Below are 230686 nucleotides of genomic sequence, written 5' to 3' on the forward strand. Positions count from 1 at the left end.
ACACGCCCGGGCACCCACAGCTCCCCGTACCCGCCCCGCGCGCCGTACGCTTGCGGTATGTCGACCCATGCCAAGCGTGAACGTCTGCTGCTCGCCGATCTCTTGGAGGCCAACGGCCCGGACGCGCCCACCCTGTGCGAGGGATGGCGTACCCGGGACCTGGCCGCGCACGTCGTCGTGCGCGAACGCCGCGGAGACGCGGCCGGCGGTCTGCTGATCAAGCAGCTCGCGCCCCGACTGGAGCGGGTGCAGGCCGAGTTCGCCGCCAAGCCGTACGACGAGCTGATCCATCTCATCCGCACCGGCCCGCCCCGGATGTCGCCCTTCGCGCTCAAGCAGGTGGACGAGGCGGCCAACACGGTCGAGTTCTTCATCCACGGCGAGGACGTTCGCCGTGCCCAGCCCGACTGGGCGCGGCGCGAACTGGATCCCGTCTTCGAGGACACGCTGTGGCGCCGGCTGGAGACGGCTGCCCGGATGTATGGGCGCAAGGCGCCGGTCGGCCTGGTGCTGCGCCGCCCCGACGGCCAGACGGCGGTCGCCCGGCGCGGCACCCCGGTCGTGACCGCCGTCGGCGCCCCCTCGGAGCTGCTGCTGTTCGTCTCCGGCCGCACCGAGCAGGCGGACGTGGAACTGGACGGCGACAAGGAGGCGCTCGCCCGCCTCGCCGAGGCCGGCCTCGGCATGTAGTCCGGTGCCGGCGCCGGGAGTGCCCGGCGCCGGGAATGCTCCGGCCCGGCCCGCCGCGGCGCCGTCCGTGCCGTCCGTACGGGGCGCCGTCCACGTGCGACGCCGTCCGTATGGGGCGCCGTCCCGGAGCCGGAACCGGGCAGTACACCGATGTGCGCCCCCCGGTCCGCGCCGGGCGCCGCCCCCAAGGCGGGGCAGGGGCGGGTACGGGGACGGCTCAGGGTGTTCCCGGATGGAGCGCGGGGACGGCGCCGGGAGGGTGGAGTCATGACTCTCCCGCCGCTCTCCCGCAGCCGCACCCACCCCGCCGTCCGTCCCACCCGCCGCCCGGCCGGGCGCCCGTCCCGCCGGAACCTGCTCGCCGGGGTGGCCTCCGGTACGGCGCTGGCCACCGTCGGTGCCCCGGTACCGGTGGCCGCCGCGGACACCCCGCAGGCCGGCCCCCGGGACGCGGGCGGGGGCCGGAGGCTCCCGCCGCCCGACGCCCGCGCGCTGCGGGCTGCTCTGGACGACCTGGCGCACCCGCGCGCCTCCGGGGCGCAGTTGCGGGTCAGCGGCTCGGCCGGGCGGTGGTACGGCACCTCGGGCGTCTCGGACCCGTCGACCGGGCGACCGGTCGGCCTCGACGACAAGGTGCGCGCGGGCAGCGTCACCAAGGCGTTCGTGGCCACCGCGGCGCTGCAGCTCGCCGACGAGGGGCGGCTGCGCCTGGCGGCACCCGTCCGGCACTACCTGCCCGACCTGCTGCCGGAGCGGTTCGGCGCCGTCACCGTGGCGCAACTCCTCGACCACACCAGCGGGCTGCCCGACCACGTAGGACTGCCCGACATGAGCACGGCGGAGGCCGTGCTGCGGCACCGCTTCGACCGGTGGACCCCGCAGCGGATCGTGGCGAGCGCCACCGGCGGCGAGCTGAAGTTCCGGCCGGGCACCAGGCAGGAGTACCGCGGCGTCAACTACGTGCTCGCGGCACTGGTCATGGAGCAGGTGACGGGGCGTCCGTACGGGATCGAGCTGCGCGACCGGCTGCTGCGGCCGCTGCGGCTGGGGCACACCTCCGTCCCGTCGGCGGAGGGCTACCCGCGGCGGATCCGCGGCCCGCACATGCACGGCTGCCTGGAGACGGAGGACGGCACACTCGCGGACGTCACCGAGTTCGACATGTCCGCCTCGTACGCGGACGGCGAGATCGTGACCAGCACCGGCGATCTGCACCGCTTCCTGTCCGCGCTGTTCTCCGGGGCACTGCTGCCGCAGCGGCAGTTGCGCAGGATGTTCACCCTGCCGCCGAAGCAGGTGCGGATGCTCGACGGGAGTCCGGCGCGCTACAGCACCGGGCTGCAGACGGTCACCGTCGAGGGGGTGGAGCTGTGGGGCAAGACGGGCGAGCACGACGGCTATGCGACCGGCATGTTCGCCACCCGCGACCAGCAGCGGCGGCTGGTGTGGACGTTCACCCCGGTCGAGCCGGGCGCGGACCCCTCGCCGATGAGCCGGCGGATCGCCGAGGCGGCCACGGCCCGGCGCTAGGGCCGGCTGTCGGGGCCGGGACCGCCGTCTTCGAGGGCGACCCGTTCGGTCAGGATCCGCTGGAGTTCCCGGGCCGCGCGGGTCGGGGAGACGTCGCCGCGGTGCGCGACCGCGACGGTGCGGTGCAGCCCGGGTGGTGCGAAGCGGGTGACCCGCAGACCGGAGCGGGCCGCGACCATCCGGGGGACGACGGCCAGTCCGAGGCCCGCGCGGACGAAGCCGAGCACGGCGTCCATCTCGCCGCCCTCCACGCCGAAGACGGGTTCGAAGCCCGCGTCCCGGCAGGCGGCCACGGTCAGCTCCCGCAGATCGTAGCCGCGCCGGAACATCGCCAGCGGACGGCCGCGCAGGTCCTCGACGCGGATGCGGTCGCGGCGCGGGAGCGGGGGCGCATCCGGGGCCGCGACGACGACCAGTTCCTCGCTCAGCAGCTCGGCAGCGGCCAGCACCGGCCCCTGGCCGGGCAGCGGGGTGATGATCAGCGCCAGGTCCAGCTCCCCCGCCGCCAGCGCCCGCACCAGGTCCTGGGAGCCGTCCTCGTGCACCATCAGCTCCACGCCGGGGTAGCGGTCGTGGAAGGCGCGCAGCACGTCCGGCACGAGTCCGGCGCACAGGCTCGGCGGCGCCCCGAGCCGGACCCGCCCGCGCCGGAGCTGCGCGACCTCCTGCACCTCGCGGCGGGCCGTCTCGGTGTCGGCCAGGATCCGCCGGGCCAGCGGCAGCAGGGCCTCGCCCGCGTCGGTGAGCGAGATGTGCCCCCGCGCCCGGTGGAAGAGCTCGGCGCCCAGCTCCCGCTCCAGGGAGCGGATCTGCTGGGAGAGGGAGGGCTGGGCGACGTGTTCGCGCTGCGCCGCCCGGGTGAAGTGGCGGGTGTCGGCGACGGCGACGACGTAGCGGAGCTGCTGGAGCTGCATACGGCAAGCATACGGCGCCACGATAGGCATGCCCTATCGTTCGCAGCTCTTCTATGTCTTGGACTGATGCCGAGAGCCGTCCCTACCGTGCATGGCCATGACGACGGATATCCGCACCCCCGCTCCGCAGCGGCCCCGGACCGGCTCGGCGGCCCCGCCGGGGCCGGGACCCCGGCGGGGCCGACTGCGCACCCTGTGGGGCTCGACGATCGGCAAGAAGGCCGTCATGGCGGTCACCGGGCTGCTGATGCTGGCCTATCTGCTCGTCCACATGCTCGGGAACCTGAAGGTCTTCTTCGGGCCGGAGGACATGAACGGCTACGCGCACTGGCTGCGCACCCTGGGTGAGCCGCTGCTGCGGTACGGCTGGTTCCTGTGGATCGCGCGGGCCGTCCTGCTCGCGGCCGTCGTCCTGCACGGTGTGAGCGCCTACCAGCTCAGCAGGCGCGACCTCGCCGCCCGGCCGGTCGGGTACCGGCACCGCAGGCGCGGCAGCAGCTACGCGACCCGGACCATGCGCTGGGGCGGGATCATCCTGGCCCTGTTCCTCGTCTGGCACGTGCTCGACCTGACGACCGGCACCGTCAATCCGCGCGGCCAGGAAGGCCACCCGTACGAGAACATCGTGGCCGGGTTCCGCACCTGGTACGCGAACGTCATCTACCTCGTCGCCATGCTCGCCGTCGGGCTGCACATCCGGCACGGCTTCTGGAGCGCGGCGCAGACCCTCGGGGTGACCCGGCCCGGCACCGCGCGCCTGCTCAAGGCCGGAGCGACCGTGCTCGCGGCGGCCATCACCGCCGGATTCGTCTCCGTACCCGTCGGCGTCATGACCGGAGTGGTGAACTGACATGAACACCCCCAGCACCCCCAGCACCCCCAGCACGCCCTACCAGGACTACCGGACCGGGGAACCGGCCGTCGACACCAAGGCGCCGGACGGGCCGGTGGCCGAGCGGTGGAACCGGCGCCGCTTCGAGGCGAAGCTCGTCAACCCGGCCAACCGCCGCAAGCACACCGTCATCGTCGTCGGCACCGGCCTGGCGGGCGGCTCCGCCGGTGCGACGCTGGCCGAGGCGGGCTACCGCGTCGTGCAGTTCTGCTACCAGGACTCCCCGCGCCGCGCCCACTCCGTCGCCGCGCAGGGCGGCATCAACGCGGCGAAGAACTACCGCAACGACGGCGACTCGGTGCAGCGGCTCTTCTACGACACCGTCAAGGGCGGCGACTTCCGCTCCCGCGAGTCCAACGTGTACCGGCTGGCGGAGATCTCCACCGGGATCATCGACCAGTGCGTCGCCCAGGGCGTGCCGTTCGCACGCGAGTACGGCGGACTGCTGGACACCCGCTCCTTCGGCGGCGTCCAGGTCTCCCGCACCTTCTACGCCCGCGGCCAGACCGGGCAGCAACTGCTGCTCGGCGCCTATCAGGCGCTCTCCCGGCAGATCGCCACCGGCGCCGTGGAGATGCACCCGCGCACCGAGATGCTGGACCTGATCGTCATCGACGGACGGGCCCGCGGCATCGTCGCCCGTGACCTGCTGACCGGGCGGATCGAGAGCCACTTCGCCGACGCGGTGGTGCTGGCCACCGGCGGCTACGGCAACGTCTTCCACCTGTCCACCAACGCCAAGAACTCCAACGCGACCGCCGTCTGGCGCGCGCACCGCAGGGGCGCCCACTTCGCCAACCCCTGCTTCACCCAGATCCACCCCACCTGCATCCCGCGTTCCGGCGACCACCAGTCCAAACTCACCCTGATGAGCGAGTCGCTGCGCAACGACGGCCGCGTCTGGGTGCCCGCGGAACCCGGCGACGACCGCGCCCCGCAGGACATCCCCGAGGACGAGCGGGACTACTACCTGGAGCGGCTCTACCCCTCCTTCGGCAACCTCGTCCCCCGCGACATCGCCTCCCGCGCCGCGAAGAACGTCTGCGACGAGGGCCGCGGTGTGGGCCCCGGCGGCCACGGACACAGGGGCGGAGCCGAAGGCTCCTCGGTCGAGGGCGGTGGCGGGCGACGGGAGGGCGTCTACCTCGACTTCGCCGACGCCCTCGCCAGGATGGGCCGGAAGGCCGTCGAGGAGCGGTACGGCAACCTCTTCGAGATGTACGCGCGGATCACCGCCGAGGACCCCTACACCCGCCCGATGCGCATCTACCCGGCCATCCACTACACGATGGGCGGGCTGTGGGTGGACTACGACCTGATGACCACCGTGCCGGGCCTCTTCGCCATCGGGGAGGCCAACTTCTCCGACCACGGCGCCAACCGGCTCGGCGCCTCCGCGCTGATGCAGGGCCTGGCCGACGGCTACTTCGTCCTCCCCGCGACGCTCGGCGACTACCTGGCCCGCGCCCCGCACCAGCCCGCCGACCCGGACCATCCGGCCGTGCACGAGGCGGTCCGCGCCGTCTCCGACCGGCTGGACGCGCTGCTGTCCGCGGGCGGCGACCGTTCGCCCGAGTCCTTCCACCGCGAACTGGGCGCCCTCCTGTGGGACGAGTGCGGCATGTCCCGCACCGAGGAGGGGCTGCGCAAGGCGCTGGAGCGGATCCCGGAACTCCGCGCCGAGTTCTGGCGGCGGGTGCGGGTGCCCGGCAGCGGCGCCGCGCTCAACCAGTCGCTGGAGCAGGCCAACCGGGTCGCCGACCACCTGGAGCTGGCCGAACTGATGTGCCTGGACGCGCTGCACCGCGCCGAGTCCTGCGGCGGCCACTTCCGCGAGGAGCACCGCACGCCGGACGGTGAGGCGGCCCGCGAGGACGAGGCGTTCTGCTACGCCGCCGCCTGGGAGTTCACCGGCACCGGCACGGCCCCCGTGCTGCACAAGGAAGCCCTGCACTTCGAGCACGTACACCCCACCCAGCGGAGCTACACATGAACCTCACCCTCCGGATCTGGCGGCAGCCGGACGCCGAGTCGCCCGGCGAGATGCGCACGTACGAGGTCGAGGACATCTCCCCCGACATGTCCTTCCTGGAGATGCTCGACACGCTCAACGAGACGCTGCTGACACGTGGCGAGGAACCCGTCGCCTTCGACCACGACTGCCGCGAGGGCATCTGCGGCGCCTGCGGCATGGTCATCAACGGCGCGGCCCACGGCCCCGAACGCACCACCACCTGCCAGTTGCACATGCGGCACTTCGCCGACGGCGACACCGTCGACGTCGAGCCCTGGCGCGCCGCGGCCTTCCCCGTCGTACGGGACCTGGTCGTCGACCGGTCCGCGTTCGACCGGGTGATCGGCGCGGGCGGCTACATCACCGCACCCACCGGCGCGGCACCCGAGGCCCACGCGACCGCGGTGCCCAAACCCGCCGCCGACGCGGCGTTCACCCACGCCGAGTGCATCGGCTGCGGCGCCTGTGTGGCCGCCTGCCCGAACGGGTCGGCCATGCTGTTCACCTCCGCCAAGGTCAACCACCTCGCCGCGCTGCCGCAGGGGGCGCCCGAGCGGGAGACCCGGGTGCTCGACATGGTCGCGCAGATGGACGCCGAGGGCTTCGGCGGCTGCACCCTGACCGGCGAATGCGCCACGGCCTGCCCCAAGGGCATCCCGATGCCGTCCATCGCCGCGATGAACCGCGAGTATTTGCGGGCGACGGCGAAGAGGTAGCCCGCGGGGGCGCCGGCGGCGGGCGACGCCGGGCGCCTTGCCGGGCCCGGCGCCCGGGTGCCGGGGCCGGGCGCCCTCGCGGATGCCGGGCCCGGCGCCCGCGCGGATGCCGGGGATCCCGGCGGTCCGCCGCACCCTCTACAGTGACCCGATGTCCCCCAACCGGCTCCCGGACCAGCGCCCCACCCTGCCCGAGCTGGCCCGGCAGGCCCTCTCGTCCGTCCAGCGCGGCTACGACCTGCTGGCCCCGAAGTTCGACCACACCGCCTACCGGACACCGGACCGGGTGCTGGACGCGACCGCCCGGACCCTCGGCGGCCACGGCCCCTTCGCCGACGGGCTCGACCTGTGCTGCGGCACCGGCGCGGGCCTGCGGGTGCTGGAGGAGGTGTGCACCGGCCGGGCGGTGGGCGCCGACTTCAGCACGGGCATGCTGGCAGAGGCCAGGTTCGCGTACGCGACCGCCCCGCACCCCGCCCCGCACTGGGTGCGCGGCGACGCGCACGCGCTGCCGTTCCGCGACGGCACCTTCGACCTGGTGGCCAGCTTCGGCGCGTTCGGCCACTTCCTGCCCGCCGAGCGCCCGCACCTGTTCGGCCAGGTGCACCGCGTGCTGCGGGACGGCGGCACCTTCGCGTTCCCGGTGGCGGCGCCGCCGCGCCCGGGCACCGCCGCGTACTGGTCGCTGCTCGGGTTCGACGCGGCGATGCGGGTGCGCAACACCGTGTGGCGGCCGCCCTTCGTCATGTACTACCGCACCTGGCCGTTGGGCGACGTCCGGCGGGACCTGATGAATGCGGGCTTCGAGGTGACGCCGGCGCCCCTCGACGAACTGGGCCGCCGCGACGACGGCTCCCCGCGCTGCCGGCTGCTCCTCGCCAGGAAGCGCTGAGCGCCTACCCGCGCCGCGCGGGCCTGCGCAGCAGCATGCCGCCGATCCCGACCAGCGCCGGGAAGCCGCCCTTGGGCATCGCCGCAGCCCCCACCGCACCGACGCCGACCAGCACAGCGCCCGCGGCACGCTGTGCGGCGACATCGCCGTGCTCCTCCGCCGAGCGGAGCAACCGGCCGCCCATCCACAGGGCCGGCGCCGCCGCCAGGAACCAGAACGCCGCCGCCCGGTCACCGCGCTCCGGTACGGAGTTGACCACACCACTGCGGGCCAGCTCCGCCAGCGCTTCCCTGTGGACCAGCGCACCGATGGCACCGTGGCCGACCGCGACGGCCTGGAGCAGACGTCCCGCTGAAGGTCGATTCATACCGCCGATCGTAGTCCCGGCCGGGCAGGAACCGCCGGGAATCGAGCACTTGGACGGATCCCTCCCGGATCGTTCGGCGCGCCGTGCCGCCGGCACCCCGTCCCGGCGCGCGAGCTCGCGGAGCCGGCCGTCAGCGGGCCGTGTGCGGGGGCCACGGGCGTGGCACAGGTCGTGGTCGTGCCACACGCCCCGGATGCAGCGGCCGCCCGCGAGAGCACCGGCACGCGGACGTGACGCGGCAGGCGGACAGGTCGAGTGCAGAGTGCCGCTCCGGTCGGGAGTCGGACGCCGACGGCAGCGGCTCGACAACGGCCGTGACCCGTCCAACACAGCCATGTCAGGGCCTTCGAGCGGGCTTCGTTCCGTGCTCCGGATGCCGCCGCAGCAGTACGGCGCAGTCGGTGGCCCGGCTCCAGTCCCCCACCCTGCGCGCGGCTTCCCGGTCGCGCTCCAGGCGGACGCACTCCGCGCAGTCCCTCGCAGCGTCAGCCGTCATGGTGCTGCCTCCTCCCCCATGTGGCGGGCTGCTCGGCGCAGCCTTCTGCGGGCTTCTCGGTGCGCCGCCTCAAGTCGCCGCGCCAGCGGGCATGACCGCTCCTGCGTGCAGGCTCGGCACTCCTGGCGGTGTATGACAGAGGCTGCCTGGAGCTGCGCGATGTCGGCCCAGCGGGGTGAGGCGGAGACCTCGGGACTCGGCGGGCCGTCGTCCGCGGGGACCGGCGCGCGGGCTGCCGACTGCCGCGCTCCGCCCGTCGCATCCGTCCGGCCGGTCACGCCTGCGACCTCCGCCGCAGCCCGGCCACGACGTCCCGCAGCAGATCCGGAGTCGGCTCCGCGAATCCGGTGCGCGGCACCCACTCGGGTACGAGTCGCCAGAAGGCTCCGGCCTCCATGAACGCGGTGAGTTCCGCCGCGGCTCCCGGCCGGTCCGGTCCCCGGCCCGCCGTGTCGTCCTTTCCGGACACGCTCCACTCCTCTCCGTAGTTCGGTGACTACCAAGGGGATTCAGCGTGGCCGCGAGCGGGGAGGCATTCAACGTGTCAGACCGGAACGAAAGGTCGGTGACGGCCCGTTGAACCGCAAGGAGTTGGATCCGGACAGCTCTCCCCAAGCAGCGTTCGGAGCACGGCTGCGCAGCATGCGCGAGGCACGCGGCTGGAAGCAGGAGGAGCTGGGAGATCGGACGGGGTATTCCAGTACGCATGTGTCAGCCGTGGAAACCGGTCGCAAGATGCCGACCTTGCGCTTCTCGCGCAGTGCGGACCTCGCCTTCGGCATCGCGGACACCAGGGACACGCTCGAGCAGCAGCACCGCGAGATCCGGCACGGCAGCCTGCTGGAGGGCTTCCCCCAGTACGTGGAGTGCGAGACCCGAGCGGCGGAGATCCGCGTCTACGAAGTGGGAGTCATCCCTGGCCTGCTCCAGACTCCTGAGTACGCGAGAGAGATCGCAAACAGTGGCGTGAAGCGAGGAGCGATCACGCCGGAACAGGCTGAGGAACGAGTCGCCCTCATCGCCGAGCGGCAAGCAGCACTTGTCCGAACTCCTCCGCCACTGATCTCTGTCGTACTGGACGAAAGCTGTATCCGTAGACCGATGGGCGAACCCGCCGTCCTCGAAGCTCAGTTGGACAGGGTCATCGAATGTGCGGAGCAACCCAACACCATGCTTCAGGTCGCCCCCTTCGCAATGGGCGCCCGCCGTCCGCTCTCGTTGCCGCTCTACATCCTGACGATGGCGGACCGGTCCCTGATGTCGTACGCCGAATCAGCGCAGCGGGGCCATCTGGAGCGGGACAACAGGTTCGTGCTGCCCATGCTGACGGCCTACCATCAGCTACAGGCCGCAGCGCCCTCCCAGGCGGAATCCGTCGCCATGATCAGCCGGTTACGAAAGGACACTCCGCGATGACCGAGGCCCCCCGCTGGCTCACCTCGTCCTACAGCGAGAACGGTGGCGCCTGCGTGCAGGTCGCCACCAACCTCGCCGCCCGCGGCACCGTCCCCGTCCGCGACTCCAAGCACCCCACCGGACCGGTTCTGGACCTGACCACCGAGGCGTTCTCCACCTTCGTGACGAGCATCAAGACCGGAAACCTCAGCACCGCCTGACCGTCGACCACGAAAGGACACGCCGTGACGACCGAAACCCCCCGCTGGCTCACGTCCTCCTACAGCGACAACGGCGGCGCCTGCGTGCACGTCGCCACCAACCTCGCCGCCCGCGGCACCGTCCCCGTCCGCGACTCCAAGCACCCCACCGGACCGGTTCTGGACCTGACCACCGAGGCGTTCTCCACCTTCGTGACGAGCATCAAGAGCGGAGACCTCAGCACCGCCTGACCGTCGGGGCGGGTATCGGTTCGGAGACGCCCCCGTCGCGCCCACCGACGGAACCCCGACACGGGCCAAGATTCGGGGGCGTCACAGGATCTCCGCGCCGAAGAGATCGGCAAGCTCCTCCGCGTCGTCCCCAGCCCGCGTGCGCCAGGCCCGGAGAGCTGGCGCCGCGTCGCGCAGTTGCTGGGCTCTGAGCACGTACTCGACATAGCCCGAGAGGTCGCCGCCCGAGGCGGCACGGGCGTGGGCGAGGACATCGGCAGGCAGGCTGACGGTGATGCGCGTACGGAGGCTCATACGCCCGTGAGCGTACTTCTGTATGACGCCGTGACGCATGGAACCGCCGCCGTGCCCCGGACCGGCGCCCCGGTCCGGGGCACGGCGGCCCCACCGGCCAGGTGTCAGCGGACCGGGTGGCCCGCGTCGCGCAGGGTCTCCTTGACCTCGCCGATCCGCAGGTCGCCGAAGTGGAAGACCGAGGCGGCCAGTACGGCGTCGGCACCGGCGCCGATGGCGGGCGGGAAGTGGTCGAGCCGCCCGGCGCCGCCGGAGGCGATCACGGGGATGGTGACGTGCTTGCGGACGGCGGCGATCATCTCGGTGTCGTAGCCGTCCTTGGTGCCGTCCGCGTCCATCGAGTTGAGCAGGATCTCCCCGGCGCCCAGTTCGGCAGCACGGTGCGCCCATTCGACGGCGTCGACATCGGCGCCGCGGCGGCCGCCGTGCGTGGTGACCTCGAAGCCCTCGCCTCCGGCGCGGCGGCGCGCGTCCACGGAGAGCACCAGGACCTGGCTGCCGAACCGTTCGGCGATCTCGCGGATCAGTTCCGGGCGGGCGAGGGCGGCGGTGTTGACGCCGACCTTGTCGGCCCCGGCCCGCAGCAGCTTGTCCACGTCCTCCGGGGTGCGCACCCCGCCGCCGACCGTCAGCGGGATGAAGACCTGCTCGGCGGTGCGCCGCACCACGTCGTAGGTGGTCTCGCGGTCGCCGGAGGAGGCGGTGATGTCCAGGAAGGTCAGTTCGTCGGCGCCCTCGGCGTCGTAGACCTTGGCCATCTCGACGGGATCGCCGGCGTCGCGCAGGTTCTGGAAGTTGACGCCCTTGACGACCCGGCCGCCGTCCACGTCCAGGCAGGGGATGACTCGGACCGCGAGGGTCATGCTCCGTGTGCTCCTTGTGCTCCGGGGGCTCCGGGTGCTCCTGGGGCCTCTTGCGGGTCCCGGTACGCCTCGACCTCCACCTCGACCACCAGGCTCGGGTCGGCGAAACCGGACACGATGATCATGGAGGAGACGGGCCGGACCTCGCCGAACAGCTCCTTGTGCGCGCGTCCCACCTCCTCGACGTCCCGCGCGTGCGTCAGATACATCCGGGTGCGCACCACGCTGTCGGCGCCCAGGCCGAGGGACTTGAGCGCGTCCAGCGCCACCCCGAAGGCGGTGACGGTCTGGTCGTAGGGGCCGCCCTCGGCGATCACGCCGTCCACCACCGAGGTGCAGCCGGCCACCAGCACCAGGCCGTTGGGCAGTTCGACGGCGCGCGCGTAGCCGAACGGCTCCTCCCAGGGGGCACCGGACCCGATCCGCCGTATCGAACCCATCAGGAAACCGCCTCCAACGCCTCTTCCAGGGTGAACGCCTTGGCGTAGAGGGCCTTCCCCACGATCGCACCCTCGACGCCCTCGGGTACCAGCTTCGCGAGGGCCCGCAGGTCGTCGAGCGAGGAGACGCCGCCGCTGGCGACCACGGGCCGGTCGGTGGCGGCGCACACCGTGCGCAGCAGCTCCAGGTTGGGGCCCTTGAGGGTGCCGTCCTTGGCGATGTCGGTGACGACGTAGCGGGCGCAGCCCTCGGAGTCGAGGCGGGCCAGCGTCTCGTAGAGGTCGCCGCCGTCGCGGGTCCAGCCGCGGCCGCGCAGCGTGGTGCCGCGCACGTCGAGGCCGACGGCGATCCGGTCGCCGTACTCGGCGATGACCCCGGCGACCCACTCGGGGGCCTCCAGCGCCGCCGTGCCGAGGTTGACGCGGCGGCAGCCGGTGGCCAGCGCCGCCGCCAGCGAGGCGTCGTCGCGGATGCCGCCGGACAGCTCGACCTTGATCTCCATGGACTGCGCGACCTCGGCGATCCGCTCCCGGTTGTCGCCGGTGCCGAAGGCGGCGTCCAGGTCGACCAGGTGCAGCCACTCGGCTCCGGCGCGCTGCCAGGCCAGCGCCGCCTCCAGCGGGTCGCCGTAGGAGGTCTCGGAGCCGGACTCGCCGTGCACCAGGCGGACGGCCTGCCCGTCCCGGACGTCGACGGCGGGCAGCAGTTCCAGCCGGTTGCTCGCCACGTTCACGGCATCCTCGCTCTTTCGGCTCACAGGGACTCGATCCAGTTCTTCAGTAGCTGTGCTCCGGCGTCGCCGGACTTCTCGGGGTGGAACTGGGTGGCCCACAGCGGGCCGTTCTCCACGGCGGAGACGAACCGGTCGGCGTGCGCGGTCCAGCTCACCACCGGGGGCTTGAGAGCCGGGTTGGCGGTCTCCAGCTCCCAGTCGTGCACGGCGTAGGAGTGGACGAAGTAGTACCGCTCGTCGGCGGGCAGCCCGGCGAACAGCCGCGAGTCGGCGGGCGCCTCGACGGTGTTCCAGCCCATGTGCGGGACCGGGTGCGCGGCGTCGTTCGCGAGCGGGCCGACGGTGCCGGGCCACTCGTCGAGGCCCTCGGCCTCCCGGCCGTGTTCGATCCCGCGGGAGAAGAGGATCTGCATGCCGACGCAGATCCCCATGACGGGCCGTCCGCCTGCCAGCCGGCGCCCGATCACCCAGTGGCCGCGCGCCCGGACCAGCCCCTCCATGCAGGAGGCGAAGGCGCCCACGCCGGGCACCAGCAGGCCGTCGGCGGCCATCGCCCTGTCGTAGTCGCCGGTGATCTCGACGTCGGCACCGGCCCGCTCCAGGGCGCGCTCCGCGGAGCGCACGTTGCCGAAGCCGTAGTCGAAGACCACGACGCTCTTCCTGCCGTTCACCGCATCCACCGTCATGCCCACCAGTCCACTCGCAGGATCCCCGCCGCCAGGCACATCACCGAGGCCACGGCGAGCAACGCGATCACCCCTTTGGGGAGCTGCTGCTTCCAGAACGAGATCGCCCCGCCGGCCAGGAACAGCCCGACGAAGATCAGCAGCGCCGCCAGGCCGGTCACAGAGCACCCTTCGTGGACGGGATGCCGGTCTGCCGCGGGTCGCGTTCACTCGCGTACCGCAGGGCCCGGGCCAGCGCCTTGAACTGGCACTCCACGATGTGGTGCGCGTTGCGGCCGTAGGGCACGTGGACGTGCAGCGCGATCTGCGCCTGGGCGACGAAGGACTCCAGGATGTGGCGGGTCATCGTGGTGTCGTAGCTGCCGATCATCGGCGCGATGCCCTCGGGCTCGGTGTGCACGAGGTAGGGGCGGCCGGACAGGTCGACGGTCACCTGGGCGAGCGACTCGTCCAGCGGCACCGAGGCGTTCGCGAACCGCACGATGCCGCGCTTGTCGCCGAGCGCCTGCTTGAAGGCGGCCCCCAGCGCCAGCGAGGTGTCCTCGATGGTGTGGTGGCTGTCGATGTGCAGATCGCCCTCGGTCTTGACGGTGAGGTCGAACAGGCCGTGCCGGCCGAGCTGGTCGAGCATGTGGTCGTAGAAGCCCACCCCGGTGGAGACGTCCACCTCGCCGGTGCCGTCGAGGTCGATCTCCACCACGACAGAGGTCTCCTTGGTGGTGCGCTCCACCCGGCCCTTGCGCGTCATCAGTCGCTCTTCTCCTTCAGTTCCTTCAGCACGGCTCGCACCGCGTCGAGGAATGCGTCGTTCTCCTCCGGCGTGCCCGCCGTGACCCGCAGCCGGCCGGGGACGCCGTTGTCCCGGACCAGTACGCCGTGCTCCAGCAGCGCCTTCCACACGGCGTGCGACCCGGCCGCGCCGTCGAAACGGCCGAACTGCACGAAGTTGGCGTCCGAGTCGGTGACCTCGCAGCCGAGGGCGCGCAGCTCGCTCACCAGCCGGTCGCGCTCGGTCTTGAGCTGCGCGACGTAGCCCAGCAGGGTGTCGGTGTGCTCCAGCGCGGCCAGCGCCGTGGCCTGGGTGACGGCCGACAGGTGGTAGGGCAGCCGGACCAGTTGCACGGCGTCCACCACGGCAGGCGCGGCGGCCAGATAGCCCAGCCGCAGCCCGGCGGCCCCGAACGCCTTGGACATGGTGCGCGAGAGCACCAGCCGCGGCCGGCCCTCGATCAGCGGAAGCAGCGAGGGGTGGTGCGAGAACTCGCCGTACGCCTCGTCCACCACCACCAGCGCCCCGTGCTCGGGGCGGGCCGCCTGCGCGGCGTCGTGCAGGGCCAGCACCGTCTCCTCCGAGACGGCGGTGCCGGTGGGGTTGTTGGGCGAGCAGACGAAGACGACGTCGGGCCGGTGCTCGGCGATGGTGCGGACGGCGGCTTCGGTGTCGATGGTGAAGTCGTCGTCGCGGGGGCCGGACAGCCAGCCGGTACCGGTGCCGCGGGCGAGCAGCGCGTGCATCGAGTACGACGGCTCGAAGCCCAGCGCTGTCCGGCCCGGCCCGCCGAACGCCTGGAGGAGCTGCTGGAGCACCTCGTTGGAGCCGTTGGCCGCCCACACCTGCCGGTGGTCGACAAAGTGCCCGGCGGTGCGGGAGAGGTAGTCGGCCAGCCGGGTGCGCAGCTCGACCGCGTCCCGGTCCGGATAGCGGTTGAGGTGCCGCGCGGCCTCGGTGACCCGCTCGGCGATCCGCGCGACCAGCGCTTCGGGCAGCGGGTAGGGGTTCTCGTTGGTGTTCAGCCGGACGGGTACGTCGAGCTGGGGCGCGCCGTAGGGGGACTTGCCGCGCAGCTCGTCCCGGATGGGGAGATCGTCAATGCCGGTCACGGGGCCTCGGGCACCTTCCAGTCGAACCGTGCCTTGAGCGCCGCGCCGTGCGCGGGCAGGTCCTCCGCCTCCGCCAGGGTGACGACATGGTGGGTGACCTCGGCCAGTGCGTCCCGGGTGTAGTCCACGACGTGGATGCCGCGCAGGAAGGACTGGACGGACAGGCCCGAGGAGTGGCAGGCGCAGCCGCCGGTGGGCAGCACGTGGTTGGAGCCGGCGGCGTAGTCGCCGAGCGAGACGGGCGCGTACGGGCCGACGAAGACGGCGCCCGCGTTGCGCACCCGCGCGGCCCAGGACGCCGCGTCGGCGGTCTGGATCTCCAGGTGCTCGGCGGCATAGCCGTTGACCACGGCCAGCCCGGCCTCGAGGGAGTCGACGAGCACGATGCCCGACTGCCGTCCGGACAGCGCCTCGGTGATGCGCTCGCTGTGCCTGGTGGCGGGCACCTGCGTCTTCAGCTCCCGCTCCACGGCCTCGGCGAGCTCCTCGGAGGGGGTGACGAGCACCGCTGCGGCGACGACGTCGTGCTCGGCCTGGCTGATCAGGTCGGAGGCGACGTGGGCCGGGTCGGCCGTGTCGTCGGCGAGGATCGCGATCTCGGTCGGGCCCGCCTCGGAGTCGATGCCGATGACGCCCTTGAGCAGCCGCTTGGCCGCGGCCACGTAGATGTTGCCGGGGCCGGTCACCAACTGGACCGGGGCGCACTCCGCGGTGCCGTGGGCGAACATCGCCACGGCCTGGGCGCCGCCCACCGCGTAGACCTCGTCGACGTCCAGCAGCGCGCAGGCGGCGAGGATGGTGGGGTGCGGCAGACCGCCGAACCCGGCCTGCGCGGGTGAGGCCACGGCCAGCGAGCCCACGCCGGCCTCCTGCGCGGGGACCACGTTCATCACGACGGAGGACGGGTAGACGGCGCGCCCGCCGGGGACGTACAGCCCCACCCGCTCCACGGGGACCCAGCGCTCGGTGACGGTGCCGCCGGGCACCACCTGCACGGTGGAGTCGGTGCGCCGCTGGTCGCGGTGGACGGTCCGGGCGCGCCTGATGGACTCCTCCAGGGCCGCGCGCACGGCCGGGTCCAGCTCCCGGAGGGCCGTGCCCAGCGCCTCGGCGGGCACCCGGGTCTGCTCCAGGCGCACCCCGTCGAACCGCTCGGTGTACTCGATCACCGCCGCCGCGCCGCGATGCCGCACGTCGTCGCAGATGGGCCGCACCTTCTCCAGGGCGGCTTCGACGTCGAGCTCGGCACGGGGCAGCAGGTCGCGGTCGAGCGCGCCGTTCGCCGGGCCGGAGGCCGCGGTGGCGAGGGCGGCGCCGCGCAGATCGATTCGGGAGATCACGTACTCAAGTCTCTCAGACCCACGACGCGCCCCGGCCGCCCGTATCAGAGGCTGATACAGGTCACACGCGACGAACGTCGCCTCCCGCGTTCATCCGGTCACGGAGCGGGAAAGGGACCGGTACGACCAGTTGGTCCGAACGTGTCGCGGCCAGGCCGCCGGTTCGGACACCGGGAGACCGGGCGACGGAGGGCCGGGACCGGGAGAGGCCGGGGCCGGGTGACCGGGACGCGCGGCGGGCTGCCGGGACACGAGGAATCGAGGGGGAGGAAGCGTGAGCGAGCCGGTGGACTCGGGCGAGCCGCCGCCGGGGCTGCGGCTGACGACTGCCGAATGGGGGCTCTGGCAGGCGTTCCGCAACGGTACCGAGCACGATCTGCGGCACGGCGAGGCCGAGCTGGACGATCCGAACGGCGATCACGTCTGGGGCCCGGAGCGCACGGTCCGGGCCCGGGTGATAGCGCTGCTGCTGCTGCACGGGCCGCCGCCGCTGCTGGGCCGGGTGGCATCACTGCATCTGACCGGAGCGCTGGTGACCGGCTGCCTGGATCTGGCGGGCGGCAGCGTGGAGACGTACTTCGAGCTGCGGCAGTGCCGCTTCGAGGAGGAGGTGCGGATGCCGGAGGCGCGCGTCAACACGGCGCGCTTCGTCGACTGCTACCTCCCGCGGCTGGAGGCGGCCCGGCTGACCACCGAGGGGGATCTGCACCTGCCCCGGTGCAGCATCCCCGAAGGCGTGCGGCTGACGGACGCCTCGATCGGCACCGACCTGCTGCTCAACGCGGCCACCGTGGGCAGCGGCCCGCGCAACCGCGCGATCGCCGCCGACGGGGTCAGCGTCTCCCAGGAGCTCCAGGCCAGCCTGCTGGTCACCGACGGGCAGGTGAGCCTGCGCGGCGCCTCGGTGGGCAGCTCGCTGCACATGTTCGGCTCGGTGCTGCGCAATCCGCGCGGGCGGTTCGCGCTGTACGCGCCGCAGATGACCGTCGAGCAGGTGGCCAGTTTCGGCGACGCCGGGCGGGGCAGCGCTCCGCAAATCTACGGCACCACACCGCCGACCGGCACCCGCTACGACTTCGGCGGCCAGGGCGGCGCCCACTCCTGGGCGCCGGGCCTCCCGCGCACGGGGTGGGACCCCCACCGCACCAAGCACTTCCAGTGCACCGGGGGCATGGTGCTGGACGACGGGCGGTTCGGCTCCTCGCTGGTGATCGAGAACGCCCGGCTGCAGATGCAGCGCGACCAGGAGCTGTCGCTGCGCCGCATCGCCACTCCGGAGCTGACCTTCACCCCGCAACTGCCCGAGCGGGGGCTGGTGGTGCTCTCCGGCGCTTCGGTGGAGAAGCTGATGGACCGGGCCTCCAGTTGGCCGGGCGACCACCGGCTGTGGATGGCCGGATTCACCTACCAGCACGCGATTCCCAAGGAGGGCCACTTCAACGTCCGCGAACGGCTCCAGTGGATCAACGCCGCGACCGCGGAGTACGCGCCGGAGCCCTACGAGCAGCTCGCGGCGATGTACCGGAACAGCGGCGAGGACACCAACGCGCGCCAGGTGCTGCTGGCCAAGCAGCGCCGGCGGCGGGAGACCCTGCCGCTGCCCGGCAAGCTGTGGGGGGTGCTGCAGGACTGGACGGTGGCCTACGGCTACCGGCCGGCCCAGGCCGCACTGTGGATGGCGCTGCTGTGGCTGACCGGCGCGGTGCTGTTCCAGGCGCACCGGCCACCCGCGCTCAAGGGCGACGAGTCGCCGCACTGGAACGCGGCGCTGTACGCGCTGGACCTGCTGCTGCCGGTGATCTCCTTCGGCCAGGACACGGCCTGGGACCCGGTGGGCGGCTACCAGTGGCTGGCCGCCGCGATGATCCTGGCGGGCTGGGTGCTGGCGACCACGGTGGCGGCGGGCGCCACCCGGCTGCTGCGGCGGCAGTAGCCACGGTGACGCCGGCCGCGGGGCGGATCGCGGCCCGGAACCGAGCGGCCCGCGATCCCGGCGTCGCCGCGGCCCCGCCGTGGGACGCGGGGGCCGCGGCGGGAGTCCCCGGCCTCCGGGCCGGGCCGCCTCGGGAGTCGGCGGGGGTACCTCGGGGGTGTCCGTAGGGCGCACCGGGGCCCGCGCCGGGGGCCGGAGGCTTTAGGCTTACCGGTTGTGACAACCGCGCTTCCGCTCTTCCCCCTCAACTCGGTGCTGTTCCCGGGGCTGGTGCTGCCGCTGAACATCTTCGAGCCGCGGTACCGCGCGCTGATGCGGGACCTGCTCGCCCTGCCCGAGGACGCGCCCCGCCGCTTCGGTGTCGTCGCCATCCGGGACGGCCGCGAAGTCGCGCCCGCCGCCACCGGGATGCCCGACACCGCACCGCCGCAGGGCACCGACCCGACGGCCGGCTTCGGTCCGGACCCGATCACCTCGTTCTACACGGTCGGCTGCATCGCCGACGCCTCCACCATCCGCGAACGCGTCACGGGCACGGGCGCCGCGGACTCCGCGGAGGAGGCGGAGGAGGCGGCGCCGGACACCGATCCGCGCGGCGGCACCACCGGCTACGAGGTGCTGGCGACCGGTACCACCCGGTTCCGGCTGCTGTCGGTCGACGCCTCCGGCCCCTATCTGACCGGCGAGATCGAGGAGTTGCCGGAGGAGGAGGGCGACGAGGCGGGTGCGCTCGCCTCCGGTGTGCTGCGGGCCTTCCGCGCGTACCAGAAGCGGCTGGCCGGCGCCCGGGAACGGACCCTGGCCGCCGGACAGGAGCAGGACCTGCCGGACGACCCGTCGGTGGTCTCCTACCTGGTCGCGGCGGCCACCGTGCTGGACACCCCCGCCAAGCAGCGGCTGCTCCAGGCCCCGGACACCGCGACCCGGCTGGCGGACGAGCTGAAGCTGCTGCGCCGGGAGGCGGCTGTCATCGGCAAGCTGCCGTCGCTGCCCGCGGCCGAGCTGACCCGCAACCCGACCAGCCGGAACTGACCTCCCCGGACCGGAACTGACCTCCCCGGAGCGGAGCACATGGCGAAGAAGAGCAAAGGACAGGGGTCGGCGACCCCGGCCATCGTCGCGGCCACCGAGGCGGGCATCGCGTTCGAGACACACGCCTACACCCACGATCCGGCAGCCCTCTCCTACGGCGAAGAGGCCGCCGAGGCGATGGGCGTGCCGCCGGAGCAGGTCTTCAAGACGCTGGTGGCCGAGGTGGACGGTGCGCTGACGGTCGCCGTCGTCCCGGTGTCGGCCTCGCTGGACCTGAAGGCGCTGGCTGCGGCGGTGGGCGGCAAGCGGGCCGTGATGGCCGACCCGGCCGCGGCCGAGCGCTCCTCCGGTTACGTCCGCGGCGGCATCTCCCCGCTCGGGCAGCGCAAGCGGCTCCCCACGGTGCTGGACGCCTCCGCGCAGGAGCATCCGGCGATCTGCGTCTCGGCGGGCCGCCGCGGCCTGGAGATCGAGCTGGCGCCCGCGGACCTGGCCGCGCTGACCGGCGCCGTCCTCGCACCGGTCGCCCGCGGCTGACCCGTCCTCGGGCCGGTCGCCCGCGGCTGACTCCCCGGCGCCGGTCGGCGCGCCGCCCCCCGCGGGCGCGGGTCAGCTCTCCCAGCGCTGCGGTGCCGGGGGGAACTGGGCGACGGGCTCGTCGCGGGGGCCGAAGAGCGCGGTCACCAGCAGATGGACGAGCACGGCGGCGAGCGGCCAGGCCAGCAGCACCGCGTACGCGTGCAGCTCCAGCGGAGCATCGAAGGTGGCGCCCTGGCCGGCCGCCCGCGCCGCCGCCGACAGGTCCGCCTCGGGGCCCAGCCACACGCCGGTCCGCCAGGCCAGCACGGAGCCCAGCACCCCGCCCAGGCACAGGCCGACCACCAGGCCCACGCCGCCGCTCCTGCGGGCCAGGAAGACGGCGAGCCCCGTCACCACCCCGAATCCCAGCCCGAGCAGGGTGAAGACGCCCTCGGCGCCGATGGCCTCCTCGCCCTCGGGGTGCCGGAAGAGGACCAGCTTGCCGCTGGTGTACAGCGGCACCCGGGGGGCCAGCCACAGCCACAGCAGTCCCATCAGGACACCGAGGACGGCCACGGCCACCGCGCAGACGGCCGCGTGCAGCAGTTCGCGCGACAGGACAGGACCGGCCTGGCCCCCGTAGCCGGTGTGCACCGCGTACGACTGCGCGAGCGGCGGCCCGGAGGCACCGCCGCCGGGCTGGTCATCCACTCCCGCCGCGGGCGCGGAGGGGTGGGAGGAGTCCGGATCGGGAGAGGAGGGCGTCGGTACGGTCACCCCGCCATCGTGCCAGGCCCGCGCCGTGCGGGAGGCCCCGGCCCGCCCCTGGTGCGCCCACCGGCGGCAGCGGGTGCCGGCCCGGGTGTCAGCGGGTGGCCGCCCAGCGGTAGGCACGGGTGGCGAGTGCGAGCGAGAGCATCCCGACCGCGGCGCACACCCCCAGGTCCAGTACGACGCGCGCCCAGTCGGGGTGCGGTGCGAAGGTGCGGGCGAAAGCCTCCACCCCGTAGGTGGACGGCAGCAGGTCCCGGGCCCAGCGGACCACCGGAGGCAGCCCGCCCGCGGGCAGGACGCCCAGCAGCAGCGCCGCCGACATCCCGAGCTGGCCGCCCAGGGTGGCCAGCTCGGGGCGCGGGGCGAGCAGCCCCAGCGCCGCGCCCAGCCCGGCGAGCGCGGCACCGGCGAGCGGGACGACGGCCGCCAGCACCCACAGTCCGCCCAGCGGGAGCTGGAAGAGCACACTGCCCGCCACCGCCGTCACCAGCACTCCGGGGACGGTGAAGGACGCGTAGGCGGCCGCCGCGCCCAGCACGACGGAGGCGGCCGGTACCGGCAGGGTCGCGTAGTGGTCGAGACCGCCGCCCGCACGCAACTGGCCGAAGTACTGGGCCAGCAGGTTCAGCGCCACGAAGGCCACCACCAGCACGCTGGACCCGGCGACCACGGCCCGCGCCTCCGCGCCGCCGTCCACCACGCCGCGCATCAGGACCATGATCCCCAGCGACTGGAAGGTCGCCACGAACAGGAGCGGGATCCGCGCCACCCGGGCCCGGGAGAGCTGGGCCCGGTAGACGGCACCCAGCGCGGGCCACAGCCGGGCGCGCGGCGCCAGCGGCGCGCGGGCCGTGCCGCCGCCCGCTCCGGCGCCGGGGGCGCCGGGCTCCACCGCGGGTGTCCCACCACCCGCGGCTGCGGTGTCCCAGGCGGCCGCGGCGGAAGCGGCGACCGTACCGCCGCCCGCGCCCCCGCCGGACACGTCGTCCGCCACGCCGTGCTCCACCGCGCCGCCGCCGGTCCGCGTACGGCTGCCCACCGTCGTCCTCACCCGAGCCTGCTCCTCACGTCCCGTACCGTCGGCGCACGGTCCGATGCCGTCTCGTCCCGCCTCGTCGCCTGCGCCGGGCCGCGCCCGCTCCGGCATCCCGTCCGCGCGCTCATGCCTTGACCAGACCCTCGGCGCCGTCCTGGCCCGCCGCGCGGCCGCCGAGGGCCACATACACGTCCTCCAGGCTCGGGGTGGCGAGCCGGAAGTCGTCCAGGGCCGCGAACGCCTCGCCCGTGGTGACCAGCGCGACCGCCTCCCGCGCGGCGGCGGGCGGCAGCCGCAGCGTCCAGCGGCGGCCGGTGACGGCGGCACCCGCGGCGAGCGCGGCCACCTCCGGGATCTCCACCGGAGCGCGCTCGCGCCACACCAGTTCCAGCCGCACCTCGTCGCCGACCGTCGCCTTCAGCCCGCCGGGGGTGTCGCAGGCGATCACCCGGCCCCGGTCCAGCACGGCCACCCGGTCCAGCACGGTCTCGGCCTCGATCACGTTGTGCGTCACCAGCAGCACGGTGACCCCGCGCTCGGCGCGCCGCCGGTCGACGGCCGCCCACACCGCGCGCCGCGCGTGCGGGTCCATGCCGGTGGTCGGCTCGTCCAGCACCAGCAGCGGCCGGTCCCCCACCAGCGCGGCGGCCACGCACGCCAGCCGCCGCTGCCCGCCGGAGAGCCGCTTGAGCGGCCGCGCGGCGAGCTGCGTCAGCTCCAGCTCGGCCAGCACCTCGTCGCGTGCGGCGCGGGCCGCCGCGGTGTCCATCCCGCGCAGCCGCGCGGTGGTCTCGGCGGCCAGGGAGACGCTCAGTTCGTCCAGCGCCGTGGACTCCTGCCCGAGGTAGGCCAGCAGCCGGGCGGCCCGCTCGGGATGGCGGACCAGATCGTGGCCGAGCACCTCGACCGCTCCGGAGTCGGGCCGCAGCAGCCCGGTGAGCTGCCGCACCAGGGTGGACTTCCCGGCTCCGTTGGGGCCCAGCAGTCCGAAGATCTCGCCCTGCCGCACCCGCAGGCAGACGCCGTCGGTCGCCCGGACGGCGGGCGCCGCCGGTGCGCCGCGCCGGGCCCGCACCGGCGCATAGGTCTTGACCAGGTCCTCGACGCGCACAGCGGTGCGGATCGGTGCCGTCGCGCTTGCCACCGAGCTGTCCACCGCCTGCCGAGTGCCCGTTCTCACGACCTATGAGGGTACGCGTCCGGGTTCCGCCGACCCGCTCCGACCCCTGCGGGCTCCCGGCGCGGCCGGTGGCGGCGGCGCGGTGCGGGTGCGGAGTCGGTGGCGTGCCGCATCGGATACACGGCCACCCCGGCCGCCGGGACACGACGCACGGGGAGGTCAGTCGCCGGCCGGCGCGTGCTCGGCCGCGGCGCCGGAGCGGGCGTCGACCTCGCGCCAGAATCCCGCCCGGATCGCGTAGCGGTCGTGCTCGTCGATCTGGTCGTCCTTGTGCGCGAGCAGGCCGAACCGGGCCGCGTAGCGGAGCAGCTCGCCGTCGATCCGGTGCGGAATGCGCGGGTACTCGGCGGAGAGCTGGTCCAGATGGTGCTCACTGATCAGCCGCTCCGTCCAGCGGCGTGCGAAGACCTGACCGACCTCGAAGGGGTCTCCGCTGACGGCGGTGATGTCCTCCTCGCGGTCCGCCCAGCGCTGCTCGGCGGTGGTGAGCTGGGCGAGCATCGGCAGAGCCGCGGTCTCGGGCGGTTCGCCGGGGGCCGACCGCTCGACCCAGCCGCGGTCCGACGACCAGCGCAGCGTGGCCCCAGGCGGCCCCGCGGACGGAGGTGCCTGCTGCCCCTGGCGGCCGAGGTCGGCCAGATCCTTGGGGGTGGGCACTCCCTCGCTCCGCTGCGGAGGGTGCCCGGACGCGGACTGTCCTGCGTCCGGGCCACCGTCCTCGCCACCGTCCTCGGCCGCGGGCTGCGGCTCGCCGCCCGCGTCCTCCTCGGGCGGCCGGCCGGACGGGGCGGGGGTCGGGCCGGAGGGTGCGGAGGCGCGGTGGCCCGCGGAACCGTTCTTGCCGGTCTCCGGCAGCGGTGCGGAGAGGATCGCGGCGATCTCCGGGCGGGGTGCGGGCTGGGGCGCGCAGGGCGCGGAGAGGTCCTTGGCCCGGACCACGGGGGTGATCCAGGTCCGGTCCAGCACCCGTCGCTCGTCGGCCTCGGCCACCAGGTCCTCGGACTGGTTGTAGTCCCCGTCGGCGGCCTGGACCGCCCACAGGTGGACAGCCACCCCGTGCTCCTTGGCGGACATCAGCCCCGGCAGCAGATCGCCGTCACCGGTCACCAGCACGATGTCGGAGCAGGCCCGGTTGCGGGCGAGTTCGGTCAGCTCCGCGTGCATGGCGGCGTCCACGCCCTTCTGCGCCCAGCGGCCGTCGCTGCGGGTGAGGGCCCCCAGCCGTACGGTCACCCGGGGCATCACGCGCAGCCTGCGGTGCTCGGGCTGCGGCACCCGGTCCGGGGCGCCGTCGAACCAGTAGATGCGCAGCAGCGCGCACTGGGTGTCGGCCTCCGCCTGCCGCCGGAGGGACCCGATGAGACCGGCGTGGTCGACGGTGATGCGCGAGCGGGTGGGTTCCCCGGCCAGCAGGCTGGCGGCGGCGCCCAGCAGGTATCCGGCGTCCACCAGGACGACGCAGCGGTCCACGACGTTCCACCCACTCTCGGTCATGACATCCAGCCGAGGCTGTGCCTTCGCGTGCCGGCCGTTCCCCGTGTTCTTCGAGTCTGCCCGACCGCGCGGGGGTTATCAGCCGGAACTCGATCATCGGCGTGGCGGCCACTGGCAGTAATTGTCCGACATGCACGGCATTTCCGGTCATGCGAGTCTGAACGGGAGGACCCTCTCGTTCGGAGACGGACCTCCGTCGCAGGAGGCGAACATGGCGAAGAACAAGAACCGTCAACCTGCCCGGGAATCCCGCACCGCGGAGGAACAGCAGCGGGAGCGGGAACGCGCGAAGTCGGCCGCCGCGGAGCGGACGCCCCCCACCGGCGCCGCGCGCAAGGGCCGGGAACGCCGCTTCGGCCACAACTGAGCGCCCCGGACCCCCGGCGCCCGTCCGGGCGCGCCCTCGTGCCCTGTCCGCGGCTGCCGGCCGCGGACAGGGCACGAGGGATGACCACGCCGACCGCCCAGGCCACCCGGCGGGGCCGTCGGCCGGCACCCGACGGCCGACGGCCAGCGGAACGCAGACCGCGGACCGGCCACAGCAGACCGCGGACCGGCCGCAGCGTGCTCGGCGCCGTGCCGCGACCGCCTCCGGGCACCTCCGGGGTCCGGCCCCGGATGCAGGACCGGGTCCGGGAGGCGCGGGGAGTCGGGCCCCGGCCGGCCTCGGCCGCCCGGCCGGACCGGAGGTCCGAGGCGCCTGGCCTCAGCCCGCCAGGCAGGCGGGGCCCAGCAGCTCCTTCAGGTCGCCGAAGAGCGCGGGGTCGGGGGTGACCCGGTGCCGGTCCAGCCGCAGCACCGTGGTCTTGCGCGCCCCCTCCAGCCGGACGCGCACCTCGCTGGCGCCGCGGTGCTGGGTCAGCACATAGCCCAGCTTCTCCACCAGCGGGGGCGTCACCTTGACGGTGGGGATGGTGATGGTGACCGGCGCGGTGGCGGACGCCTCGCTCAGGTCGGGGACCTGCAGCTCCATGGCGACGAGCCGGGGCACGTCCTCCCGCTTGTCCAGCCGCCCCTTGACGAACACGACGGCGTCCTCCACGAGCTGGGTGGAGACCAGTTGGTAGGTGGCGGGGAAGAACATGCAGTCGATGGACCCGGCCAGGTCCTCGACGGTGGCGATGGCCCAGGCGTTGCCCTGCTTGGTCATCTTGCGCTGGAGGCCGGAGATGATGCCGCCGATGGTGACGATGGAGCCGTCGGAGTAGTCGCCGCCGGTCAACTGGGCGATGGCGGCGTCGGCCTTCTCGTTGAGGACGTGCTCCAGGCCGAAGAGCGGGTGGTCGGAGACGTAGAGGCCGAGCATCTCCCGCTCCTGGGCGAGCAGATAGGTCTTCTCCCACTCCTCCTCGGAGAACTGCACGTCCAGGCCGAAGCCGGGTCCCGAGTCCGCCGCGTCGTCCCCGCCGAGGTCGCCGAAGAGGTCGAACTGCCCCTCGGCCTCCTTCCGCTTGACCTGCACCACGTTGTCGATCATCGGCTCGAACTGCGCGGTGAGGCCCTTGCGGGTGTGCCCCATCTCGTCGAACGCGCCGGCCTTGATCAGCGACTCGACGGTGCGCTTGTTGCAGACGACGGCCTCGACCTTGTCCAGGAAGTCCGGGAAGGAGGAGTACTTGCCCTTCGCCTTGCGGCACTTGACGATCGAGTCGACGACGTTCTGGCCCACGTTCCGTACCGCGGTGAGGCCGAAGACGATCGTGGAGTCGTCCTTGGAGGTGAAGTTCGCCTCCGACTCATTGACGTTGGGCGGCAGTACCTTGATGCCCATCTTGCGGCACTCGTTGAGGTAGACGGCCGACTTGTCCTTGTCGTCGCGCACGGAGGTGAGCAGCGCGGACATGTACTCGGCGGGGTAGTTGGCCTTGAGGTAGGCCGTCCAGTAGGTGACCAGCCCGTAGGCGGAGGAGTGCGCCTTGTTGAAGGCGTACCCGGCGAAGGGGACCAGCACGTCCCAGACGGCCTGGATGGCGCCGTCCGAGTAGCCGTTGTCCCGCATGCCCTTCTGGAAGTTCACGAACTCCTTGTCGAGAACCTCCTTCTTCTTCTTGCCCATCGCCCGGCGCAGCAGGTCGGCCTGGCCGAGCGAGTAGCCGGCGAGCACCTGGGCCGCCTTCTGCACCTGCTCCTGGTAGACGATCAGGCCGTGCGTGATGTCGAGGACGTCCTTGAGCGGCTCCTCCAGCTCCGGGTGGATCGGCGTGATCTCCTGCTGGCCGTTCTTCCGCAGCGCGTAGTTGATGTGGGAGTTCATCCCCATCGGGCCGGGGCGGTAGAGGGCCGAGACGGCGGAGATGTCCTCGAAGTGGTCGGGCTTCATCATGCGCAGCAGGGAGCGCATCGGGCCGCCGTCGAACTGGAAGACGCCGAGGGTGTCACCGCGGCACAGCAGCTCGAACGCCTTGGGGTCGTCCAGCGGCAGGTCGAGGAGCTTGAGGTCGACGCCCTTGTTCTTGCGGATCATCTTGACCGCGTCGTCCATGATGGTGAGGTTGCGCAGCCCCAGGAAGTCCATCTTCAGCAGGCCGAGCGACTCGCAGCTCGGGTAGTCCCACTGGGTGACGACGGTGCCGTCGTTCTTCGGCGAGAAGATCGGCGCGTGGTCGATGACCGGCTCGCTGGACATGATGACGCCCGCCGCGTGCATGCCCATCTGGCGCACCAGGCCCTCGATGCCCATGGCGGAGTCGATGACCTTCTTGACGTCCGGCTCGTTCTCGTACATCCCGCGCACCTCGCCCGCCTCGCTGTAGCGGGGGTGGTTCGGGTCGGTGATGCCGGAGAGCGGGATGCCCTTGCCGAGCACGTCGGCGGGCATCGCCTTGGTGATGCGGTCGCCCATCGCGTAGGGGTAGCCCAGCACCCGGGAGGCGTCCTTGATGGCGGCCTTCGCCTTGATCGTGCCGTAGGTGCCGATCATGGCGACCTTGTCGGCGCCGTACTTCTCCGTGACATAGCGGATCACGTCGCCGCGCCGGCGCTCGTCGAAGTCGATGTCGACGTCGGGCATGGTGACGCGCTCGGGGTTGAGGAACCGCTCGAAGATCAGTCCGTGGGTGACGGGGTCGAGGTCGGTGATGCCCATGGCGTAGCTGACGATCGAGCCCGCCGCCGAGCCGCGGCCCGGACCGACCGCGATGCCGTTGTCCTTGGCCCAGTTGATGAAGTCGGCGACCACCAGGAAGTACCCGGGGAAGCCCATGTCGATGATGACCTTCATCTCGTAGTCCGCCAGCTCCTGGCGGTCCTCGGGCACGCCCCCCGGGAAGCGGCGGGCCATCCCGCGCCGGACCTCCTCGCGGAACCAGGAGATCTCGTCGTATCCCTCGGGCACGTCGAACTTCGGCATCAGGTTCTTGGGCTCGAACATGCCCTCGGTCTCGATGCGCTCGGCGATCAGGAGCTGCGTGTTGCGGCAGCCCGACTGCCAGGCGTCCGAGGAGTCGATGCCGTACATCTCCTCGGCGGTCTTGAGGTAGTAGCCGGAACCGTCGAAGCTGAAGCGGTCGGGGTCGGAGAGGTTGCTGCCGGTCTGGATGCACAGCAGAGTGTCGTGCGCCGCCGACTCACGCGCATAGGTGTAGTGCGAGTCGTTGGTGACCACGAAGGGCGCGTCGAGCTTCCGCGCGATGCGCTCCAGGCCGTCCCGCGCCCGCTTGTCGATGTCGATGTCGTGGTCCATCAGCTCGACGAAGAAGTTCTCCTTGCCGAAGATGTCCTGGTACTCCCCGGCGGCCTGGAGCGCCTCGTCCTCCATCCCCAGCCGGATCTTGGTGCTCACCTCGCCGGAGGGGCAGCCGGTGGTCGCCATCAGGCCCTCGGCGTACTCGGCGAGCAGCTCGCGGTCCATCCTGGGCTTGCGGAAGAAGCCCTCCAGGCTGGCCCGCGACTGGGCGCGGAAGAGGTTGTGCAGCCCCGTGGCGTTCCTGGCCCACATCGTCATGTGGGTGTAGGCGCCGTTGCCGGAGACGTCGTCCCGCTTCTGGTGCGGGGTGCCCCACTTGACCGGGCGGGTGTTCCTGCGGTGGTCGGGAGCCAGGTACGCCTCGATGCCGATGATCGGCGTCACCCCGGCGTCCTTTGCGGAGTGGAAGAAGTCGTAGGCCCCGTGCAGATTCCCGTGGTCGGTCATCGCGATGTGCGACATGCCCATCTCATTGCAGGCGTTGAACATGTCCTTGAGCCGGGCCGCACCGTCGAGGAGCGAGTACTGCGTGTGCACATGCAGATGAGTGAAGGGGTTGTCACTCACGACGAGGCCACCTCCGGGCGCGGGTCTTCAGGGGCGAGGGGGAAGTCTACGGCCCGCCACCGACAGTCCCCGAAGCGCCGGAGCCGGGGCCGGACCGGGGCCGGGCGGAGCGCTGTTCTGCATCCGGGCCACATCCCGGGCTGCTCCCGGGCCACATCCGGGCTGCCCCTCGGGCCGCACCCGGGCCACCCGGCCCGCATCCGCGCAGAACCATCCTGGCCCCCGGCGGCGTCGACGTAGGTTGGACACTCGGTTCGTCATACACCGGTTTCGGTTCCCTACCGCCCTACGGAGCGCACCCATGACCACGGCAGGCCAGGCAGCAGAACGCGGCGAGACCATTCTGGAGGTCTTCGACACGGCCTTCGGCGACCTCCTCGCCGCCGACCCGGCGGCCTTCCGGACCAAGTTCCGCAAGATGGCGGCCTCCGCCTTCGCCTTCTACCGGGGCACCGCCTGCCTCTTCTACGCCGACCTGACGGCACCCGGCAGCCCTTACGGACCGGGCGCGGACAGCGGCCCGTTCCTGGACGAGCGCACCAGCCGGGTGTGGATACACGGCGACCTGCACGCCGAGAACTTCGGCACCTACATGAACGCCCACGGCCGGGTGCTCTTCAACGTCAACGACTTCGACGAGGCGTACGTGGGCCCCTTCACCTGGGACCTCAAGCGCTTCGCGGCCTCCGTGGCGCTGCTGGGCTACAGCAAGGCGCTCAGCGACGAGCAGATCACCGCACTGGTGACCACCTACGCCGACGCCTACCGCGACCGCATCCGGGACCTGGTCGAGGGCGTCTCGGAGAACGAGCCGCCCGCCCTCACCCTGGACACCGCGCGGGGCCCGGTGCTGGACGCGCTCCGCGCGGCGCGCGCCAACACCCGCTTCGGACTGCTGGGCACCATGACCGAGATCCGCGACTGGGAGCGCCGCTTCACCCCGGGCGGCGGCTCCGTCGAGCTGGACGAGGAGACCCGGGCCGCGGTGCTGGCGTCCTTCGACTCCTACCTGGGGACGCTCCCGCACAGCGCGGACCGCGAGCAGCACGGCGCGCACCGCGTCAAGGACGTGGTGGGCCGCCGCGGCATCGGGATAGGCAGCGCGGGCCTGCCCTCGTACAACATCCTGCTGGAGGGGCACAGCGACGCGCTGGAGAACGACCTGGTCATCTACATGAAGCAGGCGCAGACTCCGGCCGTCTCGCGGCACATCACCGACCCGGCGGTGCGCGACTACTTCCGGCACGAGGGCCACCGCACGGTCATCTCGCAGCGCGCGCTCCAGGCGCACGCCGACCCCTGGCTGGGCTGGACGGAGCTGAACGGCGCGGGCCAGCTGGTGGCGGAGGTCTCGCCCTACGCGGTGGACCTGGACTGGTCGGAACTGTCGGACCCGGAGGAGATGTCGCAGGTCACAGCGGACCTCGCCCGGGCGACAGCGACGATGCACGCCGCCGCCGACGAGGCGGAGAGCGGGCACAGCCTGGTGCCCTTCTCCACCGAGCGCGCCATCCACGAGGCGATCTCCTCCGACGAGGAGGGCTTCCGCGCGCTGCTGGTGGACTTCGCCCACACCTACGGCGCCCGCGCCCGGCACGACCACCAGATCTTCGTCGACCTCTTCCGCAACGGGCGCATCAGCGGGATGTGAGGCCCGGGGGAACCTTCCGGTCCCGCGAGCCGCCGCGCGGGGCCCGGGGGGACCCGCGCGGGCCCGGGCAGCGCCTGGAGGGGCTCCCCGGGCCGTCCGCCGGGCCCCGCGGAGGCGGGCAGGGCCGGGCGGGGCCGCACCGGCGCCGGTGGCCGGTTCCCGCCCTTCGCAGACTGCCCGCCCGCTCCCATGGCACACTCGGACCCCATGGGAACAGCAGGAGTGCGGACGGTGCGGGCGGGGATCTTCACCGCCCTCTGCGTCGCCCTGTCCTCCGGAGCCCATGTACTGCTCTCCGGCTCCCCCGTTCCGCTGCGCCCCTTCCTGCTCGTCTCGGCGGCGGTCTTCGCAGCCGCGTTCGCGCTGGCCGGCCGGGAGCGGAGCTTCGCCCGGATAGCTGCGCTGCTGGTCCCGCTGGAGCTGGCGGCCGACACCGTCTTCACCACCGGCCGGCACGCCTGCTACGGGCAGGCGGGCGGGCCGGTCACCGGGCCGCTGCGCTCGGTCGGCGTCGACCTGCTGTGCGGCGGCGGCAGCGTGGGCACGCCGCTGGCGCGGATGACCGCGCACGGCGGCCGGGCCGCCGCCTACCCGGCGGGCGTGCACGGGGTGCCGGGCACGGCCCTCCCCTGGCTGCTGCTGGCGGCGCACGTCGCGGCGGGCCTGCTGGCCGCGCTGTGGCTGCGCCGCGGCGAGGCGGCCGCGGCACGGCTGCTGCGCGCCGCGGCCACCGGTGCGTTCCGTCCGCTGCGGATCGCGGTCGCCGCCGTCGGTGCCGTCCGCGACCGCGGCCCGGTGCTGCCGCCGCGGGCTTCCGCGCCCGGTGCCCCGCCCGCGCTGCCGCTGCTGACCCACTCCGTACACCGTCGCGGGCCGCCTGCCCGGACCGCCGTGGCACCGGCGGTCTGAGGCAAGGATTCCCCCGCGTACGGACATCGGAGAAGAAGACAGCCATGAGCAAGCGCAACAGCCAGGAAGCCAAGCGCGCGGCCCGCGAGCGGCTGCGCATCGAGCGTGAGAAGCAGGCCAGGAAGGAGCGGACCCGGCGGCAGCTGCTGGTCGCCCTCTCGGTCGTCGGAGTGCTGGCCGTGGTGGCCGGTATCGGGATCTTCGTCGCCAAGCTGAACAGCCAGGACGCCAGCGACGACGGGATGTCCGTCACGACCGCGGGCGCCAAGGCGGAGAAGACCGTCGACGTCTACGAGGACCTGCGCTGCCCGGCGTGCGCCAGCTTCGAGCAGGCGATGGGCGAGCCGCTGCAGAAGGGTGCCGAGGAGGGCAAGTACAAGCTGCGCGTCCACCTCGGCGCCATCATCGACGGCAACATGGGCGGCTCCGGCTCCCGCAACGCCGCCCGTGCGCTGGGCGCCGCCAAGGCCGTGAGCGTCCAGGCGTTCGCGGACTACAAGGCGAAGCTGTACTCGGCCAAGTGGCACCCGGAGGAGCAGGAGGACAAGTTCGCCGACAACGACTACCTGCTCAAGGTCTCGGACACGGTCCCGGAGCTGAAGGACAACAAGGCGTTCGAGAAGGCCGTCAAGGGCAAGAAGTACACCAAGTGGGCCAAGGACATGATCGCCGGCTTCAACGGCGCCGACGTCCAGAGCACCCCCACCGTCCGGATCGACGGTGAGCAGGTGCAGCCCCAGGACGTGCCCGCCAAGCTCAAGGAACTGGGCGTGGACCTGAAGTCGGGCAAGGACGAGAAGAAGTAACCCGCGGCGGCCGGGAGCGGCGAGGGGCGGACCGTACGAGGTCTGCCCCTCGTTCGTACTCGTGCGTAACATGACCGCTCGTGACTTCTCCCCACTCGAGAACCGAACAGTCCCTGCCCGGCGGCGCGCTGCCCGCGCCGCGGCGCCGCGCCGTGGTCGCCGCCGGTGCGGCCGGTGCCGCGCTGCTGCCGCTCGCGGGCGCGGCCCCCGCGGCGAGCGCGGCCGACGCCGGTCCCTCCTTCGTGCACGGTGTCGCCTCCGGCGACCCGCTCCCCGACGGGGTGCTGCTGTGGACCCGGGTCACCCCGGAGCCCGGCGCCGTCCCCGGCTCGGGCCGGGGTGCCGCGGTCGACGTCGCGTGGGAGGTGGCCGCGGACCGCGGGTTCACCGACCGCGTGGCGCACGGCACCGTGCGGGCCGAGGCCGCCTCCGACCACACCGTCAAGGCCGATGTGCGCGGACTGCGCCCGGCCACCACCTACTTCTTCCGCTTCACCGCCGGCGGCGTCCACTCGCCCACCGGCCGCACCCGCACCGCCCCCGCCGAGGGAGCGGAGGTCTCCAACCTCCGCTTCGGGGTGGTCTCGTGCGCCAACTACGAGGGCGGCTGGTTCGCCTCCTACCGGCACCTGGCGGCCCGCTCCGACCTGGACGCGGTGCTGCATCTGGGCGACTACATCTACGAGTACGGGCACGGCGAGTACCCCACCGGGGACGACGTCGTGCGGACCGTCCAGCCCGAGCACGAGATCGTCTCGCTCGCCGACTACCGCACCCGGCACGGCCACTACAAGGCGGACCCCGACCTGCGGGCGATGCACGCGGCGCACCCCCTCGTCGCGATCTGGGACGACCACGAGTTCGCCGACAACGCCTGGTCGGGCGGGGCCGTCAACCACGACCCGGAGACGGAGGGCGGTTGGGCGCAGCGGGTCGCGGCGGCGAAGCAGGCGTACTTCGAGTGGCTCCCGGTACGGCCCTCCACCGCGGGCACCACTTTCCGGCGGCTGCGCTTCGGGCAGTTGGCCGAGCTGCACCTGCTGGACCTGCGCTCGTTCCGCGACGCGCAGGCCAAGGTGGGGCACGGCGGGGACATCGACGACCCGGACCGCACCCTGACCGGGCGCAAGCAGCTCGACTGGCTGAAGAAGGGGCTGGCGAGCTCGCAGGCCCGCTGGAAGCTCGTCGGCAACCCGGTGATGATCTCCCAGGTGGCCTTCGGCTCCGTCCCCGCCAAGTTCCTCGGGCCGCTGGGCGAACTGCTCGGCGTCCCCAAGGAGGGGCTGGCCGTCAACACCGACCAGTGGGACGGCTACACGGACGACCGCCGGGAACTCCTCACCCACCTGCGCGACAACCGGATCACCGACACCGTCTTCCTCACCGGTGACATCCATATGAACTGGGCCAACGAGGTTCCGCTGCTCGCGGCCGACTACCCCCACGAAGCCCCGCTGGCAACGGAGTTCGTCATCACCTCCGTCACCTCCGACAACCTGGACGACACCCTGCACGTGGCGCCCGACACCCTCTCGGGCCTCGCGGAGGCGGCCGTCCGCGCCGCCAACCGGCACGTGCGCTGGGTCGACATGGACTCGCACGGATTCGGGGTGCTGGACGTGGACGCGCACCGGGCGCAGATGGACTACTTCGTGCTGTCCGACAAGGCGGACAAGAACGCGACCGCCGCACTGCGCCGCTCGTACCGCACCGATTCCGGCTCGCAGCGGATCGAACGGACGTATCGCCCCCTGCACTGAGCCGCACCGCCGTACGCTGGCCTCATGGCAGGGGGCGAGCAGGGGGAGCAGGGGCACCTCGTCGATCAGCGTTTCGAACTGCTGGAGACGCTGGGGGCCGGGGGCATGGGAACGGTGTGGCGGGCGCGGGATGTCGCGCTGCACCGCGAGGTGGCGCTGAAGGAGGTCCGGCCCTTGTCGGCCGGACCCGGCGATCCCGCGGCCCTGGAGGGGTCGGAAGGGTCCCGGGCGCTGCGCGAACGCGTGCTGCGCGAGGCCCGGGCCCTGGCCCGGCTCAGCCATCCGCACGTGGTGACGATCCACCACATCGTGGACGAGGGGCCCTACCCCTGGCTCGTGATGGAGCTGGTGGACGGCCCCTCGCTGGAGCAGCGGCTGGCCGAGGGGCCGTTGGAGCCGCGTGCGGCCGCCCGGCTGGGCCGCGAGGTGCTCTCGGCGCTGCGCACGGCGCACGCCGCGGGCATCCAGCACCGCGATGTGAAGCCCGGCAACGTGCTGCTGCGCGCGGACGGTTCGGCGGTGCTCACGGACTTCGGCATCGCCGCGCTCCAGGACTCCGCCGCGGTGACGGCGACGGGCGAGTTCCTGGGGTCGCCGGAGTTCGTCGCGCCGGAGCGGGTCCGCGGGGTGGACGACGACCCGGCCGGTGATCTGTGGTCCCTGGCGCTGACGTTGTACGTGTGCACGGAGGGCCGCAGCCCGCTGCGCCGCGCCACCACGCTGGCCACCATCGCGGCGGTGCTCGACGATCCGGTGCCGCCGCCGGTGCGCAGCGGCGCGCTGGCGCCGGTACTGGCCGCGGTGCTCGTCAAGGACCCCGCGGCCCGGCCCGACGGGGCGGAGCTGGAGCGGATGCTGGCAGACGTCGCGGAGGGCCGGACGGCGACGCCGTATCTGCCGACCGAGACGTCGATCCCGGTCCGCTCCCCGGGCGCGCCTCCGGTGCCGACGCCCGTACCGGCACCGGGGGCTTCCACCGCGGCGCCCGGCGGCGCGGGCGGGAGGGCGCCGCACCGGCGGCGGGCCGTGTGGGCCGCTGCGGGCGGAGTGCTGGCGGCCGCGCTCGTCGCCGGGGGGCTGTTCCTGCTGGTCCGGCCGGGCGGCTCCGACGGCGCGGCGGCCGGGAGCGAGGACGGCAGGCGCGGTGCGCGCCCGGCCCCGACGGTGTCCGACGCGCAGGACGCCTCCTCGGCGCCGGAGACCGGCCCCTCCGCCTCCTCCGCCGGACCGGAGTCGACCCCGAGCCGGGAACCGGAGCCGGAACCCAGCACATCCTCGGCCCGGTCCGGCCCTCCGGCCGACTCCCCTGCCGGCTCTCCGGCCGACACCTGGGTGGCACAGCTCGGTTCGGTCGCGAAGGCGGACGGCACCGGCGCACGCGAGAAGATGCGCGCCGCCCTGAGCCGCAAGGCCGACGGGGTGCGCTATCTCGACAGCGACAGCTTCGCCTCGCTGCGCGGGGGCTACTGGATGTTCTACAGCTCCGGACCCGCGGGCGGCTTCCCCGACGGGACGGCGGCCGCCTCCTGGTGCAGCGCGCGGGGCCTCACCTCGTCGAACCAGTGCGTGGGCCGCTACGTCAGCGACGATGCCGCGGACCGCCCCTACATCTGCGCGCCCGGCGCCGCCCAGGGCACGGGGCGCTGCGAGCGCTGAGCCGTCCGGTCACGGCGCCCCGCGGTCGCGTTGGGCCGACCGGCGGCCGAGCGCACTCCCTTCCGGCGGTGGTGGCCTGTCGCCGCCGCGGTCCGGCTCCGCTGTGCGTACGTTGTGGGGCATTCGACGCGTTGGCCCCCGCGCCCCGAGGGCGCGTGATGCGGAGGTCGAGGGAGACCATGAGCTGGACACGTGCACGGAGGACGGCAGCCGCGGCCGCGATCTCCGGACTGCTCGCGCTCGTTCCGGCGGCACCGGCGGCACCGGCCGCCGGCAGCGCCGGGGAACGGGCGGGGCGCACACCCTCGTCCGGGGCCGCGGCCGCGGAACGAGCCGCCGCGCCGACCCCGCCACCGCCCCGCCTGCCGCGGAACTTCACCGGCAAGGGCCGGTGGATCGTCCGCGACCTGGGGATCGAGGTCCCGTTCCGCTGGGCGGGCCGCGACGGGGACAGCCAGATGGTGGCGGGGGGTCCGCAGTACCCGATCTGGTTCACGAACCTGATCTACCGCGGGACGCTCTACACGCTCACCTACAAGTGGCCCGGGCTGACCGAGCACCCCTGCTCGAAGATCCCCGGTTTCGACCGGGAACGGCTGAACGAGCTGCTCGCCAAGGCGCGGTTCGTCGGACGCGAGACCCTGGAGCGCACCCCGCGGCGGCAGGTGAACCACTGGCGGGTCGGTGTCGTCCTGCCGCAGCGGCCGCCGGGGAACCACCTGCGCTTCCCGCTCGCCCTCGGGGACGTCTACGTCGACCAGCGGGATCCCGGCACGTTCTGGCAGGTGCTCCAGTTCGGGGTCCAGAACCTCTACGATCCCGAGCTGGACGAGTGGCTGGTGATGAAGACCTTCGCGCACCGTCCGGGAGAGGTGGAACTGCCGCGGCGGTGCCGCACCGCCTCCTGAGCCTCCCGGGCAGCGCGGACGCCGCTGAGCGCCCGCCGCGCCCCGGCCCGGGCACCGCCGCGGGGTCACCGGCTCCGGCGGGCGCGGCGGGCGCGGCGGGCGCCTACAGCGTCTCCAGGAACCCCAGCACCGTCCGCCAGGTGCGCTCGGCGGCCTCCTCGTCGTAGTCCTCCAGCTCGGCGTGTGTGTACAGGTGCCCGGCCGCCGGATAGCGGTGCACCTCCACCTCGGCACCGGCCTGCTGCATCCGCAGGTACCAGGCGGTCAGCCAGTCGTGCGGTTCGAAGGCGTCGGGGTCGCCGACGTGGAGTTGCACGGGCAGGTCGTCGACCGCCGCGTCCTCCGGGATGTCCGAGGTGCCGGAGAAGAGCACCAGACCGCGGGCCTTGTCGTCGGCCAGCGCGAGGGTCTGGGCGATGGAGCCGCCCATCGAGAAGCCCGCGTAGACCAGCCCCTTGCCCGAGTGCGGCGCCGCGGCGGCCACGGCCCTGCGCAGCAGCTCGTCGCGGTCGGGGCTGCCCTCCTCCTCGCGCATCCGCATCCCCTCCTCCACCGAGGCGGCGGTCCGGCCGTCGAACAGGTCGGGGGCCACCACCTCGTGCCCCGCGGCGCGGAGCCGCTCCGCCGCGGCGCGCACGTCCGGAGTGAGCCCGCACACGGAGTGCAGGAGAACGAGCGATACGGGTGCCACAGATGTCACTTCCTTCACAAAGAACCCCTGGTGCGGCTCCTGGAGCCGGGTACTCCACATGGTGCCAGGTACGGTCGTCGGTGGTCCTCGGGCGGCCCGCCGCGGCCCGCCCGTCCCGGCACCGAGCCCGGGAACCCCGCTAGGAGAAAGGCGATCATGGAGAACGTGCTCCGGCCCGTCATCGTCTTCGGTGGCGCGATCGTGCTCTCGTACGTGCTCGCCTGGGCCGTCGACCGGCTGATGGTACGCCTGGACACCCGCCACCCGGAGACCCCGATGTGGGGGCTGCTGCGCAGCGGCCGCTTCCCCTTCCAGGCGGTCCTGTTCGTGCTGCTGGTCAGCAGTTTCTTCGACAGCACGCACCTGGCCAAGGACCACCGGGCCGGTGTCGACCGGTGGCTGACCATCGTGCTGGTCGCCGCCTCGGCCTGGCTGATCCTGCGGATCGTCGCCGCCATAACGGAGACGCTGGCCAACCGCTACGCCGGCGCCGCCCTGGACCCGGCGCGGGGACGGCGGGTACGCACCCAGCTCACCCTGATCCGGCGGCTGATCACCGCCGTGGTGACGGTGATCGCGGTGGCCGCCGTGCTGCTCCAGTTCCCGGGCATGAAGACGTTCGGCACCTCGATGCTCGCCTCGGCCGGTGTGCTGGGCATCGTCGCCGGTATCGCGGCCCAGTCCACGCTGGGCAACCTGTTCGCCGGGCTGTCGATCGCCTTCGGCGACATGGTGCGGATCGGCGACGAGGTCGTGGTGGAGGGGGAGCTGGGCACGGTCGAGGAGATCACCGTCTCCTATCTGGTGATCCTCACCTGGGACGAGCGCCGGATCACGATGCCGGTCTCCTACTTCACCAACAAGCCGTTCGAGAACTGGTCCCGCGGCGGCCCGCAGATGACCGGCACCGTCTACCTCCACCTCGACCACTCGACCCCCGTCGCGGAGCTGCGCGCCAAGACGGAGGAGCTGGTCCGGGCGAGCGACGAGTGGGACGGGCGGAACTGGAACGTGGTGGTCACCGGGACCACACCGACCACCGTCGAGGTACGGGTGGCCGTGACGGCGCGCACCTCCGGCGACCTGTGGACGCTGCGCTGCTCGCTGCGCGAGGACCTGATCGCCTGGCTGCGGGCCTACCACCCCGATTCGCTGCCGGGGATCCGGTACATCCCGCAGGAGAAGTCGATCTGACCCGCGGGCCCGGCCCGCACACCCGCGCGCGGCGCCGGTCCCGGCCGCGGCTGTGCCGCCGCTGTGCCGCCGCCACGGCGCACTCGTCGCGGCGGGCCCGGCGCGGGACGGCTCAGCTGCCCCGGAAGCTGCGGACGTCGAGCTGGTGCAGCACCCGGTCGACGGCCTCGGGATCCACCCCGGGCTCGTTGCGCGCCGCGATCACCTCGTGCCGGGCCGCCGACAGCAGCTCGTTCTGCAGCCGCCGCAGCTTCTGCGCGCGGGCCACCCGCTTGCTGTGCGCGGCCCGGCGCTCCTCGCCGACGATCTCGGGCGAGATCCGCGCGCCCACGTCCCAGGCGCGCCGCAGCAGTGCTTCGGAGACCTCTTCGGGCAGCTCCTCCACCTCTTCGATCTCCCGCAGCCGCCGCCGCGCCGCCTTGGCGACCCGCAACGCGAGCTGCCGCTCCAGTTCCCGTTCGGCGGCGCTGTCGGACTGCACGTTCAGCCTGCGGACCAGCCGGGGCAGGGTCAGGCCCTGGAAGACCAGGGTCACGAGCACCACCGCGAAGGCGATGAAGAGGATCGCCTCCCGGCCGGGGAAGGCTCCGCCCCCGGCATCGGGCCCGACGGACAGCGGGACGGCCAGTGCCAGCGCGACCGAGGCCACCCCGCGCATCCCGGCCCACCACACGACGACCGTCTCCCGCCAGTTGCGCGGGATGTCCTCGTCCAGGTCCTTGCGCTGATGCAGCCGCTGCGCCAGCCAGGCGGAGGGCAGCAGCCACAGCAGCCGCAGGGCGACCACGACGCCGACCACCGCGAGAGCCGCGGGCAGCAGCCGGCGCCAGTCCTGCTGGACGGTCCCGAAGACGGTGTGCAGTTCCAGCCCGATCAGCCCGAAGGCGATCCCGGTCACCAGCGTGTCCACGATCTGCCAGAACGTCTGCCCGGCCAGCCGGCCCTGCACGTCGTCCGCGTCCACGGCGTGCCCGGAGGCCAGGTAGAGCGCCGTCGTCAGGACGGCCAGCACACCCGAGCCCATCAGCTCCTCGGCGAGCACGTAGGAGGCGAAGGGCACCAGCAGGCTCAGCCCGGTCTGCAGGGTGGCGTCCCCGAGGTAGCCCATGAGCTTGTTCACCAGCCAGCCCAGTCCCAGGCCGACCGCGACCGCCACCACACCGGAGAGCACCAGCTCGCCCGCGGCCACGGGCAGCGAGAAGGTGCCGGTGACGGCGGCGGCGATGGCGACGTGGTAGAGGGTGATGGCCGTCACGTCGTTGAAGAGGCCCTCCCCCTCCAGCGCCGAGACCAGCCGCCTGGGCAGTCCGACGTTGCCGGCCACCGCGGTGGCCGCGACCGGGTCGGGCGGGGCGACCAGCGCGCCCAGCGCCACCGCCCCGGCCAGTCCGAGCCCGGGCACCAGCAGGTTGGCGACCGCGGCCACCGCCGCCGTGGTGACGAACACCAGCGCGACCGCCATCAGGAAGATCGGCCGCTTGTTCGCCGCGAACTGCCGCCAGGACGTGCGCTGGGCCGCGGCGTAGATCAGCGGCGGCAGCACCAGCGGCAGGATGAACTCGGGCGGCAGCGAGACGTTCGGGATGGAGGGGATCAGCGCCAGCACGCCGCCGAAGAGCGTCATCAGCACAGGCGAGGGCAGCCCGAGCTTGTCCCCGAGGGGGACCATCAGCACGGCGGCGAGCAGCAGGGCGAAGAAGAGGGCGAGCTGATCCATCCGGGTCAGGAACTCTCGGCCCGCACCTTGTCCAGCGCGGCCTGCAGGTCGGCCGGGTAGCCGCTCTCGTACTCGACCCGGCTCCCGTCGCCCGGGTGCTCGAAGCCGAGTCGCACCGCGTGCAGCCACTGGCGCTCCAGCCGCAGCCGCTTGGCCAGCGTGGGGTCGGCGCCGTAGGTCAGATCGCCCACGCACGGATGCCGGTGTGCCGCCATGTGCACGCGGATCTGGTGGGTGCGCCCGGTCTCCAGCTTGATGTCCAGCAGGCTGGCGGCCCGGAACGCCTCGACCAGGTCGTAGTGGGTCACCGACGGCTTGCCGTCGGAGGTGACCGCCCACTTGTAGTCGTGCTGCGGATGGCGGCCGATGGGCGCGTCGATGGTGCCGCTGAGCGGGTCGGGGTGGCCCTGGACGAGCGCGTGGTAGCGCTTGTCGACGGTGCGCTCCTTGAACTGCCGCTTGAGCAGCGTGTAGGCCCGCTCGGACTTGGCGACGACCATCAGCCCGGAGGTGCCGACGTCCAGCCGGTGCACGATGCCCTGCCGCTCCGCCGCGCCGGAGGTGGCGATCGTGTACCCGGCGGCTGCCAGCCCGCCGATCACGGTGGGTCCGCTCCAGCCCGGACTGGGGTGGGCCGCGACCCCGACCGGCTTGACGATCACCACGATGTCGTCGTCGTCATGGACGATCTCCATGCCCTCCACGGGCTCGGCGACGATCCGCACCGGCTGCGCCTGCCGGGGCATCTCCACCTCGATCCAGGCGCCGCCCTGCACCCGGTCGGACTTGCCCGCCGGCGCCCCGTCCAGCAGGACCTTGCCGTCCGCGGCCAGCTCCGCCGCCTTGGTCCGCGAGAAGCCGAACATCCGGGCGAGGGCGGCATCGACGCGCTCGCCCTCCAGGCCGTCGGGTACGGGCAGGGTCCGGGTCTCAGGAAGCGTGCTCACCTGATCGAGTATGCCGGACGCAGCCGTACGGCCCGCACGCCCTCGCCCCCGGCGGCACCCCGACTGCGCCCCGGCGGCGCCCCGACAGCACTGTGCGGGCGCGGCTCCCGGCGCCCGCACCGCCGGTCACCCGCTCACCCGCGCAGACCACCTCGGGGTGCGGCGCCCGCCGCCTGCGCCGACGGTGTGACAGAAGCCTCGGGACCAGCAGCGACACCGGAGGGCATCGCCGATGACGCCGCGCAGGACGCCTCAGCACCCCGCGCCGGACTCCGGTCCGGACGGCGGTATACGCCGCCGTCCCGGACAGGGCCGCCGACGCCTGCTGGCGGCGGCCACCGCACTGGCCACCGCCTGCCTCACGCTGGCCCCGGTGCGGGTGGCGGCGGCCGCCGAGGGCATCGCGGGCCCCTGCGCCATAGCTCCGGGCAGCGGCACCGACGAGGGACCGCTCGGGCCCGGCTACGTCCGCCCGCAGGGCAGCAAGCGGGCGCTGATGCTGATGGTCGACTTCAGCGACCACCCCGCGGCCACCCCCGCCCGGAAACGCGCGCGCTTCTTCTCCCGGTACGGCGACCGGTTCTGGAACCGCGCCTCCTTCGGCAAGTACCGGCTGGAGACCGAGACCAGCTCGGACTGGATACGCATGCCGCGGCCGTGGTCCTCCTACGGGATCACCCGCGGCATCCCCACCGGTCTGATGCGCGGCTACGTGCAGGACGCGCTGGAGGCCGCGCACCGCCAGGGCACCGACGTGCACGGCGCCGACCTCGTCTTCGTCGTGGCCGACAGCAATCTGCCCGCCGCGCCCACCGTCTCCCAGGCGCACACCTTCGACGGGCTCCGCGCCGCGGGAACCCGGGTGCACGGTGCGGCCCTGATCTTCGGCCGCGCCTCCGACTCGGCGCTGTGGCAGCGCGGGAACTTCGTCCACGAGGCCCACCACCTCTACGGTCTGCCCGACCTCTACAACGTCGTGGAGAACGCGTCCGTCGAGTACGCGGGGGGCTGGGACACCATGAGCATGGCAGGGATCTCCGACCTGCTGGGCTGGCACAAGTGGAAGTTCGGCTGGCTGTCCCGCTCCCGCGTCGGCTGCGTCACCTCGGCGGGCACCTCCGAGCACACGCTGGAGCCGGTCAGCTCCCCGGACGCGGGGCTGGCCGTGATACGGACGGGCCGGCACCGGGCGATAGTGGCCGAGGCGCGCACCCGCTCCGGACTGGACCGGGACATCTGCGCGGAGGGCGTGCTCCTCTACACCGTCGACTCGGCCCGGCCCACCGGCGAGGGCCCGGTCCGTGTCGTCGACTCCCGCCCCCGCAGCGGCGGCGGCGCCGCCTGCGCCGACCGGCTGCCCAGCGAACTGGCCGAGATGTCGGACGCGCCCTTCGCGCCGGGCGAGAGCCACACCTTCTCCGGCGGGATACGCATCACCGTCGGCGACGCCACCGACGAGGGCGGCTACCGCGTCCGGGTGCACGTCCCGCACCACGGCTGAGCGCCCCGGCCGGACACCCCGGCAGAGCATTCCGGCGGCGGCCGGCGCCGCACCGACGGCCGGTGCCGCACGGCGTCCGGCTCCGCACGGCGTCCGGCTCCGGCGAGCGGCCCGCCGGCTCAGTCCCGGTGGACGGTGCCGTCCGGGTCCAGGCCGCGGAAGGAGAGCAGCACGATCAGGATGCCGCCGCACACGATGGCCGAGTCGGCGAGGTTGAACACCGCGAAGTGCTTGGGCGCGATGAAGTCCACGACGGCGCCCTGGAAGACCCCCGGGGCGCGGAAGATCCGGTCGGCCAGATTGCCGCAGGCGCCGCCCAGCAGCAGGCCCAGCGCAATCGCCCAGGGGAGGCTGTAGAGCTTCCGGGCGATCCGCGCGATCACCACCACGACGGCCACCGCGATCGCGCTCAGCACGAGCGTGAGCGCCTCCCCCAGGCCGAAGGCGGCACCGGGGTTGCGGATGACGCTCAACTGGAGCCAGGAGCCCAGCAGCTCGATCGGGGCGTGGTTCTCCAGCTCCGCGACCACCACCAGCTTGCTGACCAGATCCAGCGCGAACGCGAACCCGGCCACCGCGGCCAGCACACCGATCCGCCGCCTGCGCCGCGGGGGTGCGGCGGACTCCCCCTCCGCGTGCTCCTCTTCACCACCGCCGGCCGCGCCTTCGTCGGGGCCGTCGACAGTCCGCTCCACCTCAGTCACGCCTTGAGGGTACGACACACGCGGACGGCGGTGGTCACGGTGTTCCCCGCGCTCAGCGGCGCTCCTGTTTCTGCTTGCACTCCACGCAGAGCGTGGCCCGCGGGAACGCCTGCATCCGGGCCTTCCCGATCGGCTTGCCGCAGTTCTCGCACTGCCCGTACGTCCCCGCGTCCAGCCGCTCCAGCGCACGCTCGCTCTGGTAGAGCATCTCGCGCGCGTTGGCGGCCAGCGCCATCTCGTGCTCGCGGGTGATGTTCTTGGTCCCGGTGTCCGCGTCGTCGTCACCGGCGCCGTCGCCCGAGTCCCGCATCAGGCCGCTGAGCGCCTCCTCCGCGGAGGCGATCTCCTGCCGGAGCCCGTCGGCCTCCTCCCGCAGGCCCGAGCGGGCCTCCTCGACCTCTTCCGGGGACCAGGGTTCCTCGTCGGGGCGTACCGGCAGTTCGCCGGGGGCCACCGGGCCCGCTTCGCTCCGCGCCGTGGGCACCGCCTCGGTCTCCGTCACCGGAGTCTTCTTCGCAGCCACCGTCCCTGCTCCCGTCGTCGTCCGCGCGTCCTGTCCGGTGGGCGCCCCGGCAGCGCCTTCCTGCCGGCCCCCCGCCGTTCCGGCCGCTGTCGTCGCCGCGGCCCCGTCGGCCGCCGCCCGTTCCCCCGCGCCTGTCCTCGCCGCGGCCTTCTTCGCCGGTGCCTTTCCGGCGGCCGACTTCTTCGCGGCCGACTTCTCGGCCGGTGCCTTCTTCGCCGGTGCCTTCTTCGCAGCCGTCTTCTTGGCGGCCGTCTTCTTGGCCGATGCCTTCTTGGCCGGTGCCTTCTCGGCGGCCGCCTTCTTCGCGGGCGCCCTTTTCGCGGGCGCCTTCTTCGCGGCCGTCTTCTTGGCCGGTGCCTTCTTCGCCGATGCCTTCTCGGCCGGCGCCTTCCCGGCCGCCTTCTGCGCCGCCGCGGTCCGGTCCCCGTCGTCTGTGGCCTTCTTCGATGCTGCCGTCTTCTTCGCGGCGCTCTCCTCCGCCACCATGACCGCGGCCCCTTCACATTTTGTGATCTTGCTCGCGAAACGTGACCGGAACGATAAATCGACTTCAAGCGCACAGCAACGGGGCACGCCGGTCTGCCACCTTTGTGCCCCGCCCGGCCGCGCGAAAACCGCTCCGTACCCGGGGCGGAATCCCCGTACACTGGGGACGGCGAGAGGCGAAGACGGGGACGAGTAGCGTCTGTGAGCGGCCCAGAGCGATCCGGGGACGGTGGAAGCCCGGAGGCGAGCGCGACGTGAAGATCACCCCCGAGCCGCCGGAGGAAAGCCCGGAGCACCCCGCTCCCGGGCGAGTAGAACCGGCAGCGCTACCCCAATGAGGGGACGGCGGGCACAGTCCGCCGTCAAGGAGGGTGGTACCGCGGGTCCGCCGCCGGCCAGGCAGGCGAGCTCGTCCCTCCGACGGAAGTGAAGAAGCGCAGCATCTTCCCGATGTCCGCCGGAGGAAGAAGACCCGCCGATGCAATACAACCAGGTGCCCGCCCAGGTCGACCTGCCCGCGCTGGAACGCGCCGTGCTCGATTTCTGGCAGCAGAACAAGGTGTTCGCCCGCACCCTCGAACAGTCCGAGGGCCGCCCGGAGTGGGTCTTCTACGAGGGCCCGCCCACCGCGAACGGCATGCCCGGAGCGCACCACATCGAGGCCCGCGTCTTCAAGGACGTCTTCCCCCGCTTCCGCACCATGCGCGGCTACCACGTGGCACGCAAGGCCGGCTGGGACTGCCACGGCCTGCCGGTGGAACTCGCCGTGGAGAAGGAACTGGGCTTCAACGGCAAGCAGGACATCGAGAACTACGGCATCGCCGAGTTCAACGCCCGGTGCCGGGAGTCGGTGACCCGGCACACCGACGCGTTCGCCGAGCTGACCACCCGGATGGGCTACTGGGTCGACCTGGACGACGCCTACCGGACGATGAACCCCGAGTACATCGAGTCTGTGTGGTGGTCGCTCAAGCAGATCTTCGAGAAGGGCCTGCTGGCCCAGGACCACCGGGTCGCCCCCTGGTGCCCCCGCTGCGGCACCGGGCTGTCCGACCACGAGCTGGCACAGGGCTACGAGACGGTGGTGGACCCCTCCGTCTACGTCCGGATGCCGCTCACCTCCGGACCGCTGGCCGGCGAGGCGTCGCTGATGGTGTGGACGACCACACCGTGGACGCTGGTCGCCAACCTGGCCGTGGCCACCCACCCGGACGTCACCTACGTCGTGGCCTCCGACGGCACCGACAAGATCATCGTGGCCGAGCCGCTGCTGGACAGCGCGCTCGGCGAGGACTGGCACATCACCGGCGAGCGCTACACGGGCCGGGAGATGAACGGCTGGAGCTACCGGCGCCCGTTCGAACTGGTGGACATCCCGGGGGCGCACTTCGTCGTCAACGACACCTACGTCACCACCGAGGACGGCACCGGCATGGTGCACCTGGCCCCCTTCGGTGAGGACGACTTCCGGGTCGCCCGCGCCAACGGCATCACCCCGGTCGTGCCCGTCCGCGCCGACGGCACGTTCGAGCCCGGCCTGGACCTGATCGGCGGCCAGTTCTTCAAGAAGGCCGACGAGGCCCTGGTCGCCGACCTGGACGCCCGCGGTCTCCTCTTCCGGCACGTGGCCTACGAGCACAGCTACCCCCATTGCTGGCGCTGCCACACGGCCCTCATCTACTACCCACAGCCGTCCTGGTACATCCGCACGACCCGGATCAAGGAGGCCCTGCTCCGGGAGAACGAGGCCACCAACTGGTTCCCGGACTCCGTCAAGCACGGCCGCTTCGGCGACTGGCTGGACAACAACGTGGACTGGGCGCTCTCGCGCAACCGCTACTGGGGCACCCCGCTGCCCGTCTGGCGGTGCGAGGAGGGCCACCTCACCTGCGTCGGTTCGCTGGCCGAGCTGAGCGAACTGTCCGGCAGCGACCAGTCGGAGCTCGACCCGCACCGGCCCTACATCGACGCCGTCACCTTCGGCTGCCCCGCCGAGGGCTGCGCACTGGAGGCGGAACGCGTCCCGGAGGTCATCGACGCCTGGTACGACTCCGGCTCCATGCCCTTCGCGCAGTGGGGCTACCCGTACAAGAACAAGGAGCTGTTCGAGAAGCGCTACCCGGCGCAGTTCATCTCGGAGGCCATCGACCAGACCCGCGGCTGGTTCTACACCCTGATGGCGGTCGGGACCCTGGTGTTCGACAAATCCTCCTACGAGAACGTGGTCTGCCTGGGCCACATCCTGGCCGAGGACGGCCGCAAGATGTCCAAGCACCTGGGCAACACCCTGGAGCCGATCCCCCTCATGGAGCAGCACGGCGCCGACGCGGTGCGCTGGTTCATGGCCGCGGGGGGCTCGCCCTGGGCGGCCCGCCGGGTCGGCCACGGCACCATCCAGGAAGTCGTCCGCAAGACGCTGCTGACCTACTGGAACACCGTCGCCTTCCAGGCCCTGTACGCGCGGACGAGCGGCTGGGCGCCCTCCGGGGCCGACCCGGAGCCGCACCTGCGCCCGCTGCTGGACCGCTGGCTGCTGAGCGAGCTGCACGCGCTGGTCGACCAGGTCACCATCGCCATGGACGGCTACGACACCCAGCGCGCGGGCAAGCTGCTGTCCACCTTCGTCGACGACCTGTCCAACTGGTACGTCCGCCGCTCCCGGCGCCGCTTCTGGCAGGGCGACGCCGCCGCGCTGCGCACCCTGCACGACGTGATCGAGACCGTCACCAAGCTGATGGCGCCGATCACCCCGTTCCTGGCCGAACGGGTCTGGCAGGACCTCGTCGTCCCGGTCACCCCCGACGCGCCCGACTCGGTGCACCTGTCGAGCTGGCCGCAGGCCGACCTCAGCCGCATCGACCCCGAGCTGTCCCAGGACATGCTGCTGGTGCGGCGTCTGGTGGAGCTGGGCCGTGCCTCGCGCGCCGAGTCCGGCGTCAAGACCCGCCAGCCGCTGTCCCGGGCGCTCATCGCCGCACAGGGCTTCGAGACCCTCTCCCCCGAGATGCGCACCCAGATCACGGAGGAGCTGAACGTCGAGCAGCTCGCCTCTCTCGCGGATGTCGGCGGCTCACTCGTCGACACCACGGCCAAGGCCAACTTCCGGGCGCTGGGCCGCCGCTTCGGCAAGGACACGCAGGCGGTCGCCAAGGCCATCGCCGGTGCCGATGCCGCGGCGCTGTCGGTGGCCCTGCGCGAGGGCACCGGCACCGTGGAGGTGGACGGCGAGACCGTGGCGCTGAGCCCCGAGGAGGTCATCATCACCGAGACGCCCCGCGAGGGCTGGTCGGTGGCCTCCGATCCCGGCGCCACCGTCGCGCTCGACCTGGAGATCTCTCCCGAGCTGCGGCGCACCGGACTGGCCCGGGACGCCATCCGGCTCATCCAGGAGGCCCGGAAGAACTCCGGCCTGGACGTCGCCGACCGGATCGAGCTGCGCTGGCAGTCCGACGACGAGGAGGTGGCGCGCGCGCTGGCCGAACACACCTTCCTCATCGCGGAAGAGGTCCTGGCCGAGGAGTTCGCCCAGGGCGACCCGGAGGAACTCGAGGGCCCCACCTTCGAGGACGAGGCGCTGTCCCTGACGTTCCGGCTCCGCAAGGGCTGAGCCACCCGCAGTACCGCAGTACGGTACCGCCCCCGTCCGCTGACCGCGGCCGGGGGCGGTGCCGCTGTGGCCCCCGCGGTGCTGCGGTCGTGCCGCGATGCTGCGCGCACCGCGATGCTGCCGCGGCCGAGCCCGGGGACGAGCCCGGGGACGAGCGGCGGAGCGGTCCGGGGGCCGGCAGCACGAACGGGCCGGGCCCGGGAGCGGAAGGTGCTCCCGGGCCCGGCCCGTCGACAGTGGGCGCTCAGCGCGCCCGGATCAGCTCTCGTCCTCGTCGATGAGGAAGCCTCGCATCGGCGACGGCGCCTGCTGGCCCTGCGGGCCGCCCTGCGGCCGGACCGGTGCCATCGGCTGGGTCATGGCCGGCGACATCTGCTGCTGGCTGCCGTAGGACTGGCCGGGACCGCCCTGGGTGTGCGGACCACCGCCGGGGCCGCCACCGGGGCCGCCCATGGAGTGGCCGTTGTTGCCCATGGACTGGTGTCCGCCCATGGTGCCGCCGGCGTTTCCGGGGGCACCGGCGGGAGCACCGGCTCCGGCCGGGGCCATCGACGGCGAGGGCGCGGGCAGCGATGCGGTCGCGGGCGTCCGCGGCGGCGCGAGCGAGTCGTCGGCCTGGTTCTCCAACTGCCGGAGCTGGCTCTCCAGGTACGACTTCAGCCGCGTGCGGTACTCGCGTTCGAAGCCGCGCAGGTCCTCGACCTTGCGCTCCAGGGTGGCGCGGGCGGACTCCAGGGAGCCCATCGCGACCCGGTGCTTCTCCTGCGCGTCCCGCTCCAGCGCGTCGGCCTTGGCGCGGGCGTCCCGCTCCAGGCCCTCGGCGCGGCTGCGGGCCTCACCGACGATCTTGTTGGCCTCGGAACGGGCCTCCGCGATCGCGTGGTCGGCCGTCTGCTGCGCCAGCGACAGCACGCGGGCCGCGCTGTCGTTGTTCTGGCCACCGCCGCCGGGCATCTGCGGACCACCCTGCGGGCCGCCCTGCGGACCGCCGGGGCCCATGGGGCCGCCCTGCTGCGGACCGGGACCGCCGGGACCCATCGGACCGCCCTGCGGACCCGGACCGCCGGGGCCACCCGGACCGCCGGGACCGCCGGGGCCCGCGGGGAGCTGCGCCTGACCGCCGGGAAGCTGCGGCGGGCCGCCCATACCCTGCTGCTGGGGCGGGACGGGCTGCGGTCCGGATATGGCGGCGGGCACAGGAGCCCCGCCTTGCTGCTGCTGCCTGTCCTGAGGTTCAGGAGGCTTGCGCATGCCGCCCTGTTGCTGTTGCTGGTTCTGAGCCGCCGCGCGCGTGGCCGCAGCCAGCTTGGCGCGCAGGTCCTCGTTCTCCCGCAGCAGCCGGGTCAGCTCGGCTTCGACCTCGTCGAGGAAGGCATCGACCTCGTCCTCGTCATAGCCTTCGCGCAGACGGACGGTCGTGAACTGCTTGTTCCGCACGTCCTCGGGGGACAGGGGCATCTCTTCACCTCAACGTAAGTCGTCGGCATATCGGCAAGACCATTCCGATCGTTCACAGCCTGGCCACGACGTTGATCAGGATGTAGACGATGATCATGAGTACGAAGAAGGACAGGTCAAGCGCCACGCCCCCGAAGCGCAGCGGTGGGATGAACCGCCGCAGAAGCTTGAGTGGCGGATCGGTGACAGTGTAGGTCGCCTCGAGAACGACCACCATCGCCTTGCCGGGTTGCCATGAGCGGGCGAACTGGAAGACATAGTCCATCACCAGCCGGAAGATCAGCACGAGCAGGAAGCAGTACAGCGCGATTTGGACCACGTCCAATGCGGTTCTCATCTGCGCGTCCCTCTCCCCTGGGGCTCTCGTGCCGCCTTGGCGGCCTGTTCCTGGACCCTGCGTCTCAGCTCTGGTTGAAGAACCCGCCCTCTGCGATGCGGGCCTTGTCCTCCGCCGTGACATCGACGTTAGCAGGAGACAGCAGGAACACCTTCTGCGTCACTCGCTCGATACTGCCGTGCAGACCGAAGACCAGACCAGCCGCAAAGTCGACAAGTCGCTTCGCATCGGTATCGTCCATCTCCGTCAGATTCATGATCACCGGAGTGCCCTCACGGAAGTGTTCCCCGATGGTACGGGCTTCGTTGTAGGTCCGGGGGTGCAACGTGGTGATCCGGTACGGCTCACGTTCGGACACGACCTTGGGCATGATCACCGGGGCGCTCTTCTCGACATTCTGGCGTTCAGGTGTGATGGATGACACGGGAGCAATTCTCCCGGCTCGTCCGCTTTCGGCGGCAACCGCCGGAGGGGTCTCCGGCTCCCGCTCCCGCTGCGCCGGCGGGTGAGCAACCCTCACCGACTCCTCGGGATCGGTCTTTTGGAGCGAATGGTGTGATTGTTCCGACTCGTACCGCCGATGATCCCGTTCGGGCTCGGGCTCGGGCTCGAACTCGTCGTCAGGGTCGAATCCCCGGCCGTCGTACCCATCGTCCTCCACGAGGCCGAGGTAGACCGCCATCTTGCGCATCGCGCCGGCCATTCTCTGCGTCCTCCGCTCTGTGGTGGATCGACTCCATCGACGCAGCCCCCGTCACCGGTGGCCCTGGGATGATCCACGCAGCCTCTCCGACCGGCCTTTTCCGGCGGAAATGACCATATATTCTGCTGTGGCCCCACTCGCTTCGCGACGTTACCGGAGCCGAGGTCGGTCTCCGAGTACCGCACTGCCGACGCGCACATGTGTCGCACCCGCGAGCACCGCCTCTTCGAGATCCGAACTCATTCCCGCCGACACCATCGTCGCAGCAGGATGCGCCACCCGCAGGGCGGTTGAGACTTCCCACAGCCGGTCGAAAGCCGCCCGGGGGCGCCCCGCCAGCGGGCCCGTCAGCGGCGCGACGGTCATCACTCCGTCGAGCCGCAGACCTTGGGCCGCCGCCACCGCGTCCGCGAGATCCGCCACACCGTCGGGTGCCACACCGCCCCGCTCCCCCACCGAACCGGACGGGGCGTCGAGGGCGACCTGGACCAGACATCCGATCTCCCGCTCCGCGCGGACGGCGGCCGCCGAGAGGGCGGACACCAGCCGCGCGCGGTCCACGGAGTGGACATGGTTCGCATAACCGGCAACCGACCGCGCCTTGTTGGTCTGCAACTGGCCGACGAAGTGCCAGTCGAGCCCAGCACCCGCACAGGCGGCCGCCTTCTGCGCCGCCTCCTGGTCGCGGTTCTCCGCCACGTCCCGCACGCCCAGCTCGGCCAGCAGCCGGACATCGGAGGCGGGGTGGGTCTTGGTCACCACGACGAGCGTGACCTCGTCCCGCCGGCGCCCCGCCGCGCGGCAGGCGCCCTCGATGCGCTCCTCCACCCGGGCGAGACGGGTGGCCAGCTCCGCCTTGCGCGCCGCCTCGGAGGACGCCGACGCCGCGGAGTCCGCGAAGTCCGCGGACCGCCCGTCCACGGACTCCGCGGACATGTCCGACTCCGGGCCCCCATAGGGCATATCGTCCGTCATCTCTCAGTCCGCCTCGATCCAGACATACCCCGCAAGCCTTCCCGTGGTCCTGTCCCGGCGGTAGGAGAAATGATCAGCGGACTCCAGAGTGCACACGGAGGAGTGACCGCGGTCGACGACCCCCGCACGGGTGAGCTGCGCCCGCACCCCGGCGGCCATGTCGACGGCAGGGGTGCCCGCCCGGGTCGTCGCGTGCGCCTCGGGGACGGCAGCCGCCACTTCGGCGCGCATCTGCTCCGGAACCTCGTAGCAGCTTCCGCAGACCGCGGGCCCGGTACGCGCGACGATGCGCTCCGGCACGGCGCCGAGCCCGGTCATCGCCTCGACCGTCGCACCCACCACTCCGGCCTGCACACCCGGCCGTCCCGCGTGCGCGGCACCGACGACCCCGGCGACGGGGTCGGCGAGCAGCACGGGGGTGCAGTCCGCGGTGAGCACGGCGAGCGCGAGCCCCCGACGTGCCGTCACCACGCCGTCGACGGGCGGCGCCTCGGCTCCGAACGGGCGATCGACGACAGCGACGTCGCGTCCGTGCACCTGGTGCATCCAGACCACCGAACCGGGCGACAGCCCGAGCGCCTGCGCGACCCGCTCCCGGTTGGTGCGCACCGCCTCGGGGTCGTCGCCGACCGCGCCGCCGAGATTGAGCTCCTCATACGGAGCGGCGCTCACCCCGCCCCACCTGTCGGTGAAGGCGAAATGCGCGCCGCTGACCGTCTCTTGTTCCGCTATCACTTCAGGAAGTCCGGCACATCCAGCTCTTCCGCCTGACTGTCGTGGTACGGGCGGGCCGGCGGCACCTGCGGGGTGGCGGACGGCGGCGGGACCTCGCTCACCGGAGCGGGCTCCGGGCGCGGCGGGGCCTCCTCCTCGCGCGGCGGGGCGACGGCGCCCAGGCCGCTGAACGAGGGGCGCTCGGGCTCCGGGTCGGCGGCGGGCGCCGACTCGTCCTGGTAGGCGGGGGCCGAGGAGCTCGCTGCGGACGACTGGCCGAGCGCCTTCTCCCCCTTCTTGGCGGGCGGCTGACCGCCGTCGAACCCGGCCGCGATGACGGTGACCCGCACCTCGTCGCCGAGCGCGTCGTCGATGACGGCACCGAAGATGATGTTCGCCTCGGGGTGGGCGGCCTCGCTCACCAGTTGAGCGGCCTCGTTGATCTCGAACAGCCCGAGGTCCGAACCGCCGGAGATGGAGAGCAGGACACCGCGCGCCCCGTCGATGGACGCCTCCAGGAGCGGCGAGGAGATGGCCATCTCGGCGGCGGCGACCGCGCGGTCGTCGCCGCGGGCCGAGCCGATCCCCATCAGGGCCGATCCCGCCTCGGACATCACGGACTTGACGTCGGCGAAGTCGAGGTTGATCAGACCGGGGGTGGTGATGAGGTCGGTGATGCCCTGGACGCCCGAGAGCAGCACCTGGTCCGCCGACTTGAAGGCGTCCAGCACGCTGACCTGGCGGTCCGAGATGGACAGCAGCCGGTCGTTGGGAATGACGATCAGCGTGTCGACCTCGTCGCGCAGTCCCGCGATGCCGTCCTCGGCCTGGTTGGCCCGGCGGCGGCCCTCGAAGGTGAAGGGGCGGGTGACGACACCGATGGTGAGGGCGCCGAGCGAGCGGGCGATGTTCGCCACGACGGGCGCGCCGCCGGTGCCGGTGCCACCGCCCTCGCCGGCCGTCACGAAGACCATGTCGGCCCCCTTGAGGACCTCTTCGATCTCCTCGCGGTGGTCCTCAGCCGCCTTGCGGCCGACGTCCGGGTTGGCACCGGCGCCGAGGCCGCGAGTCAGCTCGCGGCCCACATCGAGCTTGACGTCGGCGTCGCTCATCAACAGGGCTTGCGCGTCAGTGTTGATCGCGATGAACTCGACGCCCTTGAGACCGACCTCGATCATCCGGTTGATGGCGTTCACGCCACCGCCGCCGATACCGACGACCTTGATGACTGCGAGGTAGTTCTGCGGTGCTGCCACGTCGAAGGCCTCTCGCCTCGAGTTACGTATCCCTGTGGGGCGGTTCGAACGCCGACCCGAACCCTAAGTGTGAAGTTTAGGGTTACCAGTGCCTGTCTTACTCGGACTCTTCGCAACGGACACTAAGTCGACAAGTGCTGGGTGTTCAACGAACACGCCGAACCTCCCGTTTTTCTTTTCACCCTATGTGATCAGACCGAGCAGTAGCCATCCAGGGTGCTCACCAGCGGCGATACGCGTCAACTGACACGGTCCCGGCCGACGGTGACCCCGGCGTCCGCACCGATCCGCGACCACTGACCGTCCGCGGCACGGGATACTCCGCTCCTCCCTGCCGATCGCGGCCAGGGAACCGGGGGTTTGCCCCCGGCGGAACGAGGTACCTGTGCGGCGGCCCGAGCAGCAGCCGTCCGAGGTGCCCGCCGGCAGCGGGGACCGTCCATGGGGACGGACCGCTCCCGGCGAGAACATCAGCCTGATCATGCGGGGCAGCCCGGGTCAACTGACACGGCCACGGAACGGCGGACTCCAGCCGTTCGCCGAACCCGGCTGGGGGTACGGCGGTTAGCGCGGGCCGCGGCTAACTGTCCGAAGCGGCCGGGGCACTGGGGGCCGTGACATCGAAGTGCGTGGCGTCCTCGGCGGCTTTCATCAGGGCCGTGAGCGCCGCGGCCTTCGCGCGGCCGCGTTCGGCGCTGCCCCACCGGACGGTGCGGTCCCCCGTCAGCTCCAGGGTGATGTCGTCGAAGGAGCGGATCCGGACGGTGCGGGTGGCGCGGTGGACGGATTCCGGAAGTGCGGCGGTGGCCCGGGCCGCTTCCCGGCGCAGCCGCCCGGACGAGAAGTACCGCTCGTCCGCGGCCCGCCGCGGTGCGAGGACCAGAAGCGGAACTCCTTCGGGCGGGTTGCCGACTGTGGCGAATCGCACGCCTTCGGAGTCGACTTCCACATAGTCGCCCGCCTTCTCCATCAACAGCGCCGGGCGCCGTTCGGTGACGGTGAGCGTCAGCCCGTGCGGCCAGGAACGCTCGGCCGCGACCTCGCGGACCCTCGGGAGCGCGCGGCGCACCCTGTCCTGCAGTGCCGCCGTGTCGACGGTGACGAGCGGCGCGCCCTCGGGAGCCGCGGCGGCGCGGCTGACGTCGGCCTCGCTCAGCACCCGGGTGCCGGTGACCGAGACGTTCCGCAGCCGCAGCCACGGCGAGCCGTAGAGCACCCAGGTGCCGAAGCCGCCCAGCGGGACGGCGAGGAGCAGCAGCAGGGCGAGAGCGCGCCTGCGGCGCAGACGCGGCCCGAACCGGCGCGGGCGCGCCCGCTCCTCGTGGCCGCCGCCGGATCCGGAGTCCGGTTCGGCGCCGGTCGCGGCGTCGACGGTGCGGCTCCGGTAGGCGGTCCGGCGGCGCGGTGGCACCTCGCCGGCACCGCCGGAAGCCCGGCCGCCGCCCGGCCTTCCGGCCGCTCCGGTTGCCTTGCCGGCTCCGGGGGCTCCGGCTGCTCTCACCACGAGGACCACCCTGCTCTCTGCGTGCTCGGCGAGGCGCCGGTTCCGCGCCGCGCCGGTCAGTCCCGGCGGTTGGCGGCGATCGCCTCGTACACCATGCCGACAAGCAGTTCATCGGCGTCCGGACGGCCGAATTCGGCTGCCGCGCGGGACATCGCGGTGAGCTGCTGCGGGTCGGCGAGGACCGGGAGCACGTTGCCCTGGATCCACTCCGGCGTCAGTTCCGCGTCGTCGACCAGGAGTCCGCCGCCCGCCTTGACGACCGGCTGTGCGTTGAGCCGCTGTTCGCCGTTGCCGATCGGCAGCGGGACGTAGGCGGCGGGCAGCCCGACGGCCGACAGTTCCGCCACGGTCATCGCGCCCGCGCGGCAGAGCATCATGTCGGCCGCGGCGTACGCGAGGTCCATCCGGTCCACATACGGTACCGGCACATAGGGCGGCATTCCGGGCATGTGGTCCACGTGGGGGATCTCGTTCTTGGGCCCGACCGCGTGCAGGATCTGGATCCCCGCGCGCTGCAGATGCGGAACGACCTGCTGGACGACCTCGTTGAGCCGGCGCGCGCCCTGCGAACCGCCGGAGACCAGCAGCGTCGGCAGGTTGGGGGCCAGCCCGAAGGCGGCACGCGCCTCGGGCCGCACGGCGGAGCGGTTGAGGGTCGCGACGGAGCGGCGCAGCGGGATCCCGACGTAGCGGGCGCCGCGCAGCTTGCTGTCCGGCGTGGAGACCGCGACGCCGTGCGCGTAACGCGAGCCGATCTTGTTGGCGAGCCCGGGCCGGGCGTTGGCCTCGTGCACCACGATGGGCACCCCGGCGCGCTTGGCCGCCAGATAGCCCGGCAGGGCCACATAGCCGCCGAATCCGACGACGCAGTCGGCCTTCGTGCGCTCCAGGATCTGCTCGGCGGCCTTGATGGTGCCGCGCAGCCGGCCGGGCACCGTGATCAGCTCGGGCGTGGGTTTGCGCGGCAGCGGGACGGCCGGGATCAGGTCGAGTTGGTAACCGCGCTCCGGCACCAGCCGCGTCTCCAGGCCGCGCTCGGTACCGAGCGCCGTGATCCCCACGGTCGGGTCCTGCCTGCGCAGGGCGTCCGCGAGGGCGAGCGCGGGCTCGATATGGCCGGCGGTCCCCCCACCGGCGAGTACGACGTGCACGCTGTTTCACCGCTCTCCGGACGGCGGCCTTCCGGCGCGCCGTCTCATCGTCTTCTCTCTCTTCCGGCCGGGGGCGCTCCCCGATCGCAGCGCCCCTGCCAGCCCTCCCCGGGACGTGCGCTGCCACAGGAGGGGCTGCCGCACGGCCAGGGCAGCGCGCGCCGCCGGATCGCTGCGCGCGAAGGCGATCAGCAGTCCGACCGCGAACATCGTCGGCAGCAGAGCGGACCCACCGTAGGAGAACAACGGGAGGGGGACACCGGCGATCGGCAGCAGACCGAGCACCGCGCCCACGTTGATCACCGCCTGAGCGATGATCCACGTCGTCACGCCTCCCGCGGCATACCTGACGAAGGGTTCCTCCGTGCGTCCGGCCACGCGGATACCCGCATAGCCTAGAGCCGCGAAGAGGGCGAGCACCGACAGCGTCCCCGCCAGTCCGAGTTCCTCCCCGGTCACGGCGAAGATGAAGTCGGTATGGGGTTCGGGCAGTTGACCCCATTTTTCCACACTCGCGCCCAGTCCGGAACCGAACCAGCCCCCGGAGGCCAGCGCGTAGATGCCGTGCACGGCCTGCCAGCACCGGTCGTCGGGGCCGGGGTCGGTGGCGCCGATGCAGGCGAGCCGGGACATCCGGTTCGCGCTGGAGGTGACCAGCAGCACAGCGGCGGTGAGCGCCACCGCGAGCACCCCCGTGAACAGCCGGGTGGGCGCACCCGCCAGCCACAGCAGCCCGAACAGCACCGCGGCGAGGATGATCGCGGTACCCATGTCGCCGCCGAGCATGATGAGCGCGAGCAGCAGGAAGGCGACCGGAACCAGCGGCACCAGCAGATGCTTCCACTGGGTGAGCATCTTCTTCTCGCCCTTGCGCGCGAGCAGGTCGGCACCCCACAGGACCAGGGCCAGCTTGGCGAACTCGCTGGGCTGGAGCTGGAACGGGCCGCCCAGGTGGATCCAGTTCTGGTTGCCGTTCACCTCCTGCCCTATGCCGGGGACCTGCACCAGGCACATCAGGAAGACGGAGGCGACGAGCAGCGGATAGGACAGCGCCCGTTGCATGCGCACCGGCATCCGGCAGGCGGCCAGCAGCAGCACCGCGCCGATCGCGGCGGCCACCACCTGCTTGCGGAAATAGTAGGTGGAGGGCAGTCCGGACTGGAGGGCCTGGATCTGCGAGGCGGAGAAGACCATCACCAGCCCCAGGACGATGATGAGCAGACTGCCGCCGAGGATCAGATAGTAGGCGGTCAGCGGGCGGTCCCAGGCGCGCTTGGCACGCACGAGGGCCCGCTGCGGCGCCGAGGTGCTCTGCGGTGCGCGCGGGTGCCGCGGCGGGCGCACGGGCGCGGGCTGGCTGCGCGCGCGCCGGGGCGTGGGTGGTTTCGCGGATCGCGCCGTCATCCGTATCCCCTCCGTCTCACCCCCGTCCGCGGTCGGCGGGGAGCGGGGTCACTGCTCGCTCGGGCCCGCGGCGGCGAGGGCCCCGACCGCATCGGCGAACGCGTCGCCGCGTGCGTTGTAGTTGACGAACATGTCCATCGAGGCGCACGCGGGCGCCAGGAGTACGGTATCGCCGGGCCGCGCCAGGGACGCCGCACGGCGGACGGCCTCCGCCATCGCCCCAGTGTCGGTGCGGGCGACGTCGGCCACGGGCACATCGGGCGCGTGTCGCACCAGCGCTTCCCGGATCAGCTCCCGGTCGGCGCCCAGCAGCACCACGCCCCGCAGCCGCGGCGCGGCCCCGGCGACCAGTTCGCCGAACGTCGCGCCCTTGGCCAGTCCGCCCGCGATCCACACCACCGAGGGGTAGGCGGCCAGGGACGCCGCCGCGGCGTGCGTGTTGGTGGCCTTGGAGTCGTCGACGTAGGCGACGCCGTCCGCCTCGGCGACCCGGGTGATGCGGTGCGCGTCCGGCGTGAAGGCGCGCAGTCCGTCCCGTACCGCGGCGGCCGGCACCCCGAAGGCGCGGGCCAGCGCCGCGGCGGCGAGCGCGTTGGCGACGTTGTGCGGCGCCGGGGGGACCGCCGGGGTGGCGTCCGGTGCCGGGCTGAGGTCGCCGACCTCGGCCAGTTCCTGCGCCTGCTCCCGGCGGTCGGCGACGAAGGCACGGTCCACCAGGACGCCCTCGACGACGCCGAGTTGGGAGGGCGCCGGGGTGCCGAGGGTGAATCCGACGGCACGTGCCCCCTCGACCACGTCGGCGGCCCGCACCAGGTCCTCGGTGCGGGGCGCCGCGGTGTCCGGGTCGGCGGGCTCGTCGGCGTTGTAGACGCAGGCGACCTGGTTGCCCTCGTAGATGCGGCCCTTGGCGGCGGCGTACGCCTCCATGGAACCGTGCCAGTCCAGGTGGTCGGGAGCCAGGTTGAGGACGGCGGCGGAGTGCGCGCGCAGGCTGGGCGCCCAGTGGAGCTGGTAGCTGGACAGCTCGACGGCGAGCACGTCCAGGTCGCCGTAGGGCTCCTGCCCCAGGACGACGTCGATGAGCGAGACACCGATGTTGCCGACCGCGGCCGTGCGCAGCCCGGCGGCGCGCAGGATGCAGGCCAGCATCCGGACCGTGGTCGTCTTGCCGTTGGTGCCGGTGACCGCGAGCCACGGCGGGCTGTCGGGGCCGCGCAGCCGCCAGGCCAGCTCCACATCGCCCCACACCGGTACCCCGGCCTCGGCCGCCGCGGCGAAGAGCGGGCTGGTGGGCTTGAAGCCGGGTGTGGTGACGACCAGCTCGGTGCCCTCGGGGAGAGTGCGGTCGTCGCCGAGCCGCACGGTGATCCCGAGCGCCTCCAGTTCGGCGGCCTGCCGGCGCGGGCCCTCGCCGTCGCCGCCGTTGACGGCGGTGACCCGGGCCCCGAGCCGGTGCAGCACCTTGGCGGCGGGCATACCGCTGACGCCCAGTCCGGCGACGGTGACGTGCTTGCCGGACAGCTCGGCGCCCAGCTCCGCCGGGTTCGTCCGGTCCTCGCTCACTTGCTCGCCGCCCAGCCCGCGTAGAAGATGCCGACACCGACGATGGCGCACATGCCCTGGATGATCCAGAACCGCACCACCACAAGGACCTCGGACCACCCCTTGAGTTCGAAGTGGTGCTGGAGCGGGGCCATCTTGAAGACCCGCTTCCCGGTGAGCCGGAAGGATCCGACCTGGATCACCACGGACATGGTGATCAGCACGAACAGGCCGCCGAGGATCGCCAGCAGCAGTTCGGTGCGCGAGCAGATCGCGAGCCCGGCCAGCGCGCCGCCCAGGGCCAGCGAGCCGGTGTCGCCCATGAAGATCTTCGCCGGGGAGGTGTTCCACCACAGGAAGCCGAAGCAGGCGCCCATCAGTGCGGCCGCGACCACGGCCAGGTCCAGTGGATCGCGTACCTCGTAGCAGCCGGGTCCGGCCGTGGCGATGTGCGCGCAGGACTCCTGGTACTCCCAGACGCAGATGAACACATAGGCGCCGAAGACCATCACCGAGGCGCCGGTCGCCAGGCCGTCGAGGCCGTCGGTGAGGTTCACGCCGTTGGACATGGCCAGGATCATGAACAGGGCCCAGACCACGAACAGCACCGGTGGCAGTGCCCAGCCGAAGTCCTGGGTGAAGGAGAGCTTGGTGGAGGCCGGGGTGAGCTGCCGGGCGTCCTCGAAACTGAGTGCGAGGAGGGCGAAGGCGATACCGACGATGAGCTGGCCGGCCATCTTCGCCTTCGCGCGCAGCCCGAGGCTCCGCTGCTTGACGATCTTGATGTAGTCGTCGAGGAAGCCGACCAGACCCATCCCGGCGAACAGGAAGAGCACCAGCACACCGGAGAAGCTGGGCTGCTCCCCCGTGATGAGCTTGGTCAGCACGTAGGCGAGCACCGTCGCCAGGATGAAGGCGATACCGCCCATCGTGGGGGTGCCGCGCTTGCTGTGGTGGTTGCGCGGGCCGTCGTCGCGGATGAACTGGCCGTAGCCCCGCCTGGCGAGCAGCTTGATCAGCAGCGGGGTCCCGACCAGGGACAGGAAGAGGCCGATGACCCCGGAGAAGAGGATCTGCTTCATCGTCATCGGGCGGCGCCCTCACCCTCCCTGGACCCGTCCGCGAGGAGAGCCGCGGCCACCTTCTCCAGCCCCACCGACCGGGAGGCCTTCACCAGTACGACATCTCCCGCGCGCAGTTCCCCGCGCAGCAGGCCGACGGCCGCCTCAGTGCCGGACACATGCACCGACTCCTCACCCCACGAACCCTCGTTCTTGGCACCCATGTCGAGCCAGGCGGCCTCCCGGCCTCCGACTGCCACGAGTTTGCTGACGTTGAGCCGGACGGCGAGCCGTCCGATCGCGTCGTGCTCGGCGAGCGCATCGTCACCGAGCTCGGCCATCTCGCCCAGCACCGCCCAGGTCCGGCCCCCCCGGGCCTTCGCCGCCTCCCCCATGGCGGAGAGCGCGCGGAGCGCTGCCCTCATGGAGTCGGGATTGGCGTTGTAGGCGTCGTTGACGACCGTGACGCCGTCGGCGCGCTCGGTGACCTCCATCCGCCAACGGGAGAGCGTGTCCGCGGAGGACAGCGCATCGGCGATGTCCCCAGCGGGCATGCCCAGTTGGTGGGCGACGGCCGCCGCGGCGAGCGCGTTCGACACGTGGTGCTCACCGTACAGGCGCATGGTCACATCGCCGCACCCGGTAGGTGTGTGAAGGGTGAAGGCTGGTGTGCCGCGTTCCGACAACCGCACGTTTTCAGCCCGTACGTCCGCTTCCGCGGCTTCGCCGAAGAGCAGGACCCGGGCGCTCGTGCGCGCGGCCATGGCGCGGACGAAGGGGTCGTCGGCGTTGAGCACCGCCACTCCCCCGTCCTCGGCCGCGGGCAGGTTCTCCACCAGTTCGCCCTTGGCCTGGGCGATCTGCTCCCGCCCGCCGAACTCGCCGATATGGGCCGTGCCGACGTTGAGCACCACCCCGATCCGCGGCGGCGTCAGCTCGGTGAGGTAGCGGATGTGGCCGATGCCGCGGGCGCCCATCTCCAGCACCAGGTGCCGGGTGGTCTCGTCGGCGCGCAGGGCCGTCAGCGGCAGACCGATCTCGTTGTTCTGCGAGCCTTCCGGCCACACCGTGGGCCCCAGCCGTCCCAGCAACTGGGCGATCAGGTCCTTGGTGCTGGTCTTGCCGCTGGACCCGGTCAGCGCGACGACCTGGGTGCCGAGCGTCTGCACGGCGTGCCGGGCCAGCGCACCCAGGGCGCGGGTGACGTCGTCGACGACGACGGCCGGGACACCGACCGGGCGGGTGGCGAGCACGGCGACGGCACCGGAGGCCACGGCACCGGCGGCGAAGTCGTGGCCGTCGGCCCGCTCGCCGGCGAACGCCGCGAAGAGCGTGCCGGGGCCCGCTTCCCGGGAGTCGATCACCACCGGCCCGGTGATCCGCGCGTCCGGGTCCGTTATGTCGTGCTGCCGTCCGCCGGTGAGGGCGGCGATCTCTGCGAGGGAGAGGGGGATCATCGCTTCTGGTTGTCTGTCCGGTGGTGCGCGACGGAAGGGGACGAAGAAGACAGGGGGTCGGAGGCGGACACAGGGGACGGGGACGGCGGTGCCGCCGGGGCGGCCGCGGCCTGCTCGGCCGCAGCCCGGGCGCGGATGGCGTCGTGCAGCACCTGGACGTCGTCGAAGGGGCGCACCACTCCGGCGATGTCCTGGCCCTGCTCGTGGCCCTTGCCCAGGACGAGGACGGTGTCGCCGGGCCCGGCACGGCCGACGGCGGCCCGGATCGCGGCGGCGCGGTCCTCCTCCAGGAGCACGGTGCCGCGCTCGTGGGCCGGCACCTCGGAGGCACCGCGGAGCATGGTGGCCAGGATGGCGAGCGGATCCTCCGAGCGCGGGTTGTCGGAGGTGAGCACCGCGGTGTCGGACAGCCGGGCGAGCGCCGCGCCCATGCCGGGCCGCTTGTGCGGGTCGCGGTCGCCGCCGCAGCCCAGGACGGCGTGCACGGCACCCTCGGTGACCTTGCGGACGGCGTAGAGCACCGACTCCACGGCGTCCGTCTTGTGGGCGTAGTCGACGATGGCCAGATAGTCCTGCCCGGCGTCCACCCGCTGCAGCCGGCCGGGGACGCCGGGGACGGTGCCGATGCCCTCGGCGGCCGTGCTCGGGTCGATCCCGGCGACGACCAGCGCGGTGAGCGCGGCCAGCGCGTTGGCGACGTTGAAGGGCCCCGCGAGCGGCGCGGCGGCCAGCACTTCCCGGCCGTCGGGTCCGACCGCGGTGAACGTCGAGCCGAGCGGACCGACCTCCACGTCCCGGGCCCGCCAGTCCGCGTCCGGGTGGCCCTCGGCGGAGAAGGTGGTGACCGGGCGGCCCTCGCCGCGCAGTTCGGTCAGCAGCCGGAAGCCGTACTCGTCGTCGAAGTTGACCACCGCGGCCCGCGAGCGCTCCGGGGTGAAGAGCTGCCGCTTGGCCTGGAAGTAGTCCTCCATGTCCGGGTGGAAGTCGAGGTGTTCGGGGCTGAGGTTGTTGAACACCGCGACGTCGAAGACGCAGCCGTCGACCCGGCCGAGGACCAGCGCGTGGCTGGAGACCTCCATCGTCACCGAGCCGACCCCGCGCTCGCGCATCACGCCGAACAGTGCCTGCAGGTCGGTGGCTTCGGGCGTGGTGCGCTCGGACTTGATCCGCTCGTCGCCGATCCGCGACTCGACCGTGCCGATCAGTCCGGTCAGCCCGCCGCCGTCCACGGTGCCCGCGGTGCGCGGCTCGCCCTTCTCGGCGGCCTTGCGCAGCCCGCCGTCCACCAGGTAGGCGGTCGTCGTCTTGCCGGAGGTGCCGGTGATGCCGATCTGGAGCAGGTCGTCGCCGGGCGTGCCGTAGATGGTGGCGGCCAGTTCCCCCATCCGGCCGCGCGGGTCGGGCACGGTCAGCACCGGCAGCCCGGTGGCCTCGGCCCGCGCCGTGCCCCCGGGGTCGGTCAGCACCGCGGCGGCCCCCAGGCTCTGGGCCTGCTCCACGAAGTCGGCGCCGTGCAGCCGGGCACCGGGCAGCGCGGCGTAGATGTCGCCGGGGCGCACGGCACGCGAGTCGTGGGTGATGCCGGTGACGGACACGCCGGCGTCCGCCGTTCCGCCCCCTTGCTGCGCATCGCCGGAACCGGTCGCGGACGCGTCGGCATCCAGCAGCCGGGCCAGCTCCGCGAGCGGAACGGGGGCGACCCGTGCGGGGCGGGGCGGCCCGGGGAAGGACTCGGGGGAGGTCTGATCAGCTTGTGGCACGGCGGTGAGCGTACCGGGCGGGGAGCCCGCGCCGCGAAGCGAGGGGCGCGGCGGTGCCGACCCCTGGGGGTTGTACTCGCTCTCAGTGATCGTTCTCACGTGGCGCATGACTCAGTCGTCCCGGCTCTTCCCCGCGAGCACGGGCAGCTTCGCGGGCTTGGCCCCCGTCGGGGGGATCTGCAGGGTCTTGAGGGAGAACTTCATGACCTTCTTGTAGACGGGACCGCACACGTCGCTGCCGAAGTAGCTGCCCTTCTTGGGGTTCTGCACGGCGCAGTAGACGGTGATCCGGGGCTTGTCGGCGGGCGCGAACCCGGCGAAGGAGGAGGTGTAGCCGTGGTAGCGGCCGGTCTCCGGATCCACCCGGTTGGCCGTACCGGTCTTCCCCGCGACGCGGTAGCCGGGGATCTTGGCGGTGGTTCCGGTGCCCTCCATGTCGGAGACCACGGATTCCAGCATCCGGGCGAGGGTCCTGGCGGTCTCCTCGCTGACCACCCGGCGCTTGTCCGGTGCGTCGGAGGGCCGGAAGCGCCCGTCCGGGCCGGTGGTGCCGCGGACGAGCGTGGGGGCGATCCGCTCCCCGCCGTTGGCGATGGTGGAGTAGATGGAAGCGGCTTGCACGGCGTTGAGGGACAGGCCCTGCCCGAAGGGGATCGTGTACTGCTGGGAGGCGCTCCACTTCCCGGGCGGGGCCAGCAGGCCGTCCGTCTCGCCGGGGAAGCCGAGCCCGGTGGGCCGGCCGATGCCGAACTTGCGCAGATAGCGGTGCAGGACCTTGTTGGCCTGCTGCTGCGTGCTGCCGAGCTGCTCGGTGGCGAGGATGGTGCCGATGTTGCTGGATTTGGCCAGGACACCGTTGAGGGTCAGGTGCCAGGTGGGGTGGTCGATGTCGTCGGCGAAGGAGCGGTCGGCGCGCTTGAGCCGGTTGGGCACCGTGACCGCCGTCCGGGGAGTGGCCTTGCCCTCCTCCAGGACGGCGGCCATGGACATCACCTTGCTGGTGGAGCCGGGCTCGTAGGCGTCCTGGACCGCGGGACTGCCGAAGGAGTCGACCTTCGCGCCGCGGATGTCGTTCGGGTCGAAGCCCGGCGCGCTGGCCATGGCGAGCAACTGGCCGGTCCGGGTGTCCTGGACGACCACGTAACCGCTGTCCGCGTGCGACGCGGCCACCTGGTCGGAGATCGCCTGCTGCGCGGACCACTGGATGTCGCGGTCCAGGGTGAGCTCCACGTCCGAGCCCGGCTCGGCCGCCTGCTCGCGGACGCCCGCGGTGGGGACCTGGCGGCCGCCGGACTGGGCGTAGGTGACCTTGCCGTCCTCCCCCGCCAGCGTGCCGTTCAGCTTCGCCTCCAGACCGGCGCCGCCCTTGCCCGCGGAGTTGACGAAGCCGAGCACGGTGGCGGCCAGCTCCTTGTTCGGGTAGACGCGCTTGGCGTGCTTCTCCTGGTAGATCCCGGCCAGCAGGTCGGGCTTCCCGCCCTCGGGCGCCGCCGCGGCCTCGTCGGCGAGCCGCGCCTTGAGCTTCTTGATCTTGCGCCAGGTCTGCGGGGTCTGCTGCCGGGCGAGCAGCACGTAGCGGGTGCCCTTGCGCGAGAGCTTCCCGGCCAGTTCGGCGGGCTTCTTGTCCAGCAGCGGCGCCAGCAGCTCGGCGGCCCGCTCGGGCGCGTCGTCGATCTTCGTCTGCTCCGGGCTGAACAGGTACGGGTCGGCGGTGATGTCGTGGGCGTCCACGGTGCTGGCCAGCGCGGAGCCGTCCCGGGCGGTGATGGTGCCCCGCTCGGCCGCGAGGGGGACCGTGATGTAGCGGTTGACGGCCGCCTTGTCCGCGTAGGCGCTCGCGTCCACGGCCTGGACCTGCAGCAGCCGCACCGTGAACACCAGCATGACCAGGGTCAGCCCCACGGCCACCAGCCGCAGCCGGGGACGCGGGTTCACCAGCCGCAGCCGGGCCGCGCCGCCGCGCGGGGGGCGTGCGCCGCCGCCCCGGCGCGCCGCCGGGGGCCGTGCGCCGCGGGACGCCGCGGCGGGGGCCGACCGGCCCGGCCCGGGGACCCGGCGCGGCTTCGCGGCCCGGCTCCGGTCGGCGGTGCGGCCCCGGTCGGCGGTGCGGCCCTGTCCGGACGCCGGCCGGGGGCTCCGGCGGGCGCCGCGGTCCGGCTCGCGGGGACGTTCGCTCACGGGTCCTCCTGCGCGCCGCGCGCCGGACGGGCATCGCCGCGCACAGTGCCGTCGGGGTCCAGGAAGACGGGGGTGCCGCTGGGGACCAGGCCCTGCTCACGGGCCCGCTCCTCCAGCCGGTCCGGCGCGGAGTAGCCGTCCACCTCCTGCTGGAGGGCCTGCTGCTGGTCGGTCAGCTCCTCCGTCTGCTTCTCCAGCCTGCTGAGCTGGAAGGAGCCCTTGTTGAGCGAGGCGTTCAGCAGCAGCAGGGCCAGCAGACCGCTCCCCAGCAGCAGGACGATCAGCAGGACGAACGGCGCACGGGCCGCCGGCGACCCCCCGACGGGGACCAGCCGGGCCAACCGCGCGAGGCGCTGCTGCGCTGTCATGTCCCCTCCCGGATGCGGCGGCCGGTCATGTCGCCTCCCTGATCCGCTGGGCGGCGCGCAGCCGCGCCGGCGCCGCCCGCCGGTTCTCGGCGATCTCCTCGTCGGTGGGCAGCTCGGCGCCGCGGGTCAGCAGCCGCAGCCGGGGCTGGTACTGCTCGGGCACGACGGGCAGCCCGGGCGGCGCCGTGTTGCGGGAGCCGGTGGCGAACAGCTGCTTGGCCAGCCGGTCCTCCAGCGAGTGGTAGGCGAGGACGACCATCCGGCCGCCGACGGCGAGCGCCTCCAGCGCGGCGGGCAGGGCCCGCTCCAGCACCGTCAGCTCCCCGTTGACCTCGATGCGCAGCGCCTGGAAGGTGCGCTTGGCCGGATTGCCGCCGGTGCGCTTGGCGGCCTGCGGCAGCGCCTCCCGGATCACCTCGACCAGTCGGCCGCTGCGGGTGAACGGCTCCTTCTCGCGCTCCCGCACGATGGCCTCGACGATGCGGCGGGCCTGCTTCTCCTCGCCGTAGGAGCGCAGGATGCGCACCAGGTCGCCGGGCGGGTAGGTGTTGAGCACCTCGGCCGCGCCGGGCCCGCTCGTCTGGTCCATCCGCATGTCCAGCGGCGCGTCCTGGGCGTAGGCGAAGCCCCGGTCGGCCTCGTCCAACTGGAGCGAGGAGACCCCCAGGTCGAACAGGACGCCCTGGACCCGCGGCACCTCCAGCCGGGAGAGCACCTGCGGCAGCTCGTCGTAGACGGCGTGCACCAGCGTGGCCCGGTCGGCGTAGGGGGCCAGCCGTTCGCCCGCGAGTTCGAGCGCGGCCGGGTCGCGGTCCAGGCCGATGAGGCGGGCCGCGGGGAAAGTGGACAGCAGCGCCTCGCTGTGGCCGCCCAGGCCCAGGGTGCAGTCGACGACGGTCGCGCCGGGCTCCGCCAGCGCGGGAGCGAGCAGGTCCAGGGTGCGCCGGAGCATCACCGGATTGTGGCGTTCGCCGATGGGCCGCTCGTTGGTGGTCACTGTGCCCTCTCAGATCTGGCGGGCACGTGCACATGCTCCTTGGTCCCCGCCCGCTCGAAGGGGAGCGGCCGCCCGCGCCGAGCGGGCGCCGGAGGCCGGGAGCGGGAGGAGGCCGAGCCGCACGTGCGCGCCCGCGCACGCGAGGGGATTCGGGAGTCCTTGGGGAGAGTGTTCGCCTCCCACTTCGCGTCACTTTAGTCCACTCGTCCCCTCGGTCAACTACGGGACCAGGCGCGTCCCGACAACGAGTGACACCCGCGGCGCACGGTCGGCGGCAGCCGGGTACGCGGCTGCGGTTGCACCCGGACGGAGGAGACGACAATAGACCGTGTGGGTTACCTCACACCCTCGTGCGCCGTCCGATTTCACCACTCTCCGGGCAGGCCGTCCGCTCAGGGAGCGTCTAACGTCGTACACATGTCGATACCCACACCTGACCCCCAGTCCGCACCGTCCGTCACCGACGAGCTCGTCGCCGCGAACCAGGAGTACGCGGACGGCTTCACCGACCCGGGGATGGACGCCCGCCCGGTCCGCTCGGTCGCCGTCGTCGCCTGCATGGACGCCCGCCTGGACCTGCACCGCGCACTCGGGCTGGAGCTGGGCGACTGCCACACCATCCGGAACGCGGGCGGCGTGGTCACCGACGACGTCATCCGCTCCCTCACCATCAGCCAGCGCGCCCTGGGCACCCGCTCCGTGGTCCTCATCCACCACACCAACTGCGGGCTGCTCAACCTCACCGAGGATTTCCGCCACGAGCTGGAACTGGAAGTGGGCCAGCGGCCGTCCTGGGCAGTCGAGTCCTTCAAGGATCTGGACCAGGACGTGCGTCAGTCCATCGAACGAGTACGGACCTCGCCCTTCCTGCAGCACCGGGACGACGTCCGCGGCTTCGTCTTCGACGTGACGACGGGCCTGCTGCGCGAGGTCGCCCCGGCCTGACCCGGGAGGACCGCACCCCGGAGCCACCCGGGAGAGTGACGGGAGGGCCCGTCGCCGTGAAGAATACGCAACGACGCACACTGCAGGGCCCGGTGGAACGGACGCGGCGGGCACGTACAACGGGGATGGGGCCGAGGAGGGCCGGTGACGACCTATGACGAGCGGGCGGACCTGAGCGAACTGAGCGCCACGGCGGGCGAGGTGCGCCGCTGTGTCGAATCGGTGATCGAGGGGAAGCCCGACGTCGTCCGGCTCTCGCTCACAGTGCTGCTCGCCGAGGGGCATCTGCTGATCGAGGACGTGCCCGGCGTCGGCAAGACGATGCTCGCCAAGGCACTGGCCAGGACCATCGACTGCTCGGTGCGCCGCATCCAGTTCACCCCCGATCTGCTGCCCTCCGACATCACCGGGGTCAGCGTCTACGACCAGCAGCGCAAGGACTTCGAGTTCAAGCCCGGAGCCATCTTCGCGCAGATCGTGATCGGCGACGAGATCAACCGCGCCTCCCCCAAGACCCAGTCGGCGCTGCTGGAGTCGATGGAGGAGCGCCAGGTCACCATCGACGGGCAGACCTACGAGCTGCCCGACCCGTTCATGGTGGTCGCCACCCAGAACCCGGTGGAGATGGAGGGCACCTATCCGCTGCCCGAGGCGCAGCGCGACCGCTTCATGGTGCGCGTCTCCATCGGCTATCCGAGCCCCGCGGCCGAGCTGGAGATGCTCGACGTGCACGGCGGTGCCTCCCCGCTGGACGACCTCCAGCCGGTGGCGCACGCGCACGACATCGCCAAGCTGATCGGGGTCGTGCGAGGCGTGCACGTCTCGGACGCGGTGCGGCGGTACGCGGTCGAGCTGGTGGCCGCCACCCGATCCCACCCCGAGCTGCGGCTGGGCGCCTCGCCGCGCGCGACGCTGCACCTGCTGCGGGCCGCCAAGGCGTCGGCCGCGCTCGGCGGGCGCGAGTTCGCGCTCCCCGACGACGTGCAGTCGCTGGCGGTCCCCGTCCTGGCGCACCGGCTGCTGCCCACCGCGCAGGCCCAGTTGAACCGCCGTACCGCCGAGCAGGTGGTGGCCGAGATCGTGCAGCAGGTGCCGGTGCCCGCCGTCGGTCCCGGCCCCGCCGCGCCCCGAACCGCGCCGCCCGGACCGGGCGCGCCCGGTCCGGGCCCCTACGGGCCGCCGCCGGCCCCCGGACAGCAAGCCCCCCTGAACCGGCCGCAGACCGGGCAGCCCCGGGGCTACTGATGGCCTACGGAGCGGCCCCGGGTGCCCCGTCCGGCAGCGGCCCGGCTCCCGGCTCGGCGGCGCCCGGTGACGGGTCCGACCCGGAGGAGCGGAGCGGCTCGCTGCGCCGCGCGTTCGGCGGTCTGACCACCCGCGGCCGCTCCTTCCTGGCGGCCGGGCTGGCGGCCATGCTGTGCGCATATCTGCTGGGCCAGGACGAACTGCTGCGGGTGGGAGTGCTGCTGGGGGTGCTGCCTCTGGTGTGCGTGCTGGTGCTGCACCGCACCCGCTACCGCGTGGCGGGCTACCGCCGGCTGTCGCCCTCGCGGGTACCGGTGCGCTCGGAGGCCCGCGTGCACCTGCGGATGGACAACGTCTCGCGGCTGCCCACCGGTCTGCTGATGCTGCAGGACCGGGTGCCCTACGTCCTGGGCCCGCGGCCCCGGTTCGTCCTGGACCGGGTGGAGCCGGGCGGGCGGCGCGAGGTCTCCTACCGGGTCCGCGCCGACCTGCGCGGACGCTATCCGCTGGGTCCGCTCCAACTGCGGCTGACGGACCCGTTCGGGATGTGCGAGCTGACCCGCTCCTTCAGCACCTGGGACACCCTCACCGTCGTACCGCCGGTCGAGGCGCTGCCGCCGACCCGGTCGGCCGGGCGGACCGGCGGCTACGGGGAGGGCCGGCAGCGCGCGCTCGCCCTGGCCGGGGACGACGACGTGATCCCGCGCGGTTACCGGCACGGCGACGACCTGCGCCGGGTGCACTGGCGTTCGACCGCACGCTACGGCGAACTGATGGTGCGCCGCGAGGAGCAGCCGCAGCAGGCCCGCTGCACCGTCCTGCTGGACACCCGCCGGGCCGGCTACCCCGGCTCGGGGCCCGACGCGCCGTTCGAGTGGGCGGTCGCGGGCGCCGCGTCGGTGTGCGTGCACCTGCTGGAGCGCGGCTGCTCCGTCCGGCTGCTGACCGACACCGGGGCCGCCGCGCCCGGACCGGAGAACGGCGGCTTCCTCGCGGAGAACCCGGACACGGCCGGACTGCTGCTCGACACTCTGGCCATCGTCGAACACTCGAACGAACAAGGGCTGGCCGGGGCCTATGACGCGCTGCGCGGCGGGGACGCCGGGCAGCCGGGGCTGCTGATCGCCTTCCTGGGAGCGCTGGACGAGGAGCAGGCGCTCACCGTCGGCCGCCTGCGGCAGCGCTCCGAGCGCGCGGTGGCCTTTCTGGCCACCCCCGCCGGGCGCCCGCAAGGCGGCACCGGGCAGCCGTTCCCGGGCACCGACGAGTCGCCCGGGACCGAGGCCGCACTGCGCGTACTGCACGAGGCGGGGTGGACAGCGCTGGCCGGCGGGCCCGGGACGCCACTGGCCGCGCTGTGGCAGGAGGCCGACCACGCGAGCGCGAAGGGAGCGGAACGATGAGCGGACGGGGGCGGCTGGCATTCTGCGCCGCACTGGCGACGCTGGCCGCGGCCTGCGCACTGCTGCCGCTGGTCGAACCGGCGGCCTGGCTGATCCAGGCGGCGGTGCTGATCGGGGTGCAGGCCGGAGTGGGCGCGGCCGCCCGGCGGGTCCCGCTGGCCCGCCCGCTGACCGTGCTCGCGCAGGCGCTCACCTCGCTGCTGCTGCTCACCCTCGTCTTCGCACGCTCCGTCGCACCGGCCGGATTCCTTCCGGTACCCGAGGTCTTCACCCACTTCGCCGCGCTCTTCGAGCAGGGCGTCCAGGACGTGGGCCGGTACGCGATACCCGCGCCGCTCACCGACGGCATACGGCTGATGCTGATCGGCGGGGTACTGCTGATCGGCCTGCTGGTGGACACGGTCGCCGTGACCTACCGGAGCGCCGCTCCCGCCGGGCTGCCGCTGCTCGCCCTGTACTCGGTGGCGGCCGGGCTCTCGGAGGGCGGCGCCCGCTGGCTGTGGTTCCTGTGCGCCGCGGGCGGCTATCTGCTGCTCCTGCTGGCCGAGGGGCGGGAGCGGCTCTCCCAGTGGGGCCGGGTCTTCGCCGACCGCACCCGGCCGGGTGCGGCGCCGCCCCAGCCGGGCAGCGTCGGGGGCGCCGCGGCGGCACCCGTGCGCACCGGACGCCGGATCGGCGTGCTGGCCCTGGGCGTCTCGCTGCTGGTACCCACCGCGCTGCCCTCGCTCAGCGGCGGCCTGCTCGACGGGGTGGGGGCCGGTGGCGGAGGGGTGCGCGGGCAGGGCGGCGGCACGGTCTCGGCGGTGAACCCGGTGGTCGCGCTCAAGAACAGCCTCGACCAGCCGCAGGACCGTACCGCGCTCGTCTACCGGACGGACGGGGGCGACAACGGCGAGAACGGCGACAACGGGCTCTACCTGCGCATCGTCGCGCTGGACAGGTTCGACGGCGCCCAGTGGAAGCCCTCCGAGCGGCGGATCGGCGAGATCCCGGACCAGTTGCCCGCCCCGCGCGGACTGGGACCGCAGGTGCGCACCAGCACGGTGCGCACCACCATCCAGGCCAGTGACGCCTACGCGCAGGACTGGCTGCCCATGCCCTTCCCCGCCGACCGGGTGCGCCTGGAGGGCAAGTGGCGCTTCGAGCCCGAGGGCCGCACCCTGGTCGGCTACGACGAGCAGACCACCCGCGGGCTGCGCTACACGGTCGAGAGCCTCCAGGTCCGGCCCACCGCCGAGCAACTGCGCAATGCGCCCGATCCGCCACCCGGGCTGGAGCGCGAGTACACCGCCGTTCCCGGCACGCTGCCGGACGTCGTCTCCAGGACCGCGCGCCAGGTCACCCGGGGCGCGGAGAACGACTACGAGCGCGCGGTGCGGCTCCAGGACTGGTTCGCGGACGAGGGCGGCTTCGTCTACGACACCGAGGTGGAGGCGGGCACCGGCGTCAACGCCATCGCCGACTTCCTGCGGCAGAAGGAGGGATTCTGCGTCCACTTCTCCTTCGCCATGGCCTCGATGGCCCGCACCCTGGGCATCCCGGCCCGGGTCGCGGTCGGCTTCACTCCCGGCACGGCACGCGACGACGGCGCGATGGAGGTCGGCTTCCAGGACGCGCACGCCTGGCCGGAGCTGTACTTCGAAGGTGTGGGCTGGACCCGCTTCGAGCCGACCCCCACCCGCGGCAGCACCCCGCCCTACGCCCGGCCGGACGCACCCGATCCCGACGGGGACTCCGGCGAGGTGCTGCCCGACCGCGACGGGAGCGACGAGCCCACGGTCGCCCCGTCGCCGTCCCAGGAGTGCACCGCCCAGCAGAAGCGGTCCGACCCCGAGTGCGGGCTGGCGGCTCCGCTGCCCGGCTCCGGCGGCTCCGAGGAGGGGCCGTCCGCGGCCGCCGTCGCCGGTGTCGGCGGCGCGGCGCTGCTCCTGCTGGCGCTGTTGCTGCTGCCGATGCTGCTGCGGATGCGGAGACGCTCCCGTCGGCTCCGGCTCCGGCCCCGTCCCCGGGGCACCGGTCCGGAAGGCGCCGAGGGAGTGCTCGCCGCCTGGCAGGAACTCCTGGACACCGGATGGGACTACGGGATCGTGCCGGAGGACTCGGCGACCCCGCGCACGGCCGCCGAGCGGCTGGCCCGGGTGGGGGAACTCCGGCCCCCCGAGACCGAGGCACTGCAGCGGGTCGCGCTCGCGGTCGAGCAGGTGCTGTATGCGCCCGAGCCGCAGCCGGCCCCGGGGATCGCCCGCGACGTGCAGCGCGTCCGGGCCGGGCTGCGCGCCGCAGCGCCCCGCACGCTGCGGATCCGGGCCCTGCTCCTGCCCCCGTCCACCGGGCGGCTGCTGCGTGCCGCCGGCCACCGCGGGCGGGCGCTGCGGGCCCGCTGGATCCGCGCGATGCACCGCCCCCGCCCGGCCGAGTGACGGCGCCGGGCGAGCGCCGGACGATTCCCGGCCGCCGAACACATTCCCCGGAACGCGTTCGGCGGTGCGGGAACCCCGCGAGGGTTCCCGCACCGCCGGAGAACTGCGCTGTCGCTGCCGGAGACGGCTCGTCACCGCACAGAAGGGGCACCGCGGTCAGGAAGCGGCCGGTTCCCCCGACCGGGCCGCGTCACCTCACCGCGTGACGTTGCGAAGAAGAGCGAAAGTATGCGGAACGGGGCGAGGGGCCCCGCTCTCAGTGGTGGCCCTCGTCGCGGCGGCGCTGCCACCGCTCCTCGATACGGGACATCACCGATCTGCGGTTCCGTGGCTGCTGTCGGCGCGCCGCCCCCGAGCCCTGCGACGCCCCGCCCTGGCCCGCGGCCTGCTCCTCACCCTGCTTGGGGGCCTTCCGCCACCCGGTCACGGCGAGGACCGCACAGCCCAGCATGACCAGGAAGCCGACGACGCTGATCCAGATCTGCTGGGCGACCATTCCGGCCATGAGGAGCGCGATACCCACCAGAAAGCCCGCCACCGCTTGGTAGACCCGCTTGCGGGTGTACCGGCGCAGCTCACTTCCCTCGAGCGCTGTTGCGAACTTGGGATCTTCGGCGTACAGCGCTCGCTCCATCTGCTCGAGCATCCGCTGCTCGTGCTCAGAGAGCGGCACGGAGTCCTCCTACTCGTCGGTCGCGGGGGCGACCGGATGCGACTCTTTCAGGATAGGCAGGGAATCGCCCCCGTGAAACCCGCCCCTCTACGCCAATTCCTCCCACCACACCCGATATGACGGACGGGGTGCCCACGGTGTGCTCCGTTCATTCCCGCACCACCTTTCCGCCATGCCGGACGGTGTGCTTCGATCATACGGCGCGCAGCGGTTGATCGGGCGGTCGTGCGGACAGACCCCCGCCGGGCGGCGGGTACGGGGTCAGCGGACGGCGGGTCGCACCCCGCGGGGCGGGATCTCGGCGAGCACATGGAGCTGGCTGGCCACGGACTGGAAGTCGGGCAGCTCGGCGGCGGCCGCCTCCAGCCGGGCGAGGGCCTCCAGCGCGTCCGGCTCGGTGTCCACCAGCGCACCGGGCACCAGGTCGGCGAAGACCCGTACACCGTGCACGGAGATGACCTCGAGCCCGGTGCTGGTCACCAGCGCCGTCAGCTGCTCGGGGGTGAAGCGGCGGGGCATGGGGTCGCTCTCGCCCCACCGCCCGCCGGGCGAGGTGAGCGCGTGCCGGGCCTCGGTGAAATGCCCGGCCAGTGCCCGTGCCAGGACGGCCCCGCCCAGCCCGGAGGCCAGCACACTCAGCGTGCCGCCCTCCTCGCGCAGTGCGGCGACGGCGTTGCCGAGGCCCTCGGCCGGGTCGTCGACGTACTCCAGGACGCCGTGGCAGAACACCACGTCGTACGCACCTCGCTCGGCGACCTCGAAGAGCCCGCGCACATCGCCCTGGACGCCGCGCACCCGGTCGGCCACCCCGGCTTCGGCGGCGCGCCGCTCCAGCGCGAAGAGGGCGTCCGGGCTGGGGTCGACGACGGTGACGCGGTGGCCGAGCCGGGCGACGGGCACCGCGAAGTTGCCGGTGCCGCCGCCGGTGTCGAGGACCGCCAGTTCGGCGTGGTCCGCCAGTTCGGCGCGCTGGTCGAGGGCTCCCCTGAGGACGTCCCAGACCACTGCGGTCCGGAGGGTTGCGCTGGGGCGGGACATGCGGTTGCTCCTCGGCTCAGGGACGGGCGGATCCCACCCTATTGCCTCCGCTGCCCGCCCATCCGCCCGGCGGGCCCTGGCCGGCACGGCTTCTCACCCCGCCCGCCGGTCCCGGGGGCGGGAGGGCCGGGCGGGATGCTCGTCTCCCTCCGCCGTGCGGGGCTGCGGCAGCGCCGGCTGGGTGAGGAGCATCCGCTCGACGAGCCGGAGGAACATCCCGGCGTAGTGGATCAGGTCGTCGGCGTCGCGCGGGGCGGCGGCTCCGGCTATGCCCGCCTCGGCCCGGGCCCGGCGGTCGGCGCCGGAGGCGAAGAGCGCCGCCCACTCGGCCAGTTCGGGAGCGACTTCGGGCAGCACCTCCCAGGCGCTGCGGATGGCGGGGCGGCGTGGCCTGCGCGGGGCGCCGCCCCGGCGGCGGGCGGGGGCCGGGTCGGCGGTGCCCCGTACGGCGAGGACGGCGGCTGCCGTGCGGAGTGCGGCGAGGTGGGCGGTGGCGTACCGCTCGTTGGCCGGCTGCAGCGCCGCCGCCTCGTCGAGCCCGTGCCGGGCCTGCGCGAGCAGGTCGCGCGCGGCGGGCGGGGCGGTGGCCCGGCGGAGCACGGGGTGGATGTCGTGGGGGTGGCTGGCGGGCGGCGCTGTCGGCTGCGGGGGCACGGGGCGTGCTCCCCGGGACGGACGCTTCACGTGGATCAACCTCCCGTCGGCTGATACCGGTTCGAGAACCGGTCGTATGGGCACATCGTGGCGCATGCCACTGACAATCGGCCCTGACCTGCGCATACGCCGTGCCAGGCAGCGAACTGCCGGGGCTGCCTCGGCCGGAGGTGCCGCCGGTTGGCGTACCGGGCCCGGTCTGCTGCATACTTTGAACTGACCAGTCAGTTCAAAAATCGCCGTGCCCGGCGCGGGGGCCGGGCACGGCGCGCCCGTCGGCGCAGCGACACGCAGCGGGACGCGACACACAGCGGGAGGGGCCGTGGCACACAGGCGAGGAGCCGCCGTCTCGGCGGTGGACTTCGGGCTGACGGGGCCGCGCGGCCCCGTCTTCGACAGGGTGGGGTTCATCGCCGGAGCGGGCTCGCTGATCGCGGTGACCGGGCCGTCCGGCTCCGGCCGCACCTGCCTGCTGCTGGCGCTGACCGGCCGGATGAAGGCCGGCCGCGGACACGCCGAGGTGGCCGGGCACCCGCTGCCCAAGCGGCTCGCCGCCGTCCGCCGGATCACCGCGCTGGGCCCGGTGCCCGGCGTCAACGACCTGGACCCGGCGCTGACCGTCACCGAGCAGCTCCGCGAGCGGGTGCTGCTCCAGCGTCGGTTCGGCAGTCCGCTCCGCGCGCTGCTGCGGTCCCGCCGGGAGCGGGCCGCGGCGAGCCGGGAGCGGCTGGAGGCGGCCCTGGACGCCGCGGGCCTCGACCTGGACGCGCTGCCCAGGGGCGGGCGCACGGCCGTACGGGACCTGGGACGGCTGGAGGAGCTGCGGCTCTCGATGGCGCTGGCGCTGCTGGGCGAGCCCCGGCTGGTGGCCGTCGACGATGTGGACCTGAAGCTGTCGGAGGCCGAACGCGCGGCGGCCTGGGAGCTGTTGCGCGCGGTGGCCGACAGCGGCACCACGGTGCTGGCGGTGTGCAGCGAACCGCCACCCGAGGGGGCCGTGGTGGTCCGTACCGGCGCGGCCCACCGGGACGGCGCACCGACAGGCCCGGACGGCACCGGACGCTCCGGCGACACGCACGAGGCCGCCGGGGCCGCCGGGGCCGCCGACGACAACGAGGACGACGAGAAGGAGAGGGCGGAGGATGCGCTCGCCGAGGCTAGCCGCGCTTGAGCTCAAGCGGTTCGGCAGGGGGCGGCTGCCGCGGGCGGCGATGGCCGCGATGCTGCTGCTTCCGCTGCTGTACGGAGCCCTGTACCTGTGGTCGTTCTGGAACCCCTACGAGCGGCTGGACCGGGTACCGGTGGCGCTGGTGAACGAGGACCGGGGCGCCACCGTGCGGGGGGAGAAGGTGGACGCGGGCGCCGACATCGTCAAGGGACTGCACGACAGCAACTCGTTCGACTGGCAGGAGACCAGCGCGGCCGACGCCCGCAAGGGAGTCGAGGACGGCCGGTACTACCTGTCGCTGACGATACCCGCCGACTTCAGCAAGCGGGTCTCCTCCAGCTCGGGCGACTCCCCCGAGACGGGTGCGCTCAAGGTGCGCACCAACGACGCGAACAACTACATCGTCGGGCAGATCTCCCGCACCGTCTTCTCCGAGGTCCGCTCGAGCGCCTCCAGCAAGGTCTCACGCGGCTTCTTCGACAAGATCTACGTCTCCTTCTCCACGCTGCACGGCAAGACCACCGAGGCCGCGGAGGGCGCGGACGACCTGGGCGACGGCATCGGCAAGGCGAAGAAGGGCGCGGGCAGGCTCAAGAGCGGACTCGGTGACGCGGAGGAGGGCAGCGGCCGCCTCAAGAACGGCACGGCCGACCTGCACAAGGGGGCCGGTTCCCTGGAGAAGGGCGCGGACCGGGTCGCCGAGGGCACCCAGAAGCTCGCCGACAGGGTGAACGGCGAAGCCGAGAAGGTCCGTCCGTTCCTGCGGGCGCACAGCGGCGACGTCGGCAAGGCGGCGCGGGAGGTCGCCCGGACGAGCAAGACGCTCAAGAAGAACCTCGGCAAGCTGCCCGGCGAGGCGCGGCGCGCGCAGACCGACTCGCGCAAGGCCGCCGACGCGCTCTCCACGCTCTACGAAGCACGCTGCGGCAAGGGCGCACCGGGGACGCCCGCGCCTTCCCCGTCCGGGGCGGGCGGAACGCTCCCGGAAAGCGGCGGGGACACCGGCGGGGACACCGGCGGAAGCACCAGCAGCGGGAACACCGGCGGCGGCGAGGGCGCCGACAGCGGCGGTACACCGCAGTCCGGCGGCGGGGCCTCCGCGACCGGGCAGCCCGCGCCGTCCGCCGCCCGGATCCCCAGCCTGGCCCCCGACTCCTGCGCGGAGCTGAAGAAGGCCGTGGCCGCCGCCGAGCGTTCGGCGAAGGTCGCCGCGAAGGTCAACGGGTACGTCAAGAACGAGCAGAACCTCGACGACCTCGGCCGCCACCTCGACGACCTCAACCGCGCAGCGAACGCCGTCGCCGAACGGGCCCCGCACCTGGACCAGGACGTGACCGACGCGGTGCGGCAGATCAACGAGCTCAACAGCGGCGCCCACAAGGTCGCCAAGGGCGCCGGGAAACTGCACACCGGGCTGGGCACCGCCAAGAGCGGCGCCGCCTCGCTCGACACCGGACTGGGGAAGCTCTCCGACGGCGCCGCCTCGCTCGACGGCGGCCTGTTCAAACTGGCCGACGGCTCCGGAAAGCTGGCGAGCGGCCTGCACGACGGCGCGGAGAAGATCCCGGACTACGGCAAGAAGGAGCGCGAGGACCGCACCGGGGTGATGGCCGACCCCGTCGACCTCGCCTCGCACAAGGCGCACGCGGCACCCAACTACGGCACCGGCTTCGCGCCCTACTTCATCCCGCTCTCGCTCTGGGTGGGCGCGATGATCGCCTACATGCTGCTCCAGCCGCTGAACCGGCGGGCACTGGCAGCGGGCGCCCCGGCCTGGCGGATCGCGCTGGCGGGCTGGCTGCCGGTGGCCGCGATCGGGGTGGCCCAGGTGGCCGCGCTGATGAGCGTGCTGCACTGGGGACTGGGGCTGCAGATGGCCCGCGGCCTGGCCACGGTGGGCTTCCTGATGCTGGTGACGGCCTGCTTCACGGCCGTCGTCCAGTTCCTCAACGCGCGCTTCGGGCCCGCGGGCCGGATCCTCGTCCTGGCGATGCTGATGCTCCAGCTGACCTCGGCCGGAGGCACCTACCCGATCCAGACGAGCCCGCACTTCTTCAACGTGCTCCACCCGCTGCTGCCGATGAGCTACGTGGTGGAGGGGCTGCGGCACCTGATCACGGGTGGTGAACTGTGGCCGGTCCAGCGGGCCTGCCTGGTCCTGCTGGCCTTCACCGCGGGCGCCCTGGCGCTCACGGCGGTCACCGCGCGGCGCAAGCAGGTGTGGACGCTGGACCGGCTGCGTCCGGAGATCTCGCTGTGAGGCCCGGACGGCTCCGAGAGGAGAATGGCCGCATGACAAGCGCCCGGACCAGCCCTTCCACTTCCCGCAGCCGCAGTGCCACCAGGGACAAGCTCTTCCACGCGGCGGTCACCCTCATCGCCGAGCAGGGATTCTCCTCCACGACCGTGGAGGAGATCGCCGAACGGGCCGGGGTGGCCAAGGGCACGGTCTACTACAACTTCGCCAGCAAGACCGAGCTGTTCGAGGAGTTGCTGCGGCACGGCGTCGAACTGCTCACCGCCGATCTGCGCAAGGCGGCGGAGGAGACCGACGGCCGGGGCGGCAGCCGGGTGGACGCGCTCGACGCGATGGTCCGCGCGGGGCTGCAGTTCATCGACCACTACCCCGCCTTCACCCAGCTCTACGTCGCCGAACTGTGGCGCACCGGACGGGCCTGGAACGACACCCTGCTGATGGTGCGCAAGGAAGCGGTCGCGGTGGTGGAGGGCGTGCTGCGCGCGGGCGTCGCGGAGGGGGAGCTGAGCGAGGAGATCGACGTCCAGCTCACCGCCGCCGCGCTGGTCGGGATGGTGCTGGTGGCCGCGCTCGACTGGAAGGCGTTCCAGCCGGAGCGCTCGATCGAGGACGTGCACGGGGCGCTGTCCCTGCTGCTCCAGGGCCGGGTCGGCGCGGGCCGTCCCGGCTGACCGCGGAACCGGCCCCGTGCACGAGGCGGCCCCGCCCCCCGCGGGGCCGCCCCACCTGTGGAGGGGGTGGCTTCCGGAGGGGCGCCGGCACCGTTCCGCGGCCCCGTGTCGGCGGTGCGACCCCGTGCCCTTCCGTTGCCCTCACTCTGCCGTCCGCACGGATGGCGGCCCATCCGTGCGGATACTCAAGATCTCTCCTGAGTACGGGTACCTACGCCGTCGTCACCGCTGTTCTCACTTCTCGCACTTGAGGGCGCGCCTCACGGAGCCTTCGAACCTCTTGACCAGGGAATCCGGACCCGCCTGATGCTTCTCGCTGTACTTCCGGATGGCATCCTGGTCGGACTCCGACCCCGGATACATGACCTGGAGCAGATACTCTTCACCGCCGCACCGCATCACCTTGGAGCGCGTCCCCTCCTCCTCGTCCGCGTAGGTGCGCCCGTGGGACTTCTTGAAGCCCTCCAGATAACGTCTGTTCGAGGTGACGGTGAAGGCGGACAGGGTCGTCCCCTCATTGAGAGAGTCCTCCTCGGAAGGCCCGCCCAGTGGATTCCCGTCACTGCGCACAGCCACGCAGCTCCAGGTATCGTCCAATTCCCCGGCGACACGCTGCCACACGGCGTCCTTCTCGAAGGAAGTGAGCGGGGAGAAGCCACTGAGACCGCAAGCCTTACCGGGCGGCATCTTCTCGAAAGACGCGCTGACGTGCGCGTCGAGGTCGTACTTGTAGCTGGTGCCGTCGCCGCAGTGATGCTCCTTCGTGAGATGCGCCGCGATCCGGGTGACGACCTTGGCCATCTGCCTGCGGGTCGTCGCGTCATCCCAGACCCGATCCTGGCGAGCCCGCAATGTCAACGAGAGCCGCACCCCGTACTTCCCGGTGTGAAAAACCTTCCGGCAGGCGCCGGGAAGACGGAGTTCTGCGTGCGCAGGAATTTTGTCTTCGGTTTGATCGACTGAGGTCCAGGCAGGCAGCCCCGGACCGGCCGGAGAGACAACACCGAACTGCGCCCGCGTGTTGCGAACCGCATCCTTACCCCAAGGCCAGCCCAAATCCGAGGGGCGCACCTGCACGGAGGCCAAGTGATAGGAGGTGTTCCCGTTCCCCTCCCAATAGACGTCACAGCTTGGGTATTCCCTCAGCTTCCCTCCCTTGACAGAAAGAGGCGTAGAATCATCCCGGGCGCGGTATTTTCCCCCGTTGTATGGATTCATGACACCGAGATCTTTCGACCCGAGACTCCCCCAGCAATAAGCTTGGCCACGAGAATCATCGGAGGCGAGAGACACCCATACGAGAGCCCCCGCCGCCAACACCATGACCAACCCCAAGGCCACGAAGAGCCGAAAACGGAAACGCCGCCATCGCGCAAGCATTCAGTCTCCCATCGCGGCCTCGGCGCCACCTAGACCTGTGACATAATTTGAATGCGCATTTGAAAGCAGCGTCGAACCCCGCGCCTTCTCACCATGGAAGTCTTCCCGAGCTATACCAAGATCGTCGGCACGCTTCTCAATGATCTTGGCAAGCCTGGGGTATCCGTCATTCTCATAGTTCTCGATGAGCTCTTCGCGCGTCTTGTCCTTGATGTCGTCATTCATATTCTCGGATATCTCACGCGTAGTGAGGAAGGTGACACGGTCGAGTTCTGGACCGAGCATCGGGATACGGGAAACCCCGGAGCTTATTCCGTGGTAAGCGTAGAGCTGCCCCCAGGTGTTGCGGTCGACCTTGGTATCTCTCTCATCCGTGAGAACGTCAGCGCGGATCTTGTCCAGGGTGCCCATTATTTTACCGGAGTCCTGAATCGCTCGATCCCCGCGCTGCGTCTCCGCAGTGAGGTCATGATGATTCAGCTCGTGAATTCTGCCCGCCACCTGGTCCATCTGTGAATCATGGATGATGCGGAAAGCCTGGCCGTCCTGCCCAGCGGCTCGGATGAAATGAGTCATGGCGGCACTGTCGATGCTGTCACCTCCGGGAGCGGCGGCATAAGTGTGCCCCCGCTGCGACAGCAGATCAGCCACATCCTTCGGGTGATAAGCCACAGCCTGGGCCAGGTTGCGGCGAATATTCTCAGGCATCGCATCCTGGTGCACCTTGGCCTCTTCGGCGTAAGAATTGACGACGTTCGCAAAAACCCGGCGTTGTGCGTCTGAGGCTTCGAAACTGCTCGGCGGCTCGGTTCCGGGCACATGACCGGTCATCGCCGCCTCCAGCGCCGCGCCGTATCCGACTCGACTGTCGGCGGGTTCCTTGTCGCCAGCCGGGACGATCACGTCGTCCTTCAGGTGCTGGAAATCATTCTGGATTTTCCAGTCGCGCTCATGAGCAAGGTAGTGCAGGCGACTCTTGCCGTCGGCATCCTTGGGGTCCAGGTAGGACGTGGCGATGTCCGGGTCCTTGCTCATAATCCCCAACGTTCCGTCGAGCGGATCGTTGGCGAACCAGTCCGTGCTGTCGTGTGAGAAAGTCCCGGTCTTCTCGTTCTTTTCTCCGGAAAATGGCCGGTTCAAATCCCAGATGTCCGGATCGCCATCCTGCTTGGGGTCCTCAGCCGCACGAATGTCGTCGGCCAGCCCGTGCAGGAACTCTTTGTCGTATCCCTTGCCATGCTGAAGAAGAGTCACAAAGCTCTGGTAGCCGCGGGCACGCTGCTTCGCCGGGCCGGCGACAGTTCCGTCGGCGACCACTTTCAGATCGTACTGCTTGACGCCTGCCTTCCGGAGTTTCTCCCGGAAGTCCGCGACAAATTTCTTGTCCGCACTGGGACGCTTCTTGTCGATTGTCGTGGCGGTGGCAACGCTGTTGGCCAGGTACTTTTCCATCTTCAGGTACCTGCCCTTGTGCTCTGTGTCATCAGAGTAGGCGCGGTCGTTCAACTCATTAGCGAGGCTGATCGTGCGGTCAGCCCCGAGACTGTTCAGCATCGTCCGACTGAAGTCAGTGTCTCCCGAGTTCTCTCTCAACAGGAACTGCAGTTCGCTCATTTCACCGGAAGACAGCTTCTTCTCGGAATCCATTTTCTTGCCAAGTTCAGCCGCTCGGATTCCGGAGTACTTGTCGACGTCCCCGACAGCCTTGCTGTTGAAACCACCGGACTCACCCTTGCCGTCCCTGTCCTTGGCCGCAGCTTTGATCGCCAATTTATAATTGTGATCCGCATCGGACAGGTTCTTCACCGCGTCGGCGATTTTCTGCGTCCAGGCGCGTTCGGCTTCTTGGCGCGCGATGTGATCCCGGATGAGGGCTTTCTTCTTCTTTCCGTGCACTTTGCTGAGGTCGTACTCGCAGAAGCCGTTCTCATCGACCTTCATTTTCGCGTCGACAGCGTCGTCCCGTGCTTCTTTCACCTTCTTCTTCAATCGAGACAGCTCGGCATGGGCTTCCACGAGAAGCCCACCGACGGCTTTTGCCTGATTCTCGGCACCGATGAGCTCATGGAGGGTAGTGGTGGAGGTGAGATCCCACATGGTCGCGGAGACACCACTCCAGGAGTCGGTGTCGAGCACGCCTCTGACATGGGTCTTGTAGTTCTTCCTGAGCGTGCCGAACTTCTTGCCCATTTCCTTCCAGTCCTCAGCCGTTTCGACAAGAACGGAGAGGTCACCCTTCATCGCCTCTTGGTAGGTCAACGCCATAGGACAGCCCCCTCACAGGTCTGATATGCGGCTGTGCGACTTCTCGGGCGTCACGAGGAGTTCGTCGGTGCTCAACTTCGCGCCGGTCCGGTGATCATTCCCGTGGATCAACTTCTCGGCACCGCGCAAGCTTTCCATTTCGCGCCGTGCCCGTCCGACCAGCTTGCTCAACTGGCCGGCCCACTTGTTCATGGCATAGCTCAACGCTTCCTGTGTCTCCCAGCCATGCAGCTTTCCGGGGCCGGAATCGGGCGCGGGCATCGTGGGTGCGGGAGCGAACGTGGAGGTCGATCCATGACCGAAGGGAGCGGTACCGGTGACGGTCTCGGTACTACCGTCGGCCATCCCACCGGCCTTGGCGAGGTCCGGCCCGAAGTGGTGCTCGATATAGTTGGCCGCCTTCTGCTTGTCCGGCGAGGACGATGACATCCCATCCCGTGCCCCACCCTTTCCCTCTCTCGCTCCGTCAGCGGGAAGAGCATGGTTGAGCTGCATACTGGTGGCGTCCCGCGACCTCGCTGTGTTCGTGAGGTGCGTCCACTCGTCGTCAAAAGACATCCGCCCCCCCGGCGGTACGATGTGGCCAATGCTGGCTCTTACTCGGTCAGGCGCGTCAGCTCCGGCGCAGCGCTCATGGAGTGGCGTCCGCATGCGGTCCTCGGCTCGCTGCGAGGACGCACCCCTACAAAGGTGTTCGGTGTGCTCGGACCGTAAACGTTGCCGCACCCCCCGTTGCGAAGCGTTCAGCCTCTCACCAGTTCGTGGCCTGTGCAATCATCGCCATGGATCGGCCACTTGGCACCTTTGGCCTCTTCTGGCCGAAATAACGGTTCTCCGGACTCGGAGTCGCTATTGAGACGCCATATACGGACCGACACACCCCAGGTGGGCAGTGACGTGGTGCTCGATAAGGTCGGGACATGGCACGGGTCGTGGTGGTCGGGGCGGGGATGGGCGGGATGGCGGCGGCGGCGAGGCTGGCCGTCGCGGGTCACGAGGTCGTGGTGCACGAGCGCACCGGGACCTACGGAGGCGCCGTGCGGCGGTACGCGCGCGACGGCTTCGCCTTCGACACCGGCCCGGGACTGCTGCAGTTGCCGGCCGTCTACCGCGATCTGTTCGTCAAGACCGGCCGGGAGCGGCTGGAGGACGAGGTGGAACTGGTCCAGGTGCCCGTCACCGCCCGCCATGTGTTCACCGACGGCAGCGCCGTCGCGCTGCCCAACGCCTCCCGGGGCAAGGTGATCGCCGCGCTGGACGAGGCGCTGGGCGGGGGCGCGGGCGAGCGCTGGTCCGCGATGCTGACCCGGGCCCGCACGGCGTGGGAGGCCACCCGGCGGCCGCTGCTGGAGGAGCCGCTGCGCGCGGAGCCCGCCTCGCGGGACCTGCTCGTCGCGGACGGCGCCTATCCCGCGCTGCGTCCGAAGGGCCTGCTGCGCCTCTCCCGGGCGCTGCGCGGACGGGGGAGCGCCGGGCCGACGCTGGCCGAGGTCGCCCGGGACGAGCTGCGCGACCCCCGGCTGGCGGCGATGCTGTGCGGCTCGGTCTGGACGCAGGGCCTGGACCCGGCGACGGCCCCGGCGAGCGCCGCCGCCCTCGCCTACGTCGAGGACACCTTCGGCACCTGGTATGTACGCGGCGGTCTGCGGGCGCTGGCCGACGCGCTGCACGCGCGCTGCCGGGCCCGCGGGGTGGCCTTCCGCTTCGACAGCCCGGTGGCGGGAGTGCGGGAGAAGGACGGGCGGGCGGCGGGTGTCGAGCTCGCCGACGGCTCGGCGGTGGACGCGGAGGTGGTGGTCGCGGGCGGCGGTCCGGCCGCACCCGGCGGGCAGGGAACCGCCGACCGGGGCATGTCCCGGCTCACCGTGCTGCTCGCGCTGCGGGGCACCCGCCCCGCCGGTACCCCGCACCGCACACTGGTGCACCGCGCGGAGGCTCCGGGGCAGCCGCTGACCGTGCTGCGGCCGGACGATCCGGCGCTGCGGCCGGACGACGCGCACGAGACGGCCGTGCTCACGCTGCCGGTGCCCGGCGGTCTGCCCGCTGAGGCCGCGGAGCCGCTCGCCGAGGGCCTGCTGGCGGCGACGGACGCGGCAGGACTGGGACTGCGGGAGCGGGTGCTGTGGCGCGAGGTGCGCACCCCCGCGGACGTCGAGGCGGAGACCGGCGCTCCCGGCGGCCGGGTGCCGCCGCCGGGGCTGTCCGGCGGCGGCGGCGCCTTCCTGTACCCCGCGAACCCGACCGGGCTGCCGGGGCTCTACGCGGCGGGCGGCTGGTCCCATCCGGGCGGCGGACTGCCCGCAGCGGGGATGACGGGTGCCATGGTGGCCGGGCTCGTGCAGGACCCGGAGTGGCGCGGCTCGGTCTGAGCCGGCGGTCCGGGCCGGGGCCCGGTGCGGGTCGCCGCCGGGGGGCGGCCGGGGCTCAGTACGGGCCGCTGCCGTAGTAGTCCTGCGGATACTGCGGGGCCTGCTGCGGGTACGGCTGGGGCTGCTGGGCGTCGGGGTCGGCGTACGCGTCGGGGTCGGCGTACGGGTCGTAGCCGTAGGGCTGCGGCTCCGCCGGGGGCAGCGGTGCGCCGCCCTCGCGCTGCTGGGGGACCCAGACCCCGCCCGGCGGCGTCTCGGGCACCTGGGGCTGGTAGGGCTGCTGCGGATAGCCGTATCCGTCGCCGTACTGGTTGCCGTAGCCCGCGTACGGGTCCGGGTACTGCTGGTAGCCGGTCTGGTCCTGGTATCCGGCGCTGGGCTCGTACCCGGCGTGGTGCTCGTATCCGGCGGCCCCGCCGACCGGGGTGTGGTCCTGGCCGGGGTACTGCTCGTATCCGCCGTACTGGCCGTGCCCGCCGTCCCCGTGCAGCGGAGGCTGGTCGGATGCCGGGGCGAAGACCGAGGTCTCCTCCTCGTAGTCGCCGTAGCCGTAGCCCCCGTAGGGACCGTAGGGGCCGTAGGTGTCGTGGCCCGGGTAGCCGTAGCCGGTCTCCTGGCCGCCCGGATCGCCGTCCTCGCCGCCCCAGCCGGCGGGCTCCTGCTGGCCGTAGCCCTGCTGGCCATAGTCGTCGACCGGGTCGGGCACCGGGACGGTGCCCGCGGCCGGGGTGTCGGCGGGGTCGTGGGTGCGCAGGTCGGAGACCTCCAGCGAGGCGGTGTCCGGACCGGGGGACGCGCCGCGGCGGCGCCGGCTGGAGCCGGGGCCACCGCCGAGTGCCCACCCGGCGGTGAACCCGCTCCGTACCGAGAGCGTGACGAAGGTCTGGCCGACGGCGAAGGCCGCGATGCCGAGGCCGATCACGACGACCGACGGCAGCGCCGTCCCCGCCACCACGCCGAGGAAGCCGGTGAAGGCCAGCAACCGCCAGCGCAGCCGGGCCTTGTACTGGAGCAGCACCTCGCCCAGCAGCCACAGCGCAACGATGCCGAACGCGATATAGAGGACCGTCCAGCCCATCTACGCCCCTCTTCCGCTCCCGCCGCCCCTTGGGCGGATCCGTGGCTCAAGCCTTGCGAAGGCCCAGGGTAGCCCTCTCCCGGAGACCGAGATTCTGGTGGATCTCCAGCGTCGCCGTGGAGTGGTTGAGCGTGATGAAGTGCAGCCCCGGAACGCCCTCGGCGAGCAGCCTCGCACACAAGTCCGTGGCGTACTCGATCCCGACCGAGCGTACCGCCGCCGGATCGTCCTGGACGGCGTGCAGCCGCTCGATCATCCCGGCCGGCAGCGTGGCGTTGCTGAGCTGCGCGAACCGCTCGATCTGCTGCACGCTCGTGACCGGCATGATCTCCGGGATGATGGGCGTGCTGCAGCCCGCGGCGGCGACCCTGTCCCGCAGCCGGAGATAGTCCTCCGCCTGGAAGAACATCTGGGTGATCGCGTAGTCGGCACCGGCCTTGCACTTGTTCACGAAATGCCGGATGTCGCTGTCCCAGTCGGTGGAGCGCGGGTGCATCTCGGGGAAGGCCGCGACACCGACGCAGAAGTCGCCGGACTCCTTGATCAGTTCGACGAGTTCGGAGGCGTAGTCGATCCCCTCGGGGTGCTTGACCCACTCCCCCAGCGGATCGCCGGGCGGATCGCCGCGCAGTGCGAGCACGTTGCGGATGCCCGCGTCGGCGTACTGCCCGATGACGTTGCGCAGCTCCGCCCGCGAGTGGCTGACCGCCGTGAGGTGTGCGACGGGGGTCAGCGTGGTCTCGTTGGCGATGCGCTCGGTGTTGCGGACCGTGCCCTCACGTGAGGAACCGCCCGCGCCGTAGGTGACGGACACGAAGGTCGGGGACGCCGCCTCGATGCGTCGCAGCGCGTCCCACAGCGTCCGCTCCCCTTTCGCGGTCTTCGGCGCGAAGAACTCGAAGGAGAAGGACTGCTCTCCGCTCGCGAGCAGATCACGCACAGTCGGCGGACGGTCTGTCCTGGGAGCTGAGATACCGATGGCCATGTCTGCAGGCTAGCGGCCTGGCCTGCAGAGCGGCTCGACACCGGGGCATTATGGGACGATATGCCCGTTTCCCGGATGGCCGAGGTCCACCTGTTGGACGGTCCCGCCCCCCGTGCTAAGCGGCCGGTGCGGTCACGGCGCCGGGGGACGGGGATCGGCCGCGGCCGCCTCCCGCAGCCGCGTGGCCAGCGAGGCGGCCGCGGCCCCGGGATCATCGGCCTCGGTGAGCGCACGGACCACCACCACCCGGCGGGCCCCGGCGTCCAGCACCTGGTCGAGATTGCCCGCATCGATGCCGCCGATGGCGAACCACGGCCGAGACGTCGGATCTGCGGCGGTACGGGCGGCGGTGTGACGGACGAGATCCAGCCCCGGTGCGGGACGGCCCGGCTTGGTGGGGGTCGGCCAGCACGGCCCGGTGCAGAAGTAGTCGACGCCCGGCTCGACCAGCGCCGCGTCCGCCTCCGCCGGACTGTGCGTGGAGCGGCCGATCAGCACCTCGTCGCCGAGCAGGGCGCGGGCCGCGGGGACCGGAAGGTCGCCCTGGCCGAGATGGAGCACCTCGGAGGCGGCGGCGTGTGCCACGTCCGCACGGTCGTTCACGGCCAGCAGGGCCCCGTGCCGGCGGCAGGCCGCGGCGAGCACGTCGAGCTGCGCCAGCTCCTCGGCCGCCTCCAGCCGCTTGTCCCGGAGCTGGACGATGTCCACACCGCCCGCCAGGACCGCGTCCAGGAACGCGGGCAGGTCGCCCTGCACCGTGCGCGCGTCGGTGCACAGGTAGAGCCGCGCCTCCGCGAGCCGCTCGCGGGCGGGAGCGGGCCCCGGGGACGCGGGCGGGGTGAGGGTGCTGCGGGACGTACGGGACATGGCGGAGTTCGGTTCCCCCCAGGAAGGGGGTGCGTGGACCCCGGAGGATCCACGCACCCGGTGCTGTCGGTGTACTGGTGCGCCGCCGCGGGCGGCGGGGTCAGACGGCGAGCGCCTGCGCCCGGCGCTTGACCTCGGTGCCCCGGTTCTCCCGCAGCGCCGTCACCGGCGAGCCGGGCAGCGACTCGTCCTCGGTGAAGAGCCATTCGAGCATCTCTTCGTCGCTGAAGCCGTCGTCCCGCAGGAGGGTGATGGTGCCCGCCAGGCCCTTCACGATCCGGCCCTCGCCGACGAAGGCGGCCGGAACCTGCAGCACCCGGTTCCCGGACTCCGCCTCCCGCCGCACCGCGAGCAGTTGGCCTTCCTTCACGAGCTGCCGCACCCGGGTCACCTCGACGCCGAGCATCTCGGCGACGTCGGGGAGGGCGAGCCAGGCGGGGACGAGTGCGTCGGTCTTTGCGTCAATCTCGGTCACGGGTTCCAGACTGCCATCCGAAACCGGTGGTCACTACCGCGCGGCCTTCTTCAGGGCCACGGCCGCGTCGCCCAGCAGGGTCCGGTCCACGGCCGTGCCCTGCTGGATCAGCTTCCGGCCCTGCGCGAGATCGCGCGGACGGCCGACGGCCAGCAGCGCGGTCGGCCGCTCGCCGCGCAGCCAGCAGACGCTCCAGGCGGGGTCCTGCGGCGAACCGCGCCACACCAGCTCGTCGCCGGGAGAGTGATGGCCGACGTACTGCACGAAGCGGCCGAACTGCTCGGACCAGAAATAGGGCACCGGATCGTAGCCGACGCTCTCCGGCTCGCCGTCGGCGTGCCCCTCGGCGAGCAGGTTCGCCGCAACCGTGCGGGGGCCCTGGAGCGCGTTGTCCCAGTGGTGGATCAGCAGCCGCTCGCCGTAGCGGGCCGAGGGGAAGGAGGCGCAGTCCCCCACCGCGTAGCAGTCGGGGGCCGAGCTGCGCAGCCGCGCGTCGGCCAGCACGGAGCCGTCCGGCCCGAGCTCCACCCCGGAGCCCGCCAGCCAGCCGGTGGCGGGGCGGGCCCCGATCCCGACCAGGACCGCGTCCGCCGGCAGCCGCGTCCCGTCGGCGAGCAGCACCCCGCCGCGCTCGACCGCCGCGACGGCGGCCCCGGTGCGCAGCGTCGCCCCGGCCTCCGCGTACCAGGCCCGCATCGGTGCGGAGACCTCGGCCGGCAGGGCGCCCGGCAGCGGTGCGGCGGCGGCCTCCACCACGGTGACCTCGCAGCCCCACTCGCGGGCGACCGTCGCGAATTCCGCGCCGATCCAGCCGGCGCCGACCACCACGACCCTGCCGCGGGCCGCCAGCACCGGCCGCAGCCGCCGCGCGTCGTCCAGGGTGCGCAGCACGTGGACGCCGGGCACCCCCTCGCTGCCGGGCAGGGTGCGGGGCTCGGCGCCGGTCGCCAGGACCAGGCGGTCGTAGTGGACCGGCCCCGCGTCGGTGACCAGCAGCCGCTCGCCGGGGCGCAGCCCGGTGGCGGTCCGGCCCAGCTCCAGCTCGATCCCCAGCGCCGCGAAGTCGATGTCGAAGAGCGGCACCTCCGCCTCCTCGCCCCTGCCCAGCAGGACGGCCTTGGAGAGCGGGGGCCGGTCGTAGGGCGGGTGCGGTTCGGCCCCGAGGAGCCGCACGGAGCCGGGCCAGCCCTGTTCGCGGAGCTGCACGGCGGTCTGCACGCCCGCCATGCCGGTGCCCACGACCACGACCCGCTGCTGTTTCTGACTGTCGCTCACATCGCTCACTGTATGCCGGTCGGCGCCGGCGGCCATCGGCCACCGGACGGAGACGGTGCCCGGTCGCGGTCGTAGGGCCGCCCCCGCCGCGGGCCGGGGCCCGACGGCCCCGGCGGGCCTTACCGGCCCCGCGGGCACCGCAGTAGGGTGGGCCGCGGTAGTCACGACATACGCGGGAGCCCGGACGCACCGGGCTGAGAGGGAGGCTGCGGCGGCCTCCGACCGTCCGAACCTGATCCGGGTCATTCCGGCGAAGGGAGCAGCAGCAGCGCCATGCGCGGCACAGGAAGCGGCACACGCACCGGTACCCACGCGGCGGGCCCCGACGTGCTCGTCCTCGGCGGCGGCCTGATCGGCCTGGTGACGGCCTGGCGGGCCGCGCAGCGCGGCCTGGCGGTCACCGTGGCCGACCCCGAACCGGGCGGCGGCGCCGCACGGGTGGCGGCGGGCATGCTGGCGGCCGTCACCGAACTGCACTACGGCGAGGAGACGCTGCTGGATCTCAACCTCGCCTCGGCGGCGCGCTACCCGGAGTTCGTCGCCGAGCTGGAGGACGCCTCCGGCCTGGAGACCGGCTACCGGGCCTGCGGCACCCTCGCGGTCGCGCTCGACGCAGACGACCGCGCCCACCTGCGCGAACTGCACGCGCTCCAGCGGCGGTGCGGGCTGGAGTCACAGTGGCTGACCGGCCGCGAGTGCCGCCGCCTGGAGCCGATGCTGGCGCCCTCGGTGCGCGGCGGTGCCCGGGTGGACGGCGACCACCAGATCGACCCCCGGCGACTGGCCGCGGCGCTGTTGCGCGCCTGCGAGCGCGCGGGAGTCGCCTTCCGGCGCTCCCGCGCGGTGCGGCTCCTGCACTCGCGGGACCGCGCAGCGGGGGCGGCGCTGGCGGACGGCACCGAGCTGCGCGCGGACCAGACGGTACTCGCGCTGGGCGCCCGCAGCGGCGCCCTGGAGGGCCTCCCCCCGTCGGTGGCGCCCCCGGTGCGCCCGGTGAAGGGGCAGGTGCTGCGGCTGCGGATGCCCGGCGGCGCGGCCGGCCCTTTTCTCTCCCGCACGGTCCGCGCGGTGGTCCGCGGCGGCGCCCTCTACCTGGTGCCGCGCGCGGACGGCGAGCTGGTGGTCGGCGCCACCAGCGAGGAACTGGGCTGGGACACCACCGTCACCGCGGGCGGGGTCTACGAGCTGCTGCGGGACGCGCACGAGCTGGTGCCCGGCGTCACCGAGCTGCCGCTGGCCGAGACCCGCGCCGGGCTGCGCCCCGGCTCCCCCGACAACGCGCCGCTGCTGGGGCCCACCGCGCTGCCCGGGCTCCACCTGGCCACCGGCCACTTCCGGCACGGCGTCCTGCTCACCCCCGTCACCGGCGACGTGCTCGCCGAGCTGCTGGCCACCGGCGAGCTGCCCGCACCGGCCCGGCCCTTCGCACCGCAGCGCTTCACCTCCGCAGACCCCCGCGAGACCCAGGAGCAGCCCGCATGACCTCCACCGCGACGACGACCCTCTCGGTCAACGGCGAGCCGCGCCGAGTGGCCGCGGGGCTCACCCTCGACCGGCTCGTGGCCGATTTCACCACCGCGCCCGGCGGGGTGGCCGCGGCGCTCAACGAGGACGTGGTCCCCCGGGGCCGCTGGGCTCAGACCCCGCTCGGCGAGGGCGACCGCGTCGAGATCCTCACCGCAGTCCAAGGAGGCTGAGCCGGACCATGGCCGACGACCCGCTGACCATCGGCGACACCGCCTTCACCTCCCGGCTGATCATGGGCACCGGGGGCGCGCCGAGCCTGGACGTCCTGGAACGGGCCCTGCTGGCCTCCGGCACCGAGCTGACGACGGTCGCGATGCGGCGGCTGGACCCCTCGGTGAGCGGCTCCGTGCTGTCGGTGCTGAACAGGCACGGCATCCGGGTGCTGCCGAACACCGCCGGGTGCTACACGGCGGGAGAGGCGGTGCTCACCGCACGGCTCGCGCGCGAGGCGCTGGGCACCGACTGGGTGAAGCTGGAGGTCATCGCCGACGAGCGCACCCTGCTGCCGGACCCGGTCGAGTTGCTGGACGCCGCCGAGACGCTGGTGGACGACGGCTTCACGGTGCTGCCGTACACCAACGACGACCCGGTGCTGGCGCGGAAGCTGGAGGAGGCGGGCTGCGCGGCGATCATGCCGCTCGGCTCCCCCATCGGCTCCGGACTGGGCATCCGCAACCCGCACAACTTCCAGCTCATCACCGAGCGCGCGGGGGTGCCGGTGATCCTGGACGCGGGGGCCGGCACGGCATCGGACGCGGCACTGGCCATGGAGCTGGGGTGCGCCGCGGTGATGCTGGCCTCGGCGGTGACCCGGGCCCAGGAACCGGTGCTGATGGCGGAGGGCATGCGGCACGCGGTCGAGGCGGGGCGGCTCGCCCACCGCGCCGGCCGCATCCCGCGCCGCCACTTCGCCGAGGCGTCGTCGCCCACCGAGGGCGTCGCGGCGCTGGACCCGGAGCGCCCGGCCTTCGGCTGAGGGGCCGACGCCGCCCCCGGCGGCGCCGCCCCACCCCTCGGTCAGGCACCACGGAGTGTCACCGTTCGGCCCCAGAACAGCGGCAACCCGCAACCACGCGGCCCCGCCACCAGACCGCCCTCGTAAACTCGGCGCAATGGACACCACCCTCCAGGACCCGTCGCCTGCCTACGGACGAGGAGACCCGTTGGTCGGACAGGTGCTCGACGGCCGGTACCGCGTCGACGCGCGGGTAGCCATCGGCGGCATGGCGACCGTCTACCGCGCGGTGGACACCCGCCTGGACCGCGTGCTGGCCCTGAAGGTGATGCACACCTCCCTCTCCGCGGACGAGACGTTCGTGACCCGCTTCATCAGGGAGGCCAAGTCCGCGGCCCGGCTGGCGCACGCCAACGTGGTCGGGGTCTTCGACCAGGGCACCGACGGCACCTACGTCTATCTGGCGATGGAGTACGTGGAGGGCTGCACGCTCCGCGACGTGCTGCGGGACCGCGGCGCCCTGCGCCCCCGCGCGGCACTCGACGTCCTGGAGCCGGTCCTGGCGGCGCTGGGCGCGGCGCACCGGGCCGGTCTCGTGCACCGGGACGTGAAGCCGGAGAACGTGCTGATAGGGGACGACGGCCGGGTGAAGGTCGCCGACTTCGGCCTGGTGCGGGCGGTGGACAGCCAGACCTCCGCGACGACGGACTCGATCCTGGGCACGGTCTCCTATCTGGCGCCCGAGCAGATCGAGGACGGTACGGCCACGCCGCGCACGGACCTGTACGCGTGCGGCGTGATGCTCTACGAGATGCTCACCGGCAGCAAGCCGCACTCCGGCGGCTCGCCTGCGCAGGTGCTCTACCAGCACCTGAACAAGGACATGCCGGCTCCTTCGGCCACGGTGCCGGGGATGGCGGCGGCTCTGGACGGCCTGGTGGCGCTGGCGACGGCGCGCACGCCCGAGCAGCGCCCCGAGGACGCGGTCGCCCTGCTGGCGCGGGCCCGCACGGTCCGCGCGGAGCTCGCCGACGAGGAGCTGGACGCGGTCCCGCCGCAGGCCACGCAAGGCGGCACCGGCCCGGCCGAGGACGCGGCGCGGCGCTCGGGGGTCTCGGGGATCTCCGGAGACATCGCCGCGGCGGCGGCGCACGCCACCGCCGGAACCGAGGCCGACACGTATGTGATCCCCCGCCCCGCGGGGGGTTCCGCCGCCGGTCCGGCCCCGGACGCGGATCTCAACCGCACAGCGCTGCTGTCGCCGCCGCCGGCCGACCCGCCGGGCGGCTCCGACGCGGGTTCCGGAGGACGGCGGCGGAGGGTGCAGCCGCGCTGGGTACTGGTGACCCTGGCCCTGCTGCTGGTGGCGCTGGTCGGCACGGGCATCTGGTACGTCAACTCCGGGCAGTTCGTGCGGACCCCCGCGGTGCTGGACGAGACCCGCGCCGAGGCGACCAAGACGCTCTCGGAGGCGGGACTGGACGTGCAGGTGAAGGAGGACTTCAGCGAGCGGGTCGAGCGCGGCCATGTCATCGGCACCGACCCGGAGCCTGGTGAGCGGGTCCGCAAGACCGGTACGGTCACGCTGACCGTCTCGCGCGGCCCGCACGTGGTGAAGGTGCCCGATCTCAAGGACACCCCGCTGTCGGACGCCCGCCGCAAGCTCAAGGACGCCGGGCTGGAGCCCGGGACGGTCGAGCGGCGGTTCGACGAGAAGACCGCGCGGGGCTCCGTGCTCGCCACCGACCCCGAGGCGGGCAGCAAGCGCAGGCCGGGTGCCGCGGTGGCCCTCACGGTCTCCAAGGGTGCGCCGGTGGAGGTGCCCGATGTGGTCGGCGACAAGCGGAGCGACGCGGCCGAGAAGCTGGAGGACGCGGGCCTGAAGGTCCGGATCGCCACCGAGCGCGTCCACTCCGAGCACGACAAGGGCAGCATCGCCCGCCAGTCGCCGACCGACGGCGCGCGGGCCGCCGAGGGCGACACGGTGACGCTGACGGTCTCCAAGGGCCCGGACCTGATCGAGGTGCCGGACGTGGAGGGCAGCAGCGAGGACGAGGCCACCGAGAAGCTGGAGGGCGCGGGCTTCGAGGTGACGGTGCGCCGCATCTTCTTCGGGGACACCGTCTTCAACCAGTCCCCCGACGGCGGCAAGAAGGCGCCCCGCGGGTCGTCGATCACCATCTGGCTGCGCTGAGCCCGCGCCGGGCGCGGCCCGGGCCCGTGCCAGGGCTGTCGCGGCTCCCGCGTGCTGCCGTCGGTCCCTGTCGGGGCCTTCGCGGAGTCCTCGGGGCCTCGCGGCTCCTCCTCCGGCCCCGGCAGTTCTTCTCCGCGACCGGCTCGGGTCTTCACAGCCTCGGGGGCTCCGCGGACGGCCCCCGGTCCGCCGGGAGTCCGGCAGCCGGCCCGGCACCCGGCGGCTCCGCGCAGGGCCGCACCCGGGGGCTGCCCCGGCAGCTCTCCGGGTGACCGACCCGCCACACCCCGGCGCATTATGTCCGACTTGGCGCGCATATCCCGTCACGGGGTGTACCAGGGGACTTGAGGGCGTGTGACCCCACCCATAGGACGCACGTCACCTACGAACACGTCTAGTGGAGAGAAATCCGCGACGTGACCTGGAATGCGACTCCGGAATACCCGCCCGCCGGCCACCCCCCGCCACGAATCCGGATAGTACGTCACACCTTTGATTCCGCAGAACGGGCCCTTTAACAATTGCGGTCGTCGCACGGCGCCGAATCAGCACTCGGCGCGTCTCCCCGGCTCTCCGCCACTGCGACGACGCCAGCGATGAAAGGTTCCGCACTTCCTCATGCCCAGCATCTCCAGCCTCAGTCTCAGCCCCAAGGCCAAGAAGATCTCGACCATAGGAATCGGCACAGCGGGTGCCGCGGCCCTGGCCCTCACGGTCCTCCCCGGCACCGCGCACCACGGCGACGCCGGCCAGGCCACGGCGAAGAAGGTCCAGGCCGACAGCGTCGCCTTCAGCTCCGACTCCTCGGTGCTGCCCGCCCAGGGCAAGGACCTCACCGCCCAGCAGCACTCGATGGCCCCGGCGCCCGCCGAGACCCAGCAGGTGGCGAGCGTGAAGAACGCCGCCAGCACCGCCAAGAGCTTCACCAGCACCGACGAGGCGGCCGCCGCGATCAAGGCCGATGCCGAGAAGCGTGCCGCCAAGGCCGCGGCCGAGAAGAAGGCCGAGGCAGCGGCGGCCAAGGAGCGCGCCGCCAAGGCCGCGGCCGACCGCTCCAAGCGCGCCGCCGCGCCCAGCTACCCGGACAACCTGGACGGCTGGATCCGCGAGGCCCGCGCCATCATGGCCAAGCACGGCATCCCCGGCTCCTACGAGGGCATCAAGCGCAACATCATCCGCGAGTCCGCCGGTGACCCCCGCGCCATCAACAACTGGGACATCAACGCCCAGAACGGCGTGCCCTCCAAGGGCCTGCTCCAGGTGATCAAGCCCACCTTCGACACCTACCACGTCGAGGGCACCGCCTGGGACCAGTACGACCCGGTCGCGAACATCGTCGCCGCCTGCAACTACGCGGCCGACCGGTACGGTTCGATGGACAACGTCAACTCGGCATACTGAGTGGCGTGACCACGAACGAGACGCACCACCTGCGCAATCCCATTGGCGGCCATGTCCCCGTAGCCGGGGGCCTGGCCGCCACTGGCCTTTCCTACGCCGCCGACATCGAAGCCGAGACGCTTCAGGTTTTCGTCACGAATCCGCGCGGCTGGGCGACGCCCACGGGAAATGCGGAACAGGACGACGCATTCCGCACCGCCTGCGCAGCGCGTGGACTTCCGGTTTATGTCCACGCTCCCTATCTCATCAATTTCGGCTCGCACAACGAGGACACCGCGGCCAAGTCCGTCCACTCGCTGCGGCATTCGCTGCGGCGCGGGCGCGACATCGGCGCGCTGGGCGTCGTCGTCCACACCGGCTCCGCCACCGGAGGACGCGCCCGGGCGACCGCGCTCGCCCAGGCGCGTGCGCTGATGATGCCGCTGCTGGAGGAGCTGACCCACGAGGACGACCCGTGGCTGCTGCTGGAGCCGACAGCCGGGCAGGGCGCGTCCCTCTGCTCCCGGGTACACGAACTCGGCCCGTACTTCGAGGCGCTGGAGCACCACCCCAAGCTCGGCGTCTGCCTGGACACCTGCCATGCCTTCGCCGCCGGGGACGACCTGGCCGCCCCCGGCGGGGTGGAAGGCGCACTCCGCGAACTGGAGTCGGTCACCGGCCCCGGACGGCTGCGGCTGATCCACGCCAACGACTCCCAGGACGTGGCGGGCGCGTGCAAGGACCGGCACGCGAACATCGGTGCCGGCCACATCGGGACCGGCCCGTTCGCCGAGCTGCTGGCCCATCCGCTGACCGCGGGCGTGCCGCTGGTGATCGAGACACCGGGCGGCAAGGCGGGACACGCGGGGGACGTGGCGCTGCTGAAGAAGCTCAGAGAGGCGTGACCCGGCTGCCGGGACGGCCTCCCGGGCTCCTCCCGGAGCAGGGCGCGCCCGGAACGGGGCCCTGAGTCCTCCGGCGGCGCGCCCGGCCCCGGCCCGGAACCCGGGACCGCGGCGCCGGCGGCCCGGGGGCCACCCGGCTCAGAGCTCGGGGCCGTCCCCCGGCTCCTCCTGGTACGAGTAACGCTGCTCCCGCCAGGGGTCCCCGATGTTGTGGTAGCCGCGCTCCTCCCAGAAGCCGCGGCGGTCCGCCGTCATGTACTCGATGCCGCGGACCCACTTGGGGCCCTTCCAGGCGTACAGGTGGGGCACGACGAGCCGGACCGGGAAGCCGTGCTCGGCCGTCAGCAGCTCACCGGCGCGGTGCGTCGCGAAGATTGTCTTCGCGGAGGTGAAGTCCGACAGCCGTACATTGGCGCTGAAGCCGTACTCCGCCCAGACCATCACATGCGTGGCGTCGGGCGCGGGCGGGGCCAGCTCGAGGATGCTGCGCGCGAGCACCCCGCCCCACTCGGCGCCCAGCATGCTGAACTTCGCGACGCAGTGCAGATCGGCGACGACGGTGCGGTACGGGAGCGCGGAGAACTGCTCGTGGTCCCAGCAGTGCTTCTCGCCGTCCGCCGTGGCCCCGAAGACCCGGAACTCCCAGCGCTCCCGCCGGAACTTCGGTACCGGGCCGTAGTGCGTCACCGGCCATCCGCGCTGGAGCCGCTGCCCGGGCGGAAGCTCCGGTTGCTCCCCTTCGCGGCTTTGCGGCTGACCCATGCCCCCATGGTGACAGACCCCGGGCCATGGTCTCGACCAACCCCCTGGCGGGTGGCCCGCCGCTCGTCGTCGCAGCTCACCTCCGCAAATACGGGCACATCCGGTAAGCCTTCACTTACTGGACCCGGCCGGTGGGCGGTGACAGGATGCGCGATTGCGCGCCACGCGCGTTCTGCCCGGTACCCGCGCCATGCCCCTGGAAGGAGCCCGCCACCATGCAGGGCGACCCCGAGGTCATCGAGTTCCTCAACGAGCAGCTCACCGCCGAGCTCACCGCCATCAACCAGTACTTCCTGCACGCGAAGATGCAGGAGCACCTCGGCTGGACGAAACTCGCCGAGTACACCCGCTCCGAGTCCTTCGACGAGATGCGGCACGCGGAGCGGCTCACCGACCGCATCCTGTTCCTGGAGGGCCTGCCGAACTACCAGCGGCTCTTCCATGTGCGGGTCGGCCAGACCGTGACGGAGATGTTCCGGGCGGACCGGCAGGTCGAGGTGGAGGCGATCGACCGGCTCAAGCGCGGCATCGACCTGATGCGGAACAAGGGCGACATCACCTCGGCCAACATCTTCGAGGACATCCTCGCGGACGAGGAGCACCACATCGACTACCTGGACACCCAGCTCGACCTGATCGAGAAGCTGGGCGAGCCGCTGTACCTCGCTCAGCAGATCGAGCAGAAGGCCGCGGACGAGACCTGAGAAGACCGGAGCGGACACCCGGCCGACGGGGCCGGGCGGCGGCGACCTGCCGGGCGAGCTGCGGCGTGCGTGTGGGCGTCCCCGTTCAGGCCGCGTGCGCCGCGGCCGCCGGTTCCGGGACGGCGATCCCGGCCGGTTCCGCGGCGCCCGTCGGCGCCGCGCGGGTGACGAGGGGCGCCTCGCCGCGGTCCGGCGCGGCCCTGCGGGGGCACGCGCCGCGCCCCAGGATGCCCTGGATGCGGCGCACGCAGGAGCCGCAGTCCGTACCCGCCTTGCTGGCGGAAGCGATCTGGCGCGGGGTGCACGCCCCCGCTGCCGCGTGCTGTTGCACCTGCTCTTCGGTGATACCGAAGCACGAGCAGACGTACACGCGGGTCACCTCCGCCTCGGATCGGTCAAGCACTGCTGAGGTTAACCTAACCTTACCCGTCCGGGTGTGTCCACATACACCGCTGGGGCCCGCGTCACACTGGACGCGGGCCCCAGCGGTGGGGCGCGGAGCGGCTCACCCGCTACCGCGCAGCTCACTGGTCGCGGTACATCTCCGCGACCAGGAAGGCCAGGTCGAGGGACTGGCTGCGGTTGAGCCGCGGGTCGCAGGCCGTCTCGTAGCGCTGGTGCAGGTCGTCGACGAAGATCTCGTCGCCGCCGCCCACGCACTCGGTGACGTCGTCGCCGGTCAGCTCCATGTGGATGCCACCCGGGTGGGTGCCCAGGCCCTTGTGGACCTCGAAGAAGCCCTTCACCTCGTCCAGCACGTCGTCGAAGCGGCGCGTCTTGTGGCCGCTGGCCGCCTCGAAGGTGTTGCCGTGCATCGGATCGCAGACCCAGGCGACCGTGGCGCCGGAGGCGGTCACCTTCTCCACCAGCTCGGGCAGCCGGTCGCGGATCTTGTCGGCCCCCATCCGGGTGATGAAGGTGAGCCGGCCCGGCTCGCGGTCCGGGTCCAGCCGCTCGATGAGCGCGAGTGCTTCCTCGGAGGTCGTCGTCGGCCCGAGCTTCACCCCGACCGGGTTGCGCACCCGGGAGGCGAACTCGATGTGGGCGCCGTCGAGCTGCCGGGTGCGCTCCCCGATCCAGACCATGTGCCCGGACACGTCGTAGAGATCGCCGCTGCGCGAGTCGACCCGGGTGAGGGCCGACTCGTAGTCGAGCAGCAGCGCCTCGTGCGAGGAGTAGAACTCGACCGTCTTCAGCTCTTCGGGGTCCGTGCCGCAGGCGTGCATGAACTTCATCGCCTGGTCGATCTCGCGGGCCAGGGCCTCGTAGCGCTGCCCGGACGGGCTGGACTTGACGAAGTCCTGGTTCCAGGCGTGCACCTGGCGCAGATCGGCGTAGCCGCCGGTGGTGAAGGCGCGGACCAGGTTCAGCGTGGCGGACGAGGCGTGGTACATCCGCTTCAGCCGCTCCGGGTCCGGCCTGCGCGCCTCCGCGGTGAACTCGAAGCCGTTGACCGAGTCGCCCCGGTAGGTGGGCAGCGTCACCCCGTCCCGGGTCTCGGTCGGCTTGGAGCGGGGCTTGCTGTACTGGCCGGCGATCCGGCCGACCTTGACGACCGGCACCGAGCCCGCGTACGTGAGCACCGCGCCCATCTGCAGCAGCGTCTTGAGCTTGTTGCGGATGTGCTCGGCGCTGACCTGGTCGAACGCCTCGGCGCAGTCGCCGCCCTGGAGCAGGAACGCCTCACCGCGCGCGACCGAGCCCAGCCGCTCCCGCAACTGGTCGCACTCGCCCGCGAAGACGAGCGGCGGATAGGACTCGAGCTCGGCCAGAACCGTACGCAGCGCCTCGTGGTCCGGCCAGTCGGGCTGCTGTGCTGCAGGGAGGTCTCGCCAGGTCTGGGCACCGGCGTCGGAGTGGGCGTTCACAGTCACGGACCCAAGGTTACGGGGTTTCGCACGCACTCCGTCCGGCTGCCCGCCATCCGAGACCGCGATCACAGCTCCGGCGAGACCGCGGTCACAGGCAGGTGCTGCCGCCCGTTGCCGGTGCCGTCCCGGGGAGCCCCGCGGAGGCCCCGCGCCGCGGCCGGGTCCGCTAGGGTGTCCGGCATGCACGCGCTGTCGACCATGAACTGGTGGTGGCCCGCCCGCACGGCGGCCCGCCACGACGCGCGTATGCACTGAGAGCTCAGCCACGTGCCAGGCCGCCCGAGGGGCGGCCTTTCGCATGTCCGCGGCCGTTCCTCCGTACTCGCGAAGGGACTCCGCATGCAAGCCGCCGCTGCACCCGCACCCGCCTCCCCACCCGCCGCCGCTTCACCCGCCGCCCTCGTCGCACGGCTGACCCGGGACGACGCGCCGCCGTTCGCGCTGCTGCGCAGGCGCGCCCCCGGCCGGGACGCCGACCTCGTCGAGGTGCTCATCGGGAGTGTGCAGCACCCGGCGCGGCTGGCCGACCTGCCGGTGCCCCCGGCGGATCGCGCCGGCGCGCTGGCGCTCGTGCCCTTCCGGCAGATCCGCGAGCGGGGGTTCGACGTCCGCGACGACGGCACCCCGCTGTCCGTGCTGCTGCCCGAGGAGCGCCACGAGCTGCCCCGGGCCGACACCCTCGCCGCGCTGCCCGACCACCGCGTACGGGTCGAGCAGGGCGCCTTCGACGTGGCGGACGACGCCTACGAGGAGATCGTCCGCCGGGTCGTCGCCGACGAGATCGGCGCCGGTGAGGGCGCCAATTTCGTGATCCGCCGGGACTACGAGGCACACGTCCCCGGCTTCTCCCGCGCCGACGCGCTCGCCCTCTTCGGCCGGCTGCTCCGCGGCGAGCAGGGCGCCTACTGGACCTTCGTCGTGCACACCGGCGACCGGGTGCTGGTGGGCGCCAGCCCGGAGGTGCATGTGCGGATGAGCGGCGGGACCGTCGTGATGAACCCCATCAGCGGCACCTACCGCTATCCGGAGCAGGGCCCGGACGCGGCGGGGCTGCTGGACTTCCTGGCCGACCGCAAGGAGAGCGAGGAGCTCTCCATGGTCGTCGACGAGGAGCTGAAGATGATGTGCACCGTCGGCGACGAGGGAGGCGTCGTCGTCGGACCGCGGCTGCGGGAGATGGCCCATCTCGCGCACACCGAGTACGAGCTGCGCGGCCGCAGCACACTGGACGTGCGCGAGGTGCTGCGCGAGACGATGTTCGCCGCCACGGTGACCGGCTCCCCGGTGGAGAACGCCTGCCGGGTCGTCGGACGGTACGAGAGGGGCGGGCGCGGCTACTACGCGGGGGCACTCGCCCTGCTCGGCCACGACGAGGGCGGCGCCCAGACGCTGGACTCCCCCATCCTCATCCGCACCGCGGACATCGACCCCCGCTCCGGACGGCTCCGGGTGCCGGTGGGCGCCACGCTCGTGCGCGCCTCCGACCCGGCCGGCGAAGTGGCGGAGACGCACGCCAAGGCCGCGGGAGTGCTCACCGCACTGGGCGTGCGCGGGGCACCGGCCGGTGCGCCCGGCGGCCCGCGCCCGCAGCTCGCGGACGACCCCCGGGTGCAGGCCGCGCTGGCGGAGCGGCGCTCCGGGCTCGCACCCTTCTGGCTGCGGATGCGGGTGGGGCCGCACGCGCGGAGCGGGGCGGCGCCGGTGCTGGTCGTCGACGGCGAGGACACCTTCACCGCGATGCTGGCGCACCTGCTGGGCGCGACCGGACACCGGGTGCGGGTGCACCGCTACGACGAGCCGGGGCTGCACCGGGCGGCGCTGCGGCACGAGGGACCCGTCGTACTGGGACCGGGCCCCGGCGATCCGCGCGACGCGACGGACCCGAAGATGCGGCTGCTGCGCGCGCTGGCCGCCGATCTGGTGCGCGCCCGGCGGCAGACGCTGCTGGGCGTCTGCCTCGGGCACGAGCTGCTCGCCGCCGAGCTGGGCCTGGACCTGGTCCGCAAGCAGCGCCCGCACCAGGGCGCACAAGAGGTGATCGATCTGTTCGGGCGGCGGGAGACGGTCGGCTTCTACAACTCCTACACCGCCCGCTGCGACGAGGAGGCCGCCGCCGAGCTGGCGCTGCACGGCGTCGAGCTGAGCCGTGATCCGCTCAGCGGCGAGGTCCACGCGCTGCGCGGGCCCGGCTTCGCCGGGGTGCAGTTCCACCCGGAATCGGTGCTGACGCTGGACGGCGCGGCGGTGGCGGCGCGGCTGCTGGCCGCGTCCGACGCGGAGCGCGCTGCGGCACGGACCGCGGCACGGACCGCGGACTGACCGCCGGGCCTGCCGGGGCCGGGGAAGGGGGCTCCTTCCCCGGCCCGAGCCGCTCCGGACCGCGCCCGGCCGCCGGGCGCGGAGCACCGCCCGCCGCCGTCAGCCGAAGAAGACGCCCGCCTCCTCGTAGAGCGCCGGGTCGACCGTCTTCAGCTTCTCGGTCGCCTGCGCGAGCGGGACGCGGACGATGTCGGTGCCGCGCAGCGCGACCATGCTGCCCCACTCCTCGTCGCGTACCGCGTCGATGGCGTGCAGGCCGAAGCGGGTGGCCAGCCAGCGGTCGTACGGCGTGGGGGTGCCGCCCCGCTGGATGTGCCCGAGCACCGTGGTGCGGGCCTCCTTGCCGGTGCGGGACTCGATCTCCTTGGCCAGCCACTCGCCCACGCCCGAGAGCCGCACATGCCCGAAGGAGTCCGTCGACCCGTCCTTGAGGACCATCTCGCCTCCCTGGGGCATCGCGCCCTCCGCCACGACGACGATCGGCGCGTAGCTGGCCTTGAAGCGGGAGGTGACCCACCCGCAGACCTGCGCGGTGTCGAAGCGCTGCTCGGGAATGAGGATGCAGTTGGCGCCGCCCGCCAGTCCCGAGTGCAGCGCGATCCAGCCCGCGTGCCGCCCCATGACCTCCACCACCAGCACCCGCATATGGGACTCGGCGGTGGTGTGCAGCCGGTCGATGGCCTCGGTGGCGACCGTGACGGCGGTGTTGAAGCCGAAGGTGTAGTCGGTGGCGGACAGATCGTTGTCGATCGTCTTGGGTACGCCGACGCAGCGGATGCCGTGCTCGCCGGTCAACCGGGCCGCCACGCCCAGGGTGTCCTCGCCGCCGATCGCGATCAGCGCGTCGACCTCGTACTTGGCGAGGTTCTCCCGGATGCGCCGGACGCCGTCCTCCTCCTTGAAGGGGTTGGTGCGCGAGGAGCCGAGGATGGTGCCGCCGCGCGGCAGCATGCCGCGCACCGCCGGGATGTCCAGCCGGACCGTCTCCCCCTCCAGCGGTCCGCGCCAGCCGTCGCGGAACCCGGTGAAGTCGTAGCCGTACTCCTGGACTCCCTTACGGACCACGGCCCGCATGACCGCATTGAGACCGGGGCAGTCGCCGCCGCCGGTCAGCACTCCGACCCGCATGGGATCTCCCTTCTCCGCGTGGACGCACCTGGACGCGCGCCGTGAGAACGGCGCAACGCCCGTCACGCTAGCGGTGATCCACGTCACACGGGATGCGGCGTGCGGGGGGTTTTCGTTGGGAGATGCGGGATTTGAGCCCCAGGCCATCACTCGTACGAAGGACAGACGTCCGCGGACTCCCGCGTCAGCCGCACGGCGGTGCGCGCCACCGGGCGCGCGCACCCCTTCGCGGGGGGCCGCGGGGGCCGCGGCACCGCAGCGCCACGGCCGCGCACCCCTGCCTCCGGACCAGGGCGGCGCCTCAGTCGTCCAGACCGCGCTCGATCGCGTACCGCACGAGCTCCACCCGGTTGTGCAACTGCAGTTTGCCCAGGGTGTTCTGGACATGGTTCTGCACGGTGCGGTGCGAGATGACGAGCCGCTCGGCGATCTGCTTGTAGCCCAGTCCCTTGGCGACCAGCCGCAGCACCTCCGTCTCCCGGTCGGTCAGCTTCGGCACGTCCGGGCCCTGCTCGGCGGCCGGGGCCGGGTCGGCGGCCAGCCTGCGGTACTCGCCCAGCACCAGTCCGGCGAGCCCCGGGGTGAAGACCGGATCGCCCAGCGCCGTGCGGCGCACCGCGTCCAGCAGCTCCTGCGGGCCGGCGGATTTGACCAGATAGCCCGTGGCGCCGGACTTGACGGCCTCCAGCACGTCGGAGTGCTCGCCGCTGGCCGACAGCACGAGCACCCGCGGTGCGGCCCCGGGGCCGACCAGTTCGCGGCAGACCTCCACTCCGGGCTTGTCCGGCAGGTTCAGGTCCAGTACCAGGACGTCGGGCGCGGCGGCGCGGGCCCTGCGGACCGCCTGCTCGCCGTCGCCCGCCGTGGCGACGACCTCGAACCCGGCCTCGGCCAGGTCCCGGGCGACGGCCTCGCGCCACATCGGGTGGTCGTCGACGACCATCACCTTGACGGGTGCCGCGCCGCCGTCCGGCCCGGTCCACCGCTCCTCAGTTGCCATCCTTGGGAACCCTCATCTCCACTTCCGTCCCCTGCCCGGGCACCGACACCAGCTCGGCGGTGCCGCCCAGCTCCCGCAGCCTTCCCCGGATGGACAGCTCGACGCCCATCCGCCCCTCGGCCTCGGCGGCCGCCAGCCGTCCCGCGGGGATGCCGGGACCGTCGTCCCGCACGGACACGATCACCGCATCCGGCTCGTCCTCCAGCAGGATCCAGGCGTGCGCCCCGTCCCCGGCGTGCTGGTCCACGTTGTCCAGCGCGGCGGCGACGGCAGCCGCCAGCTCCGCGGCCGTGCGGCCGGGCAGCAGCACCGGCGCACCGGGCTCGGCGAACGTGACCCGGGCCCCCGCGTACGAGGAGAGCAGCGCGCGTACGTCGCACGGTGCGGTCCGGGCAGCGGTCCCCGAGCCGCCCCCGGCATCCGGGCCCCGGCCGGCAGCGCCCCGCGGGCCGGGCACGGCACCGGGCTCCGGGGCGGAGGCACGTCCCGGTTCGGGCACGACCCCGCTGGAGACCAGGGCGCGGAGTGCGACCTCCTGCTCGCCCGCCATCCGGCCGAGTTCCGCCGCCTCCCCGCCCAGGGCCGTGCCCCTGCGCTGCACCATGGCCAGCACCTGCAGGACGCTGTCGTGGATGTCCCGGGCCAGCCGCTCCCGCTCGCGGGTCGCCGCCTCTATCCGGAGCGCCCGCGCCAGGGTGCGCTCGCTGGCGCGGGCCACCTCGATGACGTAGCCGATGGCGACGCTCGCCACGCAGACGAGCAGCACGTTGTGGAAGGTGGAGCGGGTGATCATGCCGCGTTCGACGACGTTGGCGGCTCCGACCAGCACCGAGGCGCCCGCGGCCCAGCGCCAGCCGCCCTTGAGCGCGAAGGCGAGGACGGGACCCGCAACCCAGATGGACGGCAGGGTCGGGCCCACCTGGTGGTGTCCGTCCACCACGGGCGTCAGGAGGATCCCGGCGAGACCCAGCACGATGTCCGTGACCAGGAACGGCAGCGTGCAGCGGTCGGCCGAGCCGAGCTTGCGCAGGGTGGCGAACGTCCAGCCGCCGAGCAGCAGCAGGAAGAGCACGCCCGGGAGCGGCGTGCTGTACTCCGGGTAGCTCCAGGCGAAGACACCGGCGGCGTAGAGCACGGCAAGGATCCGGTAGCCCGTCAACGCCCGCCACAGCGGCTGCTCGACGGACATCGTGCGCACCGCCACGCCCGCCCCCTCTCTCCGCGGCGGAACAGCTCCGCCGCGGTCGCTCCGCACTCCCCGCCCCGACCGGGACAGGGCCCCGCCCGGAACGCGCCGGACTCACGAGCCCCCGGCGACCTCGACCGCGACGCGCCGGGCTCTCGGGTCCCGCCACGCGGCCCGGCCCCGTCCGGACGGCCGGCCCCTGGTCCGTCCGGTCGGCCGGTTCCCGGTCCGTCCGACGGTCGGGCCCCGGTCCGTCCGAGCGGGAAGGCCCTAGGCCGCCCGGCCGCCCCCGGCCCGGTCCTGACCGGCCTGCCCCTGCTCCGGCCGCTCCTTGCGCGCGGCCTCGGCGGCCTTCTCCGCCTTCTCCGCCTTCTCCGCCTTGGCCGCCTCGGCCAGTTGGCGCTTGGCCGCCGTGGCGTAGATGTCCACGTACTCCTGCCCGGAGAGCTTCAGGATCGCGTACATCACCTCGTCGGTGACCGCGCGCTGGATGAACCGGTCGTTGTCCATGCCCTGGTACCGGCTGAAGTCCAGCGGCTCACCGATCCGGATGCCGGGGCGCATCAGCTTGGGTACGACCTTGCCGGGCGGCTGGATCTTCTCCGTGTCGATCATCGCCACCGGGAGCACCGGCGCACCCGAGCGCAGCGCGACCCGCGCCAGACCGCCGGGCTTGCCGCGGTAGAGGCGGCCGTCGGGCGAGCGGGTGCCCTCGGGGTAGATCCCGAACAGCTCGCCGCGCTCCAGCACCTCCAGCCCGCTGCGGATCGCCGCCTCGCCCGCCCCGCGGACGCCGGAGCGGTCCACCGGGAGCTGGCCGACGCCCTTGAAGAACGCCGCCGTCAGCTTGCCCTTGACCCCGGGTGAGGTGAAGTACTCGGCCTTCGCGATGAAGGTGACCTTCCGGTCCAGGACGGCGGGCAGGAAGAAGGAGTCGGAGAAGGAGAGGTGGTTGCTCGCCAGGATGGCGGGCCCCTCGGCGGGCACGTTCTCCAGGCCCTCCACCCAGGGCCGGAACGCGAGCTTCAGCGAGCTGCCGACCGACAGCTTCATCGCGCTGTAGAACAACCTCGACCTCCTTGGTGGGACCGCACCGACCCTATCCCGCCCCGGTGCTCCGGGAACCCGGCCGCCCGTACCGGGCCGCGGGGGGGGGAGGGGGGAGCCGGGCTTACCCGGTGAGGCACCGCCTGGCAGCACTCCGCCGCCCCAGCAGGACTCCGGCCAGCAGGACTCCGCCCGGCCCGGCCGCCGCGCGGGGACGGGCTGCCGCCGCGGGCGCTGCAGCCGGGACCGGGACCGGCCGCTGTACTCCTGCGGGCCCCCTGGACACTGCCGGAGTACCCGGCGACGAATTAGGGTGGCAGCACTCCTTGCCGAGTTCCGACAGCTGAGCCTCTGGAGGCCCACCGTGCCGCCCATCCTCCCCGGAGCCGAGCCCTTCCGCCACGACGGTTCGTCGACCGGCGTGCTGCTCTGCCACGGCTTCACCGGGTCCCCGCAGTCGCTGCGCCCCTGGGCCGAGGACCTGGCCGGGCACGGCCTGACCGTCTCCCTGCCCCTGCTCCCCGGCCACGGCACCCGCTGGGAGGAGCTGGCGATGACGGGCTGGGAGGACTGGTACGCGACCGTGGACCGGGAGCTGCGGCTGCTGCGCGACCGGTGCGACCGGGTCTTCGTCTGCGGCCTGTCGATGGGGGGTTCGCTGGCGCTGCGGCTGGCCGCCCGGCACGGAGCGGCGGTGCAGGGGATCGTCCTGGTCAACCCGGCCTCGACGTTCCCGCGGATGCAGGGGTACGCGCTGTCCGTGGGCCGCTTCCTGATCCGCTCGGCGCCGGGCATCGCGGACGACATCGCCAAGGGCGGCCGGCACGAGGTGGGCTACGACCGGGTGCCCACCCGGGCCGCGTACGCGATGCGCGACCTGGTCCGCGTCGTCCGGAACGACCTGCCGAAGGTGACGCAGCCGCTCCTGCTGCTGCACAGCAGGACGGACCATGTGGTGCCGCCCACCGACTCCGCGCTCGTCCTGAGCCGGGTCTCCTCCACCGACGTGACCGAGACCGTGCTGGAGCACAGCTTCCACGTCGCCACCCTCGACCACGACGCCGAGCAGATCTTCGCCGACAGCCGCGGCTTCATCGACCGGCTCACCGCCGCCGAGGACGCGCCGCTCAGCACGGCACGGAGCGCCCGTGACAGCGCGTGACCCGGACGAGGAGGAGCCGCACGAGTCCCGGGGCGGGTCCGGGTCGCGCGGCGGGTCGTCCCTGCCCCCCGAGGAGGAGGCGGCCTGGGCCGCGATCGTCGCCGCGTACGGCGAGGAACCCGCGGCGGACACGGCGGACGGCGCGTCCGGGAACCGCGGCCCGGACGGAGACCGGGAGGAGGACCGGGACGGCGCCGGGGAGCCGGACGGCGACATGCTCGCCAAGCCCCGGCCCGCTCCCGACGCGGAACCCCCGGCGCGCAGCTTCACCGTCTACGCGGCCGGAACCGGGCCGCGCGACTGGCAGCCCGCCCCGCCGGAGGACGGCACAGGGGACGAGGACGGCGAGGGGCACTTCGAGCCGCCGGAGCCGCCGCCGCTGCCCGAGACGGACACCACCACCAAGTTCGCCTGGGTCGCCGCGCTGGGCGGACCGCTGCTGCTGATCGGCGCCGTGCTGCTGCAGGCCGATCTGACGTGGTGGATCGTCACGCTGGGGGTGGGCGGCTTCCTGGGCGGGTTCGCCACCCTGGTGACCCGGCTGCGGGACGGCCGGGACGACGATCCGGACGACCCGGGCCGCGGCGCGGTGGTCTGACCGGGGCCCGGCTCACCCCGCGGGGACGCGCAGGGCCGCCAGCACCGGGAGGTGGTCGGTGGCGGCGGCCAGATCGCCCTCCGCCACCCCCGGCAGCCCGCGGGGCACGCCCGCGCCCAGCACCTCGACCCGCTCCCCCGCGAAGACGGCGTCGATGCGCTGCCGCGGCGCGGCGGCAGGCGAGGTGTGCTCCGCGCTCCAGGGCGCCGCGTCCCAGGCGTCCCGCAGCCCCGCACCGAGCAGCGCGAACGTCGGGCCGCCCGCTCGCTCGTTGACGTCCCCGGCGGCCACCACGGCCGGGCCCAGCGCGGCGGTCCGCTCCAGCAGCGCGCGGGCCTGCTCCCGCCGTTCGCGGGCCTGCAGACTCAGGTGGAAGCTGACCACGCCCAGCCGCGCTGCGGGGCCCAACCGCAGCCGGGCGAGGGCGAACCCGCGCCGGTGCAGCCCGGGCGTACGCGGCAGCAGCACGTCCTCGGTGTGCTCCACATGGGCCCGCAGCGAGGCGAGGACCAGCGGTCCGGCAGCCGTCGCACCGCCGGTCACATAGGTGAGGCCGGTGCGGCGGGCCAGCCAGGCCGCGCGCTTGCGCCAGCGGAAGAAGCGCGGCGCCTCCTGCACGCACACGACGTCCGGGGCGCAGGCCCGGACGACCCGGACGAGCGCCTCCGGATCGTCGCGCAAGGAGCGGATGTTGTAGCTGAGCAGGCGGACGACGGCCGCGCCGTCGGGCTCCGTGCGGGAGTGCGGCAGTTCCGCGGCCCGCACGGGCCGCGCCCCGGTGGTGTGCCCCGTCATCGGCGCGGCCCCCGGTCCGGTCAGCCCTGGCGGGCGAGGTCCGCGACGCCCACCAGGCCCGCCTTGTTGCCCAGTTGGGCGGCGAGCACATCGGCGTGCGGGCGCCAGCGGCTGCCGACGAGCCAGCGCCGGTAGGACTTGCGGATCGGGTCGAGGACCAGTTCGCCCTCGTCGGAGACGCCGCCGCCGACGATGAAGGCGCCCGGGTCGAAGAGGGAGGCGAGGTCGGCGAGCCCGGCGCCCACCCAGCGGGCGAGCTCGCGGAAGGAGTCGATGGCGACCGGGTCGCCCTGCCGGGCCGCCTGGCTCACGTGCTTGCCCTGGATGCCCTCGGTGGTGCCGTCGCCCAGCCCCAGCAGGATCTCGGCGTTGTCCGGGGTCGCGGTGGCGCGCTGCCGGGCATAGCGCAGCAGCGCGCGCCCGGAGGCGTACTGCTCCCAGCAGCCCTGGTTGCCGCAGCCGCACAGCAGTCCGTCGGGGACCATCCGGATGTGGCCGAACTCGGCGGCCACTCCGTACCGTCCGCGGTGCAGTTTGCCGCCGATGATGGTGCCGCCGCCCAGGCCGGTGCCGATCGTGATGCAGACGACGTCCTCGTGGCCGGTGCCGACGCCGAACTTGTACTCGCCCCAGGCCGCGGCGTTGGCGTCGTTCTCGATCACGACGGGCAGGTCGATGCGCTGCTCGACCTTGTCCTTGAGCGGCTCGTGACGCCAGCTCAGGTTGGGGGTGAACAGCACGGTGGCGCGCTTGTCGTCCACGTACCCGGGGGCGCCGATCCCGACGGCCTCCACCTGGTGCTGGGCGCTGGCCTGGCGGACGGCGTCCGCGATGGCGTCGATCACGGCCTCGGGGGTGTCGGGTGTGGGCACCTTGCTGGTCTCGAGGATCGTGCCTTTCTCGTCCACAACGCCAGCCGCGATCTTGGTGCCGCCGATGTCGACCCCGATTGTGAGTCCCATGTGTCCCTCGGTCATCCGATGTGATCCCCGCCGCAGCCAACCGTACCGGAGCACACCGGCCCACCGGGCACGGTCCGGCACGTCCCGGGCGGCTGCCGGGGCGCAGGTCGCCTGCCGAATCCGGGCACCCTGCCGGGTCCGGTCAGCTACCGGAGGGCGCCGACGGCCGCCGGAGCCGGTCGGCCGCCGGGATGCCCTCGCCGAGGCCGGGGCCGCGCCGGTCGTGACCGCTCAGGCGGTATCGCGCGCCCCCGGACCCCCGGCGTCGGAGTCCGGGCCCGGATTCGGGTCCGGCTTCGGGTCCGGCTTCGGGTCCGGGTCCGGGTCCGGCTCGACGACGACCTCCTCGACGACCCGGGCGTCGCGGTCGGCGGCGCAGGTGAGGTCGGCGGCCTCCTCGACGTCGATCCGGTCGCCCGCGGGGGCCGGGCCGGCCGCGTTCGCGTCCCGCGGCTCGCTCCAACGGCGCTCGGACTCCTGGACCAGGGAGCGGTAGGCGGCGAGCAGCTCCCCGCCGGCCGCCGCGAGGTGGTCGAAGAGCTGCGGATTGCGCTCGACGACCGGTTCGAAGGTCGCCTTGGCCTGCTTGAACAACTGCTGTGCGACACCCTGCGCGGCAGCCGCTCCCACCGTGCCCGCCAGGGGCTTGCCGAACTCGGCGACCTTCTCGGTGACCGCGTCCGCCAGCTTGCGCAGTTCCTCGGCCGCGCTGGTGGGCGGCGGGCCGTACCGGGCGCGGCGGCGCGCCTTCTCGGCGGTCAGGTCCTCCTCGCACGCGGTGGCCCAGGCGTCGGGGTCCGGGGCGTCGGGGCGCTCGGCTTCATCGCTCATGGCGGGCTCCTACGGGCGGCGGGTGGCGGACGGTGCGCGGAGTTGCGCGGCGGAGGCTGACGCGGGCCCGCGCACCTCCCGACGTTACCCGAACGGCGGCGCGGGGCGCGGGCGTCCGGCCGCGGAGGCGAACCGCCGGACGCATCGGCTCCTCCCGTGCCGATCAGCGCGCGCCGATCAGCCCGCGCAGACGCGGCCGCTCAGTCCGCGCGTCCCGCCGGCCGGGAGCCGGCCTGCTCGGGCCACAGCTCCGGGTCGGGTGCGAAGCGGACCCCCAGCACCCCGCCCTTGAGGCCGGCGCCGGAGACGCGGCAGCGGCGCAGCGCCGAGGGGAGCGGCAGCACCCGGCGGTAGGGGCCGACGCCGACGGTCAACTCGTCCCCGCGGCGTACCAGTTCCAGCTCGTCCCGGTCGGCGCCCGGCAGCGGCAGGTGCCACACCAGCCGGCCGTCCCCGGCCAGCCGGTCCTCCAGCCAGCCGTAGGCCACGTCGGTGCCGGGCCCGCTCTCGGCCCCGGCGGGCGGGTGCAGCCCGGGGCCGCTCTCCCGGTCGGCCGCCACGGCGGTGCGGGCTGCGGCGGCCAGTGCCCCCAGATCCTCGGGGCCGCGCGGATCGCGGCCCAGGTGCGGCAGCTCGCACAGCGGGACGGCCTCGGCCGCGCACTTCTCGCGCAGCGCGGCCAGCGCGGTCTGCTGCTGCCCGGCCAGCGCCGCCAGCCAGGGGTCGGCGGAGCCCGCGGGCAGCAGCCGGTTGGCGACGACGGACTCCAGCGCGAGCCCGTGCAGCCGCAGTCCGGCCCCGGCCGTGCGCAGGGCCTCGGCGGCGAGCGGTCCGGGCTCGGTGACCAGCCGGACGACGGTCGCCGGGGACTCCATGACCCGCTGGACCGCGGCCAGCTCCTGCGACCAGCGCGTGGCGGTCTCGTACAGCCACTGCGCGGGCATCGGGGCACCGGCGAGCTGGGCCAGCACGGGGCGCAGGGCGCGGGCCGTCTGCCGCTCGGCGGGGACGAGGCGGCGCAGATAGCGGCGTAGCTGGGCGGGCAGCGCGAGCAGGTTGATCCCCTGCGGGGAGGGCGGCATGTCGGCGACGACGATGTCCCAGCCGGCGTCCCAGCCGGCGTCCCAGTCGTCGCCGTCCCGGCCCCCGTGCCCGTCGCGGTCCGCCGTCCCGTCGGCGCTTCCCGCGTCCTGGCCGTGTGCCAGGTGCAGGGCACGCAGCAGCGCGAACGTCTCCGCACCGGGGAGTTCGGTCAGCTCGTCCTCGTCCAGCGGTACGGCGCCCAGCAGGTCGAGCACGGTCTTGCCGCGCTCCTGGAGGGTGACGGCCCGGCTGCGGAACTCCGCGCCGGAGTCGATGCGCAGCAGCCACAGCCCCGGCACCGCGGCGACGGGTTCCGGCCGGCCCGCCGCGGACGCGTCCGGCGGGGGAACCGGTGCGGCGGCCGCCGCACCGTCGGGTGCCGCGCCGAGCAGCGCGGCCAGGTGGCGCGCCGGCTCCGCGCTCAGCAGCAGGGTGCGGTGCCCCTGGGCCGCGGCCGCGCACGCGGTGGCCGCCGCCACCGTGCTGCGCCCGGCCCCGCCCGCGCCGGTGACCAGGACGGTCTGCGGGCCGGTGGGCCCGGAGCCGGGGGCCGCGCCGGTCAGTTGCCGGCCTCGGACGCCTCGGCGCCGCCCGCCTCGACGCGCTTCTTCAGCCCGTCGAGCGCGCGGTCGATGATGACCTTCTCCGCCTTGCGCTTGATCATGCCGAGCATGGGGATCTTGACGTCGACGGTGAGCTGGTAGGTGACCTCGGTGCGCGCGCCGCCGCCGACCGGAGTGAGCCGGTAGAGGCCGTCCAGGGAGCGCAGCATCTGGGACCTGACCAGGGACCAGCGCACCTCGTGCGGCTCGGCGCCGCCGATCCACTCGTAGGCAAGGGTGTGCTCGTCCTTGATGGCTCCGGCGTCCAGCAGCAGGCGCACCTGTTCGGCGTGGCCGTGCTCGTCCCGGCCGAGGACCTCGGCCTCCTTCACCTCGCCGGCCCACTCCGGGTAGCGGGGGAAGTCGGAGATCACGCTCATCACGGCCTCGGGCGCCGCGTCGACGGTGATGCTCGAGCTGGTGTGTTCCGCCATCGCCATGGCCCTCCGATATACCGTGTCCGATTGATCCACCGCGCGATACCCGCCGCGCGTGGACGGGACCGTGCGGGATGCCCGCCGGGGTGCGGGGACGCGTCTGCCGTCGAAGGCTACCCCGCGCCCTTTCGGCGTCGCGCCGCACGGGTCACCACTCCAGCACCCAGGGGGTCCCGGTGGCGTTGAAGTGGCCGACGTTGACGCATTCGGTGGCGCCGATCCGCATCCGCCGGACCAGCGGCTGATGGACGTGGCCGAAAAGGTGGTAGCGCGGCCGCACCTCGTGCAGCGCCTCCAGCAGGTGCGTGCTGCCCCGCTCGAAGCGGCGCGCGACGGTGTCGTAGCACAGCTCGGGCACTTCGGGCGGGATGTGGGTGCACAGCACGTCGACCTCGCCCAGCGCGGCGACCTTCGCCGCGTAGGTCTCCTCGTCGATCTCGTAGGGCGTGCGCATCGGGGTGCGCAGACCGCCGCCGACGAAGCCGAACCGCCACCCCCCGATGTCCGCCGTCTCACCGTCGAGGACCCGGACGCCCTCGGGCGCGTACTCCGGCCACAGCGGCGGCACGTCGACGTTGCCGTAGGTGGCGTACGTGGGCGTGGGGAAGGCGGCGAACAGTTCGGCGTACTGCTTGCGCACCGCCCGCTCCGTCGCCGCCTCACGGTCGATCCCGGCCCACAGGTCCCGGGCGAAGGCGCGGGCCTCGGTGAAGCGCCGGGCCGTGCGCAGGGCGACGATGCGGTCCGCGTTCTCGACGCCGAACAGGTCGGGGAAGATGCCGCGCGAGTGGTCGGCATAGTCCAGGTAGAGCACGAGGTCTCCCAGGCAGACCAGCGCGTCCGCGCCCTCGCCCGCCTTCCCGAGGTCGGCGCTGTTGCCGTGTACGTCGCTGACCACGTGGACTCGCATGCGCCCACCCTAGGTCTCCCCGCGCGCACCCGGGAGAGGGAGCCGCTCTCGGGCAGCGGGCGCGGGCCGCCGCTCCCGTGCGCCGGAGTGGCCGAAAAGTGCGGTAAGCCCCGCTGTTCCCGCTCTCTCCCCCTCGCGACTTCCGTGTCCGTGAACACCTCGACTAGGCTGCTATCAGCCATCTCCACCTGTGACGCACAAAACATCTGCGCGCCACCCTCTACCCCCACCCCCATACCGATGGGTAACGTCCGGGCCGTCATTCTTCCGGGATCGTCCGCCGACCCTGGACCGAGCCAACGGAGGCCGGCCCCCGCGGCCCCCTTTTTGGCGCGCCGACGAGGAGCAGCAGTCTTGCGCGAGTACAGCCTTCCGGCCCTCTACGAAGTCCCCGCAGAGGGAAACCTGACGGACCTCATCCGCCGGAACGCGGCTCAGCACCCGGATCTCCCCGTCATCGGGCGCAAGCGCGACGGCCGCTGGGAGGACCTGACCGCCGCCGCGTTCCTCGCCGAGGTGCGGCAGGCCGCCAAGGGCCTGATAGCGGCGGGCGTGGAACCCGGCGACCGGGTGGGCCTGATGTCCCGCACCCGCTACGAGTGGACGCTGCTGGACTTCGCCGTCTGGAGCGCGGGCGGCGTCACCGTCCCCGTCTACGAGACCAGCTCTCCCGAGCAGATCTCCTGGATCCTGGGCGACTCCGGCGCCGTCGCCTGCCTGGTGGAGACCGACGCGCACACCGCTGCCGTGGACTCCGTGCGCGACCGGCTGCCCGCGCTGCGGGACGTGTGGCAGATCGAGCCCGCGGACACCGGGGAGAGCGCCGAGGCGCACACCGCCGTCGCCCGGCTCGCCGCGCTCGGCGCCGGGATCAGCGACGAGCAGGTCGAGGAGCGCAGCTCCGCCGCCGACGCCGACTCCCCCGCCACCATCGTCTACACCTCCGGCACCACCGGCCGCCCCAAGGGCTGCGTGCTCACCCACCGCAGCTTCTTCGCGGAGTGCGGGAACGTCGTCGAGCGGCTGCGCCCGATGTTCCGGCCCGGCGAGGGATCGGTGCTGCTGTTCCTGCCGGTCGCCCACGTCTTCGGACGGCTGGTGCAGGTGGCGGCCGTGATGGCGCCGATCAAGCTGGGGCACGCCTCCGACCTGCGGAACCTCACCGACGAGCTGGGTTCCTTCCGCCCGACGATGGTGCTGGGCGTCCCCCGCGTCTTCGAGAAGGTCTTCAACTCCGCGCGGGCGCAGGCCGTCGCCGGCGGCAAGGGCAGGATCTTCGACCGCGCCGCCGCAGTCGCCGGCGCCTACAGCCGCGCCCTGGACGACCCGGCCGGGCCCTCCCTCAAGCTGCGGATCCAGCACAAGGTCTTCGACAAGCTGGTCTACAGCAAGCTGCGGGCCGTGCTGGGCGGGCGGGCCACCCATGCCATATCCGGCGGCGCCCCGCTGGGCGCGCGGCTGGGCCACTTCTTCCGCGGCGTCGGCTTCACCGTGCTGGAGGGCTACGGACTGACCGAGTCCTGCGCCGCGACCGCCTTCAACCCCTACGACCGGCCCCAGATCGGCACCGTGGGGCAGCCGCTGCCGGGCTCCGTGGTGCGGATCGCCGACGACGGCGAGGTGCTGCTGCACGGCGAGCACCTGTTCACCGGCTACTGGAACAACCAGCAGGCGAGCGACGAGGCTCTGGCCGACGGCTGGTTCCACACCGGCGACCTGGGCACTCTGGACGCCGACGGCTATCTGACCATCACCGGGCGCAAGAAGGAGATCCTGGTCACCGCGGGCGGCAAGAACGTCGCCCCGGCCGTGATCGAGGACCGCATCCGGGCGCACGCGCTCGTCGCCGAGTGCATGGTGGTCGGCGACGGCCGCCCCTTCGTCGGCGCGCTGCTGACCGTGGACGAGGAGTTCCTGCCGCGCTGGGCCGCCGAGCACGGCAAGGAGCAGCTCGCCCACGAGGAGCTGCTGGCCGACCCGGAGCTGCTCGCCGAGCTCCAGACCGCCGTGGACGAGGGCAACAAGGCCGTCTCCAAGGCCGAGTCGGTCCGCAAGTTCCGGGTGCTGCGGGAGCAGTTCACCGAGGACTCCGGCCATGTCACCCCCTCCCTGAAGCTCAAGCGGGGCGTGGTCGCCAAGGACTTCGCCGACGAGATCGAGGCGCTCTACACGGCGTAGGCGCGCACCGCGCGGGTCCCGTGCCGCACCCGGGCTCGGGGGCGCGAGCCGCCCGGTGGCAGGTCACAGCAGTTCGCGCAGCCGTTCGGCCAACAGGTCCCAGCGCCAGCGCTCCTCCACCCACTGGCGGCCCCGGGTGCCCATCCGGGTGCGCAGCGCGGGGTCACGGAGGAGTTCGACCAGGCGGTCCGCGGTCTGCGCGGGGCTGCCACCGGGGACGACGTGGCCGGTCTCGCCGTCCAGCACGGCGTCCGGCGCGCCGCCGGAGTCCCCGGCGACGACGGGCAGTCCGGTCGCGGACGCCTCCAGGTAGACGATGCCGAGCCCCTCCACGTCCAGCCCGCCGCGCCGGGTGCGGCACGGCATCGCGAACACGTCGCCCGCGCCGTAGTGCGCGGGCAGCTCCTCCCAGGCGACCGGGCCGGTGAAGCGCACGGCGTCGGTGAGTCCCCGGGAGGCGGCCAGCCGCTCCAGATCGGTGCGGTGGGGGCCGCCGCCGACGATCAGCAGCACCGCGTCGGGTACGGCCTCCAGCACCCGGGGCATGGCCTCGACGAGGGTGTCCTGCCCCTTGCGGCGCACCAGGCGCGAGACACACACGACCACCGGCCGGTCGGTCAGGCCCAGCCGGGCCCGGACCGCGTCGCCGCCCGAACCGGGGTGGAAGGTCTTCTCGTCGACGCCGGGCGGCAGTTGCACCATCCGTGCCGCGGCCGCGGGGGAGAGCGCGGCGGCGATCCGGCGGCGGGTGTAGTCGCCGAGGTAGGTGAGGGTGTCGGTGCCGTCGCCGATCCTGCGCAGCAGACCGCGTGCCACGGGGAGCTGCGCCCAGCCCGCCTCGTGGCCGTGCGTGGTGGCCACGAGGCGCTCGGCTCCCGCCTTGCGCAGCGCGGGCGCCATCAGTCCGAGGGGTGCGGCGGCCCCGAACCACACCGCGCGGCAGCCGTGCTCCGCGAGCAGCGAGCAGGCACGCTTGGTCACCCGCGGAGTGGGCAGCAGCATCGTCGTACGGTCGCGGACCACTGTGAAAGGCTGCTCGGCGTCGAACGCCGCGGTGGCCTCCGCGCCCTCGCGGCCCCGCTTCCAGGTCGAGGCGTAGACAACGACCTGGGACGGGTCCAGGCGCAGCGCCATGCTGTGCAGGAACGCCTGGATGCCGCCGGGGCGCGGCGGGAAGTCGTTGGTGACGATCAGGGTCTTGGACATCGCCGCCGACAGTACCGCGCGACGGTCCGGCCGGAGCGGGTGGCGGCGCAGCGCAGGACGTGAGGAAGGACAGGTGTGCGAGGCGAGCCGAGGAGGGCCCGCGGTGCGGTGGCGCCCGTGCTGGTGTGGTCGGTCACCCGGGCGGTGCTGCTGCTCTGCGTCTTCAAGGTCCTCACCGTGCCCGGCGGGATGGACATCACGTCCGACGTCTCGGTCATCTACCACGGCTGGTTCGGGCAGTTGAGCGACGGAACGTTTCCGTCCGACGATGTGACCTGGCAGTACCCGCCCGGCGCCGCACTGGTGATCCTCTCCCCCGGGCTGCTCACCGGGCTGCTGCCGATCGGCTACGCCTCCGCGTTCTTCGTGGTGGCCTGCGCCGCCGACGCGGTGGTGCTCGGACTGCTGCTGTACGCCGCGCGGCGGCGCGGGCCGCGCGCCCCGGCGGCCGGACTGCGCGGCCGGGCCGGGGTGTGGGCGTGGGTCGTCGGAGTGCCGCTGCTGGGGCCGACCGCGTATGCGCGCTACGACCTGATGGTGACCGTGCCCGCGGTCGCGGCGCTGCTGGCCGCCGCCCGGCACCCTCGTGCGGCGGGAGTGCTGGCCGGGCTGGGGGCGCTGGTGAAGGTGTGGCCGCTCCTGCTGCTGCTCGGCACCCCGCGCGGCCGGGCGACCCGCGCCGCCTGGCTCAGCGCGCTGCTGACCGTGCTGCTGGTGACGGCGGGGTTCGCCGCCGCGATGCCGGGTGCACTGGACTTCCTGTCCGCGCAGCGCGGCCGGGGAACCGAGGTGGAGTCCGTCGGCTCACTGGTCCTGCACGCCGCCCGGCAGTTCGGGTGGCAGGGCCAGGTGCTGCTGCGGTACGGCTCGATGGAGTTCGTGGGCCCGGGTGTGCAGACCGTGAGCACCGTCGCCGTGGCGCTGACGGGTGCGGTGTTCGGCTGGCTGCTGCTGTGGCGGCTGCGGGCGCGGCACTGGTCGCCGACCACCCTGGCGGACGCCGCCCTCGCCGCCGTGCTGCTGTTCGTGGTCACGAGCCGGGTGCTGAGCCCGCAGTACCTGATCTGGCTGCTGGGGCTGGCCGCGGTGTGCCTGACGCTGCGGGCCGGGCGCCAGGCGCTGCCCGCGTGGCTGGTGCTGGTGGCGACCGGGCTGACCCAGTTGGAGTTCCCCGTCTGGTTCGCCGACGTGGTCACCGGCGAGGCCCGGGGCACGAGCGTGCTGGCCCTCCGCAACCTGCTGCTGGTCGTGGCCGCCGTGCTGTCCTGCGTGCGGCTGTGGCGCTCGACGGTGCCCGGCGAGCCGGAGGGCACCGCGGACCGGGACAGCGCCCGGGAGGCGGTCCCCGCCCCGCGGAGCACCGGCTCCGGCACGGAACCGGAGCGGGACGGCGTGCCCGGGACGCGCCGCCCGGACGGCGACCGGATCCCGGCGCCCGACGCGACCGGTCCCTGATCCGGGCCCCGGTCCCGGGTTCCCGGTCATGACCGTCCCCACCGTGGCCCCCGGTCCGGCGGGCCCTGAACCGGGGCCGCGGTCGCGGAGGGCGGTCCCCGACCTGCCGCGGCCCGTGCGCAGGACTCTAGGGTCCCAGCACTCGGGTCGCGTACGCGCGCCAGCGCTCGGTGAACTGCTCCTTCCCCACGCCCAGTACGGACCGCAGCGCCGCGTCCGGATCCGGGTGCCCGCCGCCGTGCGCACGGCCGGCCCGCGCGTACAGGGCGAGCAGTTTCTCGGCTCCCCACTCCTCGGCGACCATCCGGCAGGCCAGCCAGCCGCCCTCGTAGGCGCGGGCCAGCCCGGCCGGGTCGTTGCCGAAGCGGAAGTCGGCGTCCGCGGGCAGGGCGCGCAGTGCCGGGGCGGTGCCGCCGGCCGCCGCCCGGTCGGCGACCGCACGGGCCAGCTCCGGCGCCGCCTCGCGGGGCGCCAGGTGCGAGCGGCGGTAGCCCGCCCAGTCGGCGATGCCCTCGGAGAGCCACAACGGCGTCGCCGAGGTGGTCTGCCGCCGGGTGGCGACGTGCGTCGTCTCGTGGGTCAGCACCACCTGCCGCCCCTCCTCGCTGAGCAGCCCGTAGGCCCGCGGGTTGACCACGATCCGGTCCGCCGGCGCGCGCCCGCCGCCGGGCCGGGAGGCGCCGCCCGCCTCGCCGGTGGTGACGGCGGCGATGCCCGCGTAGGTGCCGGAGTCCGCGGCGGGCGTCCCCAGCAGGCGCGCCATCTGCCGCACCGAGGCGGGCGCCTCCAGCACGGTCCTGCGGGACCAGCCGTCCGGCCAGGTACCGGCGACGGCGGGCACCGCACGGTCGGCGGCGTCGGCGAGGGCCCGCAGTTCGGCACGGTCCCGGCCCACCCCCAGGACCAGGCTGTGCGCGCCCCGGACGACCGTCATGGCGCCCTGCTCCCACAGTTGGGAGTCGCTGCCGGACGCCTCGTCGGCGATGCGCCATCCGCCGTCCCGCCGGACGAACCGGAACCGCTCGGTCGCCGTGGTGGTGACCCGGTCGAAGTCCGCGAGCCGGTAGCGCAGCACCGCCTCGACGGTCACTGTGTCCCCCTGGGCGTTCCCCTGGGCGTTCCCCTCCGCCGTCCCGGATCCGGCGCTTCCCGCGGCCTCGCCGCCGCCCCGGTGCGGCGCTGCGACCTCGCGGACCTCGTACGCCCAGGTGGACAGCGGCAGTCGGCGCAGGTTGTGGAAGACCTGCCGCTGTGCGCCGCGGTGGCGGGGTGCCTGCGGGTCGACGGCGTCGAGGAAGCCGCGCTCGTCACCGGCGCGCAGGGCCGCGGCCTGCCGGTCGAGCACCCGCTGGAAGGGTGCCGGGTCCCGGTCCCCCCGGTCGGCGACCACGAAGGCGCCGAGCGCACACAGCAGCGCGAGCGCCGCCGTTCCGCTCAGCGCTCGCGCGTACCGGAGGATGCCGTGCCGCCGCTCGCCCACGCCACCGAGGGTACGGGGGCGGAATCCGGGCCGGTCAGGGCGTCCCGCGCGGTCCGGCCACCGCGCACCGGGAAGCGACGGCCGAGGCTGTCGGGGCGATCGGGGCTGTCAGGGCTGTCAGGGCTGTCAGGGCTGTCAGGGTCTGGTGACCGCGGAGACCGGCAGCATGCCCACCGGGTCGTAGCGCACGGCGGCACCGGGGTGGGGCGCGTGGACGACCTGGCCGCCGCCCACGTACATGGCCACATGGCTGGCGTCGTCCCGGTAGATCACCAGGTCGCCGGGGCGGGCCTGGCCGAGCGGGACCTGCTGCCCGGCCGAGCGCTGGGCCTGCGAGGTGCGCGGGATCGAGGTGCCGGCCTGCCGGTACGCCCACTGGGTGAGCCCCGAGCAGTCGAAGGAGCCCGGCCCCGCGGCACCCCACGCGTAGGGCCGTCCGACGGCGGACTTGGCGGCGGCGACCGCGGCGGCGGCCCGCTGCGAGGACGGGGCCGAGCCGCCGGGACCGATGCCGGGACCGCCGGCACGGGAGCGGCGGCCGTCCCGGGAGGCGCGCTCCTCGGGGGAGAGCCGGGCCAGCAACCGACGCGCCTCGGCCAGCTTCCGCCGGACGTCCTTCTTGCGCTGTTCGAGGGTCTGCTGCAGTCCGGCGAGCTGCTCCAGCTTGCCGGCCGCCTCGGTGCGCCGCTGTCCGAGGACGCGCTGCGCGGACTGCAGCCGGCGCAGCTTGGCGAGCTGGCGGCTGCCGATGCGGTCGAGTGTCGCGGCCTTGGCGAGGTAGCTGTCGGGATCCTCGGTGAGCATCAGCGTCACCGCGGGATCGATGCCCCCTGAGCGGTACTGCGCGCCCGCGAGCGCGCCCAGCGCGTCGCGCAGCCGGTTCACCTCGGTCTGGCTCCTGGCGACGCCGTCCTGCGCGTGGGCGACCTGCTCGCGCAGCTTGCCGGTGCGCTCGGCCACCCCGTTGTACTTCTCCGTCGCGACTTCCGCCTGCTCGTAGAGCCGGTCGATCCGGGAGTTGAGGGTGGCTGCGGAGAGCTGGCTGTCGGGCTCGGCGCCCGCTGGGGCCGCGGGGACGAGGGCGACGGCCGCGCCGGCGGCGGCGGCCGACAGCACGGTGACCCGTGCCGGCCGGGCCTGGCCGGGCAGCGGGGTATGTCGAGGGGACCGGTGCGATGCCACTGGAGGAGGCGTTCCTTCCGCTAGGCGACGTGCGCCCGCAGAATGTAGCCGTGCCCCCAGGGGGGACAAAGGACCATGGACCGCCGGTAAGTCCGCTCCCGCGCCCCGGCGTTCACTGATCGCGCAGGTCACCGGGCGGGTGGGAAGTCCGCCCCCGCCAGGGCGGGTTCACTCGGAAGAGCGAAGTTTAAAGGTCATCACACTGGCGGGTGATCGTCCGGGCGGGAGCCGGGGCCGCAGTCCACGGCCCCGCCCCCGAGCGCGGCCCCGCGCCGGGGAGAGGTCCGGCCGTCCGGTGCGGGTCAGCCGACCCGGACGCCGAACTGGAACGGCATGTTGCCCATGGCCTCGAACCGCACCGAGGCGCCGGGCTTGGGCGCGTGCAGCACCTGCCCGTTGCCCGCGTAGAGGCCGATGTGGTGCAGGTCGCCGTAGAAGAGCACCAGGTCGCCCGGCTTGAGCTGGCTCTGGCTGGAGATCCGGGTCCCGGCGTTGGCCTGCGCCTGCGAGGTGCGCGGCAGCGAGACGCCGGCCTGCTTGTAGGCCCACGAGGTGAGCCCGGAGCAGTCGAAGGAGCTGGGGCCGGTGGCACCCCACACATACGGGCTGCCTATCTTGCCCTTGGCGGCGGACAGCGCGGCAGCCGCATGGCCCGAACCGGGGGGCAGGTCGCCCAGGTCGGCCCGGTTGCTGGAGGCGCGGTCGGCGCGCTGCTGCTTCTCGGCGAGCCGCGCCTTCTCCTTGGCGGTCAGCGTGTTGAGCAGCCGCTGGGCCTCGGAGAGCTTGCCCTGGATCTTCTTCTTCTTCTCGCCGAGCTCCTTGCGGGTGCTGGCGAGGTCCTTGAGCTTGCCCGAGGCTTCCTTGCGCTGCTGGGCGAGGCTGCGCTGCTTGGCCTGGACCTTCTTGAGGGCACCGGCCTGCTTGGTGCTCAACTGGTCCATGGCCGAAGCCTTGTCCAGGTAGCTGTCCGGGTCGGAGGAGAGGAAGAGCTGCACCGAGGGGTCGATCCCGCCCGAGCGGTACTGCGCGGTCGCCAGCGAACCCAGCTTGTCGCGCATGCTGTTGAGCTCGCCCTGGCCGCGGGCCACGCTGTCCTGGAGGTTCTCGACCTCCTCGGAGAGCTTGGACTGCTTCTCCTTGGCGCCGTTGTACTTCTCGGTGGCGGCCTCGGCGTCCTCGTACAGCTTGTCGACCTTCTCCTTGACGTCCTTCTTGGACGACTGGGGGTCGGCGTGGGCCGCCTGGGAGGTGAGTGCGACAGCCGCGGCCGCGGTCATGGTGAAGACACTGACACGTGCGCGACTCGGCTGCTTGGGACGACGGTGGGACGCCACTGGGGCGAGCTCCTTCTTCCTCAGCCGCCTGCCGGTCTGGTCATCTCCGGCTCCACAGCGCAGGACTGGGCCATCCCGGCGTGCGAAACGAGGCGGTCCTCCGCCGCCACCCCGGATAGGTGATCAACCGAGCGGAGGTTCGGGCCAGACATTAGCCACGCGTAGTGATCCGATCAAATCCCTCAGGAAAAAAGACGCCCCGCAGCCGCATTCTTTACCCGGCACCCACGCACGGCGAGCACAGCCTCACACACTGCACACAGCCACGCGCACCGCAGCCGTCCCCCGACGTCCCGCCCGGTACCGGAGCGGACAGGCGCGGACAGGCGCGGCAACGGACTTGAGAAAGGTACCGCAGCGCCCGGCCCGGGCCGTCGGACCGCAGAAGCACGTACGGACACCGGCCGCGGAATGCGAGCCTGCCGCCCGCGGGTCAGGTACGTGCGAGCCGCTTGAGCAGCAGCGCGGAGGCGACGGGCCGTGCCCCGGCCGCCGCGCAGCCGTCGGCGACCTCGCGGTCGCTGGAGACCACCACCACCGCACGGCCCGGCGGTTCGGCGCGCACCAGGCGGCGGATCAGCTCGTCCGCGGTCTGGCCCGGCTTGGAGAAGAGCACCCGGACCCCGCGCGGCGGCGCCAGCAGTACCGGCGCCGCCAGTTCGGCCCCGTCGAACACGCAGGTGACCTCGGCACCGGACTGGGCGGCCAGCACCGCGAGCCCGCCCAGCAGCCGCAGCCGCTGCTTCTCCAGCGGCAGCGCGGGATAGCCGGTCTTGGTGACGTTGTAGCCGTCCACCACCAGGTGGGCGTGCGGCAGAGCCAGCAGTTGGTCCAGCAGCGCCGGATCGGTGTCCGAAAGCGCCCGGGCCGCCACGTCCTTGGGCGACATCCGGCCCGGCTCGACCGCGTCGACGGTGTCGGCCGGACGGGTCTCGGACGGCGGCAGCGCCAGTTCGCGGCGCAGGCCCTGGGCCGCGTCCAGCACCGTGTCCAGGAGCAGCCGCACCCGCATGTCCTCGACGCTGCGGCCCTCTCGTGCCGCGCGCCGCCCGGCCTCCAGCGCGGACTCGGCCTCGGCCAGCCGGGACTTGAGCCGGCGCAGTTCGCTGTCCAGCGCCGCCTTCTCGGTGCCGGCCGACGCGCGGACGCCGTCCAGCTCCTCCTGCAGCTTGCGCAGCGACGCCTCCCGGCGGCGCACGTCCGCCTGCGCGCTGCGCAGCTTGCGCTGGGTGCCGTCCAGCTCCTTGCGCAGCGCCTCCTGCTCGCGGCGGCCGCGCTCTGCCTCGTCCCGGGCCGCTCCCCTGGCCTGGGAGAGCTCCTCACGCAGCTGGGACAGTTCGCGCTGGGCCTCCTCGCCCGCGCGTTCGGCCTGCGCTCGCTGGGCTTCCTCGCCCGCCGCCGCCACCAGCTTGGCCCAGCCGGAGGGCCGCAGCACGTAGGCAGCCGCCGCCACATCCACCGGGTCGGCGGCCGGCGGCGGCGTGCCCTCGTCGAGCGCACCCGCCAGTTCCGGGAACTGCTCCCGCACCCGGGAGGCGATGCGCTGCCGGAAGACGGCGTCGCTCTCCAGCGCCGCGGCCATGGCGTTGCCGCCGAACTTGGCGCGGCGCTGCGGGGTGAAGCGGGCGTACTGCCGCAGCGGGGGCGGCAGTTCCGCGACGGTCAGGCCGCCGAGCGCGTCCCCGGTGAAACCGACCACCCGCCGCCGCACCTTTTCCGGCAGCGGGCGCTCCAGGCTCTCCGGCTCGGCGTCCGGGTCCGGCTCCGCACCCGGGTCCGGCTCCGGGTCGGCGCCCGGAGCCGGAGCGGCGGAGCGGGGCTCGGCGGGGTCCGGGCCCGCGGGGGCCACGGGATCCTCAGCGGCCGCGCGGGCAGCAGGCCCGGCTGCCTCCCCGGCAGCCGGGTCCGGCCGCCGTGGGTCGCCGCCCGTCCGTTCCTCCACCGGTCACACCTGCCGTCTCTGGGACCTGAGCCCTATACCTGAGCGCTGGGCCGGTCCACCAGTTCGACCTGATCCACGGCATTGCACCATCTGCAGCGCACGGACTCGATGCTCTCACTGAGCACCTCCTGCTCCTCGACCGCCGGGGCGCCGGCCAGGTCCAGATGGACGTACTCGACCACCTTGCTGGAACGCGTCACGTCGAACCGGGTGAGGTTGCCGCACAGCGTGCAGCGCCAGCGGGTCTCGTCCGTGGGCGTGGGGACCGCCATCGTCTCGTCCTCGTTTCCTGAAGAGTCGGTACTGGTCGGTGCTGGTCGACACTGCTCAGCGCCGCCGTTCCGCGGACCATCACGGATACGCGGCGCGGGGTCACGTCCCGTAAACCCTACGGCCTAGGACCGTCCGCGTGCCCCGCGTGTGTCGAGGAGCGTGCCCGGGGCGGCAAGACGTCATGATCCGCTCATGGACGGCACCGGCCACGCCGACACCCCGCACGCGGACCGCAGCGCGCAGCCGCGGCCGCTGGCGATGTACGCGCTGATCGGCTGCTGCTGTCTGGTCTTCCTCGCCGGACCGGCCTCCGGCCTCCTCCCCTCCCACGGTACGGGGCAGGCGCTGGAGGAGGTCAGGGCGGCCCACTTCCGCCGGTGGGGCGTGGTGCCCCGCACGCTGTTCAGCGGTGATCTGCGTGCGCTGCCGACCCCGCTGACCGCGCTGTTCCTGCACGGCAACTGGCTGCACCTGCTGGGGAACATGCTCTTCCTCTTCGTCTTCGGCGGCCCGGTCGAACAGCGGATGGGACCGCGCCGCTTCCTCCTCTTCTACCTGGGTACCGGCTACGCGGCGATGCTCTGCTACGCGGCCGCCCACCCGGTCTCGGACGAGACGCTGGTCGGTGCCTCCGGAGCGATCTCCGCCGTGCTGGGCGCCTTCCTCTATCTGCATCCGCGTACCCGGGTGACGAGCGTCTTCCCCTTCCTCTTCTTCCTGCCGCTGCGCTTCCCGGCCTGGATGGTGCTGCTCTTCTGGCTGGCTCTGCAGTGGCTGGCGACCCGGCAGCACGGCGAGGGGCCCGGCGTCGCCTACCTGGCCCACGTGGCCGGATTCACGCTGGGCTTCCTGTCCGCCTGGCTCCACTACCGCCGGGCTAGAGTGGCCGGGCCAACCCCGGCGTCCGAGGGAGAGACCCCACCGTGATCACTTCCATCGTCCTCATCCGGACGAGCACCGAGCGCATCCCCGAGATCGCCGAGCAGATCGCCGCCATCGAGGGCGTCAGCGAGGTCTACTCCGTCACCGGTGCGCACGATCTGATCGCCATGGTCCGCGTCGCCCAGCACGACGACCTCGCCGACATCATCCCCGGCCGTATCAGCAAGGTGCCCGGCGTGGAGTCCACCGAGACCCATATCGCCTTCCGCACCTACTCCCAGCACGACCTGGAGTCGGCCTTCGCCATCGGCCTGGACGCCTGAACCGTCCTCTCCCCCGCGGGCCGGACGGTCAGCCCGCAGGCTCCGGGACGCAACGGCCGCCCTCTGTGCGGTAGGTCCAGCGTGCACCGTCCCGCACCAGTTCGCGCACGGCGGCGACGAACCGGTCCACGTGCTCGTCCGGCGTCCCGGCGCCGAAGCTGACCCGGACCGCGTTCGACGCGGGAGCCTCCCCGGCCGATTCGCCGCACTCGGCGGGGGCGTCCCCTCGCTGCCCGAGCAGCGTGCGCAGCAGCGGATGGGCGCAGAAGAGGCCGTCGCGGACCCCGATCCCGTACTCGGCGGAGAGCGCCGCCGCCAAGTGCGAGCTGTTCCACCCCTCGACGACGAAGGAGACCACCCCCACCCGGTCGGCATCCGCGCCGAACAGCGAGAGGATCCGCACCTCGGGCAGCTCGGCCAGTCCGCCGACCAGCCGGGCCAGCAGTTCCTCCTCCCGCGCGACGAGGCGCTCGAATCCGGCCTCGGCCAGCGCCCGGCAGGCGGAGGCGACGGCGTACGCACCGATGACGTTGGGTGAACCCGCCTCGTGGCGGGCCGCGGTGGTGTGCCACTCCACGTCCACGCCGCCGTCCGCGGCACGGGCCACCCGGCGGCTCGCACCGCCGCCCGCCAGATACGGCTCCGCCGCGCACAACCAGTCGGCGCGGCCCGCCAGCACCCCGGCGCCGAACGGCGCGTACAGCTTGTGCCCGGAGAAGGCCACCCAGTCCGCCTCCAGCTCGGTCAGGCGCACGGGCCGGTGCGGGGCGAGCTGCGCCGCGTCCAGGACCAACCGCGCACCGTGCCGGTGAGCGGCGCGGGCCAGTTCGCGCACCGGCCACACCTCGCCCGTCACGTTCGACGCACCGGTCACGCAGACCAGCTTGGGCCCGGCCGGCGCGGCGTGCAGCGCCGACTCCAGCGTGGCGACCGCCTGTTCGGGCGAGCGGGGCGCGTCCAGATACGTCACCTCGTGCGCCCGCCACGGCAGCAGCGAGGCATGGTGCTCGGTCTCGAAGACGAACACCCGGGTACCGGACGGCAGCGCCGCCGCCAGCAGATTGAGCGAGTCGGTCGTCGCCCGGGTGAAGACGACCTGGTCCCCCTCGCGACACCCCAGGAACTCGGCGACGGTCCTCCTGCTCTGTTCGAACAGGTCGGTCGACAGTTGCGAGAGGTGCCCGGCCCCCCGGTGCACGCTGCCGTAGTACGGCGCGTACGCCGCCACGTCGTCCCACACCCGCTGCAGCGCGGGCGCGCTCGCCGCGTAGTCCAGCGCTCCGTACGTCACCTCCCCACCGGTGACCAGCGGCACGCGGACGTCGCGGCCCAGGACGGGAAGCGGGGCGGACTCCTCGCTACAGGAATCAGAAACCGGCGCAAAAGGTGCAGTGAACGGCATGGCAGTACTCCGGACGAGATGAGCGGCAAAGGAGGAGCGCCTGGCGTGGCGGCGCACCGAAACGTGACGGAACGTCAGAAGAAGGGCCGAAAACGGGTGTGCGGTGCTGCCCGTCGGCCCTAGCGCATTCGCTTGCTCACGGAGTACTCCCTCGAAAGACCAGGACCCCTGGCGCGAGGGATCCGCGCTTGCCGCAGACCTTGCTGTCCTACGGCCTGGTCATCACCCGGGGCACCCCGCCACGGACGGAGGGTTGCCGGACAGCGGGCCGGGGCCTTTTTCGCTGTCACTCGTGACCTGCGAGGCAGTATGCCACACCCTCCGCGGGGTGCGACTTCGCGGGGTCGGTTCCCCCTCCGCGGGCTGCGTTTGCGTTGTGGGGGCACGCCCGGCTGCCGCCGAGAGGTCGTGTCGGGGGGCTCCGCCCCCTTAGAAACCCCCAGGCACCACAACTTCTCCCTCCCCCTCCCGCATCCGGCAACCGCCGGAGGACTCTCGACCGCGGGAGCGCTCTTGTGCTGTGACGGACGGCATCAGGACACTTCCCGCAGACAACAGACCAAAGAAAAGACCCGGAGCAAGGTCCGCAAGGGGCTCACACGGGTGCGGCTGGGGGTCCTAGGGGGCGAAGCCCACTAGCGGGGGGCTGTTGGGGGGCGGAGCCGCCCCAACGCCCGTCCGGCGAGGACAACGGGGGCTCGGGGGCGAAGCCCCCGACAACGGCGCCGCACCCGGCAAACAACGGGGTGGGGGGCCCGGGGCGCAGCCCCGACAGCCGAGGCGCCCCGCAAGGGGTCCGCGCCCCCGCGAAGGGGGCGGCGTCAGGAACCGCAGGCCGCCGCCGGATCGAGGGCGATACGGTACCCGCGTTTGGTGACGGTCTGCACCACAGAGGGCACCCCGAGAGCCGCTCGGAGCCGAGCAACGGCAGCCTCGACGGCATGCTCGTCGCTCCCCCCGCCGGGCAGGCACCCCAGCAGGTCGGCACACGACACCACCACCCCGGGCCGCCGCGCAAGCGCCCGCAGCACGGCCATGGGCGCGGGACTGACCGGCCGCAGCTCGCCGTCGAGCAGGGCGGCGGTGCCCCGCACCTCCAGCGTGCGGCCCGCCGCGGGCAGCACCGGTGCGGTGGCGGGCAGCCGCTCGCCCAGCAGCCGGACGAGCGCGCCGACCCGGAACCGCTCGGGCCAGTAGGCGGGGATGTCGCGGGCGAGCAGGGGCGCGGCCGTGACGGGGCCGACACAGGCGACCTGGGTACGGCCGCGGAGTACCCGGGTCAGGTCGTCGACCGCTCGCGCTCCGCGTTCTTCGGCGCGGGCGTACAGCCCGGCTGCTGCGAGGGCGCTGGTGAAGGTGAGGGCGTCCACGCCGCCACTCAGCACCGCGTCGAGGAGCCGGTCGAGGGGGCCGGGGTCCAGGGGCCCGGTCCACCGGTAGACGGGCACGGGGACGACCTCGGCGCCGGCTCCGCGCAGCGCGTCGAGGAAGTCCCGCAGCGGCTCGCCGTGGAGTTGGACGGCGATCCGCAGTCCGGCCAGGTCGCTGCGGCCGAGGAGCCGTTCGAGGACTTCGCTGGAGGATTCCGAGGCGGGTGACCAGGCTTCGCGGAGTCCGGCGGCGCGCAGCGCCCCGCATGCTTTGGGGCCGCGGGCGAGGAGTTCGCCCGCGGCGAGGACGCCGCGGAGGGCTTCGCCCTCGCCCCAGCCGTCGGCGGCCTCCATCCAGCCGCGGAAGCCGATGCCGGTGGTGGCGACGGCCACGTCGGGCGGGCGGGCGAGGAGTTCCTGGGTGGCGTCGCGCAGTTCCTCGTCGTCGGCGAGCGGGGCGATGCGCAGTGCGGGTCCGTGGACGACCTCGGCGCCGCGCCTCTCCAGCAGCGCGCCCAGCTCCTCGGCCCGGCGCGCGGCCGTGACCGCGACGGTGAACCCCGCCAGCGGGGGAACGGATCCCGTGCGGCTTCGCGACGGTTGAGGTGCCGACACCGCGTCTCCTCTCAGTTCCTATGTGGGCGCTGGGTGCTGTTCATACTCACCCGACCAGCGTTTCCACCGTATTTCGCCGGGCCGAGACCTCGATCACTCTGCCGGTCAGCCGCACGTCGTGGACGGGGAGACGGGCGGTCTCGTCGTCCAGGCAGCGGCCGGTGGCCAGCTCGAAGACCTCCTTGCCGAGAGGGCCCGTGACGACGGGGACGCCGTCGCGGTCGCCGACGATGCCGTGGCAGATCACGGGTGCCCCGCTGAAGGGGTCCAGATTCCCGACCGCGTACACCTCACCGGTGTGCAGCCGGAAGAGGGCGACGGCGCTGCCGTCGGGCAGCAGCGCGGCGCGCCCGTGTTCGACGGGAAGGACGTCCAGCGGGCAGACGGCGGACCAGTCGGCCGTGGAGTCGGCAGGGTCGACGGGAGCGGCGGAGGCAGGGGTCATGGTGGTCATGGCGGTCACCTTTCGGCTCTTACGGGCGGGAGTGCTCAACGGGCGCGCGCCCCCTCGGCGGCGGGCACCTCGGGCATGCCGAGAGACACCGGGCCCGGCACAGGCACCGGCTGCTCCCGCTCGACGGCGAAGGAGATCGCCGGGTCGGGCGTCCCGGGGGCGTTGACGAAGGAGGTGAAGCGGGCCAGCTTCTCGGGGTCCTCCAGGACGCCGCGCCACTCGTCGCGGTAGTCGGCGACGTGGCGTTCCATGGCGGCGTCCAGTTCGGCGCAGATGCCGAGCGAGTCGTCCATGATGACGGCCCGCAGGTGGTCGAGGCCGCCCTCCAGGTTCTCCAGCCAGGCGGCGGTGCGCTGGAGGCGGTCGGCGGTGCGGATGTAGAACATCAGGAACCGGTCGATCGTGCGCACCAGGGTGTCGTGGTCCAGGTCGGACGCGAGGAGTTCGGCGTGGCGGGGGGTGAAGCCGCCGTTGCCGCCGACGTAGAGGTTCCAGCCCTGCTCGGTGGCGATGATCCCGAAGTCCTTGCTGCGGGCCTCCGCGCACTCCCGGGCACAGCCCGAGACGCCCGCCTTGAGCTTGTGCGGGGCGCGCAGCCCCCGGTAGCGCAGCTCGAGTTCGATGGCGAGCCCGACCGAGTCCTGGACTCCGTAGCGGCACCAGGTGGAGCCCACGCAGGACTTCACCGTACGGACGGCCTTGCCGTAGGCGTGTCCGGACTCGAAGCCGGCGTCGGTGAGCCGCCGCCAGATGGCGGGGAGTTCTTCGAGCCGGGCGCCGAGCAGGTCGATGCGCTGACCGCCGGTGATCTTGGTGTAGAGGCCGAAATCGCGGGCCACCTCGCCCAGCACGATGAGCCGGGCCGGGGTGATCTCGCCGCCGGGTACCCGGGGGACGACGGAGTAGGTGCCGTTGCGCTGCATGTTGGCCAGGTGGCGGTCGTTGGTGTCCTGGAGTCCGCCGCGCTCGCCGTCCAGGATGTGGGTGCCGCTGTCGCGGGAGGCGAGGATCGCGGCGACGGCGGGCTTGCACACGTCGCAGCCGCGCCCGCGCCCGTGCTCGGCCACCAACTGCGAGAAGGTGGTGATGCCGGTGGCCGCGACGATCTCGAACAGCTCGGCCCGCGCGTGGTCGAAGTGCTCGCACAGCGCCGTGGACTGCTCGACGCCTGCCGCTTCGAGAAGCTGCTTGAGCGCCGGTACGCACGAGCCGCAACCGGTCCCCGCCTTGGTGCAGGACTTCAGCGCGGGGACGTCGGCACAGCCCTGTCCGGTGATGGCCTCGGTCAACTCGCCCTTGGTGACGGCGTGGCAGCTACAGATCTGTGCGGCGTCGGGCAGTCCGGCCACTCCGGCGCCGGTCGCCCCGCCGCCCTCGGACTGCGGAGCCAGTAGCGCCGACGGGTCGGCGGGCAGGGCGCTGCCGACCAGGGGGCGCAGCAGCGGATAGCCGGAGGTGTCGCCGACGAGGATGCCGCCGAGCAGCGTCTTGGCGTCGTCGGAGACGACGAGCTTGCCGTAGGTGGCGGCGACCGGGTCGTTGAGGACGACCTCCAGGGCGCCGGGCGTGGTGGCGTGCGCGTCCCCGAAGGAGGCGACGCCGACGCCGAGCAGCTTGAGCTGGGTCGCGGTGTCGGCGCCGGGGAAGCGGGCCTCGCCGCCCAGCAGCCGGTCGGCGACCGTCTCGGCCATGGCGTACCCGGGTGCGACCAGCCCGAGGGTCCGCCCCTCGACGCAGGCGACCTCGCCCACGGCCCACACATGGGGGTCGGTGACGGAACGGCAGGTCTCGTCCACGACGACGCCGCCGCGCTCCCCCACCTGGAGGCCGGCTTCCCTGGCGAGCTCGTCGCGGGGTCGTACCCCGGCGGCGAAGACGACCAGGTCGGTCTCCAGGAAGGTGCCGTCGGTCAGCTCCACACCGGTGGCGGCGCCGGTCTCCGGGTCGGTGACGACCTGCTTGGTGCCGGTGCCGGTGTGGAGGGCCACGTCCAGCTCGCCCACCATGCGGCCGAGCAGCGCGCCGCCGCCCTCGTCGAGCTGGACGGCCATCAGATGCGGGGCCATCTCGACGACGTGGGTGGTCAGGCCCAGCAGCCGCAGCGCGTTGGCGGCCTCCAGACCCAGCAGCCCGCCGCCGACGACGACGCCGCGCCCGGTGGTGGATTCCTCGGCCGCGGTCCGGATGGCGTCGATGTCGTCCAGGGTGCGGTAGACGAGGCAGCCGGGGGCCGTGGAGCCGGGCAGCGGCGGCACGAACGGCCGCGAGCCGGTGGCCAGGACGAGCGCGTCGTAGCGCACCCGCTCGCCGGACGCCGTCAGTACGGCGTCCGCCTCGCGGTCGAGCGCACGTACCGGGTCGCCCAACCTCAGGTCGATCCGCTCGGGGTCGTGCTCGGGCAGCCGCAGGGCGCTCTCGTCGGCGCCGTCGAAGCAGGAGGAGAGGGCCACCCGGTCGTAGGCGGGACGCCCCTCCTCGGCGAGCACGGTGACCTCCCACTGCCGCTCCGCGTCACGGGAGTCGAGGGCTTCGACCAGCCGGTGGCCGACCATGCCGTGACCGACGACGACGAGCTTGCGCGGGGCTTCGGAGTGCTGGGGGATGGTCATGGTGTTCACCTCGGGGCGGTCGTGGCAGGAGTGTCACGGCTGGAGAGCGGGTCGGTCTCCGCGAGCCAGGCGGAGATCTTCTCGACGGCGCCGCGGCAGCCGCCGCAGCCGGTGGTGGCGCGGGTGGCGTCGGCCAGTTCGCGGGCCGAGCGGGCGCCGTCGTACCAGGCGGAGCGCAGGGCGCCCTTGGTGACGCTGTTGCAGCGGCACACCATCGCGTGGTCGGGCAGCGCCTCGCCCGTCTCGCCCGCCGTCTCGGGCGGCAGCGCCCGGCCGAGCATGAGGGCGAGGCGGTCGGAGGGGGCGGGCGCTCCCTTGTCGTAGAGCTGGACGAGGCCGGCGGCGGCGTCGGGGACGCCCAGCAGAATGGCGCCGGTGACCCGGTCGCCGTGCAGCACGAGCTTGGCGTAGCGCTCGCGGGACGGGTCCTCCAGCCGGAGGACCTCGGGGCCGCCGTCGTCCGGGAAGTCCCCCTCCGCGGGACCTTGCCCGCCGGGACCGCCACCGGCCGGGGCGTGGCCGGCGAAGCCGTCGTCCGTCACGAACGGGTCGCCCAGGCAGGCGAGTTCGATACCGGCCGCCTTCAGTCGGGTCACCCGCGGGGAGCCCAGGTAGCGCGCGTACAGGTCCTCGCCGGTCAGCCGCCCGGCCAGCACGCTCGCCTGCTCCCAGCCGGGCTGTACGAGCCCGGGCTCGGCGTCGGCGCAGTCACCGAGCGCGTAGACGTCCGGGTCGGAGGTGGTGAGGGTGTCATCGACGGCGATCCCGGCCGGGCCGACGTCCAGCCCGCACTCCTCGGCGAGCCCGGTCTCGGGCCGCGCGCCGGTGCACAGCAGCAGTCCCGCGGCGGTCAGCACACTGCCGTCGTCCAGGTGCAGCCCCTTGCCGGGCTCCCAGCGGACCGCCATCACGCCCAGTCGCTGCTCGATGCCGGTACGGCGCAGCGCACGGCCCAGCACCCGCCCGGCGGGCGCGTCCAACTGCCGGTCCATCACATGCGGTGCCGGGTGGACGACGGTGACGGCGACGCCGCGGGCCACCAGGGCCCGCGCCGCCTCCAGGCCGAGGACGCCGCCGCCGAGGACGGCGATCCGCGCGCCGACGGCTCGGGCCCGGTCGGCGAGGCGGCGCAGTCGGCGCGCGTCGCCGAGCGTGCGCAGCGCGGTGACGCCCCGTGCCAGTGCCCCGATCCCCTCCTCCGTCTCCTCCCGCAGCCCCGGCAGCGGCGGTACGGCAGTGCCGGCGCCAGTGGCCAGCACGAGCCTGTCGTACGGGAGTTGCCGTCCGTCGGCGGTACTGACGGTGCGGGACGTGCGGTCGATTCCGGTGACGGTGGTGCCGGTCGCCAGCGGGTTCTCCCCGGACTCCGCGGGCGCCAGATCGTTCTCCGTCAGCGAGCCGGACAGCAGTCCGGGCAGCAGGACCCGGTTGTAGCCGCCGACCGGCTCGGCACCCAGCACGGTCATCCGCACCCGCCTGCTCCTGGGGTCGCGCCGCAGTGTCTCCTCGTACAGCCGCGCGCCGACCATTCCGTTGCCGACGACCACGACGTTCAGGGCCCGGTTCACGCGGCCTCCTCGGGACTCGTGGCGCCGCCCCCGTCGGCGCGCTCCAGCCGTACCGCGCTCAGCTTGAACTCCGGCATCCGGCTGACCGGGTCGAGCGCGGGGTTGGTGAGGACGTTGGCGGCGCCGTCGCCGGGGAAGTGGAAGGGCAGGAAGACCGTGTCGGGGCGCAGGCCCGCGACGCAGCGGGTGCGGGCGAGGACGGCGCCGCGCCGCGAGACGACCCGCGCGGTGTCCCCGTCGGCGAGCCCGGCGCGGCGGGCCGTGTCGGGGTGCACCTCGACGTAGGGTCCGGGCGCCGCGGCGGCCAGTTCCGGCACCCGGCGGGTCTGGGCTCCGGACTGGTAGTGCTGCAGTTGCCGCCCGGTGGTGGCGTACAGCGGGTGTGCGGCGTCGGGCAGTTCGGCCGCGTCCCGGTGCTCGACGGGCAGGAAGCGGGCCCGCCCGTCGGGGTGTGCGAACCGGTCGAGGAAGAGGCGCGGGGTGCCGACGGCGCCGGTCGGCTCCGGCACGCCGGCACCGGGCGGCGCCGCGGGGACGGGCCAGTACACGGGCCGTTCCGCGTCCAGGAGTTCCGGCGCGGCACCGGCGTAGTCGGCGGTGCCGCCGGCCGAGGCGCGGCGCAGCTCGTCGAGGACTGCGGCCGGGTCGGTGGGGAACTCGTGCCCGGACCGGCCCAGCCGGACCGCGAGGCCGTGCAGCACCTCCAGGTCGGTCCGCACGCCGGGCGGCGGGCACTGGACGGCCCGGCGGCGCAGGATGCGGCCCTCCAGATTGGTCATGGTGCCGGACTCCTCGGCCCACATGGCCACGGGCAGCACCACGTCGGCGAGCTCGGCGGTCTCCGAGCGGAGGAAGTCGGCGACGACGAGGAGGTCCAGCGACCGCAGTCGTTCGACGACGCGGCGCGCCCGGGGCGCGGAGACGACCGGGTTGGAGCCCATCACCAGCAGTGCCGCCGGGCCGTCCGGGGTGCCGAGCGCGTCCAGCAGTTCCCAGGCGCTGCGTCCGGCGCCGGGCAGCGACGCCGCGGGCACGCCCCAGACCTCTGCGACGTGCGCGCGGGCCGCGGGGTCCTCGATGTGCCGGTAGCCGGGCAGTTGGTCGGCCTTCTGGCCGTGCTCGCGGCCGCCCTGCCCGTTGCCCTGCCCGGTCAGGCAACCGTAGCCGGAGCCCGGGGTGCCGGGCAGTCCGAGGGCCAGGGCCAGGTCGATCCAGGCGGAGACGGTGTCGACGCCCTTGCTGTGCTGCTCGGCACCGCGCCCGGTGAGGATGTGGGCGCGCGGGGCCCGGGCCAGTGCGGCGGCGGCGCGGCGCAGGTCGGCGGCGGCCACTCCGGTCAGCCGCTCGGTGCGCTCCGGCCACCAGCGCGCGGCACACTGCCGCACGCCCTCCCATCCGACGGTGCGCTCTTCGCGGTAGGCGGTGCGCTGCGGAGTGTCCAGACAGCCCTCCACCAGTGCGACGTGCAGCAGCCCGAGCGCCAGTGCCAGGTCGGTGCCCGGCGCCGGCTGGAGGTGGAGGCCGCCGCCCTCCAGCGCCACCTGCGCGGTCGCCGTGCGGCGCGGATCGACGACGATCAGCCGCGCCGGATCGAGGTGTCCCATCAGCGGCGGCATCGTCTCAGCGGGGTTGGCGCCGACGAGCACCAGCGCACCGGAGTCGTCCAGGTCCGTGACCGGGAACGGCAGTCCGCGGTCGAGTCCGAAGGCCCTGGTGCCTGCCGCGGCCGCGGACGACATGCAGAACCGGCCGTTGTAGTCGATCTGCGAGGTGCCGAGTGCGACCCGGGCGAACTTGCCGAGCGCATACGCCTTCTCGTTCGTCAGCCCGCCACTGCCGAAGGCTGCGACGGCGTCGGCTCCACGCCGCTCGCGCAGTGCGGCGAAGCGCCGGGCCACCAGGTCCAGTGCCTCGTCCCAGCCGGCCGCGCGCAGCGGGCCGCCCGCGGTCTCCCGGACCAGCGGGGTGGTCAGCCGCTCGGGCGAGTCCAGCAGCTGCGCGGAGGTCCAGCCCTTCTGGCAGAGGCCGCCCCGGTTGGTGGGGAACGCGCGCGGGGCGACGGCCGGACGGGCCGGTGCGGACGGCAGGTCGGGATCGGCGCCGGGGGCGGGGGTGAGGGTCATGGCGCACTGCAGGGCGCAGTACGGGCAGTGGGTCGCGGTGGCGGCCGCGGTCACCTCAGGCCCCCCGCTCGGCGACGGCCGGCTGCGGCTCCGGCTGGGTGGCGTCCGGCTCCGGTCGGGCCGGCTGCCGCCGCACCGCGGCCACCCGGGTGGCGGGTCCGGCGGCGGGCCGCCGCACGTATCCGGCCCAGGTCACCGCCAGGCACAGCAGGTAGAAGACGAGGAAGGCGCCGATCGCCGCGTCCGCGTCACCCGTGCTCCGGTACGACTGGCGGAAGGCGAGGTTGATGCCGACTCCGCCCAGGGCGCCCATCGCGCCCGAGACGGCGATGACGGCACCGGCCAGTCGGCGTCCCCGGGCCAGGGCGGCAGTCGGGTCGGCCCCGGCTTCCACGGCGCTCCGGGCGCGTGCGGCGTAGCGGGCGGGGATCATCTTGTAGGTGGCGCCGTTGCCCAGCCCGGTCAGCACGAACACCGCGGTGAACACGGCCACATAGGCGGCGAACGAGTCGGCGGCCGAGGCGGCCAGCACGCATCCGGCGCCGCAGGCCAGCGCCAGGAACGACCAGGCGGTGACCCGGGCGCCGCCGAACCGGTCGGCCAGCCGGCCGCCCAGCGGCCGCGAGAGCGAGCCCAGCAGCGGCCCGAGGAAGGTCAGCGCGGCGGCCTGCGCGGGGCTCTTGCCGAACTCGTTCTGCAGCACCAGTCCGAAGCCGAAGCCGAGGCCGATGAAGGATCCGAAGGTGCCGATGTACAGCAGGGAGAGCGTCCAGCAGTGGATGTCGCGCGCAGCACTGCGGTAGGCGCCGTAGTCGGTGCGGTTGGTGGCCAGATTGTCCATCCCCCGGTGGGCCAGCAGCGCGGCCAGCAGCAGAGCCGGGACGAACAGCAGGGGCAGCACCTCCGGGTGTGCGATGCCCACGGTGGCCAGTACGGCCAGCCCCAGCAGCTGCACGGTGGCGACCCCGAGGTTGCCGCCCCCGGCGTTCAGCCCCAGCGCCCAGCCCTTCTCCCGCTCGGGGAAGAAACCGTTGATGTTGACCATGGAGGAGGCGAAGTTGCCGCCTCCCAGACCGGACACGGCCGCGCACAGCAGCAGTACCCACAGCGGCGTGTCCGGGCGGCGCACCAGGACCGCCGCCGACACCACGGGTATCAGCAGTGCCAGTGCGGAGCACACGGTCCAGGTGCGGCCCCCGAACCGGGTGACGGCGAACCCGTAGGGCAGCCGCAGCAGCGCGCCCACCAGGGACACCAGCGACACCAGCAGGAACTTCTCGTCCGGGGTCAGCGTGAACCCGGCCTGCGGCGTCATGAACAGCACCAGTACCGACCACAGGCTCCAGACCGCGAACCCGATGTGCTCGGCGCACACGGACAGCCACAGGTTGCGCCGCGCCGTGCGCCGTCCCTCGCTCGCCCAGAAGCCCGGGTCCTCCGGCTCCCATCGGGTGATCCACCGTGCTCGCACATCGTCTCCTGTCCGCTGGAAGGAACACCGATGCTAGGAGCGGGCCGTTACCGCCTCCGGGCGGCTCCGTAACGCACACGAAAGGGAGTGCTCACGCGGGCCGCGGGGACGGTGTGAGGACATCTCCCCGCCGGGCCGATGAATTCCGGCGGCGCGGCCGGTCTCTCCTCCGAGGACACCCAGGCGGTCCGGGACGCCCCCGGCCCGCCGCACCGACTCGCTCAGGAGGGCGCATCATGCAGCAGCCGCAGAAGATCAAGACGTTCCTCTGGTACGACGGGAAGGCCGAGGAGGCAGCGACGTTCTACACCTCGCTGTTCGACGACTCCCGCATCGTGGAGGTCACCCGCTACAACGACGCCGCACCCGGTGAGACGGGCTCGGTGATGACGGTCGTCTTCGAACTGGCCGGGCAGCAGTTCGTGGCGCTGAACGGCGGCCCGGAGTTCTCCTTCACCGAGGCGATCTCGCTCCAGGTGGACTGCGACTCCCAGGAGGAGGTGGACACTCTCTGGGAGAAGCTGACCGCCGACGGCGGCCAGGAAGTGCAGTGCGGCTGGCTCAAGGACAAGTACGGCCTCTCCTGGCAGATCGTGCCGCGCCGGGTGCTGGAACTGGTCGGCTCCGCGGACCCGGAGGTGTCCGAGCCGGCCACCCGCGCCATGCTCGGCATGAAGAAGCTCGACGTGGCCGCGCTGGAGGACGCCGTACGGCAGGGATCCGCCTGAGCGGCGGGTGGCCGCCCCCGGCGTGCGCGATCCGGATTCCGGTCCGGACCGCGCACGCCCGCCGCCGCCACGGCCGGCGGCGGGCCACCGTCCTGGCCGTTCTAGGGGCGGTTGCTGGCCGCCACCCACCGCTCCAGGGCCGTACGCGCCGCGCCCGAGTCGAGCGACTCGGCGGCCCGGGCCATGCCCTGGGCGATCTGCTCGCTCAGCGGGGCACCGGTCGGGTTCAGCGCCGCCAGCGCGGCGGCGGAGTTGAGCAGCACGGCGTCCCGCACGGGTCCGCGCTCCCCCTCCAGCAGCCGGCGCGCGACATCGGCGTTGTAGGCCGCGTCCGCACCCCGCAGCGCCTCCACCGGCACCAGTTCCACGCCCACGTCGCGCGGGTCGAAGGTCTCCTCCCGCACGGCACCGTCGCGGACGATCCACACGGTGGAGGTCGCCGTCGTCGTCAGCTCGTCCAGCCCGTCGTCCCCCCGGAAGACCAGCGCCGAGGAGCCGCGTGCCGCCAGCACCCCGGCGACGATCGGCGCCATCCGTGCGTCGGCCACCCCGGTCGCCTGCGCACCGACCCGGGCGGGGTTGGTGAGCGGGCCGAGGAAGTTGAAGGGGGTGGGGACCCCCAGTTCCTTGCGGGCCACCGCGACATGCCGCAGCGAGGGGTGGAACTTGACCGCGAAGCAGAACGTGATCCCCGCCTCGTCCGCCATCCCGGCGACCCGGTCGGGCGGCAGTTCCAGGTTGACGCCCAGCTTCTCCAGCACGTCCGAGGCACCGCTGGCGCTGCTCGCGGCACGGTTCCCGTGCTTGACGACCCTGGCGCCGGTGCCGGCGACGACAATCGCCGACATGGTGGAGATGTTGACGGTCTTCGCCCGGTCGCCGCCGGTGCCGACGATGTCGACGGTGGGTCCTGGCACCTCGATCGTGCGAGCGTGCGCGTACATCGCCCGCACGAGGCCCGAGATCTCCTCGACGGTCTCGCCCTTGGCCCGCAGCGCCACGGCGAAGCCCGCGATCTGCACATCGCTCGCCTCGCCCCGCATGATCCGGTCCATCGCCCAGGCCGTGGCCTCGGCACTCAGGTCCTCGCCCGCCAGCAGGGCGCTCAGCACGTCGGGCCAGGTACGCGCCGCCACGGTGTCGCCTCCGGCGGGGACAGCAGCGCTCATGGGGACCACTTCCTGACTTCCTGGCAACAGAACCGACGCGTATGTGCGGCCACCCTATCGATTCCGGGGGCCCGCCCGGTCATCCGTCCGGCCTGCGGGCAGAACCGGCGCAGATGGTGCCCGGAACGCCGGAAGGGGCCCACGGGCGTACCCGTGGACCCCTTCGGTGTGGCGTGTCCGGTCTGGCGAACCGGTCAGTGGTGCCCGTGTCCGCTCTCGACCTCGCGGTACTCCTCGCGGGTGGGCTTGGGGATCTGTCCCGACTCCCCGAAGTAGCCCTTCGAGAGCTTGGCGCGCAGCTTCTGCCCGCGGGAGATCTTCCGCTCGACGCCGTTCTCGTCCGTGCCGGGGCCGATCTCCAGCGGCTGGTACTGGTCGTGCGCGGTGAGCGAGTGCAGCTGCTCCTGGGAGAGCGGCTCGTGGATCTCCACGAACTCGCCGTGCGGCAGCCGCTTGATCGTGCCGGTCTCCCTGCCGTGCAGCACCTTCTCCCGGTCCTTGCGCTGCAGGCCCAGGCAGATCCGCCGGGTGACCCAGAAGACCAGGACCGGCACCACGAAGAAGCCCACGCGGACGAACCAGGTGATCGCGTTGATCGACAGGTTGAAGTGCGTCGCCCACAGGTCGTTGCCGCCGCCGACCAGGAGCACGAAGTACCAGGCGATCCACGCCGCCCCGAACCCGGTCCGGGTCGGCGCGTTGCGCGGCCGGTCGGCGATGTGGTGCTCGCGCTTGTCGCCGGTGACCCACGCCTCGATGAACGGGTACACCGCGATCGCGACGAGGACCAGCGGGAAGATGATCATCAGCGGGATGGCCACACCGGGTACCAGTGTGTGGCCCCACAGGTTGATCTCCCAGCCGGGCATCACCCGGATCAGGCCCTCGGAGAAGCCCATGTACCAGTCGGGCTGCGCGTTGGTGGAGACCTGGTCCGGCCGGTAGGGGCCCAGCACCCAGATCGGGTTGATCGTGAAGAGCGCCGCGATGGCCGAGATCACGCCGAAGACCAGGAAGAAGAAGCCTCCCGCCTTGGCCATGTAGACCGGCAGCAGCGGCATGCCGACCACGTTGGAGTTCTTCCGGCCGGGACCCGCGAACTGGGTGTGCTTGTGGTAGAAGACCAGGATCAGGTGCGCCACCAGCAGTCCGAGCATGATGCCCGGCAGCAGCAGGATGTGGGCCGAGTAGAACCTGGCCACGAAGTCGTGCCCCGGGAACTCCCCGCCGAAGAGGAACATCGACACGTAGGTGCCGATGATCGGCGTCGACAGGATCGCGCCCTCCATGAACCGCACACCGGTGCCGGAGAGCAGGTCGTCCGGGAGCGAGTAGCCGGTGAAGCCGGTGAACATGCCCAGCACGAAGAGCAGGAACCCGAAGACCCAGTTGACCTCGCGCGGCTTGCGGAACGCCCCGGTGAAGAAGACGCGCATCATGTGCACGAACATCGCCGCCAGGAAGATCAGCGCCGCCCAGTGGTGGATCTGCCGCACCAGCAGACCACCGCGCACGTCGAAGCTGATGTCCATGGTCGAGGCGAACGCCTCGGACATCCGGACACCCTGCATCGGCGTGTACGCGCCGTGGTACTCCACCTCGTTCATCGACGGGTGGAAGAACAGCGTCAGGTAGACACCGGTCAGGATGATGATGATGAAGCTGTAGAGCGCGACCTCGCCCAGCATGAAGGACCAGTGGTCCGGGAAGATCTTGCGCATGTTGGCCTTGGCGAGGCTGTAGATCCCCAGCCGTCCGTCGGCCCAGTCGGCGACCCGCTCACCCGCGGGTGCCTTCTTCTTGCCCTCGGCAGCCGCGCTGCCCGGGGTCTCGGTTGCAGTACTCATCCGCGCTCCCAGAAGGCCGGACCGACGGGCTCCGCGAAGTCGCCCTGCGCTTCGAGGTAGCCGTCCTTGTTGACGCTGATGTCGAGCTGCGGCAGCGGGTGGCCCGCGGGACCGAACAGCACGCGCGCACCGTCGGACAGGTCGAAGGTCGACTGGTGGCACGGGCACAGGACGTGGTGGGTCTGCTGCTCGTAGAGGCTGACGGGGCAGCCCACGTGGGTGCAGATCTTCGAGAAGGCCACGATGCCCTCGTGCGACCAGTCCAGCTCGCGCTTGTCCTTGATGTCGCTCGGCTCCAGCCGGACGATCATCAGGGCGGCCTTGGCGATCTCCTTCTGGAACTCCTCGTCGTCCTCCTCCAGGCCCTCGGGCTTGGCGAAGGTGAGCGAGCCGACGGCGATGTCCTCCGGACGCAGCGGCTCGTTCGTGTTCTCGTTGACGAGCAGCTTGCCCTTCTTCCAGGCCGTGTGCCGCAGCTTGTCCCCGGGCAGCGGGCCCAGGTCACGGAGCAGCACGACGCCGGAGAGCGGCACCAGGGCCACGGCACCGAACATCGTGTTCCGGATCAGCTTCCGGCGGCCGAGCGCGGACTCCTTGGCGCCCTGCTTGAAGTCGGCGATGACCTTCTCGCGGACCTCGGGGGTCGCGGCGACGGCGTGCCGCTCGTCGACCATCTCCTCGTCCGACATCAGCGTGCGGGCCCAGTGGACCGCTCCGGCGCCGATGCAGAACAGGGCGACACCGAGCGTGAGGCCGAGGGAGAGGTTCAGCGCGCTGATGTGCCCGAGTGGCCAGACGTAGATGATCTCGTCGATCGGGAAGGCCACGAAGGAGGCGATGAAGCCCACCGTGGCGAGCATCGACAGGGTGAAGAGGAAGGCGACGACGCGCTCGGAGCGCTTGGCCGCCCGCTCGTCGATGTCCTGGATGCGGTGCTCGTGCGGCGGCAGTCCAGGGTCCACGAAGGGGTCGCCCTCGGCGACCTCCGCACCGTGGGCTGTTTCCTGCTCAGCAGGCAGGTTCTCGTCTGACACGTTCTCGTCCGGTCCAGTCTCGCTACTCATGACTTCTTGGCCTTTGCGGTCCGAGCGGCGACCCAGACAGCGACAGCGATCAGCACGCCGAGACCGAAGATCCAGGCGAACATGCCCTCGGCGACCGGGCCGAACCCACCGAGCTTGAACCCACCGGGGCTCTCCGACGTGCCGCTGTTGACCTCCTTCACGTACGCGACGATGTCCCGCTTGTCCTTCTCGGGAAGTGCACCGTCGGTGAAGGACGGCATGTTCTGGGGGCCGGTCTGCATGGCCTCGTAGAGGTGCTTGGGGTCGACATCACCGAGATCGGGGGCGTACTTGCCGTGGGTGAGCGCACCGCCCTCACCGGTGAAGTTGTGGCACTGCGAACAGTTGGTGCGGAAGAGTTCCCCGCCCCTGGCGATGTCGGCACCGGCCGGGTCGTACATCTCCTTGGTGGGCCGGCTCGGGCCCGAGCCCAGCGAGGCGACGTACGCGGCGAGCTGGTTGATCTCGTCCTGGTCGTAGATCCTCTTCTTCTTGGGCACCTGGGCGCCGGGCTGCTGGGCCGGCATCCGGCCGGTGCCGACCTGGAAGTCCACCGCCGCGGCCCCGACACCGACCAGGCTGGGACCGTCGCTGGTCCCCTGGCCGCCGGTCCCGTGGCAGCTGGAGCACCCGGTGGCGTAGAGCTTCTTGCCCTCCTCGATGGCGAGGGACTGGGTCGACTCCTGCTCGGCCTTGGCCTCGCCCGCGGGAGCGAACGCGGTGTACAGCCCCCCGGTGGCCGCCAGCGCGAAGAGTAGAACGACGAGCGCCGCCAGCGGATGGCGCCGTCGTGCGGAGAGCTTTTTCACGGATTACCCCGGTGTCAGGATCTTCTCGTCGATGCTGTGTCTGTCCGTCTGTTCCGTGGTCCGCCTGCGCGGCACGGCGCGCGCGGCGGGACCGCGCCCCGGCCCGTTACCGGATCAGGTAGATCGTGGCGAAGAGGCCGATCCAGACGACATCGACGAAGTGCCAGTAATAGGACACGACGATGGCGGCGGTGGCCTGGTGGTGAGTGAACCGCCTGGCCGCATAGGTGCGCCCCAGGACGAACAGGAAGGCGATGAGACCACCTGTCACGTGCATGCCGTGGAACCCGGTGGTCAGGTAGAACACCGATCCGTACGGACTCGAGGAGAGTGAGGTGCCCTCCTTGACCAGCTCCGTGTACTCGAAGACCTGGCCGCCGATAAAGATCGCGCCCATGATGAAGGTGACGACGAACCACGCGCGGAGCTTCTTCACGTCACCGCGCTCGGCGGCGAAGACGCCGAGCTGGCAGGTGAGCGAGGAGAGCACGAGGATCGTGGTGTTCGTCGCCGCGAAGGGAAGATTCAGCTCGGAGGCATGCTCCTTCCAGTACTCGGCGCCGGTCACCGACCGAAGGGTGAAGTACATCGCGAAGAGGGCCGCGAAGAACATCAGCTCGGAACTCAGCCAGATGATGGTTCCGACGCTGGTGAGGTTCGGCCGGTTGACCGACGGGTGCGCGTGCCCGGTTTCTACTGCTGTTGCTGTCGCCACGACCGACATTATGTCGGTCGCTTATCCCGGCCTCACTTCGGGGGTGCCGTTCGGTGTGTCCGTACCCGGCGGCCGGGCTGTAACCAGGGACGACGGCCCGGACGGCGGCTCCGGCTCCCGCGCACCGGTGCGTGCCGACCGGTGTTGACGGTGCGTCGGAGGGAGTAGCATCCGAGCGGCGCCACCGCGGAATGTGCCCGAAGCCGCCCGGTGCGTCAGCGGTTCACCCGATACGGACGCGGAGGAACGATGCAGCCGACCGCCACGGTGCTGGTCTACAGCGACAACGCCACCACCCGCGAGCAGGTGCGGCTCGCAGCGGGCCGCAGGCCCGCAACCGATGTGCCCGAGATCCGGTATGTGGAGTGCGCCACCCTGCCGGCCGTGCTCTCCACCCTGGAGGAGTTGCACGTGGACGCCTGCGTGCTGGACGGCGAGACCGCCCCGGCGGGCGGCATGGGCGTGTGCCGCCAGATCAAGGACGAGATCTTCGACTGCCCCCCGGTGCTGCTGCTGATCGGCAGGCCGCAGGACGCCTGGCTGGCGACCTGGAGCCGGGCCGAGGCCGCGGTCTCGCACCCGGTGGACCCGGTCGCGCTGGCCGACGCGCTGGCCGGGCTGCTGCGGGACCGCGCGGCCAGGAGCGACCTGGCCCGCGCCTGAAGCCCGGCGCCTGAACCCCGGCGGCGGGGCCCCTCCGGCAAGGTGACGCGCCCGTGCTTCCCTCGTTCGAGGGAAGCACGGGCGCGTCGTTCGCTCTCCTCCGGGGTGGATCACACCGAAGGACGCAGCCGCGCGGCGTCGGCGGGGCCGCTGCCGACGGGCTTGGTGTTGACGGCGCTGCCCGCACGCCATTTCTTCCAGCCCAGGTTCCAGTCGCCGAAGCCGTTGCCGAAGGGCGCCATCCGGTCGCCGGCCGTGTTGACGTGCTGGACGATGTCGCCCTGCCGGACGTGGTCGAAGAACCACTTGGCGTTGGAACTGCTCATCCCGGTGCAGCCGTGGCTGGTGTTGGACACGCCCTGGGAGGCGACCGACCAGGGGGCGCCGTGCACGTACTCGCCGCTGTTGGTGAGCCGGGTGGCCCAGTGGACCCCCAGGTCGTAGAAGTCCCCGGCACCGATGCTGGCGCTGGTCATCCGGACATAGGGCTCCTTGGTGAGGATCACCTTGATGCCGTTGCGGGTCTCGTAACCCGACTTCCCAGTGGTCACGGGGATGGAACGGATGGTCTTCCCGTTCTTCTTGACCCTCATGACCAGGGACGAGGCATCGGTGATCGCTTCTATTCGGTCCCCGGTCCGCATCCGGACGGATTCGGTCTTCCCACCGTAGAGACCCTTGCGCACTTTCAGCCCTTCGAGTGAGGAGCGGAGCGTGATGGAGGCGTGCGCGGGCCAGTAGGAGCGGGGCCGGTAGTGCAGCTCCTTGCTGTTCACCCAGTGCCAGGAGCCGTCCACATGGGGGGTGGACTTCACCTTCAGTGCACGCTCGACCAGCTCCCGCTGCGCGGGCTTCTTGATCGCCCGGCCCAGCTTCGCCGTGAGCGGCTGCCCGACGCCGTAGGTGCCGTTGTCCGGGCCCAGCTTGACGCTCAGGTGCTTGGAGACGCCCTTGGTCCGGAAGTGGACTGTGCGCCGCCCTGGGGCGCCCTCGTCGTTCTCGGTGCTGACCTTGAGGGTGTAGCGGGCATCGGCGGCCAGCGGCCCGGTGCTGCGCCAGTGCTTGCCGTCCTCGGACAGCTCACCCTGGACCACGTGGCCCGAGGCGTCGCTGGCGAAGATGTCGGTCAGGGTGTCGCCGTGCTGCGCGGTGACCTCCAGCGCCTTGTCCGGGTCGACGTCCTTGCTGTCGGCGTCGGCATTGACGGCCACGGCGTCCGTGGCGTCGTAGGGCGCGGAGGCGAGCGAACTCCCGTCGCTGCCCCCGCTGCAGGCGGCGAGCCCCACGGAGAGGGGCGCCAGCAGCAGGGCGCAGCTACGGACCACCCGGCGCTTGTGCTTGCGGGAGACGGTGCGGGGGGTGAGGACCCCCTCGGCTATCGCGGTGTTATGGCTGTGGCTCATGTGCCCAAAATATGAAGAATCGTCATTTCGGGCCCGCTGAGTGCGTACAAACGGGTCGGCCCCCCGGAGTGTCGGGGGGCCGGTCCTTGCTCTTCGGTTGTGGTGCTGTTCCGCCGGACCGCTCCGCGGCCGGCTCGGCGGCTACTGGGTGCGGCTCTCACCGTGGTAGTACTCGAACACCCAGCCGAACAGGCCGATCAGCAGCAGCGGCGCCGAGACGTAGACAAGCCACCAGCCGATGGCCACGCCCAGGAAGGCGAAGGCGCCGCCGAGGCCCAGGGCCAGCGGCTGCCAGCTCCACGGGCTGAAGAAGCCCAGCTCGCCGGCGTCGTCCGCGACATCCGCCTCCTTGTTGTCCTGCGCCCCGGTGTCCACCCGGCGCGCGGTGAACGCCAGGTAGTAGCCGATCATGATCGACAGGCCGAAGGCCAGGAAGAGGCCGGTGGTGCCCACCGGCTCCTTCGACCAGAGACCGTAGGTGACGGCGACTGCCAGCAGGAAGACCGACAGCCACAGGAACATCTTGCCCTGGATCTTCACTTCCCGGCCTCCTTGCTGCCGGCGAGCGCCTTGTCTTCCCTGCCCAGGTTCTCCAGCTCGTCGAGCGCGGAGATCTCCGGGTGGTGCAGGTCGAAGGCCGGGGATTCGGAGCGGATACGCGGCAGCGTGAGGAAGTTGTGCCGCGGGGGCGGGCAGCTCGTGGCCCACTCGAGGGAGCGGCCGTAACCCCAGGGGTCGTCGACCTCGACCTTCTCGCCGTACTTGTGCGTCTTCCACACGTTGTAGAAGAACGGCAGCATGGACATGCCGAGCAGGAACGAGCTGATGGTGGAGATGGTGTTCAGCGCGGTGAAGCCGTCGGCGGCCAGGTAGTCCGCGTACCGCCGCGGCATGCCCTCGGCGCCCAGCCAGTGCTGCACCAGGAAGGTGCCGTGGAAGCCGATGAACAGCGTCCAGAAGGTGATCTTCCCGAGCCGCTCGTCCAGCATCTTGCCGGTGAACTTCGGCCACCAGAAGTGGAAGCCGGCGAACATCGCGAAGACCACGGTGCCGAAGACGACGTAGTGGAAGTGCGCGACGACGAAGTACGAGTCCGAGACGTGGAAGTCCATCGGCGGCGAGGCCAGGATGACACCGGTCAGACCACCGAAGGTGAAGGTGATCAGGAAGCCGATGGTCCACAGCATCGGTGTCTCGAAGGACAGTGAGCCCTTCCACATCGTGCCGATCCAGTTGAAGAACTTCACACCCGTCGGCACCGCGATCAGGAAGGTCATGAACGAGAAGAACGGCAGGAGCACGCCGCCCGTCACGTACATGTGGTGCGCCCAGACCGTCACCGAGAGGCCGGCGATGGCGATGGTGGCGCCGATCAGGCCGATGTAGCCGAACATCGGCTTGCGGCTGAAGACCGGGATGACCTCGGAGACGATGCCGAAGAACGGCAGCGCGATGATGTACACCTCAGGATGGCCGAAGAACCAGAAGAGGTGCTGCCACAACAGCGCTCCGCCGTTGGCGGCGTCGAAGACGTGCGCCCCGAATTTGCGGTCCGCCTCCAGGGCGAACAGCGCGGCGGCCAGCACCGGGAAGGCCAGCAGCACCAGCACACCGGTGAGCAGCACGTTCCAGGTGAAGATCGGCATGCGGAACATCGTCATGCCGGGTGCGCGCATGCAGATGATCGTGGTGATGAAGTTGACCGAGCCGAGGATGGTGCCGAAGCCGGAGAGGGCCAGGCCCATGATCCACATGTCGGCGCCGACGCTCGGCGAGCGGACCGCGTCCGAGAGCGGCGAGTAGGCGAACCACCCGAAGTCGGCCGCGCCCTGCGGGGTGAGGAAACCGCCCACCGCGATCAGCGAGCCGAAGAGGTAGAGCCAGTAGGCGAACATGTTCAGCCGCGGGAAGGCCACATCGGGCGAGCCGATCTGCAGCGGCATGATCCAGTTCGCGAAGCCGGCGAACAGCGGGGTGGCGAACATCAGCAGCATGACCGTGCCATGCATGGTGAACGCCTGGTTGAACTGCTCGTTCGACATGATCTGCGTGCCCGGACGGGCGAGCTCGGCGCGCATGAGGAGCGCCATGACGCCGCCGACGCAGAAGAAGACGAACGACGTGATCAGGTACAGGCTGCCGATCTTCTTGTGGTCCGTCGTCGTCATCCAGTCGACAACGATCTGGCCGGGCCGCTTGGGCCGTCCGGAGGCTGTCGCCGGAGCTGTCGCGGCGGCACCCTGGGGTTCGTTGAGGATGCTCACGGGTTATTCGTCTCCGCATTCTTGGCGCCGCCCGTGGTGGCGGTACCCGCCGGGATGTAGCCGGTCTGGCCCTTCTTCGCCAGGTCCTCCAGGTGCTTCTGGTAGCGCTCCGGGGAGACGATCTTCACGTTGAAGAGCATCCGGGAGTGGTCGACGCCGCACAGCTCGGCACACTTGCCCCGGTAGGTGCCCTCCTTGTTGGGGGTCACCTCGAAGCGGTTGACGTGGCCCGGGATGACGTCCTGCTTCATCAGGAACGGGATGGCCCAGAAGGAGTGGATGACGTCCCGGGAGGTCAGGATGAACTGGACCTTCTCGCCCTTGGGCAGCCACAGTGTGGGGCCCGGGTTCTTGGTCTGCGGGTTCACATCAGCCGGAGTGCCCGCCGTGTAGACGCCCTCGGCACCCTTCGGGAAGCCCTTGGTCATCCGGTCCGGGATGGCGCTCAGTTCCTTGTCCAGCGCCTTGTCCGTGTTGACGTCCGTCTTGGGGTCGCCGTCCACGTCCTCGATGTAGTTGAAGCCCCAGCTCCACTGGTAACCAACGACGTTGATCACATGGGTGGGCTTCTTCGAGGTCGCCAGAAGTTTGGTCTCGTCCCGGGCCGTGAAGTAGAACAGCACCGCGATGATGATGATCGGGACCACGGTGTACAGGGCCTCGATGGGCATGTTGTACCGGGTCTGCGGCGGGATCTCGACCTTGGACCGGGAGCGCCGGTGGAAGATGACGCTCCACAGGATCAGGCCCCATACCAGCACGCCCACGGCGAGCGCGGCCGCCCAGGAGCCCTGCCACAGGGAGAGGATCCGCGGCGCCTCGTCCGTTACCGGGGTGGGCATGCCGAGGCGGGGGAAGTCCTTGGATGTGCAACCGGTCGCGGTTGCCAGGACCAGGCCCGCGGCCGACGCCTGCTGCAGCTTCCGCCGCATCGGGCGCCGCGACGTGGGGGTGCCTCCCACGGCGCCCGAAGGGCGCTCGTGGGGGAGGTCGGAGCCGTTGGGACTCACGTAGCGCCTTCCCGAGAGTCTCGCCCGCGTCGGTCGGGCGCGGCCCTCTTACGTGGTCGGGCGCCGGCCCAGGCGCGGGCAGGGGTTTGGATGTTTATGCGGACCAAACCCTAGCCGACGCCATTTGGGGTCGCGCGGGGAGGGGGCACAACGCGCCGCGTGCCACCCCGATGGGCCGGGACGCACGCGCGCCGCCCCCGAACTGAGGCTGTACAGGCCGGTTCCCGGCCGCTTCCCGGCCGGGAACGGCACCGGGTACGCGGGGTACGGGAGCGGCGGTAGCGTACAAGTGTGTCCTATTTCGATGCCGCGTCCTCGCTCCCCCTCCACCCGGTCGCGCGGCAGGCGCTGCTGGCGGCGGTGGACGAGGGATGGGCCGACCCGGCCCGCCCGCACCGGGAGGGCCGGCGCGCCCGGATGCTGCTGGACGCGGCCCGCGAGACGGCTGCGGAGGCGCTGGACTGCCGTCCGGACGAACTGCGCTTCACCTCTTCGGGTACCCAGGCTCTGCACACCGGGATCGGCGGCGCGCTCACCGCGCGGCGGCGCGCCGGACGGCGGCTGGTCGTCTCCGCGGTCGAACACTCCGCCGTGCTGCACGCGGGCGAGACCCACGAGCGGGCGGGCGGACTGCTGCACCAGGTGGAGGTCGACCGCACCGGACGGATCGACGTACAGGAGTGGGCGCGGGCGCTCGGCGAGGACTGCGCGCTGGCCTGTCTGCAGTCGGCCAACCACGAGGTCGGCACCGTGCAGCCGGTGGCCCGGGTGGCCGAGGTCTGCGCCGAGGCGGGCGTGCCGCTGCTGGTGGACGCGGCGCAGTCACTCCCCTGGGGGCCGGTGGAGGGGCCCTGGTCGCTGCTGACCGGCAGCGCGCACAAATGGGGAGGGCCGCCCGGGGTGGGGCTGCTCGCCGTGCGCAAGGGCGTGCGGTTCGCTCCGCCCGGGCCGGTGGACGAACGGGAGTCCGGGGCCGCCCCCGGCTTCGGGAACATCCCCGCCGTGGTCGCGGCGGCCGCGTCGCTGCGCGCCGTACGGGCCGAGGCCGAGGCGGAGGGCGCCCGGCTGCGGGCCCTGGTGGACCGGATCCGGGCCCGGGTGCCCGGGCTGGTCCCGGACACCGAGGTCGTCGGCGACCCGGTGCGCAGGCTGCCGCACCTGGTGACCTTCTCCTGTCTGTACGTGGACGGCGAGGCGCTGCTGCACGCGCTGGACGCCGCCGGGTTCTCGGTCTCCAGCGGCTCGTCCTGCACCTCCGGCACCCTGACGCCGAGCCATGTGCTGCGGGCCATGGGGGTGCTCTCGGAGGGCAATGTGCGGGTGTCACTCCCGCCGGGGACGCAGGAGAGCGAGGTGGACCGGTTCCTCCAGGTGCTGCCGGGGGCCGTCGCGGAGGTACGGGCCCGGCTGGGAGCCGGAGCCGCACCCGCGGCCGGGGCCGGGGCCGGGGCCGCCGAGGACGCCGGGGGCACGACGGCCGGGGCCGCCGGCCCGGACCGGGACACGGCCGCGGACGTCGCCGCGACCGCGGCGACACCCCCGGAAGGAGCCGGGGAGATCACGGTCGACGCGCGCGGGACGCTGTGTCCGCTGCCGGTGATCGAGCTGGCCAAGGCCGTGGGGCGGGTCCCGGCGGGGGGCCTGGTGCGGGTGCTGGCCGACGACGAGGCCGCCCGGCTCGACATCCCGGCCTGGTGCGAGATGACCGGACACGCCTTCGAGGGGGCGGAGGGCACGGAGTACCGGGTGCGGAGGGCGGGCGGCACCGGGTGAGCGCCCCCGTGGCGGGGTGGTCCCCCGTCACAGAAACGCCCCCGAGGGGATGTACGGCGACGGGGGCCGCAGGCCGCGGAAGCAGACGAACCCCTCGGAGCGGAGCTCCAGGCCCGCGCGGAGGCCCACGTCGACCGCCCACTGCTGCTCCGCGGTGACGTCCTGCACCTCCACCTCGGTCCCCTCCGGCACCCCATGCAGTGCCGCGGTGAGCACCCGGGTGGCGATCCGCCGCGAGGTGGCGCCGAGCAGCGCGACTCTGCTCCCGTCGGTGGTGAGGTAGCAGTAGCCGCTGCCGGCCAGGTCGTCGGCGACGACCAGCCGGTGGTGCCGGATCAGGAAGTCGTGGTCGGGACCGTGCGCCCCGCCGCGCAGCCGCCGGTCCACGGAGTCGAGCAGGTCGCGGTCGCGGGGGCCGCCCTCGACCGCGGCGCCCTCGGCGCTGCCCAGTCCCGCCCGGTCGACGAGGCCCCGCATCCGGATGGTGGGGTGCAGCGCGAACCCGGCCTGCCGGTAGACGCGCGCGGCGGCCGGGTGGCGCGAGCAGCAGATGATGCCGCGCAGGCAGCCGCGCCCGTATTCCAGGGTGCGCTGCAGCAGGGCCCGGCCGACGCCCTCGCCCTGCACCCCGGGGAGCACGACCAGCAGCGCGAGACCCCAGGTGCCCTCGCGGATGTGGGACTGGGCGGCGCCGACGGCCCGGCCGCTCGCGTCCTCGGCGATCCAGCAGCCCGCGGGGTCGTGCCGGACGATGTGCAGGATCTGCGCCCGCTTGTGCGCCGCGCGGGCCGCCGAGCGCGGATCCGGGGCCTCGCCCTTGAGCTCGTGCGAGGCCCCGAACGCCGCCTCGGCCAGCGTCCTTACGGTCTCCGCGTCGTCTTCGGTGTCCCTGACAGGTCGCAGCAGCATCGGAGCACGCTACGGCAGCCCGCCGCGCCCGGGCGAGCGCGCTCGGGGCCGCAGCGGATGCCCGGCCCCGGCCGCTACGGCAGGGCGAGCATCCGCTCCAGGGCGAGCTTGGCGAACTTCTCCGTCTCCGCGTCGACCTCGATCCGGTTGACGACGGTGCCGTCGGCCAGCGACTCCAGGGCCCACACCAGATGCGGCAGGTCGATGCGGTTCATGGTGGAGCAGAAGCAGACGGTGCGGTCCAGGAAGACGATCTCCTTGTCCTCGGCGGCGAAACGATTCGCCAGCCGCCGGACAAGGTTCAACTCGGTGCCGATCGCCCACTTGGATCCGGCCGGAGCCGCCTCCAGGGCCTTGATGATGTACTCGGTGGAGCCGACCTGATCGGCCGCGCCGACGACCTCGTGCTTGCACTCCGGGTGCACCAGGACGTTGACGCCGGGGATGCGCTCGCGCACCTCGCGGACCGAGTCCAGCGAGAAGCGGCCGTGCACGGAGCAGTGGCCGCGCCACAGGATCATCCGGGCGTCCCGGAGCTGCTGCGGGGTCAGCCCGCCGTTCGGCTTGTGCGGGTTGTAGACCACGCAGTCGTCCAGCGTCATGCCCATGTCGCGGACGGCGGTGTTGCGGCCGAGGTGCTGGTCGGGCAGGAAGAGCACCTTCTCGCCCTGGCCGAAGGCCCACTCCAGCGCCCGCTTGGCGTTGGAAGAGGTGCAGATGGTGCCGCCGTGCCGCCCGGTGAACGCCTTGATGTCCGCGGAGGAGTTCATGTACGAGACCGGGACGGTCGTCCCGGCGATCCCCGCCTCGGTCAGCACGTCCCAGCACTCGGCGACCTGCTCGGCGGTGGCCATGTCCGCCATGGAGCAGCCGGCCGCCAGGTCGGGCAGGACCACCCGCTGCTGCGCCGAGGTGAGGATGTCGGCCGACTCGGCCATGAAGTGCACGCCGCAGAAGACGATGTACTCGGCCTCGGGCCGGGCCGCCGCGTCCCGGGCCAGCTTGAAGGAGTCACCGGTCACATCGGCGAACTCGATGACCTCGTCACGCTGGTAGTGGTGGCCGAGCACGAAGACGCGGTCGCCGAGCTTCTCCTTCGCGGCGCGCGCCCGGGCCACCAGGTCCGGGTCGGAGGGGGCGGGGAGGTCGCCGGGGCACTCGACCCCGCGCTCGCTCCTGGGGTCGGCCTCGCGGCCGAGCAGCAGCAGCGCGAGCGGGGTCGGCTGCACGTCCAGCGGCTGGGCGGCACTCAACAGGACCAGCCCTTTCTGTAGCTCAGTAGCGTCGGGGGCGCCACGCGGAGCCGTACCGGTCAGGCGCGGGACACGCTTCCCGCGGGGCCTTCCGGTGCGGCCTCCCATCGGATTCTCGTCTAAGTGACGCTATCTATCATAACCGCTTCACGTCAGTTTGACGATGCCCATCGCGTCGATGTGACGCATTCCCACGCGCTCCGGCGGTGTGCGAGCATGAAGTGACCACTCCTGGAATGAATCCGGGATGCCGCCGGTTGAGCCGACGGTAAGAGTGCAGTCCGTACAACCCGGGAGAGAAGCAGATGTCCGTTTCGGACGAGACCGCTGTAAGCGAGGGCATCATCCTGTCCGACGCCGCCGCCGCGAAGGTCAAGAGCCTGCTGGAGCAGGAGGGCCGCGACGATCTGGCGTTGCGCGTCGCCGTCCAGCCGGGTGGCTGCTCCGGCCTGCGCTACCAGCTCTTCTTCGACGAGCGCTCGCTGGACGGCGACGTGGTCAAGGACTTCGGTGGCGTCAAGGTCGTCACCGACCGGATGAGCGCCCCCTACCTCGGCGGTGCCTCCATCGACTTCGTCGACACCATCGAGAAGCAGGGCTTCACGATCGACAACCCGAACGCCACCGGCTCCTGCGCCTGCGGCGACTCGTTCAACTGAGCCACCGGCCCGCGGCGGCCGCCGACGGCGGACACCGGGCGGCCCCGGCCGGGAGCGGCCATGGCGAGGGCGGCGGACTCCCCCCACCAGGAGTCCGCCGCCCTCGCCGGTTTTCGGGCGGGCGGCGCCGCGCTCACTTCCTCGGCAGCTTCTCGCCGTTCCGCGCGTCCAGCACCCTGCGGTCGCCCAGCTTCTTGTCGAGTTCCACCTCGACCGTCTGCCGCTTGGCGATCTTGACGCAGACCCCCTTGCCGTCCTTGCCGTCCTTGCCGTCCTTGTCGCCCTTGTCGCCCTTGCCGTCCTCGCTGCCCTTCTTCTCACCGGCCTCGACGGAGACCCGCACCGCGGACCCCGACTCCTCGGCCTCGGCCTTGTAGGTGTCGCACACCCCGCCCCAGAAGCTCAGCTCGAGCGTGCGCCCGTGCACCTCGTACGACGCGACCGCCTGCGAGGGCCGCTTCCCCGGCCCCGTGCTGCCGTCCGGCACCGGAGGGTGGCCGGAGGTCTTCGCCGGCTCGAGGTACTCGGGCGACACCGCCGGATGGGTGACCTCCAGGTCTCCCCCGCCCGAGCGCTTGACCTGGTAGATCCACGCCGGCACCAGCAGCGGCTCGCCGTGTGAACGCTCCAGCGCGAGCCCGAACGACGCGCCGCCGATCCTGGTGGGCTCGTTCCCCTGGGCGCCCTCGCGGTGGCCGCCGCGCGCCTGCTCGGCCTTGTTCAGCCGGTCGAGCGTCGCGGTGGCGCTCTCCACCGGGTAGACCTCGCCCTTGCGCGCCCTGCTCCAGTTCCCCTGCGCCCGGGTGACCGCGCCCTTGTCGTCCACCACGAAGGCGCTGTCCCAGCCATGCGTCGGCAGGCCGGCCACCTCGGGCGAGGCGGTCACGGTACGGGTGCCGCCCACCGGCGACCCGGCATCCAGCGAGGCGTCCTGGAGCCCGAGGGCCCGCAGCGCGGGGCGCACCGCCTTCTTCGCGTCGGCGGCGGAGAGCGGCTCGCCGCCGGGCGCGGGGTCGGGGTCGGCGTCCAGCGGCACCGTCCCGCCGTTCTGGTACGTCCACGCGCCGCCGTCGGCTCCCCGCTCGACGGTCAGCCGGGGGTCCTTCCCCTTGCTGTCGCCGCCCGCCTGCCAGCGGCCCGCCTCGGCCTCGACCGCACCCTCGATCTCGAACGCCTTCGCGAGCCGGGCCGCCTCCGCGCGGCTCACCCGGTGTCCGGGCTTGCGGACGGCAGCGGACTCGGGACCGTCCGGCAACTCGCCCTCGGCCCGGTACCCGCGCGGTCCCATCGGCTCGCCCGGCGCGATGCCCTCGCCGCTGTCCTGGTCGGACGCGGCCGTGCCGTCCAGCGCCAGCTTCGGAGGGCCGTCCCCGTCGGCTGCGGCACTCTCGGAGTCCGCGCCGCCGGAGGAGGCGGAGGACGCCCAGTACGCGCCGCCCCCGCCGGCCAGCAGCACGGCGGTGGCCACGGCCGCCACGGAGAGCCGCCGCCGCCTGCTCCGGGGGGCCGGCCGGTCCTCGGTCTCGGGGGACTGGTCTGTACTCACCGAAAACTCCTTTGGCTCCGCGTCCACGGGGTCCTCCCTCGTCGCGAGGTCTTCCCGCACACCCTCCCTCACGCGGGCAGGTGCGCTCCCCCGTGCGAGGGGGACGTGAGTGGGACGGGGAGCGGAAGCCCGCGGTTCCCCGGCGGGCGCTCGGCGAGCGGCCCGGCCGCCTCAGTCGCCGTACTCGGACATCCCCTCCAGGAGGCGTGCGGAGCGCAGCGGAACGCGCACGCCGTGCAGCGGCGGCAGTGGCGCGCGGCGCCGCTCCTGCGGCCCCGCGGGCGGAACCGTCCAGTGCGGGACCATCCGCGCACAGTCGCCGAGGAGTTGCTCCATCGACTCGTGCTCGGCGTATCCGGCCGGGAAAAGCGCTGTTTTCGGCATGAGGATCACGCTACGGATCCGATGAGCTGCCCGGAAGACCCTACTATGAGGTAGTTGTGTCCTGTTCGGCTCGGCGGGCCCAGCGGGTAGCGTGGCGCTGGCCTTCCCCTCGTGCGCTGGGCGTACGGGGGTACCCGATGTCTCTCAGGAGCAGAATTCGTCGTGCGTATCGCAGTCTGCGGCTCCATCGCAAACGACCACCTGATGACCTTCCCGGGGCGCTTCTCCGACCAACTGGTCGCCGACCAGTTGCACACGGTCTCGCTCTCCTTCCTCGTCGACGGCCTCAACATCCGCCGAGGCGGCGTCGGCGCCAACATCGCCTTCGGCATGGGCCAGCTCGGTGTCCGGCCGATCCTCGTCGGTGCGGCAGGAGAGGACTTCGAGGAATACCGCGCCTGGCTCGAACGACACGGTGTGGACACGGAGTCCGTGCACATCTCCGAGGTCGCGCACACCGCACGATTCGTCTGCACCACCGACGCGGACAACAACCAGATCGGCTCGTTCTACACCGGCGCCATGACCGAGGCGCGGAACATCGAGCTCAAGTACGTCGCCGACCGGGCGGGCCGGCTCGACCTCGTCCTCATCGGGGCCGACGACCCCGAGGGCATGATGCGGCACACCGAGGAGTGCCGTGCCCGCGGCATCCCCTTCGCCGCCGACTACTCGCAGCAGATCGCCCGGATGGACGGGGAGGGCATCCGGGCGCTGACCGACGGCGCCACCTACCTCTTCTCCAACGAGTACGAGAAGGAGCTGATCGAGGCCAAGACGGGCTGGAGCGACGAGGAGGTCCTCCAGCGGGTGGGCACCCGCGTGACCACCCTCGGCAAGAACGGCGCCCGCATCGACCGCGCGGGCGAGGAGCCGATCCTGGTCGGCTGCGCCGAGGAGAAGCAGAAAGCCGACCCCACGGGCGTCGGCGACGCCTTCCGCGCCGGATTCCTCTCCGCGCTGGTCTGGGGCGTCGGCCTGGAGCGGGCCGCGCAGGTGGGCTGCATGCTCGCCACCCTCGTCATCGAGACGGTCGGCACCCAGGAGTACGAGCTCAAGCGCGTCCACTTCATGGAGCGCTTCACCAAGGCGTACGGCCACGACGCCGCCACCGAGGTCCGGAGCCACCTGGGCTGACCCGGCGCCGCCGCGGCCCCGCCCCCTACCGCCCCGCCGCGGGTGGTACGGGGCGGGGCGCCGCGCTCCGGCAGCAGATCATCCCGGGGCAGCGCTCCGGACGGCAGATCACCCCGGGGCAGCATCTCTCGGGCGGCAGATCACTCCGGGACGGCGGGCCGCACCAGTCCGCTCTCGTACGCGGCCACCACCAACTGCGCCCGGTCCCGGGCGCCGAGCTTGGCCATGGCGCGGTTGACATGCGTCTTGACGGTGAGCGGGCTGACGTCGAGCCGAGCGCCGATCTCGTCGTTGGACAGTCCCCCGGCCACCTGCGTCAGCACCTCGCGTTCGCGCGCGGTGAGCGCGTCGAGCCGGGCCGCGCGGCCCCCGGCCGCCGGGTCGTCCCCCTCGACGGCGCCGCCCTGCGCCAGGAACCTGGCTATCAGCCCCTTGGTCGCCACCGGCGAGAGCAGCGCGTCCCCCTTGGCCGCCGTCCGTACCGCGGAGAGCAGCTCACCCGGCTCGGCGCCCTTGCCCAGGAATCCGGAAGCCCCCGCGCGCAGTGCGGCGACCACGTACTCGTCCACCTCGAAGGTGGTCAGGATGACGACCCTGACCTCGGCCAGCGCCGGGTCGGCACTGATGGCGCGGGTGGCGGCCAGCCCGTCGGTGCCGGGCATCCTGATGTCCATCAGCACCACGTCCGCGCCCCGCTCGCGCACCAGCGCCACCGCCTCGGCGCCGTCCGCCGCCTCGCCCACCACCTCCATGTCGGGCTCGGAGTCCACCAGCACCCGGAAGGCGCTGCGCAGCAGCGCCTGGTCGTCGGCGAGCACGACACGGATCATGCGGGAGTCTCCTTCCGGGGCGCCGTCGTCTCGAGCGGCAACCGTACGTAGACCCGGAATCCGCCGCCGGGCAGCGGCCCGCTCTCGCAGACGCCGTGCAGTGCGGCGGCCCGCTCCCGCATGCCGAGGAGTCCGTGCCCGCCGGCGCCGCCCGCGGCCCGCCCCGGCTCGTCCCCGTCCGCCGGGTCCGCCGCGTCGTCGGGGACGGTGTGCGTGGTGCCCGCCCCGTCGTCGATGACGACGATCTCCAGCGCCCCCGCGTCCCGCTGTATCCGCACCTCCGCATGGGCACCGCTGCCCGCGTGCTTGTGCACGTTGGTGAGGGCCTCCTGGACGACCCGGTAGGCGGTCAGGTCCACCGCCGAGGAGAGCGGCGGCCCTCCGGCGGGCGGCGAACCCTCCACGGCGACGGACATCCCGGCGTTGCGGAACCCCTCCACGAGGTCGTCCAGCACCTCCAGGCCGGGGGCGGGCTCGGTGGGCGCGGTGCTCTCCCCGGACTGGCGCAGCAGCCCCACGGTGGTCTGGAGTTCGGCCAGGGCGTGCCGGCTGGCGTCCCGCACGTGGGACAGGGCCTGCTTGGCCTGGTCCGGACGCCGGTCCATGACGTGCGAGGCCACCCCCGCCTGGACGTTGACCAGGGCGATGTGGTGGGCGACCACGTCGTGCAGCTCGCGGGCGATGCGCATGCGCTCCTCCGCGACCCGCCGCCTGGCCTCCTCCTCACGGGTGCGCTCGGCACGCTCGGCACGCTCCTGGATGGCGTCGACGAAGGCGCGCCGGTTGCGTACGGCCTCACCGACGGCGGCGGCCAGCGCAGTCCAGGCGAAGATGCCGAGGTTCTCCTGCGCGTACCAGGGCCGGGCCCCGAAGAGCATGCTCGCGCCGGTGAGCACGCCGACGCTGAGGGCACCGACCTGCCAGCTCGTACGGCGGTCGGTGGTGTTGCTGACGGTGTAGAGCGCGATGACGGCGGCCGATACGAGCGGCGCCTCCGGCGCCGAACCGCCGGTGGGCCCCTCGCCCGCGGCGAGCGCGAGAACCGATATCGCCCCGGTCAGCAGCAGCACCGGCATGGGAGCCCGGCGGCGCAGCGCCAGCACCCCGCAGGAGAGCGCCGCCAGCAGCACCGTCTGCCCGGTGATCTCGCGTTCCGCGAACCGGGGCTGGCCGTCGGGTCCGTGCGGCTCCGTGGAAGCGCCGAGCAGGATGCAGCAGAAGGTCCCGACAGCGATGAGCGCATCGACCGCGTGGGGATGCGCGCGGAGCCGCTCGCGGATGTCGCGGAGGGTTACTGCAGGCACCGTATGCCCGGCTCTCCTGGTGTGTGTGCCGTCGTGGTCTGCGTGTGCGGGTCGTGGGGCGGGTGAAACAGGGGACGCGAGGTGATGCAGGGGGACGCTGGGGAAGGGGAACGCCGGTCCGTGCGGCGCGGGGTCGCGGGCTAGCCGGGGATGAGTCCGTCGTCCCCGAGCATCTTGCGCACCTCGTCCAGGTCGGCCTCGGGCGCGGGAAGGATCAGCTCGGACGGTTCGAGTGCGTCGTCGGGCAGCGGGCTGCCCAGACGGCGGACGGCGTCGAGCAGCGCGCGGAGCGTGCGGCGGAAGCCCGCCTCGTCTCCGCTCTCCATCTCCTCGAGCAGCTCGTCATCGAGCCGGTTCAGTTCGGCGAAGTGGCTGTCGTCCAGTTCGACCTGGCCCTCGCCCATGATCCGTACGATCATGCCGTTCTCCTCCTCAGGCTGCGCGGGGGTGCCGCTGAGGCCCGGTTCACTCCTTGTTGAACCGGGGCGCTTCCTGCTGCCGGCCGTCGGCCTGGCCCTGCTGTCCCTCCTGGCCCTGGCCCCCCTCGATGGCCTGCTGGCCGCCGCCGCTGCCACTGCCGCCGGCCAGCTCCGCCTTCATCCGCTGCAGCTCCAGCTCCACGTCGCTGCCGCCGGAGAGGCGGTCGAGCTCGGCGGTGATGTCGTCCCTGGCCATGCCGGAGGGGTCGTCCAGGGCGCCGGAGGCCAGCAGCTCGTCGATGGCGCCGGAGCGGGCCTGGAGCTGGGCCGTCTTGTCCTCGGCCCGCTGGATGGCCATGCCGACGTCGCCCATCTCCTCCGAGATGCCGGAGAACGCCTCGCCGATCCGGGTCTGCGCCTGGGCGGCGGTGTAGGTGGCCTTGATCGTCTCCTTCTTGGTGCGGAAGGCGTCCACCTTGGCCTGCAGCCGCTGCGCCGCCAGGGTGAGCTTCTCCTCCTCGCCCTGCAGCGTCTGGTGCTGCCCCTCCAGGTCGGTGACCTGCTGCTGGAGGGCGGACCTGCGCGAGAGCGCCTCCCGGGCCAGGTCCTCGCGGCCCAGCGCGAGCGCCTTCTTGCCCTGCTCCTCCAGCTTGGAGGACTGCCCCTGCAACTGCGTCATCTGCAGCTCCAGGCGCTTCCTGGAGGTCGCGACGTCCGCGACGCCGCGGCGCACCTTCTGCAGCAGTTCGAGCTGCTTCTGATACGAGTAGTCGAGCGTCTCACGCGGGTCCTCGGCCCGGTCCAGGGCCTTGTTGGCCTTCGCGCGGAAGATCATCCCCATACGCTTCATGACACCGCTCATGGGCCTCGCGCGCCCCCTTCGTAACGGACTCAAGCCCTCGGCAACCTACAGACCCCAGGGTACGGGGCTGTCTTCCATTACCGCACCGTCAGAGTGCGGAAACGCTCCTCCGTGAGGACGATCAGCCTCCCGCACTCTCCGGCGCAGGGAGTAGGCACCCGTCCGCGACAGGGACCGGTGATTCCGGTCCCTACCCCCGGGGGCTGGGGCCCACTCCGCGGCACACCGTACTCTTGAGGTGTGTTCCGTAGCCGTTCGAAAGCAGGGCAGGCCGGCTCATCCCAGGTGATGGCGGCCGAGTCCCACCAGCCCCGCGACCCGCAAGCCCCCAAGGGTCGCCCCACTCCCAAGCGCAGCGAGGCGCGCGGTCCGCGCCGCCCGATGGCCGGCGGGCCGCAGAACCGCAAGGACGCGGCCAAGCGGCAGCGCGCGGCCCGCCGGGCCGAGCTGGCCAAGCAGCGCGAGGCGCTGGCCAGCGGGGACGAGCGCCATCTGCCCGCACGCGACAAGGGGCCGGTGCGGCGCCTTGCGCGCGATTTCGTGGACTCCCGGTTCAGCGTGGCGGAGTTCTTCCTGCCGCTGGCCGTGATCATCCTCGTCCTGAGCATGCTGCCCTCGCTGCAGCTCAAGAACATCTCGCTGCTGCTGTGGCTCGTGGTGATCGTGCTGATCGTCATCGACTCCATCGGCACCACGGTGCGGCTCCGGAAGCGGATCCAGGAGCGCTATCCCGACGAGAACCGCCGGGGCGCCATCGCCTACGCGCTGATGCGGACCCTTCAGATGCGCCGCATGCGCCTGCCCAAGCCGCAGGTAGCCCGCGGCGAGAAGCCCTGATCAGGCAGGAGCTGGTCGCCCGGCAGCTCGAGGAGCGGATCGCCGCGCACTTCGAGGTGGGGCGCCGGCTCCGGGTACTGGACGCCGGACTGGGCGACGGCGCACAGGCGCTGCGGCTGGCACGGGCCGGTCACCAGGTCACCGGCCTGGAGTCCGATCCGGCGCGGCTCGCGGCGCTCGACGCGGCGCTCGCGGAGGAGCCCGAGGGCATACGCGCCCGCTTCCGCACCCGGGCCGGCGGCGGCCAGGACACCGGGGCGCACTTCCTGCCCGGCACCTTCGACCTGGTGCTCGGCCACGACGTCCTGGGCCGGTCCCGGGACCCGGACAGCACACTGGCCGGGCTCGCCCGCGTGCTCGACACCGGCGGGCTGCTCTCGCTCGTTCTGCCGAACGTGGCGGCCCGGGCGATGCGGCCCGGCCTGGCCGGGGACTGGGCGGATGCCCGGGCGGCGCTGGAGGCCGAGCCCGGCGAGAGCGACCGCTTTCTCCGGCTGGAGGCCCTGACCTCGTTCCTCGCCCGGATCGGAGTGCCCATGGACCGCTGGTACGGCGTGGGAGCGCTCGCGGTGGGCGACCCGGCCGCGCCCGCCGAGGCCCTGGAGGTGGAGGAGCGCGCCTGCCGCATGGACCCCTACCGGGGCGTGGCCGAGTCGCTGCACCTGTTCGGGGTGCGGGGCTGACGCCGCTGCGCACACCGGGACGGTCCGGACCGCCGTCCCGACCGTCCCGGGGCCGGCCCGGCGTGCGCGACAGGCGGCCGGCTCCCTCGGAGGCGGCCGCCGGCCGGCCGACGGCCGCAGGTCGGGACGGCCGTCGCAGCCGGTCGGCCGAGGCCGCCGGTTCAGCCCGCGGCGGGCCGGAACTCGGGGGGATCGCGCAGTTCGATGTCGGCCACCTCGATGCCCTGCTCCCGGGCGAGGTGGGCGAGCGTCTCGGACCGGGCCTGCTGCGGCGCCTGGGTGTCGATGAAGGCGCCCAGCCATTCCCCCGTCCGCCGGTTGTAGGCGAGCTGCCGGGCGGCCGCGGCGCTGCTGATGGTGCCCGTCTCCTCGACCGTGAAGTCGGTGCCGATGGCCGCCTTGGCCACGTGGGCCGCGCAGACGTCCATGAAGCGGGGGCTGGGGCGTTCGTCGCCCCCGTGGAAGAAGGCTTCGACCGCGTCGGGCCCGCGGACCGACCGTTCGGCGAAGATCCCCGCCTTCTTCAGCGTCGCCAATGTCCGCTCCACCTTTTCGGCCGGGCCCCGCAGCACCACGTAAACCGCACCTCGTACGTCCATGCGCACCGAGGGTAGCGGCTGTCGGGGACCGGTGAGACCCGTCGCCGGGCGGGCTGCCACGCGGGCCCCGGCCCGGAGCGGGGCGGGCTCCGCGGTGCGGGGGGGGGCTCCGCCCCTCACCCGGAGGCGGCCTCCCCGGTGTCCGCCTCCGAGGCCGAACGCAGGCTCATCGGCCCGTAGACGGTGCTGCCGTCCTCCTGGAGGGTCACCTGATCGGTGCCGCCCTCCAGCAGTTCCCGCCACACCTCTCCGATCCACGACTCGGCGTCCGACTGGGTGGGGAACTCCTCCGGCTCCACGGCCGGTTCGGTCTCCGTGCCGTCGGCCTTCTCGAACCGCCACGTCCACGCCATCAGTGCCTCCGTAAGATCGCCGGTTGCTCCCGGAAGCGTAGTCCCCCGTGCGCACGCGGCGGCAGGTCACGAGACGATCGGAGGGTGGAACTCACTCTGCTCGGCACCGGCGGTCCCGCCGGCCTCCCGCTGCCCGACTGCCCCTGCGCCCGCTGCGCCGCCGCCACCGGCAGCGAGGCGCGGGCGGCGACGGCGGTGCTGGTGGACAGCACCCTGCTGCTCGATCTGACCCCGGGGCCCGCGTTCGCGGCGGCACGGGCCGGCCGGTCGCTCAGCGGAGTGCGGCAGGTGCTGCTGACCCATCCGCACGACGGTCCGGCCCTGGAGGTGCCCGCCGGGCTGCCGGCCCCCGTCCGGCTGCCGGACCGCCAGGAGTTGGCGCTGATCAGCGGGCACCGGGTGCGCGCCCTGGCGCTGGACTCGCCCGGCACCGGCTACCTGGTGACCGGCCCCGACGGGGAGCGGCTGCTCTACCTGCCGCCGGGCGCCGCGCCCGCCGGGGCGGGCGGCGGCGCCGGGCACGGCGGTCCCTGCGACACGGTGCTGATGGATGTCGCCGGGCGACCCGACGCGCTGGCCGGGCTGCGGGAGGCGGGCCTGGTCGGCGCGGGCACCGATGTCGTCGCCGTCCACCTGGGACACGCGGTACCGCCGGGCGCGGAGCTGCGCCGGCGGCTGGCCGCCGCCGGGGCCCGGGCCGTGCCGGACGGTACGACGCTCACCGTCGGCGCCTACCACGGCGGAGCGGACGGCCCCGAGGTGCCGCGACGGACGCTGGTGCTGGGCGGAGCCCGGTCGGGCAAGTCGGTGGAGGCCGAGCGGCGGCTGGCGGCGTTCCCCGGGGTGGTGTACGTGGCGACGAGCGGCACCCGCGACGGCGACCCCGAGTGGGCGGCGCGGGTGGCCGAGCACCGCGAGCGGCGCCCCGCCTCATGGCGCACCGAGGAGACCTGCGACCTGGTACCGCTGCTGGAGCGGGAGGGGCCACCGCTGCTGATCGACTGCCTGGCACTGTGGCTGACCCACACCATGGACGCGGTGGAGGCGTGGGACGACACCCGTTGGGTGCGGGGCGGCGCCGCCGAACTGACCGCGCGGGTGGACACGCTGCTGGAAGCCGTACGCCGCACGCCGCGGCTGCTGGTGGCGGTCAGCAACGAGGTGGGGTCCGGGGTGGTGCCGGCGACCTCGGCCGGACGCCGGTTCCGCGACGAACTGGGCAGGCTGAACGCGCGGTTCGGGGAGGAGTGCGAGCACGTGCTGCTGACGGTCGCCGGAGTGGCGCTGCCGCTGCGGTGAGCCGAGGGAGCCGGCCCCCGGTGCCGGGTCCCGCTCTCCGCTCTCCCCTGAACTGCCGTACGGGGGCTGCTGAAGCCGCCGTGGCACTCACGTACGCTCGGCGGGCATGAGCGAGCGCAGCCTGGATCTGGACGACTTCTCCGACCTCATCGAACGCCCGCACGGCGGCCTGCGCCAGGAGGCCGAGGAACGGCGGGCGCTGACCGGGCTGCCCCCGCGGGCCCTGGGACGCCTGGAGGACGTGGGTGAATGGCTCGGCTCCGCGCAGGCCCGGGTACCGGTGCGGCCGGTCGCCCGCCCGCGCCTGGTGGTCTTCGCCGGGGACCACGGCGTCGCCGAACTCGGCGTCTCCACCCGGCAGCCGGGCACCGCCGCCGAACTCGTCCGGGAACTGCTGGACGGCACCTCCCCGGCGGGCATCCTCGCGCGGCAGTTCGAGGTGCCGGTGCGGGTGGTCGACATGGCGCTGGACTGCGACCCCGGGACGCTGCCCGCCGAGGTGACCCGGCACCGGGTGCGCCGCTCGTCGGGCCGCCTGGACACCGAGGACGCGCTGACCCCCGAGGAGGCCGAGGAGGCGTTCCGCACGGGGATGGTGCTCGCCGACGAGGAAGCCGACGCCGGGACCGACCTGGTGGTGCTCGGCGACCTGAGTGTCGGCGGCACCACCGCGGCCGCGACGCTGATCGCCGCGCTGTGCGGCACCGACGCGTCGGTGGTGACCGGGCGCGGCGGGGGTGGCATCGACGATCTGACCTGGATGCGCAAGTGCGCCGCCGTGCGGGACGGGCTGCGCCGGGCCCGGCCGGTGCTGGGCGACCAGCTCCAGCTACTGGCGGCGGTCGGCGGCGCCGACCTGACGGCGATGACGGGCTTCCTGCTGCAGTCCGCGGTACGCCACACCCCGGTGGTGCTCGACGGGGTCGTCTCCGCGGCGTGCGCGCTGGTCGGCCAGCGGGTGGCCTTCCGGGCCCCGGACTGGTGGCTGGCGGGCCAGGCGGGCAGCGAACCGGCACAGGCCAAGGCCCTGGACCGGCTGGCCGCCGACCCGCTGCTGGAGCAGGGCGTCGAGCTGGGCGGCGGCACCGGTGCGCTGCTGGCACTGCCGCTGGTGCGGGCGGCGGCGGCGCTGGCCGCCGAACTCCCGGTCCGGGAAGGCCCGGTAGCGGCCCCGGGCGGGCCGGACGACGGCCCGGACGCCGGACGGCCCGGCGGACCGGCCGCCCTGGACGCCACCTGAGCACCGCAGGGGTGCCGGACCGGCCCGGTCGAGGCGTACGCGTCCACACCCGTGCGGAGCCCGGCCCGCCCCTGCGGGTGCCGTCCCGGCCCCGGCCAGGACCAGGACCGGGACCGGGACCGGGACCGGGTGGAAGGCGCGGGTAGCCTGCTCGGCCATGGACGCCTCCTCCCCCGCCGGTGGCCCCGCCGGCAGCCCCGCCGGTACCCCCGGAGCCGCCCCGGCCTCCACAGCCGAGGGGCTGCGGTTCGCCTTCGGCACACTGACCGTGCTGCCGGTGCGGGTCGCCCGCTGGGACCGGCACGCGGCGCGGGCGGGCATGGTGTGCGCCCCGGCGGTCGGACTCGTGGTGGGGGGCCTCGCGGCGGCGGCGGGGGCCGCACTGCTGCTGGGCGGCGCCTCCGCGCTGCTGGCCGGGGTCGCGAGCACGGCGGTGCCCGCCGTGCTGACCCGGGGGCTGCACCTGGACGGGCTAGCCGACGTCGCCGACGGGCTGGGCAGCGGGAAGCCCGCCGACGCGGCGCTGCGGGTGATGAAGCAGTCCGACATCGGACCGTTCGGCGTGGTCACCCTGGTGTTCGTCCTGCTGGCGCAGGTGGCCGCGCTCGCCGAGCTGTACGCGCGGGGGTGGGCCGCCGGGGCGGCCGGCGCGGTGGCCGCCGCCGTCGCCGCCCGCGGCGCGCTGACCCTCGCCGCCCGCCGGGGCGTGCCCGCCGCCCGGCCCGAGGGCCTGGGAGCCGCCGTCGCGGAGACCGTGCCGCGGGCGGCGGCGCTGACCGCGGCGGGCTGCTGCGCCGTGCTGTCGGCCGGGGGCGCCTGGCCGGTGGGCCGCACGGCGGCCGCGGCGGCAGCGGCCGGTACGGTCCTGGGGCTGTGCGCCGCCGAGCTGCTGCTGCGGCACTGCGTACGGCGGTTCGGGGGCGTGACGGGGGATGTCTTCGGCGGGGTGGCCGAGGCGGCGGCGAGCTGCACGCTGGTGGTGGCGGTTCTGCTGTGACCGCCGCGGCCCGCTCCTGACAGGGGAATACAGCGGAGAAGGTGGCAGGAGGACCTGCGACGGGAAGAAGAGGGCGGGCATACCATGCCCGGAGCGTCCGAAACCGGAGCCGCTTCGCACTCCGGAGCCCCGTCCAGGAAGAAGGTCTTTCCCACGTGTCTGCACTGACTCTCAGCACCTCGTCCGCTGCGACGCTGCGCGCGGACGCTGTCGTCATCGGTATCGCCAAGGGCGGCGCCGCCGGCAAGGCGGGCCGGGCGGGCGGCTCCGCCGTCGTGCTCGCTCCCGGCGCGGAGGCCGTGGACAAGGCGTACGGCGGGAAGCTGGCCGCGACGCTCGAGACGCTCGGCGCGGGCGGCGGCGAGTGCGAGGTCACCAAGCTCCCGGCTCCGGCGAGCGGGGTGAAGGCCCCGCTGGTGCTCGCGGTCGGGCTGGGCGACGCCCCCGGCAAGCAGGAGACGTACGGCACCGAGGCGCTGCGCCGGGCGGCGGGGGCCGCGGCGCGCGCGCTGGCGGGCAGCCGGAAGGCCGGGTTCGCACTGCCGCTGGAGGACGCCGAGGCGGTCGCCGCGGTCGCCGAGGGCGCGCTGCTGGGCGCCTACTCCTTCACCGCCTACCGGGGCAAGGGCAGCGCGTCCGAGAACGGCAAGGACGCCTCGGCGCCGCTGGCGGAGGTCGCGCTGCTCGGCGGCAAGCCGCGGGACAAGGCGCACAAAGCGGCCGTCGACCGGGCCCTGGTCGTCGCCGAGGAGGTGCACCGCGCCCGCGACCTGATCAACACCCCGGCCAACGGGCTGGACCCCAAGGCGTTCGCCGCCGAGGCCCGCGCCGCGGCCAAGGCACACGGCCTGACCTTCGAGGTGCTGGACGAGAAGGCGCTGGCCAAGGGCGGCTACGGCGGCATCCTGGGGGTCGGCAACGGTTCGGCGCAGCCGCCGCGGCTGGTGCGGATCGGCTGGTCGCACCCGAAGGCGAAGACCTCCCTGGCGCTGGTCGGCAAGGGCATCACCTACGACTCGGGCGGCATCTCGCTCAAGCCCGCCGGTCACAACGAGACGATGAAGTGCGACATGAGCGGCGCCGCCGCCGTCTTCGGCGCGGTCGTCGCCGCCGCCCGGCTGGGGCTGCGGGCCAATGTGACCGGGTGGCTGGCGCTCGCGGAGAACATGCCGTCCGGTTCGGCAACCCGTCCGGGTGATGTGCTGACCATGTACAGCGGCAAGACCGTGGAGGTGCTCAACACCGACGCCGAGGGCCGGCTGGTGATGGCGGACGCGCTGACCCGGGCCGGCGAGGAGCGGCCGGACGCGATCGTGGACGTGGCCACCCTGACCGGCGCGATGGTGCTGGCGCTGGGCAACCGGACGTTCGGGATCATGGCGAACGACGACGGGTTCCGCAGCACGGTGCACGAGTCAGCGGAGGAGGCGGGCGAGGCCGCCTGGCCGATGCCGATGCCCGGCTACCTGCGCAAGAGCATGGATTCGCCGGTCGCCGACCTCGCCAACATCGGCGAGCGGATGGGCGGCGGCCTGCTGGCCGGGGTCTTCCTGAAGGAGTTCGTCCCCGAGGACACCCGCTGGGCGCACCTGGACATCGCGGGCCCGGCCTTCAACGAGTCCGGCCCCTTCGGCTACACGCCCAAGGGCGGCACGGGCTCGGCGGTCCGTACGCTGGTCCGGCTCGTGGAGCGCACCGCGGAGAGCGGTCTGGACTGAGCCCCGCGGCGGGCGCGGGTCCACCGCGGCCCCGCGCACCCGGCGCGACCCCGGCCGCCACCGGCACCGGTCGGCGGGCGGGGACGCACGCCCCGGGCCCGGGGTTTTTCCGGGTAGCGGGGGCCCGCGTCCCGGTTTCCGGCAACAGGTGCGAAGATGGATGACCGGCAGGACAGGGCCCCGCACGGCTTGACAGAAGCCGACACGACAAGGGCCGAGCAGACACACAGCGGCCGAACCTCAAGCCGCCCGGTCACAGGAGACCGGCTACGGCGTACCCATGCATGGAGGACGTGACGTGGCGAACGACGCCAGCACCGTTTTCGACCTAGTGATCCTCGGGGGCGGCAGCGGCGGTTATGCCGCCGCCCTTCGCGCCGCGCAGCTCGGTCTCGACGTCGCCCTGATCGAGAAGGACAAGCTGGGCGGCACCTGCCTGCACCGGGGCTGCATCCCGACCAAGGCGCTGCTGCACGCGGGCGAGGTGGCCGACCAGTCCCGCGAGAGCGCCGAGTTCGGCGTCAAGACCTCGTTCGAGGGCATCGACATGGCCGGTGTCCACAAGTACAAGGACGGCGTGATCTCCGGCCTCTACAAGGGCCTGCAGGGGCTGGTCGCCTCCCGCAAGGTCACCTACGTGGAGGGCGCCGGCCACCTCTCCTCGCCGACCTCGGTCGACGTCAACGGCCAGCGCTACGAGGGCCGCCACATCCTGCTGGCGACCGGCTCGGTGCCGAAGTCGCTGCCGGGTCTCACCATCGACCACGAGCGCATCATCAGCTCCGACGACGCGCTGGTCATGGACCGGGTCCCGAAGTCCGCGATCATCCTGGGCGGCGGCGTCATCGGCGTCGAGTTCGCCTCGGTGTGGAAGTCCTTCGGCGCGGAGGTCACCGTCGTCGAGGGCCTCAAGCACCTGGTGCCGGCCGAGGACGAGAACAGCTCCAAGCTCCTGGAGCGTGCCTTCCGCAAGCGCGGCATCAAGTTCAACCTGGGCACCTTCTTCGACAAGGCCGAGTACACCGACGGCGGGGTCAAGGTCACCCTGGCCGACGGCAAGGAGTTCGAGGCCGAGGTGCTGCTGGTCGCCATCGGCCGCGGCCCGGTCTCCGAGGGCCTGGGCTACGAGGAGGCCGGGGTCGCCGTGGACCGCGGCTTCGTGACGGTGGACGAGTACTGCCGCACCAGCGTCCCGACGATCTCCGCCGTCGGCGACCTGATCCCCACCCTGCAGCTCGCACACGTGGGCTTCGCCGAGGGCATCCTGGTCGCGGAGCGGCTGGCGGGCCTGAACCCGGTGCCGTTGGACTACGCCGGGGTACCGCGGGTGACCTACTGCAACCCGGAGGTGGCCTCGGTCGGCCTCACCGAGGAGCAGGCCAAGGAGCGGTACGGTGCCGACAAGGTCGTCACGCTCAAGTACAACCTCGCGGGCAACGGCAAGAGCAAGATCCTCAGGACGGCAGGCGAGGTGAAGCTCGTCCAGGAGCGCGACGGTGCCGTGGTCGGCGTCCACATGGTCGGTGACCGCATGGGTGAGCAGGTGGCCGAGGCCCAGCTCATCTACAACTGGGAGGCGCTGCCCGCCGAGGTGGCCCAGCTCATCCACGCCCACCCGACGCAGACCGAGGCGCTCGGCGAGGCCCACCTGGCGCTGGCCGGCAAGCCGCTGCACTCCCACGACTGACCGCCGAGTTCGAGTCAGGGCGCGACCCATCCGCACAGCTTTGTAAGGAGCAACAGGAACCATGGCGGTTTCCGTAACCCTGCCGGCGCTCGGCGAGAGCGTGACCGAGGGCACCGTCACCCGATGGCTGAAGGCCGAGGGTGAGCACATCGAGGCCGACGAGCCGCTGCTCGAGGTCTCCACCGACAAGGTCGACACCGAGATCCCGGCACCCGCGTCCGGGACCATCTCCTCCATCAAGGTCGCCGAGGACGAGACGGTGGAGGTCGGCGCCGAGCTGGCCGTCATCGACGACGGCTCCGGCGCACCGGCCGCGGCGCCGGCCGCCACCGCGGAGCCCGCGGCCGCACCGGCGGCCGAGCCCGAGCAGCCCGCGGCACCGGCCGCGCCGGCCCAGCCCGAGCCCGCGGCCGCTCCCTCCGGCGGCGCCGCCGAGGGCACCGACGTGGTGCTGCCCGCGCTGGGCGAGTCCGTCACCGAGGGCACCGTCACCCGCTGGCTGAAGCAGGTCGGTGACGAGGTCGAGGCAGACGAGCCGCTGCTGGAGGTCTCCACCGACAAGGTCGACACCGAGATCCCGGCCCCGACCGCCGGCACCCTGCTGGAGATCAGCGTCGGCGAGGACGAGACGGCGGAGGTCGGCGCCAAGCTGGCCGTCATCGGTGCCGCCGGTGCCGCGGCGCCGGCACCCGCCGCGCAGGCCCCGGCAGCGCCTGCGGAGCCCGCCCCGGCCCCGCAGGCGCCCGCTGCCGCTCCGGCGCAGCCCGCCGCGCCGCAGACGCCTCCGGAGCCCTCGCAGGCCCAGCCGGCGCCCGCAGCGCCCGCGCAGCCGGCCCCGCAGGCCCAGCCCGCCCCGGCCGCCGCGCAGGCCCCGGCGGCACCGGCCGCAGCCCCGGCGCCGGAGAGCGACGGCGCCTACGTGACGCCGCTGGTCCGCAAGCTGGCCGCCGAGCAGGGCGTCGACCTCTCCGCGGTGCGCGGCAGCGGTGTGGGCGGCCGGATCCGCAAGCAGGACGTCATCGAGGCCGCCGAGGCCAAGAAGGCGCAGGCCCCGGCCGCGGCGCCCGCCGCCGCGGCGTCGGCCGCTCCGAAGTCGCCGAAGCTGGAGCCGTCGCCGCTGCGCGGCCAGACGGTGAAGATGCCGCGGATCCGCAAGCTCATCGCCGACAACATGATGAAGGCGCTGCACAGCCAGGCGCAGCTCTCCACCGTCGTCGAGGTGGACGTCACCCGGGTGATGCAGCTCCGGGCCCGCGCGAAGGACTCCTTCGCGGCGCGCGAGGGCGTCAAGCTCTCGCCGATGCCGTTCTTCGTGCAGGCGGCGGCCGAGGCGCTGAAGGCGCACCCGTCCGTCAACGCGCGGCTGAACGACGACGGCACCATCACCTACCACGACGTGGAGAACATCGGCGTCGCGGTGGACTCGGAGAAGGGCCTGATGGTCCCGGTCATCAAGGAGGCCGGGAACCTCAACCTGGCGGGCATCGCCCGCAAGACCGCCGATCTGGCCAAGAAGGTCCGCGAGGGCGGGCTGGGCCCGGACGACATGTCCGGCGGCACGTTCACGATCAGCAACACCGGTTCGCGGGGCGCGCTCTTCGACACCATCATCGTGAACTACCCGCAGGTCGCCGAGCTGGGCATCGGTGCCACCGTGCGCCGCCCGATGGTGGTCAACCACCCGGACCTGGGCGAGACCATCGCGATCCGCGACATGGTCTACCTGACCCTGTCCTACGACCACCAGCTCGTGGACGGCGCCGACGCCGCCCGCTACCTCAACGACGTCAAGGCCCGCCTGGAGGCCGGTGAGTTCGAGGGCGAGCTGGGGCTGTAAGCCCACGGTCGCCGCGTACCGAGGGTGCCCCCGCCACGGCTGTGGCGGGGGCACCGTTCGTGACCGGCGCCGTGCCCGGCCACCCGATGACCGGGCGACGCAGCGGGTGCGGCCCCCTGTGCGCCCGATTCCTCCCGGTCCTGCCTGTCCGCCCCGACGCCGGTCGGCATCGCGGCCGGCCCCGCCGGAGTAGTCGCGTGACGGATACCTCACCGTACGCAGTGGCACTGCGTGCCCGGTCACGCCGTATCGTCTAGGAGCCCACCACCTCGTTGCGAGGAGCATCTTCATGACCCCGCCCGTCGTCCAGTCGCTGCGCGAGCAGATCCGCGAGCATCTCGTGGAGGGGATCGTCAGCGGGCGGTGGAAGCCCGGTGAGCGGATCGTGGAGCGGCGGATCGCGGTGGAGCTGGAGGTCAGCCAGACGCCGGTGCGGGAGGCGCTGCGGGAGCTGGAGACGCTGCGGCTGATCGAGTCGGCGCCGAACAAGGGCGTGCGGGTGCGGGAGCTGTCGGCAGCGGATCTGGAGGAGATCTACCCGGTGCGGGCCGGGCTGGAGCAGATCGCCGCCGAGCTGGCGGTGCCCCGGCTGGCCGGGGACGTCTCCGCGCTGCGGCCCCACGTGGCGGCGCTGTACGAGGCGGACCGGCTCGGGGACGGGGAGGCCCAGGTGCGGCACACGGTGGCCTTCCACCGGGAGCTGGTCCGCGCCGCGGGCAACAGCGTGCTGCTGCACACCTGGGAGGGGCTGGGGATCGAGGTGTGGACGGCGCTGTCGATCCGCTGGCTCGGCACGGTGCAGGAGTCGTACGCGGAGGAGCACGAGGCCGTCATGGCGGCCATCGAGCGCCGCGACCCGCACATCGGTGCGCTGGTCAAGGAGCACGTGCTGGGCTGCGCGCCCGCCCCGCGGGACTGAGGCGCGGCAGCCTGGCATTCGGTGCCGAATTTCGGGGCACGGAATGCCATTTTCGGTCTGCGGGCGGGTTTTCCCTTCAGAACCTTTGATCGATCATCGATCAGAGGCGTACAGTCCCTTCGTTGGGTTCCCCCTGTCCTGCCCGTCAGGGTCCACGACCCACCCGCACAACCGCCCTCCCGACCCGTTTGGAGGGGCCTACACGTCCGGAAGGTGGCCACCATGCCCGATCCCGTACGCCCGTCGTATCCGAGCGAGCTGGACCAGCTCCCGGACCGTGATCCGCAGGAGACCGGCGAGTGGCGCGAGTCGCTCGACGCCGTCGCGGCACACGCGGGCGACGAACGAGCCGCGTACCTGGTGTGTCGTACCGTCGAGCACGCCCGGAACAGCGGCCTGGCCGTACCGGCGCTGCTGGAGACGGAGTACGTCAACACGATCCCGACCTCGGCCGAACCGGCCTTCCCGGGCGACGAGGCGATGGAGTCCCGCATCACCGCGTGGAACCGCTGGAACGCGGCGGCCATGGTCACCCGCGGCAGCCGCCAGGGGCTCGGCGGCCACATAGCCACCTTCGCCTCCGCCGCCTGGCTCTACGAGACCGGGTTCCAGCACTTCTTCCGCGGGAAGGAGGGCGAGGACGGCTCCGGCGACCAGCTCTACGTCCAGGGGCACGCCTCCCCCGGCGTCTACGCCCGCGCCTTCCTCGACGGACGGCTCACCGAGGCGCATCTGGACCGCTTCCGCCAGGAGGCCGGCGGCGAGGGACTGCCCTCGTACCCGCACCCGCGGCGGCTGCCCTGGCTGTGGGAGTTCCCCACCGTCTCCATGGGTCTGGGCCCGATCTCGGCGATCTACCAGGCGCGGTTCAACCGCTATCTGACCCACCGCGGCATCAAGGACACCGCCGGATCCCACGTGTGGGCCTTCCTCGGCGACGGCGAGATGGACGAGCCGGAGTCGACCGCGGCACTGGCCCTGGCCGGGCGCGAGCAGCTGGACAACCTCACCTTCGTGATCAACTGCAACCTCCAGCGCCTCGACGGCCCGGTGCGGGCCAACTTCAAGATCGTGCAGGAGCTGGAGACCCAGTTCCGCGCGGCCGGATGGAACGTCGTGAAGTCGCTGTGGGGCAGCGCCTGGGACGAGGTCTTCGCGCTCGACACCACCGGTGCGCTGACCCGGCGGCTGCGCGAGGTGCCGGACGCGCAGTTCCAGACCTACGCCACCCGCGACGCGGCCTACATCCGCGAGCACTTCTTCGGCGCCTCCCCCGCGCTCGCCGAGCTCGGCAGGCTGCTGACCGACGACAAGATCACCGAACTGTTCACGTCCTCCCGCGCCGGCCACGAGCCGCGCAAGGTGTACGCGGCCTACAAGGCGGCCGTCGAGCACAAGGGCGCGCCGACGGTGATCCTGGCGCAGACGGTCAAGGGCTGGACGCTGGGCCCGGGCTTCGAGTCCCGGAACGCCAACCACCAGATGAAGAAGCTCACGGGCAAGGAGTTCCGCGCCATGCGGGACCTGCTGGAGCTGCCGATCCCGGACAGCAAGCTGGACGACGAGCTGGTGCCGTACGTCCACCCGGGTGCCGACTCCCCCGAGGTGCGCTACCTCCAGGAGCGGCGCGCCGAGCTGGGCGGTCCGGCCCCGGCCCGCAAGGTGCACCCGGTCGGCCTGCCCGCGCCCGCCGACAAACCCTTCGACGCGCTCAAGAAGGGCTCGGGCTCGCAGGAGATCGCCACCACGATGGCGTTCGTGCGGCTGGTCAAGGACCTGATGCGGGACAAGGAGACCGGGAAGCGCTGGGTACCGATCGTGCCCGACGAGGCCCGGACCTTCGGTATGGAGTCGCTGTTCCCCTCGGCCGGCATCTACTCGCCGCTCGGCCAGAACTACGACCCGGTCGACCGCGACCAGCTGCTGTACTACAAGGAAGCCAAGGAAGGCCAGATCCTCAACGAGGGGATCACCGAGGCCGGTTCGCTGGCGGACTTCACCGCGGCCGCGACGTCGTACGCCACCCACGGCGAACCGATGATCCCGTTCTACATCTTCTACTCGATGTTCGGGTTCCAGCGCACCGCGGACCAGTTCTGGGCGCTGGCCGACCAGCTCGGCCGGGGCTTCGTCATCGGCGCCACCGCGGGCCGCACCACGATGACGGGTGAGGGCCTCCAGCACGCCGACGGCCACTCGCACCTGCTGGCCTCCACCAATCCGGCGGTCGTCTCCTACGACCCGGCGTTCGCCTACGAGGTCGGCGCCATCGTCAAGGACGGCCTGCGCCGGATGTACGGCCCGGACGCGGCGGCGCAGGAGGACGTCTTCTACTACCTGACGGTCTACAACGAGACCAAGGTGCAGCCGCCCATGCCCGCGGGCGAGGGCGTCGAGGAGGGCATCCTCAAGGGGCTGTACCGCTTCCAGGAGGCGGCGGACGCCGCGGACGACGCGCCGCGCATCCAGCTCCTGGCCTCCGGTACGGCGATCCACTGGGTGCTGGAGGCGCAGCGGATCCTCGCCGAGGAGTGGGGCGTGGCGGCCGACGTGTGGTCGGCGCCGTCCTGGACGGAGCTGCGGCGCGAGGCCATGGACTGCGACGCCGCGGCGCTGCGCGGCGAGGAGCGGGTGCCGTACGTGACCCGCGCGCTGGGGGGCGCTCCCGGCCCGGTGCTGGCGGTCAGCGACTGGATGCGGGCCGTGCCCGACCAGATCAGCCAGTGGGTCGAGCAGGACTGGGCGTCGCTGGGCACGGACGGGTTCGGGCTCTCCGACACCCGGGAGGCCGCGCGTCGCTACTTCGGCGTGGACGCCGAGTCGGTCGTGGTCGCCGCGCTGTCCCGGCTCGCGCGCCGGGGCGAGGTCAAGGCGGAGGACGTCCGCCGCGCCGCCGAGAAGTACGGCCTGGCCTGACGCGGTCCGCCGCGTCCCGCCTCGGCGGCTCGGAAGAGCTCCGCGCGGGACGCGGCGGAAGGCACAGCAGGAACGCGCGAAGGCCCTGCCCCGAGGAATGGGGGCAGGGCCTTCGCGCTGCTCCGGTGCGCGGTGGCCGGTGGCCGGTGACCGGTGACCGGTGTCAGTACCGGTCCCGGCCACCGGTCGCCAGTCGCTGCGGCCCGGTCACTGCGGTCCGGTCACTGCGGTCCGGTCACTCCGACTCGGGGTGCTTGCGCAGTCGGAGGATGGCGGCTACCAGGCCGCCCCAGACGATGAGGATGGCCACGGCCATCATCACGATGGCTCCGGTCGACATCAGCGCACCTCCTCACTGTCGGCAGTGCCCTCGGTCTCTCCCCCACCGGGTGCCCCGCGCCAGGGGATGAGCGAGATCAGCACGCCCACCAGCAGCGCGCCGGCGGCGACGCCCCATCCGGCCCAGGCGAGGAAGGAGAGCGGGTATCCGGCGTAGTTCTCGTCGAGCTCCTTGCGGAAGCTGTCGATCATCATCCAGCCGAGCACCAGCGGGGTGATGACCCCCAGGCAGACCCGCCACCAGGTGCCCAGCCGCACCGCCGAGGTCTCGTCGGCGTGGGCCTGGAAGGTCCGCAGGCGGCGCAGCACCCAGGCCATGACGATGAGGAAGACGAGCGCGGCGAGCGCGATGCCGTACTGGTTGATGAAGTGGTCGGCCGCGTCCAGCAGGGACAGGCCCGCGTCCGTGGGGAAGAGGGCCAGCGAGACCACCGCCAGCAGGCCGCCGACGGTCCACACGGCGGGCACCCGGCGCATGCCGGTGCGGTCCTGCACGGCCGAGATGACCACCTGCACGATGCTGATCAGCGAGGAGAGTCCCGCGATGGCCAGCGAGACGAAGAAGACCACCCCGAAGGCCGCACCCAGCGGCATCTGGGAGATGACCGCCGGGAAGGCGATGAAGGCCAGCCCCACCCCTTCGCTGACGACGTCGCCGACGGCGGCGCCGCTGGACTGCGCCATGAAGCCCAGGGTGGCGAAGACTCCGATACCGGCCAGGATCTCGAAGGAGCTGTTGGCGAAGCCGGCCACCAGCGCGGAGCCGGTCAGGTCGGCGCGGCGGCCCAGGTAGGAGGCGTAGGTGACCATGATGCCGAAGCCGATGGAGAGCGAGAAGAAGATCTGCCCGTAGGCGGCGACCCAGACGCTGCCGTCGGTCAGCGCGCTCCAGTCGGGGGCGAAGAGGGCGTCCAGGCCCTTGGCCGCGCCGTCCAGCGTCACGGCGCGGACCACCAGGACGACGAAGAAGAGCACCAGGGCCGGGATGAAGATCTTGTTGGCCCGCTCGATGCCGCGGCGCACGCCCATCGCCAGGATGGCCAGCACGATCAGCCAGACGGCGAGCAGCGGCCAGAAGACGTTGCCGACGAAGGAGCTGGGGAGCCCGGGTTCGGCCGCGGCGTGCAGGAAGTCGCCGCCGAAGAACCCCTCGGGGTCGTCGCCCCAGTCCTTGCCGAAGGAGAATCCGGCGTACCGTACGGCCCACGCCACGATCACGGCGTAGTAGGAGGCGATGACGAAGCAGATGGCGACCTGCCACCAGCCGATCGCCTCGGCCGGGCGGGAGATCTGCCGGAAGGCCGCCGGTGGCGACTTCCGGTACTTCCGGCCGACCGTGTATTCGAGGATGAGCAGCGGGAGGCCCGCTGTGAGCAGCGCGACGAGATACGGGAGCAGGAAGGCCCCGCCGCCGTTCTTGTAGGCCTCAGCGGGAAAGCGCCAGATGTTTCCCAACCCGACGGCGGAGCCGATGGCCGCCATCAGGAATCCGGCCCGCGAGCCCCACTGTTCGCGCTGTTCGCGATTTTGCTGAGACATGACCGTTTCCTAGTTCGCTGTATAACGGGCGGAACGTTAACAGCGGGCCACGGCCCACGGGAGGAGTATTCAGCATGCGGGCAGCCCGGCTGATCAGGATGGTGCTGCTGCTCCAGGCGCGACGGGAGATGACGGCCGCAGAGCTCGCAGCGGAACTGGAGGTCTCCGAGCGTACTGTCTCACGCGATGTCCTGGCACTCTCCGAAGCGGGCGTGCCGGTGTACGCGGACCGCGGACGTGCGGGCGGATACCGGCTGGTCGGCGGCTACCGCACCCGGCTGACCGGGATGGGCCGCAGCGAGGCGGAGGCGCTGTTCCTCTCCGGGGTGCCGTCGGCGCTGCGGGACCTGGGGCTGGCCGACGCGGCCTCGGCGGCACGGCTGAAGGTCTCGGCGGCGCTGGACCCGGCGCTGGGCGATGTGCACGGCAGCGCGGCGCAGCGTTTCCATCTGGACGCGCCCGGCTGGTGGCAGGCGCCCGAGACCCCGGCGCTGCTGCCCGCGCTGGCCGACGCCGTCTGGTCCGACCGGAGGATTCTGGTCCGCTACCGCCGCGGGAACGCGCCCGGCGGCCGGGAGGTCGCGCGGGAGCTGGAGCCGCACGGGCTGGTGCTGAAGGCGGGCCGGTGGTATCTGGCGGCCCGCGTCCCGGCGGACGCCGGGCGGCAGGACCGGTCCCCCTGGCGGGTCTACCGGGTGGGGCGGTTCACCGAGGCCGTCGTGCACGACACGCACTTCGACCGGGACGGCGGATTCGACCTGGCCGGCTTCTGGACCGAGCACGCGGCGGCGTTCGCGCACTCGCTGCTGCGGTCGGAGGTGACACTGCGGCTGACCGGCCCGGGCGCCCGCCGGCTGCGGTACGTCACCGACCGGGTCGCGGCCGACGAGGCGCTGGCGGGCGGCACCGTGGACGGGCGGGGCCGCACGACGGTGGCATTGCGGGTGGAGAGCGAAGAGGTGGGCTTCGAACAGCTTCTGACGCTGGGTCCGGAGTGCGAGGTCCTGGGCCCGCCGTCGCTGCGGCAGCGCTTCGCGGACGCGGCGCGGCGGACGGCGGCCCTCTACCCGGACGCCGCGGACGGTCCCGGCCCGGGGGACGACGGTCCGGCTCCGGGCCCGGGGCCGGAGAGGGGCCCGGGCCCGGCGGACCTCGCGGCGGGCGCGAGGGCGGCCGCCGCCGCCGACCCCGAGCCGGACCCCGCGGCGGGCCGGGAATCGGAGGCGGGCGCTCAGCGGTAGTCGGCCGCGTCCACCGGCATGTCGGCGTCGGCCCGCTCGATGTCGACGAGGTAGCGCCAGGCGTCCGGCGCCGAGCCGTCCGTGTCGGTGAAGCCGTAGGCCCGGGCCAGTCCGCCGCTGGAGAGGGACTGCCCGTTCCAGCGCGCCACCTGCGGGTCGGTGGCCAGCGCGGCCACGGCTCGGCCGACGAAGACGGGGCTCTCGGAGATGGCGAAGTGCGGGTCGAGAGCGCAGCCGTCCCGCCAGTTCTCCTCCGTCACCCGGAAATGGGTGTCGAGCATCGCCTCCGAGCGCAGCCAGCCCGGGGTCAGACAGACCGCTGTGGTGCCGTACTCCTCGGTCTCCCGGGCCAGCGCCCGGGCGACGCGCAGCGGCGCGGACTTGGCCAGGTCGTAGTAGACCGGCTCCCGGTAGCGCCGGTTGTACTCCTCGGTGCCGTCGGTGACCTCGACGAGCAGCCCGCCGGGACGCCGGGTCAGCAGCGGCAGCGCAAAGCTGCTGGTGATCAGGTGGGCGTCGATGCTCAGCCGCAGCACCCGCAGCCCGTCGGCCAGGTCGTGCTCCCACAGCTTCTTGCCCCAGCCGACCAGATGGTCACCGCCCCACAGGTCGTTGACGAGGATGTCGAGCGCGCCCGTCTCCCGGTCGATGCGCTCGATCAGTGCACGCACCCGGTCGGGGTCGAGGTGGTCGACGGCGACGGCGGTCGCGCTGCCTCCGCTCTCCTGACCGGCCTCGCTCGCCAGTTCGGCCGTCTCCTCGATCGTCTCGCTCGCCCGGCCGACCTCGCTGGTCGTCCCGCGGGTGGTACGGCCGGTGGCGTAGACGGCGGCCCCGGCCCGGCAGAGTTCGACGGCCATCGCCCGGCCCGCACCCCTGGTGGCTCCGGCGACCAGGGCGACCTTGCCAGCCAGCGGCCCTCGGGAACTGCTCTGCTGCTGCACCTGCTGCACCTGCTGCTCCTTCTCGCGGTTCTCGCGGTTCTCGCGGTGTCTCACGGGCCTCCCGCGCCGTCGCCCGACGCGCTGCGGCGTACCGCGGCGTCGGCCGAGCGCCCTCGGCCACGTCCGTTCGGGCGGGAAACGCTGCCAGCGATACCGGACACCGCCTGTCGGGTATCGGAACCGGAATTGCCGTGCGGTGCACCTCTCGTAACGACACAGCCGCATCTGGCGCATTCCGCGTGCATTGCGGGCTTCCAGGCCCGATGCTGAGGGCGTGATGGACGAGACGGAGTTCTGGGAGCTGATCGACTCCACTCGGCAGGAGGCCGACAGCGACCCCCAGGAACAGGCGGATCTGCTGGTCGAGCGGCTGACGCAGCTCGATCCCGACGCGGTGACGTACTTCGCCCGCCACTTCGAGTCGCGCTACAACCGGGCTTATCAGTGGGATCTGTGGGCGGCCGCCTGGATCCTGCTGGACGGCGCGAGCGACGACGTCTTCGACGCCTTCCGCTGCTGGCTGATCGGCCAGGGCCGGGAAGTCTTCGAGGGCGCGGCCCACGACGCGGACGCGCTCGCCGAACTGCTGGACGACTTCGACGAGGAGCTGGACGGCGATGGCGAGGAGCTGGGCTTCGCGGCGGACGAGGCGTACGAGCAGCTCACCGGCGCCGTGCTGCCCGACCTGGGACTGCCGGAGGCTCCGGCCGACCCGGAGGGCGTCGCCCTCGACATGGAGGACGCCGGGGCGCTGGCCGACCGCCTGCCGCGGCTGTGGGACCGCTTCCGGGGCGAGTGACCCCGGCACCCGCGCCGGGGTGGGCCCGCCCCCGCGGCGCGGGAGCGGCTGACCCGGCCGGCGGCCGCCGCGCCCGGTGCCTCACTCCGGCCGTACCGCTCCCAGGTACGCCTCGCACCGGCCGAGCAGCGCGATCAACTGAGCCCGCTCCTCCTCGGTGAACTCGGCCGACAGGCCCCGCTCGACCCGTACGGCGCCCTCGTCGGCGCGGGCCAGGGTGTCGGTGCCCAGTTCGGTCAGCCGGGTCTCCAGCACGTTGCGGTGCCAGGCGTGCGGGGTGCGGGTGATGAGCGCGCGCTGTTCCAGGTTCTTGAGGATCGTGTTCATCGTCGGAGCCGTCACCCGGCAGGCCCGGGCCAGGGCGGCGGCCGGCATTCCGGGGTTCTCCGCGAGCTGGAGCAGCGCCGCGTACTGCGGGACCGTCAGCCCCGCGGGCTTGAGCACGGCGTGCTTGGCCGCCATCAACGCGTTGGACGCGTCCTTGAGGTACGAGCCCAGGCGCTCGCCGACGGGCATGGAGGTCATCCCGGCATCGTAACGACCAGCACCGGGATAAGTACCTTGACGAGTGATTAGAGCTCTAATTAATGTGCGTGTGCATCTCACAGCAAGAGGTCTTGGCTTCGGGTCGCCACACCCGCCGCCGGACCCCGTCCTGCCACTGGAGGCACACCATTTCCCGCACGGCTTCTTCCCGCACGGCTTCTTCCCGCACGGCCTCCCGCCCGTCCGTCCGCCGCCGCACCGCCCTGGCCGCGCTCGTCGCCACCACGGCGGCGACCGCACTGACCGCGGCCGCTCCGGTGCCCGCCCCTCCCGCACCCGCGCACTCCGCGTCCGCCGCCCCGGCAGCGCACCCGTCCGGACTGCGCATCTCCACCGCGTACGAACTGCCCGGCGACCGCGTCTACCCGGAGGGGATCACCCACGACCCCCGCACCGGCAGGCTGTACGCCGCCTCCTACGAGACCGGCGCCGTCTACCGGATGACGCCGGGACACCGCGTGGCCGAGACGTTCCTGCCCGCCGGCGCCGACGGGCGGCACACCGCCAACGGGCTGGAGGTCGACCGCGCGGGACGGCTGTGGGTCACCGACTCGACCCGCGGAGTCTCCGTCTACGACCTGCGCTCGCGGCGGCTGCTCGCACGGTTCGACGTCCCGGGCGACGCGCCGTTCTTCATCAACGACCTCGCCCTGACCCCGGACGGCACCGTCTATCTGACCGACAGCGTGCGCAACGTCGTCCACCGGGTCACCCCCGCGCAGTTGGCCCGCGCCCGGGCCACCGGCGGACGCGGAGTGCTCAGGCCCCGCTTCGACCTGACCGGACTGCTGCCCTCGCACACGGACCGGGCACCGGCGCTGAACGGCATCGCCGCAGGACCCGGCGGCCGCTGGCTGCTGACGGCCGACATGATCGGAGGCGGCCTCTACCGGCTCGACCCGCGGACCGGCCGGGCCTCGCGGGTCGACACACACGGGACGCGGCTGCGCAACGCCGACGGCCTGGAGACGGCGGGCAACAGGATGTGGGTCGTGCACAACGCGGACGACGCGCTGAGCAGGTGGCGGCTGAGCCACGACGGCAGCAGGGCCCGCCAGGAGGCCCGCCGCAGCGACCCCGCTCTGCAACTGCCCACGACGCTGACCCGCTCGCGCGGCACGCTGTACGTGGTCCGCTCGCAGTTCGACCGGGGCGGCCCGATGGGACCGGGGACGCCGCGGACACCGTTCACGATCGCCGCCGTACGCGGGCTGTGAGCCGCGACCGACAACACCCCGCCGGATACGTCAGGATGGGCGCATGCGTATCGCGGTCACCGGCTCCAGCGGACTCATCGGCTCGACGCTCACCCGCTCCCTGCGGGCGGAAGGCCACGACGTGCTGCGGCTCGTGCGGCGCCCCGCGGCCGCGGCCGACGAGGTGCGGTGGGACCCGAGAGCGGGCCGGGTGGACACGGCGGGGCTGGCCGGATGCGAGGCCGTCGTCCATCTGGCGGGCGCCGGAATCGGCGACCACCGCTGGACGGACAGCTACAAGCGCGAGCTGCGCGACAGCCGGGTGCAGGGCACCCGGACCATCGCCGAGGCGCTGGCCGGACTGGACACCCCGCCCCGCACCCTGATCGTCGGCTCGGCGATCGGCTACTACGGCGACACCGGGGACCGGGCCGTCGACGAGAGCGCCCCGCCCGGCGAGGGGTTCCTGGCGGAGCTGTGCCAGGACTGGGAGGCGGCGGCCGGGGCCGCGCAGGACGCCGGGATCCGCACGGTCCTGGGCCGCACCGGCCTGGTCGTCGCCCGCGGCGGAGGCGCGTGGGGGCGGCTGTTCCCGCTGTTCAAGGCGGGGCTCGGGGGGCGGCTGGGCGACGGGCGGCAGTACTGGAGCCACATCGCACTGCACGACCATGTGGCGGCGCTGCGGTTCCTGCTGGACGAGGAGGCACCGGCGGGACCGGTGAACCTCACCGCACCGGAACCGGCCACCAACCGCGAGGTGACCGCCGCCATGGGGCGCGTACTGCACCGCCCCACCCCGTTCCCGGTACCCGCGCCCGTCCTGCGGGCCGCCCTGGGCGAGTTCGCGGGAGACGTGCTGGGCAGTCAGCGCGTCCTGCCCCGCCGGCTGCTGGACGCGGGCTTCCGGTTCGCCTTCCCGACTGTCACCGAGGCCATCCGCAGCGCCCTGTGAGCCGTCTCCCCTCCGGCGGCGGACGCCGGGCATGTGCATCCGGGCGCCCCTCGCGCGACGTACCGCGCGGACGGCCGCACGCGAACGCTCGAACACGGGTATGAGCTGAGCGCGCCGGGGCATCAGGACGGCAGCCGGCGCCCGCAGCGGCACAGGGACCCACGCACACGGACAGATCGGAACACACCCGCACGGGCGCGGACACCGGCACGCGCAGCAGCCGCAGGCAGCACGTGCGGCGCACGGACCCGCACACGCACGGACGCGGAGAAGCACAGCCGCACAGCCGCCGCACACAAGCACAGCCGCACACAAGCACAGCCGCACAGCCGCACAGCACGAGAACAAGGCAGCAGCGAGAAGCAGAACCCATCGGCCCGTACGCGCGTCGACGTCGGGAGGAAACGTGCTGATCAGCAGCGCATACGCAGGCACCCGGGCAGGGACCGGCGACGAGGAGGTGGACGGCCGGGGCGGGGCCAGGACCGCGGACGTGGTGATCGTCGGAGCGGGCCTGGCCGGACTGGCCGCGGCGCACCGGCTGACCGGTGCGGGGTTGCGCGTCCTGGTCCTGGAGGCGGAGCACCGCGTCGGGGGCCGGTCGCGGACCGACCGTGTCCAGGGGTTCCGGCTGGACCGGAGTCCAGGTGTGCTCAGCCTGGACCGGGACGCGGAGGCGTTCACCCGGCTGCCGGCCCTGGAGGGGCTCGCGCTGCGCCCGTTCCCACCCGGGGCACTGCTGCACTCGGAGGGCCGCACGCACCACGTGGCGGCCCGGTCGGCGGAGCGGCACTGCCCGCCGCCGCGGACGGGCCGTGCGGTGCTGTTCGACCGGCGCACGAGGGGCGCAGGGAGCACCCGGGGCGCACTCATCACCGCCCGCGCGCTCACCGGAGCGCGGAGCCGGGCCGACATGTCCGACGCCCTGGGCCTCGCCCGGCTGCGCGCCTCCCTGGACCGGTTCGCCGCGGTGCCGCCCCAGGGTCTGCTGTCGCGGCCCGAACTGCCGGCCAACCAGGCGCTGTCCGCACGCGGGCTGCCCACCCGGCCGACGGAGACGCTGGTGCGCCCGCTGCTCACCGCGCTGCTGTCGGATCCCGCGCTGACCACCTCCAGCCGGGTCGCCGATCTGACCCTGCGCGGTTTCGCCCGCGGCGGGCTGGGCGTACCGGCAGGCGGCCAGGCCGCCGCCGTGGAGTTGCTGGCCGCCGCACTGCCACCGGACTCGGTCCGCACGGGCGTACGGGTCACCTCGGTGAGCACGCACGCCGTGCGCACCGCCGAGCACGGCACGTTCGGGTGCGAGGCGGCGCTGGTGGCCACCGGGGCCCGGTCGGCCGCAGCGCTGCTGCCGGGGCTGCGGGTACCGGAGTTCCACCCGGTGACCGTGCTGCACCACGCCGCACCCGAGCCCCTCCCGCCGGGTGCGGACGGGCCGTCGTTCACCGTGTGCGCCGAGCGGGAGGGCGCGGAGCCCGCCCCGGTCAGCCACACCTGGGCGGCCTCGGCCGTGGACCCGTCGCGTGCCGCACCGGGCCGGACGCTCCTGACCTCGGTCGTGCTGGGCGCGCGTGCGAGTGAGCCGGCCACTGCGCTGGACGCGGCCGCCCGCCCTCAACTGGCGCGCGTCTACGGCGTGCCGACGGACCGCTGGGAGCTGCTGGCCGCGTACCACGATCCGGACGCGGTGCCGGCGATGCCCGCGCCGCACGACCCGCGGCGTCCGGTCCGGGTGCTGTCGGGCCTGTACGTGTGCGGGGAGCATCGGGACAGCAGCACACCGCGCGGGGCGCTGCGTTCGGCCGAGCGGGCGACCGAGCAGATCCTGCGGGACTTCGGCCGCCCGGCAGCCCCCGGGCAGGGCACGCACGAGTCCGCCGCGCCGGGCGCGCACGAGGCGGCGGAGGAGCCCGTGCGAGAGGCGGCGCAAGAGACCGCCGCATAATCGAACACGAGTCCCGAACTCCCGAATGACCAGCAGGTTTTGTCAGTGGGGCGGGGTAGAATATGGGGTAGTAATCAGGAAGCACACCGACGTCTGGAGGAGGCCGTCGATGACTGCTGTCCGGTCCCGAATCCCTCGTTCGCACTCCCGCCCCACGACCCGCACCGCACCCCCGCAGCAGCACCTGCCGAAGATGTCCACCCTGCCCGTGCTGCCCAAGAAGCCGCTCCCGCCCGGCCGGCCGCGCGAGTGGTACGAGGCGCACAACCGGCGCCTCAAGGCCATGCGGATCGCGATAGCCCTGCTCGACACCGGCGTCCACACCGCCGCGCAGGCCCGGAACCGCACCATCCGTACGACGGCGCACCGGATCGGCGTGCATCCGCCGTCCCTCACCACCTGCCGCCTGGTGCGCTCGCTGCTGCCCTGATCCCGTCCCCCCGCGCCGCCCGGCCCTCACCATCGGCCGGGCGGCGCGGGGCGGCTCCGCCGCGCCGACACCGGGCACCGGAAAATCGGTGGCGTCATGAGCATGGGTGCTTTACGGTCCTGACAGTCACGGACGGTCAGGCGAACCCATGAAGGAGCCCCCATGGCGGCAGACGAGAGACGTACCGATGCCAAGGCGCTGGTGGCGGCCGCCGTCACGGTCGTGCTGTGGGCCTCGTCGTTCGTCTCCATACGCAGTACCGGCGAACACTTCACTCCCGGCGCACTGGCCCTGGGACGACTCGGAGCCGGAGCCCTCGTGCTGTGCGCGGTGCTCCTCGTGCGCCGGGAGGGAATCCCACCGCGCGCCGCCTGGCCCGGCATCATCACCTCCGGACTGCTGTGGTTCGGCGGCTACATGGTCGTCCTCAACTGGGGCGAGCGCCTCGTGGACGCCGGGACGGCCGCCATGCTCGTCAACATCGGCCCCATCCTGATGGCGCTGCTGGGCGGCTGGCTGCTCAAGGAGGGCTTCCCCGCCCGGCTGCTGGCCGGTATGGCGGTCTCCTTCGCGGGTGCCGTCGTGGTCGGCCTGTCGGTCTCCGACGGCGGGGGCTCCTCGCCGCTGGGGGTGGTGCTGTGCGTACTGGCGGCCGTCGCCTACGCGGTCGGCGTCGTCAGCCAGAAGCCCGCGCTGCGGCACGCCTCACCGCTCCAGGTCACCGCGTTCAGCTGCCTGATCGGATTCGTCGCCTGCCTGCCCTTCAGCGGACACCTGGCCTCCGACATGGCGGACGCGCCGCTGTCCGCCACCCTCAACACCGTCTACCTGGGCGTGTTCCCGACCGCGCTGGCCTTCTCCACCTGGGCCTACGCGCTCTCCCGCAGCACCGCGGGCCGAATGGGGTCCACCACCTACGTCGTGCCCTTCCTCGTCGTGCTGATGTCCTGGCTGGTCCTGGACGAGGTGCCCGGCCCGCTGGCCCTGGGCGGCGGTCTGCTGTGCCTGGCGGGGGTCGCGGTCTCCCGCTCCCGGGGCCGGAGCCCGCGCCCCCCGCAGCCGGTCGCCGCGGCTACCGCGCCGCCAGCCGGGCAGCCGACGTCCCCAGCCCCGTCGGGCCGTCGAACGGCCGGCTAGGAAGGAAGTGGCGGCGCAGGTCGGCCTCCCCGTAGCGGCGGCAGTCGCGGTGCCACACCAGGATGCCGGACATCCAGTTCTCCAGCTCCCGCACATAGCCGTCCAGCGCGGCCCGGCTCGCCTCGTCGAGCGCGAAGTCGTCGTAGAGCACGGGGAACTCGTGCGCGGCCACGTGCTGGAACTGCCGCATCCGGGACTTCATCAGGTCGTCGACGATGCGCAGCGCGGTGGGGTAGTCGCAGTCGAAGAAGTTACGGACGACCAGCACGCCGTTGTGCAGCTCGCCCTCGAACTCGATCTCCTTCTGGTACGAGAAGACGTCGTTGAGCAGGCAGGCGTAGTCGGCGGCGGCGTTCTCCAGCGACTTCATGGGCCCGCTGCGGTAGACGGCCTCCGGGACCGTGTCCGGCTGGGCCAGCCGGCACAGGCTCATCGTCAGATCGGAGCCGAAGGTCCTGCGCCGCATCTCGACGTAGTCGACAGGGTCGGGGATGCGGTTGAGCAACTGGTTGTCCAGCTCCCACAGCCAGCTCTCCGCCATCACCTCGACGGCGGCGCGGAAGCGGCGGCGCTTGGCGGGCGTCATCGGACCGGCCGTCCTGACCCACAGATCGGCCAGCGAGCACTCCAGCGGACTGGCCGGCGGCGGAGCGGGCTCCCCCTCGACGGGCATGAAGAGGGACAGCCGCCGGGTGCACTCCCGGGCGCCCGCCAGGTCCCGGGTACGGCCGAAGCGGACCGGATAGTAGTCGTCGCCCCAGGTGCCCCAGGCCAGCCAGGCCGAGCTCAGGTCGAGTTGCGCGGCTGTCGCGTCCGGGTGGATCCCGGCGGCGCACAGCGGCAGGTCGTAGTCCCGGATCAGTTCCTCGTCCCACACCCGGCCGCCCGCCACGTCCGGCTGCGGACCCAGCAGGCCCGTCTCGTGCGCCCAGGCGACGACCCGCTCCCGGGCGCCGCCCAGATGCGGGCTGAGCCGGTGCCGGAAGGGCATCTCGAACTCCGGCAGCACCGACGGGCCGGTGCGCTCGTGCGGTACGTGCGTGAAGGAGCGGGCCCGGCGCGTCTGCGCCCGGGGGGCGGGGCGCAGCGTCGCCAGCGCCGAGGTGCCCGGCCCCGAAGGGGCGAACGGCAGCCGCGCCGGGCGCCCGGCGAGCGCTCCTCCGCCGTTCATGTAGCGGCTGGAGCGCATGTGCCACTCGTGGCCGCCCGACTGCCAGTCCTGGAGCCCCTTGACGTAGGAGGCGACATCGGCGCAGGCGGCCGCGTCCAGCCCCTCCGCGGCACAGAGCGCGGGCAGTTCGGTCAGCGCCGTGTGCTCGAACTGCTGGAGCCGGGAGGTGAGCAGGTCGTTCACGGAATCGGCGGCCTCCTGGGTGGTGCACTCCAGGAAGGTCTCCAGCACCAGCACACCGTTGGACAGTTCGCCCTCCTCACCGATCTCGCGTTCGTAGGAGAAGAGGTCGTTGCGCAGGTGCACGGCGTCGGAGAAGGTGTCGCGCAGCACGCACAGCGGACGGGACGCGGCGACGGCCGCGGGCACCTCGGCGTGCTCGGCGAACTCCACCAGCCCGGCCGACCAGGGGGCACCGCCGACCTTGCGGCGCATCTCGATGTACTCGACCGGGTTGGCCACCCGGCCGATGTCGATGTTGGACAGCTCCCACAGCGACTCGTTGAGCAGGTTCTCGGTGCTGAGCGCGAACCGCGCGCGCCAGTCCGCCGACATCGACGGCACCGTCCTGGCCCACAGGTCGGCCAGCCCCGCCTCGACCGGGTTGGCCGGTTGGGGAGGCGGCGCCGCCGCGTCGTCCGCCGGCGGCATGAACAGCGGCAGCCGGTCCAGATACGCCTTGCCACCCGCGCGGTCCTGGGTGCGTTTGAACTCCTCCAGGAAGTGGTCGTCGAAGAAGAAGACCCACACGTACCAGTCGGTGACCAGCGCCAGATCGTCCGCGGTGGCGTCGGGGTGGGTGTAGGCGCACAGCAGCGCGTAGTCGTGCGCGTCCAGGTCGGCGGTGTCCCAGATCCCGGACCCCTCCAGCATCCCCATCTGCCGTGCCCACTCGCGGGAATGGGTGCGCGCCCGGTCGACGTGCGGATTGAGGCGGGCGGGGTGGGGCACGTAGAAGTCGGGCAGTTCGAAGGGTTGCGACAACGTTCGTCCCTCGGCTCGTCGATGCGGTGCGGGTTCGGCCTACCCGGCCTGGAATGACGAACATCCTTTTTCACCCGGATGTGTGAGAAGCGCTCCGGAGCGCTGTCGAACAAAACCGTTGGCTGTGCGCCGAGTCGAGCTGCTAGCTTCGCTTTCGTGGCGAAGCTGAATCAGATCATCGCAGTCGAGAAGGGCGTCAAGTCCAAGGTGGTGCAGGACCTGGCGCAGGCCCAGCACGGGCTGACGAAGCCGCAGATGCTGGCCGGTATCTCGCGTACGTACCAGCCCAAGGACGAAGAGGGCGAGCAGCTTCCGCCGGAGTCGACACGGGTCCAGGTCAAGGCCGAGGATGTACTGAAGGAAACGGCGAAGATCCTGACCCGGCTGTTCGACGTGACGGCCACGAAGGACTGGTCGAACCTCTCGGCCCGCGCGGACGTCACGGTCGACGGCCGCACGGTGCTCTCCGACGTGCCGGTCTCCTACCTGCTGTTCCTGGAGAAGCAGTTGGGCGAGCTGGGCACGTTCCTGCGGAAGCTGCCGATCCTGGACGGCGCGGAGGCGTGGGAGATCGACCCCTCCACCGACTGGTGGAAGACGGAGCAGGTCCGCACGGTGCGCACCAAGAAGGTGCCGCGCAACCACGTGAAGGCGGAGGCCACCGAGAAGCACCCGGCCCAGGTCGAGGTCTACTACGAGGACATCCCCGTCGGCTACTGGACCACGGTCAAGTACTCCGGGGCCCTCCCGGCCCGGCGCGTCAACGAACTGCTGGAGCGGCTGGACAAGCTGGCGGCCGCGGTGAAGTTCGCCCGCGAGGAGGCCAACGGGACCGAGGTCGCCGACAAGCGGGCCGGCGAGGCCGTCTTCGGGTACCTGTTCGCCTGACCGCTCGCACCGGTGCCTCCGCTCCGGTGCGGGCGTCCGCATTCCGACCCTCGTATCCCGACCCTCCGTATGCTGACCGTGCGGCCGTCCGCGTGCCGTGCGCCCGACCGATCCGGGAGAGTGCCCGCGACGAACCGACATCCCAGACTCCCCGGGCCAGGGGTCGACGTCCCGTCGGCCCGGGGTGCGCCAGGAGCGCAAAGCTGAAACTGAAGCTGATGTGTGAACCCCCGGCCGCACTGCACTCAGGCAGGCGCCGGTCAGTCTCAACCTCTCGCTCCACGCTCAGCATCGCCGTTCATCGCCCGGCAACCGGGGCGGTGACGACCTCGAGACGCTGGTTCGAACCCAGCCGGCGCGTCCACGCTGCGCCGTGGTGGAGTGGCTCCACGCGAGGACATCGCCGAACGATCCGCCCATGAACCGTCAGGGCGTGCGAACGAGCGGCACCCAGGACCCCGGGGCCGGGTAAAGCCCCGGGGTCCCTTCTCTTCTCTCCCTTCCGCCGGGTTCCGGTCCTCCTGTCACCGGGCCCCGGCGCACTGCGCACCCGGTCCCGGCGTCCGGGCCCGTGGTACGTTGCAGCAGCCAGTCAAACCCTTGATCGGGTCAGGGAATCCGGTGCGAATCCGGAGCTGACGCGCAGCGGTGTGGGACTGGGGCGTGCACGATGCCACTGGGGCGCAGCCCCCGGGAAGGCGCACCGCCCCCGCAGTCCCGAGTCCGAAGACCTGCTGGCGGCCGCGCCCGGACAGCCCCCGGCGCGGTACGACGCCAGGCCCCGCGATCGGGCCTCTGACGGAGAAGGATCTGCTGGCCATGCGCCGACCGCGCCGTATCCGCGCCCTCGTACCGGGCCGCCTCCCGGCAGCCGCCCGCAACCGCTCGGCCGCCGCAGGCCGGCCCGCCGCACCCGCGCGCCCGCCGCACCGCACCGGCCGCGCGGTCCTCACCGCGCTGCTGCTGACATCCCTGACCGCCTGCGCCGGGGGCTCCGGCGGCGGCGCGGGCCACGGAAGCGCCCACGGGTCCTCCGCCGAGGGCTTCCCGTACACCGTCACCAACTGCGGGGTGAAGACCACCTTCACCGAGCCGCCGCAGCGGGCGGTGACCATGAACCAGCACGTCACCGAGATCATGCTGGCGCTCGGTCTGCAGGACCGGATGGCCGGCACCGCCTACCTGGACGACCGGATCCTGCCCCGCTACGCGAAGGCGTACCGCGGCATCGACGTCCTCGCGGAGAAGTACCCGTCCAAGGAGACACTGCTGGGCGCGGCACCGGACTTCGTCTACGGCGGCTACGCCAGCTCCTTCGACAAGACGGAGGGACGGTCGCGTGCGGCCCTGCGGGAGAGCGGCGTGCGGACCCGGCTCGACCTGGAGTCCTGCACCGAGGACGTGGACATCGACACGCTGCACCGGGAGTTGCGGGAGGTCGGCCGGATCTTCGGGGTACCGGGACGCGCGGCGGCGCTGGTCCGGAAGCAGGACCGGCAACTGGCGGCCACCGCGAAGCGGCTGAAGGGGACGGAACCCACCCGGGTGTTCGTCTACGACAGCGGGGAGAGCTCCGCGTTCACTGCGGGCGGCACGGGCATCGGCGACGAGATCCTGCGCCGGGCCGGCGCCCGCAACGTCTTCGCCGACCTCGACAAGACGTTCGCCGACGTCTCCTGGGAGCAGGTCGTCGAGCGCAGACCGGACGTCGTGGTGATCTACGACTACGGCGGAACGACCGTCGCGCAGAAGAAGAAGCGGCTGCTGGAGGATCCCGCACTGGCGGACGTGCCCGCGATCGAGCACGAACGGTTCGCCGTGCTGCCGCTCTCCTCGGCGGTGCTGGGCCCGCGGGTGCCCGACGCGGTGGACGCGCTGGCCCGGCAGCTGCACCCGGACGACGCCGGTGACGCCGGTGCGCAGTAGCACCGCGCCGCGCTCCTCCGCCGCGCCGGCGCGGTGCGCCCTGGTGTGCGGAGTGCTGGCCGCCGTCCTGGTCGCCGGGGCGCTGGCCGGGCTGGCGCTGGGCGCGGCACGGATTCCGCTCGCCGACGTGCTGGCGGCCCTGACCGGCCGGGCGCAGCCGGGCCCGTTCACCACCATCGTGCTCGATGTGCGGCTGCCGCGGGTGCTGCTGGCCGCCGTCGTCGGCGCCGGACTGGCACTGGTGGGCGCGGTGCTGCAGGCTCTGGTGCGCAACCCGCTGGCGGATCCGTATCTGCTGGGCATCTCCTCCGGCGCCTCCATGGGTGCCGTCCTGTCCGTCGTCCTGGGGGTCGGGGCCGTCTCGATGCAGGCGGGCGCGTTCGCCGGGGCGCTGCTGGCGACGGTGACCGTCTACGCGATGGCGCGGAGCGGCGCGGCGGTGACGACGGGACGGCTGGTGCTGGCCGGAGTCGCGGTGCAGTACGTGCTCTCCGCACTGACCAGTCTGGTGCTGGTGACCTCTGCGGAGAAGGAGCATCTGCGGGCCATCCTCTTCTGGACGCTGGGCGGGCTGGGCCAGGCCCGCCTGCACACTGTGCTGCTGCCCGCGCTGGTGCTGGCGGCCGGGCTCGTCCTGCTGCTGGCGCTGGCCAGGCCGCTGGATCTGCTGCTGGTCGGCGAGGAGGGCGCCACCGTTCTGGGGCTGGACACCGGACGCTTCCGCGCGGCCTCGTTCGTCCTGGCCTCCCTGGTGACGGCGGTACTGGTCACGGTGAGCGGCGCGATCGGCTTCGTCGGACTGATGGTGCCGCACGCGGCGCGGATGGCGGTCGGTGCCGGGCACCGGGCGCTGCTGCCCGTCGCGGCGCTGGGCGGAGCGGCCTTCCTGGTGCTGGCCGACCTGGCTGCGCGCACCGTCGCGGCGCCCGAGGAGATCCCGGTCGGCGTGCTGACGGCCCTCACCGGCGGGCCGTTCTTCCTGTGGCTGCTGCGCCGCACCCGGCATGCCGAGGGGGCGATGGGCTGATGCCGCTCCACGCCCTGGACGTCGAGAAGGTGTCCTACCGGGCGGCCGGGGGACCCCTGCTGCTGGACGGAGTGCACCTGCGGGCGGCGCCGGGCGAGACCGTCGGCGTCGTCGGGCCGAACGGCAGCGGCAAGACCACCCTGCTGCGGTGCGTCTACGGGACGCTGCGGCCCACCGGCGGCCGGATCACGCTGGGCGGCCACGACGCGGCGGCGCTGAGCGTCAAGGCCCGCGCCCGGCGGGTGGCAGCCGTGCCGCAGGAGGCGGGCGGCGGATTCGGGCTGACCGCGGGCCGGATCGCGGCGATGGGCCGCTCCCCGCACAAGCGGTTCTGGGAGGGCGACACCGCAGCGGACGCGGCGCGGGTCGCCGCGGCGCTGGAGCGGACGGGGGCCGCCGCGCTGGCCCGGCGGCCCTTCGACGAGCTGTCCGGCGGGGAGCGGCAGCGGGTGCTGGTGGCCCGCGCGCTGGTGCAGGAGCCCGAACTGCTGGTGCTGGACGAGCCGACCAACCATCTGGACGTGCGCTACCAGTGGGAACTGCTGGCGCTCGTCCGGGATCTGCCCGCCACCGGACTGCTCGCCCTGCACGACCTCAACCTCGCCGCGTACTTCTGCGACCGGCTGTACGTGCTGGAGGCGGGCCGGGTCGTGGCGGACGGCACGCCCGAAGAGGTGCTCACCCCGGGGCTGCTGGCCGAGGTGTACGGGGTCCGGGCCGAGGTGGACGTGCACCCGGAGACGGGTGCGCCGACCGTGGTGTACCTGCCGCCGCGGGAGCCGCGGGGGTTGCCGCACCCGCGGGAGCCGCGGGAGACACAGGAGCCGCGGGAGCCGCGGGAGCCGCGGGAAGGGGCGCGGGGATGACCGGCGGGGGCGGGCCCACCGAACTGGACGAACTGACGGCGCTGTGCGCGCTGACGGACCTGGCCGCGGCGCACGGTCCCCGCTACCACATGCTGCCGGGCGAGCCGCCGCCCGCGGAGACCGCCGCCGGGGCCTGGCTGCCCGCGGACCGCCTGCTGAGCGCGGACAGCGCCGCACTGGAGCGACTGCTGGCCGCCGAGTGGGAGGGCAGCGGACACCGTACGGCGCACGCGGCCGGGCTCACCCTGATCGCGGTGTACGCGGGGCGGGTCACGGCCGCGGCGGTGCTCGACTGGGTACTCGACGGGCGCGTGTGGGACGTGCGGCCGCGGAACGTCCTGGTGCGGCCCGGCGGCCACGGGATCGCGGGGGTACGGCTGCGCAGTCCGCGGCTGCTCGCGGCGCCCTCCGCCGAACCGGCCGGCACGCTCGCGGCGCTCCACGAGGCCGTGCTGGACTCCCATCTGCTGCCGCTCGCCGCCGCACTGCGCGGGGCGACCCGTGCCGGACTGCGGCAACTCCACGGCGGAGTGGCCCACGGCTGCGCCACCGCGCTGAGCGCCGCCGCGGCCCGCCCGCCGGAGGAGCTGTCCCGGCGCTGGGCGGAGTTCGTCGGCCCGCGGCCGGAGCTGGCGCGGCTCGGGGACCTCGCCGAGATCACCGGCGCCGACGGCGGCCGCCGGCTGCGCTACCTCCGCAACACCTGCTGCCTCTACTACACCAGCGCGGAAGCCGTCCGCTGCGCGAGCTGCTGCCTGACCCCGCGCGCCGACCGGCTGCGCGCCTACGCGGCCCGGTGAGCCGGCCGGACGGCCGAAGCGGTACTGCCTGACGGCCGGGACGGGCCGCCGAGGGCCGGGACGGTACTGCCCGACGGGCGGGGCCGTACCGCTGACAGCCGGGGCCGGGCGTCACCACAGTGCGGTGCTGTGCCGCTCCACCAGGGCGCCGATCCGCGCGACGACATCGCTCTCCGGCAGCGGGTCGAGCCGGCGCCCGTCGCGCAGCCGTACCGCGATCCGCCCAGCGGCGGCCTCCCGGCTGCCGAGCACCACCTGGTAGGGGACCCGGCGGGCCTCCCGTACCCGGGCGCCCAGGCTGCCGTGCTCGGGCGGAGCGAGGTCGGCGCGCAGCCCCGCGGCGACGCAGCGCCGCACGAACGCCTCCCCCGCGGGCCGTTCCGCTTCGGACACCGGCAGCACGGCGAGCTGGACGGGCGCCAGCCAGGCGGGGAACGCGCCGCCGTGCACCTCGATCAACTGCGCCACCGCGCGCTCCACGCTGCCGAGCACGGCGCGGTGGACCATGACCGGCCGGTGGGCGCCGCCGTCCGCGCCGGTGTAGCGCAGATCGAAACGCTCGGGCTGGTGCAGGTCGACCTGGACGGTGGAGAGGGTGGCCTCCCGGCCCGCCGCGTCGGCGATCTGCACGTCGATCTTGGGCCCGTAGAAGGCGGCCTCGCCCTCCGCCGCCTCGTACGGCAGCCCGGCGTCCTCCAGCGCCTCGGTCAGCAGCGCGGTGGCCTGCCGCCATGCGTCGGGGCCGGGCAGCCGGTCGCCGCCCGGCGCGGGGAGCGAGAGCCGGTAGCGGGCCGCCTCGATGCCGAGCGCCCGGTAGGCGTCCCGGATCAGCTCCAGTGCCGCCCGGGTCTCGGCCGCGACCTGGTCGAGGGTGCAGAAGATGTGCGCGTCGTTGAGCTGGATGGCGCGTACCCGGGTGAGTCCGCCCAGCACCCCGGAGCGCTCGGCCCGGTACATGGTGCCGAGTTCGGCCATCCGCAGCGGCAGTTCGCGGTAGCTGTGCGCGCGGGAGCGGTAGATCACCGCGTGGTGCGGGCACAGGCTGGGGCGCAGCACCAGCACCTCCCCGGTCCCGTTCCCCGCGGCGCCGTCCGCGCCATCCGCGGCGTCCGCGTCCCCCGCGCCGTTGCCCGCGCGCCGTTCCAGGGGCGGGAACATGTCGTCGGCGTAGTGGTCCCAGTGGCCGGAGAGTTCGTACAGCTCGCGCTTGCCGAGGGCGGGCGAGCAGACGTGCCGGTACCCGGCGCGGCGCTCGACTCCGCGGATGTACTCCTCCAGCGCGTGCCGGACGGTGGCGCCGTCCGGCAGCCAGTAGGGCAGTCCGGCGCCGATCAGCGGATCGGTGCCGAAGAGCTGCAACTCGCGGCCGAGCGACCGGTGGTCGTGGCGGGCTGCGGTCATGGGGTCCTCCCTCGTGGACGCGGGCCGCGCCCGAGGGAGACGACGAAGCCCCGGGCGCTCGGCCCGGGGCTTGACGGGTACGTCGGTCAGCGCGCCGGGACTTCGTCCGGCGTCGTCGTCCTGACGATCTGTACGGCGCGCTGCTGCATGCGGGCAACGTAGCAGCGCGGTGCGCACCCCGTCCGCGGGTTTTCCGGGTGCTCCCGGGCCGCCTCCCTGCTCGGGGTCCCGGGGGCACCGGTGGGGGCGGTGGGTAGCATCGCGGCACTGTACGCGGCACCGCGGCAGTCGATCGACGTACGGGGGATCGCGTGTTCGGGATCGTCAGGCCCTGCAGGCACCGGTTGCCGGAGGGGCTCAGGGCCGAGTGGACGGCGCATCTGTGCGGGCTCTGCCTCGCACTGCGCGACGGTCACGGGCAGGTGGCGCGGATCGTGACGAACTACGACGGGCTGCTGGTCTCCGTGCTGACCGACGCGCAGGCCGGTGCCGCCGGCTCCGGGCGCCGCACCGCGGGACCGTGCCCGCTGCGGGGCATGCGGACGGCCTCGGTCGCCCGGGGCGAGGGGGCGCGGCTGGCGGCCTCGGTGTCCCTGGTCCTCGCCTCGGCGAAGATACGGGACCACATAGCCGACGGGGACGGGCTGCTGCGCCGCCGGCCGCTGGCCGCGGCCGCCCGCCGGACGGCCGCGGGCTGGGACCGGGCCGGTGCCCGTACCGGCGGCGCGCTGGGCTTCGACACGGCGCTGCTGGTCGACGCGGTCGAGCGGCAGACCGACGTGGAGCGCGCCGCGGGCCCCGGCACTCCGCTGGCGACCGTCACCGAGCCGACCGCGACGGCCACCGCGGCGGCCTTCGCACACACGGCGGCCCTCGCGGGACGGCCCGGCAACGCGGCCCCGCTCGCCGAGGCCGGCCGTCTCTTCGGACAGCTCGCGCACCTGCTGGACGCGGTCGAGGACCGTGCGGCGGACGCCGCGGAGGGCGCCTGGAACCCCCTCACCGCCACCGGCACCACCCCGGCCGAGGCCCGGAAGGTGTGCGACGAGGCGGCACACGGCATCCGCCGGGCGCTGCGCGCGGTGGACTTCGCGGACCGGCGGCTGGCGCACGCCCTGCTGGCGCACGAGGTGCCGCGCGCCGTGGACCGCGCGTTCGGCGCGGCGGCGTGCGCGCACTCCGGTGGACCGGCAGCGGCCGCGGACCCGCACGGGGACGCCGGCCCGCCCCCGCAACCGTACGGGCAGCAGCCGTACGGGCAGCAGCCGTACCTGCAGCAGCCGGGGCGGCCGCCCTACGGTCAGGCGCCGCACAATCTCAACGGCCCCGGGAATCCGTTCGCGGGCGCGGGCGGCGAGGGCGACGACGGAGGCGGCGGCACCGGCGGCCCGGGCGGCTCCGGGGGCCGCGGTCCGGGTCGGCAGCGGCCCCCGCGCGGCTTCTGGGCGGGCTGCGCGGCCTTCGTCGGCCTCTGCTGCACCTGCCGACTGTGCTGCGCCTCGGAGTACGAGGGTCCCTGGTCCCGCAAGAAGCGGGAGGGGTGCCTGGACTGCGGCGACTGTTGCGACTGCTGTGACTGCTGCGGCAACTGCAACTGTGACGGGTGCGGTTGTGACGGCTGCGACTGCTGCGGCTGCGACTGCTGAGGGCGCTGCCCTCGCTCAGCCGTCTTCCCGCCCCGCAGGTCCCACCGGCCCCCGGGAGGAACCGGCGCGGTTCCCGGGGCCGTCCGCGGGCACCCGTCCGCTGACGATGGGGAGGATCCATGGACATCACCGTTCCGAGACGCCGCAAACGCGGCGGCCGTATCCGCGGATTCCGCGGCAGGGCAGGAAAGCCGGGCGCCGGGAAGGCGACGCGGCAGGCCAGGTCCACCGCGCGGCCGGTGCTGAGCGGTGCGGCACGGGCCGGATTCACCGGACGCGGCGTGACCTATCTGCTGGTCGGGATGCTGGCGGTGCAGGTGGCGTTCACCGGCGGGAAGGGCGGCGAACAGGCGGACCGGGGCGGGGCGCTCCAGCAGGTGGCGGAGCAGTCCTTCGGCGGCCTGCTGCTGTGGGCGCTGGGCCTCGCACTGGCCGGCATGGCGCTGTGGCGGCTGTCCGAAGCGGTCTGGGGCGCCGCGGGGCCGGACGGCGACAAGGCGACCAAGCGCCTTGCCTCCGGGGCGCGGGCCGCCTTCTACACGTTCGTCGCGTACTCCGTGCTGGCCTTCGCCACGGGTGACAAGGGCAGCGGCAGCGGCGCCTCCGACAAGCGCTCGCGCGATGTGACGGCCGACGCGCTGGGGCTGCCCGGCGGGCAGTGGCTGGTGGGAGCCGCGGGCGCCGCGGTGGTGATCGGCGGCGTGGTGCTGGGCGGGCGCGCGGCGCTGCGGAAGTACCACAAGCATCTGCGCACCCACCGGATGTCCGCGCGGCAGCGGAAGTTCGTGGACACCACCGGGGTGGCGGGCGGGCTCGCCCGCGGTCTGGTGTTCGCCGCCGCCGGCGGCTTCCTGCTCCGCGCCGCGGTCACCTACGACCCCGAGCGGGCCAAGGGCATGGACGACACCCTGCGCGCCTTCGCCGAGACCCCGGCGGGACCGTGGCTGCTGGTGGCCGTGGCGGTGGGGCTCGTCCTCTTCGGGCTCTTCTCGTTCGCGGTGGCGCGCTGGCGCAGCACCTGAACCCGGGGCGGGCCGGGGCCGGGACCGGGGCCGGGAACCCGCCGGGTCCGCGGACCCGGCGTCCCCGGAGAAACCGCAGGGCCCGGGAGCGGCGTCGGCCGGTCCCGGGCCCCGTGGGCGAGTACGAGGTCAGCGCAGTGCGGCCAGCGCCTCGTTGAAGGTCTTCGACGGACGCATCACGGCCGCCGCCTTCTCCGTCGACGGCTGGTAGTAGCCGCCGATGTCGGCGGACGCGCCTTGGACGGCCAGCAGTTCGTCGACGATCGTCTGCTCCTGCCCGGCCAGCGTCCCGGCCAGCTCCGCGAACGCCTGCGCGAGCTCCGAATCCTCGGTCTGCGCCGCCAGCTCCTGCGCCCAGTACAGGGCGAGGTAGAAGTGGCTGCCGCGGTTGTCGATGCTGCCGAGCTTGCGGCTGGGCGACTTGTTCTCGTTCAGCAGCGTGCCGGTGGCGCGGTCCAGGGTGTCCGCGAGGATCTGGGCGCGCGCGTTGCCCGTCTTGTGCGCGAGGTGCTCGAAGCTGACGGCCAGCGCGAGGAACTCGCCCAGGCTGTCCCAGCGCAGGTAGTTCTCCTTGACGAGCTGCTGCACGTGCTTGGGCGCCGAGCCGCCCGCACCCGTCTCGAAGAGCCCGCCGCCGTTGATCAGCGGAACGATGGAGAGCATCTTGGCGCTGGTGCCCAGCTCCATGATCGGGAACAGGTCGGTCAGGTAGTCGCGCAGCACGTTGCCGGTGACCGAGATGGTGTTCTCGCCGCGGCGGATGCGCTCCAGGGAGAACGTCATCGCGTCGGCCGGGGACATGATCTCGATCCGCAGGCCCTCGGTGTCGTGCAGCGGCAGGTACTCGCGGACCTTCCCGATCAGGTTCCGGTCGTGGGCGCGGGTCTCGTCCAGCCAGAAGACGGCCGGGTCGCCGGTGGCACGGGCGCGGGTGACGGCCAGCTTGACCCAGTCCTGGATCGGCACGTCCTTGGTCTGGCACATCCGGAAGATGTCGCCCTCGCCGACGGCCTGCTCCAGCACCAGTTCGCCCGCGTCGTCGAGGACCCGCACCGTGCCGGTCGCCGGGATCTCGAACGTCTTGTCGTGGCTGCCGTACTCCTCGGCCTTCTGCGCCATCAGGCCGACATTGGGCACGGATCCCATGGTGGCCGGGTCGAAGGCGCCGTTGGCCTTGCAGTCCTCGATGACGGCCTGGTAGATGCCCGCGTAGCTGCTGTCGGGGATGACCGCGAGCGCGTCCTGCTCCTGGTCGTCCTTGTTCCACATGTGCCCCGAGGTACGGATCATCGCGGGCATGGAGGCGTCCACGATGACGTCGCTGGGCACGTGCAGGTTGCTGATGCCGCGGTGCGAGTCGACCATCGCCAGGTCCGGGCCCTGGGCCAGCTCGGCGTCGAAGGACGCCTTGATCTTGTCGCCCTCCGGCAGCGACTCGAGGCCCTTGTAGATGCCGCCCAGACCGTCGTTGGGGGTCAGCCCGGCCGCGGCGAGCTGGTCGCCGTAGGCGGCGAACGTCTTCGGGAAGAAGGCGCGCACGGTGTGACCGAAGATGATCGGGTCGGACACCTTCATCATCGTCGCCTTCAGGTGCACCGAGAACAGCACACCCTCCGCCTTGGCCCGCTCGACCTGCGCGGAGAGGAACTCGCGCAGCGCGGCGACGCGCATCACCGCGACGTCGACGACCTCACCGGCCTGCACCGGCACCGACTCGCGCAGCACCGTGGTGGAGCCGTCGTCGCCGTGCAGCTCGATCCGCAGCGCACCGTCCTGGGCCAGCACGGCGGACTTCTCGGTGGAGCGGAAGTCGTCACCGTCCATGTGCGCGACGTTCGTCTTCGAGTCGGCGCGCCAGGCGCCCATGCGGTGCGGGTTGGCCTTGGCGTAGTTCTTGACGGAGGCCGGGGCGCGGCGGTCGGAGTTGCCCTCGCGCAGGACCGGGTTGACGGCGCTGCCCTTGACCTTGTCGTAGCGGGCGCGCACCTCCCGCTCCTCGTCGGTCCGCGGGTCGTCCGGGTAGTCCGGCAGCGCGTAGCCCTGCTCCTGCAGCTCGGCGATGGCGGCCTTGAGCTGCGGGATGGACGCCGAGATGTTCGGCAGCTTGATGATGTTGGCCTGCGAGGTCTTGGCGAGTTCGCCGAGCTGCGCCAGCGCGTCCTCGATGCGCTGGTGCTCCTCCAGCCGCTCGGGGAAGCCGGCGATGATCCGGCCGGCCAGGGAGATGTCGCGGCTCTCGACGGCGACGCCGGCCGTCGAGGCGTACGCCTCGACCACGGGCAGGAACGAGTACGTCGCCAGGGCCGGGGCCTCGTCAGTGTGCGTATAGATGATGGTCGAGTCAGTCACCGCTACTCCGCTTCGCGTCTACATCGTCTCGATATCAAGATATCCCGTGACGGGGCGGCGCGGTGAAGCGGCCCGCGCTTGGGCACCCGGAAGCCGGGTGCCTCGGCCGCCACCCCCGGCGCCCATGGACGGCACTGCGCCGCGGCACCCGGTCCCACCAGCGCCGACGTACCGGGGCGGACTTCAGGGACCGGGTCCCGGCCGGCGGACGGCCGATGGCCGACTGGCCGACTGGCCGACTGGCCGACTGGCCGACTGGCCGACTGGCCGACTGGGAACCCCTGCCCGGAGCCCGTGCCCGCAACCCGCACCGGCCCGCGCCGACGGAGGTCGGGGCGGGCCGGGGTCAGGGCCGAGAGGGGAACCGGGCGCCGGGGCTTTCAGGGCCGACGTCGTGGCCGGGCGCCGGAGTCCGGTGCCGGAGTCCGGTTCCGGGTGCCGGGGCCGGGCGCGGGGCCCGCACCCGGACCCCGCGGCGGGTTCCGGGTTCAGGCCACCGGGGCCGGGAAGGTCGGGTACTCCGCTCCGGAGACGTGCTGGACGACCCGGACGACCTGGCACGAGTAGCCGAACTCGTTGTCGTACCAGAGGTAGAGGATCGCGTTGTCGCCCTCGACCTTGGTGGCGCCCGCGTCGACGATGGAGGCGTGGCGCGAGCCGATGAAGTCGTTGGAGACCGCGTCGGGGGCGCTGGTGAAGTCGATCTGGCGCTTGAGCGGCGAGGTCAGCGAGACCTCACGGAGGTGGTCCAGCACCTCCTCGCGGCTCGTCTCGCGGGCGAGCTGCAGATTGAGGATGGCGATCGAGACGTCCGGCACCGGGACGCGGATCGAACTGCCGGTGATCGTCGCCTCGAGGTCGGGCAGCGCCTTGGCGACGGCCGAGGCGGCGCCGGTCTCGGTGATGACCATGTTGAGCGGCGCCGAGCGCCCCCGCCGGTCGGACTTGTGATAGTTGTCCAGCAGGTTCTGGTCATTGGTGAACGAGTGGACGGTCTCCACGTGACCGCGCAGCACCCCGTACTCGTCCGCCATCGCCTTCAGCGGCGGGACGATCGCGTTGGTGGTGCAGGACGCGCAGGAGATGATCTGCTCGTCCGGCTTGATCATGTCGTGGTTGACGCCGTGCACCACGTTGGGCACGTCACCCTTGCCGGGTGCGGTCAGGATCACCTTGTCGATGCCGGGGCGCAGGTGCTGGGAGAGGCCCTCCCGGTCACGCCACCTGCCGGTGTTGTCGATGAGGACGGCGTCCTTGATGCCGTAGGCCGTGTAGTCCACCGACGTCGGGTCGTCGGAGTAGATGACCTTGATCTCGTTGCCGTTGGCGATGATCGTGCTGTTCGCCTCGTCGACGGTGATGGTGCCCTGGAACTGCCCGTGGATCGAGTCGCGGCGCAGCAGCGAGGCCCGCTTGACCAGGTCCTGACCGGCGGCCCTGCGGACGACGACGGCACGCAGCCGCAGGCCGTTGCCGGAGCCGGCCTTCTCGATGAGCAGGCGGGCGAGGAGGCGGCCGATGCGGCCGAATCCGTAGAGGACCACGTCCCGCGAGGCCCGGCGCTCGATCTTGTCGGCGCCGGTCGCACCCGCCACGGCCTGCGCCGTGAACTCTGCCACGGACAGGCCGCGGTCGTCGTTCCGGTAGGTCGCGGCGAGCATCCCGATGTCGATCTGGGAGGGTCCGAGGTCGAGCGCGGTGAGCGCGTGGAGGAACGGCTGCGTCTCGGTGACGGACAGTTCCTCCCCGGCGATCTGCCGCGCGAAGCGGTGGGCCTTGAGGATGCTGATCACCGACTTGTTCACCAGGGAGCGGCTGTGCAGCAGGACAGTGACGTCCCGCTCCCGGTGCAGCTTCCCGATGATCGGGATCATCGATTCCGCGATCTCCTCGCGGTGCTTCCAGTTGGTGAACACGTCGTCGTTGACAGTCACAGATCTATCTTTCGAGCTAGGCGGCGCTCATATGCTAACCCGTCCGCGGAGCGGCTCGTACGAGCGGTCGGACGTACGGCCGCACGAACGGCTGCCGGCTGCACTGATGGCCGCCGGCTCCGGCGCTTCTCGAGTACCGTCCGGGCCGTCCCGCCACCCGCACAGAGGGAAGGAAGCACCGGTGGTTCCAGCGCCGCGGCCCGACGAGTCCCCGACCCTGCCCAGCGCCTCGCCGGGGTCCATGCCCCTGCTCGTGGCGACGGCCGTCGTCCACGACCCGGAGACCGGCCGCATCCTGCTCCTCCAGCGCGGTCCGGACGCTGCGTTCGCGCCCGGCATGTGGGACCTCCCCGGAGGCAAGAGCGAGCCCGGCGAGCCTGTCACCGGCACCGCGGTGCGCGAACTGGCCGAGGAGACCGGTCTCACCGTCCGGCCGGAGCACCTGCGCCTCGCGCATGTGATCCACGGCGCCCGGAAAGCCGGTGTCCCCCACGGCTTCCTCACCGTCGTCTTCGCCACCCGCACCTGGTCCGGCACGCCCGAGAACCGCGAACCGGACAAGCACACCCAGGTGCGCTGGGCCGACCCCCGCGCCCTCCCCGAACCGTTGGTGCCCAGTACGGCGACCGCCCTGCGCGGATACCTCGCCGACGGCCCCGGCATCGCACTCCGCGGCTGGTGACGTCCCCCTCCGCCGCACGACGGCTGCCGGCGGACGGCGAAGCCTTGCGGCGGCCCGGTGGCGACGCAGGACCGGCCGCTTCCCGGTACGGAGTCCGACCGCGCGGCGGCCGGGCCGGGCTGCCGGTCACCGCCGGTGGCCCGGCCCGCCGGTGACCCGGATCGCGAGGACGGCCATGTCGTCGTGCCCCGGGGAGTTCTTCACCCCCCGGGAGAGCGCTTCCAGGAGCTGCGGCAGGGGACGGTCCCCGGATGCGGAGAGCGTGGACATCGCTCGGCGGATCCCCTCTTCGATGTCGCTGTCCCGGCGTTCGACCAGCCCGTCGGTGTACAGCAGGAGGACGGCACCCGGCGGGATGTCGCACTCGTGTTCGCGGCGGTCGAGGCCGATCGCGGCATCGAGCAGCAGGAGGTCGTGGTCGTCCAGCGTCGAGACCCGGCCGTCGGGCAGCCGCAGCAGCGGGGGCGGATGCCCGGCGTTGGACCACGTCAGCCGCCACCGGTCCTGGTGCGGGTCCAGCCGGGCGTGCACGGCGGTGGCACCCGGGCCCAGGGGCAGGGCGGCGAAGGCGGCCTCGACCGCTGCCAGCGCGACGGCGGGAGAGCGCTCCGGGTGGCCGAGCGTGGCCTGCCGCAGCATGCTCCGCACCTGCCCCATGACGGCGGCTGCCCGCATGTCGTGTCCGATGACGTCCCCGATGGACGCCACCAGGCAGGACTGCCGCCCGCCCGATCCGGGCGGCAGCACGTAGGCGTCGTACCAGTCGCCCCCCACCATGTCCTGGTCCTCGGCGGGCAGGTACAGGGTGGACATCTCCAGGCCCGGCACGTCCGGCAGTTCGGTGAGCATGGCGGACTGCAGTTGCTGCGCCGTACTGAGGCGGCTCTCGACGAACCGCATCCGCTCCACGGCCTGGCTCACATATCCGGCGACCGCGGTGAGCACCGCCTCCTCGGTCACGCCCAGCCCGTGGGCGCCCTTCCAGGACCAGGTCAGCACCCCGCGGCGGCGGGCCAGGGGGACGCAGAACGCGGAGTCGAGCCCGAGGGCGTCGTACCCCGCCACGGCGTCCGCGCTGTAGTCGGCTTCCAGGGCTGCATGGTCGGGGACGAAGACCGCCCGCTGCTCGCGCATCGCCCGGGCGCTGGGGAAACCGGAGTCCACCGCCATGGACGGGACGGCGGCCTCCACCGGCCGCACGTCGTCCGGTTCGACGACGCGCCGCAGCTCCTGCCCGTCGGCGAGCAGCAGGCCCACGTAGGACGGCTTGGCGGAGCCGTCGAACAGGTGCCGCAGCCGGCGGACCACATCCGTCAGGTCGCGGGAGCGGGCCAGCTCGACCGACGCGCGCAGCAGGAGCCCGGCATGGTCCCGGTCGCGCCGGACCTGCTCACTGGCGATCCGCAGCCGCAGCTCGACCGAACAGGCGGCCGCCAGGTCGGTCAGGTCGTGCAGCTCCGACTCGGTCCACTCGCGGGGCTCGTGGTCGATCGCGCACAGCGACCCCAGGGTGTGGCCGTCGGCGTCGGTCAGCGGCATCCCCGCGTACGCGATCACCTGGAGCTCGGAGACGGCCAGACTCGAACGGGTGAGCGGGTCGCGTCGCGAGTCGTTCAGGACGAGCGGCTCACCGCTGTGGACCACGTGCTGGCAGAAGGAGCGGTTCAGGGGCGTCTGGCGCCGCTCCGCCCAGGGCTCCGCCAGCCCCACCATGCCGGGGAAGACCTGCCGCTCGGTCTCCAGCAGGGACACCAGGGCGACCGGAACGCGGAGGAACCGGGTGACGAGCCGTGCGAACCGGTCCATGCCGGGGTCGGCGGCAGCCGTGAGCCCCGCGAGCCGCAACGCCTCCGACCTGCCCAGCTCCCCCGTCACAGTCCCTCCACCGATGGCTCGCGGGAGTCCCGGCACCGACCCGGCACCCCCACTGCGCACAGCCCGCACCGATGCCGCGACCGACATCCACCAAAGCGGATGCATGCGGATACAAGTGAATGTATCGCAAGAATCGGACGCTGTCGTGCGGCTGCGTGTATCTGTCGCATGCATGACAGATGCAGCCGGCAGACCGGCGGAGCGACGGGCCGGCGGAGCGGCAGGCCGGGTCTCCCCCGTACGGCGCCGGGCCCGGCGGAAGGTGTTCCGCCGGGCCCGGGAACGGGCGCCTCATCGACAGGCCGCATTCGCGGGCCTTGTCCGCGGGCCTTGTCCGCGGGCCTTGTCCGCGGGCCTTGTCCGCGGGCCTATTCGTGGACGAGGCCGTGGCTCACCCGCGGTTTCCCTCGTCCGGGCCCGCGGCCCCATGCGCCGCACCGGCCGCGTCCGCCGCCCAGGTCTCCCCGGAGGACAGCGGCGTCATCCGGGGCAGGAGCTGCGCGGCGAGCAGCGTCGAGAGCGCCGAGCTGTCACCGCTGCCGCCGTCGGTGCGCACGACGACCGGCCGGGGCGCCTTCGCCGCCAGCTCCGCGCCCACTTCGAGACGGCGGCGGGCCAACTCGTACTGGAGCACCGCACGGTTGTCGCGGTACGCCTTGGCCAGCGCACGCTGGGCCCGGGCCTCGTTCTCGGCGGCGATCAGACCGCTGCGGCCCCCGGTCTCGATCTCGAACCGCACCCGCTGCGCGTTGGTCTCCTGCTCCTCCAGCAGTTGCGCCACCTGCTCGCGGGCCTTGTTCAGCGCGGCCTTCACCTCGACGATGCGCGCATCGCGCACCTTCTTGGCCCGCTCGATGTCCATGCCGAGGCTGTCGATCCGGCGCTTGCGCGTCAGACCCCACTCCTGTTCGTAGGCCGTACGCTCCTTGGCGACCCGCTCCCGGGTGGCCAGGTGCTGCTGGTACTGGGCGGGGAGCTGGACGTCCGGGATGTTGGAACCGGTGATGCGCACCCCGTAGCGGGACAGCAGCCGGTTGAGCAGCTCCTGCATGTCGGCCACGTCGGAACCGCGCAGGTCGTACGCGTGCTCGGTGTGCACCAGGCGGGCACGCTGGCGGATGGCGTCCTGCACGGCGCTGGAGAGGACCAGGTCGAAGTTGCCCGCGCCGATCGTCCGGACGAAGAGCACCGCGTCGGTGATGCGGAACTTCAGGAAGAACTCGATCGACCGCAGCGGCACGTTCTCCTGCGTCGGGCAGGCCATCACCGGCGCCGAGTACGGGATCTCGGTGGCCGTGTCGACCACGAAGTCGACCCGCGACCAGGGGTGCCACAGGTAGTGCCGCCCCGCGTCCAGGGTGCGGGTGACCGCACCGTACCGGGTCAGCACCCCGTGGGTGCCCTGCTCGATCTCCACGATCGAGGAGCGCCACCACCAGAGCCCGCCGATCACCAGCAGCACTGCGCCGAGGGCGTAGGAGAGCCCGGCGAGCGCGCCGTAGGCGAGGTCGGAGGCCCCCTCGGCGTCGGCCCCGCGCAGCGAGAGCATCACTCCCGCCAGCAGCGCGAACAGACCGAGCCACAGCGGCAGCATCCACCACAGCCGGCGCCGGTGGCGCGGGATGATGACCGGGATCAGGGTGCCGGCCTCGCCGCCCCGCAGCAGTTGGGCGATCTCGCTCCAGGGCGCCACCGCCTCGGAGATGACCGACCTGCGATTCGGGTGTGCGCTGCTCACTGGTCGTCCTCCTCCGAGTGGTGCGGAACGCCGGTCGCGGATCCGGCGGTGCCAGTGGACCCGGCGGCGCCGGTGGACCCGGCGGCGCCAGGAGTCCCGGGAGTCCCGGTGTTCCCTGTGCCCCCGACTGTCCCGGCGGCCCCGGCGGGCTCACCGGCCCCGCGCGACCGGCCGGACGCCTCGGAGGCACCAGGCAGGTCAGAAGCACCGGGCACGTCGGCCATCCCGGTCGGCTCGGGGGCCACCGTGGGCCGCTCGGCCTCCAGCAGCGCACCGATCTCGCTCTCGCGGTCGGAGATACGGGCGGACACCTCGTCCAGGCGCTCCCGGACAGCCGCCATGTCAGCCTCCGTGAAGAGCTCGCCGCCGTGCTCCCCCACCAGTTCGCGGGCGAGACGCAGGAAATCGACCCCTGCCGCGTCGCCGCCGTCGGCCGTACCGCCGATCCGCACCAGCCGCGGCAGATGGTCGGCGACCTCCACCAGGGCGTCGAGGATCTGCCGCTGGTAGCGGTACTCCAGGATCTCGGGCGCCTCGGCGGCCGTCACGGCCCGGATGTCGAGGGCCTGAGCCTCCAGCAGCGCCGCGTTCGCCTTCGCCTCGGACTCGGCCTGCACATACCGCTGCCGGGCCAGCGCCTCGGCCCGGTTGGTCTCGCGTTCCACGGCCGTGTCCATCTGCGCCTGGTACTGGGCGATGTCCGCCTGGATCGCGGAGAGCGTCTCGTGACTGGTCGCCAACTCCTTGGTCAGATCGCCCTCGTCCTGCTCCTTGCGCAGCATCAGCGCGTACTCGTGGGTGTACGCCTCCTTCGCCATCCGCACCATCTCCGGCGCGGCCAGGTCCATCCGGTAGCCCCGGTCGGCCGGCTCGGCGTGCGTGATGTTGGCGTTGGTCAGCTCGACCGCGGGCCGGAACTGCTGGTTGAGCTGCTCCAGCAGCCGACCGGTGTCCTCCCCGACCATGTCGTAGATCCCGGCGGCCTCCTGCTCGTAGATGAGGCTCCGGATGGTCTCGCTGACGGCGTTGCTCAGCTTCTCCTCGAAGCCGCGGACCGCACCGAGCGTGTAGACGAACTCGGTCGGGTCGCTGATCCGGAACTGGATGAAGAGGTCGATGGACGCCTTCACCCCGCCCTTGGTCGGGGCCTCCCGCACCGGCGCGTTGAACGGGTACTCGCGGACGGTGTTGACGATGTACGACACCCGCTTCCACGGGCTGATCAGAATGACCCTGCCGGGCCCGACGACCTTCTCCAGCTTCCCGAACCGGGTGATCAGCGCCTGGCACCCGTCCGGGACCATGACCATGCCCTGCCGCCACCACACGAAGCCGATCGCGGCCAGCGCCACGACCCAGTAGTGCAGTCCGAAGAGCGGATTGGTCAACGGCGAGTCGTCCACGGTCGACACCACGGCGGTGCCCACCGCGCCCAGCACCAGCAGCATCAGCACCGGGAGCATGCTCAGGAACGAACGCCCCTTCGGCAGCACCATCGGGCAGATCTCATGGACCTGCTCGCCGTCCTCGCGCTTGTGCCCGCTCTGGTTGAGCGCCTCGCCCGCCTCGTCCAGCGAAACGGTCCGCTGCGCCATCACGGTGGCGATCGAACCGCCCTGCTCCCGGGCGGCCGGGAAGTCCGCGGGATCCATCCCCTCGTCCTGCGGTTCCTGCGCCTCCGGCCCGTCCTGGCCGGGCTCCCCCCGGCCCTCGGCGCTCCGCCCCCGCGTGGGCCCCCGCCCGGCGGAGCCGCCCGTACGCCTGCGGACCTCGTCCTCCGCCACCTGCCGGGGATCGGCACCGGAAGCCACCGCGGAGGCCACCCTCCGCACGTTCTGCGCTCTCGCTCGCGCCACACTTCCCCCTTTGTCTCATCGTGCGCTCCCGCCATCCCACACCACGAGCAGCGCCGCGGCCACGGCGGGAGCCCCGATCGTGACAGCACGGCGAACCCATCGTTGCCTCCGGTACACAACGCCCGGCGCCATATGGGCCGCCTCATGCGGGTGGCGGCCCCTTGAGCCCTGGAGGCGCGCCGACCGGCTCGCCAAAAGGGGTTGTGCGCCGTGAACGGTCGCGCTGTCACTCTGAGCAGGTCGACTTGCCGGTCCTGGGGATCACCTTCCGGGGGGCTCATGGCGCCCGCATTCTGGGCGTCGCTGAGAGCCCGGTACCGACGAGCGCCTGACCGACCTGGCGTTCCCGCTCATGGCCTCCCCAGCCCGCGGAGCCGACCTCGCCGGAGCCGGCGTTCTCACCGAGCAGACGCCTGCTGGGAGTGGGGGCGGCTGTGGACCACGCCCCGGAAGCGGTGAGAGCGCAGTCGAAGCGGCATCGCTCCTGCCCGAGGACTGTCCTCCTGTCTTCGGAGTGGGAAACGGCAGGCGGTGTCCAGGGTGGTGTGAGCGCCGCCTACCCGCCTTCTGACAGCGTCCGAAGCTGCGTCTTCACCATCTTGAGAAGTCTCTCGTTGGGGCTGGAGAAAAGAGCGTAGATGTTGTCCACTCCGGCGACCGAGCGTAACGAGAGCTCAGTATGTCCTTCTTGATGGCTGGGCGTCGCAGTGATCGTCACTTGACCGTGCAGGGTGAATCCGGTGTAGCTGCCGGTCACTTGCCCCAACAGGGTGCTGGTCTCCACCTTCTTGAAACCTGCCGCTGCAAGCCCTTCCGCGCAGCGAGCCAGCCATTCGTCTCGCCGGCCGGGGACGACAAGCATCTCCTGCATGCCCTTGCGGACCGCCAACTGGGCTCCTCAGTCGAACAAGTGACGTCTTGGACGATGAGTGTGGCATGCGGCCCGGTGCCGCGGTCAGCATCGCGACGAACCGCCCCGCTGCGCCCGACCGGGCCTCTTCCATCCGGAACCTGGTGGGTGTCCACTGAGCGGCTCTCTCATGTGGCCGGACAGGAGCCGTTGCGGATCGAGAAGCTGACGGAGCTGTAGCCGTACCTGTTCGCCAGCGCGGTGACGGTGAGGCACAAAGCGGTGTCGGTGCCGTCGGCGGTGACGGTGTAGTCCGCCTCCTCCACACTCTCGCCGAAGTAGTCGTGCTCCGGCTGCGGGGAGGCGAGCGCGCCCACGACCCCAGCATCGTGCTCGCTGCTGTGGGGGCTCTCGCTGTGAGGGCCGTGCTTCGCAATCCGCGACTGCAGGACCTCGCCGTAGCCGGGTATGCCAGGGCCGAACTGCGCCTCTTCCGACAACTCGGCTGTCGCTCCCTTGACGGCCGACCGCAGTTCGCCCTCCTCCCACTGAGGAGTGCTCCGGTGATTGCTGGCGTAGAGGAGACCGAAGACGAGCAGCCCCAGGCCGACGAAGACCACACAAGCGACCGGGTTGCGGAAGTTGAACACGTAGTCGTTGGTGCCCCACCGGCTGCGGATGAGTATGGGGTCGTCACGGTCGTCGGCCATGTACAGGATTCTCCTGCTCGAGTGCGTCTCACCGGTCGGCACCCCCGCCCCCGGACCGCAGGGCGGTCTCACCTGCTCGACGACGTCATGTCAGCCGGCCGCGAGGCGCTCCACCTCGCGCGGCAATCCGGCTCGGGCTACGTCGCCCGTAGACTCCAGACGCTACGGGACGATCTCCGCTCCTACGGCCACGATCGCCGCGCAGCCGAACTGGCCGCCGACATCGGCAGCCTGCACGCGACGTGAGGAGAGGGGTAGGCATGACGGACACCGAGGGCGCCCGCCTGTTCCGGGAGACTTGGATCGCGGGAGTCACCAAGCACTACCCGGGCGAACCCAAAGCCAGCTACGTCACCCCCTGGGAAGACACCCCTGACTGGGAACGCGAAGCCGCCAGAGCCGTCTACCAGCAGGTGCGCCACTTCCTCGGCCTGAGCGACGGCAACGCCAAGCGCCTCACCCGCGAACAGAAGGGCCGCTTCGTCGCCACCTGCTGGACGGCCCAGATGTACAAGCACTTCGGCGACCCCAAGCCCGCCTACGTCGCCGACTGGCCCGACCTCCCGGACTGGCAGCAGGAAACCGACTCCGACATCTTCGAAGCCATCGAGACGGCAGCCCCACAGCAGTAGGCAAGTGGAACGCGGCTGTGGGAGCCAGCAGGAGCACGTACCCGCGATGCCCGCGACAGTGTCGTGGTCTGTCATCCGTGGTCGAGGTCCCCGAGGCCGCGATCAGTCCCCTACTGGAGGACCCGCGCGGAGCTGATCACCGGCGTCGAGCGCAACCGGCTCATCGAAACGTGTGAGCACGACGCGTTCCACCTGGAACTGCGGGACGACTACTCGGTGCCCGACGAGGACGGCCCCTTCGAGAGCTGGCTGCGCGACGAGCCGGTGGACTACGCGTTCATGAAGCCGTGGACGCAGATGGTCAAGCGGCTGACGGGCGAGGGGAGAGCCGTTCGACGCGTCCGCGTCGTCTCCCACCCTCACACGCCGTACATCCGGTGGGAGCACCGCACCACTCCCCGCAACGTGGAAGCCGGTGAGGACATCCGCTGGCTCGCCCGCCACACCGTTCCCGGTGAACTGGTCTTCCCGTTCGACGGCAAGGACTGGTGGCTCATGGACGACCGCCTCCTGGCGGTGGGACACACCGTTGCCGGACGGGTGAGGGGACACGAGATCATCGACGACCCCAAGGGCATCGCTGAGGCTCGCTCCGCAATGCCCTGTGGTCCCTCACCATCCCACACGGCGAATACCGACCCTGACGTCATGCTGCGGGCCAACGGTGGCCGAACCGACGACGAGGGCCGCCATCCCGGGCAGGGACGGCGGCCCTCACATCTGTCCTGACGTCACGTCAGGGAATCGACCGGTCGATGCACACCCGGTGTACGAGAGCCCGGAGGTCGGCCGGAACCAGCGAGAAACAGAGAGCACTGTCTCCGCAGGTCCCAGCAGGGTTCCAGGACCTCGGCCCAGGTCGCCCGACCCCGCACTTTAGAGGTCGAAGTACAGCTCGAACTCGTGCGGGTGGGGGCGGAGCTGCATGGGGGCGATCTCGTTGGTGCGCTTGTAGTCGATCCAGGTCTCGATCAGGTCGGCGGTGAAGACGCCGCCGGCCTGGAGGTACTCGTTGTCGGCCTCCAGGGCGTCCAGGACGGCCGGGAGCGAGGTGGGGACCTGGGCGACATCGGCGTGCTCTTCGGGAGCCAGCTCGTAGAGGTCCTTGTCGATCGGCTCGGCGGGCTCGATCTTGTTCTTGATGCCGTCCAGGCCGGCCAGCATCAGCGCGGAGAAGGCCAGGTACGGGTTGGACGAGGGGTCCGGGGCGCGGAACTCGACGCGCTTGGCCTTGGGGTTGGAACCGGTGATCGGGATCCGCATCGCGGCCGAGCGGTTGCGCTGCGAGTAGACCAGGTTGACCGGGGCCTCGAAGCCGGGGACCAGGCGGTGGTAGGAGTTCACCGTCGGGTTGGTGAAGGCCAGCAGCGAGGGGGCGTGGCGCAGGATGCCGCCGATGTAGTAGCGGGCGGTGTCCGAGAGGCCCGCGTAGCCCTGCTCGTCGTAGAAGAGGGGGTCGCCGCCGGACCAGAGGGACTGGTGGACGTGCATGCCGGAGCCGTTGTCGCCGAAGATCGGCTTGGGCATGAAGGTGGCGGTCTTGCCGTTGCGCCAGGCCGTGTTCTTGACGATGTACTTGAACAGCATCAGGTCGTCGGCCGCGGCCAGCAGCGTGTTGAACTTGTAGTTGATCTCCGCCTGGCCCGCGGTGCCCACCTCGTGGTGCTGGCGCTCGACCTCGAGTCCGGCGCGGGTCAGCTCGAGGGAGATCTCGGCGCGGAGGTCGGCGAAGTGGTCGACGGGCGGGGCCGGGAAGTAGCCGCCCTTGTAGCGGACCTTGTAGCCGCGGTTGCCGCCGTCCTCGAGGGCGCCGGTGTTCCAGGCTCCCGCCTCGGAGTCGATCTCGTAGAAGGAGCGGTTCGCGGTGGTCTCGAAGCGGGCGCTGTCGAACACGTAGAACTCCGCCTCCGGGCCGAAGAACGCGGTGTCGGCGATCCCGGAGGAGGCGAGGTACGCCTCGGCCTTCTTGGCCACGTTCCGCGGGTCACGGCTGTACTGCTCGCCGGTGATCGGGTCGTGGATGAAGAAGTTGATGTTGAGGTGCTTCTCGGAGCGGAACGGGTCCAGCCGCGCGGTGGACAGGTCCGGGACGAGCGCCATGTCGGACTCGTGGATGGCCTGGAATCCGCGGATCGAGGAGCCGTCGAACATCAGGCTCTCGGCCGGGTCGAAGGACTCCGCGGGAACGGCGAAGTGCTGCATGACGCCGGGCAGGTCGCAGAACCTGACGTCGATGAATTTGACGTCGTTGTCCGCGATGTACTTCTTGGCCTCGTCGGCGTTCTGGAACATCCATCCTCCTAGTCCCGCCGCGTCGGGACGGGCTTGCTCCGGCTCCGGGTGCGGGCACAAGGGCTCCGCACGCCTGGTGGCCGACATTAGGCAGGGGCCATTTCTCCAGCATGACTCAACTGTTTCGCTGATGTTAACCACCAGGCGGGGCCGGTATCGGTTAACCGTGCGGAGTGCGACTGTTACGTTCGGTTTGCAAGCGTCTTGCCCACCGTTTGCCGGAAGAGACTCCCGGAGCGGGCTCGACGCCGCGCCGGGGGCTCGCGGCGCCGCACCGTCGGGCCTCCGGCGCGGGCGCGGGTGGGCATGCCGACGCGGGCGCGGGTAGGAACGTACACCGTACGACGATCATCGTACGGTGTACGTCCAGTCGCCGCCCGTCCGCCGGGGATCGTCGCCGTCACCCGGTCGCCGGACGGGCCGGTCGCCGGACGGGGCCGGTCCGCGGGGACGGCGGCGCGATACCGTTGCCGGGTGGACAACAGGGAAGCAATCGGGTCATGGCTGTCCGGACCGCGGGCGGCCGCGGAGGAGATGGGCGCCGATTTCGGCTACCGCGGCAAGCGGCTCGGGCTCCCCGCCGAGGGCCCCGGCGCGATCGCACCGGTCGGGCGGAGGGTCGGTGCACTCTTCATCGACTGGGCGCTCTCGGCCCTCATCGCGTTCGGGCTGCTCGCAGGGCGCCGCCTGGAGGCCACCAACAACTGGGCGCTGGTCGTCTTCCTCGTCATGAGTCTGCTGACCGTCGGCACGGTCGGCGCCACCCCCGGGAAGCGGCTGCTGGGGCTGCGTGTGGTCGCGCTGGACGGGCTGGAGAGGCTGCCGGTGTGGCGGACGGCGGTACGTACGGTGCTGCTCGGCCTCGCTGTGCCCGCACTCGTCTGGGACCGCGACAACCGCGGACTGCACGACCGGCTCTCGGGCTCGGTCCAGGTGCGGGCCTGAACCGTTCGCCGGCGTCCGTTCCGCGGGTGCCCCGTTTCGACGACGGTGCTCCGTTCACGGCTGCCCCGTTCACGGGTGTCCGTTCACGGGTGTCCGTTCACGGGTGTCCGTTCACGGGTGCCTCTGAGCCCTGGGGCTGAAAGCCCGGTGAGCTCTGCTGCCGAACCGGGCCCGCCTCTCCTCGGTCCGGGCACGGACAGGGGGCGGAGCCCCTCTCCGGAGCCCCGCCCCCTGTCGCTCTGTCGCTGCCTCTTCGCCCGCTCCCTGTGCGGTTCCGGCGCCCGCGACGCACGACCGCCCTGGGGGAAACCCACGGGAACGTGGCCGCGGGACGCTGCTAGCGGCCCTGCGGGCCCTTGGGGAGCTTCATGCCCTTGGGCATCGGGCCCTTCGGGATGGGCATGTTGCTCATGAGGTCGCCGAGCGCCCGAAGGCGGTCGTTGATCTGGGTGACCTCGGAGCCCTGGAGCGTGCGGGGCAGCTTCATGATCCTGACCCGGAGCTTCTTCAGCTCGACCTGGCCCTCGTCGTTGCCGACGACGAGGGTGTGGACCGGCACGTCGCCGACGACGCGGCTCATCTTCTTCTTCTCGGACGCCAGCAGGCCGCGCAGCCGGTTCGGGTTGCCCTCGCCGACCAGGACGATGCCCGCCTTGCCGACCGCGCGGTGTACCACGTCCTGGCTGCGGTTCATCGCCACGGCCGGGGTGACCTGCCAGCCGCGGCCGATGTTCTCCAGCACGGCGGCCGCCGCTCCCGGCTGGCCCTCCATCTGCCCGAACGCGGCCCGCTCAGCGCGGCGCCCGAAGATGATCGCGCAGGCCAGCAGGCCCAGCAGTACGCCGACGATCCCCAGGTAGACCGGGTGACCGATCAGAAAGCCGACCGCGAGGAGTACACCGAAGGTGACAAGCCCCACGCCGGCCAGGATCCAACCGATCTTCCGGTCCACGCGCCGGGTCATCTTGTACGTCTGAGCGATCTGCTTGAGCCGCCCAGGATTCTCGGTGTTGTCCTTCCTCGCCATGCGGGGAAGTTTACGTGGGAGGGCGGGCCGGGTGCTGCGCGGCCGTGGCTACCGGGTCCGGCCACCGCGAGCGACCCGGTCAGGGCCTGGACGAGAGGGCCCGTCCGCCCCGGACCGACCCCCGAACCGGGGTTCCGAACCGGGGTTGCGAACCGGGGTTGCGAACCGGGCACCGGGACCAGGCGGCCGCGCCGGTCCCGTGCGCCCGGGACCGGGCCGGGCCGGGCCGGGCCGAGCCGAGCCGAGCCGGGCCGGGCCGGGCCGGGCCGGGCCGGGCCGGGCCGAGACCAGCGGCCGGGGCCCGGGCCGGACGGGGTCAGCCCCGGGACGTCAGCAGTGCCCGGCGGTTCGACGCCGCCTCCAGCACGGTCTCCGCCTCGTGCCGGGCCCGGGCCCGGCGGCGGTCCTCCAGGACCGCCGTCCATGCGTTGCGCCGGGCGACGCGCTGCCCGTTGCCGAAGAAAAGGTGCTCCAGACCTTCCAGTGCCCACAGGGTGGTCCGCACTGTTGTCCCCTCCGTCACATCCGTCTGAACCGGGCGCCTCGCACGGCCGTGCGGGCCCGTGTGTGCGCGGTACGTGGTTTCAGCGTTACGCATTGGTGTTACCAGGCGATGACCGGAGGGTCAAAGTCCATGAAAGCCTGTGCGGCGAAGCTCACGTCGATGAAGCCCGCATTCCGCTTCGCCGCACGGTCCGGGGCCGGCCCCGGCGGGCCCGGAGGCCGCTCAGGCGGCCGAGTTCGTGCCCGCGCGCCGGGCCTCGACCGCCTGCTGGTACAGACGTCCGGCGCGGTAGGAGGAGCGGACCAGCGGCCCGGACATGACGCCCGCGTACCCGATGGCGTCGGCCTCGTCCTTCAGCTCGACGAACTCCTGCGGCTTGACCCAGCGCTCGACGGGGTGGTGGCGCGGGGAGGGGCGCAGGTACTGGGTGATGGTGATCAGCTCGGTACCGGCCTCGTGCAGGTCCCGCAGGGCCTCGCTGATCTCCTCGCGGGTCTCGCCCAGGCCCAGGATCAGGTTGGACTTGACGACCAGCCCGGCCTCGCGGGCGCGGGTGAGGACCTCCAGGGACCGCTCGTAGCGGAAGCCGGGACGGATGCGCTTGAAGATGCGCGGCACCGTCTCGACGTTGTGCGCCAGCACCTCGGGGCGGGAGGAGAAGACCTCGGCGAGCTGGTCGGGTTCGGCGTTGAAGTCGGGGATCAGCAGCTCGACACCGGTGTCGGGCATCATCCCGTGGATCTGGCGCACGGTCTCGGCGTAGAGCCAGGCGCCGCCGTCGTCGAGGTCGTCGCGGGCCACGCCGGTGATCGTCGCGTAGCGGAGCTCCATGGTGCGGACCGACTCGGCGACCCGGCGGGGCTCATCCCGGTCGAGCTCGGCGGGCTTGCCGGTGTCGATCTGGCAGAAGTCGCAGCGGCGGGTGCACTGCTCGCCGCCGATCAGGAAGGTCGCCTCGCGGTCCTCCCAGCACTCGAAGATGTTGGGGCAGCCCGCCTCCTGGCAGACCGTGTGCAGCCCCTCGCTCTTGACCAGGCTCTGGAGGGCGTTGTACTCGGGGCCCATTTTCGCCCGGGTCTTGATCCACTCGGGCTTGCGCTCGATGGGGGTCTGGCTGTTGCGGACCTCCAGGCGGAGCATCTTGCGACCGTCGGGTGCGACAGCGGACACGTCCGGCTCCCTACGTACTTTCGATTCAGCGGCGGCTCTCAGCCTACGCCTGCGGTTCACTGCTTGCGCACGGGCCGGAGCCCGGGAAATCTCACCGCCCGCAGGTCCGGCCGGCGGACTCGGCCCGGACCCCGAGCGGACTCAGACGGCGCGGGGCATCGGGGTGTCGGACTCCAGCACCTCGCGCAGGTGCTTCTCCATGAGGGGAAGCACCTCGGCGACCGGAACATTCCTGCCCAGCTCCTGGGAGAGCGAGGTGACGCCCGCGTCGCGGATGCCGCAGGGGACGATCCGGTCGAAACCGGTGGTGTCCGGGTCGCAGTTCAGGGCGAAGCCGTGCATGGTCACGCCCTTGGCGACCCGGATGCCGATCTGTGCCAGTTTCCGGTCCTCGCCCCGCTGGCCCGCGTTGGAGGGCGCGTACTCGGGGCCCATCAGGCGCGGGTCGTAGTCCTCCGGAACCGGCGGCCGGCCGTCCTGGCCGAGCCGCGGATCGAAGTCCAGGGCCAGGCCGGAGGCGGCGGGCGGCCCGGCGGCCCGGCCGAGGTCCTCGCCCAGGACCCACACGCCGCTGCGGCCCTCCACGCGCGTGGTCTCCAGACCCAGCTCGGCGCAGGCCCGGATCATGGCCTCCTCGAGGCGGCGCACGTGCGCGACGACGTCGACGGGGCGCGGCAGCTTCAGGATCGGGTAGCCGACGAGCTGTCCGGGGCCGTGCCAGGTGATCTTGCCGCCGCGGTCGACGTCCACCACCGGGGTGCCGTCGAGCGGGCGCTCACTGTCCTCGGTACGCCGTCCGGCCGTGTAGACCGGGGGGTGCTCCAGCATCAGGCAGGTGTCGGGCACCTCGTCGGCGAAGCGCGCGGCGTGCACCCGCTTCTGCTCCTGCCAGGCGTCCAGGTAGTCGACGGCGTTCTCGCCGAATCCGAGGTGGACGAAGCGCAGTTCGCCGTCCGCCGGACCCGTCGGCCGGGAGTCTCCCATGCCTTCTCTCCTTCGTAAGCCCGCTGCGCGCACCCGGGGTGGCGGGCTGCTCCACACGCGCGCCCCCCGCCACTCTACGGCTGCCGCGGACCGTCCCCGCAGGTGGTCGCCTACTCACACGTACGGATGAATGCACGACGAAGGGGGCGAACGCCGTACGGGGGGCCGTTACATTCGCGCCGTTCCAGCAGGGCGCCCCGGCGTCTGACCCAAGCCGTGAGGGCAGGAGACCGCATACCTGATGACGATGGAACGACCTGGGGAAACCGTGGCCGACGCGGCCCCGTCCTCCCAGCAGCGCATCCCCAACCGCCAGCTCGCCGCTCTGATCGCCGAGGCCGGCTTCTCCAACGCGGGCCTGGCCAGGCGGGTGGACCAGCTCGGCCTCGAACACGGCCTCGACCTGCGCTACGACAAGACCTCGGTGACCCGGTGGCTGCGCGGCCAGCAGCCCAGGGGCACCACGCCCGCGCTGATCGCCGAGGTCTTCACCCGGCGCCTGGGGCGGCGGTTGACCGCGCAGGATCTCGGACTCGACGCGTGTGCGCCCGTGTACGCCGGGTTGGAGTTCGCGGCGTCCCCCGCCGAGGCGGTGGACATCGTCAGCGGGCTGTGGCGCAAGGACTCCGGCAGCCACGCGGAGCTGCGGAAGATCGCGTTCACCCCGGCGGGGCTCGTGGTGCCCAGCCGGGACTGGCTGATCGGCCGGGCTGACGAGCGGGTGGCCCGCGGGCCGGAGCCGGAGAGCTCGGGCGGCCCGGCGGGCCAGGGTGCCGGCGGCCCGGCGGGCCCGCCCGGTGCCGGGGTCGGCGCCTCCGGGGTGGGCGCCGCCGTGGGCGCGCCCCGCGGGCAGGGCCCCGGGCAGGGTGCGGGGCCCGGGCACGGGCTCGGCGCCGCGGGTGCCCGGCAGGGAGGCACAGGGCCCGGTGGCGGGCTGCGGGTGCCGGCCCAGACCCGGGTGGGCGGCGGCGTCGGGGTGGCGAGCAGAGCGCCGTCGCTGGCGGCCGCCCGGCTGGAGCGGGTGGAGCGCGGTGCGGGACAACGGGTCTCGGGAGGCGACGTGGCGGCGCTCCGCTCGGTGTGCGAGCTCTTCCGCGCCCTGGACCACGCCTACGGCGGCGGGCACGCGCGGCAGGCGCTGGTGCGGTATCTGGAGCACGAGGCGGAGCCGATGCTGCGCGGCGTCTACGGCGAACAGCTCGGCAGACGGCTCTTCGCCGCCGCGGCCGACCTGACCCGGCTGGCGGGCTGGACCTCCTACGACATCGCCGCGCACGGACTGGCACAGCGCTATTTCGTGCAGGCGCTGCGGCTGACGCAGGCCGCGGGTGACCGCGCGTTCGGCAGCTATGTGCTGGTGACGATGAGCAGGCAGGCCGTCTATCTGGGACACGGGCGCGAGGCGGTGCAGCTGGCCCGGGTGGCGCAGCAGGGCGTGGGGACGTCGGTGCCGCCGGTGGTCCAGGCGCTGCTGCACGCGGCCGAGGCGCGCGGGCACGGCGTGCTGGGCGAGGTGCGGGCCTGCACGGCGTCGCTGGCCCGCGCCGAGCGGGCGCTGGAGGCGGCCCGCCCGAGCGAGGACGTGCCCGGCTGGGCGCGGTTCTTCGACGAGGCGCAGCTCGCCGACGAGTTCGGGCACTGCCACCGCGATCTGCAGCAGTACCGGGCCGCCGCGCAGCACGCCGAACGGTCGCTCCAGTTGCGGGGCGCCGGGTTCGCCCGCAGCCGGCTGTTCTGCCGGGTGGTGCTGGCCTCGGCGCGGCTGGGCCTGGGCGAGATCGAGCAGGCGTGCGGGCTGGCCGCCGAGGCCGCGCACCAGGCCGCGGAGATGCGGTCGGTGCGGGCGCACGAGTACGTACGGGACTTCGAGCGGCGGCTGGAGCCCTACCGGGACGCGGCGGCGGTGCGGCAGTACCGCGAGAAGGTCTCAGCGATGGTGTGAGGGCCGGGGCCGGAGGGCGGCCGCCGCGGGCAGCACGGCGGCCGTCAGCACAGCGAGGACTCCGAAGGCCGCGGGCAGGCTGAGGGAGAAGGTCTGGGCCACGGCACCGGTCAGCAGTGCACCGGCGCCGTAGGCCGAGTCGAAGGTCATGTTCCAGGCTGCGCTGATCGTTGCGTGGCGCTCGGGTCCGGTTCGGTGGAACATCGCCACGAGCGTGTCGTTCTGCAGCGCCCCCATCCCCAGCCCGAACGCGAGGGCTGCCGCCACCGCCGCGGCCGTACCTGCCACGGCGCCGCCGCCCTCCGGCGCCGCGGGGCCGCCGCCGACGACGGCGAACGCCGCTGTCGCCAGCGCGCACAGGGCCGCGCAGGGTGCCATGAACCGCCCGGTGCCGCCGCGCCGGTCGCTCCACTCCCCCGCGGCCCAGCGGCCGATGGTCAGCGCGGCGGAGAGTGTGAGCAGCGCGGCCGGTGCTGCCTGGGGCGCGAGCGCGAGCGGCAGGAAGGACATCAGGCTGCCCAGCGCGCACACGGGCGCCAGCAGCAGGAGGACGGGCGCCGCCAGCAGCCGCACGGGCAGCCCGCGCACCGGGGCCGGTCCGCTCCCGGCGCCCGGCGCCGAGCCGGTGCGGACCACCACCGTGCGGGCGCTGCAGGCTCCCGGTCCTGAGGTGCCCGCCTCCGAAGCGCCCGGCCCGGGGGTGCGTGCCGGGCGGCGACCGCGGGAGGGGGCACGGCCTGCGAGGACCGCGGCGCCGAGCGGGGCGCCGAGCATCCCCAGCGCGGCGGAGGCCGCGAAGACCGGGACGAAGCCGAACTCCGCCACGGCCCAGACGGCCGCGGGGACCAGCGCCGCCGCCGGGAGCCCCACGGCGACGCCGTACCAGCCCAGTGCCCTGCCGCGCTGCCCCGGACCCGCCAGGCGGGCGGCGAGTGCGCTGCCCGCGACGGTGACCAGGCCGAAACCCGTGCCGCGCAGCGCCGAGACCGCCACCGTCCAGGGGAGCGCTGCGCTGAGCGCGTAGCCCAGGCAGGGCAGGCCGATCAGCAGCGCGCCCCCGCCCAGCACCCAGGACGCCGGTATGCGGCGCAGGATGCGGCCGGTGACGGTCTGCGTCGCCACCGTTGTCGCCATGTGCACGGCAGTCGTCGCACCCGCTCCGCCGTGCCCGCTTCCGCCGTGCTCGGCCCACAGCGGGACGATCGAGAGCATCGGGGTGGCGCTGCCGAAGACGGCGAAGGTCGCGGCGAGCAGGAGGAGGAAGTCGCGGCTCACCAGGCCGGGCGGGGCGGCAGCCCCGGACGCGGGCACGGACCGGTCTCCGGCCGCGACAGCGGCGGCAGCGGACGGCCGGTCAGGGGGAGTCGACCGCGTCGGGTGGGGACGACGGGAGGGGGGAGTGCTCATGTACGAGTTGTAGAACGCCGGGACTCATCGAGTCCAACGAACGTTCCCGATCAGGGTCATCGGTATCGCCGATGCATGCGGATAGCCTCGACGGCCATGGAGCTGAAGCATCTGGAGACCTTCCTGGTCGTGGCCCGCCACCTCCACTTCACGCGTGCGGCAAGGGAGTTGGGATATGTGCAGTCGAGTGTGACGGCGCATGTCAAGGCGCTGGAGACGGAGTTGGGGGTGGCGCTGTTCGAGCGGCCGGGGCGGCGGGTGACGCTGACCGGGCCGGGCCGGGAGCTGTGCGGGCACGCGCGGGTGCTGCTCGGCCGGGCCGAGCAGGCCAGGGATGCCGTACGCGGCGCGGGCGAGGATCCGCACCAGGTGCGGGGCACACTGCGGTTGGCGGCGCCGGAGAGCCTGTGCGCGCACCATCTGCCGCCGGTGCTGCGCGCCATGCGCACCCGCTTCCCCCGGCTGCATCTGGCCTTCCGGCCGGCGGGACGGGGCCCCCTGCTGGACGCGGTTGCCGAGGGGACGATCGACGCGGGCTTCCTCCAGGAGGAGGCGGTCAACGCGCCCGGGGTGGTGGCCGAGCGGATGCGGCGCGAGCCCCTCCGGTTGGTGGCCCGGCCGGAGCATCCGCTGGCCGGGAAGCGGCGGGTCGCGACGGAGGAGCTGGCCGGCGAGACGGTATTGCTCCTGGAGCCGGGGTGTGTGCAGCGGGTGGTGATGGAGCGCGAACTGAGCCGGGCGGGGCTGTGCCCGCCCACGGTCGAGTTCTTCAGCCTGGAGGCGCTGCGGCGCTGTGCGGCGGCGGGGCTGGGTGTGGGGGCCGCGCCGGCCTCCTCGGTGGACGGGGAGATCGCCCGCGGTGAGCTGGCTGCCCTGGCCTGGGAGCACCGGCCGGTGCTGGACGTCTTCTTCGTCCGGCACGCCGCCCGCGCGGTGCCGCCGGCCGTCCGGGAGCTGGCGGCGCTGGCCCGCGAGCTGTGGTCCGGTCCGGAGCCCCCGGCCTGAACACCGGGCGGCGGTCCGGTCCGGAGCCCGGCCTGAACAGCGGGCGCGCGTCCGGACACGGGCGGGCCGGGAGACGGCGTGGCGGGCGGACCACCGGGCGTGCGGCCGGGATCCGGGGCGGGAGGAGCGGCGGGCTCAGGCCCGGGGCACGGGGCGGCAGGGGATTTCGAGGGTGACCATCGTGGGGCCGCCGGGCGGGCTGCTGACGGCCACGATGCCGTCGAAGGGGCCCAGCCGGCGCTCGATTCCGGCGATCCCCGACCCCTTCGAGACGTCGGCGCCGCCCTGTCCGTCGTCGGTGACGGATATCCGCAGCATGCCGCCCGCTTCGTAGGAGTAGTGGATGTCCAGCCAGATGTGTGCGGCCCGGGCGTGCTTGACCGCGTTGGTGAGGACCTCGCTGACCGCGAAGTAGGCCGCCGATTCCACCGGTTCGGCGAACCGGCCGGGCAGCTCGATGTCCGTCTCGACCGGCACCTGGGTCCGCAGCGCGAGGGCTTCCGCCGCGTCGCCCAGTCCCCGTTCCGCGAGCACCGGCGGGTGGATGCCCCGCACCAGGTCGCGCAGTTCGGTCAGCGCCTCCGCCGAGGACGCCCGGGCCTGGCCGAGGAGTTGCTTGGCCTTCTCAGGGTCACGCTCGACCAGTGCCTCGATGGTGCCCAGGCTCATCCCCATGGCGACCAGCCGGGCCTGCGCGCCGTCGTGCAGATCCCTTTCGATGCGGCGCAGTTCGGCCGCCGAGGTGTCCACCGCATCGTGCCGCGTCTCGTACAGCTGCTCGACGCGCCGGGAGAGCCGGGCACCGCGGGTGGGGGCCAGCAGTGCCCCGGCCAGCCGGAAGTGTGCGGTGATCAGGTGCGGGTTGACGTAGCGGGCCAGCACCAGCAGGGCGCTGCCGAGCACCGCGCACAGTGCCGCGTCGCCGAAGGTCTCCAGGTGGACGAAGCCGTACCAGTAGTCGCCCGCGACGGCCCGCCACACGCCCGCGAACATCACCCAGCCCTCCAGGCCGTAGCCGATCAGCGCGGTCGGCAGCAGGGCCAGGACGAAGCCGGCGACGGCGTCGGTGAGCAGCCAGCACAGATCCCGCCAGGTGGCGGGATCCTTGAGCATCAGCACACAGCGCTCGACGTGCCCGGTGAGGCCGTACGGGCCGGGCGGCAGCGGCCGGTAGGGGGTGGGGATGTCCACCCCTGCCCACTCGTGGGCGAGCACCCGGCGCTGGTCGGCGTGCACCCGCACGACGTGCAGGAGCCACGGGGTGCCGGCGGCTCCGATGCCGAGCAGCGTCAGCACCAGCGACACCAGCGTCATCACGAACAGGGCCAGCGAGACACCGAGGGAGAGTGCCATCAGGACGAAGCCGCGCCCGGCTGCCAGCAGCGCCGCACCCGTCGGGCCACCCGGCCGCCGCCCCGGGGGCGCGGCTCCCGGCCGCCGCTCGTCCGTCCGCCCCGCGGCTTCCCGGGCCTCGACCGCCCCGCTCACGTCCACCGTCCGACTCCGGTCACCGCTGGTCCCCGCCTTCCTCGTACATCTCGTCAGCCTCGTACATCTCGTACGCGATACCCGCGCCGCCCGCGGAGCGGGCTCGGTGCCGATGTCCGGGCACGGCTCCAGTCTGCGTCCGGCGCGGGCGTTCGGGCACGGGCCCGGGCCGCCTTCCCGGGGGTGCACCTAGCACCACCACCGGGGTCTCCTTCCGGCTCCGCGGTACGGGGGCTCGGCGGCTGTGGGCGGCAGCCCGGCGTTCCTAGCGTCGTTCCTGCCCGGTGCGGACAGGTTCGGCGGCCGCTTCGGGGCCCATCGGCGCAGTATCGACGAGACGGGGAGCACCCATGCGCAGAGCGACCACACCCAGCAGCCCTCCGGGGGGTGCCGCCCGGCCGTCCCCGCGGGGAGCGGCCGCGCGGCTCGCGGACTGGAGCGTCCGGCACCGCAGATCGGCGGTGATCGGCTGGCTGCTCTTCGTCGTACTCGCCACCGCACTCGGCGGGATGGCCGGGCTGACGGAACCGACCGCCAGCGAGCAGTCCGTGCGGGACTCGGCGCGGGCCACCGCCATCCTGGAGGACGCCGGGATCGACGAGCCGCCGGCCGAGTCGGTGATGGTCACCAGCCCGGACAAGGGCGGGTGGCGGGCGACCGCGGACGAGGTCACCCGGGCCGTCCGCGCGACCGGCGAGGTCGAGCACGTCCGCGAGCCCGTACCGGCCGCGGACGACCGCGCGGGCCTGATCGGCTTCCGGATGCGGGACGAGACGGACGGCGCCGACGAGGAGCCGATCGACAAGGTGCTCGGCGCCGTGGACCGGGTCCGCGACGCACACCGCGGCGACGGTGTCGAGATCCGCCAGTACGGCGAGGCCAGCGCCATGAAGTGGCTGAACGGAATCCTGGGCGACGACTTCGCCAAGGCCGAGTGGACAGCCGTCCCGCTGGCCCTGGGCATCCTGCTGGTGGCCTTCGGGGCGCTGGTGGCCGCGCTGCTGCCGGTGGCGCTCGCGCTGACGGCGTTCCTCGCCGCGAACGGCATCCTGGCGCTGGTCTCCGGCGCGCTGCACATCGACGAGACGACCAACTCGGTGATGCTGCTGATGGGCCTCGCGGTCGGGGTCGACTACTGCCTGTTCTACCTGCGGCGGGAGCGGGACGAGCGGGCCGCCGGGCGGGATCCGGAAACCGCGCTGCGGATCGCCGCCGCCACCAGCGGCCGTGCCGTGCTGGTGTCGGGCCTGACGGTGATGGTGGCGATGGCGGGCATGTTCTTCTCCGGACTGCTGCTGTTCGAGGGCTTCGCCGTGGCCACGATCCTGGTCGTCTGCATCGCGATGCTCGGCTCCGTGACGATCCTGCCCGCGCTGCTGTCCTGGCTGGGCGACCGCGTCGAGAAGGGCAAGGTCCCCTTCCTGGGCGGCCGCAGACGGGAGCGGGCGGCCGGGCGGCGCAGGCCGGCGGGCCGGATCTCCGGTGCGCTGCTGCGCCCGGTGCTGGCGGCCCCGGGGGTGTGCGCGGTGCTCGCCGCCGTGGCGATGCTGGCGCTGGCGGCGCCCGCGCTGGGGATGAGGACCGAGCAACTCCCGCTGGACAAGCAGATGCCGAAGGACGCCGGGCTGCGGATCGACGCGGAGAAGATCGGCGAGCGCTTCCCCGGCGGCCCGGCCCCGGCCCGGGTCGTCCTCAAGGCCGACGACGTGGAGGCGCCGAGGACCCGCGCGGCGCTGGCGGAGTTCACCCGCACGGTGCGCGGTGACAGCGGCCACTTCGGACGCGGCGTGGAGACGGAGGTGCACGCCGGGCCGGACGTCGCCGTCATCGACGTCCCGCTGGCGGGCGACGGCACCGACGCGACCTCGCTGGCCGCGCTGAAGGTGCTGCGCGAGCACATCGTCCCGGACACGCTGGGCCCGGTCGCCGCCGACGGGCAGGTCTACACGGCCGGGGAGCTGGCCGGATCGGAGGACTTCAAGGACCAGTTGAAGGACGGCATCGTGCCGGTGCTGGTCTTCATCACCGCCGTCACGTTCCTGCTGATGCTGGTCTGCTTCCGCTCGGTGCCCGTCGCGCTCGCCTCGATCGTCCTCAACCTGCTGTCGGTGGGCGCCGCCTACGGGGTGATGACGGCGGTCTTCCAGCACGGCTGGGGGGCCTCGCTGTTCGGCACCGAGGCAGTGGGCGCCATCGAGTCGTGGATGCCGCTGTTCGTGCTGGTCGTCCTCTTCGGCCTGTCGATGGACTACCACGTCTTCGTGGTCTCCCGGATCCGCGAGGCCAGGGACCGGGGCCTGAGCACCCGGGAGGCCATCGGCGACGGGATCCGGGCCACGGCCTCGGCGGTGACCGGTGCGGCGCTCATCATGGTCGCGGTCTTCGCGGTCTTCGCGACGCTGTCGATGCAGGACATGAAGCAGATGGGCGTCGGTCTCTCGGTGGCCGTGCTGCTGGATGCGACCGTCGTGCGGATGGTGCTGCTGCCGGCGGTGCTGATGCTGCTGGGCGAGCGCAGTTGGTATCTGCCGCGCGCCCTGCGCGGGCTGCCGCACCTGGCGCACGGGGACGGCGGGAGCGAGGGGACCGTCGGGCCCGACGGGTTCGACGTCGACGACGGGTCCGGCCGCACGCCGACCGGTCGGGGCGCGGCCGGCGCACCGCGGGACGCCTGGGGAGCCGGGCCCGGCGGGCGCACCGGGCACCGCTCCGGCGAGCGGCCCCCCGAGCGCATCGGGTAGCCGGCGCGGCCCGGCCGGGGGGGGAAGGGGGCGGCGCTCCGCGGATCTCCGCGGAGCGCCGCCGCCGCGCTCAGCGCGCCGCGTGCCGGGCCTGCGGCACCGCGTCGCCGGACGGGGCGTCGCCGCGCCCGTAGTGGTGGGTGGTGAACATGTACACCAGCCCGGCGGCGACGACGACTCCGCCGCTGAGCAGCACGATGTAGTTGGAGTACCAGGGCTCCTCGGGGGTGCGGGCCCAGCAGATGTTGACGATGGCGAAGATGCCGTAGGCCAGGGCCGCGCCGTTGACCAGCAGGCCCCAGCGGCCGAGGGTGAACTCGCCGGTGGCGCGCCAGCCCTTGAGCCGGGCCCGCAGCGCGGCGAGGACGACCATCTGGAACGAGCCGTAGATGCCGAGGATCGCGAACGACACGATCTTGGTGAGGGCGTTCTCGGAGACCAGCGAGCCGAAGGCGATCAGTCCGGGGATGACGGCGGCCACCAGCAGCGCCACCTCGGGTACGGCCCGCTTGTGCGAGAAGCGCCGCAGCAGCTTGTGGCCGACGACCATCCGGTCCCGCGCGTAGGAGTAGATGAGGCGGCCCGCGGCGGCCTGCAGGCTGATGGTGCAGGAGAGGAAGGAGATGAGGACGACGGCCATCACCAGCCGCGCCCCGGCCTCTCCCATGGCGTCGAAGAGGACGTTGACCACCGGGTCGGAGTCCTCGCCGGAGATCACCGCGCCGTAGTCGGTGACGGACAGCAGCAGCGAGCCGCAGGTGAAGGTGGCCGCGGCGCCGCCGACATAGATGGTGCGGCGCATCGCCTTGGGGATGACCAGGCCCGGGTGGGCGACCTCCTCGGCGGTGTCGCCGCACGCCTCGAACCCGTAGTACTGGTAGAAGCCGATGATGGCGGCGGCCAGGAAGACCGGCGCGTAGGAGCCGTCGCCCTGGGTGCCGTAGGTGTCGAAGATGACACCGAGGCCGTGCTCGCGGTGGGTGACCAGCAGATAGACGCCGACGATGAGCGCGCCGATCAACTCGGCGCTGAAGCCGATCAGCGCCGCCAGCGACAGCGCCTTGGTGCCCGCGTAGTTGATGAGTGCGGCGACGACGATGAGGATGACGGTGCAGAGCACCGTGTTGTGCACGCTGGCGCCGAAGCCGAACAGGATCGCGATGTAGGGGCCGGCGCCGTAGGCCACGCTGGTGATCGTCACCAGCAGCGCCCACATGTAGACCCAGCCGGTCATCCACGCCCAGCGCATCCCCCACAGCCGCCGCGCCCACGGGTAGACGCCGCCCGCGATGGGGAACTGGGCGACGATCTCGCCGAAGACCAGCGACACCAGGAACTGTCCGCAGCCGGCCAGCAGGAACGCCCAGATCATCGGCGGCCCGCCCTCGGCGAGGGCCGAGCCGAAGAGGGTGTAGGTGCTCACCACGGGTGAGAGGTAGGTGAAGCCGAGGGCGAAGTTCGCCCAGGGGCCCATCTCCTTGCGGAACTCCGAGCCGGGGGCTCCATTCCCGCCGTTCCCGCCGTTCCCGCCGTTCCCGCCGTTCCCGCCGTTCCCGCCGTTCCCGCCCGCCGCGGCGGCCTCGGGCTGCGGTGCTCCGCCCATCAGCGCTCGCCCCCCTCGGGCTGCGGGCCGGGCCGCCCGGTGATCAGGTCGGCGGCGCGTTCGGCGACCAGCAGCACCGTCACCATGGGGTTGATGCTGGGCATGCTGGGGAAGACCGAGGCGTCGACCACGCGTACCCCTTCCTGGCCGCGCAGCCGCAGCAGCGGGTCGACGACGGCCGTCGGGTCGTCGGCCGCACCCATCCGGCAGGTACCGGCCGGGTGGTAGACGGTGTGGGCGACCCGCCGCCCGTACTCCGACAGCTCCGCGTCCGAGGTCACGCCGGGTCCGGGCGCGATCTCGCGCTTGAGCCAGCCGCGCAGCGGCGCGGTGTCGGCCACCTCGCGGGCCAGCCGCAGCCCGTCGACGATGGTCCGCTCGTCGTAGCCCTCGGGGTCGGTGAAGTAGCGGAAGTCCAGCGCGGGGTGGGCCGCCGGGTCGGCGCTGCGCAGCCAGAGCCTGCCGACGGAGCGAGCACGGGGCACGTTCGGCGTCATGCACACGCCGTGCGGAGGTGTGGGGTAGCCGAGGCGTTCGGTGTTGACGGTGAAGGGCACCTGGTAGAAGTGCCACATCAGGTCGGGTCGGGGCTGGGCCGTGTCGCGGCGGACGAACAGCCCGGCGTCGGAGTCCATCGCCGAGTTCGGCGGCAGCGGTTCGTGGGTCTCCCAGACGATCACCGATTCGGGGTGGTCGAGCAGGTTCTCGCCCACCCCCGGCAGGTCGGCACGCACGTCGATGCCGAGCGCCGCCAGGTCGTCGGCCGGGCCGATCCCGGAGAGCAGCAGCAGCCGCGGGGTGTCCACGGCCCCGGCGCACAGCAGCAGCTCCCGCTCGGCGCGGACCGTGCCGGTGGTGCCGTCGGCGTACCGCACCCGCACCCGGGTGAGCCGCCCCGCCTCGTCGGACTCCAGCCGGTAGGCCCAGGTCCGCAGCTTCAGCGTGAGGTTGGGCCGCTTGTCCATGACCGGATGGAGGTAGGCGACGGACGCGGAGGAGCGGGTGTTGGTGGCCGGGTCGTAGGCGAGCGAGAAGAATCCGGCGCCGTCCGCGAAGGGGCGGCGGTTGAAGTCCTCGACGACGGGCACGTGCAGCGCCTCGGCGGCGGCGGTCACGAAGTCCCGCGCGATCGGATTGCGGTCCTCCTCGCCGACCGGGACGATGGTGTTCCGCAGCCGTCTGCGGTAGGGCAGCACGGTCATCGGGTCCCAGCCCGCACAGCCCATCCCCACCCACTCGTCCAGGTCCTGGGGGAAGGGCAGGAAGCTGATCAGCGTGTTGTGCGAGGAGCAGCCGCCCAGCACCCTGGCGCGGGAGTGCACGATGTGCGAGTTCCCGCGCGGCTGTTCGGTGGTGGTGTAGCCGTAGTCGTACTCCGACTCCAGCAGGTTGATCCAGTTGCGCAGCCGCAGCACCCGCTCGTCGCCGACGTCGCTGGGGCCGCCCTCGATGACGCACACCCGGCAGTCCGGGTCCTCGCTCAGCCGGGCCGCCAGCACCGAGCCCGCGGTGCCGCCGCCGACGATGACGTAGTCGTAGCCGTTCTCGCCCGTGTCCTGCCCGTTCTGGTCCGTCGCGTTCATGCCGGTCCTCTTCTCCCCGTCGTGTTCCGCAGCTTCGTCAGCCCTTGAACCAGCCGGAGGGGGCCGGCGAGAGGTTCTGGTAGATGTGCTTGGCCTCCTGGTACTCGCGCAGCCCGGTCGGGCCCAGTTCGCGGCCGATGCCCGAGCGGCCGAAGCCGCCCCACTCGGCCTGCGGCACATAGGGGTGGAAGTCGTTGATCCAGACCGTGCCGTGCCGCAGCCGGTTGGCCACCCGCTGGGCGCGGCTCGCGTCGCTCGTCCACACCCCGCCGGCCAGCCCGTAGCGGGTGTCGTTGGCCAGTTCGACCGCCTCGTCCTCGGTGCGGAACCGCTCGACGGTGACGACCGGGCCGAACACCTCCTCCTGGACGATGCGCATGGAGCGGTCGCAGTCGGCGTAGACGGTGGGCAGCAGGAAGTAGCCGTGGGCCAGTTCGGGGTCGTCGGGCCGCCGCCCGCCGGTGACCAGCCGGGCGCCCTCCTCGCGGGCGATCTCCAGATAGCGCTCCACCTTCGCGCGGTGCTCGGCCGAACTGAGCGGGCCCGACTCGGTCATCGGCTCCAGGCCGCTGCCCAGCCGGATGGCGCTCGCCCGCGCGCCC

At 72.9% G+C, this 230686-nt stretch carries 199 protein-coding genes and 3 riboswitches (1 of these 202 only partly in view); of the genes, 81 read left to right on the plus strand and 118 right to left on the minus strand.

Annotated elements, in window-relative coordinates; translation table 11 throughout:
• The first annotated feature begins 57 nt into the window (after positions 1 to 57).
• Entirely contained in the window at positions 58 to 690 is a 633-nt protein-coding gene (locus BMX65_RS01495; protein WP_074998256.1) for a TIGR03085 family metal-binding protein, read from the plus strand.
• Between the two features lie 267 nt (positions 691 to 957).
• Positions 958 to 2220, plus strand: coding sequence for a serine hydrolase domain-containing protein (locus tag BMX65_RS01500; RefSeq protein WP_079171641.1), 1263 nt, complete (start codon positions 958 to 960; stop codon positions 2218 to 2220).
• Here the strand turns inward: BMX65_RS01500 and BMX65_RS01505 are convergent.
• Positions 2217 to 3134, minus strand: a complete 918-nt coding sequence (locus tag BMX65_RS01505; protein WP_074998257.1) for a LysR family transcriptional regulator — start codon at positions 3132 to 3134, stop codon at positions 2217 to 2219. The two genes, BMX65_RS01500 and BMX65_RS01505, sit on opposite strands and share 4 nt — an antisense overlap.
• Before the next feature lie 91 nt (positions 3135 to 3225).
• Between BMX65_RS01505 and BMX65_RS01510 the strand changes: the two genes are divergently transcribed.
• The 4 genes from BMX65_RS01510 to BMX65_RS01525 all read left to right on the plus strand — a co-directional run bounded on the left by BMX65_RS01510 (position 3226) and on the right by BMX65_RS01525 (position 7648).
• The gene (locus tag BMX65_RS01510; protein WP_074998258.1) at positions 3226 to 3984 is read left to right on the plus strand and encodes a succinate dehydrogenase cytochrome b subunit; all 759 of its coding nucleotides are present in this window, start codon (positions 3226 to 3228) and stop codon (positions 3982 to 3984) included.
• 1 nt (position 3985) lies between these two features.
• Complete coding sequence (locus tag BMX65_RS01515) at positions 3986 to 6019, plus strand: fumarate reductase/succinate dehydrogenase flavoprotein subunit (protein WP_074998259.1); 2034 nt, start codon at positions 3986 to 3988, stop codon at positions 6017 to 6019.
• Positions 6016 to 6756 carry a succinate dehydrogenase/fumarate reductase iron-sulfur subunit gene (locus tag BMX65_RS01520; RefSeq protein ID WP_074998260.1) on the plus strand — a complete coding sequence of 247 codons (741 nt, stop codon included), beginning with the start codon at positions 6016 to 6018 and terminating at the stop codon, positions 6754 to 6756. Before BMX65_RS01515 ends, BMX65_RS01520 begins: the two co-directional genes overlap by 4 nt.
• 151 nt (positions 6757 to 6907) lie before the next feature.
• Positions 6908 to 7648, plus strand: coding sequence for a class I SAM-dependent methyltransferase (locus BMX65_RS01525; protein WP_074998740.1), 741 nt, complete (start codon positions 6908 to 6910; stop codon positions 7646 to 7648).
• Positions 7649 to 7652: 4 nt separating this feature from the next.
• Here BMX65_RS01525 and BMX65_RS01530 read toward each other — a convergent pair whose 3' ends face one another.
• The 3 genes from BMX65_RS01530 to BMX65_RS01535 form a co-directional block, all read right to left on the minus strand.
• The gene (locus BMX65_RS01530) at positions 7653 to 8015 is read right to left on the minus strand and encodes a DUF6463 family protein (RefSeq protein WP_074998261.1); all 363 of its coding nucleotides are present in this window, start codon (positions 8013 to 8015) and stop codon (positions 7653 to 7655) included.
• A gap of 337 nt (positions 8016 to 8352) precedes the next feature.
• A complete protein-coding gene (locus BMX65_RS32655; RefSeq protein ID WP_177214169.1) occupies positions 8353 to 8511 on the minus strand; it encodes a hypothetical protein in 159 nt (52 codons plus the stop codon).
• A gap of 274 nt (positions 8512 to 8785) precedes the next feature.
• The gene (locus tag BMX65_RS01535) at positions 8786 to 8980 is read right to left on the minus strand and encodes a hypothetical protein (RefSeq protein ID WP_074998262.1); all 195 of its coding nucleotides are present in this window, start codon (positions 8978 to 8980) and stop codon (positions 8786 to 8788) included.
• Between the two features lie 107 nt (positions 8981 to 9087).
• On the opposite strand from BMX65_RS01535, the gene BMX65_RS01540 reads away from it, so the two are divergent.
• The 3 genes from BMX65_RS01540 to BMX65_RS01550 are packed head-to-tail and all read left to right on the plus strand — an operon-like array spanning position 9088 to position 10358.
• Positions 9088 to 9927: a helix-turn-helix domain-containing protein gene (locus tag BMX65_RS01540; RefSeq protein ID WP_074998263.1), complete on the plus strand. Its 840-nt coding sequence runs from the start codon at positions 9088 to 9090 to the stop codon at positions 9925 to 9927.
• Entirely contained in the window at positions 9924 to 10127 is a 204-nt protein-coding gene (locus tag BMX65_RS01545; protein ID WP_074998264.1) for a DUF397 domain-containing protein, read from the plus strand. Before BMX65_RS01540 ends, BMX65_RS01545 begins: the two co-directional genes overlap by 4 nt.
• Positions 10128 to 10151: 24 nt before the next feature.
• A complete protein-coding gene (locus BMX65_RS01550) occupies positions 10152 to 10358 on the plus strand; it encodes a DUF397 domain-containing protein (RefSeq protein ID WP_074998265.1) in 207 nt (68 codons plus the stop codon).
• An 81-nt stretch (positions 10359 to 10439) separates the two neighbouring features.
• On the opposite strand, the gene BMX65_RS01555 is transcribed toward BMX65_RS01550, so the two are convergent.
• The 9 genes from BMX65_RS01555 to hisD all read right to left on the minus strand — a co-directional run bounded on the left by BMX65_RS01555 (position 10440) and on the right by hisD (position 16596).
• Positions 10440 to 10652 (minus strand): hypothetical protein, encoded by a 213-nt coding sequence (locus BMX65_RS01555; protein ID WP_074998741.1) that lies wholly within the window; start codon positions 10650 to 10652, stop codon positions 10440 to 10442.
• Between the two features lie 104 nt (positions 10653 to 10756).
• Entirely contained in the window at positions 10757 to 11515 is a 759-nt protein-coding gene (gene hisF / locus BMX65_RS01560; RefSeq protein WP_074998266.1) for an imidazole glycerol phosphate synthase subunit HisF, read from the minus strand.
• Positions 11512 to 11955, minus strand: coding sequence for a RidA family protein (locus BMX65_RS01565; RefSeq protein ID WP_074998267.1), 444 nt, complete (start codon positions 11953 to 11955; stop codon positions 11512 to 11514). The genes hisF and BMX65_RS01565 overlap by 4 nt, the downstream gene beginning before the upstream one ends.
• Positions 11955 to 12683, minus strand: coding sequence for a bifunctional 1-(5-phosphoribosyl)-5-((5-phosphoribosylamino)methylideneamino)imidazole-4-carboxamide isomerase/phosphoribosylanthranilate isomerase PriA (gene priA, locus BMX65_RS01570; protein ID WP_074998742.1), 729 nt, complete (start codon positions 12681 to 12683; stop codon positions 11955 to 11957). Before priA ends, BMX65_RS01565 begins: the two co-directional genes overlap by 1 nt.
• A 26-nt stretch (positions 12684 to 12709) precedes the next feature.
• Complete coding sequence (gene hisH / locus BMX65_RS01575) at positions 12710 to 13375, minus strand: imidazole glycerol phosphate synthase subunit HisH (RefSeq protein ID WP_074998268.1); 666 nt, start codon at positions 13373 to 13375, stop codon at positions 12710 to 12712.
• The gene (locus tag BMX65_RS32660; protein ID WP_177214170.1) at positions 13372 to 13536 is read right to left on the minus strand and encodes a hypothetical protein; all 165 of its coding nucleotides are present in this window, start codon (positions 13534 to 13536) and stop codon (positions 13372 to 13374) included. Before BMX65_RS32660 ends, hisH begins: the two co-directional genes overlap by 4 nt.
• A complete protein-coding gene (hisB, locus tag BMX65_RS01580; protein WP_074998269.1) occupies positions 13533 to 14123 on the minus strand; it encodes an imidazoleglycerol-phosphate dehydratase HisB in 591 nt (196 codons plus the stop codon). Before hisB ends, BMX65_RS32660 begins: the two co-directional genes overlap by 4 nt.
• The gene (locus BMX65_RS01585; protein ID WP_074998270.1) at positions 14123 to 15256 is read right to left on the minus strand and encodes a histidinol-phosphate transaminase; all 1134 of its coding nucleotides are present in this window, start codon (positions 15254 to 15256) and stop codon (positions 14123 to 14125) included. Before BMX65_RS01585 ends, hisB begins: the two co-directional genes overlap by 1 nt.
• Positions 15253 to 16596 carry a histidinol dehydrogenase gene (gene hisD, locus BMX65_RS01590; RefSeq protein WP_074998271.1) on the minus strand — a complete coding sequence of 448 codons (1344 nt, stop codon included), beginning with the start codon at positions 16594 to 16596 and terminating at the stop codon, positions 15253 to 15255. The genes BMX65_RS01585 and hisD overlap by 4 nt, the downstream gene beginning before the upstream one ends.
• 274 nt (positions 16597 to 16870) lie before the next feature.
• On the opposite strand from hisD, the gene BMX65_RS01595 reads away from it, so the two are divergent.
• The 3 genes from BMX65_RS01595 (at position 16871) to ybaK (ending at position 20098) form a co-directional block, all read left to right on the plus strand.
• A complete protein-coding gene (locus tag BMX65_RS01595) occupies positions 16871 to 18529 on the plus strand; it encodes an oxidoreductase (RefSeq protein ID WP_074998272.1) in 1659 nt (552 codons plus the stop codon).
• 216 nt (positions 18530 to 18745) lie between these two features.
• Positions 18746 to 19561 (plus strand): LON peptidase substrate-binding domain-containing protein, encoded by an 816-nt coding sequence (locus tag BMX65_RS01600; RefSeq protein WP_074998273.1) that lies wholly within the window; start codon positions 18746 to 18748, stop codon positions 19559 to 19561.
• A 39-nt stretch (positions 19562 to 19600) separates the two neighbouring features.
• On the plus strand, positions 19601 to 20098 hold the full coding sequence (gene ybaK / locus BMX65_RS01605) for a Cys-tRNA(Pro) deacylase (protein ID WP_074998274.1): 498 nt from the start codon (positions 19601 to 19603) through the stop codon (positions 20096 to 20098).
• 72 nt (positions 20099 to 20170) lie between these two features.
• On the opposite strand, the gene BMX65_RS01610 is transcribed toward ybaK, so the two are convergent.
• The 4 genes from BMX65_RS01610 to BMX65_RS01625 form a co-directional block, all read right to left on the minus strand.
• The gene (locus BMX65_RS01610; RefSeq protein ID WP_074998275.1) at positions 20171 to 20857 is read right to left on the minus strand and encodes a hypothetical protein; all 687 of its coding nucleotides are present in this window, start codon (positions 20855 to 20857) and stop codon (positions 20171 to 20173) included.
• Between the two features lie 88 nt (positions 20858 to 20945).
• Positions 20946 to 21746, minus strand: coding sequence for an ABC transporter permease (locus tag BMX65_RS01615; RefSeq protein WP_074998743.1), 801 nt, complete (start codon positions 21744 to 21746; stop codon positions 20946 to 20948).
• A 268-nt stretch (positions 21747 to 22014) separates the two neighbouring features.
• Positions 22015 to 23046, minus strand: coding sequence for an ABC transporter ATP-binding protein (locus BMX65_RS01620; protein WP_177214186.1), 1032 nt, complete (start codon positions 23044 to 23046; stop codon positions 22015 to 22017).
• A gap of 183 nt (positions 23047 to 23229) precedes the next feature.
• Positions 23230 to 24540 (minus strand): NYN domain-containing protein, encoded by a 1311-nt coding sequence (locus BMX65_RS01625; RefSeq protein WP_074998745.1) that lies wholly within the window; start codon positions 24538 to 24540, stop codon positions 23230 to 23232.
• A gap of 235 nt (positions 24541 to 24775) precedes the next feature.
• Here BMX65_RS01625 and BMX65_RS32665 point away from each other — a divergent pair, with 235 nt between their 5' ends.
• Positions 24776 to 24931: a hypothetical protein gene (locus BMX65_RS32665; protein WP_019358568.1), complete on the plus strand. Its 156-nt coding sequence runs from the start codon at positions 24776 to 24778 to the stop codon at positions 24929 to 24931.
• Positions 24932 to 25270: 339 nt separating this feature from the next.
• On the opposite strand, the gene dnaE is transcribed toward BMX65_RS32665, so the two are convergent.
• Positions 25271 to 28816, minus strand: coding sequence for a DNA polymerase III subunit alpha (gene dnaE / locus BMX65_RS01630; protein ID WP_074998276.1), 3546 nt, complete (start codon positions 28814 to 28816; stop codon positions 25271 to 25273).
• 301 nt (positions 28817 to 29117) lie between these two features.
• Here dnaE and BMX65_RS01635 point away from each other — a divergent pair, with 301 nt between their 5' ends.
• From BMX65_RS01635 to BMX65_RS01660, 6 genes are all read left to right on the plus strand, one after another.
• A complete protein-coding gene (locus tag BMX65_RS01635; protein ID WP_074998277.1) occupies positions 29118 to 30467 on the plus strand; it encodes a DUF2252 domain-containing protein in 1350 nt (449 codons plus the stop codon).
• 207 nt (positions 30468 to 30674) lie between these two features.
• Positions 30675 to 31376, plus strand: a complete 702-nt coding sequence (locus tag BMX65_RS01640) for a hypothetical protein (protein ID WP_074998278.1) — start codon at positions 30675 to 30677, stop codon at positions 31374 to 31376.
• A 44-nt stretch (positions 31377 to 31420) separates the two neighbouring features.
• Positions 31421 to 32182, plus strand: coding sequence for a thioredoxin domain-containing protein (locus BMX65_RS01645; RefSeq protein WP_074998279.1), 762 nt, complete (start codon positions 31421 to 31423; stop codon positions 32180 to 32182).
• An 80-nt stretch (positions 32183 to 32262) separates the two neighbouring features.
• Positions 32263 to 33942 carry an alkaline phosphatase D family protein gene (locus BMX65_RS01650; protein WP_079171643.1) on the plus strand — a complete coding sequence of 560 codons (1680 nt, stop codon included), beginning with the start codon at positions 32263 to 32265 and terminating at the stop codon, positions 33940 to 33942.
• Positions 33943 to 33966: 24 nt separating this feature from the next.
• A complete protein-coding gene (locus tag BMX65_RS01655; RefSeq protein WP_074998280.1) occupies positions 33967 to 35598 on the plus strand; it encodes a serine/threonine-protein kinase in 1632 nt (543 codons plus the stop codon).
• A 179-nt stretch (positions 35599 to 35777) separates the two neighbouring features.
• On the plus strand, positions 35778 to 36506 hold the full coding sequence (locus BMX65_RS01660) for a hypothetical protein (protein WP_074998281.1): 729 nt from the start codon (positions 35778 to 35780) through the stop codon (positions 36504 to 36506).
• Positions 36507 to 36609: 103 nt separating this feature from the next.
• Here BMX65_RS01660 and BMX65_RS01665 read toward each other — a convergent pair whose 3' ends face one another.
• On the minus strand, positions 36610 to 37197 hold the full coding sequence (locus BMX65_RS01665; protein WP_074998282.1) for a dienelactone hydrolase family protein: 588 nt from the start codon (positions 37195 to 37197) through the stop codon (positions 36610 to 36612).
• A gap of 156 nt (positions 37198 to 37353) precedes the next feature.
• Here BMX65_RS01665 and BMX65_RS01670 point away from each other — a divergent pair, with 156 nt between their 5' ends.
• Entirely contained in the window at positions 37354 to 38391 is a 1038-nt protein-coding gene (locus tag BMX65_RS01670) for a mechanosensitive ion channel family protein (RefSeq protein WP_074998283.1), read from the plus strand.
• 112 nt (positions 38392 to 38503) lie between these two features.
• Here BMX65_RS01670 and BMX65_RS01675 read toward each other — a convergent pair whose 3' ends face one another.
• Together BMX65_RS01675 and BMX65_RS01680 are read right to left on the minus strand one after the other, a co-directional pair.
• A complete protein-coding gene (locus BMX65_RS01675) occupies positions 38504 to 40108 on the minus strand; it encodes a Na+/H+ antiporter (RefSeq protein ID WP_074998284.1) in 1605 nt (534 codons plus the stop codon).
• Between the two features lie 5 nt (positions 40109 to 40113).
• On the minus strand, positions 40114 to 41055 hold the full coding sequence (locus BMX65_RS01680; protein ID WP_074998285.1) for an RluA family pseudouridine synthase: 942 nt from the start codon (positions 41053 to 41055) through the stop codon (positions 40114 to 40116).
• 232 nt (positions 41056 to 41287) lie between these two features.
• Here BMX65_RS01680 and BMX65_RS01685 point away from each other — a divergent pair, with 232 nt between their 5' ends.
• Entirely contained in the window at positions 41288 to 42556 is a 1269-nt protein-coding gene (locus BMX65_RS01685) for a metallopeptidase domain-containing protein (protein ID WP_074998286.1), read from the plus strand.
• 119 nt (positions 42557 to 42675) lie between these two features.
• On the opposite strand, the gene lspA is transcribed toward BMX65_RS01685, so the two are convergent.
• The gene (gene lspA, locus BMX65_RS01690; protein WP_074998287.1) at positions 42676 to 43260 is read right to left on the minus strand and encodes a signal peptidase II; all 585 of its coding nucleotides are present in this window, start codon (positions 43258 to 43260) and stop codon (positions 42676 to 42678) included.
• Positions 43261 to 43312: 52 nt separating this feature from the next.
• Positions 43313 to 44269 (minus strand): TraR/DksA family transcriptional regulator, encoded by a 957-nt coding sequence (locus tag BMX65_RS01695; protein ID WP_074998288.1) that lies wholly within the window; start codon positions 44267 to 44269, stop codon positions 43313 to 43315.
• 478 nt (positions 44270 to 44747) lie between these two features.
• On the opposite strand from BMX65_RS01695, the gene ileS reads away from it, so the two are divergent.
• Positions 44748 to 47876, plus strand: coding sequence for an isoleucine--tRNA ligase (ileS, locus tag BMX65_RS01700; protein WP_074998289.1), 3129 nt, complete (start codon positions 44748 to 44750; stop codon positions 47874 to 47876).
• 258 nt (positions 47877 to 48134) lie between these two features.
• Here ileS and BMX65_RS01705 read toward each other — a convergent pair whose 3' ends face one another.
• The 16 genes from BMX65_RS01705 to rsmH all read right to left on the minus strand — a co-directional run bounded on the left by BMX65_RS01705 (position 48135) and on the right by rsmH (position 66741).
• On the minus strand, positions 48135 to 49334 hold the full coding sequence (locus tag BMX65_RS01705) for a DivIVA domain-containing protein (RefSeq protein ID WP_074998290.1): 1200 nt from the start codon (positions 49332 to 49334) through the stop codon (positions 48135 to 48137).
• A gap of 52 nt (positions 49335 to 49386) precedes the next feature.
• Positions 49387 to 49671, minus strand: a complete 285-nt coding sequence (locus tag BMX65_RS01710) for a YggT family protein (protein ID WP_019355489.1) — start codon at positions 49669 to 49671, stop codon at positions 49387 to 49389.
• Positions 49672 to 49735: 64 nt separating this feature from the next.
• On the minus strand, positions 49736 to 50374 hold the full coding sequence (locus tag BMX65_RS01715) for a cell division protein SepF (RefSeq protein WP_074998291.1): 639 nt from the start codon (positions 50372 to 50374) through the stop codon (positions 49736 to 49738).
• 150 nt (positions 50375 to 50524) lie between these two features.
• Positions 50525 to 51310, minus strand: coding sequence for a YggS family pyridoxal phosphate-dependent enzyme (locus BMX65_RS01720; RefSeq protein ID WP_420856795.1), 786 nt, complete (start codon positions 51308 to 51310; stop codon positions 50525 to 50527).
• Positions 51311 to 51352: 42 nt separating this feature from the next.
• Positions 51353 to 52084 (minus strand): peptidoglycan editing factor PgeF, encoded by a 732-nt coding sequence (gene pgeF / locus BMX65_RS01725; RefSeq protein ID WP_074998292.1) that lies wholly within the window; start codon positions 52082 to 52084, stop codon positions 51353 to 51355.
• On the minus strand, positions 52081 to 53319 hold the full coding sequence (ftsZ, locus tag BMX65_RS01730) for a cell division protein FtsZ (RefSeq protein ID WP_074998293.1): 1239 nt from the start codon (positions 53317 to 53319) through the stop codon (positions 52081 to 52083). Before ftsZ ends, pgeF begins: the two co-directional genes overlap by 4 nt.
• A 580-nt stretch (positions 53320 to 53899) precedes the next feature.
• Positions 53900 to 54730, minus strand: coding sequence for a cell division protein FtsQ/DivIB (locus tag BMX65_RS01740; protein WP_074998748.1), 831 nt, complete (start codon positions 54728 to 54730; stop codon positions 53900 to 53902).
• Between the two features lie 149 nt (positions 54731 to 54879).
• Entirely contained in the window at positions 54880 to 55974 is a 1095-nt protein-coding gene (gene murG / locus BMX65_RS01745; RefSeq protein WP_074998295.1) for an undecaprenyldiphospho-muramoylpentapeptide beta-N-acetylglucosaminyltransferase, read from the minus strand.
• 6 nt (positions 55975 to 55980) lie between these two features.
• Positions 55981 to 57378 carry a putative lipid II flippase FtsW gene (gene ftsW / locus BMX65_RS01750; RefSeq protein ID WP_074998296.1) on the minus strand — a complete coding sequence of 466 codons (1398 nt, stop codon included), beginning with the start codon at positions 57376 to 57378 and terminating at the stop codon, positions 55981 to 55983.
• A 48-nt stretch (positions 57379 to 57426) separates the two neighbouring features.
• Complete coding sequence (gene murD, locus BMX65_RS01755) at positions 57427 to 58941, minus strand: UDP-N-acetylmuramoyl-L-alanine--D-glutamate ligase (protein WP_074998297.1); 1515 nt, start codon at positions 58939 to 58941, stop codon at positions 57427 to 57429.
• Positions 58938 to 60002 carry a phospho-N-acetylmuramoyl-pentapeptide-transferase gene (gene mraY / locus BMX65_RS01760; RefSeq protein WP_074998298.1) on the minus strand — a complete coding sequence of 355 codons (1065 nt, stop codon included), beginning with the start codon at positions 60000 to 60002 and terminating at the stop codon, positions 58938 to 58940. Before mraY ends, murD begins: the two co-directional genes overlap by 4 nt.
• A gap of 2 nt (positions 60003 to 60004) precedes the next feature.
• On the minus strand, positions 60005 to 61438 hold the full coding sequence (locus tag BMX65_RS01765; protein WP_074998299.1) for a UDP-N-acetylmuramoyl-tripeptide--D-alanyl-D-alanine ligase: 1434 nt from the start codon (positions 61436 to 61438) through the stop codon (positions 60005 to 60007).
• Positions 61435 to 63297 carry a UDP-N-acetylmuramoyl-L-alanyl-D-glutamate--2,6-diaminopimelate ligase gene (locus tag BMX65_RS01770; protein WP_074998749.1) on the minus strand — a complete coding sequence of 621 codons (1863 nt, stop codon included), beginning with the start codon at positions 63295 to 63297 and terminating at the stop codon, positions 61435 to 61437. Before BMX65_RS01770 ends, BMX65_RS01765 begins: the two co-directional genes overlap by 4 nt.
• A gap of 12 nt (positions 63298 to 63309) precedes the next feature.
• Entirely contained in the window at positions 63310 to 65376 is a 2067-nt protein-coding gene (locus BMX65_RS01775; protein ID WP_074998300.1) for a peptidoglycan D,D-transpeptidase FtsI family protein, read from the minus strand.
• Positions 65373 to 65744, minus strand: a complete 372-nt coding sequence (gene ftsL / locus BMX65_RS01780; protein ID WP_074998301.1) for a cell division protein FtsL — start codon at positions 65742 to 65744, stop codon at positions 65373 to 65375. The genes BMX65_RS01775 and ftsL overlap by 4 nt, the downstream gene beginning before the upstream one ends.
• Positions 65745 to 65769: 25 nt before the next feature.
• Complete coding sequence (gene rsmH, locus BMX65_RS01785) at positions 65770 to 66741, minus strand: 16S rRNA (cytosine(1402)-N(4))-methyltransferase RsmH (protein ID WP_074998302.1); 972 nt, start codon at positions 66739 to 66741, stop codon at positions 65770 to 65772.
• Positions 66742 to 67158: 417 nt separating this feature from the next.
• On the opposite strand from rsmH, the gene BMX65_RS01790 reads away from it, so the two are divergent.
• From BMX65_RS01790 to BMX65_RS01805, 4 genes are all read left to right on the plus strand, one after another.
• On the plus strand, positions 67159 to 67686 hold the full coding sequence (locus BMX65_RS01790; RefSeq protein ID WP_074998303.1) for a beta-class carbonic anhydrase: 528 nt from the start codon (positions 67159 to 67161) through the stop codon (positions 67684 to 67686).
• Positions 67687 to 67830: 144 nt separating this feature from the next.
• The gene (locus tag BMX65_RS01795) at positions 67831 to 68931 is read left to right on the plus strand and encodes an AAA family ATPase (protein ID WP_074998304.1); all 1101 of its coding nucleotides are present in this window, start codon (positions 67831 to 67833) and stop codon (positions 68929 to 68931) included.
• Entirely contained in the window at positions 68931 to 70334 is a 1404-nt protein-coding gene (locus tag BMX65_RS01800) for a DUF58 domain-containing protein (protein WP_239501780.1), read from the plus strand. Before BMX65_RS01795 ends, BMX65_RS01800 begins: the two co-directional genes overlap by 1 nt.
• Positions 70331 to 72754, plus strand: coding sequence for a transglutaminase TgpA family protein (locus BMX65_RS01805; protein ID WP_074998305.1), 2424 nt, complete (start codon positions 70331 to 70333; stop codon positions 72752 to 72754). Before BMX65_RS01800 ends, BMX65_RS01805 begins: the two co-directional genes overlap by 4 nt.
• A gap of 256 nt (positions 72755 to 73010) precedes the next feature.
• On the opposite strand, the gene BMX65_RS01810 is transcribed toward BMX65_RS01805, so the two are convergent.
• From BMX65_RS01810 to BMX65_RS01820, 3 genes are all read right to left on the minus strand, one after another.
• The gene (locus BMX65_RS01810; protein ID WP_074998306.1) at positions 73011 to 73427 is read right to left on the minus strand and encodes a DUF3040 domain-containing protein; all 417 of its coding nucleotides are present in this window, start codon (positions 73425 to 73427) and stop codon (positions 73011 to 73013) included.
• Positions 73428 to 73688: 261 nt separating this feature from the next.
• A complete protein-coding gene (locus tag BMX65_RS01815) occupies positions 73689 to 74465 on the minus strand; it encodes a methyltransferase (protein WP_074998307.1) in 777 nt (258 codons plus the stop codon).
• Between the two features lie 93 nt (positions 74466 to 74558).
• On the minus strand, positions 74559 to 75119 hold the full coding sequence (locus BMX65_RS01820; RefSeq protein ID WP_239501781.1) for an SAV_6107 family HEPN domain-containing protein: 561 nt from the start codon (positions 75117 to 75119) through the stop codon (positions 74559 to 74561).
• Positions 75120 to 75441: 322 nt separating this feature from the next.
• On the opposite strand from BMX65_RS01820, the gene BMX65_RS01825 reads away from it, so the two are divergent.
• The 3 genes from BMX65_RS01825 to BMX65_RS01835 are packed head-to-tail and all read left to right on the plus strand — an operon-like array spanning position 75442 to position 79215.
• The gene (locus BMX65_RS01825) at positions 75442 to 76290 is read left to right on the plus strand and encodes an ATP-binding cassette domain-containing protein (protein ID WP_074998752.1); all 849 of its coding nucleotides are present in this window, start codon (positions 75442 to 75444) and stop codon (positions 76288 to 76290) included.
• Positions 76262 to 78547 (plus strand): YhgE/Pip domain-containing protein, encoded by a 2286-nt coding sequence (locus BMX65_RS01830; protein WP_074998308.1) that lies wholly within the window; start codon positions 76262 to 76264, stop codon positions 78545 to 78547. Before BMX65_RS01825 ends, BMX65_RS01830 begins: the two co-directional genes overlap by 29 nt.
• 32 nt (positions 78548 to 78579) lie before the next feature.
• Positions 78580 to 79215 carry a TetR/AcrR family transcriptional regulator gene (locus tag BMX65_RS01835; RefSeq protein WP_074998309.1) on the plus strand — a complete coding sequence of 212 codons (636 nt, stop codon included), beginning with the start codon at positions 78580 to 78582 and terminating at the stop codon, positions 79213 to 79215.
• Positions 79216 to 79449: 234 nt separating this feature from the next.
• Here BMX65_RS01835 and BMX65_RS01840 read toward each other — a convergent pair whose 3' ends face one another.
• The 3 genes from BMX65_RS01840 to BMX65_RS01850 form a co-directional block, all read right to left on the minus strand.
• Entirely contained in the window at positions 79450 to 80016 is a 567-nt protein-coding gene (locus tag BMX65_RS01840) for a hypothetical protein (protein WP_143081795.1), read from the minus strand.
• Between the two features lie 579 nt (positions 80017 to 80595).
• The gene (locus tag BMX65_RS01845) at positions 80596 to 82860 is read right to left on the minus strand and encodes a DUF6571 family protein (protein ID WP_074998311.1); all 2265 of its coding nucleotides are present in this window, start codon (positions 82858 to 82860) and stop codon (positions 80596 to 80598) included.
• A 12-nt stretch (positions 82861 to 82872) separates the two neighbouring features.
• The gene (locus BMX65_RS01850; RefSeq protein WP_074998312.1) at positions 82873 to 83289 is read right to left on the minus strand and encodes a hypothetical protein; all 417 of its coding nucleotides are present in this window, start codon (positions 83287 to 83289) and stop codon (positions 82873 to 82875) included.
• Positions 83290 to 83780: 491 nt separating this feature from the next.
• Here BMX65_RS01850 and BMX65_RS01855 point away from each other — a divergent pair, with 491 nt between their 5' ends.
• Complete coding sequence (locus tag BMX65_RS01855) at positions 83781 to 85229, plus strand: phytoene desaturase family protein (protein WP_074998313.1); 1449 nt, start codon at positions 83781 to 83783, stop codon at positions 85227 to 85229.
• A 55-nt stretch (positions 85230 to 85284) separates the two neighbouring features.
• On the opposite strand, the gene BMX65_RS01860 is transcribed toward BMX65_RS01855, so the two are convergent.
• The 5 genes from BMX65_RS01860 to BMX65_RS01880 form a co-directional block, all read right to left on the minus strand.
• Positions 85285 to 86307: a hypothetical protein gene (locus tag BMX65_RS01860; RefSeq protein WP_074998314.1), complete on the minus strand. Its 1023-nt coding sequence runs from the start codon at positions 86305 to 86307 to the stop codon at positions 85285 to 85287.
• 46 nt (positions 86308 to 86353) lie between these two features.
• Entirely contained in the window at positions 86354 to 87292 is a 939-nt protein-coding gene (metF, locus tag BMX65_RS01865; protein WP_074998315.1) for a methylenetetrahydrofolate reductase [NAD(P)H], read from the minus strand.
• A 132-nt stretch (positions 87293 to 87424) separates the two neighbouring features.
• On the minus strand, positions 87425 to 88159 hold the full coding sequence (gene thiE, locus BMX65_RS01870; protein WP_074998316.1) for a thiamine phosphate synthase: 735 nt from the start codon (positions 88157 to 88159) through the stop codon (positions 87425 to 87427).
• Positions 88160 to 88259: 100 nt separating this feature from the next.
• Positions 88260 to 88634 (minus strand): Rv2175c family DNA-binding protein, encoded by a 375-nt coding sequence (locus BMX65_RS01875; RefSeq protein WP_019358771.1) that lies wholly within the window; start codon positions 88632 to 88634, stop codon positions 88260 to 88262.
• Positions 88635 to 88667: 33 nt separating this feature from the next.
• On the minus strand, positions 88668 to 89945 hold the full coding sequence (locus BMX65_RS01880; RefSeq protein ID WP_107437366.1) for an NAD(P)/FAD-dependent oxidoreductase: 1278 nt from the start codon (positions 89943 to 89945) through the stop codon (positions 88668 to 88670).
• 126 nt (positions 89946 to 90071) lie between these two features.
• A riboswitch (TPP riboswitch) is annotated at positions 90072 to 90185 on the plus strand.
• Between BMX65_RS01880 and thiO the strand changes: the two genes are divergently transcribed.
• From thiO to BMX65_RS01910, 6 genes are all read left to right on the plus strand, one after another.
• Entirely contained in the window at positions 90183 to 91391 is a 1209-nt protein-coding gene (gene thiO, locus BMX65_RS01885; RefSeq protein WP_074998317.1) for a glycine oxidase ThiO, read from the plus strand. Its footprint overlaps the riboswitch before it by 3 nt.
• Positions 91388 to 91606 carry a sulfur carrier protein ThiS gene (thiS, locus tag BMX65_RS01890; RefSeq protein ID WP_074998318.1) on the plus strand — a complete coding sequence of 73 codons (219 nt, stop codon included), beginning with the start codon at positions 91388 to 91390 and terminating at the stop codon, positions 91604 to 91606. The genes thiO and thiS overlap by 4 nt, the downstream gene beginning before the upstream one ends.
• Before the next feature lie 8 nt (positions 91607 to 91614).
• The gene (locus tag BMX65_RS01895) at positions 91615 to 92412 is read left to right on the plus strand and encodes a thiazole synthase (protein WP_074998319.1); all 798 of its coding nucleotides are present in this window, start codon (positions 91615 to 91617) and stop codon (positions 92410 to 92412) included.
• 136 nt (positions 92413 to 92548) lie between these two features.
• A complete protein-coding gene (pknB, locus tag BMX65_RS01900; RefSeq protein ID WP_074998320.1) occupies positions 92549 to 94585 on the plus strand; it encodes a Stk1 family PASTA domain-containing Ser/Thr kinase in 2037 nt (678 codons plus the stop codon).
• Positions 94586 to 95203: 618 nt separating this feature from the next.
• Positions 95204 to 95986, plus strand: a complete 783-nt coding sequence (locus tag BMX65_RS01905; protein WP_074998321.1) for a transglycosylase SLT domain-containing protein — start codon at positions 95204 to 95206, stop codon at positions 95984 to 95986.
• A gap of 5 nt (positions 95987 to 95991) precedes the next feature.
• Positions 95992 to 96870, plus strand: coding sequence for a deoxyribonuclease IV (locus BMX65_RS01910; protein ID WP_074998322.1), 879 nt, complete (start codon positions 95992 to 95994; stop codon positions 96868 to 96870).
• A gap of 138 nt (positions 96871 to 97008) precedes the next feature.
• Here the strand turns inward: BMX65_RS01910 and BMX65_RS01915 are convergent, their stop codons facing one another.
• On the minus strand, positions 97009 to 97632 hold the full coding sequence (locus BMX65_RS01915) for a sulfite oxidase-like oxidoreductase (protein WP_074998323.1): 624 nt from the start codon (positions 97630 to 97632) through the stop codon (positions 97009 to 97011).
• 215 nt (positions 97633 to 97847) lie between these two features.
• Here BMX65_RS01915 and bfr point away from each other — a divergent pair, with 215 nt between their 5' ends.
• Complete coding sequence (gene bfr, locus BMX65_RS01920) at positions 97848 to 98336, plus strand: bacterioferritin (protein ID WP_074998324.1); 489 nt, start codon at positions 97848 to 97850, stop codon at positions 98334 to 98336.
• Positions 98337 to 98421: 85 nt separating this feature from the next.
• Here bfr and BMX65_RS01925 read toward each other — a convergent pair whose 3' ends face one another.
• On the minus strand, positions 98422 to 98706 hold the full coding sequence (locus BMX65_RS01925) for a (2Fe-2S)-binding protein (protein WP_074998325.1): 285 nt from the start codon (positions 98704 to 98706) through the stop codon (positions 98422 to 98424).
• Positions 98707 to 98860: 154 nt separating this feature from the next.
• Complete coding sequence (locus BMX65_RS01930; RefSeq protein WP_074998326.1) at positions 98861 to 100210, minus strand: class II 3-deoxy-7-phosphoheptulonate synthase; 1350 nt, start codon at positions 100208 to 100210, stop codon at positions 98861 to 98863.
• A 336-nt stretch (positions 100211 to 100546) separates the two neighbouring features.
• Between BMX65_RS01930 and BMX65_RS01935 the strand changes: the two genes are divergently transcribed.
• Entirely contained in the window at positions 100547 to 102526 is a 1980-nt protein-coding gene (locus BMX65_RS01935; RefSeq protein WP_177214171.1) for an anthranilate synthase family protein, read from the plus strand.
• 99 nt (positions 102527 to 102625) lie between these two features.
• Here BMX65_RS01935 and BMX65_RS01940 read toward each other — a convergent pair whose 3' ends face one another.
• From BMX65_RS01940 to BMX65_RS01955, 4 genes are all read right to left on the minus strand, one after another.
• Complete coding sequence (locus BMX65_RS01940; protein WP_074998327.1) at positions 102626 to 103654, minus strand: 6-phosphofructokinase; 1029 nt, start codon at positions 103652 to 103654, stop codon at positions 102626 to 102628.
• Positions 103655 to 103955: 301 nt separating this feature from the next.
• Positions 103956 to 104654 (minus strand): response regulator, encoded by a 699-nt coding sequence (locus BMX65_RS01945; protein WP_074998328.1) that lies wholly within the window; start codon positions 104652 to 104654, stop codon positions 103956 to 103958.
• Positions 104644 to 105843: a MacS family sensor histidine kinase gene (gene macS / locus BMX65_RS01950; protein ID WP_074998755.1), complete on the minus strand. Its 1200-nt coding sequence runs from the start codon at positions 105841 to 105843 to the stop codon at positions 104644 to 104646. The genes BMX65_RS01945 and macS overlap by 11 nt, the downstream gene beginning before the upstream one ends.
• A gap of 267 nt (positions 105844 to 106110) precedes the next feature.
• Entirely contained in the window at positions 106111 to 106908 is a 798-nt protein-coding gene (locus BMX65_RS01955; protein WP_074998329.1) for a lysophospholipid acyltransferase family protein, read from the minus strand.
• A gap of 343 nt (positions 106909 to 107251) precedes the next feature.
• Here BMX65_RS01955 and BMX65_RS01960 point away from each other — a divergent pair, with 343 nt between their 5' ends.
• Positions 107252 to 108049: an alpha/beta hydrolase gene (locus BMX65_RS01960; protein ID WP_074998330.1), complete on the plus strand. Its 798-nt coding sequence runs from the start codon at positions 107252 to 107254 to the stop codon at positions 108047 to 108049.
• Positions 108036 to 108647: a hypothetical protein gene (locus tag BMX65_RS01965; RefSeq protein WP_074998331.1), complete on the plus strand. Its 612-nt coding sequence runs from the start codon at positions 108036 to 108038 to the stop codon at positions 108645 to 108647. Before BMX65_RS01960 ends, BMX65_RS01965 begins: the two co-directional genes overlap by 14 nt.
• 12 nt (positions 108648 to 108659) lie before the next feature.
• Here BMX65_RS01965 and BMX65_RS01970 read toward each other — a convergent pair whose 3' ends face one another.
• The 6 genes from BMX65_RS01970 to BMX65_RS01995 form a co-directional block, all read right to left on the minus strand.
• A complete protein-coding gene (locus tag BMX65_RS01970; RefSeq protein WP_074998332.1) occupies positions 108660 to 109442 on the minus strand; it encodes an endonuclease/exonuclease/phosphatase family protein in 783 nt (260 codons plus the stop codon).
• Positions 109443 to 109462: 20 nt separating this feature from the next.
• Complete coding sequence (locus BMX65_RS01975) at positions 109463 to 110404, minus strand: ROK family glucokinase (protein WP_074998756.1); 942 nt, start codon at positions 110402 to 110404, stop codon at positions 109463 to 109465.
• 231 nt (positions 110405 to 110635) lie between these two features.
• Entirely contained in the window at positions 110636 to 111235 is a 600-nt protein-coding gene (locus BMX65_RS01980) for a DUF5304 family protein (RefSeq protein WP_239501782.1), read from the minus strand.
• A 200-nt stretch (positions 111236 to 111435) separates the two neighbouring features.
• The gene (locus tag BMX65_RS01985; protein ID WP_074998757.1) at positions 111436 to 112833 is read right to left on the minus strand and encodes an ArsA family ATPase; all 1398 of its coding nucleotides are present in this window, start codon (positions 112831 to 112833) and stop codon (positions 111436 to 111438) included.
• Positions 112834 to 112877: 44 nt separating this feature from the next.
• Positions 112878 to 113354 carry an SRPBCC family protein gene (locus BMX65_RS01990; protein ID WP_074998758.1) on the minus strand — a complete coding sequence of 159 codons (477 nt, stop codon included), beginning with the start codon at positions 113352 to 113354 and terminating at the stop codon, positions 112878 to 112880.
• Between the two features lie 151 nt (positions 113355 to 113505).
• Positions 113506 to 114267, minus strand: a complete 762-nt coding sequence (locus BMX65_RS01995) for a metallophosphoesterase family protein (protein ID WP_074998333.1) — start codon at positions 114265 to 114267, stop codon at positions 113506 to 113508.
• A gap of 354 nt (positions 114268 to 114621) precedes the next feature.
• Between BMX65_RS01995 and BMX65_RS02000 the strand changes: the two genes are divergently transcribed.
• The gene (locus BMX65_RS02000; RefSeq protein ID WP_074998334.1) at positions 114622 to 116445 is read left to right on the plus strand and encodes an AMP-dependent synthetase/ligase; all 1824 of its coding nucleotides are present in this window, start codon (positions 114622 to 114624) and stop codon (positions 116443 to 116445) included.
• 63 nt (positions 116446 to 116508) lie between these two features.
• Here BMX65_RS02000 and BMX65_RS02005 read toward each other — a convergent pair whose 3' ends face one another.
• Complete coding sequence (locus BMX65_RS02005; RefSeq protein WP_074998335.1) at positions 116509 to 117651, minus strand: glycosyltransferase family 4 protein; 1143 nt, start codon at positions 117649 to 117651, stop codon at positions 116509 to 116511.
• A 75-nt stretch (positions 117652 to 117726) separates the two neighbouring features.
• Between BMX65_RS02005 and BMX65_RS02010 the strand changes: the two genes are divergently transcribed.
• Positions 117727 to 119106, plus strand: coding sequence for a glycosyltransferase family 87 protein (locus tag BMX65_RS02010; protein ID WP_239501784.1), 1380 nt, complete (start codon positions 117727 to 117729; stop codon positions 119104 to 119106).
• 127 nt (positions 119107 to 119233) lie between these two features.
• Here the strand turns inward: BMX65_RS02010 and BMX65_RS02015 are convergent, their stop codons facing one another.
• The 5 genes from BMX65_RS02015 to BMX65_RS02035 all read right to left on the minus strand — a co-directional run bounded on the left by BMX65_RS02015 (position 119234) and on the right by BMX65_RS02035 (position 125316).
• Entirely contained in the window at positions 119234 to 120586 is a 1353-nt protein-coding gene (locus tag BMX65_RS02015; RefSeq protein WP_074998337.1) for a hypothetical protein, read from the minus strand.
• Between the two features lie 135 nt (positions 120587 to 120721).
• The gene (locus BMX65_RS02020) at positions 120722 to 121768 is read right to left on the minus strand and encodes a C40 family peptidase (protein WP_177214172.1); all 1047 of its coding nucleotides are present in this window, start codon (positions 121766 to 121768) and stop codon (positions 120722 to 120724) included.
• Positions 121769 to 122070: 302 nt separating this feature from the next.
• The gene (locus tag BMX65_RS02025) at positions 122071 to 123102 is read right to left on the minus strand and encodes a C40 family peptidase (RefSeq protein WP_026005102.1); all 1032 of its coding nucleotides are present in this window, start codon (positions 123100 to 123102) and stop codon (positions 122071 to 122073) included.
• A 433-nt stretch (positions 123103 to 123535) separates the two neighbouring features.
• Positions 123536 to 124837 (minus strand): NYN domain-containing protein, encoded by a 1302-nt coding sequence (locus BMX65_RS02030; protein WP_074998760.1) that lies wholly within the window; start codon positions 124835 to 124837, stop codon positions 123536 to 123538.
• Positions 124838 to 125076: 239 nt separating this feature from the next.
• Positions 125077 to 125316: a hypothetical protein gene (locus BMX65_RS02035; RefSeq protein WP_019359381.1), complete on the minus strand. Its 240-nt coding sequence runs from the start codon at positions 125314 to 125316 to the stop codon at positions 125077 to 125079.
• A gap of 193 nt (positions 125317 to 125509) precedes the next feature.
• On the opposite strand from BMX65_RS02035, the gene BMX65_RS02040 reads away from it, so the two are divergent.
• Both BMX65_RS02040 and BMX65_RS02045 read left to right on the plus strand, forming a co-directional pair.
• Complete coding sequence (locus tag BMX65_RS02040; RefSeq protein WP_074998338.1) at positions 125510 to 126244, plus strand: rhomboid family intramembrane serine protease; 735 nt, start codon at positions 125510 to 125512, stop codon at positions 126242 to 126244.
• The gene (locus BMX65_RS02045; protein ID WP_074998339.1) at positions 126241 to 126522 is read left to right on the plus strand and encodes an Lrp/AsnC family transcriptional regulator; all 282 of its coding nucleotides are present in this window, start codon (positions 126241 to 126243) and stop codon (positions 126520 to 126522) included. Before BMX65_RS02040 ends, BMX65_RS02045 begins: the two co-directional genes overlap by 4 nt.
• A gap of 28 nt (positions 126523 to 126550) precedes the next feature.
• Here BMX65_RS02045 and BMX65_RS02050 read toward each other — a convergent pair whose 3' ends face one another.
• From BMX65_RS02050 to BMX65_RS02080, 7 genes are all read right to left on the minus strand, one after another.
• On the minus strand, positions 126551 to 127924 hold the full coding sequence (locus tag BMX65_RS02050; RefSeq protein ID WP_074998340.1) for an aminotransferase class V-fold PLP-dependent enzyme: 1374 nt from the start codon (positions 127922 to 127924) through the stop codon (positions 126551 to 126553).
• Between the two features lie 179 nt (positions 127925 to 128103).
• A riboswitch (SAM riboswitch) is annotated at positions 128104 to 128222 on the minus strand.
• Between the two features lie 523 nt (positions 128223 to 128745).
• On the minus strand, positions 128746 to 129909 hold the full coding sequence (locus tag BMX65_RS02055; protein WP_074998341.1) for a uroporphyrinogen-III synthase: 1164 nt from the start codon (positions 129907 to 129909) through the stop codon (positions 128746 to 128748).
• Between the two features lie 46 nt (positions 129910 to 129955).
• Positions 129956 to 130363 carry a nitrite reductase small subunit NirD gene (gene nirD, locus BMX65_RS02060; protein ID WP_107437367.1) on the minus strand — a complete coding sequence of 136 codons (408 nt, stop codon included), beginning with the start codon at positions 130361 to 130363 and terminating at the stop codon, positions 129956 to 129958.
• Positions 130364 to 130398: 35 nt separating this feature from the next.
• Entirely contained in the window at positions 130399 to 132972 is a 2574-nt protein-coding gene (nirB, locus tag BMX65_RS02065; protein ID WP_074998342.1) for a nitrite reductase large subunit NirB, read from the minus strand.
• Positions 132973 to 132977: 5 nt separating this feature from the next.
• On the minus strand, positions 132978 to 134540 hold the full coding sequence (locus BMX65_RS31845; protein ID WP_218158008.1) for an FAD-dependent oxidoreductase: 1563 nt from the start codon (positions 134538 to 134540) through the stop codon (positions 132978 to 132980).
• Positions 134537 to 136717, minus strand: coding sequence for a molybdopterin oxidoreductase family protein (locus tag BMX65_RS02075; protein ID WP_074998343.1), 2181 nt, complete (start codon positions 136715 to 136717; stop codon positions 134537 to 134539). Before BMX65_RS02075 ends, BMX65_RS31845 begins: the two co-directional genes overlap by 4 nt.
• 1 nt (position 136718) lies before the next feature.
• Positions 136719 to 138134 carry an MFS transporter gene (locus BMX65_RS02080; RefSeq protein WP_074998344.1) on the minus strand — a complete coding sequence of 472 codons (1416 nt, stop codon included), beginning with the start codon at positions 138132 to 138134 and terminating at the stop codon, positions 136719 to 136721.
• A 236-nt stretch (positions 138135 to 138370) separates the two neighbouring features.
• Here BMX65_RS02080 and BMX65_RS02085 point away from each other — a divergent pair, with 236 nt between their 5' ends.
• Complete coding sequence (locus BMX65_RS02085; protein WP_074998345.1) at positions 138371 to 138862, plus strand: VOC family protein; 492 nt, start codon at positions 138371 to 138373, stop codon at positions 138860 to 138862.
• A gap of 101 nt (positions 138863 to 138963) precedes the next feature.
• Here the strand turns inward: BMX65_RS02085 and trpD are convergent, their stop codons facing one another.
• The 5 genes from trpD to ctaE all read right to left on the minus strand — a co-directional run bounded on the left by trpD (position 138964) and on the right by ctaE (position 144475).
• Entirely contained in the window at positions 138964 to 140031 is a 1068-nt protein-coding gene (gene trpD, locus BMX65_RS02090; protein WP_074998346.1) for an anthranilate phosphoribosyltransferase, read from the minus strand.
• Positions 140032 to 140225: 194 nt separating this feature from the next.
• On the minus strand, positions 140226 to 141878 hold the full coding sequence (gene qcrB / locus BMX65_RS02095; protein ID WP_074998347.1) for a cytochrome bc1 complex cytochrome b subunit: 1653 nt from the start codon (positions 141876 to 141878) through the stop codon (positions 140226 to 140228).
• Entirely contained in the window at positions 141875 to 142942 is a 1068-nt protein-coding gene (qcrA, locus tag BMX65_RS02100; RefSeq protein WP_074998348.1) for a cytochrome bc1 complex Rieske iron-sulfur subunit, read from the minus strand. Before qcrA ends, qcrB begins: the two co-directional genes overlap by 4 nt.
• A complete protein-coding gene (gene qcrC, locus BMX65_RS02105) occupies positions 142939 to 143751 on the minus strand; it encodes a cytochrome bc1 complex diheme cytochrome c subunit (protein WP_074998349.1) in 813 nt (270 codons plus the stop codon). Before qcrC ends, qcrA begins: the two co-directional genes overlap by 4 nt.
• 106 nt (positions 143752 to 143857) lie before the next feature.
• On the minus strand, positions 143858 to 144475 hold the full coding sequence (ctaE, locus tag BMX65_RS02110) for an aa3-type cytochrome oxidase subunit III (RefSeq protein ID WP_026004777.1): 618 nt from the start codon (positions 144473 to 144475) through the stop codon (positions 143858 to 143860).
• Between the two features lie 240 nt (positions 144476 to 144715).
• On the opposite strand from ctaE, the gene BMX65_RS02115 reads away from it, so the two are divergent.
• A complete protein-coding gene (locus BMX65_RS02115; RefSeq protein ID WP_074998350.1) occupies positions 144716 to 145129 on the plus strand; it encodes a hypothetical protein in 414 nt (137 codons plus the stop codon).
• A gap of 110 nt (positions 145130 to 145239) precedes the next feature.
• Here the strand turns inward: BMX65_RS02115 and BMX65_RS02120 are convergent, their stop codons facing one another.
• The 4 genes from BMX65_RS02120 to ctaC all read right to left on the minus strand — a co-directional run bounded on the left by BMX65_RS02120 (position 145240) and on the right by ctaC (position 149806).
• Positions 145240 to 146532 carry a L,D-transpeptidase gene (locus tag BMX65_RS02120; protein ID WP_074998351.1) on the minus strand — a complete coding sequence of 431 codons (1293 nt, stop codon included), beginning with the start codon at positions 146530 to 146532 and terminating at the stop codon, positions 145240 to 145242.
• A gap of 141 nt (positions 146533 to 146673) precedes the next feature.
• Positions 146674 to 147072: a cytochrome c oxidase subunit 4 gene (locus BMX65_RS02125; protein WP_074998352.1), complete on the minus strand. Its 399-nt coding sequence runs from the start codon at positions 147070 to 147072 to the stop codon at positions 146674 to 146676.
• Positions 147069 to 148796, minus strand: coding sequence for an aa3-type cytochrome oxidase subunit I (ctaD, locus tag BMX65_RS02130; protein ID WP_074998353.1), 1728 nt, complete (start codon positions 148794 to 148796; stop codon positions 147069 to 147071). Before ctaD ends, BMX65_RS02125 begins: the two co-directional genes overlap by 4 nt.
• Complete coding sequence (ctaC, locus tag BMX65_RS02135; protein WP_388600705.1) at positions 148793 to 149806, minus strand: aa3-type cytochrome oxidase subunit II; 1014 nt, start codon at positions 149804 to 149806, stop codon at positions 148793 to 148795. Before ctaC ends, ctaD begins: the two co-directional genes overlap by 4 nt.
• A 291-nt stretch (positions 149807 to 150097) precedes the next feature.
• On the opposite strand from ctaC, the gene BMX65_RS02140 reads away from it, so the two are divergent.
• Positions 150098 to 151579, plus strand: a complete 1482-nt coding sequence (locus BMX65_RS02140) for a cysteine desulfurase/sulfurtransferase TusA family protein (protein ID WP_074998355.1) — start codon at positions 150098 to 150100, stop codon at positions 151577 to 151579.
• A 27-nt stretch (positions 151580 to 151606) separates the two neighbouring features.
• Here the strand turns inward: BMX65_RS02140 and BMX65_RS02145 are convergent, their stop codons facing one another.
• Together BMX65_RS02145 and nadA are read right to left on the minus strand one after the other, a co-directional pair.
• Positions 151607 to 152488: a GNAT family N-acetyltransferase gene (locus BMX65_RS02145; RefSeq protein WP_074998356.1), complete on the minus strand. Its 882-nt coding sequence runs from the start codon at positions 152486 to 152488 to the stop codon at positions 151607 to 151609.
• A 74-nt stretch (positions 152489 to 152562) separates the two neighbouring features.
• Positions 152563 to 153741: a quinolinate synthase NadA gene (gene nadA, locus BMX65_RS02150; protein WP_074998357.1), complete on the minus strand. Its 1179-nt coding sequence runs from the start codon at positions 153739 to 153741 to the stop codon at positions 152563 to 152565.
• 305 nt (positions 153742 to 154046) lie between these two features.
• Here nadA and BMX65_RS02155 point away from each other — a divergent pair, with 305 nt between their 5' ends.
• A complete protein-coding gene (locus BMX65_RS02155; protein ID WP_019357422.1) occupies positions 154047 to 154400 on the plus strand; it encodes a HesB/IscA family protein in 354 nt (117 codons plus the stop codon).
• Between the two features lie 133 nt (positions 154401 to 154533).
• Here BMX65_RS02155 and BMX65_RS02160 read toward each other — a convergent pair whose 3' ends face one another.
• Both BMX65_RS02160 and BMX65_RS02165 read right to left on the minus strand, forming a co-directional pair.
• Positions 154534 to 155946 carry a hypothetical protein gene (locus tag BMX65_RS02160; protein ID WP_074998358.1) on the minus strand — a complete coding sequence of 471 codons (1413 nt, stop codon included), beginning with the start codon at positions 155944 to 155946 and terminating at the stop codon, positions 154534 to 154536.
• A 171-nt stretch (positions 155947 to 156117) separates the two neighbouring features.
• A complete protein-coding gene (locus BMX65_RS02165; protein ID WP_074998763.1) occupies positions 156118 to 156330 on the minus strand; it encodes a hypothetical protein in 213 nt (70 codons plus the stop codon).
• A 162-nt stretch (positions 156331 to 156492) separates the two neighbouring features.
• Here BMX65_RS02165 and BMX65_RS02170 point away from each other — a divergent pair, with 162 nt between their 5' ends.
• A complete protein-coding gene (locus BMX65_RS02170; protein ID WP_074998359.1) occupies positions 156493 to 157467 on the plus strand; it encodes a carbohydrate kinase family protein in 975 nt (324 codons plus the stop codon).
• Positions 157468 to 157607: 140 nt separating this feature from the next.
• On the opposite strand, the gene BMX65_RS02175 is transcribed toward BMX65_RS02170, so the two are convergent.
• The 4 genes from BMX65_RS02175 to BMX65_RS02190 form a co-directional block, all read right to left on the minus strand.
• Complete coding sequence (locus tag BMX65_RS02175; protein WP_074998360.1) at positions 157608 to 158297, minus strand: response regulator; 690 nt, start codon at positions 158295 to 158297, stop codon at positions 157608 to 157610.
• Positions 158294 to 159601, minus strand: a complete 1308-nt coding sequence (locus BMX65_RS02180) for a sensor histidine kinase (RefSeq protein ID WP_177214173.1) — start codon at positions 159599 to 159601, stop codon at positions 158294 to 158296. The genes BMX65_RS02175 and BMX65_RS02180 overlap by 4 nt, the downstream gene beginning before the upstream one ends.
• A 140-nt stretch (positions 159602 to 159741) precedes the next feature.
• The gene (pspAA, locus tag BMX65_RS02185) at positions 159742 to 160020 is read right to left on the minus strand and encodes a PspA-associated protein PspAA (RefSeq protein ID WP_074998361.1); all 279 of its coding nucleotides are present in this window, start codon (positions 160018 to 160020) and stop codon (positions 159742 to 159744) included.
• 46 nt (positions 160021 to 160066) lie between these two features.
• Positions 160067 to 160882, minus strand: a complete 816-nt coding sequence (locus BMX65_RS02190) for a PspA/IM30 family protein (protein WP_074998362.1) — start codon at positions 160880 to 160882, stop codon at positions 160067 to 160069.
• Positions 160883 to 161122: 240 nt separating this feature from the next.
• On the opposite strand from BMX65_RS02190, the gene BMX65_RS02195 reads away from it, so the two are divergent.
• Together BMX65_RS02195 and BMX65_RS02200 are read left to right on the plus strand one after the other, a co-directional pair.
• Positions 161123 to 161719 (plus strand): DUF3043 domain-containing protein, encoded by a 597-nt coding sequence (locus BMX65_RS02195; RefSeq protein ID WP_074998363.1) that lies wholly within the window; start codon positions 161123 to 161125, stop codon positions 161717 to 161719.
• Positions 161716 to 162402, plus strand: a complete 687-nt coding sequence (locus BMX65_RS02200) for a class I SAM-dependent methyltransferase (protein WP_074998765.1) — start codon at positions 161716 to 161718, stop codon at positions 162400 to 162402. The genes BMX65_RS02195 and BMX65_RS02200 overlap by 4 nt, the downstream gene beginning before the upstream one ends.
• 161 nt (positions 162403 to 162563) lie before the next feature.
• Here the strand turns inward: BMX65_RS02200 and BMX65_RS02205 are convergent, their stop codons facing one another.
• Entirely contained in the window at positions 162564 to 163001 is a 438-nt protein-coding gene (locus tag BMX65_RS02205; RefSeq protein WP_074998364.1) for a hypothetical protein, read from the minus strand.
• Positions 163002 to 163117: 116 nt separating this feature from the next.
• On the minus strand, positions 163118 to 163354 hold the full coding sequence (locus BMX65_RS02210) for a hypothetical protein (RefSeq protein ID WP_074998365.1): 237 nt from the start codon (positions 163352 to 163354) through the stop codon (positions 163118 to 163120).
• Between the two features lie 84 nt (positions 163355 to 163438).
• Between BMX65_RS02210 and BMX65_RS02215 the strand changes: the two genes are divergently transcribed.
• The 8 genes from BMX65_RS02215 (at position 163439) to aceE (ending at position 175967) form a co-directional block, all read left to right on the plus strand.
• A complete protein-coding gene (locus BMX65_RS02215) occupies positions 163439 to 164653 on the plus strand; it encodes a bifunctional adenosylcobinamide kinase/adenosylcobinamide-phosphate guanylyltransferase (protein WP_074998366.1) in 1215 nt (404 codons plus the stop codon).
• A gap of 106 nt (positions 164654 to 164759) precedes the next feature.
• A complete protein-coding gene (locus tag BMX65_RS02220) occupies positions 164760 to 165893 on the plus strand; it encodes a nicotinate-nucleotide--dimethylbenzimidazole phosphoribosyltransferase (protein WP_074998367.1) in 1134 nt (377 codons plus the stop codon).
• A gap of 157 nt (positions 165894 to 166050) precedes the next feature.
• Positions 166051 to 166890, plus strand: coding sequence for an adenosylcobinamide-GDP ribazoletransferase (locus BMX65_RS02225; protein WP_239501786.1), 840 nt, complete (start codon positions 166051 to 166053; stop codon positions 166888 to 166890).
• Positions 166891 to 167045: 155 nt separating this feature from the next.
• A complete protein-coding gene (locus tag BMX65_RS02230; RefSeq protein ID WP_074998368.1) occupies positions 167046 to 168608 on the plus strand; it encodes a leucyl aminopeptidase in 1563 nt (520 codons plus the stop codon).
• Between the two features lie 280 nt (positions 168609 to 168888).
• Positions 168889 to 170295, plus strand: a complete 1407-nt coding sequence (gene lpdA / locus BMX65_RS02235; protein ID WP_074998369.1) for a dihydrolipoyl dehydrogenase — start codon at positions 168889 to 168891, stop codon at positions 170293 to 170295.
• A gap of 61 nt (positions 170296 to 170356) precedes the next feature.
• Complete coding sequence (gene sucB, locus BMX65_RS02240) at positions 170357 to 172132, plus strand: 2-oxoglutarate dehydrogenase, E2 component, dihydrolipoamide succinyltransferase (protein WP_074998370.1); 1776 nt, start codon at positions 170357 to 170359, stop codon at positions 172130 to 172132.
• A 289-nt stretch (positions 172133 to 172421) separates the two neighbouring features.
• Positions 172422 to 173051, plus strand: coding sequence for a GntR family transcriptional regulator (locus BMX65_RS02245; protein ID WP_074998371.1), 630 nt, complete (start codon positions 172422 to 172424; stop codon positions 173049 to 173051).
• Between the two features lie 222 nt (positions 173052 to 173273).
• Complete coding sequence (gene aceE / locus BMX65_RS02250) at positions 173274 to 175967, plus strand: pyruvate dehydrogenase (acetyl-transferring), homodimeric type (protein ID WP_074998372.1); 2694 nt, start codon at positions 173274 to 173276, stop codon at positions 175965 to 175967.
• Between the two features lie 235 nt (positions 175968 to 176202).
• Here aceE and BMX65_RS02255 read toward each other — a convergent pair whose 3' ends face one another.
• Together BMX65_RS02255 and BMX65_RS02260 are read right to left on the minus strand one after the other, a co-directional pair.
• Positions 176203 to 176307, minus strand: a complete 105-nt coding sequence (locus BMX65_RS02255) for a methionine/alanine import family NSS transporter small subunit (RefSeq protein ID WP_074998373.1) — start codon at positions 176305 to 176307, stop codon at positions 176203 to 176205.
• A complete protein-coding gene (locus BMX65_RS02260; RefSeq protein ID WP_074998374.1) occupies positions 176307 to 177845 on the minus strand; it encodes a sodium-dependent transporter in 1539 nt (512 codons plus the stop codon). Before BMX65_RS02260 ends, BMX65_RS02255 begins: the two co-directional genes overlap by 1 nt.
• A 74-nt stretch (positions 177846 to 177919) precedes the next feature.
• Here BMX65_RS02260 and BMX65_RS02265 point away from each other — a divergent pair, with 74 nt between their 5' ends.
• Positions 177920 to 179086, plus strand: coding sequence for a helix-turn-helix transcriptional regulator (locus tag BMX65_RS02265; RefSeq protein ID WP_074998375.1), 1167 nt, complete (start codon positions 177920 to 177922; stop codon positions 179084 to 179086).
• On the opposite strand, the gene BMX65_RS02270 is transcribed toward BMX65_RS02265, so the two are convergent.
• Positions 179077 to 180030 (minus strand): SDR family oxidoreductase, encoded by a 954-nt coding sequence (locus tag BMX65_RS02270; RefSeq protein ID WP_074998767.1) that lies wholly within the window; start codon positions 180028 to 180030, stop codon positions 179077 to 179079. The genes BMX65_RS02265 and BMX65_RS02270 overlap by 10 nt on opposite strands.
• A 277-nt stretch (positions 180031 to 180307) precedes the next feature.
• Between BMX65_RS02270 and BMX65_RS02275 the strand changes: the two genes are divergently transcribed.
• Positions 180308 to 180829: a DUF4240 domain-containing protein gene (locus BMX65_RS02275; RefSeq protein WP_074998376.1), complete on the plus strand. Its 522-nt coding sequence runs from the start codon at positions 180308 to 180310 to the stop codon at positions 180827 to 180829.
• Positions 180830 to 180910: 81 nt separating this feature from the next.
• Here BMX65_RS02275 and BMX65_RS02280 read toward each other — a convergent pair whose 3' ends face one another.
• On the minus strand, positions 180911 to 181354 hold the full coding sequence (locus BMX65_RS02280; protein ID WP_239501787.1) for a MarR family winged helix-turn-helix transcriptional regulator: 444 nt from the start codon (positions 181352 to 181354) through the stop codon (positions 180911 to 180913).
• Between the two features lie 92 nt (positions 181355 to 181446).
• Between BMX65_RS02280 and BMX65_RS02285 the strand changes: the two genes are divergently transcribed.
• The 5 genes from BMX65_RS02285 to BMX65_RS02305 all read left to right on the plus strand — a co-directional run bounded on the left by BMX65_RS02285 (position 181447) and on the right by BMX65_RS02305 (position 187035).
• Positions 181447 to 182592: an SMP-30/gluconolactonase/LRE family protein gene (locus BMX65_RS02285; protein ID WP_239501788.1), complete on the plus strand. Its 1146-nt coding sequence runs from the start codon at positions 181447 to 181449 to the stop codon at positions 182590 to 182592.
• 43 nt (positions 182593 to 182635) lie between these two features.
• Entirely contained in the window at positions 182636 to 183523 is an 888-nt protein-coding gene (locus BMX65_RS02290) for a TIGR01777 family oxidoreductase (protein WP_074998377.1), read from the plus strand.
• A 460-nt stretch (positions 183524 to 183983) separates the two neighbouring features.
• Positions 183984 to 185468, plus strand: a complete 1485-nt coding sequence (locus BMX65_RS02295) for an FAD-dependent oxidoreductase (protein ID WP_074998770.1) — start codon at positions 183984 to 183986, stop codon at positions 185466 to 185468.
• Positions 185469 to 185577: 109 nt separating this feature from the next.
• Positions 185578 to 185898 carry a hypothetical protein gene (locus BMX65_RS02300; RefSeq protein ID WP_107437370.1) on the plus strand — a complete coding sequence of 107 codons (321 nt, stop codon included), beginning with the start codon at positions 185578 to 185580 and terminating at the stop codon, positions 185896 to 185898.
• Between the two features lie 162 nt (positions 185899 to 186060).
• Positions 186061 to 187035: a DMT family transporter gene (locus tag BMX65_RS02305; RefSeq protein WP_074998378.1), complete on the plus strand. Its 975-nt coding sequence runs from the start codon at positions 186061 to 186063 to the stop codon at positions 187033 to 187035.
• Here BMX65_RS02305 and BMX65_RS02310 read toward each other — a convergent pair.
• The gene (locus tag BMX65_RS02310) at positions 186971 to 189190 is read right to left on the minus strand and encodes a terpene synthase family protein (RefSeq protein WP_074998379.1); all 2220 of its coding nucleotides are present in this window, start codon (positions 189188 to 189190) and stop codon (positions 186971 to 186973) included. The genes BMX65_RS02305 and BMX65_RS02310 overlap by 65 nt on opposite strands.
• Positions 189191 to 189346: 156 nt before the next feature.
• Between BMX65_RS02310 and BMX65_RS02315 the strand changes: the two genes are divergently transcribed.
• From BMX65_RS02315 to BMX65_RS02335, 5 genes are all read left to right on the plus strand, one after another.
• Positions 189347 to 190078, plus strand: coding sequence for a DUF7873 family protein (locus tag BMX65_RS02315; protein WP_074998380.1), 732 nt, complete (start codon positions 189347 to 189349; stop codon positions 190076 to 190078).
• A gap of 572 nt (positions 190079 to 190650) precedes the next feature.
• A riboswitch (cobalamin riboswitch) is annotated at positions 190651 to 190831 on the plus strand.
• A 66-nt stretch (positions 190832 to 190897) separates the two neighbouring features.
• Positions 190898 to 192004, plus strand: coding sequence for an ABC transporter substrate-binding protein (locus BMX65_RS02320; RefSeq protein WP_239501789.1), 1107 nt, complete (start codon positions 190898 to 190900; stop codon positions 192002 to 192004).
• Complete coding sequence (locus tag BMX65_RS02325; protein WP_074998381.1) at positions 191985 to 193031, plus strand: FecCD family ABC transporter permease; 1047 nt, start codon at positions 191985 to 191987, stop codon at positions 193029 to 193031. Before BMX65_RS02320 ends, BMX65_RS02325 begins: the two co-directional genes overlap by 20 nt.
• Positions 193031 to 193897 (plus strand): ABC transporter ATP-binding protein, encoded by an 867-nt coding sequence (locus BMX65_RS02330; RefSeq protein ID WP_074998382.1) that lies wholly within the window; start codon positions 193031 to 193033, stop codon positions 193895 to 193897. The genes BMX65_RS02325 and BMX65_RS02330 overlap by 1 nt, the downstream gene beginning before the upstream one ends.
• Complete coding sequence (locus BMX65_RS02335) at positions 193894 to 194697, plus strand: (2Fe-2S)-binding protein (protein WP_074998383.1); 804 nt, start codon at positions 193894 to 193896, stop codon at positions 194695 to 194697. The genes BMX65_RS02330 and BMX65_RS02335 overlap by 4 nt, the downstream gene beginning before the upstream one ends.
• A gap of 111 nt (positions 194698 to 194808) precedes the next feature.
• On the opposite strand, the gene thrS is transcribed toward BMX65_RS02335, so the two are convergent.
• The gene (thrS, locus tag BMX65_RS02340) at positions 194809 to 196098 is read right to left on the minus strand and encodes a threonine--tRNA ligase (RefSeq protein ID WP_074998384.1); all 1290 of its coding nucleotides are present in this window, start codon (positions 196096 to 196098) and stop codon (positions 194809 to 194811) included.
• A 311-nt stretch (positions 196099 to 196409) separates the two neighbouring features.
• Between thrS and BMX65_RS02345 the strand changes: the two genes are divergently transcribed.
• On the plus strand, positions 196410 to 197744 hold the full coding sequence (locus BMX65_RS02345) for a DUF5685 family protein (RefSeq protein WP_074998385.1): 1335 nt from the start codon (positions 196410 to 196412) through the stop codon (positions 197742 to 197744).
• Between the two features lie 119 nt (positions 197745 to 197863).
• Positions 197864 to 198766, plus strand: coding sequence for a DUF1206 domain-containing protein (locus BMX65_RS02350; protein ID WP_239501790.1), 903 nt, complete (start codon positions 197864 to 197866; stop codon positions 198764 to 198766).
• Positions 198767 to 198895: 129 nt separating this feature from the next.
• On the opposite strand, the gene BMX65_RS02355 is transcribed toward BMX65_RS02350, so the two are convergent.
• Complete coding sequence (locus BMX65_RS02355; RefSeq protein WP_074998386.1) at positions 198896 to 201115, minus strand: NADP-dependent isocitrate dehydrogenase; 2220 nt, start codon at positions 201113 to 201115, stop codon at positions 198896 to 198898.
• A gap of 488 nt (positions 201116 to 201603) precedes the next feature.
• Positions 201604 to 203049 (minus strand): glyceraldehyde-3-phosphate dehydrogenase, encoded by a 1446-nt coding sequence (locus BMX65_RS02360; RefSeq protein WP_074998387.1) that lies wholly within the window; start codon positions 203047 to 203049, stop codon positions 201604 to 201606.
• A 181-nt stretch (positions 203050 to 203230) separates the two neighbouring features.
• On the opposite strand from BMX65_RS02360, the gene BMX65_RS02365 reads away from it, so the two are divergent.
• Positions 203231 to 203731 carry an NUDIX domain-containing protein gene (locus BMX65_RS02365; protein WP_398759057.1) on the plus strand — a complete coding sequence of 167 codons (501 nt, stop codon included), beginning with the start codon at positions 203231 to 203233 and terminating at the stop codon, positions 203729 to 203731.
• Positions 203732 to 203857: 126 nt separating this feature from the next.
• Here BMX65_RS02365 and BMX65_RS02370 read toward each other — a convergent pair whose 3' ends face one another.
• The 5 genes from BMX65_RS02370 to BMX65_RS02390 all read right to left on the minus strand — a co-directional run bounded on the left by BMX65_RS02370 (position 203858) and on the right by BMX65_RS02390 (position 210760).
• The gene (locus BMX65_RS02370; protein ID WP_074998388.1) at positions 203858 to 205606 is read right to left on the minus strand and encodes a GAF domain-containing SpoIIE family protein phosphatase; all 1749 of its coding nucleotides are present in this window, start codon (positions 205604 to 205606) and stop codon (positions 203858 to 203860) included.
• Positions 205607 to 205997: 391 nt separating this feature from the next.
• Positions 205998 to 207344, minus strand: coding sequence for an SPFH domain-containing protein (locus tag BMX65_RS02375; RefSeq protein WP_074998389.1), 1347 nt, complete (start codon positions 207342 to 207344; stop codon positions 205998 to 206000).
• Positions 207341 to 209200: an SPFH domain-containing protein gene (locus tag BMX65_RS02380; protein ID WP_239501791.1), complete on the minus strand. Its 1860-nt coding sequence runs from the start codon at positions 209198 to 209200 to the stop codon at positions 207341 to 207343. The genes BMX65_RS02375 and BMX65_RS02380 overlap by 4 nt, the downstream gene beginning before the upstream one ends.
• Positions 209201 to 209756: 556 nt before the next feature.
• The gene (locus BMX65_RS02385) at positions 209757 to 210089 is read right to left on the minus strand and encodes a hypothetical protein (protein WP_074998391.1); all 333 of its coding nucleotides are present in this window, start codon (positions 210087 to 210089) and stop codon (positions 209757 to 209759) included.
• Positions 210090 to 210238: 149 nt separating this feature from the next.
• Complete coding sequence (locus BMX65_RS02390; protein WP_074998392.1) at positions 210239 to 210760, minus strand: hypothetical protein; 522 nt, start codon at positions 210758 to 210760, stop codon at positions 210239 to 210241.
• A gap of 87 nt (positions 210761 to 210847) precedes the next feature.
• On the opposite strand from BMX65_RS02390, the gene BMX65_RS02395 reads away from it, so the two are divergent.
• From BMX65_RS02395 to BMX65_RS02405, 3 genes are all read left to right on the plus strand, one after another.
• Complete coding sequence (locus BMX65_RS02395) at positions 210848 to 211006, plus strand: hypothetical protein (protein WP_239501792.1); 159 nt, start codon at positions 210848 to 210850, stop codon at positions 211004 to 211006.
• A 14-nt stretch (positions 211007 to 211020) separates the two neighbouring features.
• Positions 211021 to 211392 carry a hypothetical protein gene (locus BMX65_RS02400; protein ID WP_074998394.1) on the plus strand — a complete coding sequence of 124 codons (372 nt, stop codon included), beginning with the start codon at positions 211021 to 211023 and terminating at the stop codon, positions 211390 to 211392.
• Positions 211393 to 211455: 63 nt separating this feature from the next.
• Positions 211456 to 212121 (plus strand): DUF6879 family protein, encoded by a 666-nt coding sequence (locus tag BMX65_RS02405; RefSeq protein WP_239501793.1) that lies wholly within the window; start codon positions 211456 to 211458, stop codon positions 212119 to 212121.
• Positions 212122 to 212268: 147 nt separating this feature from the next.
• Here the strand turns inward: BMX65_RS02405 and glnA are convergent, their stop codons facing one another.
• Entirely contained in the window at positions 212269 to 213684 is a 1416-nt protein-coding gene (glnA, locus tag BMX65_RS02410) for a type I glutamate--ammonia ligase (RefSeq protein WP_074998395.1), read from the minus strand.
• Between the two features lie 474 nt (positions 213685 to 214158).
• On the opposite strand from glnA, the gene BMX65_RS02415 reads away from it, so the two are divergent.
• Positions 214159 to 214629, plus strand: coding sequence for an RDD family protein (locus BMX65_RS02415; RefSeq protein WP_074998396.1), 471 nt, complete (start codon positions 214159 to 214161; stop codon positions 214627 to 214629).
• A 337-nt stretch (positions 214630 to 214966) separates the two neighbouring features.
• On the opposite strand, the gene BMX65_RS02420 is transcribed toward BMX65_RS02415, so the two are convergent.
• From BMX65_RS02420 to lipB, 4 genes are all read right to left on the minus strand, one after another.
• The gene (locus tag BMX65_RS02420) at positions 214967 to 215656 is read right to left on the minus strand and encodes a DUF4191 domain-containing protein (RefSeq protein ID WP_074998397.1); all 690 of its coding nucleotides are present in this window, start codon (positions 215654 to 215656) and stop codon (positions 214967 to 214969) included.
• A gap of 316 nt (positions 215657 to 215972) precedes the next feature.
• Positions 215973 to 216161, minus strand: coding sequence for a hypothetical protein (locus BMX65_RS02425; RefSeq protein WP_079171646.1), 189 nt, complete (start codon positions 216159 to 216161; stop codon positions 215973 to 215975).
• Between the two features lie 222 nt (positions 216162 to 216383).
• Positions 216384 to 217331: a lipoyl synthase gene (lipA, locus tag BMX65_RS02430; RefSeq protein ID WP_074998399.1), complete on the minus strand. Its 948-nt coding sequence runs from the start codon at positions 217329 to 217331 to the stop codon at positions 216384 to 216386.
• Positions 217332 to 217472: 141 nt separating this feature from the next.
• Positions 217473 to 218315, minus strand: a complete 843-nt coding sequence (gene lipB / locus BMX65_RS02435) for a lipoyl(octanoyl) transferase LipB (RefSeq protein WP_074998400.1) — start codon at positions 218313 to 218315, stop codon at positions 217473 to 217475.
• A gap of 241 nt (positions 218316 to 218556) precedes the next feature.
• Here lipB and BMX65_RS02440 point away from each other — a divergent pair, with 241 nt between their 5' ends.
• Entirely contained in the window at positions 218557 to 220257 is a 1701-nt protein-coding gene (locus BMX65_RS02440) for an NsdA family TPR-like regulatory protein (protein ID WP_074998401.1), read from the plus strand.
• On the opposite strand, the gene BMX65_RS02445 is transcribed toward BMX65_RS02440, so the two are convergent.
• Complete coding sequence (locus BMX65_RS02445; RefSeq protein WP_074998402.1) at positions 220243 to 221568, minus strand: MFS transporter; 1326 nt, start codon at positions 221566 to 221568, stop codon at positions 220243 to 220245. The genes BMX65_RS02440 and BMX65_RS02445 overlap by 15 nt on opposite strands.
• Before the next feature lie 171 nt (positions 221569 to 221739).
• Here BMX65_RS02445 and BMX65_RS02450 point away from each other — a divergent pair, with 171 nt between their 5' ends.
• Positions 221740 to 222669, plus strand: a complete 930-nt coding sequence (locus BMX65_RS02450; protein ID WP_244905659.1) for a LysR family transcriptional regulator — start codon at positions 221740 to 221742, stop codon at positions 222667 to 222669.
• A 135-nt stretch (positions 222670 to 222804) separates the two neighbouring features.
• On the opposite strand, the gene BMX65_RS02455 is transcribed toward BMX65_RS02450, so the two are convergent.
• Positions 222805 to 224163, minus strand: coding sequence for a sensor histidine kinase (locus tag BMX65_RS02455; RefSeq protein ID WP_177214174.1), 1359 nt, complete (start codon positions 224161 to 224163; stop codon positions 222805 to 222807).
• A gap of 344 nt (positions 224164 to 224507) precedes the next feature.
• Here BMX65_RS02455 and BMX65_RS02460 point away from each other — a divergent pair, with 344 nt between their 5' ends.
• Positions 224508 to 226898 (plus strand): MMPL family transporter, encoded by a 2391-nt coding sequence (locus tag BMX65_RS02460; RefSeq protein WP_079171648.1) that lies wholly within the window; start codon positions 224508 to 224510, stop codon positions 226896 to 226898.
• Positions 226899 to 226968: 70 nt separating this feature from the next.
• On the opposite strand, the gene BMX65_RS02465 is transcribed toward BMX65_RS02460, so the two are convergent.
• The 3 genes in view from BMX65_RS02465 to BMX65_RS02475 are tightly spaced (at most 37 nt apart) and all read right to left on the minus strand, a layout consistent with a single transcriptional unit that may run on beyond the window.
• Positions 226969 to 228501 (minus strand): APC family permease, encoded by a 1533-nt coding sequence (locus BMX65_RS02465; protein WP_074998405.1) that lies wholly within the window; start codon positions 228499 to 228501, stop codon positions 226969 to 226971.
• The gene (locus tag BMX65_RS02470; RefSeq protein WP_074998406.1) at positions 228501 to 230084 is read right to left on the minus strand and encodes a GMC family oxidoreductase; all 1584 of its coding nucleotides are present in this window, start codon (positions 230082 to 230084) and stop codon (positions 228501 to 228503) included. The genes BMX65_RS02465 and BMX65_RS02470 overlap by 1 nt, the downstream gene beginning before the upstream one ends.
• A gap of 37 nt (positions 230085 to 230121) precedes the next feature.
• On the minus strand, positions 230122 to 230686 hold the end of the coding sequence (locus BMX65_RS02475) for an aldehyde dehydrogenase family protein (protein WP_074998407.1). 902 nt of this gene lie beyond the right edge of the window; only the last 565 of its 1467 coding nucleotides appear in the window; its start codon lies off the right edge, out of view; its stop codon occupies positions 230122 to 230124.

It is taken from the genome of Streptomyces qinglanensis (assembly GCF_900111245.1).
Lineage (GTDB): Bacteria > Actinomycetota > Actinomycetes > Streptomycetales > Streptomycetaceae > Streptomyces > Streptomyces qinglanensis.

What these genes read in the sequence shown, in the direction of transcription:
- BMX65_RS01495 (WP_074998256.1), top strand. Translation starts at nt 58, where the DNA reads ATGTCGACCCATGCCAAGCGTGAACGTCTGCTGCTCGCCGATCTCTTG.
- BMX65_RS01500 (WP_079171641.1), top strand. Translation starts at nt 958, where the DNA reads ATGACTCTCCCGCCGCTCTCCCGCAGCCGCACCCACCCCGCCGTCCGT.
- BMX65_RS01505 (WP_074998257.1), bottom strand. Translation starts at nt 3,134, where the DNA reads ATGCAGCTCCAGCAGCTCCGCTACGTCGTCGCCGTCGCCGACACCCGC.
- BMX65_RS01510 (WP_074998258.1), top strand. Translation starts at nt 3,226, where the DNA reads ATGGCCATGACGACGGATATCCGCACCCCCGCTCCGCAGCGGCCCCGG.
- BMX65_RS01515 (WP_074998259.1), top strand. Translation starts at nt 3,986, where the DNA reads ATGAACACCCCCAGCACCCCCAGCACCCCCAGCACGCCCTACCAGGAC.
- BMX65_RS01520 (WP_074998260.1), top strand. Translation starts at nt 6,016, where the DNA reads ATGAACCTCACCCTCCGGATCTGGCGGCAGCCGGACGCCGAGTCGCCC.
- BMX65_RS01525 (WP_074998740.1), top strand. Translation starts at nt 6,908, where the DNA reads ATGTCCCCCAACCGGCTCCCGGACCAGCGCCCCACCCTGCCCGAGCTG.
- BMX65_RS01530 (WP_074998261.1), bottom strand. Translation starts at nt 8,015, where the DNA reads ATGAATCGACCTTCAGCGGGACGTCTGCTCCAGGCCGTCGCGGTCGGC.
- BMX65_RS32655 (WP_177214169.1), bottom strand. Translation starts at nt 8,511, where the DNA reads ATGACGGCTGACGCTGCGAGGGACTGCGCGGAGTGCGTCCGCCTGGAG.
- BMX65_RS01545 (WP_074998264.1), top strand. Translation starts at nt 9,924, where the DNA reads ATGACCGAGGCCCCCCGCTGGCTCACCTCGTCCTACAGCGAGAACGGT.
- BMX65_RS01555 (WP_074998741.1), bottom strand. Translation starts at nt 10,652, where the DNA reads ATGAGCCTCCGTACGCGCATCACCGTCAGCCTGCCTGCCGATGTCCTC.
- hisF (WP_074998266.1), bottom strand. Translation starts at nt 11,515, where the DNA reads ATGACCCTCGCGGTCCGAGTCATCCCCTGCCTGGACGTGGACGGCGGC.
- BMX65_RS01565 (WP_074998267.1), bottom strand. Translation starts at nt 11,955, where the DNA reads ATGGGTTCGATACGGCGGATCGGGTCCGGTGCCCCCTGGGAGGAGCCG.
- hisH (WP_074998268.1), bottom strand. Translation starts at nt 13,375, where the DNA reads ATGACGGTGGATGCGGTGAACGGCAGGAAGAGCGTCGTGGTCTTCGAC.
- hisB (WP_074998269.1), bottom strand. Translation starts at nt 14,123, where the DNA reads ATGACGCGCAAGGGCCGGGTGGAGCGCACCACCAAGGAGACCTCTGTC.
- ybaK (WP_074998274.1), top strand. Translation starts at nt 19,601, where the DNA reads ATGGCGAAGAAGAGCAAAGGACAGGGGTCGGCGACCCCGGCCATCGTC.
- BMX65_RS32665 (WP_019358568.1), top strand. Translation starts at nt 24,776, where the DNA reads ATGGCGAAGAACAAGAACCGTCAACCTGCCCGGGAATCCCGCACCGCG.
- BMX65_RS01635 (WP_074998277.1), top strand. Translation starts at nt 29,118, where the DNA reads ATGACCACGGCAGGCCAGGCAGCAGAACGCGGCGAGACCATTCTGGAG.
- BMX65_RS01640 (WP_074998278.1), top strand. Translation starts at nt 30,675, where the DNA reads ATGGGAACAGCAGGAGTGCGGACGGTGCGGGCGGGGATCTTCACCGCC.
- BMX65_RS01645 (WP_074998279.1), top strand. Translation starts at nt 31,421, where the DNA reads ATGAGCAAGCGCAACAGCCAGGAAGCCAAGCGCGCGGCCCGCGAGCGG.
- BMX65_RS01655 (WP_074998280.1), top strand. Translation starts at nt 33,967, where the DNA reads ATGGCAGGGGGCGAGCAGGGGGAGCAGGGGCACCTCGTCGATCAGCGT.
- BMX65_RS01660 (WP_074998281.1), top strand. Translation starts at nt 35,778, where the DNA reads ATGAGCTGGACACGTGCACGGAGGACGGCAGCCGCGGCCGCGATCTCC.
- BMX65_RS01670 (WP_074998283.1), top strand. Translation starts at nt 37,354, where the DNA reads ATGGAGAACGTGCTCCGGCCCGTCATCGTCTTCGGTGGCGCGATCGTG.
- BMX65_RS01675 (WP_074998284.1), bottom strand. Translation starts at nt 40,108, where the DNA reads ATGGATCAGCTCGCCCTCTTCTTCGCCCTGCTGCTCGCCGCCGTGCTG.
- BMX65_RS01685 (WP_074998286.1), top strand. Translation starts at nt 41,288, where the DNA reads ATGACGCCGCGCAGGACGCCTCAGCACCCCGCGCCGGACTCCGGTCCG.
- BMX65_RS01695 (WP_074998288.1), bottom strand. Translation starts at nt 44,269, where the DNA reads ATGGTGGCGGAGGAGAGCGCCGCGAAGAAGACGGCAGCATCGAAGAAG.
- ileS (WP_074998289.1), top strand. Translation starts at nt 44,748, where the DNA reads ATGCAATACAACCAGGTGCCCGCCCAGGTCGACCTGCCCGCGCTGGAA.
- BMX65_RS01705 (WP_074998290.1), bottom strand. Translation starts at nt 49,334, where the DNA reads ATGCCCCTGTCCCCCGAGGACGTGCGGAACAAGCAGTTCACGACCGTC.
- BMX65_RS01710 (WP_019355489.1), bottom strand. Translation starts at nt 49,671, where the DNA reads ATGAGAACCGCATTGGACGTGGTCCAAATCGCGCTGTACTGCTTCCTG.
- BMX65_RS01715 (WP_074998291.1), bottom strand. Translation starts at nt 50,374, where the DNA reads ATGGCCGGCGCGATGCGCAAGATGGCGGTCTACCTCGGCCTCGTGGAG.
- BMX65_RS01720 (WP_420856795.1), bottom strand. Translation starts at nt 51,310, where the DNA reads ATGTCCGCGGAGTCCGTGGACGGGCGGTCCGCGGACTTCGCGGACTCC.
- ftsW (WP_074998296.1), bottom strand. Translation starts at nt 57,378, where the DNA reads ATGACGGCGCGATCCGCGAAACCACCCACGCCCCGGCGCGCGCGCAGC.
- mraY (WP_074998298.1), bottom strand. Translation starts at nt 60,002, where the DNA reads ATGAAGCAGATCCTCTTCTCCGGGGTCATCGGCCTCTTCCTGTCCCTG.
- BMX65_RS01765 (WP_074998299.1), bottom strand. Translation starts at nt 61,438, where the DNA reads ATGATCCCCCTCTCCCTCGCAGAGATCGCCGCCCTCACCGGCGGACGG.
- ftsL (WP_074998301.1), bottom strand. Translation starts at nt 65,744, where the DNA reads ATGACAGCGCAGCAGCGCCTCGCGCGGTTGGCCCGGCTGGTCCCCGTC.
- BMX65_RS01790 (WP_074998303.1), top strand. Translation starts at nt 67,159, where the DNA reads ATGTCGATACCCACACCTGACCCCCAGTCCGCACCGTCCGTCACCGAC.
- BMX65_RS01800 (WP_239501780.1), top strand. Translation starts at nt 68,931, where the DNA reads ATGGCCTACGGAGCGGCCCCGGGTGCCCCGTCCGGCAGCGGCCCGGCT.
- BMX65_RS01805 (WP_074998305.1), top strand. Translation starts at nt 70,331, where the DNA reads ATGAGCGGACGGGGGCGGCTGGCATTCTGCGCCGCACTGGCGACGCTG.
- BMX65_RS01815 (WP_074998307.1), bottom strand. Translation starts at nt 74,465, where the DNA reads ATGTCCCGCCCCAGCGCAACCCTCCGGACCGCAGTGGTCTGGGACGTC.
- BMX65_RS01830 (WP_074998308.1), top strand. Translation starts at nt 76,262, where the DNA reads ATGCGCTCGCCGAGGCTAGCCGCGCTTGAGCTCAAGCGGTTCGGCAGG.
- BMX65_RS01835 (WP_074998309.1), top strand. Translation starts at nt 78,580, where the DNA reads ATGACAAGCGCCCGGACCAGCCCTTCCACTTCCCGCAGCCGCAGTGCC.
- BMX65_RS01840 (WP_143081795.1), bottom strand. Translation starts at nt 80,016, where the DNA reads ATGGCCAAGGTCGTCACCCGGATCGCGGCGCATCTCACGAAGGAGCAT.
- BMX65_RS01845 (WP_074998311.1), bottom strand. Translation starts at nt 82,860, where the DNA reads ATGGCGTTGACCTACCAAGAGGCGATGAAGGGTGACCTCTCCGTTCTT.
- BMX65_RS01850 (WP_074998312.1), bottom strand. Translation starts at nt 83,289, where the DNA reads ATGTCATCGTCCTCGCCGGACAAGCAGAAGGCGGCCAACTATATCGAG.
- BMX65_RS01855 (WP_074998313.1), top strand. Translation starts at nt 83,781, where the DNA reads ATGGCACGGGTCGTGGTGGTCGGGGCGGGGATGGGCGGGATGGCGGCG.
- BMX65_RS01860 (WP_074998314.1), bottom strand. Translation starts at nt 86,307, where the DNA reads ATGGGCTGGACGGTCCTCTATATCGCGTTCGGCATCGTTGCGCTGTGG.
- metF (WP_074998315.1), bottom strand. Translation starts at nt 87,292, where the DNA reads ATGGCCATCGGTATCTCAGCTCCCAGGACAGACCGTCCGCCGACTGTG.
- thiE (WP_074998316.1), bottom strand. Translation starts at nt 88,159, where the DNA reads ATGTCCCGTACGTCCCGCAGCACCCTCACCCCGCCCGCGTCCCCGGGG.
- BMX65_RS01880 (WP_107437366.1), bottom strand. Translation starts at nt 89,945, where the DNA reads ATGGCCGCCGGCGCCGACCGGCATACAGTGAGCGATGTGAGCGACAGT.
- thiO (WP_074998317.1), top strand. Translation starts at nt 90,183, where the DNA reads ATGCGCGGCACAGGAAGCGGCACACGCACCGGTACCCACGCGGCGGGC.
- thiS (WP_074998318.1), top strand. Translation starts at nt 91,388, where the DNA reads ATGACCTCCACCGCGACGACGACCCTCTCGGTCAACGGCGAGCCGCGC.
- BMX65_RS01895 (WP_074998319.1), top strand. Translation starts at nt 91,615, where the DNA reads ATGGCCGACGACCCGCTGACCATCGGCGACACCGCCTTCACCTCCCGG.
- pknB (WP_074998320.1), top strand. Translation starts at nt 92,549, where the DNA reads ATGGACACCACCCTCCAGGACCCGTCGCCTGCCTACGGACGAGGAGAC.
- BMX65_RS01905 (WP_074998321.1), top strand. Translation starts at nt 95,204, where the DNA reads ATGCCCAGCATCTCCAGCCTCAGTCTCAGCCCCAAGGCCAAGAAGATC.
- BMX65_RS01915 (WP_074998323.1), bottom strand. Translation starts at nt 97,632, where the DNA reads ATGGGTCAGCCGCAAAGCCGCGAAGGGGAGCAACCGGAGCTTCCGCCC.
- bfr (WP_074998324.1), top strand. Translation starts at nt 97,848, where the DNA reads ATGCAGGGCGACCCCGAGGTCATCGAGTTCCTCAACGAGCAGCTCACC.
- BMX65_RS01935 (WP_177214171.1), top strand. Translation starts at nt 100,547, where the DNA reads ATGCAAGCCGCCGCTGCACCCGCACCCGCCTCCCCACCCGCCGCCGCT.
- BMX65_RS01940 (WP_074998327.1), bottom strand. Translation starts at nt 103,654, where the DNA reads ATGCGGGTCGGAGTGCTGACCGGCGGCGGCGACTGCCCCGGTCTCAAT.
- BMX65_RS01945 (WP_074998328.1), bottom strand. Translation starts at nt 104,654, where the DNA reads ATGGCAACTGAGGAGCGGTGGACCGGGCCGGACGGCGGCGCGGCACCC.
- macS (WP_074998755.1), bottom strand. Translation starts at nt 105,843, where the DNA reads ATGTCCGTCGAGCAGCCGCTGTGGCGGGCGTTGACGGGCTACCGGATC.
- BMX65_RS01970 (WP_074998332.1), bottom strand. Translation starts at nt 109,442, where the DNA reads ATGACGGGGCACACCACCGGGGCGCGGCCCGTGCGGGCCGCGGAACTG.
- BMX65_RS01975 (WP_074998756.1), bottom strand. Translation starts at nt 110,404, where the DNA reads ATGGGACTCACAATCGGGGTCGACATCGGCGGCACCAAGATCGCGGCT.
- BMX65_RS01980 (WP_239501782.1), bottom strand. Translation starts at nt 111,235, where the DNA reads ATGAGCGATGAAGCCGAGCGCCCCGACGCCCCGGACCCCGACGCCTGG.
- BMX65_RS01990 (WP_074998758.1), bottom strand. Translation starts at nt 113,354, where the DNA reads ATGGCGGAACACACCAGCTCGAGCATCACCGTCGACGCGGCGCCCGAG.
- BMX65_RS01995 (WP_074998333.1), bottom strand. Translation starts at nt 114,267, where the DNA reads ATGCGAGTCCACGTGGTCAGCGACGTACACGGCAACAGCGCCGACCTC.
- BMX65_RS02005 (WP_074998335.1), bottom strand. Translation starts at nt 117,651, where the DNA reads ATGTCCAAGACCCTGATCGTCACCAACGACTTCCCGCCGCGCCCCGGC.
- BMX65_RS02035 (WP_019359381.1), bottom strand. Translation starts at nt 125,316, where the DNA reads ATGGCGGTCCCCACGCCCACGGACGAGACCCGCTGGCGCTGCACGCTG.
- BMX65_RS02040 (WP_074998338.1), top strand. Translation starts at nt 125,510, where the DNA reads ATGGACGGCACCGGCCACGCCGACACCCCGCACGCGGACCGCAGCGCG.
- BMX65_RS02050 (WP_074998340.1), bottom strand. Translation starts at nt 127,924, where the DNA reads ATGCCGTTCACTGCACCTTTTGCGCCGGTTTCTGATTCCTGTAGCGAG.
- nirD (WP_107437367.1), bottom strand. Translation starts at nt 130,363, where the DNA reads ATGACCACCATGACCCCTGCCTCCGCCGCTCCCGTCGACCCTGCCGAC.
- nirB (WP_074998342.1), bottom strand. Translation starts at nt 132,972, where the DNA reads ATGACCATCCCCCAGCACTCCGAAGCCCCGCGCAAGCTCGTCGTCGTC.
- BMX65_RS02085 (WP_074998345.1), top strand. Translation starts at nt 138,371, where the DNA reads ATGCAGCAGCCGCAGAAGATCAAGACGTTCCTCTGGTACGACGGGAAG.
- trpD (WP_074998346.1), bottom strand. Translation starts at nt 140,031, where the DNA reads ATGAGCGCTGCTGTCCCCGCCGGAGGCGACACCGTGGCGGCGCGTACC.
- qcrB (WP_074998347.1), bottom strand. Translation starts at nt 141,878, where the DNA reads ATGAGTACTGCAACCGAGACCCCGGGCAGCGCGGCTGCCGAGGGCAAG.
- qcrA (WP_074998348.1), bottom strand. Translation starts at nt 142,942, where the DNA reads ATGAGTAGCGAGACTGGACCGGACGAGAACGTGTCAGACGAGAACCTG.
- ctaE (WP_026004777.1), bottom strand. Translation starts at nt 144,475, where the DNA reads ATGTCGGTCGTGGCGACAGCAACAGCAGTAGAAACCGGGCACGCGCAC.
- BMX65_RS02115 (WP_074998350.1), top strand. Translation starts at nt 144,716, where the DNA reads ATGCAGCCGACCGCCACGGTGCTGGTCTACAGCGACAACGCCACCACC.
- BMX65_RS02120 (WP_074998351.1), bottom strand. Translation starts at nt 146,532, where the DNA reads ATGAGCCACAGCCATAACACCGCGATAGCCGAGGGGGTCCTCACCCCC.
- BMX65_RS02145 (WP_074998356.1), bottom strand. Translation starts at nt 152,488, where the DNA reads ATGCTGCTGCGACCTGTCAGGGACACCGAAGACGACGCGGAGACCGTA.
- BMX65_RS02155 (WP_019357422.1), top strand. Translation starts at nt 154,047, where the DNA reads ATGTCCGTTTCGGACGAGACCGCTGTAAGCGAGGGCATCATCCTGTCC.
- BMX65_RS02165 (WP_074998763.1), bottom strand. Translation starts at nt 156,330, where the DNA reads ATGCCGAAAACAGCGCTTTTCCCGGCCGGATACGCCGAGCACGAGTCG.
- BMX65_RS02175 (WP_074998360.1), bottom strand. Translation starts at nt 158,297, where the DNA reads ATGATCCGTGTCGTGCTCGCCGACGACCAGGCGCTGCTGCGCAGCGCC.
- pspAA (WP_074998361.1), bottom strand. Translation starts at nt 160,020, where the DNA reads ATGATCGTACGGATCATGGGCGAGGGCCAGGTCGAACTGGACGACAGC.
- BMX65_RS02190 (WP_074998362.1), bottom strand. Translation starts at nt 160,882, where the DNA reads ATGAGCGGTGTCATGAAGCGTATGGGGATGATCTTCCGCGCGAAGGCC.
- BMX65_RS02205 (WP_074998364.1), bottom strand. Translation starts at nt 163,001, where the DNA reads ATGGACGTACGAGGTGCGGTTTACGTGGTGCTGCGGGGCCCGGCCGAA.
- BMX65_RS02210 (WP_074998365.1), bottom strand. Translation starts at nt 163,354, where the DNA reads ATGGCGTGGACGTGGCGGTTCGAGAAGGCCGACGGCACGGAGACCGAA.
- BMX65_RS02220 (WP_074998367.1), top strand. Translation starts at nt 164,760, where the DNA reads ATGAGCGAGCGCAGCCTGGATCTGGACGACTTCTCCGACCTCATCGAA.
- BMX65_RS02225 (WP_239501786.1), top strand. Translation starts at nt 166,051, where the DNA reads ATGGACGCCTCCTCCCCCGCCGGTGGCCCCGCCGGCAGCCCCGCCGGT.
- lpdA (WP_074998369.1), top strand. Translation starts at nt 168,889, where the DNA reads ATGCATGGAGGACGTGACGTGGCGAACGACGCCAGCACCGTTTTCGAC.
- sucB (WP_074998370.1), top strand. Translation starts at nt 170,357, where the DNA reads ATGGCGGTTTCCGTAACCCTGCCGGCGCTCGGCGAGAGCGTGACCGAG.
- BMX65_RS02245 (WP_074998371.1), top strand. Translation starts at nt 172,422, where the DNA reads ATGACCCCGCCCGTCGTCCAGTCGCTGCGCGAGCAGATCCGCGAGCAT.
- aceE (WP_074998372.1), top strand. Translation starts at nt 173,274, where the DNA reads ATGCCCGATCCCGTACGCCCGTCGTATCCGAGCGAGCTGGACCAGCTC.
- BMX65_RS02255 (WP_074998373.1), bottom strand. Translation starts at nt 176,307, where the DNA reads ATGTCGACCGGAGCCATCGTGATGATGGCCGTGGCCATCCTCATCGTC.
- BMX65_RS02260 (WP_074998374.1), bottom strand. Translation starts at nt 177,845, where the DNA reads ATGTCTCAGCAAAATCGCGAACAGCGCGAACAGTGGGGCTCGCGGGCC.
- BMX65_RS02265 (WP_074998375.1), top strand. Translation starts at nt 177,920, where the DNA reads ATGCGGGCAGCCCGGCTGATCAGGATGGTGCTGCTGCTCCAGGCGCGA.
- BMX65_RS02275 (WP_074998376.1), top strand. Translation starts at nt 180,308, where the DNA reads ATGGACGAGACGGAGTTCTGGGAGCTGATCGACTCCACTCGGCAGGAG.
- BMX65_RS02280 (WP_239501787.1), bottom strand. Translation starts at nt 181,354, where the DNA reads ATGACCTCCATGCCCGTCGGCGAGCGCCTGGGCTCGTACCTCAAGGAC.
- BMX65_RS02290 (WP_074998377.1), top strand. Translation starts at nt 182,636, where the DNA reads ATGCGTATCGCGGTCACCGGCTCCAGCGGACTCATCGGCTCGACGCTC.
- BMX65_RS02300 (WP_107437370.1), top strand. Translation starts at nt 185,578, where the DNA reads ATGACTGCTGTCCGGTCCCGAATCCCTCGTTCGCACTCCCGCCCCACG.
- BMX65_RS02305 (WP_074998378.1), top strand. Translation starts at nt 186,061, where the DNA reads ATGGCGGCAGACGAGAGACGTACCGATGCCAAGGCGCTGGTGGCGGCC.
- BMX65_RS02320 (WP_239501789.1), top strand. Translation starts at nt 190,898, where the DNA reads ATGCGCCGACCGCGCCGTATCCGCGCCCTCGTACCGGGCCGCCTCCCG.
- BMX65_RS02330 (WP_074998382.1), top strand. Translation starts at nt 193,031, where the DNA reads ATGCCGCTCCACGCCCTGGACGTCGAGAAGGTGTCCTACCGGGCGGCC.
- BMX65_RS02335 (WP_074998383.1), top strand. Translation starts at nt 193,894, where the DNA reads ATGACCGGCGGGGGCGGGCCCACCGAACTGGACGAACTGACGGCGCTG.
- thrS (WP_074998384.1), bottom strand. Translation starts at nt 196,098, where the DNA reads ATGACCGCAGCCCGCCACGACCACCGGTCGCTCGGCCGCGAGTTGCAG.
- BMX65_RS02350 (WP_239501790.1), top strand. Translation starts at nt 197,864, where the DNA reads ATGGACATCACCGTTCCGAGACGCCGCAAACGCGGCGGCCGTATCCGC.
- BMX65_RS02390 (WP_074998392.1), bottom strand. Translation starts at nt 210,760, where the DNA reads ATGGCCGACGACCGTGACGACCCCATACTCATCCGCAGCCGGTGGGGC.
- BMX65_RS02395 (WP_239501792.1), top strand. Translation starts at nt 210,848, where the DNA reads ATGTCAGCCGGCCGCGAGGCGCTCCACCTCGCGCGGCAATCCGGCTCG.
- BMX65_RS02400 (WP_074998394.1), top strand. Translation starts at nt 211,021, where the DNA reads ATGACGGACACCGAGGGCGCCCGCCTGTTCCGGGAGACTTGGATCGCG.
- glnA (WP_074998395.1), bottom strand. Translation starts at nt 213,684, where the DNA reads ATGTTCCAGAACGCCGACGAGGCCAAGAAGTACATCGCGGACAACGAC.
- BMX65_RS02420 (WP_074998397.1), bottom strand. Translation starts at nt 215,656, where the DNA reads ATGGCGAGGAAGGACAACACCGAGAATCCTGGGCGGCTCAAGCAGATC.
- lipB (WP_074998400.1), bottom strand. Translation starts at nt 218,315, where the DNA reads ATGGGAGACTCCCGGCCGACGGGTCCGGCGGACGGCGAACTGCGCTTC.
- BMX65_RS02440 (WP_074998401.1), top strand. Translation starts at nt 218,557, where the DNA reads ATGACGATGGAACGACCTGGGGAAACCGTGGCCGACGCGGCCCCGTCC.
- BMX65_RS02450 (WP_244905659.1), top strand. Translation starts at nt 221,740, where the DNA reads ATGCGGATAGCCTCGACGGCCATGGAGCTGAAGCATCTGGAGACCTTC.
- BMX65_RS02460 (WP_079171648.1), top strand. Translation starts at nt 224,508, where the DNA reads ATGCGCAGAGCGACCACACCCAGCAGCCCTCCGGGGGGTGCCGCCCGG.
- BMX65_RS02465 (WP_074998405.1), bottom strand. Translation starts at nt 228,501, where the DNA reads ATGGGCGGAGCACCGCAGCCCGAGGCCGCCGCGGCGGGCGGGAACGGC.
- BMX65_RS02470 (WP_074998406.1), bottom strand. Translation starts at nt 230,084, where the DNA reads ATGAACGCGACGGACCAGAACGGGCAGGACACGGGCGAGAACGGCTAC.